Origin of the sequence: Mucilaginibacter gossypii (assembly GCF_900100945.1) — a bacterium.
GTDB lineage: Bacteria > Bacteroidota > Bacteroidia > Sphingobacteriales > Sphingobacteriaceae > Mucilaginibacter > Mucilaginibacter gossypii.
Window position 1 is genome coordinate 1 of the sequence record NZ_FNCG01000010.1, and the last position, 230,686, is coordinate 230,686.

Annotated in this window: 190 protein-coding genes, 1 tRNA gene and 2 pseudogenes (1 of these 193 cut by a window edge); 118 read left to right on the plus strand and 75 right to left on the minus strand. The window is 43.3% G+C overall.

Annotated features, from left to right (window positions below; all coding sequences use genetic code 11):
- From BLS28_RS17720 to BLS28_RS17775, 12 genes are all read left to right on the plus strand, one after another.
- Positions 1 to 1,835 (plus strand): efflux RND transporter permease subunit (locus tag BLS28_RS17720; RefSeq protein WP_143020807.1); only part of this gene is annotated, 1,835 nt, incomplete at its 5' end.
- 424 nt (positions 1,836 to 2,259) lie between these two features.
- Positions 2,260 to 2,580: a helix-turn-helix domain-containing protein gene (locus tag BLS28_RS17725; RefSeq protein WP_256337473.1), complete on the plus strand. Its 321-nt coding sequence runs from the start codon at positions 2,260 to 2,262 to the stop codon at positions 2,578 to 2,580.
- 57 nt (positions 2,581 to 2,637) lie between these two features.
- On the plus strand, positions 2,638 to 2,958 hold the full coding sequence (locus BLS28_RS17730) for a hypothetical protein (RefSeq protein ID WP_091170349.1): 321 nt from the start codon (positions 2,638 to 2,640) through the stop codon (positions 2,956 to 2,958).
- A gap of 57 nt (positions 2,959 to 3,015) precedes the next feature.
- Complete coding sequence (locus tag BLS28_RS17735; RefSeq protein WP_091170353.1) at positions 3,016 to 3,621, plus strand: AAA family ATPase; 606 nt, start codon at positions 3,016 to 3,018, stop codon at positions 3,619 to 3,621.
- Positions 3,622 to 3,786: 165 nt separating this feature from the next.
- Positions 3,787 to 4,065, plus strand: coding sequence for a hypothetical protein (locus BLS28_RS17740; protein WP_091170356.1), 279 nt, complete (start codon positions 3,787 to 3,789; stop codon positions 4,063 to 4,065).
- Positions 4,066 to 4,209: 144 nt separating this feature from the next.
- Positions 4,210 to 4,620, plus strand: coding sequence for a plasmid mobilization protein (locus tag BLS28_RS17745; protein ID WP_091170360.1), 411 nt, complete (start codon positions 4,210 to 4,212; stop codon positions 4,618 to 4,620).
- Positions 4,587 to 5,807: a relaxase/mobilization nuclease domain-containing protein gene (locus tag BLS28_RS17750; protein ID WP_091170363.1), complete on the plus strand. Its 1,221-nt coding sequence runs from the start codon at positions 4,587 to 4,589 to the stop codon at positions 5,805 to 5,807. Before BLS28_RS17745 ends, BLS28_RS17750 begins: the two co-directional genes overlap by 34 nt.
- A gap of 2 nt (positions 5,808 to 5,809) precedes the next feature.
- Positions 5,810 to 7,738: a conjugal transfer protein MobC gene (gene mobC / locus BLS28_RS17755; RefSeq protein WP_091170367.1), complete on the plus strand. Its 1,929-nt coding sequence runs from the start codon at positions 5,810 to 5,812 to the stop codon at positions 7,736 to 7,738.
- A gap of 153 nt (positions 7,739 to 7,891) precedes the next feature.
- Entirely contained in the window at positions 7,892 to 8,758 is an 867-nt protein-coding gene (locus tag BLS28_RS17760; RefSeq protein WP_218134462.1) for a helix-turn-helix domain-containing protein, read from the plus strand.
- A gap of 225 nt (positions 8,759 to 8,983) precedes the next feature.
- On the plus strand, positions 8,984 to 9,871 hold the full coding sequence (locus BLS28_RS17765) for an alpha/beta hydrolase (protein ID WP_218134463.1): 888 nt from the start codon (positions 8,984 to 8,986) through the stop codon (positions 9,869 to 9,871).
- Positions 9,858 to 10,877 (plus strand): alpha/beta hydrolase, encoded by a 1,020-nt coding sequence (locus tag BLS28_RS17770; protein WP_218134464.1) that lies wholly within the window; start codon positions 9,858 to 9,860, stop codon positions 10,875 to 10,877. The genes BLS28_RS17765 and BLS28_RS17770 overlap by 14 nt, the downstream gene beginning before the upstream one ends.
- A gap of 78 nt (positions 10,878 to 10,955) precedes the next feature.
- The gene (locus tag BLS28_RS17775; RefSeq protein ID WP_091170373.1) at positions 10,956 to 11,615 is read left to right on the plus strand and encodes an NAD-dependent epimerase/dehydratase family protein; all 660 of its coding nucleotides are present in this window, start codon (positions 10,956 to 10,958) and stop codon (positions 11,613 to 11,615) included.
- A gap of 254 nt (positions 11,616 to 11,869) precedes the next feature.
- Here the strand turns inward: BLS28_RS17775 and BLS28_RS17780 are convergent, their stop codons facing one another.
- Positions 11,870 to 12,742 (minus strand): SDR family oxidoreductase, encoded by an 873-nt coding sequence (locus tag BLS28_RS17780; RefSeq protein WP_091170376.1) that lies wholly within the window; start codon positions 12,740 to 12,742, stop codon positions 11,870 to 11,872.
- 121 nt (positions 12,743 to 12,863) lie between these two features.
- On the opposite strand from BLS28_RS17780, the gene BLS28_RS17785 reads away from it, so the two are divergent.
- The gene (locus tag BLS28_RS17785) at positions 12,864 to 13,253 is read left to right on the plus strand and encodes a winged helix-turn-helix transcriptional regulator (protein WP_091170378.1); all 390 of its coding nucleotides are present in this window, start codon (positions 12,864 to 12,866) and stop codon (positions 13,251 to 13,253) included.
- Positions 13,254 to 13,396: 143 nt separating this feature from the next.
- Here the strand turns inward: BLS28_RS17785 and BLS28_RS17790 are convergent, their stop codons facing one another.
- A complete protein-coding gene (locus BLS28_RS17790) occupies positions 13,397 to 13,792 on the minus strand; it encodes a winged helix-turn-helix transcriptional regulator (RefSeq protein WP_176844500.1) in 396 nt (131 codons plus the stop codon).
- Positions 13,793 to 13,931: 139 nt separating this feature from the next.
- Between BLS28_RS17790 and BLS28_RS17795 the strand changes: the two genes are divergently transcribed.
- Both BLS28_RS17795 and BLS28_RS17800 read left to right on the plus strand, forming a co-directional pair.
- A complete protein-coding gene (locus BLS28_RS17795; protein WP_091170382.1) occupies positions 13,932 to 14,645 on the plus strand; it encodes a DsbA family oxidoreductase in 714 nt (237 codons plus the stop codon).
- Positions 14,646 to 14,663: 18 nt separating this feature from the next.
- Positions 14,664 to 15,395, plus strand: a complete 732-nt coding sequence (locus BLS28_RS17800) for an SDR family oxidoreductase (protein ID WP_091170385.1) — start codon at positions 14,664 to 14,666, stop codon at positions 15,393 to 15,395.
- A gap of 307 nt (positions 15,396 to 15,702) precedes the next feature.
- Here BLS28_RS17800 and BLS28_RS17805 read toward each other — a convergent pair whose 3' ends face one another.
- On the minus strand, positions 15,703 to 16,071 hold the full coding sequence (locus BLS28_RS17805; protein ID WP_091170390.1) for a winged helix-turn-helix transcriptional regulator: 369 nt from the start codon (positions 16,069 to 16,071) through the stop codon (positions 15,703 to 15,705).
- 119 nt (positions 16,072 to 16,190) lie between these two features.
- Between BLS28_RS17805 and BLS28_RS17810 the strand changes: the two genes are divergently transcribed.
- From BLS28_RS17810 to BLS28_RS17825, 4 genes are all read left to right on the plus strand, one after another.
- A complete protein-coding gene (locus tag BLS28_RS17810) occupies positions 16,191 to 17,060 on the plus strand; it encodes an SDR family oxidoreductase (protein WP_091170394.1) in 870 nt (289 codons plus the stop codon).
- Between the two features lie 147 nt (positions 17,061 to 17,207).
- On the plus strand, positions 17,208 to 18,254 hold the full coding sequence (locus BLS28_RS17815) for an LLM class flavin-dependent oxidoreductase (protein WP_091170396.1): 1,047 nt from the start codon (positions 17,208 to 17,210) through the stop codon (positions 18,252 to 18,254).
- 62 nt (positions 18,255 to 18,316) lie between these two features.
- On the plus strand, positions 18,317 to 18,910 hold the full coding sequence (locus BLS28_RS17820) for a TetR/AcrR family transcriptional regulator (protein WP_091170400.1): 594 nt from the start codon (positions 18,317 to 18,319) through the stop codon (positions 18,908 to 18,910).
- Positions 18,911 to 18,925: 15 nt separating this feature from the next.
- Complete coding sequence (locus BLS28_RS17825) at positions 18,926 to 19,546, plus strand: TetR/AcrR family transcriptional regulator (RefSeq protein WP_091170403.1); 621 nt, start codon at positions 18,926 to 18,928, stop codon at positions 19,544 to 19,546.
- Positions 19,547 to 19,678: 132 nt separating this feature from the next.
- On the opposite strand, the gene BLS28_RS17830 is transcribed toward BLS28_RS17825, so the two are convergent.
- The 6 genes from BLS28_RS17830 to BLS28_RS17855 all read right to left on the minus strand — a co-directional run bounded on the left by BLS28_RS17830 (position 19,679) and on the right by BLS28_RS17855 (position 27,617).
- Positions 19,679 to 20,269 carry an SRPBCC domain-containing protein gene (locus tag BLS28_RS17830; protein WP_091170407.1) on the minus strand — a complete coding sequence of 197 codons (591 nt, stop codon included), beginning with the start codon at positions 20,267 to 20,269 and terminating at the stop codon, positions 19,679 to 19,681.
- 138 nt (positions 20,270 to 20,407) lie between these two features.
- The gene (locus BLS28_RS17835; RefSeq protein ID WP_091170412.1) at positions 20,408 to 21,193 is read right to left on the minus strand and encodes an SDR family NAD(P)-dependent oxidoreductase; all 786 of its coding nucleotides are present in this window, start codon (positions 21,191 to 21,193) and stop codon (positions 20,408 to 20,410) included.
- A 76-nt stretch (positions 21,194 to 21,269) separates the two neighbouring features.
- Positions 21,270 to 21,866: a Crp/Fnr family transcriptional regulator gene (locus BLS28_RS17840; RefSeq protein WP_091170416.1), complete on the minus strand. Its 597-nt coding sequence runs from the start codon at positions 21,864 to 21,866 to the stop codon at positions 21,270 to 21,272.
- A gap of 318 nt (positions 21,867 to 22,184) precedes the next feature.
- Positions 22,185 to 25,385, minus strand: coding sequence for an error-prone DNA polymerase (locus BLS28_RS17845; protein WP_091170419.1), 3,201 nt, complete (start codon positions 25,383 to 25,385; stop codon positions 22,185 to 22,187).
- A gap of 9 nt (positions 25,386 to 25,394) precedes the next feature.
- The gene (locus tag BLS28_RS17850; protein WP_091170422.1) at positions 25,395 to 26,891 is read right to left on the minus strand and encodes a Y-family DNA polymerase; all 1,497 of its coding nucleotides are present in this window, start codon (positions 26,889 to 26,891) and stop codon (positions 25,395 to 25,397) included.
- A 3-nt stretch (positions 26,892 to 26,894) separates the two neighbouring features.
- A complete protein-coding gene (locus BLS28_RS17855; RefSeq protein WP_091170428.1) occupies positions 26,895 to 27,617 on the minus strand; it encodes an ImuA family protein in 723 nt (240 codons plus the stop codon).
- Positions 27,618 to 27,835: 218 nt separating this feature from the next.
- Here BLS28_RS17855 and BLS28_RS17860 point away from each other — a divergent pair, with 218 nt between their 5' ends.
- The gene (locus BLS28_RS17860) at positions 27,836 to 31,867 is read left to right on the plus strand and encodes a sacsin N-terminal ATP-binding-like domain-containing protein (RefSeq protein WP_091170431.1); all 4,032 of its coding nucleotides are present in this window, start codon (positions 27,836 to 27,838) and stop codon (positions 31,865 to 31,867) included.
- Between the two features lie 46 nt (positions 31,868 to 31,913).
- Here the strand turns inward: BLS28_RS17860 and BLS28_RS17865 are convergent, their stop codons facing one another.
- The 15 genes from BLS28_RS17865 to BLS28_RS17935 all read right to left on the minus strand — a co-directional run bounded on the left by BLS28_RS17865 (position 31,914) and on the right by BLS28_RS17935 (position 44,373).
- Positions 31,914 to 33,158 carry a hypothetical protein gene (locus BLS28_RS17865; RefSeq protein ID WP_091170435.1) on the minus strand — a complete coding sequence of 415 codons (1,245 nt, stop codon included), beginning with the start codon at positions 33,156 to 33,158 and terminating at the stop codon, positions 31,914 to 31,916.
- Positions 33,158 to 34,192, minus strand: a complete 1,035-nt coding sequence (gene traM / locus BLS28_RS17870; protein ID WP_091170438.1) for a conjugative transposon protein TraM — start codon at positions 34,190 to 34,192, stop codon at positions 33,158 to 33,160. The genes BLS28_RS17865 and traM (BLS28_RS17870) overlap by 1 nt, the downstream gene beginning before the upstream one ends.
- 1 nt (position 34,193) lies before the next feature.
- Positions 34,194 to 34,421, minus strand: coding sequence for a hypothetical protein (locus tag BLS28_RS17875; protein WP_091170441.1), 228 nt, complete (start codon positions 34,419 to 34,421; stop codon positions 34,194 to 34,196).
- Positions 34,418 to 35,038 carry a conjugative transposon protein TraK gene (gene traK / locus BLS28_RS17880; protein ID WP_091170962.1) on the minus strand — a complete coding sequence of 207 codons (621 nt, stop codon included), beginning with the start codon at positions 35,036 to 35,038 and terminating at the stop codon, positions 34,418 to 34,420. The genes BLS28_RS17875 and traK (BLS28_RS17880) overlap by 4 nt, the downstream gene beginning before the upstream one ends.
- Positions 35,039 to 35,040: 2 nt before the next feature.
- Positions 35,041 to 36,240, minus strand: coding sequence for a conjugative transposon protein TraJ (gene traJ, locus BLS28_RS17885; protein WP_091170443.1), 1,200 nt, complete (start codon positions 36,238 to 36,240; stop codon positions 35,041 to 35,043).
- Positions 36,241 to 36,250: 10 nt separating this feature from the next.
- Entirely contained in the window at positions 36,251 to 36,895 is a 645-nt protein-coding gene (locus BLS28_RS17890) for a hypothetical protein (protein ID WP_091170445.1), read from the minus strand.
- Entirely contained in the window at positions 36,882 to 37,511 is a 630-nt protein-coding gene (locus tag BLS28_RS17895; RefSeq protein ID WP_091170448.1) for a hypothetical protein, read from the minus strand. Before BLS28_RS17895 ends, BLS28_RS17890 begins: the two co-directional genes overlap by 14 nt.
- Positions 37,498 to 38,166, minus strand: a complete 669-nt coding sequence (locus tag BLS28_RS17900) for a conjugal transfer protein TraI (protein WP_091170452.1) — start codon at positions 38,164 to 38,166, stop codon at positions 37,498 to 37,500. Before BLS28_RS17900 ends, BLS28_RS17895 begins: the two co-directional genes overlap by 14 nt.
- Positions 38,163 to 38,477, minus strand: a complete 315-nt coding sequence (locus BLS28_RS17905; RefSeq protein ID WP_091170456.1) for a hypothetical protein — start codon at positions 38,475 to 38,477, stop codon at positions 38,163 to 38,165. Before BLS28_RS17905 ends, BLS28_RS17900 begins: the two co-directional genes overlap by 4 nt.
- Entirely contained in the window at positions 38,474 to 40,933 is a 2,460-nt protein-coding gene (locus BLS28_RS17910) for a TraG family conjugative transposon ATPase (protein WP_091170458.1), read from the minus strand. Before BLS28_RS17910 ends, BLS28_RS17905 begins: the two co-directional genes overlap by 4 nt.
- Entirely contained in the window at positions 40,920 to 41,228 is a 309-nt protein-coding gene (locus BLS28_RS17915) for a DUF4133 domain-containing protein (RefSeq protein WP_091170462.1), read from the minus strand. The genes BLS28_RS17910 and BLS28_RS17915 overlap by 14 nt, the downstream gene beginning before the upstream one ends.
- A 48-nt stretch (positions 41,229 to 41,276) precedes the next feature.
- Positions 41,277 to 41,582 carry a DUF4134 domain-containing protein gene (locus BLS28_RS17920; RefSeq protein WP_091170466.1) on the minus strand — a complete coding sequence of 102 codons (306 nt, stop codon included), beginning with the start codon at positions 41,580 to 41,582 and terminating at the stop codon, positions 41,277 to 41,279.
- Between the two features lie 11 nt (positions 41,583 to 41,593).
- Positions 41,594 to 42,097: a hypothetical protein gene (locus BLS28_RS17925; RefSeq protein WP_091170469.1), complete on the minus strand. Its 504-nt coding sequence runs from the start codon at positions 42,095 to 42,097 to the stop codon at positions 41,594 to 41,596.
- Positions 42,098 to 42,226: 129 nt separating this feature from the next.
- Positions 42,227 to 43,117 (minus strand): RteC domain-containing protein, encoded by an 891-nt coding sequence (locus BLS28_RS17930; RefSeq protein ID WP_091170472.1) that lies wholly within the window; start codon positions 43,115 to 43,117, stop codon positions 42,227 to 42,229.
- Positions 43,114 to 44,373, minus strand: coding sequence for an aminotransferase class I/II-fold pyridoxal phosphate-dependent enzyme (locus BLS28_RS17935; protein ID WP_091170474.1), 1,260 nt, complete (start codon positions 44,371 to 44,373; stop codon positions 43,114 to 43,116). Before BLS28_RS17935 ends, BLS28_RS17930 begins: the two co-directional genes overlap by 4 nt.
- 217 nt (positions 44,374 to 44,590) lie before the next feature.
- Between BLS28_RS17935 and BLS28_RS17940 the strand changes: the two genes are divergently transcribed.
- The 4 genes from BLS28_RS17940 to BLS28_RS17955 all read left to right on the plus strand — a co-directional run bounded on the left by BLS28_RS17940 (position 44,591) and on the right by BLS28_RS17955 (position 47,470).
- On the plus strand, positions 44,591 to 45,163 hold the full coding sequence (locus BLS28_RS17940) for a Crp/Fnr family transcriptional regulator (protein WP_091170477.1): 573 nt from the start codon (positions 44,591 to 44,593) through the stop codon (positions 45,161 to 45,163).
- Between the two features lie 131 nt (positions 45,164 to 45,294).
- Positions 45,295 to 45,723 (plus strand): MauE/DoxX family redox-associated membrane protein, encoded by a 429-nt coding sequence (locus tag BLS28_RS17945; RefSeq protein ID WP_091170480.1) that lies wholly within the window; start codon positions 45,295 to 45,297, stop codon positions 45,721 to 45,723.
- Positions 45,724 to 45,876: 153 nt separating this feature from the next.
- The gene (locus BLS28_RS17950; protein WP_143020808.1) at positions 45,877 to 46,185 is read left to right on the plus strand and encodes a DUF6520 family protein; all 309 of its coding nucleotides are present in this window, start codon (positions 45,877 to 45,879) and stop codon (positions 46,183 to 46,185) included.
- Positions 46,186 to 46,525: 340 nt separating this feature from the next.
- Entirely contained in the window at positions 46,526 to 47,470 is a 945-nt protein-coding gene (locus tag BLS28_RS17955) for a hypothetical protein (RefSeq protein WP_091170488.1), read from the plus strand.
- Here the strand turns inward: BLS28_RS17955 and BLS28_RS30920 are convergent.
- The 7 genes from BLS28_RS30920 to BLS28_RS17990 form a co-directional block, all read right to left on the minus strand.
- On the minus strand, positions 47,467 to 47,874 hold the full coding sequence (locus BLS28_RS30920; protein WP_091170491.1) for a hypothetical protein: 408 nt from the start codon (positions 47,872 to 47,874) through the stop codon (positions 47,467 to 47,469). The genes BLS28_RS17955 and BLS28_RS30920 overlap by 4 nt on opposite strands.
- Positions 47,875 to 48,141, minus strand: a complete 267-nt coding sequence (locus tag BLS28_RS17965) for a hypothetical protein (RefSeq protein WP_143020809.1) — start codon at positions 48,139 to 48,141, stop codon at positions 47,875 to 47,877. It abuts the gene before it with no gap.
- Positions 48,142 to 48,273: 132 nt separating this feature from the next.
- The gene (locus BLS28_RS17970; RefSeq protein WP_091170498.1) at positions 48,274 to 48,828 is read right to left on the minus strand and encodes a TlpA family protein disulfide reductase; all 555 of its coding nucleotides are present in this window, start codon (positions 48,826 to 48,828) and stop codon (positions 48,274 to 48,276) included.
- A gap of 15 nt (positions 48,829 to 48,843) precedes the next feature.
- The gene (locus tag BLS28_RS17975) at positions 48,844 to 50,223 is read right to left on the minus strand and encodes a RagB/SusD family nutrient uptake outer membrane protein (RefSeq protein WP_091170500.1); all 1,380 of its coding nucleotides are present in this window, start codon (positions 50,221 to 50,223) and stop codon (positions 48,844 to 48,846) included.
- A 10-nt stretch (positions 50,224 to 50,233) separates the two neighbouring features.
- Complete coding sequence (locus tag BLS28_RS17980; RefSeq protein ID WP_256337483.1) at positions 50,234 to 52,456, minus strand: SusC/RagA family TonB-linked outer membrane protein; 2,223 nt, start codon at positions 52,454 to 52,456, stop codon at positions 50,234 to 50,236.
- A 20-nt stretch (positions 52,457 to 52,476) separates the two neighbouring features.
- Complete coding sequence (locus BLS28_RS17985; protein WP_176844501.1) at positions 52,477 to 53,256, minus strand: TonB-dependent receptor plug domain-containing protein; 780 nt, start codon at positions 53,254 to 53,256, stop codon at positions 52,477 to 52,479.
- 176 nt (positions 53,257 to 53,432) lie between these two features.
- Positions 53,433 to 53,714, minus strand: a complete 282-nt coding sequence (locus BLS28_RS17990) for a hypothetical protein (protein WP_143020811.1) — start codon at positions 53,712 to 53,714, stop codon at positions 53,433 to 53,435.
- 345 nt (positions 53,715 to 54,059) lie between these two features.
- Between BLS28_RS17990 and BLS28_RS17995 the strand changes: the two genes are divergently transcribed.
- The 3 genes from BLS28_RS17995 (at position 54,060) to BLS28_RS18005 (ending at position 56,541) form a co-directional block, all read left to right on the plus strand.
- Positions 54,060 to 54,326: a helix-turn-helix domain-containing protein gene (locus BLS28_RS17995; RefSeq protein WP_256337474.1), complete on the plus strand. Its 267-nt coding sequence runs from the start codon at positions 54,060 to 54,062 to the stop codon at positions 54,324 to 54,326.
- A gap of 318 nt (positions 54,327 to 54,644) precedes the next feature.
- Positions 54,645 to 56,063, plus strand: coding sequence for a S1 family peptidase (locus tag BLS28_RS30560; RefSeq protein WP_176844502.1), 1,419 nt, complete (start codon positions 54,645 to 54,647; stop codon positions 56,061 to 56,063).
- Between the two features lie 115 nt (positions 56,064 to 56,178).
- Positions 56,179 to 56,541 carry a hypothetical protein gene (locus BLS28_RS18005; RefSeq protein ID WP_091170511.1) on the plus strand — a complete coding sequence of 121 codons (363 nt, stop codon included), beginning with the start codon at positions 56,179 to 56,181 and terminating at the stop codon, positions 56,539 to 56,541.
- Here BLS28_RS18005 and BLS28_RS18010 read toward each other — a convergent pair.
- From BLS28_RS18010 to BLS28_RS18020, 3 genes are all read right to left on the minus strand, one after another.
- Positions 56,526 to 57,578, minus strand: coding sequence for an HNH endonuclease domain-containing protein (locus tag BLS28_RS18010; RefSeq protein WP_091170513.1), 1,053 nt, complete (start codon positions 57,576 to 57,578; stop codon positions 56,526 to 56,528). The two genes, BLS28_RS18005 and BLS28_RS18010, sit on opposite strands and share 16 nt — an antisense overlap.
- Positions 57,575 to 58,843, minus strand: a complete 1,269-nt coding sequence (locus tag BLS28_RS18015; RefSeq protein ID WP_091170516.1) for a phospholipase D family protein — start codon at positions 58,841 to 58,843, stop codon at positions 57,575 to 57,577. Before BLS28_RS18015 ends, BLS28_RS18010 begins: the two co-directional genes overlap by 4 nt.
- Positions 58,844 to 58,966: 123 nt before the next feature.
- Positions 58,967 to 60,496 (minus strand): ApeA N-terminal domain 1-containing protein, encoded by a 1,530-nt coding sequence (locus BLS28_RS18020; protein ID WP_091170519.1) that lies wholly within the window; start codon positions 60,494 to 60,496, stop codon positions 58,967 to 58,969.
- Positions 60,497 to 60,925: 429 nt separating this feature from the next.
- Between BLS28_RS18020 and BLS28_RS18025 the strand changes: the two genes are divergently transcribed.
- From BLS28_RS18025 to BLS28_RS30930, 4 genes are all read left to right on the plus strand, one after another.
- Positions 60,926 to 61,534 carry a hypothetical protein gene (locus tag BLS28_RS18025; RefSeq protein WP_091170967.1) on the plus strand — a complete coding sequence of 203 codons (609 nt, stop codon included), beginning with the start codon at positions 60,926 to 60,928 and terminating at the stop codon, positions 61,532 to 61,534.
- Between the two features lie 199 nt (positions 61,535 to 61,733).
- Positions 61,734 to 61,910 (plus strand): hypothetical protein, encoded by a 177-nt coding sequence (locus BLS28_RS30925; RefSeq protein WP_176844503.1) that lies wholly within the window; start codon positions 61,734 to 61,736, stop codon positions 61,908 to 61,910.
- A gap of 5 nt (positions 61,911 to 61,915) precedes the next feature.
- A complete protein-coding gene (locus BLS28_RS18030) occupies positions 61,916 to 62,971 on the plus strand; it encodes a DUF932 domain-containing protein (RefSeq protein ID WP_091170522.1) in 1,056 nt (351 codons plus the stop codon).
- 132 nt (positions 62,972 to 63,103) lie between these two features.
- Entirely contained in the window at positions 63,104 to 63,343 is a 240-nt protein-coding gene (locus BLS28_RS30930) for a hypothetical protein (RefSeq protein WP_091170525.1), read from the plus strand.
- A gap of 289 nt (positions 63,344 to 63,632) precedes the next feature.
- Here BLS28_RS30930 and BLS28_RS18040 read toward each other — a convergent pair whose 3' ends face one another.
- Positions 63,633 to 64,040, minus strand: coding sequence for a (deoxy)nucleoside triphosphate pyrophosphohydrolase (locus tag BLS28_RS18040; protein WP_256337475.1), 408 nt, complete (start codon positions 64,038 to 64,040; stop codon positions 63,633 to 63,635).
- A 139-nt stretch (positions 64,041 to 64,179) separates the two neighbouring features.
- Between BLS28_RS18040 and BLS28_RS18045 the strand changes: the two genes are divergently transcribed.
- Genes BLS28_RS18045 through BLS28_RS18070 form a run of 6 tightly spaced genes read left to right on the plus strand, consistent with a single transcriptional unit; the run spans position 64,180 to position 71,853 of the window.
- Positions 64,180 to 65,874, plus strand: coding sequence for a hypothetical protein (locus BLS28_RS18045; protein ID WP_091170527.1), 1,695 nt, complete (start codon positions 64,180 to 64,182; stop codon positions 65,872 to 65,874).
- A gap of 31 nt (positions 65,875 to 65,905) precedes the next feature.
- Entirely contained in the window at positions 65,906 to 66,574 is a 669-nt protein-coding gene (locus BLS28_RS18050) for an HhH-GPD family protein (protein ID WP_091170530.1), read from the plus strand.
- A 25-nt stretch (positions 66,575 to 66,599) separates the two neighbouring features.
- On the plus strand, positions 66,600 to 67,853 hold the full coding sequence (locus BLS28_RS18055) for a DNA cytosine methyltransferase (protein WP_091170532.1): 1,254 nt from the start codon (positions 66,600 to 66,602) through the stop codon (positions 67,851 to 67,853).
- Entirely contained in the window at positions 67,822 to 70,524 is a 2,703-nt protein-coding gene (locus tag BLS28_RS18060; protein ID WP_091170535.1) for an ATP-binding protein, read from the plus strand. The genes BLS28_RS18055 and BLS28_RS18060 overlap by 32 nt, the downstream gene beginning before the upstream one ends.
- A complete protein-coding gene (locus BLS28_RS18065) occupies positions 70,514 to 71,200 on the plus strand; it encodes a hypothetical protein (RefSeq protein WP_091170538.1) in 687 nt (228 codons plus the stop codon). The genes BLS28_RS18060 and BLS28_RS18065 overlap by 11 nt, the downstream gene beginning before the upstream one ends.
- 2 nt (positions 71,201 to 71,202) lie before the next feature.
- Entirely contained in the window at positions 71,203 to 71,853 is a 651-nt protein-coding gene (locus BLS28_RS18070; RefSeq protein WP_091170541.1) for a hypothetical protein, read from the plus strand.
- On the opposite strand, the gene BLS28_RS18075 is transcribed toward BLS28_RS18070, so the two are convergent.
- The gene (locus BLS28_RS18075) at positions 71,850 to 72,713 is read right to left on the minus strand and encodes an HNH endonuclease (RefSeq protein WP_091170545.1); all 864 of its coding nucleotides are present in this window, start codon (positions 72,711 to 72,713) and stop codon (positions 71,850 to 71,852) included. The two genes, BLS28_RS18070 and BLS28_RS18075, sit on opposite strands and share 4 nt — an antisense overlap.
- A 283-nt stretch (positions 72,714 to 72,996) precedes the next feature.
- On the opposite strand from BLS28_RS18075, the gene BLS28_RS18080 reads away from it, so the two are divergent.
- The 4 genes from BLS28_RS18080 to BLS28_RS18100 all read left to right on the plus strand — a co-directional run bounded on the left by BLS28_RS18080 (position 72,997) and on the right by BLS28_RS18100 (position 82,799).
- Positions 72,997 to 77,187: a molybdopterin cofactor-binding domain-containing protein gene (locus BLS28_RS18080; RefSeq protein ID WP_091170551.1), complete on the plus strand. Its 4,191-nt coding sequence runs from the start codon at positions 72,997 to 72,999 to the stop codon at positions 77,185 to 77,187.
- On the plus strand, positions 77,184 to 78,269 hold the full coding sequence (locus BLS28_RS18085) for a ComEC/Rec2 family competence protein (protein ID WP_091170554.1): 1,086 nt from the start codon (positions 77,184 to 77,186) through the stop codon (positions 78,267 to 78,269). Before BLS28_RS18080 ends, BLS28_RS18085 begins: the two co-directional genes overlap by 4 nt.
- 1,377 nt (positions 78,270 to 79,646) lie before the next feature.
- Entirely contained in the window at positions 79,647 to 80,375 is a 729-nt protein-coding gene (locus BLS28_RS18095; RefSeq protein WP_091170560.1) for an SDR family oxidoreductase, read from the plus strand.
- Positions 80,376 to 80,552: 177 nt separating this feature from the next.
- Positions 80,553 to 82,799 (plus strand): tetratricopeptide repeat-containing sensor histidine kinase, encoded by a 2,247-nt coding sequence (locus BLS28_RS18100; protein ID WP_091170563.1) that lies wholly within the window; start codon positions 80,553 to 80,555, stop codon positions 82,797 to 82,799.
- 307 nt (positions 82,800 to 83,106) lie between these two features.
- On the opposite strand, the gene BLS28_RS18105 is transcribed toward BLS28_RS18100, so the two are convergent.
- From BLS28_RS18105 to BLS28_RS18135, 7 genes are all read right to left on the minus strand, one after another.
- Entirely contained in the window at positions 83,107 to 84,567 is a 1,461-nt protein-coding gene (locus BLS28_RS18105; protein WP_091170566.1) for a hypothetical protein, read from the minus strand.
- Positions 84,568 to 84,591: 24 nt separating this feature from the next.
- Positions 84,592 to 85,854: an MFS transporter gene (locus BLS28_RS18110; RefSeq protein WP_218134465.1), complete on the minus strand. Its 1,263-nt coding sequence runs from the start codon at positions 85,852 to 85,854 to the stop codon at positions 84,592 to 84,594.
- A 10-nt stretch (positions 85,855 to 85,864) separates the two neighbouring features.
- Positions 85,865 to 87,604, minus strand: a complete 1,740-nt coding sequence (locus BLS28_RS18115) for a thiamine pyrophosphate-dependent enzyme (protein WP_091170568.1) — start codon at positions 87,602 to 87,604, stop codon at positions 85,865 to 85,867.
- 385 nt (positions 87,605 to 87,989) lie between these two features.
- Positions 87,990 to 88,361 (minus strand): DUF1634 domain-containing protein, encoded by a 372-nt coding sequence (locus BLS28_RS18120; RefSeq protein WP_091170571.1) that lies wholly within the window; start codon positions 88,359 to 88,361, stop codon positions 87,990 to 87,992.
- Positions 88,362 to 89,198, minus strand: coding sequence for a sulfite exporter TauE/SafE family protein (locus BLS28_RS18125; protein ID WP_091170574.1), 837 nt, complete (start codon positions 89,196 to 89,198; stop codon positions 88,362 to 88,364).
- A gap of 145 nt (positions 89,199 to 89,343) precedes the next feature.
- Positions 89,344 to 89,544, minus strand: coding sequence for a hypothetical protein (locus tag BLS28_RS18130; protein WP_091170577.1), 201 nt, complete (start codon positions 89,542 to 89,544; stop codon positions 89,344 to 89,346).
- Positions 89,545 to 89,789: 245 nt separating this feature from the next.
- Positions 89,790 to 90,752, minus strand: a complete 963-nt coding sequence (locus BLS28_RS18135; RefSeq protein WP_091170579.1) for an SLAC1 anion channel family protein — start codon at positions 90,750 to 90,752, stop codon at positions 89,790 to 89,792.
- Positions 90,753 to 91,186: 434 nt separating this feature from the next.
- Between BLS28_RS18135 and BLS28_RS18140 the strand changes: the two genes are divergently transcribed.
- Complete coding sequence (locus BLS28_RS18140) at positions 91,187 to 91,975, plus strand: alpha/beta hydrolase (RefSeq protein WP_091170583.1); 789 nt, start codon at positions 91,187 to 91,189, stop codon at positions 91,973 to 91,975.
- A gap of 59 nt (positions 91,976 to 92,034) precedes the next feature.
- Here BLS28_RS18140 and BLS28_RS31395 read toward each other — a convergent pair.
- The 6 genes and pseudogenes from BLS28_RS31395 to BLS28_RS18170 all read right to left on the minus strand — a co-directional run bounded on the left by BLS28_RS31395 (position 92,035) and on the right by BLS28_RS18170 (position 96,122).
- Positions 92,035 to 92,889: pseudogene (locus BLS28_RS31395) on the minus strand (SDR family NAD(P)-dependent oxidoreductase).
- 106 nt (positions 92,890 to 92,995) lie between these two features.
- Positions 92,996 to 93,580 carry a Crp/Fnr family transcriptional regulator gene (locus BLS28_RS18150; protein WP_091170586.1) on the minus strand — a complete coding sequence of 195 codons (585 nt, stop codon included), beginning with the start codon at positions 93,578 to 93,580 and terminating at the stop codon, positions 92,996 to 92,998.
- Between the two features lie 277 nt (positions 93,581 to 93,857).
- Complete coding sequence (locus BLS28_RS18155) at positions 93,858 to 94,193, minus strand: putative quinol monooxygenase (RefSeq protein ID WP_091170590.1); 336 nt, start codon at positions 94,191 to 94,193, stop codon at positions 93,858 to 93,860.
- A 40-nt stretch (positions 94,194 to 94,233) separates the two neighbouring features.
- The gene (locus tag BLS28_RS18160) at positions 94,234 to 94,674 is read right to left on the minus strand and encodes a nuclear transport factor 2 family protein (protein ID WP_091170594.1); all 441 of its coding nucleotides are present in this window, start codon (positions 94,672 to 94,674) and stop codon (positions 94,234 to 94,236) included.
- Between the two features lie 191 nt (positions 94,675 to 94,865).
- On the minus strand, positions 94,866 to 95,654 hold the full coding sequence (locus BLS28_RS18165; RefSeq protein WP_091170598.1) for an SDR family NAD(P)-dependent oxidoreductase: 789 nt from the start codon (positions 95,652 to 95,654) through the stop codon (positions 94,866 to 94,868).
- A 54-nt stretch (positions 95,655 to 95,708) separates the two neighbouring features.
- Complete coding sequence (locus tag BLS28_RS18170; protein ID WP_091170602.1) at positions 95,709 to 96,122, minus strand: nuclear transport factor 2 family protein; 414 nt, start codon at positions 96,120 to 96,122, stop codon at positions 95,709 to 95,711.
- A 520-nt stretch (positions 96,123 to 96,642) separates the two neighbouring features.
- Between BLS28_RS18170 and BLS28_RS18175 the strand changes: the two genes are divergently transcribed.
- The 9 genes from BLS28_RS18175 to BLS28_RS18215 all read left to right on the plus strand — a co-directional run bounded on the left by BLS28_RS18175 (position 96,643) and on the right by BLS28_RS18215 (position 108,659).
- Positions 96,643 to 97,182, plus strand: coding sequence for a carboxymuconolactone decarboxylase family protein (locus tag BLS28_RS18175; protein ID WP_091170607.1), 540 nt, complete (start codon positions 96,643 to 96,645; stop codon positions 97,180 to 97,182).
- A gap of 80 nt (positions 97,183 to 97,262) precedes the next feature.
- On the plus strand, positions 97,263 to 98,222 hold the full coding sequence (locus BLS28_RS18180; RefSeq protein ID WP_091170610.1) for an MBL fold metallo-hydrolase: 960 nt from the start codon (positions 97,263 to 97,265) through the stop codon (positions 98,220 to 98,222).
- Between the two features lie 210 nt (positions 98,223 to 98,432).
- Entirely contained in the window at positions 98,433 to 98,777 is a 345-nt protein-coding gene (locus BLS28_RS18185) for a DUF983 domain-containing protein (RefSeq protein ID WP_369596631.1), read from the plus strand.
- Between the two features lie 4 nt (positions 98,778 to 98,781).
- On the plus strand, positions 98,782 to 99,351 hold the full coding sequence (locus BLS28_RS18190; RefSeq protein WP_091170616.1) for a DUF417 family protein: 570 nt from the start codon (positions 98,782 to 98,784) through the stop codon (positions 99,349 to 99,351).
- On the plus strand, positions 99,348 to 99,839 hold the full coding sequence (locus tag BLS28_RS18195; protein ID WP_091170620.1) for a DUF302 domain-containing protein: 492 nt from the start codon (positions 99,348 to 99,350) through the stop codon (positions 99,837 to 99,839). The genes BLS28_RS18190 and BLS28_RS18195 overlap by 4 nt, the downstream gene beginning before the upstream one ends.
- A 523-nt stretch (positions 99,840 to 100,362) precedes the next feature.
- Positions 100,363 to 100,647 carry an AAA-type ATPase lid domain-containing protein gene (locus tag BLS28_RS18200; RefSeq protein ID WP_091170624.1) on the plus strand — a complete coding sequence of 95 codons (285 nt, stop codon included), beginning with the start codon at positions 100,363 to 100,365 and terminating at the stop codon, positions 100,645 to 100,647.
- Positions 100,648 to 100,891: 244 nt separating this feature from the next.
- Positions 100,892 to 103,342: a tetratricopeptide repeat-containing sensor histidine kinase gene (locus tag BLS28_RS18205; RefSeq protein WP_091170628.1), complete on the plus strand. Its 2,451-nt coding sequence runs from the start codon at positions 100,892 to 100,894 to the stop codon at positions 103,340 to 103,342.
- A 1,060-nt stretch (positions 103,343 to 104,402) separates the two neighbouring features.
- Complete coding sequence (locus BLS28_RS31255) at positions 104,403 to 107,183, plus strand: sigma 54-interacting transcriptional regulator (RefSeq protein WP_218134467.1); 2,781 nt, start codon at positions 104,403 to 104,405, stop codon at positions 107,181 to 107,183.
- A gap of 69 nt (positions 107,184 to 107,252) precedes the next feature.
- Positions 107,253 to 108,659, plus strand: coding sequence for a sigma-54-dependent transcriptional regulator (locus BLS28_RS18215; protein WP_091170631.1), 1,407 nt, complete (start codon positions 107,253 to 107,255; stop codon positions 108,657 to 108,659).
- A 68-nt stretch (positions 108,660 to 108,727) separates the two neighbouring features.
- Here the strand turns inward: BLS28_RS18215 and BLS28_RS18220 are convergent, their stop codons facing one another.
- Entirely contained in the window at positions 108,728 to 109,936 is a 1,209-nt protein-coding gene (locus BLS28_RS18220) for an MFS transporter (RefSeq protein WP_091170634.1), read from the minus strand.
- A gap of 562 nt (positions 109,937 to 110,498) precedes the next feature.
- Here BLS28_RS18220 and BLS28_RS18230 point away from each other — a divergent pair.
- Genes BLS28_RS18230 through BLS28_RS18240 form a run of 3 tightly spaced genes read left to right on the plus strand, consistent with a single transcriptional unit; the run spans position 110,499 to position 113,024 of the window.
- The gene (locus BLS28_RS18230; RefSeq protein ID WP_091170640.1) at positions 110,499 to 111,521 is read left to right on the plus strand and encodes an alpha/beta hydrolase; all 1,023 of its coding nucleotides are present in this window, start codon (positions 110,499 to 110,501) and stop codon (positions 111,519 to 111,521) included.
- A gap of 26 nt (positions 111,522 to 111,547) precedes the next feature.
- Positions 111,548 to 112,606, plus strand: a complete 1,059-nt coding sequence (locus BLS28_RS18235) for an alpha/beta hydrolase (RefSeq protein ID WP_256337477.1) — start codon at positions 111,548 to 111,550, stop codon at positions 112,604 to 112,606.
- 19 nt (positions 112,607 to 112,625) lie between these two features.
- On the plus strand, positions 112,626 to 113,024 hold the full coding sequence (locus BLS28_RS18240) for a hypothetical protein (protein ID WP_091170646.1): 399 nt from the start codon (positions 112,626 to 112,628) through the stop codon (positions 113,022 to 113,024).
- A 188-nt stretch (positions 113,025 to 113,212) separates the two neighbouring features.
- Here BLS28_RS18240 and BLS28_RS18245 read toward each other — a convergent pair whose 3' ends face one another.
- Both BLS28_RS18245 and BLS28_RS18250 read right to left on the minus strand, forming a co-directional pair.
- Positions 113,213 to 115,153: a sensor histidine kinase gene (locus BLS28_RS18245; RefSeq protein WP_176844504.1), complete on the minus strand. Its 1,941-nt coding sequence runs from the start codon at positions 115,151 to 115,153 to the stop codon at positions 113,213 to 113,215.
- 362 nt (positions 115,154 to 115,515) lie between these two features.
- Positions 115,516 to 115,848, minus strand: coding sequence for a hypothetical protein (locus tag BLS28_RS18250; protein WP_143020813.1), 333 nt, complete (start codon positions 115,846 to 115,848; stop codon positions 115,516 to 115,518).
- An 875-nt stretch (positions 115,849 to 116,723) separates the two neighbouring features.
- On the opposite strand from BLS28_RS18250, the gene BLS28_RS18255 reads away from it, so the two are divergent.
- From BLS28_RS18255 to BLS28_RS18275, 5 genes are all read left to right on the plus strand, one after another.
- Positions 116,724 to 117,473 carry a hypothetical protein gene (locus tag BLS28_RS18255; RefSeq protein WP_091170655.1) on the plus strand — a complete coding sequence of 250 codons (750 nt, stop codon included), beginning with the start codon at positions 116,724 to 116,726 and terminating at the stop codon, positions 117,471 to 117,473.
- A 32-nt stretch (positions 117,474 to 117,505) separates the two neighbouring features.
- Positions 117,506 to 117,970, plus strand: a complete 465-nt coding sequence (locus BLS28_RS18260; RefSeq protein ID WP_091170659.1) for an HNH endonuclease — start codon at positions 117,506 to 117,508, stop codon at positions 117,968 to 117,970.
- A gap of 140 nt (positions 117,971 to 118,110) precedes the next feature.
- On the plus strand, positions 118,111 to 118,686 hold the full coding sequence (locus BLS28_RS18265) for a hypothetical protein (RefSeq protein ID WP_091170663.1): 576 nt from the start codon (positions 118,111 to 118,113) through the stop codon (positions 118,684 to 118,686).
- A gap of 23 nt (positions 118,687 to 118,709) precedes the next feature.
- Positions 118,710 to 119,861: a tetratricopeptide repeat protein gene (locus BLS28_RS18270; protein ID WP_091170666.1), complete on the plus strand. Its 1,152-nt coding sequence runs from the start codon at positions 118,710 to 118,712 to the stop codon at positions 119,859 to 119,861.
- An 11-nt stretch (positions 119,862 to 119,872) separates the two neighbouring features.
- Positions 119,873 to 121,543: a hypothetical protein gene (locus BLS28_RS18275; protein WP_091170671.1), complete on the plus strand. Its 1,671-nt coding sequence runs from the start codon at positions 119,873 to 119,875 to the stop codon at positions 121,541 to 121,543.
- Between the two features lie 21 nt (positions 121,544 to 121,564).
- On the opposite strand, the gene BLS28_RS18280 is transcribed toward BLS28_RS18275, so the two are convergent.
- Positions 121,565 to 124,207 (minus strand): KAP family P-loop NTPase fold protein, encoded by a 2,643-nt coding sequence (locus tag BLS28_RS18280; RefSeq protein WP_091170673.1) that lies wholly within the window; start codon positions 124,205 to 124,207, stop codon positions 121,565 to 121,567.
- A gap of 194 nt (positions 124,208 to 124,401) precedes the next feature.
- On the opposite strand from BLS28_RS18280, the gene BLS28_RS18285 reads away from it, so the two are divergent.
- Entirely contained in the window at positions 124,402 to 127,584 is a 3,183-nt protein-coding gene (locus BLS28_RS18285; protein WP_091170676.1) for an SIR2 family protein, read from the plus strand.
- Positions 127,585 to 127,644: 60 nt separating this feature from the next.
- Entirely contained in the window at positions 127,645 to 129,090 is a 1,446-nt protein-coding gene (locus BLS28_RS18290) for a hypothetical protein (protein WP_091170680.1), read from the plus strand.
- Positions 129,091 to 129,105: 15 nt separating this feature from the next.
- Here BLS28_RS18290 and BLS28_RS18295 read toward each other — a convergent pair whose 3' ends face one another.
- The 3 genes from BLS28_RS18295 to BLS28_RS18305 form a co-directional block, all read right to left on the minus strand.
- Positions 129,106 to 129,360 carry a hypothetical protein gene (locus BLS28_RS18295; protein WP_091170683.1) on the minus strand — a complete coding sequence of 85 codons (255 nt, stop codon included), beginning with the start codon at positions 129,358 to 129,360 and terminating at the stop codon, positions 129,106 to 129,108.
- A 106-nt stretch (positions 129,361 to 129,466) separates the two neighbouring features.
- The gene (locus BLS28_RS18300; RefSeq protein ID WP_091170687.1) at positions 129,467 to 131,086 is read right to left on the minus strand and encodes a hypothetical protein; all 1,620 of its coding nucleotides are present in this window, start codon (positions 131,084 to 131,086) and stop codon (positions 129,467 to 129,469) included.
- Positions 131,087 to 131,161: 75 nt separating this feature from the next.
- Entirely contained in the window at positions 131,162 to 132,316 is a 1,155-nt protein-coding gene (locus BLS28_RS18305; RefSeq protein WP_218134468.1) for a hypothetical protein, read from the minus strand.
- Between the two features lie 480 nt (positions 132,317 to 132,796).
- Between BLS28_RS18305 and BLS28_RS18310 the strand changes: the two genes are divergently transcribed.
- Genes BLS28_RS18310 through mobC (BLS28_RS18320) form a run of 3 tightly spaced genes read left to right on the plus strand, consistent with a single transcriptional unit; the run spans position 132,797 to position 136,353 of the window.
- On the plus strand, positions 132,797 to 133,354 hold the full coding sequence (locus BLS28_RS18310; protein WP_091170694.1) for a BfmA/BtgA family mobilization protein: 558 nt from the start codon (positions 132,797 to 132,799) through the stop codon (positions 133,352 to 133,354).
- A gap of 4 nt (positions 133,355 to 133,358) precedes the next feature.
- Positions 133,359 to 134,276: a DUF5712 family protein gene (locus BLS28_RS18315; protein ID WP_091170698.1), complete on the plus strand. Its 918-nt coding sequence runs from the start codon at positions 133,359 to 133,361 to the stop codon at positions 134,274 to 134,276.
- Between the two features lie 19 nt (positions 134,277 to 134,295).
- A complete protein-coding gene (gene mobC / locus BLS28_RS18320; RefSeq protein ID WP_091170701.1) occupies positions 134,296 to 136,353 on the plus strand; it encodes a conjugal transfer protein MobC in 2,058 nt (685 codons plus the stop codon).
- Positions 136,354 to 136,406: 53 nt separating this feature from the next.
- On the opposite strand, the gene BLS28_RS18325 is transcribed toward mobC (BLS28_RS18320), so the two are convergent.
- The 5 genes from BLS28_RS18325 to BLS28_RS18345 all read right to left on the minus strand — a co-directional run bounded on the left by BLS28_RS18325 (position 136,407) and on the right by BLS28_RS18345 (position 143,556).
- The gene (locus BLS28_RS18325) at positions 136,407 to 139,529 is read right to left on the minus strand and encodes an efflux RND transporter permease subunit (protein ID WP_091170704.1); all 3,123 of its coding nucleotides are present in this window, start codon (positions 139,527 to 139,529) and stop codon (positions 136,407 to 136,409) included.
- A 147-nt stretch (positions 139,530 to 139,676) separates the two neighbouring features.
- Positions 139,677 to 140,735: an efflux RND transporter periplasmic adaptor subunit gene (locus BLS28_RS18330; RefSeq protein ID WP_091170707.1), complete on the minus strand. Its 1,059-nt coding sequence runs from the start codon at positions 140,733 to 140,735 to the stop codon at positions 139,677 to 139,679.
- Positions 140,725 to 142,077 carry a TolC family protein gene (locus BLS28_RS18335; RefSeq protein ID WP_091170710.1) on the minus strand — a complete coding sequence of 451 codons (1,353 nt, stop codon included), beginning with the start codon at positions 142,075 to 142,077 and terminating at the stop codon, positions 140,725 to 140,727. The genes BLS28_RS18330 and BLS28_RS18335 overlap by 11 nt, the downstream gene beginning before the upstream one ends.
- A gap of 43 nt (positions 142,078 to 142,120) precedes the next feature.
- Positions 142,121 to 143,110 (minus strand): hypothetical protein, encoded by a 990-nt coding sequence (locus tag BLS28_RS18340; protein WP_091170712.1) that lies wholly within the window; start codon positions 143,108 to 143,110, stop codon positions 142,121 to 142,123.
- Positions 143,111 to 143,112: 2 nt separating this feature from the next.
- A complete protein-coding gene (locus BLS28_RS18345) occupies positions 143,113 to 143,556 on the minus strand; it encodes a hypothetical protein (protein ID WP_143020814.1) in 444 nt (147 codons plus the stop codon).
- 193 nt (positions 143,557 to 143,749) lie between these two features.
- On the opposite strand from BLS28_RS18345, the gene BLS28_RS18355 reads away from it, so the two are divergent.
- The 18 genes from BLS28_RS18355 (at position 143,750) to BLS28_RS18440 (ending at position 159,168) form a co-directional block, all read left to right on the plus strand.
- Positions 143,750 to 144,835, plus strand: coding sequence for a sensor histidine kinase (locus BLS28_RS18355; protein ID WP_091170723.1), 1,086 nt, complete (start codon positions 143,750 to 143,752; stop codon positions 144,833 to 144,835).
- Complete coding sequence (locus tag BLS28_RS18360; RefSeq protein WP_091170726.1) at positions 144,832 to 145,545, plus strand: LytR/AlgR family response regulator transcription factor; 714 nt, start codon at positions 144,832 to 144,834, stop codon at positions 145,543 to 145,545. The genes BLS28_RS18355 and BLS28_RS18360 overlap by 4 nt, the downstream gene beginning before the upstream one ends.
- 87 nt (positions 145,546 to 145,632) lie before the next feature.
- On the plus strand, positions 145,633 to 146,211 hold the full coding sequence (locus BLS28_RS18365) for a GNAT family N-acetyltransferase (protein WP_091170729.1): 579 nt from the start codon (positions 145,633 to 145,635) through the stop codon (positions 146,209 to 146,211).
- Positions 146,212 to 146,282: 71 nt separating this feature from the next.
- On the plus strand, positions 146,283 to 147,143 hold the full coding sequence (locus BLS28_RS18370) for a helix-turn-helix domain-containing protein (RefSeq protein WP_256337478.1): 861 nt from the start codon (positions 146,283 to 146,285) through the stop codon (positions 147,141 to 147,143).
- Between the two features lie 204 nt (positions 147,144 to 147,347).
- Positions 147,348 to 148,232, plus strand: a complete 885-nt coding sequence (locus tag BLS28_RS18375; protein WP_091170736.1) for an RteC domain-containing protein — start codon at positions 147,348 to 147,350, stop codon at positions 148,230 to 148,232.
- 142 nt (positions 148,233 to 148,374) lie between these two features.
- On the plus strand, positions 148,375 to 148,911 hold the full coding sequence (locus tag BLS28_RS18380) for a hypothetical protein (protein WP_091170740.1): 537 nt from the start codon (positions 148,375 to 148,377) through the stop codon (positions 148,909 to 148,911).
- A 123-nt stretch (positions 148,912 to 149,034) separates the two neighbouring features.
- Entirely contained in the window at positions 149,035 to 149,313 is a 279-nt protein-coding gene (locus BLS28_RS18385; protein WP_091170979.1) for a DUF4134 domain-containing protein, read from the plus strand.
- Positions 149,310 to 149,645, plus strand: a complete 336-nt coding sequence (locus BLS28_RS18390) for a DUF4133 domain-containing protein (RefSeq protein WP_091170743.1) — start codon at positions 149,310 to 149,312, stop codon at positions 149,643 to 149,645. Before BLS28_RS18385 ends, BLS28_RS18390 begins: the two co-directional genes overlap by 4 nt.
- Positions 149,629 to 152,094: a TraG family conjugative transposon ATPase gene (locus BLS28_RS18395; RefSeq protein ID WP_091170747.1), complete on the plus strand. Its 2,466-nt coding sequence runs from the start codon at positions 149,629 to 149,631 to the stop codon at positions 152,092 to 152,094. The genes BLS28_RS18390 and BLS28_RS18395 overlap by 17 nt, the downstream gene beginning before the upstream one ends.
- 5 nt (positions 152,095 to 152,099) lie before the next feature.
- Complete coding sequence (locus BLS28_RS18400) at positions 152,100 to 152,477, plus strand: hypothetical protein (RefSeq protein WP_091170749.1); 378 nt, start codon at positions 152,100 to 152,102, stop codon at positions 152,475 to 152,477.
- An 84-nt stretch (positions 152,478 to 152,561) separates the two neighbouring features.
- Positions 152,562 to 153,242 carry a conjugal transfer protein TraI gene (locus BLS28_RS18405; RefSeq protein ID WP_091170755.1) on the plus strand — a complete coding sequence of 227 codons (681 nt, stop codon included), beginning with the start codon at positions 152,562 to 152,564 and terminating at the stop codon, positions 153,240 to 153,242.
- Positions 153,229 to 153,885, plus strand: a complete 657-nt coding sequence (locus tag BLS28_RS18410) for a hypothetical protein (protein ID WP_091170758.1) — start codon at positions 153,229 to 153,231, stop codon at positions 153,883 to 153,885. Before BLS28_RS18405 ends, BLS28_RS18410 begins: the two co-directional genes overlap by 14 nt.
- Positions 153,872 to 154,516, plus strand: a complete 645-nt coding sequence (locus tag BLS28_RS18415) for a hypothetical protein (RefSeq protein WP_091170760.1) — start codon at positions 153,872 to 153,874, stop codon at positions 154,514 to 154,516. The genes BLS28_RS18410 and BLS28_RS18415 overlap by 14 nt, the downstream gene beginning before the upstream one ends.
- Complete coding sequence (gene traJ, locus BLS28_RS18420; RefSeq protein ID WP_091170765.1) at positions 154,513 to 155,703, plus strand: conjugative transposon protein TraJ; 1,191 nt, start codon at positions 154,513 to 154,515, stop codon at positions 155,701 to 155,703. Before BLS28_RS18415 ends, traJ (BLS28_RS18420) begins: the two co-directional genes overlap by 4 nt.
- Positions 155,703 to 156,332 (plus strand): conjugative transposon protein TraK, encoded by a 630-nt coding sequence (gene traK, locus BLS28_RS18425; RefSeq protein WP_091170769.1) that lies wholly within the window; start codon positions 155,703 to 155,705, stop codon positions 156,330 to 156,332. The genes traJ (BLS28_RS18420) and traK (BLS28_RS18425) overlap by 1 nt, the downstream gene beginning before the upstream one ends.
- A 234-nt stretch (positions 156,333 to 156,566) precedes the next feature.
- On the plus strand, positions 156,567 to 157,634 hold the full coding sequence (gene traM, locus BLS28_RS18430; protein ID WP_091170773.1) for a conjugative transposon protein TraM: 1,068 nt from the start codon (positions 156,567 to 156,569) through the stop codon (positions 157,632 to 157,634).
- A gap of 2 nt (positions 157,635 to 157,636) precedes the next feature.
- Positions 157,637 to 158,911, plus strand: a complete 1,275-nt coding sequence (locus BLS28_RS18435; RefSeq protein WP_256337479.1) for a hypothetical protein — start codon at positions 157,637 to 157,639, stop codon at positions 158,909 to 158,911.
- 77 nt (positions 158,912 to 158,988) lie between these two features.
- Positions 158,989 to 159,168, plus strand: coding sequence for a BF3379 family histone-like protein (locus BLS28_RS18440; RefSeq protein ID WP_091170778.1), 180 nt, complete (start codon positions 158,989 to 158,991; stop codon positions 159,166 to 159,168).
- A gap of 64 nt (positions 159,169 to 159,232) precedes the next feature.
- Here the strand turns inward: BLS28_RS18440 and BLS28_RS18445 are convergent, their stop codons facing one another.
- The gene (locus tag BLS28_RS18445) at positions 159,233 to 161,350 is read right to left on the minus strand and encodes a hypothetical protein (RefSeq protein WP_091170781.1); all 2,118 of its coding nucleotides are present in this window, start codon (positions 161,348 to 161,350) and stop codon (positions 159,233 to 159,235) included.
- A 526-nt stretch (positions 161,351 to 161,876) separates the two neighbouring features.
- Here BLS28_RS18445 and BLS28_RS18455 point away from each other — a divergent pair.
- From BLS28_RS18455 to BLS28_RS31605, 6 genes and pseudogenes are all read left to right on the plus strand, one after another.
- Positions 161,877 to 162,458: a hypothetical protein gene (locus BLS28_RS18455; protein WP_091170786.1), complete on the plus strand. Its 582-nt coding sequence runs from the start codon at positions 161,877 to 161,879 to the stop codon at positions 162,456 to 162,458.
- A gap of 193 nt (positions 162,459 to 162,651) precedes the next feature.
- On the plus strand, positions 162,652 to 162,819 hold the full coding sequence (locus BLS28_RS30935) for a hypothetical protein (RefSeq protein ID WP_176844505.1): 168 nt from the start codon (positions 162,652 to 162,654) through the stop codon (positions 162,817 to 162,819).
- A gap of 4 nt (positions 162,820 to 162,823) precedes the next feature.
- Positions 162,824 to 163,885, plus strand: a complete 1,062-nt coding sequence (locus tag BLS28_RS18460; protein ID WP_091170789.1) for a DUF932 domain-containing protein — start codon at positions 162,824 to 162,826, stop codon at positions 163,883 to 163,885.
- A 42-nt stretch (positions 163,886 to 163,927) separates the two neighbouring features.
- Positions 163,928 to 164,473, plus strand: coding sequence for a hypothetical protein (locus tag BLS28_RS18465; protein WP_091170793.1), 546 nt, complete (start codon positions 163,928 to 163,930; stop codon positions 164,471 to 164,473).
- 200 nt (positions 164,474 to 164,673) lie between these two features.
- Entirely contained in the window at positions 164,674 to 164,838 is a 165-nt protein-coding gene (locus BLS28_RS30940; RefSeq protein WP_176844506.1) for a hypothetical protein, read from the plus strand.
- Positions 164,807 to 165,583 (plus strand): annotated as a pseudogene (locus BLS28_RS31605) (recombinase family protein); the annotation flags it as partial. The gene BLS28_RS30940 and the pseudogene BLS28_RS31605, both read left to right, overlap by 32 nt.
- A 734-nt stretch (positions 165,584 to 166,317) precedes the next feature.
- Here BLS28_RS31605 and BLS28_RS18480 read toward each other — a convergent pair.
- Together BLS28_RS18480 and BLS28_RS18485 are read right to left on the minus strand one after the other, a co-directional pair.
- Positions 166,318 to 166,404: transfer RNA gene (locus tag BLS28_RS18480), tRNA-Ser, on the minus strand.
- 172 nt (positions 166,405 to 166,576) lie between these two features.
- Complete coding sequence (locus tag BLS28_RS18485; protein ID WP_091170798.1) at positions 166,577 to 166,912, minus strand: hypothetical protein; 336 nt, start codon at positions 166,910 to 166,912, stop codon at positions 166,577 to 166,579.
- Between the two features lie 703 nt (positions 166,913 to 167,615).
- Between BLS28_RS18485 and BLS28_RS18490 the strand changes: the two genes are divergently transcribed.
- Positions 167,616 to 168,770 (plus strand): hypothetical protein, encoded by a 1,155-nt coding sequence (locus BLS28_RS18490; RefSeq protein WP_369596632.1) that lies wholly within the window; start codon positions 167,616 to 167,618, stop codon positions 168,768 to 168,770.
- Positions 168,771 to 168,784: 14 nt separating this feature from the next.
- On the opposite strand, the gene BLS28_RS18495 is transcribed toward BLS28_RS18490, so the two are convergent.
- Positions 168,785 to 169,114: an ArsR/SmtB family transcription factor gene (locus BLS28_RS18495; RefSeq protein WP_091170804.1), complete on the minus strand. Its 330-nt coding sequence runs from the start codon at positions 169,112 to 169,114 to the stop codon at positions 168,785 to 168,787.
- Between the two features lie 286 nt (positions 169,115 to 169,400).
- Between BLS28_RS18495 and BLS28_RS18500 the strand changes: the two genes are divergently transcribed.
- Together BLS28_RS18500 and BLS28_RS18505 are read left to right on the plus strand one after the other, a co-directional pair.
- Positions 169,401 to 172,835: a beta strand repeat-containing protein gene (locus BLS28_RS18500; RefSeq protein WP_143020815.1), complete on the plus strand. Its 3,435-nt coding sequence runs from the start codon at positions 169,401 to 169,403 to the stop codon at positions 172,833 to 172,835.
- A 4-nt stretch (positions 172,836 to 172,839) separates the two neighbouring features.
- The gene (locus tag BLS28_RS18505) at positions 172,840 to 173,076 is read left to right on the plus strand and encodes a hypothetical protein (protein ID WP_091170812.1); all 237 of its coding nucleotides are present in this window, start codon (positions 172,840 to 172,842) and stop codon (positions 173,074 to 173,076) included.
- A gap of 66 nt (positions 173,077 to 173,142) precedes the next feature.
- Here BLS28_RS18505 and BLS28_RS18510 read toward each other — a convergent pair whose 3' ends face one another.
- The gene (locus BLS28_RS18510; protein ID WP_091170817.1) at positions 173,143 to 173,502 is read right to left on the minus strand and encodes a DUF7009 family protein; all 360 of its coding nucleotides are present in this window, start codon (positions 173,500 to 173,502) and stop codon (positions 173,143 to 173,145) included.
- A 4-nt stretch (positions 173,503 to 173,506) separates the two neighbouring features.
- A complete protein-coding gene (cobA, locus tag BLS28_RS18515; RefSeq protein ID WP_091170819.1) occupies positions 173,507 to 174,235 on the minus strand; it encodes a uroporphyrinogen-III C-methyltransferase in 729 nt (242 codons plus the stop codon).
- Between the two features lie 288 nt (positions 174,236 to 174,523).
- Between cobA and nirB the strand changes: the two genes are divergently transcribed.
- The 6 genes from nirB to BLS28_RS18545 all read left to right on the plus strand — a co-directional run bounded on the left by nirB (position 174,524) and on the right by BLS28_RS18545 (position 186,055).
- Positions 174,524 to 177,019, plus strand: coding sequence for a nitrite reductase large subunit NirB (nirB, locus tag BLS28_RS18520; protein ID WP_091170822.1), 2,496 nt, complete (start codon positions 174,524 to 174,526; stop codon positions 177,017 to 177,019).
- Between the two features lie 66 nt (positions 177,020 to 177,085).
- A complete protein-coding gene (nirD, locus tag BLS28_RS18525) occupies positions 177,086 to 177,436 on the plus strand; it encodes a nitrite reductase small subunit NirD (protein WP_090525796.1) in 351 nt (116 codons plus the stop codon).
- A 596-nt stretch (positions 177,437 to 178,032) separates the two neighbouring features.
- A complete protein-coding gene (locus BLS28_RS18530; protein WP_091170825.1) occupies positions 178,033 to 179,574 on the plus strand; it encodes an alginate export family protein in 1,542 nt (513 codons plus the stop codon).
- Between the two features lie 107 nt (positions 179,575 to 179,681).
- Entirely contained in the window at positions 179,682 to 180,968 is a 1,287-nt protein-coding gene (locus BLS28_RS18535; RefSeq protein WP_091170827.1) for an MFS transporter, read from the plus strand.
- A 124-nt stretch (positions 180,969 to 181,092) separates the two neighbouring features.
- Complete coding sequence (locus BLS28_RS18540; RefSeq protein WP_091170830.1) at positions 181,093 to 184,608, plus strand: nitrate reductase; 3,516 nt, start codon at positions 181,093 to 181,095, stop codon at positions 184,606 to 184,608.
- Positions 184,609 to 184,612: 4 nt separating this feature from the next.
- Entirely contained in the window at positions 184,613 to 186,055 is a 1,443-nt protein-coding gene (locus BLS28_RS18545; protein ID WP_256337480.1) for a rubredoxin, read from the plus strand.
- Positions 186,056 to 186,142: 87 nt separating this feature from the next.
- On the opposite strand, the gene BLS28_RS18550 is transcribed toward BLS28_RS18545, so the two are convergent.
- Positions 186,143 to 187,120: a 3-keto-disaccharide hydrolase gene (locus BLS28_RS18550; protein ID WP_091170833.1), complete on the minus strand. Its 978-nt coding sequence runs from the start codon at positions 187,118 to 187,120 to the stop codon at positions 186,143 to 186,145.
- Between the two features lie 414 nt (positions 187,121 to 187,534).
- Entirely contained in the window at positions 187,535 to 187,951 is a 417-nt protein-coding gene (locus tag BLS28_RS18560; protein WP_091170840.1) for a DUF1003 domain-containing protein, read from the minus strand.
- Between the two features lie 174 nt (positions 187,952 to 188,125).
- Between BLS28_RS18560 and BLS28_RS18565 the strand changes: the two genes are divergently transcribed.
- The 14 genes from BLS28_RS18565 (at position 188,126) to BLS28_RS18630 (ending at position 208,920) form a co-directional block, all read left to right on the plus strand.
- Positions 188,126 to 189,640, plus strand: a complete 1,515-nt coding sequence (locus BLS28_RS18565) for a lipase maturation factor family protein (protein WP_091170843.1) — start codon at positions 188,126 to 188,128, stop codon at positions 189,638 to 189,640.
- Between the two features lie 91 nt (positions 189,641 to 189,731).
- Positions 189,732 to 190,085: a HopJ type III effector protein gene (locus tag BLS28_RS18570; RefSeq protein WP_091170845.1), complete on the plus strand. Its 354-nt coding sequence runs from the start codon at positions 189,732 to 189,734 to the stop codon at positions 190,083 to 190,085.
- Between the two features lie 135 nt (positions 190,086 to 190,220).
- Positions 190,221 to 190,886: an RNA polymerase sigma factor gene (locus tag BLS28_RS18575; RefSeq protein ID WP_189549285.1), complete on the plus strand. Its 666-nt coding sequence runs from the start codon at positions 190,221 to 190,223 to the stop codon at positions 190,884 to 190,886.
- Positions 190,887 to 190,949: 63 nt separating this feature from the next.
- The gene (locus tag BLS28_RS18580) at positions 190,950 to 191,969 is read left to right on the plus strand and encodes a FecR family protein (protein ID WP_091170854.1); all 1,020 of its coding nucleotides are present in this window, start codon (positions 190,950 to 190,952) and stop codon (positions 191,967 to 191,969) included.
- A gap of 243 nt (positions 191,970 to 192,212) precedes the next feature.
- The gene (locus tag BLS28_RS18585) at positions 192,213 to 195,470 is read left to right on the plus strand and encodes a SusC/RagA family TonB-linked outer membrane protein (RefSeq protein ID WP_256337481.1); all 3,258 of its coding nucleotides are present in this window, start codon (positions 192,213 to 192,215) and stop codon (positions 195,468 to 195,470) included.
- 27 nt (positions 195,471 to 195,497) lie between these two features.
- Positions 195,498 to 197,156 carry a RagB/SusD family nutrient uptake outer membrane protein gene (locus BLS28_RS18590; protein ID WP_091170862.1) on the plus strand — a complete coding sequence of 553 codons (1,659 nt, stop codon included), beginning with the start codon at positions 195,498 to 195,500 and terminating at the stop codon, positions 197,154 to 197,156.
- A 103-nt stretch (positions 197,157 to 197,259) separates the two neighbouring features.
- The gene (locus BLS28_RS18595) at positions 197,260 to 198,057 is read left to right on the plus strand and encodes a rhamnogalacturonan acetylesterase (RefSeq protein ID WP_256337482.1); all 798 of its coding nucleotides are present in this window, start codon (positions 197,260 to 197,262) and stop codon (positions 198,055 to 198,057) included.
- Positions 198,047 to 199,702, plus strand: coding sequence for a glycoside hydrolase family 43 protein (locus BLS28_RS18600; RefSeq protein WP_091170993.1), 1,656 nt, complete (start codon positions 198,047 to 198,049; stop codon positions 199,700 to 199,702). The genes BLS28_RS18595 and BLS28_RS18600 overlap by 11 nt, the downstream gene beginning before the upstream one ends.
- A gap of 109 nt (positions 199,703 to 199,811) precedes the next feature.
- Entirely contained in the window at positions 199,812 to 201,020 is a 1,209-nt protein-coding gene (locus BLS28_RS18605; protein WP_218134469.1) for a glycoside hydrolase family 88/105 protein, read from the plus strand.
- A 109-nt stretch (positions 201,021 to 201,129) separates the two neighbouring features.
- A complete protein-coding gene (locus tag BLS28_RS18610; protein WP_091170866.1) occupies positions 201,130 to 201,969 on the plus strand; it encodes a chromate resistance protein ChrB domain-containing protein in 840 nt (279 codons plus the stop codon).
- A 78-nt stretch (positions 201,970 to 202,047) separates the two neighbouring features.
- Entirely contained in the window at positions 202,048 to 203,454 is a 1,407-nt protein-coding gene (locus tag BLS28_RS18615; protein ID WP_091170869.1) for a TolC family protein, read from the plus strand.
- On the plus strand, positions 203,451 to 206,612 hold the full coding sequence (locus BLS28_RS18620; protein ID WP_091170871.1) for an efflux RND transporter permease subunit: 3,162 nt from the start codon (positions 203,451 to 203,453) through the stop codon (positions 206,610 to 206,612). Before BLS28_RS18615 ends, BLS28_RS18620 begins: the two co-directional genes overlap by 4 nt.
- Positions 206,609 to 207,697, plus strand: coding sequence for an efflux RND transporter periplasmic adaptor subunit (locus BLS28_RS18625; protein ID WP_091170874.1), 1,089 nt, complete (start codon positions 206,609 to 206,611; stop codon positions 207,695 to 207,697). The genes BLS28_RS18620 and BLS28_RS18625 overlap by 4 nt, the downstream gene beginning before the upstream one ends.
- 212 nt (positions 207,698 to 207,909) lie before the next feature.
- Positions 207,910 to 208,920, plus strand: coding sequence for an energy transducer TonB (locus BLS28_RS18630; RefSeq protein ID WP_143020816.1), 1,011 nt, complete (start codon positions 207,910 to 207,912; stop codon positions 208,918 to 208,920).
- 7 nt (positions 208,921 to 208,927) lie between these two features.
- Here the strand turns inward: BLS28_RS18630 and BLS28_RS18635 are convergent, their stop codons facing one another.
- Positions 208,928 to 210,427, minus strand: a complete 1,500-nt coding sequence (locus BLS28_RS18635; RefSeq protein WP_091170879.1) for a malate:quinone oxidoreductase — start codon at positions 210,425 to 210,427, stop codon at positions 208,928 to 208,930.
- Between the two features lie 343 nt (positions 210,428 to 210,770).
- On the opposite strand from BLS28_RS18635, the gene BLS28_RS18640 reads away from it, so the two are divergent.
- Positions 210,771 to 211,259, plus strand: a complete 489-nt coding sequence (locus BLS28_RS18640) for a hypothetical protein (protein ID WP_091170883.1) — start codon at positions 210,771 to 210,773, stop codon at positions 211,257 to 211,259.
- 19 nt (positions 211,260 to 211,278) lie between these two features.
- On the opposite strand, the gene BLS28_RS18645 is transcribed toward BLS28_RS18640, so the two are convergent.
- Complete coding sequence (locus tag BLS28_RS18645) at positions 211,279 to 215,583, minus strand: hybrid sensor histidine kinase/response regulator (RefSeq protein WP_091170885.1); 4,305 nt, start codon at positions 215,581 to 215,583, stop codon at positions 211,279 to 211,281.
- A gap of 173 nt (positions 215,584 to 215,756) precedes the next feature.
- On the opposite strand from BLS28_RS18645, the gene BLS28_RS18650 reads away from it, so the two are divergent.
- Positions 215,757 to 215,969, plus strand: coding sequence for a VF530 family protein (locus BLS28_RS18650; RefSeq protein ID WP_091170888.1), 213 nt, complete (start codon positions 215,757 to 215,759; stop codon positions 215,967 to 215,969).
- A 125-nt stretch (positions 215,970 to 216,094) separates the two neighbouring features.
- Here BLS28_RS18650 and BLS28_RS18655 read toward each other — a convergent pair whose 3' ends face one another.
- From BLS28_RS18655 to BLS28_RS18670, 4 genes are all read right to left on the minus strand, one after another.
- Positions 216,095 to 217,393 (minus strand): DEAD/DEAH box helicase, encoded by a 1,299-nt coding sequence (locus BLS28_RS18655; RefSeq protein WP_091170891.1) that lies wholly within the window; start codon positions 217,391 to 217,393, stop codon positions 216,095 to 216,097.
- Positions 217,394 to 217,801: 408 nt separating this feature from the next.
- Complete coding sequence (locus BLS28_RS18660; RefSeq protein WP_091170893.1) at positions 217,802 to 218,614, minus strand: tRNA pseudouridine synthase A; 813 nt, start codon at positions 218,612 to 218,614, stop codon at positions 217,802 to 217,804.
- A 94-nt stretch (positions 218,615 to 218,708) separates the two neighbouring features.
- A complete protein-coding gene (locus tag BLS28_RS18665) occupies positions 218,709 to 218,933 on the minus strand; it encodes a CDGSH iron-sulfur domain-containing protein (protein ID WP_090525766.1) in 225 nt (74 codons plus the stop codon).
- A 103-nt stretch (positions 218,934 to 219,036) separates the two neighbouring features.
- Positions 219,037 to 219,228: a hypothetical protein gene (locus BLS28_RS18670; protein WP_218134470.1), complete on the minus strand. Its 192-nt coding sequence runs from the start codon at positions 219,226 to 219,228 to the stop codon at positions 219,037 to 219,039.
- 377 nt (positions 219,229 to 219,605) lie between these two features.
- Between BLS28_RS18670 and BLS28_RS18675 the strand changes: the two genes are divergently transcribed.
- From BLS28_RS18675 to BLS28_RS18695, 5 genes are all read left to right on the plus strand, one after another.
- Positions 219,606 to 219,908: a restriction endonuclease gene (locus tag BLS28_RS18675; protein WP_176844508.1), complete on the plus strand. Its 303-nt coding sequence runs from the start codon at positions 219,606 to 219,608 to the stop codon at positions 219,906 to 219,908.
- A gap of 962 nt (positions 219,909 to 220,870) precedes the next feature.
- A complete protein-coding gene (locus tag BLS28_RS18680) occupies positions 220,871 to 222,265 on the plus strand; it encodes a toll/interleukin-1 receptor domain-containing protein (RefSeq protein WP_091170903.1) in 1,395 nt (464 codons plus the stop codon).
- Positions 222,265 to 226,332, plus strand: coding sequence for an nSTAND1 domain-containing NTPase (locus BLS28_RS18685; protein ID WP_091170905.1), 4,068 nt, complete (start codon positions 222,265 to 222,267; stop codon positions 226,330 to 226,332). Before BLS28_RS18680 ends, BLS28_RS18685 begins: the two co-directional genes overlap by 1 nt.
- 48 nt (positions 226,333 to 226,380) lie before the next feature.
- A complete protein-coding gene (locus tag BLS28_RS18690; RefSeq protein WP_091170908.1) occupies positions 226,381 to 226,848 on the plus strand; it encodes a DUF4231 domain-containing protein in 468 nt (155 codons plus the stop codon).
- Between the two features lie 801 nt (positions 226,849 to 227,649).
- Positions 227,650 to 230,686, plus strand: partial view of an ABC transporter permease gene (locus BLS28_RS18695; RefSeq protein WP_091170912.1) — the 5' portion only. It continues 596 nt past the right edge of the window; 3,037 of the gene's 3,633 nt are visible here — the first part of the coding sequence; it begins with the start codon at positions 227,650 to 227,652; its stop codon lies beyond the right edge, outside the window.

The window sequence follows — 230,686 nt, forward strand, 5'->3', positions numbered from 1 at the left end:
GCTGGCTCCGCGAGGGGCATTCCCGGATGGATGCTATCCTGAAAGGCACGCAACAGATAGGGATAGCGGTTGTAGGCTGTACGGCTACCTTGGTTATCGCTTTTTTGCCGCTTGCCTTTTTGCCCGATATGGCTGGTGAATTTATTCGGAGCCTGCCTATGGCTGTCATGACCAGCGTTTTGGCATCTATGATAGTGGCCTTAACGCTTGTTCCCTTCCTGGGCAGCAGGATGCTCAAAACCCATACACATGGCGAGGGTAACTTCTTTTTAAAACACCTGCAACGTTTCCTGACCTGGTCTTATGCCCGCGTGATGCCGCTTGCCTTAAAGTGGCCTAAAACAACTATCGGGATCTCATTGGCTTTAAGCGGGCTTGCTTTTTTCCTGTTCACACAAACCGGCTTTAAGCTTTTCCCCACCTCTGAAAAGCCGATGTTCCTGATCAATATCAAACTGCCCCTGCAGGCGGATATTCCCGAAAGCGACCGTGTAACCAGGCTGGTAGAAGGTGAATTGAAGAAGCACAAAGAGATCGTTTATTATACCTCTAACGTGGGCAAAGGCAATCCACAGATCTATTACAACGTACATCAGCAGGATGTAAAGCCTGATTTTGCCCAGGTATTTGTGCAGCTGGATGAAGAAGCAAGTCCAAAATCGAAAACGGATCTGATCAAACAACTCAGAAAGAAATTCAACGATTTTCCTTATGCAAGGATTGAAGTTAAAGATTTTGAACAGGGCACCCCGATTGAAGCCAATATTGTGGTGAGGGTATTTGGGGAAGACCAGGACACCTTACGGAAACTTTCCTTTAAGGTTGAGGAGATCCTGAAAAAAAATCCCGGCACGTTTTACATTAATAACGAGTTGAATACCTATAAATCGGACGTTAAAATAAAAATTGACAAAGAGAAGGCCCGCACCTTGGGCGTGCTTACCAGCGATGTGGACAAAGTGGTCAGGATGGCAGTGGCCGGATTAACCGTTGGCGATTATATTGATGACCGGGGCGATTCGCGCAATGTTGTGATCACCCTGCCCAGAAACAAGTTCTCGAACCTGGATGCCCTGAAGGATTTGTATGTAAATAACATACAGGGCGCGCCGGTACTGGTTAACCAGATCGCCACCATCTCGTTTGAAACTTCGCCTACGGCTATCAACCATTTCAATAAATCGCGCTTTGTAAAGGTTACTTCCCTAACCAAAGAGCATGTTTTAGCTAATGATATCCTGAAAGAGGTAGTTCCCGAACTGAATAAATTGAAAATGCCGCCGGGGTATTATTACAAGCTCTCGGGAGAGGCGGAATCGGAAGGTGATGCACTGGGCGGTAATTTCCTGTCGGTAATCATTCTGAGCACATTTCTTTTCGTAGGCGTGTTACTGTTGCAGTTCAAAACATTTAAAGGTATCATTATCGTGCTGTCGATCATTCCCCTGGGTATCTTGGGCGGCGTGGTACTCCTGCTTTTCACAGGCAACCCGATGTCGCTGGTATCTATCATCGGTTTTATAGGCTTGTCGGGCATACAGGTTAAAAATTCATTGTTACTGGTTGATTTTACCAACCACCTGCGTGCGGAGGGCCATAGCATAGATGAAGCGATCACGATGGCAGGCGAAACCCGTTTCCTGCCAGTGGTGTTGACGTCAATCACTGCAATTTGCGGCTTGCTTCCAATAGCTTTGAACCCCAATCCGCTGATAGCGCCGTTAGCTATCGTACTGATCGGCGGACTGATCAGTTCGACCATACTGTCCCGGATTGTAACACCTGTGATGTATAAATTAATCCCTCCAAATTTAGAAAGTAATGAGGAGCAGTAAAATATATAATGGGCTATAAGATTAATGACGTTCAACGCTATTTGGTAAGGAAAACACCAATCCCCCGATCAGTGAGGAACATCCATAGGTTAACTGAGCTCCGCGACTGGTTAACTTCCATAGACATAGCTATCGCGTGCTTTCTCAAGCCTAATGACGAATGACAACAAAATGGGCCGATATCAGCTGGTATCGGCCCGTTTTGTGGAAGATGATAAAGCTTACCGTCAATTGTGGTTTAAAAGTGCTCAACATAGCAGGACTCTACTCCACACCCCATGCACAGGATCACAGCTTTTCTTTTTTTGATCTACCGTAATTCATTTGGATCCATCCGGACTTAAAAAGCTCACCATATATCCAACAGTTGTCATCTTCTGATTTTGCGTTTTTTCAATTTTGAAGCCCGATAAATCAGAATGTTATGGATAAAACAACACAAGAACGGGCAAAGATGTCCGGCATCGTTCCAAACCGGAACCAAATACTCACCCTGGGTGATCTCGTGGAGTTCAAAGAAGATATGCTGCGGGAGGTTAAGCGTGTCATGAGGGAATGCGCAAGCGGCGCACCGGGTAAAAAGTGGCTCAAATCGGCCGAGGTAAAAAAACTGCTTGGCATTTCACATGGCTTCCTGCAATCGCTGAGGGATAGCGGCGTATTGCCTTTTACCAAAATCGGCGGCTCTATCTATTATGACTACGAGGATATCACCTTTATGATGTCCGCCAACAAAAGCGCGTGAGATAGTGACACCGGCCGGGCCCACCTATATACGGTCCGGCCTTTTTAATTCAACAGTATGCTGTTCAAACGTAAAGCAAAACGGATACCTGCGGAACGCAGGCTCGTTCCAAAACAGGAACCGATCCGGCAAAAGGGCTTTGGCACGGAGATGCCGCCGCAGAAACAACTGGTCGACATCTATTTCGATCAAAAAGGATTTACCGGACAGGCAGAAGCATTCTATAGTTTTTATGAAAAAGTCCAATGGCGCAGTCCGAAAGGCACGCCTTACCGCAACTGGAAACTGCTGGCCGGCGAGTGGATATTTAACTATGAACAGGAACAGAGGTTACGGAGACGCCTGCGGGAAAATATGATAACAGGAACCGGCGGGTAATCTATTTAACTACCATTCTATAATTATAAAAATCAACAATTATATAAATCTAACATCATGGCAAAGATCATCACTATAGCCCATCAAAAAGGCGGCGTGGGCAAAAGCACATTAGCCATCAACCTGGCGTTATGTTTCCGGGATCAGTTATCGGTGGCCCTCGTGGATACCGATCTTCAGGGAAGTTTATATCATATGAGGGCAGATTTCCCCGACCTGGCTATCATCGGTGCCGATAAATTGACAGACATTCAAAAACTGGCCTATGACCTGGTTATCATCGATACACCGCCGTACCTGTCAAGCAGGTTACCCGAACTGTTTCTTCACTCTGACTTTATCCTGGTGCCCACCAAAGCGGGATTTTTTGATGTGATGGCAATACGCTCAACCATTGCCCTGATTGGCGAAGCTATTGCCGCTGCGCCGGGTGTCAGAGCTGGCATTGTGCTTAATATGATCAAATCGCGTTCGGGTATCACGCAGGATGTATGCGGGTTACTGGAAAGCATGGACGTGCAGCTATTGAAAACGGTTATCCATGACCGGGTGAGCATTGCGCGGTCATCCATGACCTCCGGCGTTTTGGAGGGCAGCGACCAGAAAGCGAAAGCCGAGATCACCGCCCTGGCAGAAGAAGTGGTGGAACTGATCAGCGCTTAGTGCCGGGTTTTATTTAACTATCATTCTATAATTACAAAGATCTGCATTTATAGCATGTTAGCTTTCTATCCTTATAGCAATGTAAAAAGGTAGAAAACTATAATTCTACAATTATAGAAATGATGAATGCGGAGATAGAATCCTATAAATATAGAAAATGACACGATGGAAAACTATAAAAACAAACTGGGCAGCCTCGCGGATAAACTCAAACAGGAAAGGCCGAAAACGCCGATCCAGGAAGTGCAGCCTGTAAAGGCGCTGGCGGATGTTAAGGTCGCCGAAGTGCAGTTTAATAACTGGATACCTAAGAGCCTTTTAAAGCGGGTAAAAGCCTATGGTGTGGAATACGACCTGTCATTAAAACATATCAATATCCAGGCGCTTGAACTTTATCTCAGCCACAAGGCGAAGCCGGAGCAAACCATAAAAAATGCCCTATAAACACTGACGGCAGGATAAAACTGCCCGCTTCGCAGCAGTTAGCAAGATGTACAATTGTGTCACAATTGAATCTTGCCCTCCGCATCAGGTTGCTGCGGGTCCAGGCAAAAATCCTCCGGAGTCGGATTTTTAAAGAAAAAAACAATGGCTACACAAGAAGACAAACGGATACAATGGAAGAATCTCCGCTTTAAACCGGAGGAATATCAATTGCTGGAAAAGCGCTTCAAAAAGACCAGTTTCCGCAAGCTTAGCGAATACATGCGCAGCGTGCTTTTAGAAAAGCCGGTGACGGTCAATTATCGCGACAAAGCCATGGATGATGTGCTGGAGGAACTGGTGTTGTTACGCCGCGAGTTGAACGCCGTCGGTAACAACCTGAACCAGGCGATGCGAAACATCAATGCGGCTCATGGTAATGCCGACACCCGTTTATGGATGAATCTAATGAGCGTCATCAACAGTAAACTGGAGCCCTCCATCAGCCAGATCAAAGAACGGATGAACCAATACGCGGATATATGGTCGCAAAAATTAAGAGCGGCAAAAGCCTGACCGGCGCGCTGAACTACAACGAGAACAAAGTGAAACAGGGCAAAGCTGTCCTGATAGCAGCAGCCGGTTATCCGAAAGACCCGGCAGATTTATCATTTAATGATAAGCTATTCCGCCTGACAGACCTGGCCTCGATGAACCAGCGCTCAAAAACCAATACGGTACACGTTTCGCTGAATTTCCCGAATGGTGAATATTTAACGGATGAAACGTTGCGCGGGATTGCCGGGGACTACCTGGAGGGTATCGGTTTTAAAACACAGCCTTATCTCGTCTACCGGCATGAGGACGCAGGGCATCCGCATATCCATATCGTGACCACCAACATCAAGCGTGACGGCGAGCGGATCAGCCTGCACTACCTGGGGCAAAATGAATCCGAAAAAAGCAGGAAAGCTATAGAAATTAAGTATGGCCTCACCAAAGCCGAGCAGCAGCCGAAGATAAAAGCAGACTTCAAAGCCCATATTGACCTGGCGGAATACGGCAAGGCCGAAACCAAACGCACGATCACTAACATCCTGGGCTTTACGTTACGGGCCTATAAATTCACCAGTGTACCGGAACTCAATGCGGTTCTGCAACAGTACAACATCCAGGCTGACCGGGGTACCAAAGATTCCCGGATGTATGCCCGCGATGGCCTGGTCTACTGGATAACCGATAAACAGGGAAATAAGCTTGGCGTCCCGATCAAAGCCAGCACGATCTATGGCAAGCCGACTTTAAAAACCCTGGAAGAAAAATTCAGGCTGAACGAACAACTGCGAAAGCCATTCAAGGCTGCAATCATCAAAATCCTGGATGAAGTACTGGCCAAACCTCAAACCAAAAGGAGCTTTCAACAAGCGCTGTACGACAGAGGTATCCGGTGCTTCCTGCGCCAAAACGACGAGGGATGTATTTATGGCGCGACCTTTATTGATCAAAAAAACAAGGTGGTTTTCAATGGCAGCGACTTGGGCAAAGCCTATAGCGCAAATCTGTTAAGTGCCCGGTTCCTGCCGGAACCACCTTATAAAGCGGCCGGACAACAGCACGATCACGATATGTTGAATGACAACGCAAACAGCCAGGTAACTGTGGGCATTGATGAATTGATGGAAGTTCTATTTGCTCCCGAACAGGAAGACCTGGCCGCACTCAACAAATTCAAAAAGAAGAAAAGAAAAGGACTAAATCTATAACCATGCAGACAGGAGAAAATGAACAGGCCTTGCGTAAGATCATTGATTTTACCCGCCTCTTAAGTATCGCCTTATTGATCATTCATTTCTACTTACGCTGTTACCCCGCATTCCGGGAACTGAAGCTTACCCATAAAATTGTAGATCATATTTTAGGGCCACTTTCTGGAATGGCGATCTTCAGGACCGTTCTCCTTGCGAAACTGAGCGCCCTGCTTTTACTGATCGTTTCCCTTATCGGCAGCAAGGGTAAACGGGATGAGAAGATCCGGCCCCGGACGATTGTGACTTATTGCCTGACCGGGTTGTTGCTCTATTTTATCAGCGGTTTGTTCCTGGCTTTACCGTTATCCGATCAGGTGACCGCTGCTGCTTATATAGCCATGACTGCCTTGGGCTATCTTTTGTTTATGACAGGCGGAGGCATGTTGTTCCGGATGCTCAAACTCAAATTAGCCGGGGATATCTTTAATAAATACAACGAAACATTCCCGCAGGAGGAACGCCTGCTGGAAAATGAATTCTCCATTAATTTGCCGGCCAGATACCAGTTAAAAGGCAAAGAGCGGAATAGCTGGATCAACATCATCAATCCGTTTCGCGGCACCCTGATTGGCGGCAGTCCGGGAGCAGGTAAATCCTACTTCGTCATCCGGCATATCATTACGCAGCATATCCGCAAAGGCTTCAGCATGCTCATCTACGATTTCAAGTATGATGACCTTTCCCGGATCGCCTATAACGCGCTCCGGGAATATGGCGGGCGTTCTTTCTACGTGATCAATTTTGAAAATATCATGCACCGCAGCAATCCGCTCGAACCGGAAACAATGCTGGACATTACCGATGCCATTGAATCGGCCCGGACGATCATGCTCGGGTTGAACCGCGAATGGATACGCAAACAAGGCGACTTTTTCGTAGAGTCGCCCATCAACTTTGTAACCGCCCTGATCTGGTTCCTTAAAAAATATGAGGGCGGTAAATATTGTACCCTGCCGCATGTGATCGAATTATCGCTGGTGGATTACAAAGACCTGTTCGCGGTGCTCAGCACCGAACCCGAAATAGAAGTATTGATCAATCCATTTATTTCCGCCTGGAAGAATGAAGCCTATGAACAACTGGAAGGTCAGATCGCCAGTGCCAAGATCAGCCTGGCCCGCTTGTCTTCACCGCAGTTGTATTACGTTTTAAGCGGCAATGATTTTTCCCTGGACATCAACAATCCAAACGACCCTAAAGTAGTTTGCCTGGCCAATAACCCGCAGAAGTCCCAGGTTTACGGCGCCGTATTATCCTTGTACGTGAACCGGATCAACAAACTGGTTAACCGCAAACATCAGCAAAAGTGCAGTCTCATCTTTGATGAATTCCCGACCATTTATTTTAACGGCATCGATAACCTGATCGCCACCGCTCGTTCCAACAAAGTTGCCGTTACTTTAGCTGTTCAGGATTACAGCCAGCTTAAAAAAGATTACGGCCGCGAACAGGCGGAAGTCATCATGAATATTGTCGGCAATATTATCTGCGGGCAGGTTACCGGCGATACCGCCAAGCAACTGGCAGAACGGTTCGGCAAGATTAACCAGGTAAAAGAAAGTGTATCGATCAATAGCAGTGATACCTCTGTCAGCCGTTCAACCCAATTGGATTATGCGGTTCCTGCCTCTAAAATTGCAGGCCTGTCCTCGGGCGAATTTGTGGGCATGGTCGCCGACGACCCGGCCAATAAAATTGACCTGAAAACTTTTCATTGTCAGATACAAAACGACCACGAAGCGATCAGTTCAGAAGAACGGGCCTATGAGAATATTCCTGCCGCCCGTCAGCTAAATCAAAGTGAGGTATTGCTGAACTACCAACGTATTAAACAAGATGTAAAAATAATAACCGAAGCCATTTGCCATGAAAGTAATAATCCGTAAGATTTAGATTGGCGAATTCGATTTAAGGAATAAACTATTATTAAGATACCGGGACGCACAAAGGAATCCGTAATTTGTATCGTTTTAACCTGAATAAGTTTCCATCCGCTATTGCCTATGTTCGTAACTTTGTAAACTTCACTTCAAAGTTATATGGCAGAAAAACTATACAATCTACCTCAGTTTCTTAAGTACATGACTTTTGAAGGCGTAAAAGATGACGACGTGCATATTGTTGATTTTTCCGTCGATAAGCATGGGTTGCTTAAATCTGCTCCGATCAGCATTGACTTTTATATCCTGGCTTTAAAGCCGCCAATGCACAAAAATTTGGTTTATGAAATGCCGGCAGAAGATGCAGGCAGCTCATATATGTTCGTGAATTCACCGAATGCATCACAGGGCTGGGATGTGGAACAACCCGCAGCCGGATTTGTGATTTGTGCCAGTAAGCGCTATTTGGAAAAGATCGCCAAAAACTATAGTTTTTTTAACTATAACAGCGTTTTGGAAGCGATCTTTCTGACCAAAGACGAGGAAGTTTTATTATGGGACCTATATGATAAAACTTACAGGGAGTTCAAAAAAGCACAAATAAATAAGGACATCATTCTGTCGTACATAGCACTGATCTTAAGCTATACGCAGACCTTTTATGACCGGCAATTTCGTTCGAGGAGTAAAACATACAACAAAGTAGTAACGGACTTCCACCAGCACTTAGCACAGTATTTTAGCGAAAATAACTCAGTAGCCGGCTTACCATCTGTGGCCTATTTTGCTCAAAAATCATTTTTATCGCCCAATTATTTTGGTGATCTGATTAAACACCTGACCGGTAAATCTCCAATAGATCACATTCACGACTATGTTTTGGACCTGGCCAAACAGAAATTGCTGCATAGTAATTTGTCGATCAGTGAAATTTCTTATAGTTTGGGATTTGATTACCCTAACTATTTTGCGCGGTTCTTTCGCAAGAATACCGGTTTCTCACCAAAAGAATACCGAAACCAATAAGAGCTTTAGCATATCTATCATTTTTTCCCTGCCAGCCTGGTTAAAAGCCGTCGCGTACTTTACGCACTATCCTTTGTGAGATCGGTTAAATTCTTTCAGGGCTTAAGAAGACCAAGGTTCAAAATGGTGTTATTGTAAAAACAGTAATCTGTATCCTTCTTAAGGTAATCTGTTTACGTGTCTGAAATTTAGCCGGCCTAATTTTGCTTAATCAAATTTTTAATCATGAAAAGCAAAGTAAATTTTAAAAGGGAAGAATGGACATTAGTGGGCAACCTCTTTACCCCTGAAGATTTTAGTAAAGAAAAGCACTATAAGGCAGTCATTGTACAAGGGTCTTTTACCTCGGTGAAAGAGCAAATGTCAGAAACATATGCTCAGAAATTCGCTGACAAGGGGTTCGTAGCATTAGCCTTTGACTATAGTCACTATGGAGAGAGCGACGGCCAGCCGAGACAGTTTGAATCTACTTCATCCAAACTCAGCGATTTAGAGGCTGCTGTTACTTATTTACACGACTTGCCATACATTGATGCAGTAAGCATGGTAGGTGTTTGTACTTCGGCATCAAATGCAGCCTATCTGGCGGCAAGCGATAAGCGGGTAAAAGCCATTGCTACTGTGGCGGCTAATCTGCCTGACCTCGCTATGATGACCGCAATGTTTGGAGAAGACGAGATTGCCCGCCGACGTAAGGCCGCAGCAGAAGCCAGCCAAAAATATAAGGAAACCGGTTATTCAGAGGTTATCACTGCTTACAGTGAGACAGATCAAACGGCAGCTAACATTGCTCCAGCCGGTACATTTGATTATTATTTGAATAAAGATCGCGGAGCAATTCCCCAATATAAGAACGAAACAGCAGTAATGTCATGGGAAACATTGTTAGATATGGATGCCGTTAGCCTGGCACCTGCGATTACCATCCCAACAATGGTTGTTCACTCCGACTACAGTTTTGCCCCCGACCAGGCTAAAAAATTCTACAATTTATTGGCCGGGGAAAAAGAGCTCGTTTGGGCCGACGGCACACATTTCGATTACTACGATAGTCCGAAACAAATCGACAACGCGGTAGAACAGATATCAAGATTTTTTAATGAAAAGATCTGAACGTGCTGATCAGATAACCATTGATAAAATGATGAAGAAAATACTTGTAGTATTGGTGCTGCTCTATTATGCTGCTGTCAATACGTTTGCCAATGAAAGATCTATCGATCCCAAAAATGTTCGCGAGGTAAACTTTAAACGTGACGGGCTCAAACTGGTTGGCAACCTTTATACACCTGCTAATTTTAACGAAAAAGCAATGTATAAAGCCGTCATTGTGGAAGGCTCGTTTACGTCGGTCAAAGAGCAGATGCCGGCTTTCTACGCCCAAAGGCTTGCGGACAATGGCTTCGTTGTATTAGCCTTTGACTATAGCCACTATGGTGAAAGCGAAGGTAATCCAAGACAGTTGGAGTCACCGGAAGAAAAGCTGAAAGACTTAAAAGCCGCTGTGACCTATCTAACCGGTTTGCCCTACATTAAAGGTGTGGGAATGGTCGGGGTATGTACTTCGGCAGGCAACGCTGTAGACCTGGCTGCGAACGATACCCGAATAAAGGCAATCGCTACGGTAGCCGGATTCCTCCCTGATCCTGCACTTGGTATAACCATGTTCGGGGAAAAAGAAGTAGCCCGGCGAAAGGCATTGGCAGAGGCAGCCAGAGAAGACTTTGCGAAAACAGGAAAAGCACAAACAATTCCGGCATATAGCGAAGTCGATCAATCTGCGGTCAATTTTGCACCGAAAGGAATATTTGACTACTATTTCAATAAAGCCAGAGGTGGCGTTCCGCAATATAAAAATGCAGCAGCTGTAATGTCTTTGGATGCCCTACTTAAATTTGATCCGATCAGTGAAGCCCATTTGATTAAAGTTCCAACGATGGTTATTCATTCGGACGGTTCCGCATTTCCACAACAGGCAAAAAAACTATATGCAAAATTGGAAGGAGAAAAAGAATTGGTATGGGGCGACGGTATTCATTTCGATTATTACGACGGGCCCAAACAGGTGGATTTTGCCGTAAAAAACATCACACGTTATTTTAATCAGTACCTTAACTAAGATTTAGCAAATAGTGTGTCCGTGATAAATAGTGTGTTTGTTGCTGCTTTGGGGTAATCGAAATTTTAGACAGGAAAAATGGGGATAAAGGTAATAATTACCGGCGCGACCGGGATGGTGGGTGAAGGTGTTTTGCTGGAATGCCTGGCACATCCGCATATAGAAAAAGTTTTGATGGTGAACAGAAAATCATTTGATCTCAAACACCCCAAGTTGAATGAACTTTTGGTGGCTGATTTTTTTCATTTAGACCAGGTAACTGATAAGTTCGACGGCTACGATGCATGTTTTTATTGTGCCGGTATAAGCGCTGTGGGGTTGACAGAAAAGGCGTATCACCACATCACTTATGATACTACGCTGCATTTTGCGGAAACACTGGTAAATGTTAATCCTGCCATAGTGTTCGGTCATATATCAGGGCATGGAACCGATAGCTCAGAGAAGGGAAAAATAATGTGGGCCAGGATAAAAGGAAAGACCGAGAATGCATTGATGAGACTTCCTTTCAGACATGTCTATAACTTTCGGCCCGGAATGATGAAACCAACCAAAGGGCAAAGGAATATTAAGCCGGTATTCAAATTCATGGCTTCCATATATCCTTTAACCAGTTTCCTTTTTCCTAACATATCCAGTACGCTTAAGGAAGTAGGGTTAGCTATGATAAACAGTGTATTGAAAGGTTATCCTAAGCAGGTGTTGGAAGTGAAAGACATTAAATTACTTGCCAAATAGATAACGGATAAGCTAATTAAACGGAGGTAGCAGGGCTGGCTTATTACAACCTTCGTCTTACTGACCCTGTTTGTTGTCTCCGGCTATATATAGACCTAAGTTGTACACTTCGGTAAACTGCCGGAAGGCAGGCAACCGGATAAGAAAGGTTGATCCAATTACCCGGATGCAGCGTTTCAAGGGAGAATCAAACACAAATGCGATTGGCATCTGCTCAGGAGATACCAATCGCATTTGCAGATATGGACGCTTCGTTACCGTGTTTTGTAAAAACCGGTAAGAAACTCTTTCGCTGAAGTTGGTTTCCTGCCCAGTAACCTATCCAGGTCGGTTTGATCGGTATAAAATTCACCTTCCCTGATCGCATCAGCTGTACCGGCAATTAAACCGGTGTATTCCTGCGGCACGCCTGCTTTTACCAGGTTATCCAGGAATACTGCCGGTTCCGGGCTCACATAAGCTACTTTTTTACCTGTTAGTTCACTAAGTATCCCGGCAATCTCAGGAAACGAAATATTCTCTGTGTTGCTGAGCAGATAGGTCTTGCTTTCATGTCCCTCTCCGGATAAGATATTGGCCGTGGCCTCTGCCATATCCAGGCGGGACGCAAAGGCTCCTGCCGTATCACCTGCCGCAAAAAACACGCCCTGTTCGGTAAACTGATCGCCTATAAATAAAGGCAGCGCATCCAGATACAGGTTGTTTCGCAGGATTGTATAATCAAGGCCGCTTGCTTTGATAAGGCTCTCCGTATGCAAGTGTGATTCAGCCAAAAATGCCATTGGAGATTCGGCCGTTTCGTTTTTACGCTCAAAACTTGTATACAGTATATGTTTGACCCCGGCTGCTTTAGCAGCATTTACGACGTTCTCTTGTTGCTTTGAACGGTTAGCCACATCTGTGCCTGAAATAAGCAGCACTTTGTCTGCCCCTTCAAAAGCAGCCGCCAGCGATTGAAAGTCATTGTAGTCGCCGACCTTGATTTTGATTCCGTCTTTTTGGAATTCAGCCCCTTTTTGCTCATCCCTGACCAAAGCCGTGATCTGATTTGCGGGATATCCTTTAGCTAATAAAAACTGAATAGTTGCTTTTCCTAAATGACCGGTTGCACCTGTTATTAAAATCATAATTGTTGCTTTAAGTGTTACTTATTATATTTGTTTCCCAAAGAAACTAATAAGAGTTTTAAAAAGTAACTGGTTACATTTAGGTAACGGTAAAAATAGTGGTAACGATTACGTAACTAATATGGAAACAACAGAAGAATTACCCTGCCCGGTGGCTGCGACCCTGGAGATCATCGGTGGAAAGTGGAAGCCTTTAATTTTATACAGCCTCCAGTCCGGTACCAGGCGTTTTGGGGAACTATGTGTTCGCATCCCGGCAATATCAAGAAAAGTGCTGACCGAGCAGCTCAAAGAAATGGAAAGGGATGGCCTGATCGTAAGGCAACAGTACAAAGAACTTCCACCAAGGGTAGAATATTCCAACACAGAAATGGGCCGGGCTTTATCCGCCGTATTCCGCGAAATGGCCATTTTTGGCAATAGGCATCTTGTCACTAACGGCGCAATGCCGCCTGTAGAAACAGTTTCAGGGCAAGACAGGGACAACTCAGCGCAAGGTAAAATGATGTGAGCACGAGTAAAGGGCAAATGCCCTGATGCCACTGCCATTAAAACAGTCTATGACTTTCGCCCCGGCATCATGGAGCCTGCCGGTAGCCAGCAGAATATCAAACCTGTTTTCAAGTTATGGGGTTCACCGGTTCGTCCCGAAAACTAAAATTCTGCCGGTTTTTCTCTTTGTAACGTAAATTCCCTGTGCTTTAATCCCCATTCGATCATCACCTCCAAAACCTTATCGAACGCTTTACCGGACTCCTCCAATTCATATTCGACAGTTACCGGAACAGTATTATATACCGTTCGCCTGACAAGACCGTTAACTTCCAAATCGCGTAATTCTTTGGATAACATTCTTGGGGTAATCTTCGGGATTTCCCTGCCTAACTCCTTGAAGCGTCTTTTTCCAAATCTGAGGGATGCTATGATCGGCAATTTCCATTTCCCGCTTAAGATGTTCATCGTGTCATTAACAGCTACAACATACGATGCCGGGCATTGACTTATGTCGCTCAGTTCTTTTTTAAGGTCCAATGTGCCTTTTATTTCCATAACTATACTTGTTGATACCGATATACATAAGTATATCACTATAGATTGTATATCAAAGGTAGGGTAACTTTGTGAAATAGAAAACATTCAGGAGAACTTAATTAAGTCATCTGATTGCAGAACGCAATTTTAAATAAATATGAAAGATAAAATGGTTATAGAAATCTGGAGCGACCTTATTTGTCCTTTCTGCTACATTGGCAAAAGGAAGCTGGAGGCTGCTTTAAATAAATTTCCCCAACGGGAAAAAATTAAACTGATTTGGAAGAGCTATCAGCTCATACCGGATCTGGATACCAGGCCGGGTCGAAACCTGAACGAGTTTATGGCAGCTCATAAGGGAATGAGCATCGCACAGGCAAGGGCAATGAATACCCACGTCAGCGATATCGCTAAACAGAATGGCTTGAATTACGATCTTGATCATGCAATTATAGCCAACACGTTCAATGCCCACCGTCTATTGCACTTTGCAAAAGCCTACGATAAGCAGGATGAAGCTGAAGAAATATTATTTAAAAGTTACTTCACCGACGGCAAAAATATCGACGACCACCTGACTTTGATACAGTTGGGAGCAGAGATAGGGCTCGACGCCTCGAAATTAAAACCCGCATTGGAAAGCGATGCCTATGCGAATGAAGTGAGGCAGGATATTGAGGAGGCACATCAGATAGGCGTTAGAGGAGTTCCGTACTTTTTAGTAGATAGGAAACAAGCGATCTCCGGCGCTCAGCCTGAAGAGGTTTTTGATCAGGTATTAAGTAAAGCCTTTGAAGATTGGACCACGAGAACGGAAACTATAACAATAGTAAATGAGGGCCCTAGTTGTGGACCCGACAGTGAATGTTAATTTATAAAAACGAAAGTAATGTCAAAAACAATTGTAATTATTGGTGCCGGTCCAGGGGTCGGATTGGCTGTCGCTAGGCGATTCGGAGCAGAAGGATATAAAGTAGCGCTTCTGGCTAGAGACAAGGAAAGATTGGAAGAATTAGTCGCTCAACTGAAGTCTGAGGGTATTGAGGCGGCTTCCTTCCCGGTTAATGTGTTGGATGATAACTTGAAAAATACGCTTGAAGACGTCAAGGCCCATTTCGGCAGGATCGATGTGCTTGAATTTGGTGTTGGCGTAAGAATGGATCTTATGCGTAAGCCGCGCGAAATGGATATTGAAAATATCAGTTATTTTATTGATTTAAATATCCTTAGCGTCGTGACCGCCGTTCAGGCAGTGCTGCCGGAGATGCTGGAAAGAAAGAGTGGCAGTATCCTGTTCACCTTGCCGCCCTCCGCAAAAAAACCGATCATGTTTGCCGGAGGCTTTAGCGTTACCGGAGGTGCGCTCGTGCATTATATCGAGATGCTCCATAAAGACCTGGCGCAGGATCATATTTTTGTGGGGGTTGTTTATATCTCCGGTTCGGTTTATACCACTGACCAGGCTCCGACCAAGGCTCCTGCACATTTACCGGAAGGCATACCGTTCGTTTCTGCAAAAGAAGTGGCGCAGGCGCACTGGGATTTGCATACTAAAAAAGAAGGCTATGAGGCATTCACGGGGGATTGGGATAAGATCTACAGCCTTCCCGGGTTCAATTAAGGTTAATGAAATTCATATATGGCGCGTCCCGAAGTCGCTGTGCTGTTACAAAACGGGATTCTATAAGCAAACAGGAACAAAAAAATAAAGCTTCAAATGACAGGTAAAGCTCAACCTGCTTAAGAGGGAATGATCCTGGATCAGTTTGGTTCCCTTTATAGCCATTTTAACACAAGTCTGTTTCAGAGAGACTTGTGTTAAAATGGTTTTTTATTACAGCTATAGTCCACTTACCGGTGATTGGCAGTCGTTACAGTCATCAGCTGTTACCGGGATAATTACAAAAAAAGATTGTCATTATCTTGTGCTACTTTCCCGCGGCGAGTGTGGTTTCCCGGTGTTCCAATCCCCATTTCAGCATCACATCCAGAACCTTTTCAAACGCCTGTCCCGATGCGGTCAGTTCATATTCTACCGTCACCGGAATCGTATCATATACTGTTCGCTTCACAATGCCGTTCGCTTCCAGGTCCCTCAATTCCTTGGATAACATGCGCGAAGTGATTTTTGGGATATCTCTTTCCAATTCCTTGAACCGTTTCTTGCCAAAAAGCAAAGAGCTGATGATAGGTGCTTTCCATTTCCCGTTAATCACATTGATCGTGTCGTTTACGGCTAAAATATAAGTAGCCAGACATTTCTTACCTTCTATTACTTCATAAATTGAAACACTCATATTACCTTTTTTTGATCGCTAAGTATACTTTATGATACCGGTATACAAAAGTATAGTAGTTACTTTTCTATGGTAAATATACATAGGTTTGCCATATAAAATTAAAAAAATACATTATCATGAGTAAAATATTGATCACCGGCGCAACCGGTCATTTAGGAAAAGCAACCATTGAATTTTTATTGCGGCAAGGTGTACATGCAGATCAGATCGTGGCATTTGCCAGGGACATCAGCAAGGCGACCTACCTGACCGAAAAAGGAATTGAAGTCAGGATAGGCAGTTTTGATGACCGCGATTCTTTAGATAAGGCCACTCAGGGAATTGAAACAGTGCTGTTAGTATCCGGGCTGGATAAAAACCGGTTAGAACAGCACAAGAACGTTGCTGACCTCTCAAAAAAGAACGGTGTGAAACGGATTGTTTATACCGGTGTCGCTATCAAGGATGTCGATACATCGTTGAATAACCCGACCATGGAGGATCATTTTAAAACGGAAGAATACATTAGCAAAAATAACCTTACCTATACGTTTTTACGCAATTCATTTTACGCGGATGCGGTGAAGTTGTTTGCGGGCGAGCACGCTATTGATAGCGGGATCTTCCTGCCTACCGGAGACGGAAAAATTCCATTTGCATTCCGTTTGGATCTTGCTGAGGCAACGGCAAAGGTCTTAACCCAGAACGGGCACGAAAATAAAACCTATGAACTTACCGGGGGGGCCATGTATTCATTTACAGACGTTGCAAATATCCTTTCAGACCTTTCCGGAAAAACGGTTACCTACACCGATGCAGATGAAAAAACATACCCGGATACCCTGAGACTGTATGGTGTGCCTGAACCTGCGATCGCGATCCTTTCCGGTTTTTCAGCGGACGTTAAGCGTGGGCAATTCGCCATAGAATCAAACGACCTGGAAAGAATACTGGAAAGAAAACCGCGTGATCTTAAATCCGTCATCAAGGAAGTATATAGCTTATAACCGACAAATGAAAATCTTGCACCTCCGGCAACCGGAAAGACTATTCACCGAAAGCGATAGGTGCGGATAATGCTGAGAGGAATAAAATATGCCGAACACTTCCGCCGCAGTTAAAGAAGTTGAAACGGCGGTCTGAAAACAAGAGCAATGCAGAAAAAATTTGAACTTGGAATCACCACTTTTGCTGATGTAATGCCGGACCCGCACACCGGCATTACTATTTCACACGCAGAACGCATCAGGCAAGTCGTGGATGAAATTGTGCTCGCTGATGAGTTGGGACTTGATTTTTATGGTGTGGGCGAACACCACCGGGCTGATTTTGCAGCTTCTGCGCCAGCTATTATCCTTGCAGCCGCAGCAGGAAAAACAAAGCATATCACGTTAGGTACCGCTGTTTCCGTTTTATCCACGACAGACCCGATACGTCTTTATCAGGAATTTGCCACAATAGATGCAATTAGCCACGGACGAAGCGAATTATTAGTGGGCAGAGGTGGTTTTACAGAAAGTTTCCCACTTTTCGGCTATGAACTGAGTCAGTACGAGAAATTATTCGATGAGCACCTGGATTTATTGTTACAAGCCAGAGATAACGAATTTGTCACCTGGCAAGGACAAACCCGCAGCGGGATCAGGCACCTCGGCATATACCCGCGTACGGAAAAACCTTTAAGTATATCTATGGCATTAGGCGGTTCGAGAAGCACCATCATCAAAGCAGGAAAAAAAGGGTTGCCGGCAGTCCTGGCAGTCCTTGGTGGCCGGTTGCCGGATTTCGCGCAATACGGTCAGTTGTACCGGGATACCGCTGTTCAAAGCGGTCATGATCCTGGCAAGATGAAATTCAGTGTCCACGCTCACGGGTTTGTTTTGAGCGACGGCAAAGAAGCTGAAGAAACATTTTTCCCATACATAGCCTATTATCGAAGTAGCCTGATGTCCGGACGGGGCTTGCCTCCCTATTCGCGTTATGACTACGACGGCGGACGTTCACCTGAAGGGGCAATTTTTGTAGGAGGTCCGCAGGAAGTGGCAGACAAGATACTCTTACTCCGAAAACACTTAGGGATCGACCGGTTTTTCATCCAGATGCCGGTAGCTACAATGCCTCACGATTTGGTTTTGAAAGCGATTAAAGCCTATGCAACCGAAGTAGCGCCCCGGGTAAGGGCCGGAATACAGAATAAATAAGGCCGGACCACCGGAACAAGGTAAGGTAACGGATAACACTTTGGAATTATTCGGCGAAAATAATGATAGGAAGACAAAGGATTATAACAGGAACTGAAGCGCTTTTCGCTAAAGCGGGTATCAGAAGCGCTACGATGGATGATATCGCGCATCATCTCGGGATTTCAAAGAAAACGATATACACACACTTTAAAAACAAGGAAGAGTTAGTGATGACGATAGTAGAAAACAATATTGCCGGTTACAAGGAAAAGGTCAACATGATCACGAGCGAATCCGAAAACATATTCACGATGATCGGCGAACTAACGCACAGTGTAATAGAACTGTCCTCCGGCATATTTTCTCTCCAAAAACATGATCTTTTAAAATATTATGCCAATGCGTGGTCATTGTTCCAGATCTTCATAGATGATGTTTTACTGACATCATTCGATCGTCTGTTGCATCAGGGGATGAAGGAAGGTTTGATAAGACCTGAAATAAAAGTAACAATATTGGTAAGAATGCGGCTGGCTCAGATTCAGCAAGTATTTGACAGCTTAACTTATCCGTCTGTATGCCTTAATCCATTGGAAGTACACGAAGAGTTGCTAACCCATTTTATTTATGGCATTGCGACACCCAAAGGCCGCGAAGTATGGTTGGAGTCATAAGAGCTAATAATAGTTATGAAAAATAAGGATGAGACCAAGCGCAAACTCATTATGGCGGTATCCCATATTTTCCAAACGGAGGGTTATCGAGGCCTCGGTGTGAATAAGGTCGCTAAACTTGCCGGTGTAAGCAAAAAATTGATATACCGCTATTTTGGGGGCTTCGAACGCCTTGTTGAAGCTTATGTGATGGAAACCGACTACTGGATGCAGTTTTCCGGTGAATTGCGCCAATTGACTGTTCCAAAGGATCTGGAGGGTACGAAGCGCCTGATCAGCCATATACTGAAAAATCAGTTTCTTTATTTTCAATCGGACAAGGCGATGCAGGAACTGATCCTTTGGGAACTATCCAGTAACAGCGACCTGATGCGCAGCATCCACCGGACAAGGGAAATGATGGGACAGCAGGTACTGGAAATGGCAGACCCATATTTAAACAATCCTTCTGTCAATTTCCGGGCGATAGCTGCTTTACTTGTCGGAGGTATATACTATACGATTTTACACACCCGCCACAACGGTGGCTTGTTTACGGATATCGATCTGTCAACGGACAGCGGGCGTGAAGATATACTCAAAGCAATCGACCAGGTAATCGATATGGCTTTTAATCCCGGCCAGACCAGGGTTTAGCTGTGCTCATTCCTATAGCCGGAGTATGTTCCGGGTCTTTATCGGTGTGATTTTAGTTAAAACATGGGAGACATCAGTCCAGATATACTTCTTTTAATAGCTTTTACGCTCAAAAGAGATGGTTCCGGCGCTTCAATTGTCTGATTTTTTTTCTGCTCTTTCTTTCAGCCCCATTAACCAATCCCGAAAATCTTTACGAAGCATATTAGGGGCAAATATTTTCTCTAATTTTGTTCTCGGTCCATTTTGGGACTCGTTGATAACAACCTTGCAGCCTTCTTTGGTGGGGATAATCAGCCATGCATTGTAAATGGTCATTTTTTTGCCCTCCATTTCGCCATACCAGGCTATATTATAGGGAGGATTGAATTCTTTTATTGTTGAAGTGAATTTACCGGCCGGAGACCAAATAAAAACACTGGATGGATTGAGTTTACCGTCAGGTGAATTCAGAAGTACAATGCCCTGCGCTTTTTTGTGCCATTCCGGCCATTTAGCGGCGTGGATGAGAATATCCCAAATCCTTTGCGGTGAAGCTTGAATGTCTATTTCGTTATGTACAAAAAAACCGGCTTCAGACGGTTTGTAGCCTTCCGGCCAGTTGATTTTATCGGAATAAGGTAAACTTGACTCAACTGCTTTTTTGCTTGAATAACAGGATGAAAGCAGTAATGATATACCCGTTAAGCTAAGCAGTACAGATAATAATTTTGTTATTTTCATTTTATGCTCTTTTTAATTTAATATTTACCAGATTTTTCTCTTCGCGTGTCAGCTGTTTAGCCTGAAATATGTTCCTTTTATACTATTGATACTATTATGCCGATTTATGTTAATATAAAAATCTGAATGAAAACCGGGCTACCGGCTTGCTTTCTTCATTACATTTGCTGCGATAGTTAGCCTCAATTGACTTGACGGCAGCATACTTGAAAAGAACGCTTGAATCCTGTTGCCAAACCCTGCAACAACGTGAAGCTTTCCTTTTTTCATAGCATTGTATCCAACCCTGGCGACATCTTCTGCACTCATCACCCCACTCTTATAAAGTTTCGCCTCGCCCATATCGGCTTTTTCGATAAAGCCCGTTTGGGTCGCACCTGGAGAAAGTACAGTGGTGGTTACTCCTGTTTTTTCAAATTCTTTGTGAAGGGCTTCCGTAAAATTGATAACGAAAGCTTTTGATGCGGCATAAACGGCAAAATAAGGCACAGGTTGAAATCCTGCTGTAGATGAAACATTCAGAATTCTTCCATGGCCCCGCTTTATCATTTCTTTTGAACAATAGTGGGTCAGTTCAACCAATGTCGAGATGTTCAGCCCAAGCATTTCCCTGTATTTCTCCATGCTTCTTTCGACAAATGGACCATAATCCCCAAAACCGGCGTTATTGACAAGATGCTCAACCTGCAAAGCGTTTTCATCAATATAGCGTTGGGTGACGTACAATCCGTCTATAACAGAAAGATCTGCAGCTATATAATGTACTTTGATTGGATAATCTTTTTCGAGTTGCTGTTTCAGATTTATCAATTTTGCCTCGCTTCTGGCAATGAGCAGAAGATTGATTTTGTCTTTAGCAAAGAGTTTTGCTATTTCCAGTCCAATACCACCAGAGGCCCCGGTAATTAATGCAATTTGTTCCATTTTGATGTTTTTTAGTTTGGCGGAACAAAATTGGCACAGTTTATCTGCCTAATCATTCACATTTGTGAAGAAATGATTAACGCCTGGAAATTTCTGCACGCAAGCGACTGAGGCTTTGGGGTGCTATGCCAAGATGAGATGCGATAAGATAATGCTGAAACTTATTGAGCAGGTACGGCGTTTCCCGAAGCAGGTTTAAGTAACGCTCTTTGGCAGATAGGGTCAATAATGTAAAGGCTTTTTTATGGCTTACCTGGTAGCATTGTTCTGCCATGATCCTCATAAGCTCCTGCATTTTGGGAAATTGCCTGAGTAATTTCTGCAGTTTTTCATAATGAAGCTCTATTGCTTCTATTTCGGTGATAGCCTGAAAAGTAAGTGGCGTCGGAGTTTGTTGAAGAAAGCTATTGAAATCAAAAATGAAATAGTTGTCAAAAGTGGAATCCTCGTCATTAAAATAAAAGCTCCAGGTATATTCCTGGCCCTCGCCATTGACGAACACAGATCTTGCCGATCCGGAAATGACAAATAATATTGCTTTGCAGATTTTCTTATTTGCTAAAATGAATTCATTGGGGGCATATTTTTTTACGGTCAAAGCATTTGCGATTAAAATCCTCTCATCTTCTTCCAAGTCAATGTACTTTTCAACAAATTTTATTAACTGATTCATCGCATGCTTTGACAATAAATATAGTAATTTATTCTATTGATGAATCGCGTCCCGCTGCGCTTTCAAGTTTTGTGCTGATATTTTGTTGCTTTGATTGCAGCAGGTGGCAGTTTTATTAAAAATTGGGTATCAATAAAGTAGAATGCCTGTATACCGATATAGTTCAGGCTTTTTTAGCGCCTAAAAACAATTTGACTTCCTTGCCATCCTTCGCGGGATAACCTGGTGACGGTTGCTTCTTTTCGACTTCACCGGCATTGTGCATTAACAATTTTATCTGCGGCCCTCCATGCAATCATGGCCCATCGTACCTGGCAATCAATGAAAATTGCGCCCTTTATGGAAAGCCCCTTCCGTTGGCACGGCGGGTGGCGTTGAACGGCCATCATAATTGCCCGGCTTGGTGGTTTCATCGCCGCGGGCTAACGTTTGCGGCATCTCGGTTTCGGTCAGGCTGCGCAACAGCGCGCTGAGGTTAAAGCACCGGCGTACCACCAGGTGGGTGACGCCATTGGCTACCTGTAATTTACCCATCACCATGAGCAATTTGGACTGCACGATCTCTTTGCGGTATTCGTCGAACAATTGCTGCCAGACCACCAGGTTAGCTGACCCGGTCTCATCTTCCATGGTCATAAAGAGTACGCCTTTAGCTGTTCCCGGCCGCTGCCGCACGGTGATCAGTCCTGCCAGTCGCACGAAGTCACCGTCTTTATAACGGGCCAGGTCGCTGATCCGCACATTACGGAGACGGTTTAACTGGCCCCGTAACAAGCCTACAGGATGGTCTTTAAGCGAAAGTCCGGTAGAGATATAATCCTGCACCACATGCTCTCCGCGGGTCATCAGCGGTAAAGGCACGATATCTTCCAGCGTCGTTTCCGAAACCTGTCCGTCAAATAAGCCGATGGGCCGGTCAGCCAGCGCCGATACTTCCCACAAAGCCATTCGCCGGTCGGCCCCCATCGACCGGAAAGCATCGGCATCCGCCAATTTTTCCAGTGCGGCCTCGGGTACGCCTGCGGCCCTTAACTGATCGATATGGCGGTAACCCTTTTCACGCATAGTGACAAGTACGGTCATATCATCCTCGCGCAACCCTTTGACCTGCCGAAAACCTAAACGTACTGAGTGATACTTACCATCCTTATTTTCTAATATGTTATCCCATTCGGAATAATTTACATCCACCGGCAATACCTGGATGCCGTGTTCCCGCGCATCCCGAACGATCTGTGCCGGCTGGTAAAAGCCCATAGGCTGGCTGTTGAGCAGTGCTGCGCAAAAGACATCGGGATAATAATGTTTCAGCCAGCAGGATACATAAACCAGTAAGGCAAATGAAGCTGCGTGACTTTCCGGAAAACCATAGCCTTCGAAACCCTGTAACTGTTTGAATATCCGGCGGGCGAAATCTTCTTCATAGCCACGCGATACCATACCATCGACCAGTTTTTTTTCATAAATGTGCAGTTTGCCGTTGGCCTTGAAAGACGCCATGCTGCGCCGCAACTGGTCTGCTTCGGCGGGTGTAAACCCTGCGGCGACGATGGCGATTTCCATAGCTTGCTCTTGAAAAAGCGGCACCCCCAATGTTCGCCCGAGTATTTCTTCCAGTTCTTTGGATGGATAAACCACCGGTTCCTCACCGTTTCGCCTGCGCAAATAGGGATGCACCATATCACCCTGGATCGGGCCGGGCCGGACGATGGCCACTTCGATCACCAGGTCGTAAAAACAACGGGGTTTCAGCCGCGGCAGCATGGACATTTGTGCGCGGCTTTCGATCTGGAACACGCCGATGGTGTCCGCCTTGCAGATCATGTCGTAAACCAGGGAATCGTCCTGCGGTATATTAGCCAGGGTCAGGCGCGGCCCGTAATGTTTTAAAACCAAATCGAAAGCTTTGCGGATCATCGTAAGCATACCCAAACCCAGTACATCTATCTTTAAAATGCCCAAATCTTCCAGGTCGTCCTTGTTCCACTCTACCTGCGTGCGGTTTTCCATACGGGCGTTCAGCACCGGGCAGAAATCGGATAGCTTGCCCTCTGTAATCACGAAGCCGCCGGTATGCTGGCCTAACTGGCGGGGAAAGCCGATCAGTTCGCTGGTCAGTTCGAGCACTTTGCGGGTAAGCGGATCATGCGGGTTTAGCCCCTGGTCGCGCAGCCGTTTTTCGTCGAAGCCCTCCTCGTAAAAATCCCAGATGGTGGCACCGATGCGTTTGATGGTGTCTTCGGACAGCCCCATGGCCTTACCGACATCCCTGATAGCGCCTTTATGCCGTTCCTGCGTGACGGTAGCGACAATGGCCGCACGCTCGCGGCCGTAGTCGTTATAAATGAATTGAATGATCTCTTCGCGCCGCTCATGCTCATAATCCACATCGATATCCGGCCATTCATCACGGGCCTCCGACATAAAGCGGGAAAACAACAAGCGGGATTTGGCGGGGTTTACTGCGGTAATGCCCAGGCAAAAACAAACCGTGGAGTTGGCCGCGGAGCCGCGTCCCTGGTGCAGGATGCCCAGGTCTTCTGCTTTTTGCGTTTTCTTGTAAACCCTCAGGAAATACCAGGCCAGCCTGCGCTTTTCAATAAAGGCCAGCTCAAATTCGATCTGCTTTTTGTGCTTTTCCGGGATAGGATCACCGAAGACCGCTTTGGCGCGTTCCCAGGTCAGTTGCGACAGCCGCTGCTGGCGGGTCAGGCCGTTCACCAGTTGCTCCGGCGGTTCCAGGTATTTGATCTCATCCAGCGAAAAATTGCAGCTATCCGCGATCATCGTCGCATTGGACAAAGCTTCGGGGTATCGCCTGAACAGCCGGCCGATCTCCTCCAACGGTTTCAGGAAACACTCCGCATTGGGATGCAGCTTGAACCCCGCTGTATGGATGGTGCATTTTTCCCGTATACAGGTTAAGATATCTTGTAATTCGCGGCGCTCAGCGATATGGTAATGTACATCCCCGGTAGCTACCAGCGGCACGCCGGTTTCAGCCAGCCGGAACAAGCGTTTGGCGTCCTGTCCTCGGTAGTTAAAAGAAGCAGCCAGGTAAAGGGAGCGGCCAAATTGTTGACGATACGCGGAAAGGTCTTTTAGAAATTGTTCATCCAGCTCAAAACGGCTGTTCAGTTGCGCCGGGGGCACCACCACAAACAGGCTGCCTTCCCGGTGCGCATATACATCTTCCCGGTACAGTTCACATTGGCCTTTCTCCGTTCGCAGATTGCCTTTGGTCAATAAAGCGGACAAACGCCCGTAAGCGGTTATATCGGTCGGGTAAGCCAGTAAACTGGGTCCATCCATCAAATCCAGGCGGCAGGCAGGTATAAAACGGATACCTGCCTGCTTTGCCGCCATGTGTGCCCGCACAATCCCCGCAAAACTATTACGGTCGGTGATCGCGATGGCGGCATAGCCTAAAGCCGCGGCCTGCTCTGCCAGTTCATGCGGATGCGAGCCGCCACGCAGGAAGCTGAAGTTGGAAGTGGCCTGTAATTCCGCGTAATTCATGTGATCTCTTTAAGCAAAATAACCGTGTAAGTACCATTGCGCATCGCCGCCGTCATAATGACCTGAGCGAAACACCCAGTAGCGCTGGCCTTCACTGTCTTCTATGACGTAATAATCCCGGTGTTCTCCTTTGTCCCGCCACCATTCACGGCCGATCCGTTCCGGGCCGTCCGCTTTGGCGACCTGGTGTCGTTTGCCTATATGAACAAACTGTTTGGGCGGATGATCCGGCACCAATGCCATGACCTCTATAGCTTCCGGCTTTTGCAGTAAACGGATCGGTCGCGGCAATTCAGGCCAGGCGGTCTGCGGTTCCTCGGTCAATGTAGAGGCCAGTTTAACCGAGCGTTCCGGCCAGTGGTTTTCGGAAGGCAGGTAACGCCGGATCGCCTCCGGGCCGACCTTACCGGCGATGCGGTCCAGCAGTTCGGCCAGCGCAGTATCGGCCAGCCCTTTCGCCTCTGCCCATAATTGTTCCTGCACCGTTTCCATATCTTCCACACGCGGCGCTTCCAGTACGAATAATTCAATACCCAGGGCCGGTTCGATCTTGCTGATTTGCAGCTCGAACAAACGCATCAGGTGTGAGATACTATGTGAACCTTTGGCAGTGGTGATGCTGACTTGCACTTTGCGGCCATCGATACGGTGACATTTCAGGATAGCTTTGCGCACGCCCTTACCTTCATTCTGCAAACGCAGGCACAGCATTTCCAATAATTTTTTGATGGCGATCTCTATGGCAGGCGCGGTACGGATAGGTTCCAGGCAAGGCAGGCGTTCCGAATAAGGAACAGGCGGCACCAGTAGTTCGCGGTACTCTTCTGTGCGGCCGAGCGCCTGGTCTATCCGTAATAACAGTTCCTGGCCAAAACGGCGGCGCAAAGCCTGTGGTGCAGTTGCCAGTAAAGGCCCGATGTTTCTAAAACCCAGTTTCTGCAAACGTTCCAATGGTTCCGGTTCCAGGCGTAAAGCCGCAGGCGGCAGACCGGTAATCGCCGCAGCCTGTTCGCCGGAAGCAATGATGGGCCGTTTTTGCGCGAAGCGTGCTACCGCCCAGGCCGTGCCCATCGTATCAGCAATAGCGGCACGGGCATCAAAGCCGGCCGCACGCAGTTTCAGCACGATCTCTTTCAGGTATTCCCGCTCACCGCCCCACAAATGTGTGCAGCCGGAAATATCCAGCAGCAGCCCGTCCGGCAGGTCTATCGATACCATAGGTGTATAACGGATGCAGCCCAGGCCGATCAGCCGCAATAGTTTAGCTGCCTGGCCTGGTACCTCGTCAACGACGACAAGATCGCCGCTAGCAGCCCGCGCATCCGCTGCCGCCATGCCTGTAAACGCGCCTTCGCGCTCGGCTGTGGGGCTGGAAGCGGTAATGATGATCTTGTTTTTGACCGGGGCGGCCAGTACGAAAGGCAGGTCTTTGAGTTCAGGCCGGCGCCGTGCCAGCCCGTCCGTCAGCAGGTGCCGGAACCAAATGGCCATATAACGCTTCTGCATAACTCAACCTACCTGCCTTTCTTCGCTGATCAATATTTCTTCGGCCGGAACAAAATGCCCGTCCTGCCATTCCAGTTGCCAGCTACCTGTGTGCCCGTTACGTACTTTGAGTAAGTCCACCTGCCACCTCAAAAATCCTAACCCGGGCAACCCGTTCATATCGGCACTGGGTAAAGACCTGACCTGCCAACGTGCGGCACAAGCCGTAGAACTCAGTTTATCTTTGGTATTGCGTAAGACAAAACCTGTCACCCGGCTATTTTCGACAGCGAGTTGAAAACGCCTCGATTGCTTAAAATCCATTTCCCGCAGTTCGCAAACCACGGCGGTAAGCCCGGAACATTTCAGCGCCTCTTCCATCACCCAGAGCGTATCCTTGTCTTTATGTAAACTGATAAATATTACCTGGTGCGGGGCAATGCCGAAAGCTGCCAGCGCGGGCGCAAACAACCGTCTTTCCCTGCCGATCCATACACAAACACCGCTTTTTTGCATCAGCATGGACAAAATACCGCTAACCAATCCACCTGAAGCTGCGGCCTGCTCACTATTGGCGCAAACCAGTTCATGTACGCTGTGCTGCGGGAAAACGCCGTTGGGGAAAGCTGTTTCTAAGGGGCCCAGGCCTAAAACGCCGCGCCTGCCTGCTTCGGGCGGTCTATAGCCTTCCAATTGCAAAATATCTTTTTGCAGCCTTTCGATCAGTTCTCTTTTCGCATCGGCCATGACATTAAATTTGGGACAGTAAAGTTATGCTAATATTTTTAGCATTTTACAATTTATTTTTACATTTGTTTTAATGAATGCCTGGTTTAAAAGCTTGCAGAAACGCATGAAAGTGAGATTTCAACGTTTTTGTATCATTTGATTGCTTATCTTACTTACATTTGAAGTGACTGTTAGCTATCGACTGTACGTCATATAGATTTAAACCTCATCTTTTAATGAACGAAGTATTGACTCCCGCTAAACTTCAGCAGATTGTTGCTGATATTTTTAAGTATAATCAGGACAAAAACGAATATGACAGGATATCCGACAGGAATGTTCAGCAGCTTTTTGCAACGTCTTACCAAACAAGATATTTTCTTGAACTTATACAAAACGCACGAGACGCGATCGTTGAAGGTGGTAAAGGCGCAGGTAAAGTCAAGACATGGGTAGCAAATGATACACTTTTTTTTGCCAATAATGGAGTCCCTTTTGATGAAAAGGGTGTGCAAAGTTTATGTTATCCGGCAGTTTCGCGGAAAGACTCAAAGGAATTTATCGGGCATAAAGGCATCGGCTTTAATGCAGTGCTGGAAATAACTGACCGTCCGGAGGTGATCACAGAAGTTGGCACTTTCTATTTCAATGTTGAGGACGCAGCAGATGAACTGGTAAACTGGAAACCTATAGACATCGCCCTTTTCAGATTTCCAATGTTTCGGTCAGCTAGCATAAGTGACCTTTTTCCTGATTTGGCGGCACAGGGCTTTACTACCATTTTTGCTTTACCGCTAAATAATGAGTTTAAAAACAGAATAGATCAAATTGAACAAAATGTTATCTCTGGTGCCGACCTCGTTTTCCTTGAATTTATCAAAGAGATAGACCTTTTTGATTCATTTATCCATCTGAATGATGTAGGCGCTACGTTGCAGGTGATCGAAGATGAAGAACCGACCGAATACCACATTTACCAAGGTCAGGTGGTTATGTCAGATGAAGACATAGCAACGTTTGCAGAAGAAGAGCAAACCATATTCAGAGACACCGACACGGTAGAATGCAAATTCTTACTTCAGGTCAATGATGATGGCCGCTTTGAGCCAAGACCGGATTCTAAATTACATTTGTACTATGCAATGAAATTTACAACTGGCTTTGCTTTCAGTATCCATAGTTTGTTTTCAGTCACATTAGAACGAAAAGGATTGCATGAGACCAGTAAACTCAACAAAAAGCTATTTAAAGGCATCGCTGAATATTATTGTGGAATTTTTTTAACTGCAATCAAACAAGACTTTCCCGATCAGGTATTAGAGGTCATGGCTTACGAACGCCATCCTAATAATAACTTAGGTGCATTTTATGATGAAATAAAAAAAAATCTGCGTCAGCAGGAACTTATCTACCATGGACCCTCAGCGAGGTTTTGCTGTCCCTCGGAAATATTGTTAGTCAGCAATAAAGAATACGAATTGTGCCGAGACGGTTTCCTTGGCGATTACTGTTTAATGGTTGTGCCAAGTAACTGGAAAATCAAAAAATGGTTGATTGATGAATGCGGAGTAAGCGAATTGACCAATGCTATCTTTGCCTCTAAGGTCGAAGAAAAATGCATTCAATATATCAACGAACCTGGATTTTTTCAATCAGTATATGATTATGCCATTACCAAACAAATTGACCTCTCGCGTAAAGCCATATTATTAACCCAGGGCAGCGGTTGCGTAACGGGAAATCAAACAGCTGTCTATTATCAGGATGGCACATCTCTCAAGGCACCGCAGGTATTAGAAGATTCTGTGTCCTTTTTAAGTGATAGCATCAAATTAACAGGCGGCCCCGCTGAGCAAAATAAATTTCTTGGGGTAAAGAATTTCACTGCGCGAAACCTCATCGATATAGCACTTGATGTGCTGAAAAGAGTGCAAAAAGATGAGGTCGGCAGGCGTGTAATGATAGAATTAATCGAATTTTTGGTACAGTTCGACGAACTTCAGGAACGTGATCATACCGTAATTGCCCAATCGGTAGAGCTGCCGGTATATCATCTTCATTCTGGCCAACGGTCCTGGCGTTCCCCGGCATTCCTGCCCATCTATTTTGAAGACTTTGATTTTGCGGAGGATTATGACCGTGATCTTTGGGCGCTCAATTGGGACGCATTTGATTTGGGCGATATGCCGAAAAATAAATGGCGTGAGTTATTTGAAGCGATCGGCATTTGGACTATACCGGGATTGACTTTAGTCGCAGAAACCGTTTTTGAAGATGAGACGGGAGCCATAATGACTGTGCAGCGGGACAGGGTTCTACACGTTCCGCAAAAGCTATCGCCTCGGTTTTCACAAATGCTCCTTGAAAATTGGGAGGTTTATAGAAACGAGATCGTACTCGATCAAATAAATAAAGCGATTGTCGTCAATAACACCAGTTACGGACAGCCTTCCTACCGTTTTAAAAATTCTTCATTTTATCGAACACTTTGGGAACTGGAATGGATATTTGCCAAATTGGGCGATACCCTTACGCCAAAATCGCCTTCAGACGTCATCTTTATGAATTCCAAGGAAAGCGGTAAGTTACAAAGCCGAATTTTTTATGATTACTTCCCGGTCTGTGAATTAAATGAGACGCTCTACAAAGAGGCGATCAGTGATCTGGAATTGATGCATTTAAATTATGAAGACAATGCAAATTATATGCGCATACTGTGTTATTTCGCCGCGTCATACCCCGAGATAGCACAAGATGCAGACGGCACAAAATTTGAAAAGTGCTATAATCGCCTGCTTTATCTTTTGACCGAATATTATCATTCGTTAAAAGGGCGCAGCTACGTTGGCGAGCTTAAGAAAATTCCGTTCTTATCCCGCCATATAACCACGCAGGAATACGCTTGGACACCTGGAGAAGATTGCATTCATATCAATGAAAAAATATTACTAGATGAACTATTGCTTCATGGGCTTACAGACAAACTAGCCCATCAATTTGCCTTTACAAAAAGGGACAAAAGAGATTGGGGGCGCTATGCAAAAGATATCGGTAAGCCATTGACAAAGCTGGTTACTTTTGCAATCAAAGGTGAAGGCGAACCCAAACCCCTGATCGAGCTAACGCCGCATATTGCGTTGCTGACAGCTATTGTTGAAGATGATCTCGACGAAAGTTTCGATGATGGCACCCTGCTAATCATGAAGGAAATGAATGTCTACGTTCATAAGCCACTGGAGATCGTATATACATTCGGCAACGGCGACCATGAAGCAGATATCAGACAAATCGTTTTTACAGAAGGTGAAGAAGAAGATACTGAAGTAGCCCTCAGCATCAATGCGCTGACGACCCACAGGGATTTAGCGATCGTATTACAGGATTTTTTTGAGCATTTTACGAATGAAGAATTAAAACGGATCAATCTGTTATTCGAACGTATTCTGAGGATACTTCACCGCAGGACAGAGGTAGAGCGATTTCTTTCTGAATGTAATATAGATCAGACAAGATTGGATCATATTAGTGAAATATTAGCTCAGCCTTATTTTGTTGAACCTAACACCATTGCAGCCCCAGTCATGGTGAGCACCTCGCCGGTCACCGCCAAACCAAGAATCGTTACCAAAACAACCATAGTGCAGGAACCGGTGGAAATAACGGAGGTTGAACAGCAAGGTACCTTTCATGACTATACCAATCTATTATCTCAGCACATTTCTAACCAAGCGGAGGAATTTCAACCGGCAATACCCAATCCAGCATCTAACTCAGCCCATACGATTTCTGGCGGTAGCTCCGGCGGATTCGGCGTATTCAAGCCGCGTCGGCGCCTTGCTGACGATCTCATGAAAGACGTGGGGATGTTCGCAGAACATCATATCTATCAGCGTTTGCAGCAAGGTGAAGTGAGCCTATTGCAAAAACTTGGTATTTCCGAAGCTGTTGCTGCTGCTGTTCACTGGTTTAATATACTTAAATTGGAAGACGACGATATAGACGATCAGAGTATCGGACATGGACACGATTTTTATCATGCCGGTTTAGATCTCGCTCTGGAGATCAAAGGGATGATGGCTCAAACACCCTTTATAACTCTTACGGGTCCAGAGTTGGAAAGTATGCGTTTGAGGAGAGGTAATTATCATTTAATCATCGTTAAAAACATCTTTGATCCGCCGAACATTAGGCCATTAGTTATCAGTGACCCATGGGGAAAGATTATGGCTGGAGAACTTCGGTTCATGGACGCCAATCTCTATATATAGGCAGTTGTTGAAAAGCCCCGGGCGCTTACAACCGGGGCTCTTTGCATTAAACTTTAACTCCTTTGTTCTTTCGCGGCTTTTTTGCGGGCGCAGCCTCCTGTTTCTGCGCTTGTTGCTGGCCTTGGTTTGTATCGTTCTTTAACTCTGGCTTTTTGTAATGCTCCAGTTGCTGGGCTTCCCCTTTCCAGTTCGTCAGGTTCACCCGGTGTTCGGCCGGATTGGCTTCTAAATACAATTTTACTTCCTTGCCATCCTTCATCGCGGTCACCTGGTGGCGATTGCCTTTTTCCAATGACTTCATCAGCTTTTCACGGGCACCTTCTTCATCAATGCCGACGATAGCTAATTTATCGATGGCGCGTTCAGGTTTATAATTCCAGCCTTCGGTAAATGGCCGTAACTTAAAATTGCCGTTCTCTGTTTTGTTTTCTTTGTCGATGATGATCCAGGCGTTGTATTTTTCCCCTTCGAGGTTCTCCAACTGCTTGTGAACCGCCCGTCCTTCCATCAGGTTATAAGCTTCTTTAGCAGTAATACCGCCGCCTTTATTGATATAAAAGGTTTGCTGCATCTCTTTGTCTCTTAAGGCGGCGTCGTACTTATTGAAAAAATACATGTCATTTTGGTCTCCTGCCTTATAGTGCAGGGTATAATCAACGTTCTGCTTATTGTATTCCTGGTCAGTGGTCAGGGTAAATTCCTTTTTACCCGATTTGATGTTTTTTTCCAGTTCCTGGTTGAGTTTCTCGCCAAACCCCAGGTTCAGCAACTGCTTTTGCAGGTAATTCAGATTTTCTGTGTTCATATGTTCTTGATTTAAAAAGTTTGATAAATTGTTATTTGGTATCAGGAAGGCCTGCGCCTTTTTTTGATCAAAATAATCCGGCATGTCGTCGGCTATGAACGGACCTTCAAAGCCTTTTTGAAGCACCTGTCTCACCAGGTCCCTTGAAATTTCAGGGCTGAAAATGGCATAGAAATATTTATCCGTTCCCGGCTCGTAGATTGCCGCGTCAAGGTGATCAAACAGCAAAGGTCCGTACGTGTCACACCGCTGAATATCCAGTGAGTAGTTCAGCACCAGGGGGCCGATGTGCTCCTGATGCGGCAGCTTGAAATCATCGGTGCCGTTTAAAATGCGGTTGCGTAGACGATCGGCTATTTCCGGTTCAACATACCCCAGGCCGGCCAGTTGCGTTTTCAGTTCAAAAAAATTAATAGCCGCTCGCATATCATATTCGTCGAAGTAGTCGGTCTCCCTCGGGTCCATATTCAGTTCGTCCTCTTCCATTAGTTCTTCCTCCCGTTATCCCGTAACAGCACCGGGTATTCATTACTCAGTTTCACTTTGATCTTCCTGATCTTCTTGCTGAACAGACCCTTCGCGGCATTAACGCCTCCGGCTGCAGCCTGCGCACCCAATGATTGGTCCATGGTCAGAAACTGCATACTTTGTAAGGCTTCGTCAGCACCACCGCTTGCAGCACCGGATAATTCCGCTTCAGGTGCGGGTATGCCGGGCATACCGTCTAAACTGAAAACCGTCAGGTCAACCGGAATGATCTGCTTATCCAGCCTTATATTTTGTATCGTCAACAGCAGGCGCTGGTTGGTAACCTGGCAAACGCCGAACAGTTGCTGGCCTTTTTGCAATAATTGGTTTTTGATGGTTACCGTATCGGTCAACTTCAACCGGACGGCTGCGCCGTCCGCTACTTTCTGTTTGCCATCGACGATAGCCGGTATGGCCCGGAACGGTGTAATGGCCTCTTTTTTGGGTGCCGGTGTTTTGACCGATGCAGGGTTTTGAATAGCCTGTATCTTATCCAGCATGTTGTTTAACTGTCGCATTTCCGGGTCGGGTGCGTTGTTCCCGCCATTCATATTGCGCATCATTTTTTTAAGCTGCTTTACCTGCTGCGGCTCCGGCTCGTCATAACCGGCAGGCTGTTGGCGTACTTCCTGCGGCTGGCTTAGTTGTTTATTTAACTGTGCCAGTTTTACCTGTATCTTTTTTGCCTGGTCATCGGGCGTGGCAATAGAATCGGTTTTTTGTGCTGATGTTTTGTCCAGTCCCATCGACTTTAAAAAAGCGGGGTTTACACCATCCTGCGTGGAATCATGTTGGGCAGCCTGGTAAACAGCCATTTTACCGGTGCTGGCTTTATCGTTGAACTGTGCTTCCGGGAGGTCGGTGTCCAGGCCTTTATTTTTGGTAATGGGTTTGCTGCCGGCTTTTCCGCCGCCCAGAGCCCAAAAGGCCATCGTCAGGAACGGAATGATCAGTAGCGGTAAAACCATCAGGAATTTTCGTTGCTTTTCCATATCAGTGTTTTTTAAGGGTTAATGAATCGTTGAATTGCGGCCCGGAGGGTTTGCCGATATGCTGTGGTATACTGTTCGTATATACCTTGGTGTCAAAACCGATATAATGAATACTCAGCCATAACAGCCCGAGGAACAGGAGGCAAAATGCAAAGTAGTAATACACCTGCCTGGCTTCATCGAGGTTATTATACCAGCAACTGAAACGGTCAATAATGTTTCGTATCATGGCTGGTTATTGATGGTGGTGTCACGGTTAGCCAGGGTTTCCCAATGCTCGATAAGGAACCCGTGCGGATTGTTGTCTGAACGGCTGACATTACGGAGGTAACCTTGCGTAACCAGCAGTTTATTGATCGTCGACGTCGCTCGGATCAGCTTTTCCGTCGCGAAGCATTTGAACGCATACGGATAGCTGTTCATGTTCAACTGGATGCTGTCGACCGCTATGGTCTGGCTGATGTTCCCGGAGATCAGGTTATTGTAATAGCTTTTCTCCTTCAGGTCATCGTACTGGTTGCGTGCGCTTTCATCGGCCAGGTATAACGCTTTGCTGATATTGCTTTCAATGACCTTCTCGTCGGGGTCAAGCGTAAAAAAATAGTGATGAAACATTTTAATATGGTCCCGCGCTTCGACGGGGATGTTATCTTTCCGGTCGGCTGCAATTGCTTCCAGCGCTTTGCCGTTGGCTAACACGTAAATATGCGCGGATGCTCTCTGATAGGCCGCAAAGGCAAAATAAATAGCCGCAACGGAGATAATGGCACTGGTTAAAATGACCAGCGCGACAATGCGCTTATTCTGCTGGAAGGCCGTTTCGATATTTCTGAGGTGTGTGAACATGATCATTGTTTTTTAGGATTACCATTTAGTTTTTCCGCCTGGGCATTATTTGAACCCGCCGAATGGTAGCCTTCGGCGATATACCCGGGCGTGTTGATGATGTTTTTAAAACCCTCGGCCATGCGGCCGCCCGCAGCCGCACCGACGGTTGACGTTACCGAACTGACGCCGCCCATGGTCAGATTGGTGACCTTGTTTAATAAACCGTTGCCACCACCGGGATTGATGATATAACCGGCAACCGCGGGCACCGTAAAATAGCCGACGATGCCGATGAGTAGAAAAATGAGGTAGGCTGTATCGGTGGAACTGAAGAACGTATCGCCCGCGCTTTGTACCTGCTGGATATCCAGCCTCAGCATATTTTCCTGTACTTTCCCGATAATGCTGCCGAAAATATTGGCGACAGGTAACCACAGAAAGACATTCAGGTATTTAGCCAGCCAGGTCGTCAGCGTATGCTGGAAACCATCAAAGACGGAAAGGCCGAATACTAACGGGCCAAGTATGGCTAGTACCACGAGGTAAAAGGTCCGGATGGTATTGATACATAAGGCCGCGGCTTCATAAACTACCTGTAGCACTTCCGACATCCATTGTTTCACGCTGTTGCGGAACTTATAGCTGGCTTTGTCCATGGCGAATTTGACATCGTTACCGAGGCTCGAGAGCATCTTATCATCTTTTCCTTCGGGATCATCGGGATGAGTATATTTATACCATTTATCACGGTCACCTTCACCGCTATCACCGACATATATCTGCCAGGTATTTGTTTTCTCGATAGCTGCCTCTTTCTGGGCCAGCAGTTTGGCAATAGCGGCATCTGAATTTCGGACCATGCCGCCGGTGACGGTAACGACCGGGTTCATCACACCGTTGATCACCGCGATCACGGTGGGGAATAACAGGATCGCCATTCCTAACCCGAATGGCCGCATCAGCGGGTAAAAGTCGACGGCCTCAGCATTGGCCAGGTGCCGCCAGACCCTTGCGGCGATATACCAAAGCGCACCGAAGGCGGCGATGCCGCGGGCCACGCCGATCAGTTGGCTGCACATCGGGAGCATTTCGGAATAAACGTTATCCAGAACACTTTGCAGGCCGTGAATGTCATCTACCAGCCCGTCGGCCCTGGAAAATAAGGGAATGAATATCCCCGTCAGCGCCAGTATGGCGCTTAATAATAGCTTCTTTTTCATAAAGTTCGATTTAGTTTGTCCTGTAAAGCCGCTTCAGCGTTTTCGTATCATTCAGATCCTTACTTCGCCGCAAACTCAGCATAACCGCCTGCCGGTTGAAAAATCGCAGGAACTGCAGCTGGTCGGAACTGCTGTTGTAAATGCGGTCAATGGCCCGTAAGCGGTCGTCATCGGACATGCGCAGCTTTCCCGCGGTCGTTACATTGGCCAGGTCATCCACATTGGCATTGCTTTGTTTAACCAATTGGTTAAAGACGTTATCCATATAGGCCAATTCAGCCGGGCTGAACGATCCGCTCTGCCGGAACAGACCCGCATAATGCCGGTATTCACGGAGGATATCGCTCTGCTGACTGACAATCTGGCTAACCCTCGGGTTATTCAGTACTTCCGGGTTCACCGCCATCAATCCGGTCAGGTAAATATTGTGCAGGTCGAAATTGCCTTTTGACAAATTGGATATGGTACCGTAGCCTTGCTGATAGATCTGGTATCCTTTTTTCATATCCGAAAGAATGGCCTTAAACTGGGTCAGTTTTTCGATGTTCAGCAATAATTGCTGCAGTTCATCACTTTGGGCTTTGGCCCGTGGTGCGAAGCATAGCAGCATCAGCAATATAGCTGCAAGGCGGCTGGGTGTTTTAACGGTTTGCATACCAATGATTTAAGGTGTTTATATCCTGAATCTGTTGTTTTTTATCGCGGACATAGAGTTGCAGCTGGGCCTGGAAGCCGGCCGCGAAACGGTAATTATCCTGCATCGCCTGATGCAACCTTGCGATCTGCCGGATTCGCTCTTCGTCGCTCATTTCGGTTTTTTGATCCGCCAGGATGGTTTGCAGATCGTTTAACCGGGCATCGCAGTCACTGAGCAAGGCGTCGCATACCTTGTCAACATAATGCGTTTCATTGCTTGTTAACCCGCTTTGAGCTTTCAGTTGCCCCGCTTTCTGTAAAATATCCTGCTGCCAGCGGAGGATATCGTTGATCTGGGGGTTATTTTTAACCGGGACGGATACGGTTTTCAGGTGGGCATAATAACTGCCGTGCAAACCGTATTCATTTCCAATATAACCGCCTATAGAACCCAGCCCGCCTTTAGCAATGCTATATCCCTTGTGAAGGTATCCGCTATAGATTTGCAGGGCAGCGATCTGCTGATAGAGGTATTTCTTCTGGGTGCTTTTTTGCCTGAACCATTCCGCGAAAGTTTGTGCCCGGGTGGTAAGGCCGAATAGCAGGAACAAACAGGTTAATTTAATGAAGGCCATAATAATTTTTGATGGTTTGTATTTCGTTCAGATCTTTGCTGCGGTGCAGACTCAGGATCATATTCTGGTTATTATACTGTTTCAGGTCATCGTAGTTCTCATCCAGCCGGTCACCGGCAAGGTTGATCGCTTCGAGCCGTTGCTGGTCGGTCATTTGAGTTTTTCCGGGGTTCACCGCCAGCATGATCTGGTCGAGGTTTTTCGCGCTGGCATCGAGGATGCCCAGGTAAACCCGCTGCATCTCGTCGACCTCTTCCGGCCGGAAGTGCTTATCTGACCGGAATAATTGCCAGGCCCGCCGGTATTCACCAACCATGGCTACCTGTTTCAGGGCAAGGTCCTTAACGCGCTGATAGTACGCAATCGTTGATTTGACCTGCCACAATTCCTGGTAGTATTCGTCATAGAGTGAGCGTTGCTTTTCTGACCAGTTGGAAATCTCGTTCAGTCTGAACCGGGATAACTCGTTTTCTAATGTTTTCTGTGCGTTTTGCAGCCAGATGGTATTGTTCTGCATGCGCTGCACCTTCAGGTCAATGGCTTTGATCACTTTTTTAACGACAAGCTTTACAGCCTCAGCAATTGGTATCTGCGCGTTTGACCGGCTATTATAGCCAATCAATATGATCGCCATGATCAGTACTGCTTTTTTCATTGATCGATTTGCTTATACACGGTTTTACCGATAGTAATCTGATGCTCGCCGAATTCTATGATCGGTGCATCGGGAGCATTCAGAATCCATTTCTTTAAGCTGAATTCTTTTGGTTTAAATTCGCCATTCAAAATTCTTCTGTAACCAACACGGTTGGTTATTATGTTGCCCTTAAGCACGATTGTGTCCTCTGCCACAGAATATTCGCTTTTTACGTTAGCAACATAAGTGCCTTCGTGGTTTTTGGGTCCGCAGCCGGCAAATAGCCCGACTGTAAGTGATACAATACTTCCGATCATTAACTTTTTCATGCGGCATTATTTTTAGTTTGTTTTTCTTCCTGGACGATGACCGCGATGGCTTTACGGATATCGCCGTACTTCTTTTGATAAGCTTTGACCCTGGCTTTTTCTGCGGATTCCGTCGTGTAGGTCCAGTATTCTTCCGGGCTGACTTCCGTACGGTAAACCCTCGATAGCTGGCCGTTCAGGCTGATAAATACTTCCTTGTATTTATAGCGCTCATCGTTGGCCCGGTTCATACTCATAATGAGCGCCGTTTCCTTATCCGTGATGCCTAAGAGTTGCTGTATTTTTGGAAAATCATTCTGGTATTTGCGTTGGTCAAGGAGGATCTTACAGTCACTGTTATTGATGATCGCCTGCTTCACCACGGGTGAACTGATAATATCTTCGATGTCCTGGGTGACGACGAGTGCCTCACCGAAATACTTTCTGACGGTCTTAAAAAGATATTTGATGTATTCTGCCATCCCTTCGCGGGCAATGGCTTTCCAGGCTTCCTCGATCAGGATCATTTTACGTGTCTCCTTAGGTAGTTTGCGCATTTTGGAAACGAATGTTTCCATGATAATGAGCGTTACTACCGGGAACAGGATCGGGTGATCTTTGATATTGTCCAGTTCAAAAACGATAAAACGCCGGTGCAGCAGGTCAAGATTTTCCGTGGCATTGAGCAGGTAATCGTATTCACCGCCTTTGTAATATGGCCGCAGGACGAAAAGCAGGTTATCGATATCAAAGTGCTGGTCTTTCACCTTGCTTTGCTTCATCGCTTCGTAGAAATCGCCTTTCAGAAATTCGTAAAAGGTATCGAAGCAGGCAAAACCTTCCAGTTGTTCATAGTAGTGGTACAGGGCATCGGATATGGCGATATATTCCGAACGCTGTACGCCTTCATCCTCTTTTTTCCAAAGGGCCAGGATCATCGCCTTGATGCTTTCCCGTTTTTCGGTGTCCAGCGTATCGCCTTCAGCTACATAAAATGGATTAAAGCTGATCGGGCTGTCTTCTGAATAGGTGAAATAATACCCATCGACGAATTCGCAAAGCCCTTCATAGCTATGCCCCACATCCACCAGTACGATATGGGCACCCTGTTCATAATAACTTCGCAGCAGGTGATTGGTGAAAAAGGATTTGCCGCTGCCGGATGGCCCTAAAATAAACTTGTTGCGGTTGGTCGTGATTCCGCTTTTCATGGGTTCATCGCTCAGGTCGACATGCAGCGGTCTGCCTGATAATCGGTCGCCCAGGCGGATGCCGCAGGGCGATAAGGAAGAGCGGTAATTGGTTTCCAGGTTGAAAAAACAGGCGGCTTGCTCGGCGAATGTATCAAAGGTATCGTTCATCGGGAAGTTACCGCTGTTACCCGGCAGGCCGGCCCACCAGATTTGCGGGGCGCCATCCGTTTCCTGTTTGGGCTGCGCGTCTAAAGCCGCGAGGGCCGAACTGACTTTGTTTTTGACATCCTTCAGTTGGGCCTTGTCGCTGGTCCAGGCCAGGATGTTGAAATGTGCCTTAACCGGAAGCCGTTGCTGGCTGATCGCTTCGTGCAAAAACTCTTGTGTGGCATCACGGCCGATTGCGTTTTCGCGGGAGTATGCCGATAGTGATTGCAGGCGCAGCTTTTTGGCTTCCAGTTTTTTTAGGGTTTTGGCACTGTCTTCAATGAATAAATACTGGTTATAAATATGGTTGCAGTTCAGCAGGGCGCCAACGGGGCTGGCAAAGCCGGTACTGAATTTGGTTTTATCCGTGCTGTATTGGTCATAGGTAATGCGCGGGCCACAGAGCGCCGGCAAGTGTTCGGCCTCGGCCAGCGTATACAACTGGCAGCGGTTATCGCCGATCCGCAGTTCATCTTTCAAATGAATATCCTTCAGTTCCGGCTTGTCATCTTTATCAAGCAGGAAGCAGTATTGCTCCAGGATACCCGGCCTGACCAGTGTCCCGGCGAGTTCGTTATCCCGTAGCTGCCGCATACTCACCAGGCCGCTGTCCTCCATTACCCGTTTGAACTGGCCCGCGCTGTCTAGGAAATCCCGGAACAACACCTCGTCGGTGGCTTGTGCCGGGGCCAGGTGTTTCCGCATCAGGCTGCTGGCAGCGCTGCTGACCGGTTTAAAGTTGTCGGGCCTTTTGGTCAGGATCAATAAACAATGGTGCGCGAGATAAGGCCGCTCGTTAAAAAAACGCTCACTGGCATGGCTGAGAAAGGTCTGGTCTCCAAATACGGCATCGTACCCGGTCTCAATAAACCAGTCCTGTTTATGAAAGATGCTGTTTTTCGGCAGGAGTTTGATCGCTTTTACCCAGGTCTGGTGAAAGGCCATATACTCATCATTCGACAGCGTGAACAATTCGGGCAGGCGAAGTTCGTAAGCGACACTTAATTCGCCCTGCATCGATAGTAAGGTGTCGTGTTCGACCTTATAGATCGGAAACACTTGTTCAGCATTTTTCATAAAATAACCTCCTTGACGTGAATTTTAAGTAAGTGGGCAGGTATCTCCGCGCATTTCTTTTCATCAGCCCATGCTCTCCGTACTGGTGGCTCAGGTCGAATACCTTGTAGAATAGCGCACTGCCTAAAGCGGCGATAATGATAATACACAGGTAGATCGCCGTGCCGATCAGGTAGAGCACAGCGAAAAAAACGAGCAATGCGACCAGGCCGCCGCCTAAATAGCCGATGTATTGGGCCTTGAGCCCCTTGAACTCGATCGGGCGATTGATGCCCTTGTTGATGATATAACTCATGTTTTTAACTATTTAAGCCCTCCCTTCCGGGGAGGGTTGGGTGGGGCTTCATACGCCGAAAAATGATTTAAGGACAGTGGCGACAACCACCAAAAAGATACAACTGCCAAACCAGCTGGAGGCAACCTTGCCGGTATCGTGTTCACCGTCGTTCCACTTTTTATAAACTTTTATTGCCCCGACCAGCCCGACAATGGCACCGATAGCATACATCAGGTTCGTTCCGGTGGAGAAATAGCTTTTAACCTGGGTGGTGGCTTCATTGATGCCCGCGTTGCCATCCTGTGCATACGCGCTTAAGCCGATGAGTGAGAGGATAAATCCCGCGTATAGGGTTTTGAATGTCTTTTTCATTGTACGTCTATTTAAAAGGTTGATGGCCATTCGGTTTCCTGCAGCCTGAAAGGCAGCCGGGTACCGGCAAATTCGCTCAGCGGGCGGATAACGGCCGGAAGGCTGATCTCATCGCGGAACACTTCATATTTATTAAGTAATAGCTTAAAAAGGGAAAGGAACTCCGTTTTATTGTCGTTCTCACGATAGGCATCGACGAGCACTTTGGCTTCGTCGAGCAGGTCGTCGGCAGGGCCCTTGGGCAATGTCTGGTCGCTGATGTCGTCCGGTTCGGCACCTGAGAACAGCAATTGTTCAGGTTCATAAAGGCCGGTATCCGCTTCGGGTTTAGCTGCACCCATGACGACAGTCAGTTGATTGGCCACTGGCGGAATGGTGCTTTGAACCGCAGGCTTGATCTTCAGCCAGGCGGACAGTTCGGTATGATAGTAGCGCAGGCCGACGTAGGCGTACCAAGCTATACTGAGTAGTAAGACGGCAGTACCGTATTGCTGCCAGGAGATCGTGTTTAACATAGTCTTCTATTTTAACCGGCCGGCTCCATGCCGCCGGGCAAAACAAAAGTGATCAGGTTAAGCTTTTTTATTTGACAACACGCCCACAGGTGGTATTTGAATTCCTGAAGGGTGTATCGTTATGGTTGTTTAAAGACTGTAATACATAAGAGCGGCAATAGCGCCGCCTGCCAGGAAAAGACCCAGTTTGTCGTTTATAAAATTCTGGAAGCTGTTTTTCATGCGGTTGAGGAAGACGAACATTTCCTTTTTTCTCCGGCTGATATCTAAAAGCTTGTGGTACGTTTCGTGCAGTTCGGTCTGGAACACAAACTCAAAAATGCTCACCAGTTCACTGATCTCAATATTGCCATGGTTTACGGCCCCGGACGTTTTGAGCGAATAAAGCAGTTCGACGGCATCGGTTTGGCTGGCCGTCCAGTTCGGATGATGGAACGGGAATACTTTATGCCCGTTATTCTGTAGGAGTTCACCGTTACCGATCCTGGAGAGTTCGAGGTTTAGGTATTCCTGGAACTTTTCATTGGCCATGATCTTGGATAACTTATAGTCATGGCTGGTGGAATATTGTTCATCTTCTTCGAAATCTTCGAGTTCCATTTGTACGTCAAAGCCGCCACGGGTAAAATATATCTCATCCAGTTGGCTGCTGCCGGAACGGTAATACTGATAAAAGGCTTTGTTGCTGTCAAAAAAGCGCTGCAAATCCGTCAGATGGAAATTGATGTAGCTGCGGATGGCGTCTTCTCCACCCGCGGGAAGCTGGATCAGAAAATTATAAATGTTAATGAAGTAGATGTATTTGCTGTAGAACAGGGGTTTGACTTCTTTGAAAAAATATATTTCCTCAGCCGTGCCCGCAAAAGCGTAGCTGGAAACGTACCTTTTCAGTTTGGTCATGGCTTTTTTACAGATCAAAATGGACCTGCGGTATTGCTCTGTGGGCGTCTGCCCGTTAAGCGTTACCTCCGCCAGTTGATTTTCCATGGCGGTTAAAAAACGTTCAGCTGTGCTTTTCATGTGGGTAGGGATATGTGGAGTTGCGCATTGATATCGCTGAATGCGTTCAGTACCCGGTCCAGGTGCGCACGCGTATGTGTGGCCATGATATTCATTCGGATACGCGCGTTCTTTTTGGACACCGCCGGATACATGATCGGGTTGGTATAAATGCCGGCTTTCAGCAGCAGCCGCCCGGCTTCGAGGGTTTTGGGTATATCGCCGATCTTGACCGGGATCACCGCCGACGCGGTGGTACCGATATCCAGGCCCAGGCCGGTTAGCCCGCTTTTCAAATAATTGATGTTTTCCCAAAGCATCGTTCGCCACCGCGGTTCTTCATCCACCAGTTCAATCGCCCGGATAATACCCAGGATCGCCGGTGTTGCCGTTGTCGAAAACAGGTGCTGTTTGGACTGGTATTTCAGGTAGTTGATGATCTCTGGCTTGGCGACGACATAGCCGCCGATGTTGCCCAGTGCCTTGCTGAACGTACCGGTGATGATATCCACCTGGTCAAACGCGTTGTACAACTCGATCACACCCCGGCCGCCTTTGCCAACCACGCCGATGCCGTGGGCGTCATCGACGACCAGGTACGCGCCGTAACGGTGCGTGAGTGCCGCGATCCGATCTAACGGCGCAAGGTCGCCGTCCTGGCTGTAAACCCCGTCGATGATCACCATTTTCGTGCGGTATTTATCCTGCGCGTTCCGCAGCACCTGTTCCAGCATTTCCAGGTTGTTATGCAGGAAGGTTTTTACCGTCGTCGTTAACACCCCTTCATAAACGCTGGCGTGGACGGCCATATCTAAAATGGCCAGGTCTTCCTTATGAAGCAGGCATTGCAGCGTGGCGCTGTTGGCGGTATAACCCGTCGTGTACAGGATCGCCTCTTCCTTGCCGTAAAACCCGGCGATCTTTTGTTCCAGCTGCTCATGATAGGAAAAGTGGCCGCCTATCGCGGGGGAGGCACCGGAGCCGGTACCGAACCGCTGCGTCGCACGGATCACAGCCTCTTTAATTTCCGGGTGCTGGCTGAACCCGAGATAATCATTGGAAACGAGACAGACCGAGCGGGTGGGCTGCGTTTCGCCTGGCAGCATCAGGTCCATTTCCGGGCCCACCGGGCTCAGGGATTGGATGCGGTAGTTCAGGTGTCCCTTGCTTTTTAAGAAATACAGGTAGCGCTGAAATTCCTTGGCGGTCTCGAAAACGTCCTGTCCCGGGATGTTCTCGAAGTCTTTAAAACTGGCGTTATTGAAGTTTAAATGCATAAAATAAGGTTTAATGTTTAAACATAGTCTTCAAAAAACTCCAAAGTGGTGACATGGATTAAATATTAATTAATTGTTAAAATTTTGTTTCCCCCGCCAGCATGTCACCACTTGGGCATTTTTCGGACGCTAATTTTGCATCCTTTTGATTTAAAGCTGGTTTGGCTGACAGATCGAAAGGCTAAAACAGGGATTGTTCATCTTAATCTTGCTGAACATGGATACGAAACCGATAACTGATTTTTTAAACAGGATCGCCGGATTGTCTGCCGGTTTTATCCAGGAGGTCGTCAGGGATGTCAAACAGGAGTTCTATAAACATCACCAGATCATCCAGGCACAAGGCCAGCCCGAATACCGGCTATGGTACCTGAACAGCGGCTTTGCAAGAAGCTATTTCTATGACGACGAAGGCCAGGAACATACGATCCGGTTCTGGAACGAGGGCGAGGTGATATTTTCCTATGCGGGGTTCTGGAGCATGCCCGCTATGGAATATATCGAGATCCTGGAGAGTTCGGAGTTGAACCCGTTTGAGTATGAACAGCTAAAACGCCTGCTGGATAAATATCCGGACACGCGCGTACTGGTACAGTTTGCCATTCAGCAATACCTGCAAAAAGAACAGGAACGGCACCTGTTATGTTCCCTGCCTCCCGAAAAACGCTACCTGAAACTCCGCCAGGAAAACCCTCATATTTTTAAAAAGGCGCCGCTAAGGATGATCGCATCCTATCTCCACATGAGCCGGGTCAGCCTGAGCCGGATCATTAACCGCAGGCGCCGCTAAAGAGCCTGATCCGAACCGCGTCCGGCAACAAACAGCACAGCAACTGGTAACCAAAACACCCCCAACTGGTAACAGCCGTTACACCCGGTAAGGCACCGGACGGTCTACTTTTGGTTATTATCTGCTGCCTTATGAAACGAATATACATACCGTACCTGATCGCCTTGCTATTGCTCTTTCTCTTCGTCTATACGGCAAGCAGCAAACTGATGGATTTTGATCATTTCAGGGTGCAAATGCTCCGCCAGAGCTTCCCGCACGCTGTAGCAAAAATCTTAATTTATACGCTTCCCGGAACCGAACTCGTGGTGGCAGTATTACTGCTGATCCCGAAAACAAGATTATGGGGCTTTTATATGGCCCTTGTCCTGATGATGCTGTTTACCGGCTATACCGGGCTGGTATTAGCTCATTTTTTCGGCCAGGTTCCTTGTTCCTGCGGCGGGGTGCTTAAAAACATGGGCTGGACAACCCATTTTGTTTTCAACCTCTTTTTTCTGCTGTTAACGGTCACTGGTATATATATCACCTACAGGGAAAGGAGGCGGAGCGGCAAGTAAATGACAAGAACAAGGCTTAGACCGGAAGCTTTGCTGCCGGTATATAGCACAGGAGGTGCCGAAAACCTGTCGTCAGAGTAGGCAAGAATTTATCTGATTGAATTACTAAAGTTTTTCTGAATGTTTTTTGATCTAATAAAGCATTCGTTACAAATGAAAAAGTCAATTATTCCTATGCTGGCTGTTATCCTTGCGGTAAGCGCTAGCGCCTTTACTACCGTTAAAAAGCATAACCACAAAAAAGCCGCAGATCTTTACTGGTATGAGGTGACTTATGATGCGGCGCATCCCGCCGGCACCATAGCCAGTTCCAGCGATTTTTATGTGCAATCCGAAAAGAGCCAGGTGAACTCACCCTGTGATGCCGGTACCGTGAAGGATTGTTTGCGCGGTTTTGCTTCACAACTGACCAGTTATCCCAATAATGCACCCGGAACTGATCAGATCAAAAAGCCTAATTAAGTACTTTAAACGTTAATAAAAGGCCGTATCACCAATCAATGATGCGGCCTGCTTATTTTGAAGGTAATAGATGCTATTAGGTGGGTTTGTAAGAACCTGTGTGCTAATATACCACAATCAAAGTTTTGGAATACTTCGAAATAGAGGGCAGTTGCACTGCGGTTTATGATATGGTCGCTTTTTTACTAATGTCAGGCAAAACCGGTGAAGGTGCTAAAAATAGGTCGGATTGTTTTTGTATCGTTATTACCGATGTCGCAGATGAGTTAATTTGCTTGCGGAAATGATTTTGTACTTTTACCGCCTTTTTTTCTTAAATTGAGGTACTTAAACTTTCCTCATGAAAAAAATATTTTTTTGGGTGGCGTTGCTTTTCACCATGTGTAAAGCCAGCGCACAATCAATTGCCGTTGACAGTAAAAATCAAAGTATCTTCTCGTATTTCTCTTCTCAGGAACTGACTGTCCAACTTACAACAACCGCTCCTTTAACGCTTTCCAAAGCCTTTACATTAGATTCGGTTTCCAAATGGTATATCGATCGTAAAACCGGGGAACGTATAGTTACAATGATTAAGAAGCACCAGATCTTCGGTGAAATTTCAATGTTGAATTCCGGCGATGACGGCTACCTGACGCTTAATAAGATGCGACCGGGTATTGGTGCAAAATTTGGTTACCAACTGGCAACCGATACTTTCAAGCGCACAGATATGGTGGGCGGGGCCATAACAGGCGGGTTTAATGCTGTCTTTAAGATGGACAACATCAAACTGTACAACACCGACATCAATGCTGAAGAAGACAGAAAGCCATTAACCTACGGAGTAGAGGGTTATTTCAACTGGTTGCTGCCGACCGGAAGGCATCCGAATTTTGTTGAAGTGCTTGCAATCACGGGTACGCTGCAACATGCATGGAACAAAGACGACTTGCTTAATTACCAAAACATTAGTGAGACAACTGTGCTTCCAACAATCGTGGCGCTTTCAGATTTCCGCGGTAGCTATGGGTCACTGAAAACCAATATCACTAATGCCCGGATTTCTGGTGCATTCGCTATGTATTACTGGAAATTGAACCTAATACCTTTTTTGGTCTATAATTACCTTTCATCTCCGGAATCCAATTACCACGTGGGCGCATTTTTGAATGTCCTGGCGAAACCACTAATCCCCAATAATATCGTAATACCGTCTTCTCTTGGGGTTGGAATCGACTGGATACGCAGCGCCGGAAATTTCTCGCACGCGAATTATATCCTGACAGGCACAATCAAGATCTAACCTTGGTCAATCAGTATAAAATTAGTGAAAGTGAGATTAGTTATCGGATTAATGCCAATGTGGTGCCGCCAGTTGATGATATTAATTCGGCGCCGTTGTCCATAATCATCGAAGATATTGATGCTGGCAAAGACGGCATGATAGCCTGTGCCATATACATAACTAACTTGCGTTGCATGCTGTACATTTCTGAAATTGACGCCGAGTAACGGCGGCAGGTTAATTGCATTGATGCCGTGATGCAAAGTTCTCAGCGCGGATTTATAATCTGTACATGCTGCGAAAACGGAGTTGGAATTGTGCACTGCCCGTTTCCCCAAGATAGCGTACAGGATGATTGCTTTGTTTAGGATAGCTGTATCGCCAAGCGGTACAAAACCGCAGCTATCAGACGCTAACTTCAATTAAGTGGTAGTCAGACTCACCGTATCTTTATTTCTAAGGGTTATGTTTACTCCGCCGTTGGTCCAGATTGCCCGTTCCCATACGTTGTCGAGTCCATAGGTCGCGATTGTACATTTGATCACCGCGATAGAAGCGCAATTGTAGTCGCCCCTCGAACCTTGCTTAAAAGAGTTGATCACCTTATTAGAGAATTCGATAGAGGGTGTGAAAGGCTGGGCCATCAAAGCGATATGAGTAAATACCAGGCTGAGGCAAAGAAATAGCATTTTTTTCATGATGGTTGGAAGGTTTGGGAAGTTTTACAATCAGGTATCTAATATAACTAGATTTATTGCAAATAATATTGTGAGGAGGCCGCGTCATTTGACTTTTGATGCAGCCTCTTCGTTACTGTACTCTTATCTTCCTTTCCGGTTCGTTGCCTTTTCCAGCACGGGTTGCCTGCCTGCCAGGAAATCGGCCATATCATTGGCTTTGATTCCCGTTGTTACGGCCCTGACAACACCCTTCGGGTCAACCACGACGATATACGGGCACGGCCCGATGGACAGTTTGTCAAACATTACCGAATCATAGGCGATGGGCAAGTTGACATGCATCCTTTCCCGGATACCGCTGTAAAACTCCCGGATCGACTTATCGGGCCGGTGCGTATACATCGAACCGGTATAGCCGACCAACAGTACCTGGACTTTGCCTGCGAACCTATGCTGTAGGCTATCGGTTGCCGGCATTTTCTCAATGCAGTTGCCGCAGTGCTTGTTCCAAAAGTCCAGGATCAGCCATTGCCCTTTAAAATCTGCCGGTGATACGTTGTCTTTACGGAAATATTTTACTTCGTTAAACCGGAAATCAGGACAGGGAGAACCTGTTAGCGAATGTTGTTTTTGAGATTGTGCGCCGGCAGTTCCGAAACAGGAAACGCACAGCAATGTGATGATCAATTTATTCATGGTGTTTTGTTAAGATTAATAGCCTGGGTTTTGCGTGAGTGCGGGGTTAAGCAGAATTTGCGGCAGTGGCACCGGGTACAAGGCATCGGCAGTTTGCCAGTTGGAGCCTTTGAACGCGCCTAACACCGGATCTGCCTGGCCCGTCCGTTTCAGGTCGAACCAGCGGTGGCCCCATTCTGCGAACAGTTCTGTTTGCCGTTCGTGCATAACCGCGCTTAACAAACCTGCCTGTGTAGTAATAACGAGTGGCGCTAAACCCGCCCGTTGGCGGATGATATTCAAGTCGGCCAGCGCGCCAGTGATGTCTTGTTGCTGTGCCCGTGCCTCCGCGCGGATCAGGTAAACTTCGGCCAGCCGCAGTACGATATTATTTTCCGTCACGGTGGTACTGTTCCTGACCTTGTATTTATAGGGATAGGTATAGCTGTTGCCGCCGGTCGTATTTGTCTTTAACCAGGCTGCTTTACGCAGATCCCCGGTTTCAAATGCGTTTAGCAGCGCACCGGTGATGATGAATGTTGGCTTCGCCGAACCGCTGGCGGGGATGAATACAGAACCCTCGGAGGTATTCGCTGTGGGTCTTGCCAGTTGAAAGATCGTTTCTGCGGAAGTATTGACAAAAACCTGGCTCAGGTTGCTCTCCAGGTGGTAGGTACCCGCGTTGATCACGGCTGTGGCCTGGGCTTCCGCGTTGGTCCAGTCTTTCTGGTACAGGTAAACCCGCGCCAGCAAAGCCGCTGCGGCCATTCCATTGGGCCTCACGTTGGTAGCGGTGCTATAGGTCGCCGAAAGCAGTTGCCGGGCTTCGGTCAAATCCGCTACGATCTGCTGGTTGACAGTTACCACGGGTGTCCTCGGCAATGCGCCGCTGATCCCGTAATCCGTAGTCAGCACCAATGGTACGTCGCCGTACAGGTTGACGAGGTAAAAGTAGTTCAGCGTACGGGCAAACAGCATTTCGCCTCTCAGTTGGTCTTTAACACCGGCAGTGATGGTTTGTGAAGCGGCCAGTCCTGCGATCACCGCGTTGGCCTGGTAGATATACCGGTAAGCGTTCGTCCAGAATTTGGAATTAATGGTCGCGCTGTTTGCCGGGATGGCATTGTTTTTAAAAGCGTCATAGTCTGAATTCGGGTTGACATTGCTGAGTTCATCAGCGGATAATCCCGTATAGACGGTTACCGCCCCATTCATCAGGGTCAGGTTATTTGCTATCATCTGGTAGTACAGGCCGACGACGGCGGACGTAGCAGTGGCATCGCTGGAAAAGACCTGCGAGGATTCGGCCTGCGTTTGGGGCGGCGGGATGTCCTCGAACTTTTTGCAGGACGGCAGCGCCGCGGCCCCAAACAGGACGACGGCGGAAACGATGCGGAACAGTTTTTTATTTTTCATGATCGTTATATTAAAAATTGAACTGGATACCGCCGACGATGGATCGCAGCGGCGGCAGGATATAAAAATTCTGGGTTTCAGGATCAGACCCTTTATAATTCGTAATGGTCAGCAGGTTCTGCGCCTGGAGATAGATCCGGCAATTCCGGACATGGTAACGCCGCAGCCAGCTTTCGGGTAAATGGTAGGACAACGCCACGTTTTTGAGCCGGATAAAGGAGGCGTCCATATAAATGCCATCCGAATTTCTGAGTTGGGAAATCGCGATATAGGCATTGGTATAGCCTGCTGTGTATTGCTGCACGGGAGCAACATTGCCGGGCTGTTGCCACCGGTTCAGTACCAGGTCGGGCTGGTTATAGATCCAGCCCGGCGGATAAAAGGCCAGTTGGTTCAGGTAGCTAAGCCCGGTTTGCTTCCTGAACTCGAAAAAGAAACTCAGTTCGAACGCACCGTAGCTCAGGTTATTCTGCACGCCGCCGTAAAACTTCGGGTCGAGGTTTCCCTGCACCTGGTAATCATCGGTGGTGAGTTGTCCGTCCTTATTTTTATCCTCATAGGTATACACGCCGGTTTGCGGGTCTACGCCGGTGTGTTTCAGCGCGTTGATCAGGTTCAGCGATTGCCCGATCACATACCGGCTGGCATAGCTGGAGGTACTCAGGCCAGGAAAGGCCAGCAGTTTGTTTTTGGGCAGCGTAATATTGAATGCCGTTGTCCAGGTGAAATTTTTCTGATGGAAATTATGGGTGGTCAGGGTCATTTCCCAGCCCGTATTACTGACCAGTCCGGGGAAGTTCCGCACCACGTTGAAAAAGCCGGTTTGCGTGGGCAGCGAATAGCTGATCAATTGGTTGCTGCTCCGGTTATGGTAATAAGCCGCGCTGAATAAAACGGCGTCGTTAAGGAAACCCAGTTCCAGGGCGCCTTCTAGTTTCTGATTGATCTCCCAGTGGTAATCCGGATTATACAGCGCTTTGGGATACAGGCCCGGCAAGCCGTTGTACGTGTTCGTAGTATTACTCCACAGGTTTAAGAATTTGTAATCACCGATCTGATCGTTACCGGTTTGGCCGTAACTACCCCTTAACTTGCCGAAGCTGAGGAAAGGCAGCAATCTTTTAACCGCAGGCTCGGAAGAAAACAACCAGGCCGCGCCAACAGCACCGAAGTTGGCCCAGCGGTTTTCCGACGCGAAGCGGCTTGAACCGTCCCGCCGCGCGGAAATATTCAGGATATATTTATCATGCAGTTGGTAGTTGATCCGCCCGAAAAAAGCCGTGTACCGGTATTGCACAAAATCATTGGACGCGGTGATCACCGGTGCGGCGGCAATCGAATTTAACAGCAGGTCGGAATTATAATTGCTGCCGTACATCGCGCTGATGCTGCCGGTCTTGTCCTGGTAGGTATTGCCTAATAAAATGCTCAGCCGGTCTTTGCCGGTCACCCTCGTATATTCCAGTTGCGGTTCGATGATCCAGCTTTGGTTATCGGAAGCGGCAAATCCTGCGGAGGGCAGTTCTCCGGAGTTCGGATCAATTGCCGCCGTAGGCCGGGTCGTCGATTCATCCGACCGGAAGGTATTATAGCCCATACTGGCCCGGAAAACCAGGTTGGGTACTATTTTGTAGCTGAGCAGCAGGTTCCCAAGCAGGTTCGCGTTGACGGATTTATATTTTTCCTGCAATAAGGACAGCGGGTTTAAAATATCATTGTTACCTAGCGTGGAATACAGGATACCCGCATCCTCCCAGGCCAGTTTACCTGAACTGTCGTAGAGCCTGATATTCGGCGGCAGGTTGATATACCGGGTCAGGTCATAACGCGGCAGGCGGTTGTTGTCATTGGCATACATGCCAGAAAACAGCAGGCTGAACCGTTTATCAGTTGACGTATGGTTGATATTGAAATGCAGCGAGGCGCGCGCGTCCGCAAAATCCCCGGGATATACCGTCGTTTCCCGGTGGTAACCGCCGCCAATTAAAAATTGGGTATTGGCAGTTCCGCCGGAAACCGTGGCCTGTGCATCGGTCGCATGGGCGGTGTTGCCGGTCAGCAACTTTTTAAGGTCTGTGTACCGGTCGGTGTCCCACAAGGTGATATCCGGCGCAAAGCCCGGATCGCCGGGCGTAGAACTCACCGTCAGGCCGTCATTGGCAAAGGCCTCTTTACGCATCGCCACATATTGCTGGGTGTTCAGCAGGTTGACGGAGCGGCCGGTATGGCTGATTCCGGAGGTGACTGAAAAGTCTACTTTAGTTTCACCGGCTTTGCCTTTTTGGTCGTGATGAGTACCACACCATTGGCCGCCCGGCTGCCGTAGATCGCCGTGGCGTCCGCGTCTTTTAACACTTCGATGCTTTCAATATCGGCCGGGTTAATCGTGTTCAGTGGGCTCAGTCCGCCGGAACTGATCGATGTAGGGTTATTGGCAGCGGAGTTGATCTGGTTGGTAGCTGTATTGCCGCTTTCAAAGGTTACGCCGTCAATAACGAATAAGGGATCGTTCCGGGACAACGTGGCATCCAGTGCGCTTTGACCGCGGATTTGCACATTGAACGAGGAACCGGCAACACCACTGGTCTGTGATACTACCATACCGGGAACACGTCCCTCCAATGCTGCCAGCACATTGGATACCGGCTGCTTTTCGATATCTGCCGCGCTGATCGAAGTGACATTGCCCGTATTATATCGTTTGGTGGTTTTTCCGTAGGCGATTACCTGTACTTCATCCAGGGAATTTGCCGCGGGCTTTAAGCGGATCAGCAAAGGGCCGTCTGAAAGTTTGTAGGGATATTTTAAAGTCGTGTAGCCGATGAAGCTTACGATCACGGTGCCGGAAGTAGCAGCGGCAGGAATGCGAAATACGCCGTTTTTGCCGGTGACGCTCATAGCATTAGTGGACAGCAGTTGTACAGTCGCACCTGGTAACGGTAGGCCTTGTTCGTCGGTAACCTGCCCGGTGACGGGGGCAGCGGAGGAAGTTGGTTTGTCCTGGGCCGTCGCTTTAAAAAAAAGGCAAAGCATGGCCAGAACACTAATAAGTATCGTTTTTTTCATGATTATTTTTTAAATGAATCTGGTAGGAGAATAAAAGAATATAGTAAAGGCAACCCCGGAAGGTTTAACTATTAACTGATTACGGGTTGCCATTACCGTTAGGTCATTCGGGTGGGCAGATGAGCAGTACCCAAAGCGTAGTTTTATTCCTGGTCATGACTTTGGGTGATTTGGTGATCGGAAAGGGTTTGGGATACTTCTGCCCGGTGATAGATCTTGGCGACCAAGGCAAGCAGTTGTTGGAGGTCGGGGCACTGTTGCAGTTCTTCCGCGTTGTTCAGACCCTTTTGTTTGGCCAGGCTTTGCTCAAACCAGCTTTGGAGTTCCTGTTGGAACTGATCATAGGGAACCGTTTGGAAACGTTCCATAATGTCCGTCAGGGTCGTGAAGGATGGTGGTTGGTTGGAATTTGATTGTTCGTCCATGAGCATTGATCTTTAAAAAGCCAAAACAAAGGAGTCGGTGCAGGTGGAAATGCATAAGGCGTGACACCCAACTTATCGCTTGTGAGGCCCTGAGAAGCCTTGGAACGAATAAGCGGGCGCCACGCCTAAGGCATGGACGCATACCACTTATCGCCTTGTTCCATTGAAATTTCTCAGGTTTCACAAGCAAGACTCAAAGTGCGAACTACATTCAATAAAGTCCGCAAATGTATGTTTTAAACTAGAATGAATACATTGATATTGTTTAATTAATTATAAATATAGAGAATATATCTACAAATATAAAAACAAAACACTCATATAAAATTTTTTTACATCCGGCAAGTGCTGTTAGATATTTTTAGAAAAAAAACAGCTTTGCAGAAAGAAACTTTAACGAGATTGGGATTGTTTTTAGCGAAAAAATCGGTAAATAAAGCAGATGTAGCGCGTAAAACAGGTATTTCCACTTATAGGCTAAGTCAATTATCAATTAATTTAAAATCACAGCTGCGGGTTGATGAATTGTATTTAATTGCTTTGGCATTGGAAATTGACCCATCGGAGGTTTTGGAGTTTGTTTGCAAGGATTTATCGTTGCCTAAAAAGTAAATCAACAATGTGTTGGCAATGCCTTTGGCCCAAGCGCTTCGCTTTATCTAATTCGCATGATGCCGTTATCGTCCCAGTCCCGAATTACAATGTAACTTTAAATCAAATACGATCCAAGATATTGCTGGCTTATTTTAAACCAAAGTTAGGAACAGCGAACAATTATATTGCGAACTAATATTATTGAACGGGCTCGTAAGTCCCAGGTCTAAATTCTATTATTTTCATTTCCTCGACTTCAAAAAGTCCAATTCCATTATATTGCGGCTCAAATAGAGTGCATCGCATACCACGAAAATTTCTGAGCCGAATATGAAATTGAAAAAGACCATTCAAGTCAAAATTGAATATCCCGAAACTAACAGTTTAGATCGGAAATGTAAGTGGATTTGCCCGGAATTAACTGCAATAGACGGTATTGGAGAATTGGCACTTTGGGAATTGAAAGGCCTGGTTGTCACTATAGGATTTATCAATGATGAACAGGAAAAGATAATTGGTAGCGGAGTAATGATAGCGCCAGGTGTCTGTCTAACTGCAACTCATGTTATGGAAGAAACGCGCCAAAAAAATGCCTTAGTTTATTCATTTCCGTGTGAAAATAGTATGAGAATTTGGTCTCCGCGGGATTTTAGCGCATCAGAGAAAGTGTCAGTCGAGATCATGCCTTTCCAAAAAAAAGTCCCACGATATATGGATGTGGGAATACTATCGCTTTCACCATTTTCGAAATTTGAAGATCATGAAAATTATATGTTTGCGCCCTTAGAAGTTTCTATACCAAAAATTGGCGAAAGACTTTGGGCTGCCGGATATCGGGAAATAGACAATGACGGCGTTCCAACGTTAGCTTTTTTCTGTACATCAGGAATTGTTACTGAACAATATCTGCAAGGAAGAGGAACGTTCATTAATGGTCCTTGCATCGAAGTTGCGATGGAGACCCGGGGCGGAATGAGTGGAGGCCCTGTGTACAATGCAGAAGGAAAAGTTATCGGCGTAATTTCATCGAGTTTAGAAGGAGCCCAAGGCCCATCCTATATATCATTGATCTGGCCTGCTTTATTATCGACAGTTTACGCGCCTTGGCCGGAAAAGCTTTGGCCCAAGCAAACTGCCGGAATTCAAATTAGTGCCGATAAAGGCGTCAAAATATTAGGTTCAGCGAGGATTGATGATGAAGGATCATATAAAATTAAATTTCCTAAACAAAGCTCAGAATCGATGTTGGCGGTTTTAGAAACCGCAGGAATCAAGTTGCCAGAAGAAGATTATGATTTTCAAGATTTTTCCCACGAAAATTTTGAAAAGTTCTTGGAAGAAGAAGGCATTAAGTACCTATTTGTAGCAGATAAAGAAATTTTTGATCAAGGACTGATTGACAAGGAGTACACGGAGATTATAAAACTTTTCCAATGTTTCGATGCTTCCATGTTGGAGGGGCTTGAAGATTTAAATATACAATCAGTCAAGTTATTAGACAATGGGAATATCGGAATTGATGCGTTATATAATATCCGTATCGCCTTTCTACGATTGAGAATCACACGTGAGGAATATGAATGTCATAAGGATTTAATCTCTTCTTTAAATAGTCTTCAAGATCAAGAGATTGATGAGGACTACATATGTTACGATCATTACGCGAGACCCTTTTATAGAGTTAATTTTACCTACAATATACAGTCTGGTGAATGTCAGGATATAAGATTTCAGTCATTGTCGTTGAAAATTTAGGAACGTATTTTGATTTGATGGTAAATGATTTCGCGAAACTATTAAGTGCCGCCGAACAGAATACAACCGGGCGACGGGCGATCTCTGCCGGATCTGGACTTATAATTTTTGATATATGAATTTGTCTCAACATAATAATGAAGGAAATAACTATCTGCTTTTACTGGAAGCACTGATTTTGCAAAAGCTGTCAGACGAAGAATTAGTGATCGGCACTGCTTATCGCGATGGGAATGATTATGCGGTTTTGTCGCTGGATGAATACGGGCAGCACAATGTCAACTTGCATTTGTATTGCGCTAGGCCAGACCAATTCTTGCTGGAGATCGAGGATTTTGACCAGGATGAGGAGCACGGACTGTTTAAGCTCAGTGCAGAAGATTTAAATATAATACCTGAAGGCTTGCGTCAACTGATGTCGAATGTTGCGCGATCGGGTAAGCCTACCGCTTACAGAAAAGATCAGCTTAGTCCCTGAACAGGCTGCATATATTCAAAGCCATTATTGCTGGCAATAGTGATGAGCGGCTTGATCTGCTCCAGGAATTTTTCTTTTGTAAAATAAACTGGCGTTAACTCAGGAAAAAGGGTCAGATATTCCTGCAAGAACTTTTGCTGCGGATGTTTTGCCTGTATGATTTCTATAGCGTGTTGCTGAAGCTTGAAAAATGGATCGAAATGCAGGTCCAGCAAAGGCAACTTGTCACTTTTTGAGCTATTGAATGATCTGTCGGCTGGAATCAGGTTCCACATCAGGTCATGCGAGACAAAGGCGTATGGCACGAAATGTTCAACAGCGTAGTCGCCGGTTTTAAGTCTGGTATTGGTATATATACAATCAACGCTGCCGAGTTCATTAATGACCATATCCCAGAATTTACGCTGCTCGGTCAGGTTTTTCCTCACCGGTTGTTTGATAAGTTTATTGGGTATGTCAGGTACATTGGGATTTTTGCTTTGCAGGTAAACCGCCAGGTGCCAATAACAAAAAGCTTTGAGAATACCGGCATTACGGGTCAGGTAATCCCCCCAAGCCGGGTTCATCTGGATGTGATCCTTATATACGGAATAAAGGCAATTATTGGTAAAGGCCTGCGAATATTGATACGCCAGCGCCATATCATCGGCTCTGAACCAGGGGCTTAAGAACCGGTGCGGTACTTCGGCGTTAAAATAGCGGAGTTCTTTTTGAGTCGCTTTATTGTTGCTTCCTGAAAGTCTGGCGAATATCGTCTTTCTGTCCGCATCTACGGTCAGATTCTCCATCATCTTAATTTGCTCTATCGCTTGCTGTAGCTTGTCCTGTTTGCCGAATGATACGTGGAAGTAATTTACGGTAAACCAGGAGTGTGCTACCATTTCGGCAAACAGATCTTGCTTACTGATCGCTTCCTCACCCTGTTCCGCTCTGCCCAGAATCGAAAGAAACCAATAAAATTTATAGGTGGCCGACGTTTTATTGAAACAGGCCGTCAGCAGATGGACAGGTAAATGTTTGTGCGTCGGGAGGTTCATAGTCTCATTCGGTGTAAAATCATTTGATAGCCAGGATATAAAGCGCCAAAGTTATCCATGATAGTTGAAACAATATTTGCTTTCGATAGCTGTGGGTCACCCGGGCCAAAGTTTTTGCCGACAAAGAAATAATAGCGGCGATCATCCGGTACAATGTAATCCATAAGCGCTTCGGTGTCGGTGAACTCGTTTACATACTTCGGCGGCCGGTTATTGATAATGATAAAGTAACCTTCCGGAAGACCATGGATGTGTTGGAAGAACTTTTGACGGAACTCCGTTTTTTCCAGTAGTTCCTGTAAATGGTCCCGGTCGATTTTACTGCCGTTCTTATCACGCCCGATACGGTTCCAGATGCCTACTGAATCGCGATGAATGATCACTTGCATCCTCATGAAATTGATCGGTGTTTCATCTTTACCGTATGCCTTTATTTCCTGCCTGCCTCTGCCGTAATGTAACCAGATACCGTCAAGGTCTTCGCTGGTATAGTTATTATGTACTGCGGAAGATACGGTATGTTCAAATTCGTAGTGGTCGTGCAGGTCCCAATTTTTCTCTTTTATCTTGGGGTAGACTAAGTGGTGAAGCTGAAACAATTTGTTTCTTACCGCTTCACGCTCTTTATCAATTTCCGGTTCATAACTGTACGGTTTAGCTCCTGTGAATGCGTTGTAATGTGTTTTTTCAAAAAACTGGCCGTTAAAGTTGATGTCGTCGAGATTGACCGTACCCGGTGACAGCAGCTGTGCCATTTCTTTTTGATCCTGCTTCATACGCTCTTTCCGACGGGTGAAAACGGGCTCGTAGGCTTTGATAAGTTCCTCTGTAATCGCCTTGCCCTGTTTCATTTGAATATTGAACCATTTTAACAATTCATCACAAGTTATCGGATCATCAGTCTTCAGGCTCACTTCGACATTTTTTTCAAACCCACCTAATGTACAGTTACCGGAACCTGTGTAAACCGTTAAACCCTTGTGGTTACGCAGGATATATACTTTGGGATGGTAAAATCTATTTTCTTTTTGATAAATGTGGGCCTTGAAATTTTCGCCGGAAAGCTCCATTAGGCTGCGCAATACTTTCGGTGGGGTTGGAAGGTCTATACCAACCAGGTAGTGTTGTTTCGCCTCATTGCTCAGATGGGTCTGAATAAAGTCCAGGCCGTCTGTTGAAACCAACGCCGCAGCAACCCAAAGTTCGTCACAATCAGCAAGTGAGTTCTTAAAATCATTGGCCAGATTATAACGGTGCGTGATCATATTGCGCCGTTACAGTAGTTTTGAATAGTGATAAAAAACATAGAAAATGGATAAAAATGTAGGTTGACCAAATATAATAAATAACTGCCGATGATTGCTTGTTTAAAGCTTATTCGTTTAGCGTCAAGCCATATACTGCACATGGTTAGGGAGAATCAGGTATATTCTCTCTTCGATGGTGTCTTTCGGTATTTTTAGATAAAGCAATAAATAATACTCCAGGATAATCTTTAGTTTCATGTTAGCTTTTCTGAGCATCAATATATTGCTGATCAGCTCATTATTTGACATATCAGCTTCATGTACGAGGTAATGTCTCGCACTCAGCACCTTTTCGGTAAAGGCTCCGGAATCCTTGACAAGTTTAGTAAGCGTCTCGCTGTCATCTATTAGTTTAGTGAGCTTGTCCCTTATCCGGAATGCTTTTAGTTTGGTTCCCTTTCTGAATTCCAGCAGAAAGTCCCTTTGGTGGGATTTGATGCCGGGCAAAGCCAGCACTTCAGTGGCCACTTTAGATAGTTCCCCGATTTGCGAATTTACTGCCTGATGGGTTTTGTTAAACATGATTTCCAACGCCGCGACTAATGATAAAAGGTCCTGCTCCGGATCGTCTTTATCATTTTCTATAAAATTGAGGTAATGCCGTAGCGGTAACTCAATGTCCGGGTAAAGATCAAGAAAAATGTTAAAATAGTCGCCCGTTATAAGGTCGGTCAAATAAAGCATCCGGTTCTTAGGAGGAAACCCGCCTGGATAATAAGTGTTCCGCTTATTGAAACTGCCATTAAATGTATGCCAATGTGGTTGACCAGCGTCAATCCGGATTTCTTCTAATGCCAAATAGGTGCCGGTCATTAGCGTAAAAAAAGCGCGGTTCTTTTTTAAAAAAGCATGCAAGTCACTAAAAGTTAATGGTGTGCTAAACTTAAACCTGAAACAATAATTCTTTTCGATATGGAGGATATTCCTGGGCATCAGCGGCAGGCTGCCGAACGAACCAGTATAATGTAATTGACCGCCAGCATAAGGGATCTCGATACCATCCCTGCCATGAAGCTTATAAGACAAACTATCACCCCGTTTCTCCAGAAAATCATCGTCGGTAAAACGTACGTTCTCATAGTTAGAGGAAAAGTTACCATCCTCATCGAGTTCTTCGGAAAACTGCGGTAAAAATTTTAATTGAGGACAACGGAACTCTTCATTTCCAAGAAAAAAATGATTGGACGATAATATATAGCTTTCAAAACGCATTGTGATCACTGTGCTTTTCCTGCTGAGCGCATGAGGGTCTGTTTCATGGCTGAGGTTTTCATAATGTTCTACTCTTAAGTTAAACAGCGATAGGCATTCTTTAGAGGTAGTGAAGCCATGTAGAACGGCTATAGCCTCATGATAATTGATATGCCACATAGCGCCTTCCAGGCATTTAACCATCCCATACAATTTTAGGTCAAATCGATCTCCTGATTCGTTGACCGTCATTTCCCCGAATACTTTAACATCCTTTTCAATAGGGTCCCAGAAATAGCCTGTCGTTAATTCCATTAATACTAAATATTGCTTAGATGTAAATGTAGGAATTGCCGTACGATAAGCAATGAAGTGCGGATGGCTGTTGTAAAGTATGCCGTTGCCTGCGGCCCGGGTCATCCGCTATATCTCCTTTGGAGGATGCCGCTGCCGCCCCTAACGGTGCGCTTAATTTTCACTGGCGTTCAAAACAAGCGCTTTGGTAGCGCAAAAAGCGTCACCATCCGGGCCATTTGTCCCGGATGCCTCCGCACTTGCAAAACACCGGCAGGTTTGAGCTTTTTAACCGCCGTTCCCAAAAGAAGGAGAAAAAGGAAAACAAGTTGGGCACTGTTGAAGGATGATTGCCGGTAGTATCAAAAAGACTACGGCATAAACGGCTGCCTCCCCAGAGGGTCCCCTCCAATTATTCCGTTTCCTTTTTGTGCCGTTTCGTGCCCGCTGATTTGCTTTCTTTTTCTCCTTTTTCTTTTGGAAAAAGCTTTTACGGGAAAGGGGCGAAAGAGAGAAATAAACAACAAATTTTTTAACTCTTTAATGCTTAATGAAATGAAAACAGCAGAAAAAAATGCAAAACAGGTACAAGGTACTAACGCACAAAACAACGCGCCAAGAACAGAGAACCGCCCAAGCTTAACAGGAAAGGAAGCCAAACAGGATGAAACCGCTAAAGATGAAAAACCCGCCGAGGCTCAAAAAGCTGAGGCGACCCCAACCGCAGAAGTTAAGGCCGGTAGTGCCCCTGCAATGGATAACCAACCGGCAAACCCTGCACCCTATACCACGGGACAGGGATTAGATGATGCGCCTAAAACAGAAGAAGCGCCGAAAGCAGAGATCAAATACGTTAGACCTGCTTTGAACTTAGAGCAGACCGTTAAAGTCGTTGAAAGCCTAAACCGTAAGAACATACAGCGTTTGGCGCTTATAGCCCGGATCAAGACTTTGGAAGATTTCCAGATCAAACTGGCTGAAAACGGCGACCAGTTGGAAAGCAATGTTTACCAGGGCTGCAAACTGATCATCGAGGATGATAAGAGAAATCAATTTGTGACCAATACCCCGAACCTCATTGCTTTGGTTGCCCAATTCGTTTATGATGCCTGCGTGAACAAGCTATCTGAAATCGAAGCCGAAATCGTATTTCCGCACGCTTAATAAATATCCATGCTCCCGGTTAAGCCGGGAGCATTTTTTTAAGGTTTCACAAAAACACGAATTAAGATGTACGAGCAATTTATAGAGTTCACCGACCAAATATTTTGGGAGGGGTACGCCGAACAGTTAGCTAAAGAAAATCCCGCAAGGTTTCAGCAGGAATTAACCGAATTTTTAAATAGCAATCAAAATTAGAATCATGGAAGACCGGATTTTTTTATTGGTGAAATGCACCGTAAAAACCACTCATAAGCACATACATGAGGCTATACAGGAATTTCAGGACGGTACTGCTTTGCAATTAACCAGTACCAAAAATGTGAAATTGCTTCATACCGAGATCATGAAAATGAACACTAAATCATCTAAAAATTAAACATCATGGCACATCAGATAAATTTCAATGAAAAAACAGGCAAACACAGCTTTATGAGCGTCAAAGAAAAAGCCTGGCATAATTTAGGGCAGGTTATTGACCGTTACCCGACCAGTAGCGAAGCGATACAATTTGCCGGACTGGACTACATTGTAGAAAAACGCCCTTTGTTTACATACGACACCAATAGCCACCTTTGGAATAACGAAGAAGCGATACCCGATATTGACGTACCCAATTATTTCGCCACCGTCCGGGCAGACACAGAGCAGGTATTGGGTGTTGTCGGCAATGATTACGAGATCGTTCAAAACCGGGAAGCGTTTAGTTTTTTCGACGCCATTGTAGGCGGTGGGGACGGCATATTATATGAAACCTGCGGGGCTTTGGGCAACGGGGAACGTATTTTTATCACCGCAAAATTGCCGGGCTATATCAAAGTAGGCAATGACGACCTGATAGAAAAATATCTTTTCTTAACAACCTCACATGATGGCTTTGGCAGTATAACGGCAGCCTTTACGCCTACCCGTATCGTTTGCAATAATACCTTACATGCTGCTTTAGGTAATATGACCAATAGTGTGAAGATACGCCACACCCAAAGCGCACAGGAACGGCTGAAACAGGCACACGAGGTGATGGGCATATCCAACACGATAAGCGATCAGTTGGACGGCATATTTAATCGATGGGCGCGGATACGTATTACTGACAAACAAGTGCTCAAACTTGTACAACAGGCAATGGCACCGAGTAAGGAAGTTTTACAGAACGTATTAGACGAGAATATCGATGAATATTCCAGCCGGTTTTTAAACACCGTTGAAAAGGTTTGCGAATTTGCTTTTAGTCACCCCACACAACAGACCGACACTACACGGGGAACATTGTTTGGAGCATATAACGCCATCAGCGGATATATGCAGAACGTAAAGCAGTATAAAACCGAGGAAGTGAAACTCAAGTCTATTCTTTTCGGCAGCGGTTTTAACAAAACACAAACGGCTTTTAACCTATGCCGGACATTCGAAAAAGAAGGAACAACTGTTTTAAATTAAGTCAACCGGGGGAGTAATCCCCCTTAACCAAATTCCTAGGAGCTTATAAATAAACACATGGTGGATCTCCAATATTAGTCGATGTCACCGATTTTAAAAATAAACGACAATATTTTTGACGAAAGATGAATTATGGAACACTCAAATTATCATAATTACACAGTAAGCATACTCTCTATCATTTTATTGGTAATCGGTGTATCAATCCGTTATATCATAGGAAGGAGGAGGTTTAACCGCCGTGGTGTGGCCGGTTTACCGCATTTCAAATCTTACGAAGCCGCCTTATTAACGACATACATTGAGCGGTTCTTAAATATTATAGGTACGTTGATGATCATTGCAGCGATTATTTTATACCTGATTAGATAGAGTTTTACGAACTGCTCGGCGGCTCCGCTACGCGGAGCCCTTGCGCCCCCTGTTTACCTAGTTGATGATTTTCAGCGGTGTAAACAGGAGGCGTTTTGTGAAGAATTCAATAAGTTTTACTAAATTGTATTTGTTATGTCTTTAAGTAAAAATATTCTACTCTAAGCTTTCATTGATCGGTTTAATATAACAGCATCGCCAATTTTAAGGCTGTCAGTGGAAAGTCAAATAGTCTGTAAAAGTAAATTATACGTTTAGAAATAGAAATCCTGTTGAACGCTATTCACTTTTAATTTAAAAAATTATAATAATCATTTAAAAAGAAATTTAAAACTGGAATATCTGCTTCTGTTAAATCTAAATCACGTAATTCGTTTGGATTCGCCCAAACATATTCTGCATGTTCTTTAAGATAAATTTCACCTGTGATGATTATCGCGACGAAGGGTATAAGTTCCACTATAAAACTGCTGTAATGATATATGCTGCTTGGTAAGCGACTTTTAAGTTCAATATCAACAGTTAATTCTTCCTTGATTTCTCGTATGATGCAAGTCTGAGGATTTTCGCCAGGTTCAATTTTGCCGCCAGGAAACTCCCATTTCAATGGATGTTTCATAATTGGGCTGCGTTGAGTAACCAGTACTCGTTTCTCATGATCTATAATGATTGCACAAGCAACTTGTAAAATTGTCATTGATATAAAGATACTACTAACCCTTTTAAAATTAGAAATCCAATTTATTATACATATATGATAGGAAGTGTAGTAAATATTTTAAATTAGAATACGTAAAAAAAATTATTCACGGTTATCAATAAACCACTTATTCCTTGTGCCAACAGATCCATTAAAACTCCTTAACGATATTTTAGAAAAAAAAAGTCAAGACGTAAAACGAAGTTTTAAAGGCACTTCTTTCCATGCATTGATAGAATTAAACCGTTGTATCGATTATTTCTTTATAAACGCTTCGTATAAAGTTCCACGGGAAGGCATTCGCAAACAGGATTGGCTAAACCGCTTCAAACTTTTTTCAATCGGGGGCTACGAGGCCTTTGACTTGTTTATGGATGAGGAGGCTCCCGGAGACGCTCTGATACGTCTACCCACTAATAAAAAATTGCGAGCTTGGGCGATAAAGTCACTTAATACCCTTGGGAATATCGGAGTTATAAAGAGACATATATCACTCACTGAAGCAAAAGTATTTCAATGTGAGTTCGATGGGAAAGATAGCTTTACTTTTAAAACATTTGTCACGGACGCCGGTATTGAGTACTTGGAAGCACAAAGTCAACGCTGGCTTTTGATGTATCACTTAAGTATTGCGGATTATAGTCATCAATACAATTGGGGGCCACAGGTAGAACGAGATTTACGGGATAACTTGGAGTTCAAAGCTCCTGCTTTTATCCAGTATAAACCAACAAACTTACTAGAAAGGTATGGTTACTTAGAAGGTCAGAGAGTTATACAATCTAAGATTGGATATGATTACTACCCCCATGATGTAAAATTTGGTGGCATCCCTTTCGGCAATTACCTGGAGGTTGTTATTCATCTCGTTGGTGACAGCCATATGCATCAAGATTTTTGCCTCGAAACAAGGAAAGTTGCCGAGTTAGCGCACTTGGATTTGTGGAATCTTTATCCATATTATGTACGATATGAAAATTTGATAGATAGTCTCGCCCGTAGAACGGGTTTCTTAAAGGCTGATATTCAAAAAATACTCGAGAAAATTACACTTGATAAGAAAAAGCTTAGGGATATTTATTTCCCACCGGGGTATGCGCCACCCGTATTACTAAAACTTTCTGAGAATTACCTATTGATTACCCAGACCGGATTACAATCGAACCCCTTAACATACCTAAACAGGTGTCTTAGGGCAGCCTATCCCGACGACTATTTCAAGGCTGTCAACCTACGCGAAAAACTATTTCAAACTGAGCTCTATAGCCTGTTTGCGAAGCAGATTGTAACAATTCCACATTCCGTGGGGTTAAAACATCTGACTAAAATTTATACGGATATAGACGCGGTTTTGTACGACAAAAAGGACAAGATTTTAATACTTGTCCAGCAAAAGTTCAGGGAAGATTGGGCAACAGATATGAAGCAGCGAAGTAACATGCTGGAAAACTTTGAAAAGGAACTCAAAACATGGATGGAAGCGCTTGATAATTTTATAGCCGACCATGGCGAAGATATGCTTGTAAAGAAATTGTCCCGGAAGGCAATTAAACCAGGGGCGAAAATTTACCGGCTGGTCGTTGGTAAACATTTTTCAAAATTTAGTAATGGGAGAACTTATCCGGGCCTTCTTACTGCCAATTGGGCGACACTCGTCAAAACGATGGTGGGAAGCCCGCAAGCGTCGGCTTCACTAACATTATTCCTTGAAGAACTCGAAAAGAATTCTGTGAAGGCGGAATTGCCAGAACTCCACTCAGGAACAATGGAGACAGGTTTTAAAATTGGCAAGTATAAATTTAAGATAGAATACAAATCAACTAAACTTTAAACTAACGAGATGCATCAAGCGTTGAATAAATGTGGCAGCAAACATCGGCGTTCAACACATAAAATATTTCCAAGACAAAATAATGGAATGGTGGAAGCAATATGGCCGTAATTTTCCTTGGCGTGAAGAATTTTTAAGCGAGTATGAGTTAATTATTGCAGAAATTTTACTGCAAAGAACTAAAGCTGAAACAATCGCTAATTACTATATGTTTTTTTTGAATTCTTACCCTGGTTGGGAAAGCTTAGCTGCGGCAAATGAAAATGACTTAGCCACGTTATTGAGGCCTATTGGCTTATATAATCAAAGAGCCAAGAGAATTTTCGCTTTAGCGAAGTCCATGGAGCAACGAGATTTTATTATCCCCCAGGACCGGGAGTCAATAGATAAAATACCATTTATGGGCCAATACATAGCCAACGCTGTTGAGTTGCTCATACTTAATCGAGCTAAGCCTTTGCTAGATGTAAATATGGCTCGTGTACTTGAGAGATATTTTGGGCCAAGACAGAAAGCTGATATCCGCTATGACCCTTACCTGCAATCTTTAGCCCACGATATTTTAAAGGGTGTGAACGCCAAAGAAATTAATTGGGCAATCCTTGATTTCGCTGCTTTGATATGTCAATCGAAAAAGCCAAAATGCTCAATATGCTCATTGTCAGAGAGTTGCAGGTATTATAAAAATAATAAAATTTAACTAATTTTAACTACTAAGCGCTGTTATGTCTTCTACATCTCAAAATACAAATTACTACATAGATTTATTCGCTGGCTGCGGTGGATTGTCTCTTGGACTGCACAACGCCGGTTGGAAAGGATTATTTGCAATTGAAAAAAATAAGGATGCATTTAACACGTTAAAACACAACCTAATAGAGACTAAAAATCATTTTGATTGGCCTACTTGGTTACCGGAACAAAACCATGAGATTGATGCTGTATTAAATACACACAAAAATCAATTAATCGATCTTCGTGGCAAAGTCGATTTAGTAGCCGGGGGACCACCTTGCCAAGGATTTTCGTCCGCGGGCAGGAGAAATGAGGACGATGTTCGAAATGGATTAATACGTTCCTATCTTAAGTTCATCATGTACGTAAGGCCCAAGGTCATCTTTTTTGAAAACGTTAAAGGCTTCACTTTAAAATTTGATAAGAACAAATCAAAAGGTAAGGTATATTCAGAATTTGTTTTAGGTGTATTACGTAGGCTTGGTTATGAAGTAGACGGCAAGATGCTCGACTTTTCAAAATATGGTATCCCACAGAAAAGAACTCGTTTTATTCTTGTTGGTATAAGGAAAGATATAGTCGAGCAGCAAAATGTTAGTGCTACTAAGTTCTATAGATTATTAAAATCAAACAAGATTGCTTTTTGTCAGGGTAAAAACCTTCCACAAAACCCTAAACTTGGCGATGCAATATCGGATTTATTAAAATCTAATGGCTTAGTTTCTACGCCAGACCGAAAAGGTTTTAAAAGTGGTATGTATAAAAAACCGGCTAATCGGTATCAAATTTTCCTTCGTGGTGAAATTCAAGACCTTACACCTAATAGTCATAGCTTTGCAAAACATAGCCCTGCAATTGAACAACGTTTGAGGTATTTCTTAGAAAATCACCCAGCCAATAGGAAGATAAGTGATGTCGTAAAGGCACAATTAAATATAAGCAAGCACTCAATTTTTCCACTGGCAAAAAATGCCGCTACTCCTACGTTGACGACATTGCCTGATGACTATATACATTACCAAGAACCACGGATATTAACCGTCCGAGAGTATGCCCGTATCCAATCATTCCCTGATTGGTACCAATTTACTGGTAAGTATACCACTGGGGGAAAGTTGCGAAAATTTGAAGTTCCTCGTTACACGCAAATAGGAAATGCTATTCCACCACTATTTGGCGAACAAAGCGGTTTAATATTAAAACAGTTAGTTAATGGGCAGCAAACCGCGAAAAGTACACTTTAAAACGAATGTCCTCCTAAAAAGCATAATAGGCAAGGATCTTATTAACGACGATAATATTGCAATTCTTGAACTTGTTAAGAATTCGTATGACGCCGGTTCGCCTTATGTCAGCGTGGAGTTTAAAAATATAAAAGCCAATGACGACAAGCAAATAGAGGAAGGTTATACTACTGTATCCTCGAAGATCATTATCCAGGATTATGGGAAAGGAATGACCCAAGAAGACATAGAAAATAAGTGGATTAATATCGCCTATTCGGAAAAGAAATCTGCCAAAGAATCAAATAACCGCTTGTTAGCTGGAAATAAAGGCGTCGGTCGTTTCTCCTGTGATCGACTCGGTGAGTACCTTGACTTATACTCCAAGTCGCCGTTAAGTAATTCTTATGTGCATCTTCAAATCAGTTGGGGAGATTTTGAAACTGAAAACCGCGATGATTTAACCGAAGAACAAAAGAAGGACCTTGAAATTCAGCAAATCACTTTTGACTTATATGACATAGATAAAGGCGATTTCCAGGACGTTACAGGCCATAAACCATTTGATCAAGGTACAATCCTTGAGATTTCTCGACTGCGAAGCAATTGGACTACTTTCGAGAAAAATAACAAGTCGGAATGGTGGACTACGGACAAACTGATAAAGCTCAGGAAATATCTTGAAAAATTAATAAATCCTAACCAAGCATTCCAAGAAAACCCATTTACGATTGAGGTTATTGCTGATGAATTTACATTGGAAGACTCAAGCGCTGATGAAAATGCACAAGTTGGGGGTGTTATTAAAAATAAAATATTCGATAAACTGGATTTTACCGCGACCAATATTGAATCCTCTATCAATAAAACTGGTAGCGAGATAACCACCTCTTTGCAAGATAAAGGGCGATTAATATTTAAACTAGTCGAGAAAAATACCCAGTTTGACTTGCTTAGAGATGTCCATGTTATTTTATATTTCTTAAATACCTATTCAAAAATCTACTTCACAAAACAGACAGGGATAAGATCTGTCGATTTTGGTTCAGTTTTCTTATTTATCAATGGCTTCATGATTCCACCATACGGGGAGGAAGGCAATGATTGGTTAGGTTTAGAAATTCGTAAGGGACAAGGACAACGGAGATTTCTATCTACGAGGGATTTAATTGGTCGTATAGAAGTTCGAGACACCAATAGCGAGTTTAAAATTATATCTAGCCGCGAAGGCGTTGTGAATGATGAAAATTTTCAGCAGCTCACAGAATCTTTTGACGCGAAGAAAAATAAGAAAGATGGTTATTTTTATTATACGTTCAAGAGGCTAGAAAAATATGTTGTTGATGGTTTAAAGTGGGACAGGGTAACTGGCGAAGAGGACCTTGGTGAGGACGAATCATTGTCAAAAAAACGCGCCAAGATTATAAAAGATTTTGAAAATAAGACATTAACGTTAACGCCCTCAGAAGCTCAAAAAGAAGAACTCTACTACGAATCGGAAACAAGTAAGAATAAAAGAATCATTTCAATTATTCAAAACATCATCGATGTTAAAAAAGAAAACATCATCGAACTGTACATAAATGATGAGTTAATCAGCGATTTAATCAAAGAGGAAGAAGAGGAGACCAGGAAAAGTATCGAAAAGTTGCTTAACGAGATTGATAGCTTACCATCGACAGAAGTTGAATCTGCATTATCCAGGATAGAAAAAAGCAGGGAATCGCTGGAAAGCATGTTTTCTAAAATATCATTGATGGGGCGTAATGCTACTGACGACGAGACTAAAAGTGCTTTAGATGAGACGAAAAGCTTTTACCAAGAATTTTCCAATAGCTACACGGTTTTTAAAAATGCCATCGTCAAGTTAACAGCGGAAAAGAAAATTGCAGAAAACAAGGCTGAAGAAGATGAAAAGGAGCGTGATCGCTTAGAAAGCGAATTAGCCTCTGAAAAGCAAAAAAACACGTATTTGTTAGCAACGAGGCGAACACTCAGTGATGACGCAGATGGCTTAATTCACACCCTTAAGATAAATAGCATAAATATTAGGGATGCAATAGATAATTTATTATTGGGAATAAGCTCGAGTTCCTATTCACAAACAGATATAATCAACAAACTCGGTAATATTAAGATAAATGCAGAACGATCATTACAATTGGCCGAAATAGCAACTCGATCGAATTTCACAGAGGATATCGAAAGCAGAACCGTGGACATAGTCGGTTATTTTGATCAATATTTATCGATTTATGACGAAACTTACTCAATTGGCGAAGATGAAAAAATTGAGTTTCTCATACAAGAAAATGGTGCTCACCTGATTAAAAGCCTGAGTGTTCTAAACTTGTCAATAATCATTGATAACCTAATATCTAATTCAAAGAAATGGGACGCGAAGAAAATGGAATTTGCGTTCTCAAACCCAAACCAAAATACTTTATCACTTAAGGTTTCAGACGATGGCAAGGGCCTGGTTGAGAAATTTCTTGACGACCCAGAAAGAATTTTTGAACTAGGAATTAGCGCAACGCCCCCCAGTACTATGGGCGGGTCTGGCATCGGGTTGTACTTTACTCGTAAGCTATTGGCCGATATGGATGCACAGATTCATTTCGTGGGCAACGCTAAGGTATTTGAAGGGGCGACATTCGAGATCGTTTTCAAAAATACTATATATGATAATTAAAAAAGCTCTTTTCATAGCGGACGAGGATGTGGACGAAACTGTTGAAAAAATAGCATCTTCACTGAAGGCTCGGGGAATCACGCTCCAGCATCAACATATTGATTTACGCGAGGACAGCTATAAGAGGTCTGATCCAACAAACGGTAACAAGATTATTCTTGATTTCAGCAAGATAAAGGACAAATTAACTGCAGAATATTTTAAGGTTGACTTTGACTTGGTGGCCTGCGATTTTAATTATGGCAATGATCCACAGTTAGACGGCTTTGAGGTTGTTAAATGGCTTAAAAATGAGGCCAACAGCAAAAGAGAACGGATCAGGAAAGCCAAGTTCATACTTTATTCCTCTCAACAAGAAAAACTTATTCCCAAAACGAACACTATCGACCAATTGACAAAGTTGATAAATGTTAAAATCGACGACTTTATAGATAGAAGAAGGTTAGCAGAGGTTGCAACAAAAATTTTAGGAAATACCGATAAAGACATAACCGCTAAGTTTTTAGTTGAACTTGACCGCTATAAGACTCACCAATTTAAATCAGTATATCCAAAATTCGCAGGGAAAACGCTCGAAGAAATAGCGCATGAAATTGATAAGGCGACCGAACACGGGGTTGGTTTCCAGGATCATTTGATCGAATTGCTGATTGCACACCTTATTGAGTTGAATTGAGTATGTATATAATATTCCCGATCGATGACTCTACGAATTTTCTCCAGGTTATTGCTGATACATTAATCGATAAATTTGGCGCAGCTGATATTCATGTGATCAGGGTAGATCATTCCGATGAGGGATATAGCGAATCGTTGAAGGAAATCGAGAATATTGCCTCCGATGAAACCATATTGTTTATGGGGCACGGACAAGAAAATTGTCTCTATGGAGGGGAAAGTAAGACATTCGACAAAAAACCTTTAATAAAAAATAGGGAGATTGAAATTTTTGCAGGCAAGAATGTTTTTCTCCTTGCTTGTGATTCAAATGCATATCTCAGGTCAACATTCAAATTCTCAAAAGTAACCGCATCAATTGGATTCGGTGGTTTACCTACTGATATTGGCGAGGTTAAAAAAAGACTACTTGAGCAGGGCGTTAATGACGCGGTTATAGAGCGTTTCAAGTTAGCCATAACCCAATTAGTTGTCGATGGTTTTAGTTATATTTTGGAAAACAACTTGCCATTCCACAAGCTATCCGACTACTTTATGTTATATCTCAATAAAATGATTAGTAACGTAGTTTTAGCCGGTAAAGAAGATTTCGAGAACCGAGCTTTGGCCGACTTGCTATTCAAAATGAAAAGTGAAATGGTATTTATCTAGCCCCAAAATACCTTCTCCTTCTCTTCGATGATCTTCATTAATTTAATCTTTATTTCTTCATGGTTTATTCCAAAGTGTGCCTCCCTGTGACAATTAGGGCAAACTGCAGCAACGTTAATTGGCAGGTCTGGCCCATCATCGGAAAGTCTAAGTATATGGTGTACTTCTAAAAATGGCATCTTTAAAGATGTGATAAAAGGGGCTGGTTTGGTACATAGTTCACAAATTCCGTTAGCCCTGTAAAGAGCGTAGTCTTTGACCAAAGCGCTTCTATATAGATATTCCGTAACAGATTGTTTTTGTTTAACTTTATTTGTCAGGTTATTACCTAAGTCCTTTAACTTTTCCTTGAAGTATCCTTTCTGGTTGTGTGATGGCTGAGACTTACTAATGTATAGTTCCAGCTTATCGAAAACATTCTGGGTTTCAATTAGCAAAAAATGTATTAGATGATCATCTTTCCGATCACCAGCAGTAGCTTTTTTCAGTTCCCATGATACCACCTGAAAAATTCCTTGGAATCGATATTTTTTTCCACCATGCCCATTTTCTTTTATTTCCTTAGCCGTTGGTTCTCTTGTTGTAAAAAGTAAAACATCGCGCTCCCCATCTACTAATAAGGAATTGGAAAATTTCGCTGGGTTTTGATTTCCTTTAGACCCTTGTCCAATATATGTCCAAGTCCCGTCTGGGTTTTGTAAGTCATTGTAACCTGCATTTTTTCCATGGCGTCCGCCTGTGGTTATAATAACACAGCGGGGTTGCTTGGCCCCCCATATAATCCCCGTTTGTTGTTGGGCGCTACCAACAAAGTCCAATAGAGAAGGGCGCTCATATTCTTGCCCGGTAATAAAATTCATAATTAGTAAATAGGAAAGCAATATAGCATGTTAGTAATGAAAAGGTGTGCTTAATTTAGAATCATTTATTAACTCAAAATCTTTCGACATTTATTTAGAATATAGCCAAAATCTACTCCGATCAACTTCGCCGATATAATGTATGTATAACTAACTGATAAACAGTAATATTTTTTAATATTATTATTGGTCAATTTCATCCTATATTTCAATAGTACGTTTGCATATTCTCAATAATTCACTAAATTACCATCGCCTTTCCTATACCCTTTATCATTAAAAAATGAAAACCTTTCCTTTCAAGAAAATCAACTTTTTACTAAACGGGAAAAAAGTCGAACTCGACCAGGTAAACCCCAAAGATTTACTTATTGACTACCTGCGATCCGCTAATGTGGATCTTACCGGTACCAAGCTAAGTTGTGGTGAGGGTGGTTGTGGTGCCTGTACGGTGCTTTGGTCTAAGTATGACCCGAACCTTGGAAAAACGATTGCTATACCCATTAATTCCTGCTTACGGCCTTTATGCTCATTGGACGGGACGGCGATAACGACCATAGAGGGAGCATCGGCAAGCGCCTGCGGACAAATGATCGAAAGTAATATGCTCGATCAATGCGCTTCCCAATGTGGCTATTGTTCACCTGGGTTCGTGATGACGATGTATAGTTTGCTCAACGAAAACAACGCACCAACGGAACAGCAAGTGGAGGATCAATTCGCTGGTAATATTTGCCGTTGTACCGGCTACATTTCGATCTTGAATGCGATGCGGGCCAGTGCAGCACAAGCAGCAACTTTAACCGCAGCCCCCCCTGCGCCGTTGCCGGCTTATCAGCCCGCTGATTTTGAGATACGCGACAAAGGAGATGTTTGGTATCATCCTACGGAATTGGACCAAGTTTTACGGTTGATGCAGGAATACCAACCGGTAGGTACCCGCGCTAAGATCGTGCAAGGTAATACATCCATCGGTATCTATAAAGCCGATGTTGAAAACCCATCGGTGTTCATTGATGTCAGCGGTTTAACGGACTGGAAAAAGATCGAGTTGACCGCCGATGGGATCGCTTTGGCGGGCGGCGTAACGATCGCGGAACTGTTGAATTTTCTAAATGAGAACCTCGATAGCATACCAACTGAGTGGGCCGGAGGATTCCATACCCTCCGTGACCACATGAGGTGGATCGCGGGGGTACAAGTGCGGCATGCCGCCTCCGTGTCGGGTAGTTTAATGATGGTCAAAAATCATGAGGATACCGATAATCCCTTTCCGGGTGATCTTTTTACCTTATTTATGGCGCTGAATGCCCGCGTCGGGTATATCAGTACGGACGGTAGCACGCGTACCAGTTTATTAGAAGAGTTACCGTCTCCGGCGGTTTTCAGAGCGGGTATCCTGGTGACCCGGATCAATCTGCCATATACAGGCAAAGACCAACTCACTTTTTCCTACCGTGTGGCCAGGCGTACGCAAAACTCCCACCCGATTGTCAATTGCGCGTTCTCTTGTCAATTTGATGCGGAGCAAGATCTTAAGCAACTGACCTTGGTCTATGGAGGGATAGGCCATACGGCTTTTAAGCTGAAAGACACGAGTGCACTTACCGGAAAGTGGGATGAAACATTATTAAACACTGCGTTGCCATTGATACGCGCAGAACTACTTCGGGCAACGCCTTTTAAAACAGCGGGTATCACCAACGAATATAAGATTGATCTGGCGGTGAATTTATTTATTAAATTTTTCGCCTACGTAGCTGCGCAGACCGGCGTGAAAGTGAATGCTTCGTTCGCCTCGGCACTTGATGCTCTACGTCCTTTGGCGGTGGGCGATCATCAATATTTTGAATCCCCGTTCTATGACGGCATCCCACTGGTACCCCTACCTCAACAAAAAAACGTGCTGCAGGTCATGGCCCAGCCGATGAGTGTTTCGCCATCTGCCTTCACCTTAACGGAAGAAGCCCCAAAAGCCTTGGCTGTGGTCGGCAAAGAGGTCAAGATCGGCGAGAACGTGCCTCGGAAGATCGATGCCAAAGGCCAGGTTAAAGGTGCTGCTAAATATACCCATGACTTAAAAATAACGACCGATACACTTGACGGTTATTTCGTTTACGCGCAGCAACGTAACGCGCAGTTCTCTTATAAATTACCCATTCCGCAAATACGCGCTGAACTTCTTGACTTATTTGGTGAATGTTATTATATCGTCAATGCGGATATTCCTAAGCCGGCTGTTGATACCGATATTTTTAATGCGGCCAACCCATCCGCCTATGACCCGATCTTTTCGGATGGGAACATCACTTGTTACGGGCAGCCTTTAGGGTTGATTGTGGCGAAGGACCGAAAGATCGCCAAAGAAGCCGCGGCCTATATTCAGGACCGGATCAATTATACACAAGGCGCACTCCCGGAAATTCCATCATTGCAGGTCGCTATCGAGAAAGAGTCCAAGATCTGGCCGCCACAGGGCATGCTGCAAATTTTCCGGCCACTCGAAGTAGAAGATCCTGATCATGATGACAAAATGAAATGGATGGAGGCCCCCTTTGAACAGCAGGGCAAAACGTTTGTTAAAGGCACGCAGATCACCGGGGCTCAATACCATTTTTACATGGAGCCGCAAGGTGCGCTCGCCATTCCGGTAGAAGAAGATCAGATCGAGATTTACAGCGCCACCCAGAACCAAGCCAGTGTACAAAAGCGGATCGCATTCGCACTTAAGATCCCTTTTAATAAAGTCAGGGTAGGTACAACGCGCTTAGGCGGCGGATTTGGCGGAAAGGAATTACGACAGGTGTATGTAGCCGCTGCTGCTGCGGTCGCTGCCAATAAACTTCAGCGACCCGTCAGGTTGCTTTTGGACCGCCACGTCGATATGCAAATGGTCGGCACCCGTCACCCCTTTACCGGGGACTTTTTTATCTCAGCTACCAAAGACGGCCAGATCGAACGGATGCGCGTTGACTACGCTTCCGATGCCGGGCACTCCTATGACTGTTCTTACCCGGTAATGGACCTGGCTTTATTATGTGCCGAGAATGCTTATTATGCGCCGGTATTCAAAACCAATGGTGGTGTTTACCGAACCAATACGCAGTCACGTACCGCATTTCGTTCGTTCGGATTGATACAGGCCACCCTGATCACGGAAGCCGCCATAGAAAGACTCGCCTTTGAGCTCAACATGTTGCCGGAAGACCTGCGTAAGAAGAACTTTTATCCAGATGACCTTACCGGCCGTACGCCGATGCGTACACCATATGGTTCGCCTTTTAAATATGGGCGCATCAACCAGATCTGGGACAAGTTACGGAAGACGATTGATTTTGATACCCGCCTTGACAATGTGCGAACTTTCAATATCAGCAGTAAGTGGAAAAAAAGAGGTATCTCGATGATCCCGCTTAAATATGGGATCTCTTATACGTTCCGCCCCATGAACCAGGGTTCCGCCTATGTTTTCGCTTATAAGGAAGACGGCTCCGTACTGCTCCACCATGGCGGCGTTGAAATGGGCCAGGGGCTGCATACCAAAATGGCACAGGTAGCAGCTATTCAGTTAGGTATCAACATTGAGCGGATCAAGATCGGCGCGACCAATACCGCCATTATCCCCAATGTCAGTTCGACGGGCGCATCGACCGGCTCCGATCTGAATGGAGGCGCTGTCAAGCAAGCCTGTACCTTGCTAAAAAATAAACTAGTCACGTTCATTATGGATGCCGTAAAAGACCCGGCGTCCTTCCCAGATCTAACGGTCGTTCAAATCGGTGACCTTAAAGCAATTGATCTGAATGACCCGGCAGCTTGGGATCGCAGTTGGCCGACCGTTATAAAATACGCTTGTATCGCTAGGATCGATGTTTCGGCCCAATTTTCTTTCGGTAGCCCTCAACTCGGCCAGTTGGTAACCGGTGCCGATGGTAATAACCAGATAGTACCAGAAGACGATCAAATATTTTATTATTATAACAATTGCGTAGCAGCCTCTGAGGTTGAGGTCGATATATTGACCGGCCATTATGAGATTCTGCGTTCAGACATCGTGTATGATGCCGGGGACAGCCTGAACGACAATATTGATATCGGCCAGATCGAAGGCGGCTTCGTCCAGGGTATCGGTTGCCTTACAACCGAAGAAATGCTGTATGCGCCAAATGGCCGGGTCATTTCCGACGGTACCTGGGAATACAAACCACCCTGTACAAAAACGATCCCGCAGCAATTCAATGTTTGGCTGCTCAAATATGTACGAAGCGATGACCCGACCGCGCCCTTAAAGGACAACTATGGCATCAATTCTTCAAAATCTACGGGAGAACCGCCATTGGTATTGGCCAACACCGTTTTTTTTGCGATCAAACATGCGATCGATGCTGCACGGAAGGACCAGGGAAATAACGACTGGTTCGATCTTGAAGCGCCCGCAACAATAGAAAGGATTCAACAAGCCTGTATTGTATGAAAAAGATAACCCTATTCCTGTTGATGGCCTGCGTGGCCAACCAATTTCCGGCGAAAGCACAAACCACCGGAGAAAAAATGTACGCCCATGTCATAGATGTGGGCCAGGGGCTTTCCGTGCTGCTGGAGTTTCCGAAGGGTGCTGTATTGATCGATGCCGGTGCCGCGCCCGACCGCGAGGTCGCACTGATCACTTACCTGAAGAATTTCTTCCAACGAAGGCCGGATCTGAACAATACGTTGAATAGTGTGTTCATCACGCACCAGCACATTGACCATGATATCGCCCTGGATGATCTGACACGTAATTTTAAGATATTGAATTACCTGGATAATGGCCGCCGCCGGGTGACTATCACCGAGGTCAATCACATCTGGATGCAAGATCATTATTCCCAGTTCGGCTGTAAATACGAAGCGATCACTTTTGACAAGATCGCGGCCATACCGCAACATACGGATCTGACGGATGACCTTATTGATGCGGTCGGCGGAACGGTCGATCCAAAGATCACGGTATACAGTGGGGCGTTCGTTGCGCGTCCAACCGGTTGGAGCGATGACACTTATAACGATCCCAATAATAATAGCATGGTGATTAAAGTGACATTTGGCAGCGCATCCTTTTTATTTTCAGGGGACCTGGAAGAAACTGGTATAGCGCAAGTACTTAACCTTTATGCGGGCACCAATGCGCTTAAAGCAGATGTTATGCAGGTTGGCCATCATGGATCCCGAAATGCGATCACGACGCAGTGGATCTCAACGATCAAACCTAAATACGCGTTCATTTCCTGTGGGCACTGGGATGATGGCCGATTGCCGAATGGAAAACCTAAGATATACACCACTTATGCCTACGCACATCCGCATATCGAATCCGTCCAGATATTGGAAGATAGCCTGACGGCTACGCGGCCTGTCGCATTCACGGCTACCGTCGGTACCAAAGGCTCTTACATGGGAAGCATCCCGCAGTTCACTACCAAAACCATACATAAAACCTACGCAACCCCGTGGGATGGAACCATAGTCGTAACCGCTACTTCGACCGGCCAATATACCTTTGCCACACATCAATAAATTAAAGTGCACTAACCTCTCGGTACGTGCTCCAGTAGATAGAAAGAATTTAGCCTCGCTTTTAAGCGGGGCTTTTTATTAAGGTGGATTTCTAAAGTGTTCATGGGCGTGGCCGGGCTCGAACCTGGAACCCAGTTAAAAACTTTTAGTTGGAATTAATATTTTTTAGTATTTTTGGGTAAGCGAAAGGGTAAACGAGTAAAATGCCTCTCCGGGCATTGTGGTTTATGCTGTAAGCGACTGATAATCATTTGATTACAAAGATATCTCCATAGCCCAGGTGGGCGCACTTCCTAACCTTTAAAAAGGTCTAAAAACCCCTTAAATAGCTTATTTAAGGGTTTTTTTTATTAATTACCCCTCAATAACCCTCAAGAAACGTCAACTTCTAAGCACCTAATTTAAGTTTTTAACTTAGGTGCTCAGTTTTGATGTTATGTGTGGAGCCTTGACTAAGGCTAAGCACATTTTTACAGTCGCTTACCGTCTTTTTAATTTCGAAATCGCTTTTTGAAGAGGCTGGCGTGGTACGCTCTTAGAGTTGCAATGTCCCAACTGTATCTTGTTTGAAATTAGAAATGGTGCCCTGGCAATTACCCGGTAAGGATGTCAATCATAATTTATCCAAAATAAATTTTAAAATAGACTGTGCGCTAGTATCAACACAAACCATTGATCTATTAGGCACGAAGATGACAACACTTAGTGCATGCTCTCCCAGATACGGTTTATTGATATTTGGTTAATTATTTTAGAATAAGCGAAATGAAGCAAGCCGAGCTGTTTTTTTAAAGTGGTAATGTATTGATAGTCAGTTTGTTTTTCTGATGGCATAGGGATTGAATGTTTTGAATGATGCAGCACGGGCAGCTTTGACAATGCATTCACTCACATTTTCACCATTATGAATAATTACAGTAACAAGGAAGAGGCAATAATAGATCTGCAAAAGAAAGGCTATGAATTTGACTACGTCCTTAAAAGTGAAAACTTGCTTTGTGTCCAGAATAGGGAACTGCTAAATCCAGACGACTTCGAGATTGTAGAAACGCATCTTTTTGAAAGGGAAGCTGTAAATGATCGGGGCTGCGTTATTTATGCGATAGCTTCGATGCACAATGGGCTGAAAGGCATTCTCATGATCGCATTCAATACTTTTACGAATGGCCTTTCGATTCACCTCTGGTCAAAGCTTTCCGCGGCATTGATTTGCCAACCGACCTGATTCATCAGAAGCGTGTTGCGAAAACGAAGGCGCCTTACCGTTGGCATTGAGATCGAATGTTTGTTGGTCATGATGCCTGTTTAAATGCCAGAGTATCGTGAATAGCCTTAAGCAGACCTTTCCCTGTGTAATGTCTGGCCAACTGAAATGAAATGAAAGATCATAGTTATCATCGGTCCTTAAAACGTAAAAATGTCGTTGTCATAGGAGCTGAATCTCTTATCGGACAGGCTACTGCGATACTTGCAGCAGCAGAAGGGGCGCTTGTAACAGCGGTTTGCAGGAAGTTAAGCCCGGTATTAAAAAACAAATTCGTTCTGCCATTTGGCCGTAATATGAAGGAGAGCGAACTGGGGTGTGATGATTGTTATAAGGAATTATTCATTAACCGGGCTTCTTTAGATCACATGGTCATAGTTCTCCCCGAGCATATGATTCCCATTGGATCGGATGTATTGCCGGAAGTGGCAGAGCGGCATTTTATTACAACCTGTTTTATCAGTATATCTGCTGCTATTAAGTATGCTTTACCGCTCATGGGACCCGGTTGTTCGATTACCATTTGCTCAGTTAATCAATCGCCGGATCCCTGTATTAAAGATATATTACCCGATTATACGAAGGCAATGGCAGTTCCATTAGCGCCTGTTCGCTTGAACTGCGTTACAGTAGGTTTGCCTCGCCAGGAGTCTTACTACCGTACAATTACGGAACGCCCAACCAGAATTACAGCGGTCAATGATGTTCGATTCTTCGGCAGCTTCCGGGAACCGGGGGATGTGGCGCTCGCGCTGATTTATCTCATAAAGCACCCGTTTGCCACCGGGGAAAGCCTGGTAATCGACGAAGGCAGGTTAACAAAGCGGCTCCATGATAAATGATTGATTGAGGGCATCAGCAGTTTGATCTGAAAACGATGAATTGCGCTAAGCCCGGAGATTGTTGTAGATCCAAACATATCGTATTGATGAATATGAACTTAAAGTCATCATCTCATCCCGAGAAAGCATGAAAATTGAACTTTTAAACATTTTAGCTAATCAATTTATAATCAGATTATGAGAAAACCTATACTGCTATTTATCCTGGTTGGAACGATCTTTTTGTGCAGGGGCCAGGAGATCAAAAGGCAACAAGCAGACCAACTGCTAAAAATAGTCCAGCAAAAGGTTACAGATACCGCGCATATCCATGCTTTATTAACCCTTGCAGAATTCAATATATTCAAAAAAGGTCAATTGAAGACAGACCTGGACAGCGCGCGGTTGTTTATTGACCAGGCGAAACGCATGAATACAAAAATTAAATCCATTACGGCCTACGGATACACTTCTTTGGTAGAGTCGTATCTGGCAAGGAAAATCAAACAAGAGGAAATAGCAAAGGTTTTAAACGATAAAGCCATCCAGTTGTTGAGTGATGCTAAAAACTATTACCACCTGGGGCAGGCTTATTACCAACGTGCCACTTATTATAATCCTTACGATGATTCGGGCAGCAGTAAGGTCCTGGATCTATACACGAAAGGGATTGAGGCATTTAAAATGACGAATAATGTCGAAAGGCAGGCGTACGGATATAAGCGTCTGGGTGAGTATGACAACGCTGTGCAAACCACTTTAGAAAAACTTCTGAAATCACTGGCACTTTACAAATCTATCCATTATCAGGCGGTACAGGAAGTATATGATCTGATTGCTGTTGCTTATTTGTATGATACCAATCTGCAAAAGGCGCTGTCCTATGCATTACTTGCGCTGAAAACGGCAGAGCTGGACAAAGACACCACTATGCAATTGTGCGCCATTAATAATCACCTGGGTTTGATATTTTACAGGAAACATGATTATAAAAATTCAACATTCTATTTTGTCAAGGCGCTTAAAACTGCGGAAACATACAACGATGTTAATACCATCTATTTTCTATGTGTTAACATCGCAAACAGCTACCTCAATACCGAACAGCCGATCGCCGCAAAGCGGATTTTGCAACAAGTTTTGGGAAAATACCCGGCGCCGAAAAACGATATGGATCTTTCGAGGATAACCAATGAATTATTTGTGAAAATATATACGAAATTAAATCAAATCGGTAATGGCAGACCTTATGCCGAAGCGTTAAGGACTATTGACCTGAAATATAAAAACAAGCTGAATGTTGCTAAGCTGATTGAAGATAATTTCATCATGTCCAAGTTCTACCTGGCGGCGCAATCATTTGGTCAGGCAACCGATTATATGAAAAAAAGTGAAGAATTGCTGGCCAAAAACGGCACTGCTTACGACCGGTCGGCGTTATATTCCCTAAAATTCAGGATTGACACGGCCAAAGGTAATTACCGGTCGGCGGTGCAGCATTTGATACATTTCAATAAGATACAGGATTCGATTTTCAACGAGCGCAAGGCGGTCGAGTTCCAAAAACAGCAAGTGCAATACGAAACGGAAAAAAAGGATCAGCAGATAAAGCTGCTGCAACAAAATGAGCTGCTGCAGCAAACAAAACTTAAACATGCGGGTCTGGTTCAAAACCTTACCATGGGGGGTATCATCGTGATGCTGATCATCAGTGCGCTGATCTACCGTATTTACAAGCAGAAGAAAGCGGCAAATGCCATCATCACACACAAAAATGAATTATTACAGCAATTGCTTACCAGCAAAGAATGGCTGCTGAAAGAAGTTCACCATCGCGTTAAAAATAACCTGCACACGGTTATCTGCCTCCTGGAATCACAGGCACAGTATTTAGAAAATGATGCCTTGAAAGCGATTGAAAGCAGCCAGCATCGTATTTATGCCATGTCGTTAATTCATCAGAAACTTTACCAGTCAGATGAAATTAAAACTATTGACATGGCCTTTTACATTCCGGAGTTGGTGCAATCTCTTCAGGACAGTTTTGATACCTTCGGGAAAATCCATTTTATCATTGATGTGGAAAAGATCGAACTGGGTATCTCACACGCTATTCCTTTGGGGCTGATCCTGAATGAAGCCGTTACAAATTGCATTAAGTATGCGTTTCCCGGTGATAGAAATGGCGACGTTTTCATTCTGATGTCGGAAAATGATGGCTTGATTAAACTCGAAATTATTGATAACGGGATCGGTATGCCGCAAAATCAATGTCAAAATGGAACTGAATCCCTGGGGCTTAAGCTGATTAGTGGCTTAAGTGCTGATATCCACGCCGATTACAGCTGCGAAGCTGAATATGGAACTAAAATTACCATATCTTTCAGGAATCAAAATCTAACAGATTCAGATCGTTACATGGAAACAGGTGCAGCTATTGTTTGATTAGACAGGCGCCCGGTAATGTCCTTGCTTAATGACCGCTGAATAGTCAAATGCGGGTGCCTTGATCTTTAGGATTGTATCTTTAGGCGGTTGTAGCAGTCATTATCCGTCAGATCAAATAGTAAGACGACCTATTGCCTCATAAGCCCGAATGTAAATATTGTTGCCCCTACCAGAGCACATGATGGATTGAATGCAACGGATAAAAAACGAAACGGATATTTGTTTTTGGTAAACAAATATCCGTTTGATAGATTTGCCCCCAATTCCTTTTTTGGGTTGATGTTAGCAGCCTGCTTTCTTAACTCTATAAAAATACCTGCGTTGCAATAACATAACTGCCCTTTGAAAAAGCTTGCTGATTATTAACAACGATAGGTCTGGTTTGATATTTAAAGGAGATTTTGGCATGATGGCCGTCAAGGTAAACGTTACCGCCGGCACTCCACCAGGTGAATTTTGAACTGCCGTACCTTTCAAATTGCTGCAAGCTGTATTCGGCAAATGGCTGTAAACGCACAACGTCTGTTTTTAAAAGCGTTTTGGGCAATAAAAGGCCAACCTGGGTAAACCATGATGAACCTGTACCAATAATCGGAGCAACGTTACCATAGCCGGCCTGTGATACAACTCCGGTATAGTTTTGGGCCGGTCCGACATTTTCATTCATGATCGATCCGTTTCTCAGGTAATTTGGCCCGAAGTCATCATGGTAATAAACACTATAGCCGGTAAATGCCCAGTTTTGCCGCTTGCCGCCAAAGGGTAGATCGGCAAATACGTCAGCCGCCCAAATGCTAATATTATGGTTAATTAGCGGAGATGTAGCTGTATTGTTTACTTGCGTGGTGGTACCCTTGCCGGTGTAATAGTAGCCGACACCGATATTCAGCACCTTTTTTGTACCAACATAGGTTCCAGTGGTATAAGGAACCAAGGTGTTTTCTTTATCAAAAAATTGCCAGGCTGCATATCCCGTAGTAGACAGGTTACCGTTTGCGTTGTTATCTACCGCATAATTTAATTCAGGGGCATTGGGCTTAGCATAGGCGACGGCGGGAGTAATAACAGTAAACGGCTTGTTAACCGCCCATCGGTAGGTAACAGGCCCTATAACACCCTTAAGATAAATACCCACCTGGCGTCCCAGCTGATCAGAATTATCGATCAGGGGCCAGTTGTAAATTGGCGCATCGATGGCCAGGAAGTTGAATGAGCTTAAGGATGACATGCGGCTGATACCAACCCAGTAATGCAAGCCCGTACCAATGTATAATGAGGCAAAGTTACGCTTATGCGTTGCAAAATCATTGTCTGGAACAATGGTATATTCATTCCATAACTCATGCACGTACAGGGAAGGCTTTTTGCCCAAAGTTCCGTTGAATGTTGCGCCGCCGTTTCCCGTATTGCCGCCTCCTGCCGAACCACCGCTGGAGAAGCTTTGATTATCTATTCCAATAGTTCCAAGTACCAGGTAGCGCTGGCTTAACTGGCTGTATAATGCAAATCGGAATTGGCGAACGCTGAAGTCCAGTATATTATCTTTAGCGATGCCGTTTACTGCAGTACCGGGATTCAACTCTGAATATCGGGCCCTGAAGTCTGTCCAGACCAGGAACCTGACATATTTTTGACCCGTGCTGTCCAGCTTAATGGTTAGCCCGTCAGTATAGGATGGCGAACCGCCTTGCCCGTAAGCTATGCCAATTGTCAAAGCCAGAATTACTGAAAATGAAATTTTTCTGATGTATTGTTTTGTTTTCATCGTCGTAACGTTTAGATATTTATATCATTTCTTTGCGGCAGAACCGGTTTCTTTGATGATCAGACTGATCAGAAATGCCATTCCGGTAGTTGCCAGCAGGAAAGTAACAGCCCCATTAAAATGAACTGCCGGGTCCGCCGCGGTCGTTAAGGTTTTTCCAAAAAAGTGTGCGAACACCGGTCCCAGTATAGCGGTAACACCAAATGTCAGGAAGTTAATCCCGCCGGTCGCACTGCCTTTAACACTATCTGGGTTGGCTTCCTTGATGATGGAATATGGGATCATAGCCGTTCCAGAGGCTATGCCGAATATGAGCATTGTGACAAAAGCAGAGATCAGGCCTGGAAAGTAGGTAAATTGTATTAGGCAGATAACCATCAATATGATGCACAAAGATAATACAGGCTTTCTCCTACCAAGGAGATCAGAAAACCAACCGAGTAGGGGGGCGCCAATCACCCAGCCGAGCGGCACCATGGAGCAGGTAATTACTGCCAAACTATAGGAAAAACCTCGGTCATGTTGCAGGAAAGTAACTCCCCAGGTCATGGCAAAAATCGTGGTAGGAGCAAACAACAACCCTGAAATAAGTCCGCTCAAATAGGATTGAGGATTGGAAAAAACAACTCGGTAAGGAACGAGTATGCCCGAAAGAGTGTTTTGTTGCTGGTTACGCTTATTTTCTGCAGGCGTACTCAGGAAAAGCATTAGTGTGACTATACCGCAGGCAATGCCTATCCCAACCCAGAATACGGTAACAGGCAAACCTGACCTCAATAAGGGACCGGTCACGAACTGACCTGCCGATCCGCCAAGCATACCAATACATTGGGTTACCCCAATTGCTGTGGCCAGATAACAGGGGGCGAATCCATGGGCAGCGAGATAAACACATCCGGTAAAGGCAAATGCAGAACCTGCTCCCTGAAGTAAACGGCCAAAATCGCCCATGGCTGCAGACGGTGCAGCAAAAGCCAGGCAGCCTAAGAACAATATACCGGTGCCAATAGCGATAGGGTAGCGTGCGCCGAAACGGTCTAAAGACATTCCTGCTATTAAGCTGGTAACAGAATAGGTATAATAATAAGTACCTAAGATGCCACTTACACCCAAAGCGTTTACCTTAAAAAGTGTGCTTAACTGGCTGATCATTACAGCCGGTGCCGACCGAATGACATACTCCAGAAAATAGAAAATCAATCCGAAAACCCAGGCTATAATAAATGCGCGGTCCCGGAACATACGGCTCATAGTGGGATTAGCTGCCGGCGATGTTATGTTTTTCATGTCCTTCGTGTTAATTGTTCAGGTCTTCCAGATGCTTGTAATTGGCCCTCAGCGTGTCGATCACTTCTTCAAATTTTCCCCCAAGCATCATTTTGCCCATATACAGGGACATGCCTTTTACCATTTTGAAGTTTAGTTTTGGCGGCATGGCTAATGCATTGGGATCCGTAAAAACGTTCACCAATACCGGGCCCTGATGTGCCATAGCCTGGGTCATCGAACTTTCCAGCTGTCCCGGATCATGAATAGTAATTCCTTTAATGCCGGTGGCCTCAGCAACCATAGCGAAGTCGGGATTTTCCATGTCGGTTTGATAATCCATAATTCCGGCAACTTCCATCTCAAGTTTCACCATGCCAAGTGACCGGTTGTTGAAGACGATGATTTTTATATTGAGATTGTACTGTTTAATGGTTGCCAGATCGCCAAGTAACATGGAAATACCACCATCACCGCACATGGCGACTATCTGCCGGCCTGGAAATGCCAGCGCAGCGCCGATAGCCTGTGGCATTGCGTTTGCCATCGAACCATGTGTAAACGATCCAATCAATTTTCGCTTTCCGTTGGCGGTAATGTAGCGCGCGCCCCATACGCAGCACATACCTGTATCGACAGTGAACACCGCATCATCCGTTGCGAGTTTGTCCATAATGAAGGCCACTGCTTCCGGATGTATAGCGTCCGTTTTGCCCTTGTCATTTACATAAATCAGTAGGTGGTCTTTTACCTTTTCATGTACTTGCAACTGGGCTTTCAGGAAACTATTATCTGTTTTTCTTTCGAGGAGGGGCATCAAAGCTGTTATGGTAGCCTTCACATCCCCCCAAAGCCCTATGTCTAATTTCGCCCGTCGTCCCAAGCGCTCCGGCTGAAGGTCAACTTGCACCAGCGTCTTATCCTGGGGAATAAACGGAACGTAAGGAAAATCAGTTCCCAGTAGCAGGATCAGATCACTTTCGTGCATGCTGTGGTATGCGGCTGGTAAACCCAGAAGCCCGGACATACCAACCTCATTAGGATTGTTGTGAGCGATACTCATCTTTCCACGGAAGGAATAACCAACCGGCGCTTGTAAGAATGACGATAGCTCAACAACTTCTTTATGGGCTCCGGCGGCACCAATGCCGCAGAAAATACAAATCTTTTGATGGGAATTGATCAGTTCGGCTAACTCCTGAATTTCTTCTGCTGACGGTTGAATAGTCGCCGTCGTAAAGTAATTCCTGTCAGCGGATATGTTATCCACGGCCGGTAATCCCGCCACGTCTCCTGGAAGCCCTAAAACGGCAACTCCTTTTTTTTGTATGGCATGCTGAATAGCTGCCTGTGCCATTCGGGGAAGCTGATGGGCAGTATTAGCGATCTGGTTATAATGACTGCAATCGTCAAATAGCCTGGTCGTGTTGGTTTCCTGAAAATAGCCTGAGCCGAACTCCCCGGTGGCGCAGGTTGATACAATAGCAAGTACCGGCACGCCCGAACGGTGCGCGTCATACAACCCATTTACTAAATGGACATGCCCGGGGCCGCTGCTTCCCGCACAGCAGGCCAGGCCTGTAAGTTCTGCATCCGCAGCGGCCGCGAAAGCACCCGCCTCCTCGTGCCGCACGTGGATCCATTGAATGTTCCCATCTTTCCGGACTGCGTTATTAAACTCGTTTAAGCTATCCCCGGTAACAGAATAGATACGCTTAATGCCCGCTTTAACCAAAAGCTCAACAAGTTGTTGTGATACGTTCTTTGTCATTTGTTGCTTTGTTTAATTGTTAGGTGAATCCTGGCCGGATGTCTTCCGTCCATCATCAACAAGGAGATAGGGAATGTAGTGCCAGTTAATAATTAATTGATATTCAATTATTTAATTCAAATTCGAGAAAATGAAGGTAGCGATATATCGAAGTTTAGGCAGTTGTGATTGAAATGCCGATAATAGGCGGCGATTAAAGGAATCTGCTGTAGATCTCGTTCAGATAATAGCTGGCGAACGCTTAAAAAACGGTTAATGACCAAGTATCGCTGACAAAATAATGAACAGGACTAAAGAAAAGTTCTTGCCGGAGCATCAGGTGGATTGTACCGTGGGATAAGGTCTTGCCATTTGCTATGTATGTTAAACTTGCGGGAATTAGTCTTCAGGAGCTATGCCCGCTAATGATACTGAATAATATGATGAGCAACACCAGGATGGTGATCACGGTGTAGAGGGAATCTTTAGCTAATACAAAGCTCAGTAAGGCGAGCACCACCCTCATCACGGGGGTAGCGATAAGCAACATGATGCCAAAGTTAATGATGGCGGTGCTTTGGAAGGACAAAAGCCCCTGGAAGACCGCTGGAAATGATAGCCTGCTTACACGGAAGGCGCTGAATGCGGCAGGTTCTTCACTGCGGCTGGATAAATATCCTATGCCGCCTGCAACCATAAAAATCAATGACAGGAAGACACCCAACCGAAGGGCGCCGCCAATCAGCTGGTTGATGTTGTTTTTATTGAACTTATCCATTTAATGATGCGCTTTAAGGCCGTTATAGATCATTTGAACCGCAAGCAGGGAAACGACAATTGCAAACAGCAGGCGCAGGATCTGCGGTGAATTAATTTTTGTCAGCAGCTTGGCACCTGTCAGTGCCCCGAAGACTACCCCCGTTGCGACAGGCACTGCGATTACAGGATCAATGTAGCCGTGCTGGAAGTAGATCACTGCGCCGGCGGCAGCAGTTACGCCAATCATAAAGCTGCTGGTGCTTGTGGAAACTTTAAATGGAATATTCATTACGGTGTCCATGGCGAAAACTTTTAATGCTCCCGACCCGATGCCCAGCAAACCGGAAATAACGCCGGCAAAGAACATGGCGATGAAGCCGCCTGTAATATGCCTGACCTTATAAGGAATGACCTGTGAACCATTGTTATAAGTACCGTTCAGCTTCAGGCGCTCACCTAATTTAGATACCTGTTTTGATGGGTTATCGTTTTTCTTGCGTAGTGACATGACTGAGGAAAAAATCAGGATAGCTCCGATCATGACGGGTATTAAATGTGCCGGGACGAGGGCTGCGTATAAAGCACCCACGATCGCCCCAAGCGTTGTTGAAACTTCTAAAAACATAGGAAGGCGAAAGTTAGAAAGGCTGTCTTTAACGTGAGCAGCGCCTGCACCGGAAGAAGTAGCAATGACAGAGATCAGAGATGCCCCAACTGCGTAATGAATGTTGACATGCAGCAGTAAAGTCAATAACGGAATAACAATAAAGCCACCACCCAACCCTGTCATCGAACCTATTAAGCCTGCCAGGTAAGCTCCGGCTAATATGAAAAAAGTAAATGCAATTAGCGTCATCGGTTAAATAGGTGATTGCCGTTTGTAAATAGAGAAGCCTTGCACGGTGTGCAATCCATGTGCGCCTTCTGGCTTGGGGAACAGGCAAGGCCCCGGGAAGCCGCCCTAACAACAGCTTCCGGGTTGTACTTCACCTGTCCTGTAATTAAAAAATTCCTGGTTCATGATCGATCATACGGTGCGAAGATCTCCCGTGGTCCCTGGTTACGAAATCCCCTACTATACGGCCGACTCCCGGAAATTCATGGTCGGGATTGGGCATTTCCTCTTCCAGGTAGGTTTCATGATGATCATGCCCCTCTGGTGCCTCGGCGACTGTTTTCTTTTCCTTCTTTTTTGTTTTCATGATTGAAATCTTTAAGTCTGTTTATGTAAATCACTGTTGTTAATTACTGAAGAGGTATCAATGAAAGTGCCATGTTTTAAATAGTTGTAAGTCAGTTGTTTGTTGTTTTTTATGAGCGTGTACAAGTGCTTTATATCGCTAATCCGGTCTCCATTGTTGATATATTGTTTTTTACCAGCATTTTATCGGTTTTATAGTACGGCCGTGCTTGTTGCCAGGCTTACGGCCGACCCAGATTTTTGGACTTAAAATGTCTTAGTGGCCACCCGGAACATCGTCATGACAGACAAGTAGGAGATAACGATAGTGGCTAACAGAAGCATTCCGGCGGCAAAGAGCTGATGGGCCCAGTCGGGTTTATTTTCCACATAGGTAAGTGCTGTGATAGAAAGTGCCGATAACGGAAAGCTCACCGACCACCATGAGATTTTAAAGGGACATGCTCGGGGAATTAGAAAAATCTTACTGCCCAGCAGCAGGGCCAAAAACAGATTAAAATAGAATAAAGTTCCGGCTGTAATATCCAGCTTCATCGTCAACTGGTGGTAAACCGTGAAAGCAAGTGCTAATGGCGCAGTTAAAATAAAAAGGGATGGTTGCAGGCCCTCCGGTAAAGGTGCCTGGAAAATCAGCCTGGAGATAAGGATCACGAGAAGGACCAGCGCGAATACTGAACCGATCCCGAAGGCCATCATTGTTATTTCATGGATGCCGGGCAAAGGCAATTGATTACCGATTATAGGTATGTCCAAAGTACCTACGATGGGAAGGACCCATGCAGGCATGGCTGAGTCAGGTTCCTGCCGCTCATCCAGCCATCTTCTCAGCATATACCATGCAAAAAAAAGCATTAATATGGCTCCGGTACACCAGATGACGATGGCCACCCTAGGAAAAAAATCGATGACGACCCCGGGTAGGAGCAGCAAGCAGATGATATAGGTTGCGAAAAAGCAAATCGTTTTCGGCGACCGGAACTCCTCTATAATTAATTTTCGGAACTTGTACCATTTGACCAGATAACAGGCTGATAAGGCTATAAAGGCCGCAATCGCGAACAATCTGAAAATCAAGTACGGCAATTCCCAAATGTTCCAGATCACTGCAGCCCGCCGCCAGGCAAAAGATAAACCGCATAAGCCCATTACGCTGCCGAATATGCTCACCGGCATAAATTCAATAAAGCTTTCTCTTGTGGAGGTTATCATATGGCTAATAAATTAGTTGATACAGTTATGCGGGACCGGGTATGCTAATCCTTTATGATGACACCGAATAAAAGGCGTGCCAATTATTAATTAATTGTTAATCAGTTATTTGTTGTTTGTTGCGCATTCGCCGTATCGCGGTATTACGCTAATTGGTTTTCGTCATTGATATGCCGCTAATTATGAGGTGCTACGGATCCCCACACTCTTTTGACTTATGTAACAATGGATGGATCAATAATAACCTTCTCGACAAGGTCAATTCCGGGTGCCGCTTTGTCTCTATTTAATCAATGGCCCGGACAAAAGTGATATATCGTTATCAATTGAAATAATTGTTCTATTTAAGTTGTTGATAGTTAGTTTATTGTGAGGTGGTATGGGATTGGTTAGATGCTTCGTAAACTAAATCGTTAAATTTTAAACCAATCAAAATGAAAAGTAAAAGATTGACCAAATGGTGTAGGCTGCTGGTATTACTGATGGCAATTGCCTCAGGTTTTACCCTGATCGGTAAAACATACGCGCAGGCCCTAAAAGTTAAAAATGTCGTGATTGTACACGGAGCCTTCGCCGACGCTTCGGGCTGGCAGGGGGTATACAGGGAACTGACCCAAAAAGGATATAATGTGACGCTTGTTCAGAACCCTTGCACCTCGCTTAAAGAAGACGTAGACGCGACAAATTTCGCTATCGACAAAATGGACGGCCCTGTGATACTTGTAGGTCATTCGTGGGGAGGGACCGTTATTACACAGGCCGGTGTTCATCCGAAAGTGGCAGCGCTTGTTTATGTTAATGCCTTTCAGCCAGAGATTGGCGAAAATACAGTAAAGCTGGCTTCAAGTGCACCGCCAAAACCGGAAAACGGTTTATTGCCACCGGATGAAAAAGGAAATGTATATTATTCAAAAGAAAAGTTCCATGCCGGTTTTTGCGCTGATGTTAGTGATGAGACCGCTGAATTTATGTTCGCTTCATCCGGTTTTATTCCCGCCGAAGCATTTGGAACTCCTGTAACGGAGGCCGCCTGGAAAAACAAACCCACCTACGGCATCTCATCTGAAGACGACAAAAGCATCAACCCGGTCATTACGATGAATGGCTATGAAAGGTCAAACAGTATCGTCACCCGCCTGAAAGGAAGCCACGTTGTTTTTATGACGCACCCACAGGAAGTTGCGGCAGTAATCATGACTGCGGCCCAACAGATCAGCAAATAGCCCCAAGAAAAGAAAAATCCCTGGATTGATGTTGTCCAGGGATTTTTCTTTTCTTGGGGCTAAAAATCGATACCGTATTTGGCTGCCCATTTGCGCTTGATCTTTCTTTTCGCCGTAATAAATTCTTGGTCCGTTCCTTGTGCTATGGCGTCAATAGGATATCGCAGCGGCCGGGAGCCTTTTTCCATATCGATCAGGGCTTTGATACCATCAGCAATTGCTTGCGGGTTCATGTTAGATTCCTGCATTTTGCTGAACATTGCCATGCCCAGTGCGGCGATGCGCGGTTCAAAATCAGGATATGCCGTAGCTATTTCGGTACGGTCGGCATTATGCCTGCCTTTATCGCCCATACTTGTGGGATAAACTCCGCAAGGAATGGACACGTTTTCAATTCCAAAGTCACGCAGCTCTGAATCAATACCCTCAATAAATGTTTCCAGGGCGAATTTGGAAGCCATATAAGGAACCACATAGGGAACTGAAAAACCACTCGCCACGGTCGACAGGTTGATGACCAGTCCTTGCTTTGATTTTCTCATCACCGGCAGAACGGCCTGGTATGTTCGGATAGCTCCATGAAAATTTATTTCAAAGATTCATTTATACGCACCGATTGAATAGCCCTCAGCCACACCAAAGCCCGTTACAGCTCCGTTATTGATCAATACATCAACATTGCCATATTTGTTGATGATGTAATTAAATGCATTGATGACCGATTGATCATCGGCCACATCCATATCGATAACTTCAATATTATCAGTTGCAGCAAGTTCATCTGCAGCATTCTTGTTCTTTTCTATCGTGTTCCGCATAGTAGCCATCACGGAATGACCACCGGCCGCTAGTGTCAGCGCCGTAAGTTTTCCAAAGCCTGTACTTGTTCCTGTTATTACTATTACTTTTGACATGGCATACTTTTTTACAATGATCGCGCTTCTGTGATAAACAACACTTGATTTTTAATAAGAACGGAATTGATGAAAATCAATACCGGGGGGATATCGGGTAAGCTGTTTAGATTTTTTTTGTGTTAAGCTGTTTTCGGATCCGGCTTAATGTTTCCGGCGTCATGCCAAGATAAGAAGCCTGCATGTGCAATGGGACCCGGTTTGCCAAAAGAGGAGAGCTTTTTAAAAAAAATAAATATTTTTCTTCTGCTGTCGACATGATAGCAGCCAGTATGCGTGCATGGGCCGCATTCAAGCTCTTTTGCAGAATCGAATTTACAAGGTCCCTGAAATGTGGTATTTTTTCGAAGATCCGTTGAAAATTGTCTTCGTGAATTAGTAATACGACAGAATCGTCCAGGGCTTCGATATTGTATTTTGAAGACGTGTCGTTCATCAGGCTTTCGCGATCACCGGTCCACCAGTTTTCAACAGCGAAATATACCGTGTGTTCCTGTCCTTTTTCATCAATACTGAATTTCCTGAGCAGTCCTTCGCAAACGAAGGCATTTAATTTCCATTTGTCTCCCGAATTAAGGAGAAACTGATGCTTCTTCAGGCGCCTGATGACACTGACCGATTCAATAAATGCCAGGTCGGCTTGGGAAACGTTAATTTTGTCTGCCAGGTATTTGCGGAAAACTTCAAACATGATGCCAAAATCCCAAAGTGAGAAAATACAGCAAATTGCCCCTGCGTTGTGCCTGTTGATGGTGTTGTAATGCGCTGAAATTCAGGATATTAAAACAGTGTCAATACTAAAGAGTTACAAGCGTCCTTCAGCATTGAATATCGGCGCTGGAACGGTCTGCTGGCTAAATCAGCGCAGCGGTAACGCCGCCATCGATAACCGGTGCTCAAGGATTTCAGAAATTCCCGGTCCCACCTCAACAACAGAGGGGGGATAATTATCCCCCCTCTGTTGTTGGTCAGTTAGTAGTTTCAGGAATGATATCTGTTTCGCCGGAAACAGTGTAAAGTGTGCCATGTCTTTCAAGGATGCGCACATGTTCTATCACAGCTTTTAAAGCCGCCTGGAACATTTCGCTTTTCAGATGATCGTCAAGGGCTTTTTGATTTACCCAACCTTCGGCCAGTACACAGGTATTAGGATCTACCATATCCCATGAAAAGTGGTAATACACGTTGCCTTCTGTTTTCCTGGTAGCAGATATGTGCGACAAAACCGCGTTGGTGAAAATTTGCTTATCTTCCGGATGAATGGTGTAAGTGGTGTGTACAACCAATACTGCTTTCTTACTCATGATGATCTAATTTATTTGATATGTAGGATGGATTAATAATTTATTTCTGGCTTTCCGAAAAAGCCGCATTGAGTTTAACCGGGTCATAGTATTCATACATTTCTATGATCTTCCCGGCTTGTTCCGTGAACATGGTAATGTAGTTTTGTTCATATTCCCTGCCCGTTGCTGCTACCGTGACACAAGCTTCATAGGTTGCAAAGGCCTTGTGCGGGTCCAGAGTCGGATAAACGACCGGGTTGTTAAAGCGGATACCAGGTACCATTTGCAGGAAGGATGCTGTTGCTTTTTTTATTACATCCTTTCCGGCAACCACTACAGGCAGGCCCGCCGACTCTGCATACGGAAATACCAATACAGCATCATCGTGTAAAAGATTTAACCATTCTGCTGGGTCCCGGGTAGCTGTGTCCAGAAATTTTAAAACAAGGGAGCTGATGTCTGCTGTGCGGGTACCGTTATCTTCTATCTCCGTTTCCATATGATTTTTATTTTACTCGTCACCATCCAGATTTATTATTGAAAACTACCTTTCGAAAAATCCGTGGTTTGATCCGGTTGCAAATGTAAATCGTCTCTTACCCTCCGGCGGTTGACATTTGATAGGAAATGATTTGACAAATGTCAAGCGACGGCGTGCCGAAACATAACTCATGACAACCGCCGCGTTTACTATACCTGCGCCTGTCCGCCATCAACAAATATTTCGCTTCCCGTCATGTAAGTACTCTCATCCGATGCCAGAAAGACCGCGACAGCTGCTATTTCATCAGGGTGTCCTACACGGCCAAGCGGCGACTCATCGCTGAAAGCCTGCATGGCCTGGTCCTGTATACTGCTGTCGAACAAGCCTAAAAGACCGGGAGTGGCCGTGGCGCCAGGAGAAAGCACATTGACTCTGATACCTTTGCCACGCAGGTCCAGTGCCCAGCTACGTGCAAAATTTCTGATGGCCGCTTTGGTTGCACTGTAAACGCTGAAGGCTGCGGTGCCTCTGGAACCGGTAGAGGATCCGGTCAGGATAATGGATGCTCCCGAAGATAAAAATGGCAGCGCCTTTTGTATCGTAAATAACGTCCCCCTTACATTCACATTGAACGCCAGGTCGAAGCCGGCCTCGGTGATACTGCCTAGTGGCTCAAGAGTACCCAGCCCGGCATTGGCAAATACGATATCCAACCGGTTGTGACCGGCGCGGATAACTTCGTAGATTTTATCGAGGTCGGCAAGGTTACTGATATCACCCTGGATCGCCGTGGCGTTTTGTCCGATTGAACTAATGGCTTTATCAAGTTCTTCCCGGCGTCGGCCCGTGATGTATACATAAGCTCCCTCGGCAACAAATCGTTTAGCACTTGCCAATCCGATACCGCTGTTGCCGCCGGTAATCAATGCGACTTTCCCTTCAAGCCTTCCTTCAGCTATTGGTGTATCCGACCATTCGTTAAGTTCATTTTCCATATTAAATTTTTTAAGTGTGATTTATTGAAATAATGTTATTGTAGCCGGATATGATCAAAGCAACCGCCTTTCTGCTTCAAGGATCGCTACGTCATTGATGCTTGCATAACGCTTCCGCATGAGCCCGTTTTCGTCAAACTCCCAATTCTCATTACCGTAAGCGCGGAACCATTCACCTTTTTGGTTATGGTATTCATATTCAAAGCGCACGGCTATACGATTATCCGTATATGCCCACAGCTCTTTTTTTAACCGGTAATCCAACTCTTTTTCCCACTTCCCCTGTAGGAAATGAATGACCGCTTCCCGGCCGTTTATAAGTTGATCCCGGTTTCGCCATTCTGTATCTACAGTATAAGCCATAGCAATTTTCTCAGGGTTCCGCGTATTCCACGCATCTTCTCCGGCTTGTACTTTGATGAGCGCAGTTTCCAGGGTAAATGGTGGGAGGGGGAGTTTTTGTGTCATAACCTCGGTAGTTAATTTATTAGCGTTTGATATAAGACTTCAGCAAGGGCAGATCAATTGTTCATGATGCTGAAGATAAAATCAAGTGCCATAATTTAAAATATTGAAAATCAGATATTTAATTTGTTTTGTTTTTAAGCTTCCATGCGATATATCAGGTAAATACAAGCGGTTCTTGAAATAGCGCTAATAGAAATCTTGTTTATGGCAATGATCACGAGTATCTATGGAAAGTTGTTCGCGCTTTTTAGTGCCGGTTCGTTCTGAATTACTGTAAAGCGCCCGAATAATCTGTCTCTGCACTCGGCTTTGAGATTGCCTAGTATCACAAGACTATCGGGATTTCATTTTTCTAGTTCCAATTAGCGAAATAACGTGAGGTTAGGGTTGGAGATTTACTTGTAATATTTTGATATACAGTATTTTATATTATTGGCATCAATATTATTTCACGCTTCTTGTCTATTTCCGATGCCTATCGTCATCCGGAAGGGGACATATCTTAAAACACAAAATAATTATGGAAACAATCAAAGTTCCTACCCGGGAAGAAGTAAGCCCGGAGTCACGGGCAATGTTCGATCATATCACTCAGAAAATTGGCAAACTGCCAAATTTGTACGCAGTAATTGGCTATTCTCCTGCCACTTTAAAAGGTTTTCTGCAATTTGATTCAGCGTTAAGCAGCGGTGTATTCAGTTCAAGGGAACGTGAGGCAATTTACCTCGTTGTATCAGAAGTGAATGAATGTCGATACTGTCTGGCAGCACACACCGTCACCGCAAAAAACAATGGTTTTAACCATGACGAAACAATCAATATCCGTAAAGGTATCAGTTATGAAACCAGGCTGACCACTGTCATCCGCTTGGCCAAATACATCGCTGAGAACCAGGGCCAGGTAGACCCTGTACTGCTTTGTGACTTTTTCGAAGCCGGTTACAACGAAGACGCACTGATCGAACTGATTGGTTTGGTTGCGCTGCGGACTTTCACCAATTACGTTTATGCGGTAACTGGAGTACCGCTCGATTTCCCCGAAGCCATCAGCTTAAAATAATAAATAAGAATGGCTTGCCGGTTCAGGACAAGTCGCATATATCCATAAACCAAATTGCTAACAAAACTAAATAGATTATCATGAATGCAAATGACACACACATCAACCGTCGCAGCTTTTTAGCGAGTGCCGGCCTTTTAACCGCAGGCGCTATCCTGTCGCCAAGGTTATTATTCGGGCAAAAAGTAATCGATGGTCCCGTGCAGCAGATCAACAGGGCTGCTGCCACTGCCAAAATCAATGTAACCAAACTGAGAGGCAATATTTTTATGGTGGAAGGTTCTGGCGGTAACATTGCCGTTTTGAACGGCCCCCAGGGAAAACTGCTGGTTGACGCCGGTATTGACGTATCAAAGGCCCACGTGGCAGCGGCGCTGAAAACCATCAGCAATAAGCCGATCAAAGTTCTGATCAACAGTCACTGGCATTTTGATCATACCAGCGGAAATGACTGGTTGCATGATGCCGGTGCAACAATTATCTCGCAGGATATTACCCGTGATCACCTGACCAAACGCATTTTCCAGCCCGAATGGAATTACACCTTTGAGCCCCTGCCCAAAGGTGGTATCCCAACTATTACCTACAAAAATGAATATAAGAAGCATTTTAACGGAGAAAATATCCTTGTAAAAACCTATCAACCGGCTCATACCGACGCAGATTCCTCAATTTATTTCCCCAATGCCGACATCCTTCACGTAGCGGACACCTTCTGGAATGGCTATTATCCTTTTATAGATTATGCCACCGGCGGCAGCATTGACGGCATGATTACTGCCGCGGCCCGGAATGTTGCAAACACCAACAAACATACTATCGTTATTCCCGGCCACGGGCCGATAGGTAATCACGCGCAGCTTGTTCAGTTTCATGATATGCTGGCCACGATACGTGAAAGGGTAGCGAGCCTAAAGAAACAGGGTAGAGATTTAAAAGGAGTGATCGCAGCGAAGCCTACTGCTTCATTTGATCCCGTGTTTGGCAATTTCGTTATCAAAGGTGATTTTTTCGCCAAGCTGGTATTTACTGGCGTTTAACCGGGGGAGCTGTTGGGAGAACAGCAGGACTTTGTGCTGTTCAACCCGACAGATGAATATGTTTCTGAATCAATCCCAGAGTAGTAATTATAGTTTATGAACAACGCTAACAAATGGCCGCTATGGCCAGCCGTGATACATGCAAAATGCCCCCGCTGTCGCCGGGGAAAAATGTTTGCGAATGCGATGTACGGATTCCACGGACAACAGATGCTGAAGCAATGTGATCATTGCAAGCTTACCTATGAAATCGAACCTGGTTATTTTTATGTGGCGATGTTCGTCAGCTACGCCATGAATGTTGCGGTATTGGTTACGCTTTCCGTCGCCTTGTCGGTTCTTACTGGAAGTACTAACCCGTGGCTGTATGTAATAGTATTGCTAACCGCTTCATTAATCTTGTCCCCATTTAATTTCAGGTATTCCAGGGTAATCCTGCTTTACTGGCTCACCCCTGGTCTCAGTTATCAGCCGGAGTACAGCGCTGATAAGCCCGAATCAGTTTTGCCGGCATCTGACCCCGGCGACAGCATAGTGCCGTTAAATTTAAATTAGTAATATGCAAAGTTCACTCCTTTCTTTTATCGCAGGCATGGAGCAGGCTGGACGAAATGTTATCCGCGCTGGTATCGTCATTGTATTTCTGTGGATTGGCTGCCTTAAATTTTTCACCTATGAAGCTGAGGGTATCGTTCCGTTTGTAGCGAACAGCCCGATCATGTCTTTTTTTTATAATGATCCTGCAGCCTACAAAAAACATGTCAATAAGGAAGGTGAACTGTTGCAGAAAAATCATGTCTGGCACACTGGTAACGGTACTTATCAATTTTCGAGGGTGCTGGGCGTATACCTGGTTGGTGTAGCCGTGTTTGTGGCGCTATACCGCGTATGGCCAACACCAAGTATGATTGCCAGCATCCTGATTTTCCTGATGACCGCGGTAACGCTTTCCTTTCTGGTCACCACCCCCGAAGCCTGGGTGCCAAATCTTGGTGATGCTGATTGGGGATTTCCATTTTTATCGGGCCGTGGCAGGCTGGTACTCAAAGATACCGTCATCATGGGCGGCCCGATTATAACCATGAGTGAGTCTGCGGCTATTTACCTGGATCGTCATCAAAAAAAATGATACAGGCACAATTCAATAAGAAACCTGGCCGCAGGCAATTTTTGCAAATGGTTTCACTCGCCGGAATTGCTATATTTTCACCTTCAAATATTTGCGTTATGTTCGAACCTAAAGGTGTATTTATTGAAAAAAGTCGTTTTACTGCTGAGGCAACTGTGGTGCGTCTCTGCTCCGTACTGAAAAGTCGCGGTGCAAAGGTCTATGCAGTAATTGACCAGCAGAAAGAATTAAGTACTGTTGACATTGCTATCCCACCGATGCATCTAATATTATTCGGGAATCCTAAAGTGGGCGGCAAGGTACTTTCAGAAGTTGCCGTTTCCGGTATTGACCTACCGTTAAAAATCCTGGTGTGGGAAGATACGGCACATAACATATCAATTGCCTATAATACTGCAGCATATCTGCAGGAACGATTTAACCTGAAACCGGAAGTCGCTAAACTGTTTGACCTAAGCAGTGTTATTCAATCTGCGTTAAATGATTAGGATAGCAATTTATCCAACATTAAGGTTGCGCTAAAGTAATTTCATTATTATAATTATATGGCCAATTATCAATGATTGGATTCCCGGTGTTAACCGAAATTTTAATTGTTGCTATAGATTATTAAAAATGGCTTGTAATTTTAATGATTAGAACTTTAAAAGGTGCGGATCTAAAAGAAGAATGGAACAATTTTGTCTTCTCAGAAGATGAGAATTCTTTTTGACGCCCTTTATACATACTATTTTAAATACTTATACTACATTGGCCTTAAGAAAGAATTCCGTACCGATAGGACCAAGGACGAAATCAATGACCTTTTCCTTTAATTTGGGGAATACCGGGAAACCTTAGCCGGCGTACTCCACTCTCATAATTGTATCATCAGATGTTTTCTTTGTCGACTGTACCGTAAAGACAAGCTTAAGTTTGATGATAGCGTATTGCTTGCAAAGTGCCTTGACCTTTTTGTTCAGCCATCAGCTGAAAGCCTTCTGCGAGTGCGGCAATCGATGGGGACCTTAAATGAACCTGCACGATAAATATGGTGTTGATGGCAGAAAGGGAGATGTCCGCGTCATTGCGGCCAACAACAAGAATCTCGAAGAAGAAATCAGTGTCAGCCGTTTCCTACTGAACTTATACTACAGGCTGAACATTTTTCTGATTTTGTTACCGAAACTACGTGAAAGGCAAGGCGACATATTGTTGCTGATCGATTGTTTTCTGAAAAAATACGCAGGTAAACAAGAAAAATCAATTACCGGCTTTTCCGACAAGGTTATCGCGCAAATCCGGAATTATATTTAAATCAAAATCGCCCCAATGTTGGCACATTTGCTATTTTCAAAAAAAGCGTTTAATTTTATTAGGTGGACCTTTCAGTCCCCGAAGAGTTAAAATGTTCTTTGTGTCTGTTTTCGCTTTTTTTTGCAATTGTCAGCCATGTCTAAGAAAAATTAATTTGATGCACCTGTATTCGAAGGAGTCAATGTAAGGCTATTGATGGCATTTTGCTGTGTTTTTTCCGAACCGTCGATAATATTGAAGTGCCATGGCCAATAAATTTATGTTGTTGAACTTGCTGGTATACTTTATTATCTATCCAGTAACGATTTATGCCCAGACTTCCCGACTAAGCTCCGAAAAACAACAACTTTGGTTACAGTTAAGTTTAAATTTTTATACGGTTGTAAAGGAGGGACAGGTAGACCAGGATAGCAGTCTTGTTCTGGTAAGCCGAAAAGGCAGATTAAGCAGGTGGACGGTGATTACAGATGGCTTTAGCGATGATATCGCTAAAGAGGATAATAAATGGATAGATACCCGGCAAACCCGGCAAGTCGTAAAAATATTGGGCACTTTGCATGGGATAGACCATGTTAAGTTGCTGGTACTATTAGGCTCTTATTATGCTTTCCAACCAGGTTACAGCCAAAATGACCGGGACAGTGCTCAATATTTTCTATCAAAAGCCAAACAGGAGAGCGAGGCGCTTCATTCAGCATTCTGGTCAAACCAAAGTCTTTGTTTATTGGGCAAAAACTATTTCAAAGGTAACCAGGTAGAAAAAGGGACAAAGTGCTTTACGGACCTGATTAATATTTGCCAGAGAGCGAATGACAAGGTAACGGAGGCAAAAGCCTGGGATTACCAGGGCACCTATTGCCCACCGTTACCTGCTACTATTATGTTGAAAATAAATAGCTTAGCGAAAGCCAATATTTTGTATCAGCAGTTGAATAAGCCTGCGAAGCAAGTTAATACATTAACGAATTTGGCGTACCTGGCCTTTGTTTTAAAGGATATCAAAGGAGCCGAAGTAAATGCGTTGAAAGCGCTTCAACTGGAAAATGCCATGGCTTTTCCCTACACTCATTACAATTACGATCTGCTTTCGTTAATCTGCAAGGTTAATGGTAACGATGATAGAGGCACTAACTATGGGCTAAAGGCTGTTAGAGCATCGCAGGAAACTAAAGATAGTATTGGATTGGGATATTTTTACGCAAGAGTTGCCGATTTGCATTATGGGAATAAAACAATATCCGCATTTGCATCCTATTGGTTCAAAAAAGCGGTGGAGGAATTAAGTAAGAATGGCGATCCTGCCATATATCGAGCCCTTTTTAATTATACCTCTTATCTAAATGAGAGCGGCAAGTCAAGAGAAGCGATACTTCTGTTATCAAATACACTTAAAACTATTCCTCCTGCAAGTCTTGTCGATAAACAAATGGCGTATTTATCGATAGCCGCAAACTATAAAGATATAAACAACTATAGGCAGGCTGAAAAATATTTTTTAATGGCTGATCATCTTTCGGATCAAGACAAATTAATTACAAAAGATTTCCGTTCGGCTCAAATTAAACTAAAAATAGGAACATTTTATTTTGAAATAAAACAGTACGATAAGGCAAAAAGTTACCTTCAGAATTCTTTAGCAATCCCCGTTATTAAAATGAACGAACCAATAACTTTTTCTGCAGCCAATTGGATGCTCTTTAAGATTGATTCGCTCCAGGGAAATTACGAATCTGCGGCAAAACATCTCCTACAATATGTAACGTACTATAAGAAACTAGTTGAATTAAATGATGCCAAAAATATAGCAGGTATGAAGATTCAGTTGGAGATGACCCAAAAGGAAAAAGATCTCCAGATTCTTCGAGCTAAAAACGCGCTTCAAAACCAACAAGCCGATAACGTTAGGAAACTAATATATATCGGTGTGGCTCTGACTTTTTTAATCATAGGAATGATTTATTATCGATATTATATTAATAGGAAAAACAATGAAAAGCTACAAGCTCAAAAGGATGAAATAGATCATAAGAACCATCTGTTAGAGAGCTTGCTACACGACAAAGATGTTCTCCTGCTGTCAAAAGAATGGTTGCTGAAAGAGGTGCACCACAGGGTTAAGAACAATCTGCACACCGTAATATGCCTTTTAGAGTCGCAAGCAGCTTATTTGGAGAATGATGCGTTGAAAGCCATTGAAAACAGCCAGAATCGCATTTATGCCATGTCGTTGATTCATCAAAAACTTTACCAGTCGGAAGATATAAAAACGATCGATATGTCTGTTTACATCCCCGAATTTGTAAGTTATCTTAATGATAGTTTTGGAACCACCAGTCAGATCCGTTTTGAACTCGATATTCAACCGCTGAGGTTGGCTGTATCCTATGCAGTACCTTTGTCACTGATCATTAACGAGGCCGTAACCAACTCCATAAAATATGCTTTCCCTGGTAAAAAATGGGGGGCTATAAGTATTACTATGTATCAAATTAATGAACAGGTTGAATTAATAATTGCGGACAACGGTATCGGAATAAACGCGCATAAATCTGGAAGCCATTCAGGGGCTTTAGGCTTGAAGCTGTTGCGTGGTCTTTCCGAAGATATAAAGGCGGAAATCAGTATTGAGAACGTTAATGGAACAACAATTACGCTTAAATTTAAAATAGACGAGATGATATACGCAATGGCTTGAAATTAAAGGAACAATCTGCCTCTTTTTAATTTCGCTCAATAGCGTTCTCAAACTGCGTAACACATTGAGCCGCTACTCACTTCAAATCACTCAAAAACTGATTCGATAAATGCCCAGGTGGGCGCACTTTAATAAAAAGCCATTTATTTGTATAGGAAACGGCTTTTTCTTTCCATGAGCCTATTTTAAGCTATCTGTGCCTCATACATTTGGTGACTCAAACGTCAGGGTTTACAAACTTTCTTTCTTCACGTAGCGGATACCTTCTGGAATGGCTATTATCCTTTTATAGATTATGCCATCGGCGGCATGATTACTGCCGCGGCGCAAACACCAATAAACATACTATCGTCATTACCGGCCGCGGCCCGATAGGCAATTATGTTTAGCTTGCTCAGTATCATGAAATGCTGGCTATGGCTAGTTGTGATACACGCAAAATGCCCCTGCCACCGGGTGGAATATTTGTAAACGCAATGTATGGACTCCAAGGACAGCAGAATGCTAAAATAAAGTGATCATTGTAAACTCACCTATGAAATTGAAACAGGTAATTTTTATATGGCGATGTTCGTCAGCTACGCCATGAATGTTGCGCTATTGATTAAGATTTCCGTCGCCCCGTCGGTTCTTAGGGTAAGTACTGGTCCATGGCCGGATGTAATGACCCGCCTGACCGCTTCATTAATTTTGTCCCCTTTTAATTTCGGGTATTCCAGGGTGATCTTCGTTTATTGTTAATGTTTACGAGAGCGGGTCCGAAGTCAGAACAGCTCTGGTGGGGGAGGAGCAGCAACCGAAATCGGCATCGTTATCGCTGCCTGGAAGGTCCCCATTTGGAAAACGGACGACATCATTAAACTATACATAAACAAGCGATTAGTGAAATATCACCAATGCCGTTCAGGGTTGATGATATTTCGTCAACGTTCAAATAGAAAATTAAATTAATGCACTTAAAATCAACAGTTTATTTTATGGTACCGGAATTGTAAATTGCTTTTCGGCTAATCTCATTTCCAGGTTAAAACAGTTTTAAACCCTATTAAAATATTTAGTTATGTTGAACTCCATCAAACATGCCGGAACTGAAGAAGTCAGATACAGAGCACTTTCGGATATGCTGAATGAACACCTGATCAGCATGGAAAGTCTGTCTGAAAAATTTAAGGATGCGATTTTAACACATCTGCTTTCAGCAACATTACATGCAAACGACGACGAAAAAGCAATTCTGCTCAACCTGAGTAGCGAAGTCGCCGCATCCAGAAACAGCGAAGACCTCCTGGAGGCAGTACATGCCAAACTGGCTTCATTTTTTGATATTGAAGGGCTTACCATTATCCTGCACAGCGCGGAAAATGATAGCTATCAATTTCATGAATATGAGAAAGAACGAACCCCTGCGGGTGATATACAATTAAAGGTAAACAGGCGGCATGAACATAATTTACAGCTGAGACCTGTGATCAACGAAATGGCGGATGCCTTAACGGACCTGTCTTTTGATACCGCTGAGTTTGTGGAGCGATATCCGGAAGTTGATCTGTTTAAATCCTGGGAGGCAAAAGGCTGGCAAAACTTTGCAGCGGTGACATTGAAAGTCAGCGGGGAAACGTTGGGCCATCTGATCCTGCACATGTTCCCGCATGCGGTTGCTTCGCTGCGTATCAATTTATTAAGGGGAATCAGCGCTCAGCTTTCGGTCGCCCTCTCTAATATCAAAATGGTAGAGGAAACGATGCGCCGAAGAAATGAAATGGAATTGTTGCTGGCCATTAATATTGATATTGCTTCTGTCCGCGGTACGGATGAACTGGCCAGGTTTATTAAGGATAAATTTAAGCAGCTATTGGGCTGCAGTCACACCATGATCGCTGTCCGGAATAACGACGGGCTCACCTATAGTGCTTTCCTGTTGGATGAGGATGCCCGTGCAAAAACACACTTGTCTAACCTCAGTGCCCGTGACAGTAATAAAATCAACGGCCCGGTACTGAACCAGGCAAGGCAGACCAGTATCCCACTGTTGTTCGATCTCGATGAATTGGCTTTACAGGAATATCAGCCGTTATATGTCAAGATTAACCGCCAGCTTCAGCAAAAGACCTTGCTGGTGATCCGTCTTGCTAAAGGCGAAGAAGTATTCGGTTTTTGGCTGATTTACTTCAAGGACCGCGACATTATTACCACCGGTAAACTACAACTGATCCAAAGTTTATCTTTGCAGCTTTGCATTTCCGTGGCGAATATCCTGGCGAACCAGGAAATCAAATCACGGGAGGAGGAGAAAGGGCGTTTATTAAAGTTCAGTAGCGCTATAGCACCGGTCAGGGACCATAAATTGCTGGCTAAAATCCTTAAAGTGCAGTTTCAGGAATTGTTCGGAATTGAAGATTATGTCATCCATTTATTTGACCGGGAAAGTCAAAAGTGCATGCCGTTTCTCTATGATGCGTCACAAGCTGGGGCTGAACCGGATGAACTGGCAGATAATTTGAACACGCTGATGACCTTCCCGGAAAGTATTCTTGACCTAATTACAGAGATTGACAGCCCGGTATTGTACGAAGTAAACGATAGCTGCCTGACCTTGCTTCCTGGTCCAATGACAGCAGACGCCCAGTCAGACAATACGCGCATCGGCATGTTCATACAAATCGGGTCGGAGGGGATTGCCGTTTTAAGTTTTCTTCACCCCGATTTTCGCCAGGTCAAACAACAGGAGGTTTTACTAAAAAGCATTTGTTCACAGTTGTCAATCGCCATATCTAATATATTGGCCAATGAAAAGGTGAACCAACAACTCATAGAAATTGACCGTTACAAACATCAACTGGAGGAAGAAACAATTTATCTGAAGGAAGAAATAGAGGTAAATCAAAATTACGCAGAGATTATCGGTGAAAGTCAGGTGATGCAAAAAACGTTTCGCATGGTTACACAGGTTGCTTCTTCAGACAGTACGGTGTTGATACTGGGCGAAACAGGGACGGGAAAAGAACTGATAGCCAGGGCTATTCACAACAATTCTCCGCGCAAGAACAAGCTAATGGTGAAGGTCAATTGCGCAGCGCTTCCGGCAAACCTTATCGAAAGCGAGCTTTTTGGTCATGAAAAAGGCAGTTTTACAGGTGCAACGGAACGCCGCCTGGGCAAATTCGAGCTGGCAAACAATGGCACCCTGTTTCTGGATGAGATAGGAGAGATGCCCCTTGAGCTCCAGGTAAAGCTGCTGCGCGCCCTACAGGAGAAAGAGATTGAACGTGTGGGAGGGCGTGGCACGATCAAAGTAGATGTTAGGATTATCGCGGCGACGAACCGCGACCTGGAAAAGGAGGTTGATGAAGGCCGCTTCCGCAGTGATTTATATTACCGTTTGAATATTTTTCCTATCGAATTGTCGGCACTGCGCGACCGTAAGGAGGATATTCCGATCCTGGCGACGCATTTTATCCACCGTTATGCTAAAAAAACAGGGCGTCAGATAACTACGCTCGGCAGCAAAGCGCTGCAGGAAATGGTCCACTACAGCTGGCCGGGAAATATCCGGGAACTTGAACACTTAATTGAACGCAGTATATTACTGAGCACCGGGCCAATGCTGAAAAATATCCATTTACCAACTAATAAACCCAAAGGAACGGCCGCCACCTCAGCAGGAGAAATAGCGCTGAAGACCATTGATGAAAATGAATGCGACCATATTTTAAAAATCCTCAAATACTGCCAGGGGCGTATATCCGGACCAGGTGGTGCTGCCGACATACTGGGCGTGCCGCCAAGTACGCTTAACTCGAAAATTAAGCGGCTTGGTATCAAAAAGGAACATTTAATATGATGCTAATAACATAATTGATGATTATAGAGCGATTAAACCACACAAAGTTGACCATCAAATAATATAAACGTGAGAACAAAAATATTGATTGTTGAAGACCAGTTTATTGAGGCCAACAACATGCAGGGGATCCTGGAAAGGGCAGGCTACAAGGTGACAGGAATTGCCCGTTCGGTGCCCATTGCTTTAAAAATGGTTGAAAAAGAAAAACCAGATATGGTTATGCTGGACATCCTTTTACAAGGAAATCTGACGGGTATCGACCTTGCGGGAAAACTGCGCGAAATGAATATTGCTTTTGTTTACTTATCTGCCAATTCCAATAAGGAAATACTGGATGCAGCCAAAGCTACCAAACCTTATGGCTTTCTTGTAAAACCGTTCCGGGCAAAAGATGTACTGATTATGCTGGATGTTGCCTGGTATCTGCATCAGCAGGTAGAAGAGGAGGCAAAAAACCGCGAAGCTTATCTTAAAAGGGCTGGTTCTGCGGTATCAGGAGGCCTTCCCGAAATCATCGGCAATAGCCCGGCCATTGCGCGCATTATGAACAGCGTAAAGATTGTCAGCCAATCAAACACGGCCGTGCTGATTTTAGGAGAAAGCGGCACTGGCAAGGAATTGATAGCCCAGGCGATACACAAGTTGTCTGACCGTAAAAATAAACCGCTGATCGTTGTTAATTGCGGGGCGCTGCCCGCAAATCTGATTGAATCCGAACTTTTCGGGCACGAAAAAGGTTCCTTTACCGGCGCGTTCAACAGGCGTGTAGGTAAATTTGAACAGGCCGACGGTGGCACGATCTTCCTGGATGAGATTGGTGAGCTCCCGCTTGACCTGCAGACAAAGTTCCTGCGGGTTTTACAGGAAAAGGAAATCGAACGGATCGGCGGCAATTCGAAGAAAGTGGATGTGCGCGTCATTGCGGCCACCAACAAGAATCTTGAAGAAGAAATCAGCGCCGGCCGTTTCCGTCTGGACTTGTACTACAGGCTGAACATTTTTCCGATCTTGTTACCGCCCTTAAGGGAAAGACAAGGTGATATATTGTTACTGGCCGACTATTTCCTAAAAAAATACGCGGTTAAACAGGGAAAGTCGATCACCGGCTTTTCTGACGACGTGATCACGCAAATCCGGAATTATAGTTGGCCCGGCAATGTCCGTGAACTGGAAAATATGATGGAGCGAAGTGTGCTGCTTTCGATGGGAACGCTGATCACCAGTTTGGTGCTTCCTAAGGATAAACGGAAAGCCTCGATTGAAATTGAAGCAGACAGGCAAAAAACTATGGAGGAGAATGAGCGCGACCACATCCTTGCCACTTTATTTAAATGTGACTGGAAGGTTTTTGGTGAAGGAGGGGCGGCCGAACTGCTGGATATTAACGTATCCACATTAAACTCGAGAATGAAAAAACTGGGGATAAACAAGAAGCACTATTTTAAAAATAGCGGTGAAAACAAAAATGACTGATCTGAACTTACAACTGTGTTTCGCAGCCGGCATTAATGTCAATTTTTGTGATGCCCAGATTGTAATATTCAGATCTTGTTCGTTTCACGCTTGAAAACCTTAAAGCCAAATAGTGCTATGGTTAGTTGAAAAGTTGTGAAAGTGATCAAGGCCACGGCCCAGCCGTAAGGGACCATAGCCCCGAACAAGAGACTTCCTAAACCAAATCCCATGAATAAGGTAAAAACATTAAGCCCCATTGCCTGCCCCGGCTGATTTTTCCCCAAATCAGTCACTATCCCGGCCAGAAGAGGCTGGCTGAGGTCATATCCCAATGACAGGATGGTTATAAGTAAACAAGCCATCCACAACGGCAGGTGCAATGCAAGCAGTCCGACGCTCAGCGCACTTAAAAGGATTCCCGAAGGTAATAAGCGTTTTCGGCCGTTTTTATCGGCCGCCCTGCCAATAAAGGGGCCAAAAATAAATCCGGGTAAGCCATAGCCCATCAATGCCAGCCCTATCTGCCACTCATTAAGACCATAGTTGTCTTTTAAATACAATCCCAACCAGGTAAAAACGCCTGAATGAAAAATACCGTTGCAAAAAACGTAAAAGTAAGTCCTGAGGCCGCGCCTTTGTGCAAGAAGGTTATAGTAGCCGTTTATGATGGCAGTTAAGGTGATCCCGGTAGTAATGGGTTTGGGTAGCCGAAGCTTTTTGATACTAAAAATGAGCAACAATAGGGCTATACTTGCAAGGATAGCCAACCCTATGAATAAAAATCTCCAGCCGACAACAGGTGCGACGGCTACACCCAGGGTAGATCCTGCGGCGGCTCCACCAGCCATGGCGCCAAAAAGCAGGCCCAGCGGCCTGCCCCTCTCCTCAAAACTGAACAGTCTGCCTGTTAGTGATACGGAGATCGGAATGACACCGCTGGATCCTACACCGGTTAAAAACCGCCATAAAATAAATTGATCCATGTTTGCTGCCGTAGACGTAAAAAATGATAAGGCCACAAAAGCAGTCAGCGAGGCGGTAATGATCGAGGTAGGCCTGAACCGATCTGCCAACAGTCCGAAAAAAAGGGTAGAAACTGCATAAGGAATGAGGTAAGCCGGAATCAGTATTCCTGTCAGTTGCTGGGACACACCGAAAGTCGTTGCCAGGCTGGGTATCAATGGCGCAATCATATAGGCCTGAAAGAAAATGATAAAGGTTGCGGAGGCAAGCAGCCAAAGCAATTTTTCGCGGTTTTTGTCAGATATAGCGGGTGTGGTTAATAAGTTGTTCATGAGCGGCGATCTGAATATTAATGAAGTAAATGCCAGTTGAAAGTTTCTTAACAGAAAGGTTGGCTCCGGTCATATTCACGGATTTCAATTCTGATGCCTGTTTTTTAGTTTTCTGTTAATGAGTGTTTTATGATTTAATATTTGTTTTAATTCATGCGATATACCGCTAATTAGCCTGCTATTAGCGATTTCCATAACGCAAACAGCTTTAGTTAAATATTGATCTAGGTCTGCCCTACCAAAGGATTGACAAAGGGGGGCGGTGAATACCTGTGTGTTTGTTTTTAGCCGAATATAGCCCCGCCTGATAATCATTCGCTATGCCGATTTCCTGCAATGGTGCAGTCATTCTTGATATCTAAATAAAAAGCCTTCATAAAGTGATATTTCGTGACTTATAAATTGAGGGTTATAAAATAAGTATCTGATTGTTAGTTATTTAAATAGTGGCACCAGTTTCGCCTATCCAGATAGCAATAATGGCTGCAATTCGTGAACTAACGCAAGTTCACTATCAACAGCCATGACCCAACGGGCACAATCATTTATTAAAATCAAAACAATGAAAACAATTAGCAATGATGGTAATGTGGTCATACCACCATATGATCAGGATCCGAGACTTTCAAAAGAGGTGAGGGAATTTCTTAAAGCTTTAAACGCCCCAGGTAACGTAGCGATTGAATCAATGCCCCCGCTGGAAGCACGAAAAGTGCTGGAAAATGCCCAGCTATCTGTACCCATAGATATGTCAGGCATCGAGGAATCGGAACGCACAATCAATGCTGACGGCTATGAAATTGTGCTGAATATTGTACGCCCCGAAGGCATGAGAGGGGTTTTACCGGTATTTATTTTTATTCATGGTGGTGGCTGGTTGTTAGGCGACTACCCAACACATAAAAGAATGGTGCGCGACCTCGTCGTGTTATCCGGAGTGGCCGGCGTATTTGTGAATTATACACGTACGCCCGATGCTGCTTATCCACAGGCGATCAATGAGATCTACGCGGCTACCAAATGGGTAGCGGAAAACGGTCAAGAGATCAATGTGGACGGCAAGCGTCTGGCAATTGCGGGAAACAGTGTTGGAGGCAATATGACCGCAGTGACCACCTTGAAAGCGAAGGAGAACAACGGTCCGGAAATAAAATTGCAGATCATGATGTGGCCGATCGTTGACGCCAATTTTGATACTTATTCGTATCAGCGATTTGGTCAAGAGCGATTTCTGACTACACCACTGATGAAGTGGTTTTACGATATGTATATCCCAGATCCTAAGCGCCGCAACGTAATATACGCATCTCCATTGCAGGCCACTAAAGAACAGTTGGCAGGCTTACCGCACGCATTGATCCAGGTAGCAGAGAACGATGTGCTGCGTGACGAGGCCGAAGCCTATGGAAGGAAACTAGACGAAGCCGGCGTAAGGACGACGGTAGTGCGTTATAACGGCATGATCCATGACTTTGGATTGCTTAATCCGCTGGCGTATATCCATCCCACTCGTTCACTGTTTGAACATGCTGCCGCTGAATTGCGCAACCACCTGATCAAGACAGATAATAACCTCGGAAATTAATAATAAGCTTAACTAAAATTATAAAAATGAAAAATCTATTCATGACCTCAACGAAACCGACAGGATACCTGGCAGGTATTCTGTTATTAATTATCAGCAGCGCTTTTAATGCGCACAGCCAGGTAAAAGATTATGCAACTGATGACCATCTCAGCCCTGGGGTTAAGACTTTTCTGAAGACGCTCAATACCGGCGGACCCGGGTTGGAAACACTCACACCTGAAAAAGCCCGCGAGGTTTTGGTCAATGTACAAAAAGCTTATCCGGTTGATATGTCCGGCGTTACCATCTCAGAAAAAACGATCAAAGTTGATGGCAAGGACCTCCAATTAAATATTGTGCGTCCTGAAGGTTTAAAGGGAAATCTTCCGGTGTTTATTTATATACATGGCGGCGGCTGGGTATTAGGCGACTTTCCGACTCACAAGCATATGGTAAGGAACCTCGCCGTACTTTCGGGTTGTGTAGGGGTTTTTGTCAATTATACCCGCACGCCTGATGCTGCTTACCCTACGCAAATCAATCAGATTTATGCCGCAACCCAGTGGGTTGCCGAGCACGGCAATGAGATCAACGTGAATGGTAAAAAGCTGGCGGTTGTGGGCAATAGTGTTGGTGGCAATATGACTGCGATAACCGCTATTAAGGCCAAAGAGAACAACGGCCCGGAGATCAGCCTGCAGATCATGATGTGGCCAATACTTGATCATAATTTTGAAACGGATTCTTACAAGGCTTATGGTCAGGACCGGTTCCTGTCAACACAAGTAATGAAGTGGATGTATAATATGTATATACCTGAAGATAGCAACAGAGATGACATACATGCTTCACCCGTAAAAGCCAGCCCCGACCAGTTAAAGGGTCTGCCTCCTGCACTGATTCTGGTGGCAGAGGAAGATATCTTACGCGATGACGGCGAAACCTACGGCCGTATGCTGGAGCAGGCCGGTGTGCCTGTAACAACTGTTCGTTACAATGGCGTTATTCATGACTGGGGCCTGCTGACCGGGTTAGCAGATCTTCCGCAGACTAAATCTCTTTTTATTCAGGCGGCCGCAGAAATGCGTAAATATTTAAAATAAGCAACAGATACCTGGCAAAATGAAAACAACAGTATTGATTACCCGCTTGTTATTGGGACTGATCTATTTTGTGTTCGGCCTGAATTTCTTTCTCAAATTTACGCCGGTTCCGCAAATGGGAAAGCAAGGAGATGACTTTCTTAAAGCACTGATTTCTTCAGACTACTTTTTTCAATTTTTGAAAATAGTGGAAATTGTAGGTGGTTTCTTTTTATTGATCAACCGGTATACAGCGTTGTTTTTATTAGTGCTGTTGCCGGTAAGCGTAAATATTTTCTTGTTTCATATCATACTGGCACCGGCTGGGGTACCTATGGCGGTTGGTGTTCTTTTATTAAATGTTTTTTTATGCCTTGCCTATCTGAAATATTATCTCAGCGTTCTTACGGTCAAGCCTGATTCCGGCTGGTTATCCTGACCCTGTGTTACTTATACATTAGGTCTGTGAGTTTATCAGCATTAACCTCATCAAACGCAGTTTACTCCTAAGGAGCTAAACTGCGTTCCTGTAAACTGTCCGGCTGGAGGCTGATCCTTAAAGTGATCTGACTCAGATGCCCTTGAACAAGCAATTAAATGATTTTGACAGACACAGTTACAAAATATTTAACCGTTCCGTGCGATTTCCGTCTCGGTCAATGCGTCATTATTGTAGGTTACCGGTTCGATTTGAAACTCGATCATGATGGAAGTCCCATTTCGATTTTGGATTTCGAGGCTGCCATTGATATCATCGGCCAATCCCCTGATAAGTTTGAGGCCAAGTGAATTGGACGGGCCTTGAAGATGGTCATGTTGTATGCCGATTCCGTTATCGGAGATAATCAATTTAACCTTAGGCCCGGAAGTATACATCTTAATGGATATTATGCCATTTGTTCGCCCTTGAAACGCATATTTGATCGCATTGGTCACGGCCTCATTGATGATCAGCGAGAGCGGTATGGCGAGTGATACTTCAACTTTTATCAGGTCCACTTCAAGCTCAAAATATATCTTGTTGCCGGTGCCGGTACTGTCTTTAAGATAACCGATGAACTCAGGTAAAAAAATTGCCATGTTAACCGTTTCAATATCTTCCGACTGGTAAAGTTTCTGATGGATAAGTGACATGGCGTAAATTCGGTGCTGGCAATTTTCAATCGCATGTAAAGCGTCATCCTGTAAATTGATCGCCTGCGATTCCAGCAGGCAAACGACCTTATGCAGGTTGTTTTTCACGCGATGGTGCACCTCTTTTAATAACCATTCCTTCTCCTTTAAGAGATGCTCCAGTAATTCGTTTTTCTTTAAAATGATCAGGTTGTTTTTTTTACGGATAGTACTTTGCCGGTAGAATAAGGCGGCAATGACCACTACGAGGAAAATACCGACGATAGTCACGTTTTTGATTAGATTTAGACGTTGTAGTCTTCCCTTTTCTAAAGCGGAATTTTGGTTAAGTATTTTGATCTGGTCTTCCTTTTTTTTTGTCTCATATTTAATACTCAATTCCTGAATGTCTTTGTTCTTTTTTTCGGTTAAATAAAAATTATCAAGTTGTTTGTTACGGCTCAGGTGTGCTATCGCAGATTTGTAATTACCAGTTGCTGAATCAACCTTAAAATACATGTACTCGATCTCGCTACGCGTAGATATTTTAAGTTTTTGTTTTACCTCGTTAGAAATCCGGTCAAGATAGGGCCGAGCTTTGGCATAGGACTGCGTCTCGACATAGAACTGTGCCATCTCCTGATGATCGGCCCGAAAGGCCTCGTGTACGCTGTTCAAATAATTATAAGCATTGAGTAAATGCCTTTCAGCCTTTCTAACGTTTATCTTTTGGTAACAGCGGCCTAACTCACTTTCATAGCGCGCATTTTCTGATCCTGTTGCTGGAAACTCTCGCATTCCTCTTTGCAGGTAGTCAATCGCTTCGCCGTAACGCTTCATGGCTCGTAACGCGGCCGACACCTGGGTAACTAATTTAGGAGCATCATCATTGAACATGCTGGGATGGACCTTTTGTGCATCAATCGCTAGCTTCAGATATTCAATAAACTTTTCCGGTTGTTTGTTACTGTTATAAAAATTTGCAAAAGCGCCGTAACAGTCAGCTAATGCAAGCGGATCATTTAATCTTTTCTCAAGTTCCAGGGATCTTTGGGCTAGTTCAAAACCTTTTTTATAATCACCAGTAGCCATGTAATAAACGTACATTGGCAGGTACACGTACTCGAGATAGGGATGATGTGCCGTTTCACTATCTTTAAGCAGGGCTGTAAAGTCTGCTTCTATCCCGGTATAATTACCATAATAGCGGAAATAGGTCAACAGGACCCTGGCGATGATTTCTTTTTCTTTATCATTTGCCTTAAGGGACAAATCCCTGGCCTGCCGTGCATATTTCAGCGCATCACCGTAATAGCCATCCGTAATTTCATTAGCTTCATAAAAATTTTTGTAGCTTAAAGTCAGCAGCATGTTAATCCGTTCGCCACCTGTAACGGATGGCAATAAAGCATCTGCTTCGGCAACACGGTGACGATCACTTAATATTTCAGCCATCCGGATCTGGGCGAGGGAAAAACCCTGCGTATATTTAAGTTGTCCGCTTAGCTTTCCTGCCCGTTCCGCATAACCTTGGGCAGTGTTTAGATCAGACTGTTTTCGCAAGGGTTTATTATAATATAGGTTAGCCAGATCTAAAAGCACCTTTACCTGGTTTAAGTCGGGCTTGCTATGTTTTAGCTGTAACTGTAAATAGCTTTCCATGGCCGCAGGTATAGGCTTTGGATAGCCATAGTATTGCCCCCGGACCTTTGCAGGCAGAAAAATCGCAAGCCAAACGCATGTGATCGCAAAATAAAGATAAAATGGTCTGCTTGACTTTGCTCTGGGATTTCGGATCATTAGCGCTTAAAATATTTTTAGGGCATAATTGAAGGTTTCTGGTCTAAGATAAAATTTTTCCTTTGATTCGGTTGTGCTGATAAGCCGTTAAAAGCTATTTTTTTTCTTTCAAAAAGCGTATACCTGATGCTGTCTGTCCGGTTGTCTGAACTAAGCATTTCAACCGACAATAATTCACCCGGGATGTTATTTCCGTACCAATAAGGATTCTCCTGCTGTTTCCAGGTTACCAAAGCCATGGCTAATCCCCGTGCACCTCTCAGCCTGCCTGACCGGGCTGCACGCATGGCGATATCATTTGCATAAAGGGTGGACATGGTGCCAGCTTTTTTATCAATCAGCGTACTCATAACTTTATAATTTGATGGATCAAACCCGGCGTTCTTGGGTATTGTTGCCCTGGTATTCGATTGTTGATCCACAAAGGGTGCCCCGGCACAGCCGGCTATAGACAGAGCCACAGCAACTCCACACAAATCTATGCCATGGTGCTGCTAAAGAAAATCAGTGATGATATGGGGCAGCTCAAAAAGATCGTTGAAAATAACCAGACAAGCAACGAAGATGAATAACGTTTGCGTTCCATTTGTCGGGATAGACATGGCCTTTAGAGGAGATTTCGATGCGTACGCCATCAACAGTGATACGCAGTTAAACAGGAGCGAGGCCTTCGGAATTTGTTTTTGATCTCTTTACGTAAAAGAGCAGGTTAAAAGATTTGTTCATCGCTGAAGCTTTTAAGTGAACAAAATTAGTTGCATATCCTCCTGTTATCAAGATGTTTAAATACTAAACAAGTTCAATAACAATGACTTATAAGCATCCCGGTGACCTGCGAAAGTACCATAAAAAAGATCACCGGCAGGTCACCGGAACAAAGCGATTGATTGGTTTAATTTGGTGAGGTCTAAAAACACAAAGCGCCATAAATAATTCATTTACAGCGCTTTTTATCTTAATCGAATAATACTTGATGCGGGGATAAAGGGAGCCGTTTAGAACATCTTTCTGCCATTTTATCAATTGTAAAACAAATTTTAGAAAAAAGAGGAACAAATAATCCCTGATATTTAACAATTTGTGATTAGTAATTAACTCGATCTCCGACGTCTACTAACGAATAAAGTTCACTTAAGAATGTAAACGCAATATCAATGGAATGTTCATTTGAGGGGCTTTTTCTTTTCACAACTGATTGGTACATTTGAATTTAGCAAACCTTAACATGATTGAAGACTATGCTCTAATCTCAAAAGAACTTTTTCAGGTTTTACAGAAGAAAAACGTTACATATCTCTACCACGCGAATACCGTCGCCACGTCATTGACATTCATTCGCGCCAAAGCATTACTTTCCAGGTTCCAAGTTGAGGCCGATGGCCTAGCCCAAACTTCACAGACATCCGATCAAAAAGATAAAGATCATGATGTATGGGATCATTTATATCTCGATGGACAGGATCATCATAAAGAGTATAGCAGAGCAAATCACTACGGGCCTGTGGTATTTATCTTTAAAATAGAGCTATTAAATGAAGATGAATTCAAACAAGTGTATGTAATGAGAAGCAATCCAGCCACTTGGGATGAAAACACAACGGAAGTGGAAAAATTTTACAATGATATTGACGAAGTTGAGCGTGATTATAAAACAAATACGAAGCTTGATTCCCAAATTATGTTCACTTTCCGCCATCAGGCTTATAACCTAAATCTGGAAAAATACCTTTTTGCTATTGGCATAGACGAACCGATTATAGCTGTTAAAGTTGAGAGTGGCGTACAAATTGGAAAGCGTGTAAATATCAGAGCAATTATGAAACAGGCAATGGAAAAAAATGGACTTGTAGATTTGCCGCTGTTACGAAGACACAACAAGGTATTGCATGGTTGCCAATGTTTCTTTCAATACAACTATATGTACAATTTCAATAAGAGTAAATTTCTGAAGTTGTTTGATCCAAAGTATGTTTAGAGATTATAGGTAAATAAATCTTATTGTTCGTAATGCTAAATATTTCGAAAAAATGTATCTACTGCGGAAATACTTACACTGGTAAAGATGGCGAACATGTATTTCCATTTGGTTTAGGTGGACAAAATCTATATATGGACTGCGTTTGTGAGAAATGCAATAATGCCTTCTCTGCGCTAGAACTTGAACTTTACCAAAAATCTTTTGTTGGCCTTGTTAGAAGTGTTGAAGGTGTCGAAGGATACAATCCCAATAAGCGTAATCCAGCTCCGTTTAAAGCGCCAGTGTTATTGATATTCGATGAAAAAAATAATGTTGTTTTTGAGGTCGGGCAACAAGTGAGAATGCAAGTTTTCATTCGACCGCAGTTATTTAAATTGAATAAAAAATTTTACGTAGAGGCGGACAATGTAGAAAGTCAACGATTATTTGCCGATACTTTTGTAAAATGGAAAAAAGATAGCGGCATTTTTATCACCCGGAAAAAAAACAGCTAACCTATATTAAATTTAACCTTATAAACAGTAAGTATAGTCGATCCCGCCTTTTCGAAAAGAAAGGGAGCAAATCTGCTATACAGTTTTGTACTCTTCCACAAGATCATACTCTATATCAGAATTTGTCACCAAGGCTGTTTATGGATGATGAAGGGAAACTAAAAGTCCGGGCCAGGACTATAGTGGAGGCGGAAGTATTTCTCGAAGATTTATTGAATGATACTCTGATCAATAATTCATATGGGAGTTTTAAAGACTATGATCTAAGTTCTCCGATTGTGCACGTTGGCTTTAGCTTTGATGGAGTAAAAATGGAAAGAGCATTAATTAAGATCGGGATTAACGCTCTTATACATTATTTTCCACAAGTAAAGGGGCATAGAGCTCTTACCCCATATATCAACTATGTATTACTTGGCACAGATGGTTTCCGGGGTGGTATAGAAAAAAAGGATCAAATTATTAACACTGTACCGGATACCCACACTGTCTTTTTTTCCTCTTGGCAAGGAAATTTAAGAATTAGGATCAGTTTGTTTGGCGGTAGCTTTGTTTTTGCTTTTTGGGTAGAGCAATTACCATTGGTTGGCTATAGCGAATATTACCGATTAATCATTGACTATCGGCTTCGTCAGCATGTTTTTCAGGATACAGCAGCTTTTTTGAATTCATTTCCAATAAAGTCTGATAAAGAGAAAACCGTCTCCAATAGTTAAATTTGGGTTCTTAAACTATTGATATGAGCCTTATCGTCGTCAGAAAAGAACAATCAAAAATTTACATTGTCAGCGATACAAAACTTACTGCTCCGACGGGTCATGTGTTTAATAAAGGTCAGCAAGTAAGTGCTGGAGAAACAGTAATTAAAACAACTATCATAAACGCGCTTTCCTGTGTTAGTTTTGCGGGAAACATAGAGTTTGCTGAGATCGCCCTTAAATCTCTTTCACCGGGTAATTCAGTGAAAGCAGTTACGGATAATTTATTGGCAAATCATTTACTGTCCGATCAAGCGACCGAGTATATTTACGCTGTTGTTGAAGATGGTCGCCCTTACATTTTCGAAATCAAAAATGGACTCTGTAAAGAGGTAGAAAGCTCCTGGATAGGTTCACAACCAGCATTCTCCCGATTTCAGGGTTATATGCTTGGTGAGAAAAAAAAATATCCCAAACAGAATTTTCTTAGTGTGACAAATGCCGATGCGGGAGACTTATTGCTTCGTCTGACGGAAGCAATGGATGGAGTAATAGAAGACGAGGATCTGCCGGAAGTTGCGGGTTTTAAGATAAAGGTTTACTTCGATGGGAAGCAATTTGTTTACGAGGGGTATTTGGACACTTACTTTCCTGCCCAGCAAATGCAATTTCATTTAACCCCAGGCGCTATGGTACCTATTACTCATGCAAATGCAGCACAAGGCGGTTATACAATTAATTTTTTCAATAGCCGCGACAACTATAATTATGTAGGTCTACATGTCAAGCAAGGGAATTTTGGAATTGTATTCGAGCGAAAAAATCATGGTTTACTATACCCGCATCTTTTAGAAAATACGGATGAATTGGATTTTTTAGATGCAGTGAAAGAAAAGTATAAAATTTGGCCATCCGGTACTACCCAAAGCGCTACGGAAAAATTCGGCAATTTGGGGAAGCAATATTTTGATCAAAAAAACTATTCTGCTGCTATAGATACTTATAGTCAGGGTTTAAAACATCTATTTAGTGGGGAGAAAGCAACATTTTATTTTAATATTGCCATCTGTCAAATCCATTTAAATAACATTCCTAGTGCAATCGAGAATTTTAGCGAAGCTGTCAAACTCGACCCAAATCGCCAGCGAGAGGCCACAAAAATAATGCAGAGTGTTTTCAGTAGTCGAAAATAAAATCAAAACAAATGAAAGCAGGCAGGGATGATTTCAGCGTGGATACGAAACGGATATTAGGCAGCAGGGTTGCTTATAAGTGCTGTTATCCTGGATGCAATATAACCACGATTGGGCCTGATACCAACAATAATAATAAAGTCGTCAATGTTGGCAAAGCGGCGCACATACATGCTGCAGCCCAGGGAGGTCCCCGCTACATTCCAGATATGAGCATCGAAGATCGGCGTTCTGTTAATAATGGCATTTGGATGTGTGGAAACCATGCCTGGCTGATAGACGCAAATTATGGTAACTATTCAGCAGAAACATTGCTGCAATGGAAGCATACGGCTGAAGCCGAGGCATATCGAAGATTAAAGAACATGGAAAAGGAGCAATTTCCTGACCCAACTACTATTGTGTGTCTTAGTCCTGATTTGATGTTTGAGGGAATATGGAAAGCGGCCAATCAGGACACATGGAAATTTTCTGTTAGTGAATTTGTTTGTGGGAATATAGAAAGCTTACGAGATTATAGTGTTGAATTGACCGATAGGCCCTCAAGTTATATCATTATTGAATCGCAAGGCGATGGCAGATTAATTAATGGTGCGTTCCAATGGGAACAGAGCAAAACCGACCTGGAAATTTGTGTAAAAGTAGCTCCACCGGTCATCAGGCGAAACCCCAACAATATTGGCAGTGATATTTCAACCGGTATGGACGGTGATCTCACTTTTGAAAATGGTGATTTTAAAATTGTATCAGGAAAAGATTTAGCTAAAGAGATTATCGAGCGAAATTTGAGCATGCCATTAGGTGCAGTAATATCCAATCCACGGGCAGGCTCATTTTTTAATAAATACTATCAACAGTATCGCAATAATTCAGCTTTATTGAATAGGATAGTAAAAATAGAACTTACTCGACTAATCACCATTCCGTTTAAGCCGGAAGATCCCGCTGACCAGCCGGAATTAAATTTTATTAACCGTATTCACGAGGTAAGAGTATTGGAAGAATTAAACGGAATCGTACCGCTGTTCGTCGCGTTAGAGTGGGGTGATGGTTCGTTTTGGAGCGATACTATTCATGTTCGGCTATTTCCGCCATCATTTAATCGGGGACAAGTGGCAGACGTATTGCCTGATAGTTTAACAAATGTTCTTAACGAAGAACCCATTAATCAATTAAAAAGGTTAGCTGCTCAGTTTACGAACCAGGAGGAATTGAAGGAAAAAGTAAATGCGGCGGCAATAATGCGCCTGTTCAAAGAACTACTTCCGGAAATCATGACCAATGCGGATACAGCATTGGAAAGCGAGATTTATCCGCTTTTTAATAGTCATAACCTCTACCGCACCTTCGATAACAACAGCTTCGAATACAATACTTCTTACGACTTGGAACTTTATCTGTACCAACGAGGAACTGCTCAACAGTTGGGAGTAACCATCAGTTTGAAGGGCTTCAAAAAGGCTGGTGTTGAAGCTTTTGATGTAATCGATGATCTGTTTATATTTTTCAATGATTACAACTATATGATTGGTAACAATAAAACTCATCCCTGGTTGGTGAAAATGTACCACCAAATGCCATCGTCAGATGAAATCATACGAGTTGCCAATCAGTTGATCGACAGTTTAATTACAAAGATCAATCGTAAAATACTTGCGGTCGATACACAGTTATTGAAATAGCGCAAGCGAAGCAGTTGATGATTACATACTTCTCCATCTGACAGGGATTAGCTGTTTAAAATCAAACTTGATGGAATTAAAATTGTTGACTTTGATCTTATTAACAAAATCAACAAACTCTAGATACGCGGGATGTTGGCGGTCAAGCTGTTCGGCTTTGGTTAGCCAGTTTTCCAGTTCCTGAAAATCATTAAAAAAGAAGTTCAAATTATCAGGGCTGAAATAATAGTAGTCTGAGTCTGGGTTAGTTTGGTTGATCAACTGTCCCAATTTCTCCGTAGAGAGATGGGCCAAATAATAATCGATACATAACGTTTTTGCCTCTGCATTTTTTTCTTTTGATAAGCCGTCACTCGCTTTCATTTTGCAGTTATGAAACAAGTTCCAGAACGTATTCGAAATATCTCCCTGTTTGTTCAGATAACTTTGAAAATATTGCATATTAATAGTTGCCAGTTTGGAGAAATCCAATGGAAATTCATATTGGTAAGAAATAATCTGGTTAATAAGGTTGCTTTCAAATTCCGCCGGAAATTTTGCTTGTTCAAATAGGTCCAGCAAAAAGTCTTGATAGCTAACGAGATCTGGGTACAATCTGATATCAGTAGTTTTCAGACTAGTCGCAGGATATTTTAAAATTTCCATGAGATGTTTATAATCAAACCCGAGTTGCCTGTCATTTGATACATAATCTTTACCAACTTTAAATAAGGCTAAGACGTGATTTTCAAATTCTTGTTGATTAACAAATACCCTGATTTTATATAACTTATCTAAAAAGGCCCCGTATTTATTGTCACTTACCCATTCATTTATAATCTTCTCGTAGTCCTGAAATGACAATTTCCTTGCCTTTTCAAAATCCTTAGCAGAGATTTCCCCTTCTAATAACTGAAAGGCAAAATATTTAAAAAAATTATTAGGATGAACAAAGGCTTTGTATGATTCATTTTCTAAGTTTTGCAGCACCCGATCGGCATTGATCAACTCTTTGATTAGCAAATTGATATTACTGATGTCTTTATCGTTATAACCTATCTTTTGCTTTAATTCGTTTAGGTAGTTTGCAAATATCTCGGTATTTTGATTTTTATCATTGTTATACTCTGCATTCTTTTTCACCGGATCAAAATAGCCCGAGATGCCCCCTGTTTCTTTATTACGTTCACTTTCATTTCTAAACCGGAAATAATTTTCATTTTTCTCGTGATAAATGATAAAAAATGTGTCCCAGGATTGGATGATATCATTATACACAATTGGGTATTTTATCTTTAACAATTGCAAAAGATAAAAATCATAGAATAATATATCGTCCTCAATGTCCTTTATTTCAAACAACAAAGAATTAGATAATCTTATAGCTTCTCTATGGGTTTGTATTAGTTCATCGTTTATTTTTTGCGCCTTGTAACCACGCGAGTCCAGAACGATCAACAATTGTTGCTTGAAGCCCTCCGAAAGTTTCGGTTCCAGTAACTCCCTGATAAATTTGCGTATAAGAACAGACTCATACAATGGTAGGGAAAACTCAAATTGGAATATTTTCTCAAGAAAGGACGCATGGTTGTGGGGATTGAATGATTTTACCGCTTCGAGGGCATATCCTTTATCATAGGCTACCAAATAAATCACATTGTTGAAATTTGCTGTGTTACGGATAATGCGCAACACTTCTAAAATCTCGGACTTATCAAGACGGTCCAAGTCGTCGATGAAAATTACGATCTGTTTATAAATAGTAGCAATTGAACGATTTACTGCATCGTACAGTTCGTTCTTATTACGTTCTTCAAAGTAATCCGATACGCCTTTCAGTCCTTTGGTAAATTTATTTTCATCTATTTGAGTGAGAGTTTTTGCATATCGATAAACATTACGTGAAAGATTTGGATCATATTTGCTGAGAATACCGATTAATAATTCAAAAAAATCTTCAATGATCTTAGAGGAACTGGAGCTACGCCACGGATTAAAATGAACTATAATTCGTTCTTTGTCTAAATTTTCAAGAACCATATAAGCGAAAGATGTTTTACCAGATCCCCAAGGTCCAGTAATTCCTATTGCCAATGCACCTGCATTTTCTTTAACGATCTTCGATTGAATTTTTTCGGCAATTCTCTTTGCGAATTGTTTTCTGTTTAGCAGGTCGTCCGATGACCGGCGGATGGGTAGATCAGCAATAAACGGGTCTTCATAATAATTTACAGGGTATTTTGGTGACAACCACTCTAAGCCCTTTAACGCGATCATTCCAGAGCAAAACAAAATGACAATATCTGCATATTTTATCTGTCGAAACAATACGAATGGTGTATAATCATAATGTACACCTTGGACTCTGAAATACAAATAAGCCGTCAACAAAGTTAAAGCGGCTAAAAAAAGAAAAATATGAATGCGGGTATTTTCGCCTAAGAGCTTAACGATAAGGATAATATAAATTAAAGTCAGTAATATCAGCGTGACGTCTGAAAAAGCCGAACTTGTAATGTGACTTAAAAACGGTTTTGTTAATAAGTGGTCAAATACACTTATAATAGAAGTCCTTCCGATGATGCTCAGGGCAATAGCAGTGACAATAAATACTGTTTTTATATCAGTTAAAGAATTATAAAATTGACGGAGCTTCGTATGAAAAAGGTTTAAATTGGAAAACATAGTAAAAATCAATTGGTTAAAGTTACGGAATAACCAGTAAAAGAATTCTAATGCTTGATAGAACCGAATGGAAGAAGATAATAAACACTTTTGCTCTTATAAAATCTAATTATTTTACAATGTTAATATGTGTAAAATCGGATTACCCAGTCTGTAATTAAGTGGCTATATTTATTGTTTTCTAAATAATAAATATGAGTGACCTAACCTTAGAAGTTGATCAATTTTTACGTTCTGTTGAAATCAGTAAAACAGATTTTTTTACAACAATCGTTGGTGCAGGTGCCTCTATCAGTTCCGGTATTAAATCAGCAAGCGATTGTATATGGGAATGGAAAAGAGATATCTACGCCACCAAAGCAATTTCAAACTCTCAGTTAAAACTCGATGATCGTTCCGAACAAGTTCGTGAAACTATCCAAAACTGGCTGAATAATGAGAATAGCTACCCTTTATTAAATAGTGCGGAAGAATACTCCTTCTACGTAGAGAAATGTTATCCTATCGAGGCAGATCGGCAAAAATATTTCAAACGGTTATGTGAAAAGAAAGAACCTTCGGTAGGCTATAAATTACTTTGCCTGTTGCATGAATCGGGACTTATAAAATCTGTTTGGACAACGAATTTCGATGATCTTTGCCGCGACGCCGCCATTAAAACCAGCAATACTGTAATTGACGTCACACTGGATTCAGTAGACCGGGTAATAAGACCACTGAACAGCTCGGAAATGTTATTGATTAAATTGCATGGCGATTATAAATATGGGCCGTTGAAAAATACGGACAGTGAATTAAAAACCCAGGACGAAACCTTCCGAACCAGACTGATCGACTATTTGAATGATAAACATCTGATTGTATCAGGTTACAGTGGACGGGACGAATCGATCATGGCCGCGTTAAAGGAAAGCTATGCGAAAAGAGGTTCAGGAAGATTATACTGGTGTGGCTATGGGCATGATATTCCACCTTCGGTTAGAGAATTGCTACAGGTTGCCAGAGCCAATGGTAGGGATGCCTATTACATACCTACCGATGGCTTTGATAAACTCATGATAAGTCTATCAAAAATCGTTTGCAGGGATGATCAGTCATTATTGAACAAGTACGCAGAATATTTAAAGGGTGAGCAAGAAACTATTATTAAGTCGCCCTTCAAAATCGACGTGGGTAATCTGCATTCTATTATCAAAGGCAATTTATTTCCGATCAAATTACCTCAAGAAGCTTTTCAGTTCGAATCGGATTTAGCGACAGGCCTACAGCCATGGAAATCGATCAAAGAATTGGTAAAGCCATATAACATTGTCGCTGTCCCGTTTAAAGGTTATGTTTGGGCGCTGGGTACCTTAACCGATATTAATCAATGCTTTGCCGGACAATTCAAGAGCAGTATTGTTCGTGTACCTATTAAAGGGCTCAACCTTTGGAAAGATACGGCGATTTATAACCTATTGCTAACAGCTTTGACTAAAGCGCTCGCATCACCTAACGGCCTTCGTTCTAACGGCAAAGACCTCATTTGGAAATCGGCGACAACTTCAAATCGTATTATTCAGAACGTATTGTACTCTACGCATGAGGCTGTTCGCTTGTCGCTCAGTCACGATGGAAAAAGGCATTATTTATCTTTGGAGCCCGATTTTCGTATCGAGACCGCCGATTCTGACCAGCGGATCAGCAAAGAAATCAGGCAAGATGTGGGACGTACGTATTTCGACAAGCTTAGGAATAATTTTTTTGACGAATATATCAAGGGATGGAGAAAGCTGCTATTTACCGGTAAGGAAGATAAGTTTGTTGTGGAATATCCCCTTGCCTCAGCATCTGGTTTTAGCTTTGAAATTTATAGGCTACCGTTATTTGCGAAGATATTCAAACCATCATCGAATGCACCCTTACAACTCAGTGCAGATTTCCCTAAACAAGTACTTCACTTTAAGGGGCTGCAATTTGCAGAACCTGAGCTGGAGTTTTCCAGTAAATATCCAGGGATGAATGTTACACCTGTAGATTTTCATCCGATGCGTGGCCTTACCCGAAATAGCCCTTATGATAGCGGTTTGACCGGGGTCTTGTTTGATAATAAGATCAATCTGGCTGCTATTTGTCCCTCGGCAGAAGCACAGGAATTTTCAAACTTCTTAAAACTGGAGGTGGTTAAGATTGGCTCGAACAAGGTTAATGAAGATTATCTGATCGACTACCCCGGTTTTTTCGATGCCTATGGCGTTAGTCTCAATGTACCGGATGTAAATAGCGAAAACTGGTTTACGTGTCCAGAACCGTTGACTAAACAAACGCTCCAAGAAACAGCCTTTGATCTTCGGGATAAAGTGATCAACCGTATAGATCAGAGTCTCAAAAATGAGATAAAAAAAGTCTTGGTGATTTATATTCCTGACCGTTGGCTGACTTATACCTCCTTCCATATTGAAAACGAACATTTCGATCTACATGATTATGTAAAAGCTTATTGTGCAGAACACGGTGTGGCCACGCAGTTTATCAATGAGGATACTATAAAAAGCCAATTGAAATGCCAGATTAATTGGTGGCTTTCATTATCATATTACGTAAAGACCTTGCGTACGCCATGGATATTGCAGCATCTTGATAAAAATACCGCTTTTGCGGGCATAGGATATAGCGTAAGAAGCAGTAAGGAAGAAAACGGTAGCATTGTTTTGGGATGTAGTCACATATACAATTCCCAGGGTCAGGGCCTGAAGTATAAGCTATCAAAAGTCGAAGATCAATTGTATTGGGACAAGCAGGAACGCCCACATTTAAGTTATAATGACGCATTTCGTTTCGGTTTGTCTATCAAAGAATTGTTCTTTACGGCGATGAATGAATTACCCAAACGTGTGGTGGTACATAAAAGAACTTACTATACTGATGACGAAATAAATGGATTAAAAGACAGCTTGCTTCACAATGGTGTGCAGGAACTTGATCTTATAGAAATTAACTTCGTGGACGATATTCGGTTTGTAGCCACTAAGATGAAAGACGGCATGCCCGTCGCAGATAATTTTGCGGTACCTCGCGGCACCTGTATGCAGTTTGATGATTATTCTGCTTATTTATGGACACACGGCATTGTAGCGTCTGTGCGGAATCCTAACTATAAGTTTTATTTGGGTGGAAAATATATACCTGGCCCGTTAAAAATCACCAAACATCATGGCAAAAGCAACATCGGAGTTATCGCCAATGAAATACTTGGACTTACGAAGATGAATTGGAATTCATTTGATCTTTATAGCCAACTCCCGGCAACCGTAAACTCGTCTAATGAGATTGCTAGAATTGGTCGGCTATTGTCCAAGCGAGAAGGCATAACTTATGATTATCGATATTTTATATAGTTAATAATTTATCTATTCTCATTTGAACGTTTATTATATTTGCTATAAACCAATCTTGTCATGAATAATAATACGGAGATTATACTTATTCCAAAAGATGCAACTCCCGAGAGGATTGAAACTTCTATAGCAGCTTTTAATCAACCTTTAGCAGATCTGTTGACTCACGTTGGACTACCGACCGAAAATCTATTATCCCCCATTGACGAAAGAAGAAAAGTAATTTTTTCTTTAGAGGCGGCCATCTCGATTTTGCCTGTTGAAGCTCGTGAAAAGGCAGCCTATTTATCCAAATTTACAGTGGCGGTGGCGGTAGGTTTATTTGACGGCGCGATCAATTTCTTATGGGATGAAACAATAAAGGCCTTGCGTTTACTTGTATCTGAATTTGATCTACCTTATTTTCTATTTGTCGCACAATCGGTTAACAGCAAGTATAAATCTTTTACAACAGCTGATGATTTGGAGGGAATCAGTGATCATGACCTGTTAGATATTTGCCGACGGATAGGTTTTATAAATGATATTAATTATAAAAGGCTTGAATACGTTAATTATTTAAGGAATCATGCTAGTGCAGCCCATCCAAATGACAACGCTGTTACTGGGTTTGAGATGGTTAATCTACTGGAAACTTGTTTGAAATATGCTATAACAGCGAAGCCGGATCATTCAGTTATTCAAATCAAACAGCTTTTCAATAACATCCGAACGAAGGAAATTCCAAAGGAAGATTTCGAAGCTATCGGTGATGATCTAATAAAACAACCTCAAGAGCGGCTTGATGATTTTCTCTATTCGATATTCGGCCTTTATATAGATACAAGAACCGAACAACCTGTTAGAAAAAACATTGACCGCCTTACGCCGCATATTTGGGATGCAGTATCTGAAGATATTAAATATAAAATCGGAGCAAAATTCGGGGTTTATCGACTAAATGGTGATGTAGAAAGGAAAGATTTTGTTCAAAAGTTTTTAGAGACAGTTGGAGGACTAAAATATAAAGACGAAGATAGTTTAGCAGGTGAGTTGTTGGAGAAATTACAGAATTTAAAGACTGTGCACTTTGAATGGAATAATTTTTATAATGAATATTCTCATGCAAAGTCAATTGCAAGTTCATTACCAGCAACCGGGCTGCCAGATTCAATCAGAAAGCTATTTGTTAAAGTAATTGTAATTTGCTATGTGGGCAATGGAAAAGGATATAAACAAGGGATAGACGAAAGAGCTGCACCATATTACAATGAATTCATAGAGCGATTTACAATTGCTGAAATAAAAGAATTTCTGGGTTTATTCAAAGATGCCGAATTCGTGACGGATTTTGATTATACAATACCGGATCGACGCCTTCGGAACCTAGTAAAATTCTTTAAAACGAAGACAAGTGACATTTACATTAATCGAATTTTAGACTTGATGCTCTCTTATCCAGCTAAAAAACTGCAAGCGCTTGCAGATGATAAACGTTATCATGAGGCAATGAAATTCATAAAATAAAGGTCATTCTTGCAGTTAAATAAGCATTGTCCTTTTTTTTGCCAATGCTAAATTCAAGCCTGCATTTTGAATCATTGCTTCAAAAGCCTCGTTTTCTGTAAGATTACTTAATGTGCAACTTCCTTCCTCATCGAGGGGACCAGAAATAACATCTTCCAGATTGATTTCGTTGGTGTCCAGCAATTCAAATACTGAATAACTACCATCCGATAATTCGACGGCATACATTCCGCGATTATGGTTAAGAATGCAGACGGTTCCTTTGGGCATTGTTAAAAATTATTTGTAATATATTTTATTCGTAAATGTAGTCAAAAATACTTCGAGTTGTGCTAATGGCAGTGAGGTCATCGATATCTAATGTTATTCGAATATCTCAGCCTTCGAATTCCTCCGTTTCGTCCAAGAATAATTTGGAAAAAGTGTTTAGCGTAAATAGCGATTTAATGAAAATATCCTGCGCTACCTGTCGATAATTATGCTCGGTAAGGCCGAAATAAGTCAACGCCTTCTGACAGTTTTTATTGGACTTACTAAAACGGTGCGCCATCATGCCCGAGCGCAGGTCCTGCAGATTCCGGAGGAAAGTGATCATGTCCGGGATCTGTATTGAGCGAATGTCGAGGAAACGCTCCAGTTTAGCGATACCTTTTTCATTCTCGATCTTTGACAAGCCTTTGACCAACATTTCTTCGTTTAGACTGTCTACCGTTGCTTTGACCAGGATGAGAATCTGCTCGCAGAAGGCCCGCACATTATTCTCTGAAGGTAAATGCAGGGCACTAAAGTGCTGTGGATCGCTGCCAGTCAGTTCTTTATAAAAATGCCAGCCGAATTTCCCGAACCATTTTTTGTTGAAGCGGTGATATTTAGCTTTGAAACGCACGTCTACTGAATCCGAATCTCGCGCCCAGTTACCGAGAACCATCGTATCATAATAAGCCCCACTCATTCCCATACCAGTTTGGGGCGCGATATTATGGTGCTTCCAGTGCAACTGCTCCTTTTGTGGCAGCATGGTTAGGTCGTTAAGAAACACCATCACATAGTCCGTATTATTGTTATCCATCTTGAGACTGATGAAGCTGGACTTAATGTGAAAGCCGTCGACCTCGTATTTCTGTGGATTATCATAATACTTGTTTAGCACTTCCTTTTTGAAATAAACCGGCGTAAAGAATTTATAATCCTCCGAATCGCAACGCACTAGTTTTTCTGTTCCGTCATCATCATAGCCGATAATAAAACTCTCATGCGCGTCCTCGTCAAGGTCGAACCAAAACTTACCACTTTTGGCCGCGTCGAACTTGAGCATCGTCTTCCCAATGATCCAGCTTTGCAGCGGCTTGTCGCCGATTCCGGGCACAACACGAATCAAGTGGTTGTAGTGAAAACTGTTGCTGATAAAATCTTCATCCTTCGGAATAAACGCAGAACCGGCGCCAGCCTCGTCGGTCACGATCATAAAGTCAAAGCATAGGGAAAGATGCATTTTCCTAACAGCCAGGTATTCGTTTAGGAACTTTAACTTGATACGCACCTGTCGCTCGGTCACATGGATTACCTCTTCAGTATCGCCAGAGTCATCAATAAAGTAATAACTGCGCTTCTGTTTGGATGACGCCTGTTCATACAGTTTGAAATAATTTACGAACTCTTGCGAAACATCAACATAACGCTCTTTCACGTGTGTGAACCATTTGGGATAAATGAAAGGCTCCAAGCCCTCTTCTGCAAAACGGAAATACTCAGTCACTTTCCCGCCATCTCTGAAATGTGTGATAACACTGGGATGCCCCTCGCTACCCCAGTGGATGCCCCAGTCTCGGTCCTCCAGGTATTTATTTAAATTATCTGGACTGACTAAACAGCAGTAAATACCAGCCTCTATCTCGCTATCATTGCCACTACGGTAGACCTCGATCCAGCCATTGTTGATAAACCGCTTAGTGATTTCGACATGCTGGGCCCTTAATCTAAATAGCTCTTCATTCATGTTGATAATAGGTATAATCCCCTGTAAGTTTGCAAACCATGTGCGCACCCTAATTGCGTAGCAATAAATTATTTGTCAAAACAGTAATCGCGTGAGGTTGAGCGAGCCGCCCAGTTCATCATCAAATACATTATCGGGAGCCTCAATGGTCTGTTGGGGCAATATGCTAGAAAAGTTTGCAGGTAAACTATTAATATCCACCACGCCTTTCAATTCACGAATAAACGAGTAGAGCAACTTAAAGAGAGTATTCATACGATTTAAGCCCTGCGCTCCTTCACCGAAGACCAGGCGTTCATTCTGACGCCGACTATCTTCGATTCGCCGGAACTCGAACGAAGGCGGGTTAAAATATTCAAAGGGTTCACCAACCAGTTCAAAAGGATCAATGCGTAGTTCCTCGCAAAGCGCTACCACGAGGTAATCTCTTAAACGATCTTCTCGGATATCGTCGACCACTTCATTCCAGACTCTAGCCAGTCGCACTTGCATATATTCTCGCAATATGTTTACTGATTCGATCTCCCCCGAGAGCGCGAATGGCTCCGATGATATCTCGCGTCGGCGTTCGTCAATATAGCAAGACCGGAAAGAATGCTTATCTCCATCGTAAAGGTTCGCATGATTGTTCCCTGCCTCCTGGTCCATTTCCTTTAGGCTCATGAAAGTGGTATAGTAGATCAATGGTTGGGTCAACATCGACATCGCTTGCCGGTCCTTAATACGCGGGAACGCGTAAAGCACTGAGCGATCCGTACAACCATTTTCGATCAAGTAGTTGTTTAATACGCCCAACGCATTGTGCTGATTGCCGGGCTTGCTCGCCGCGGGCTTGCCGTTGTCATTGAAGGAAAATTCAATATGGGGGTTAGGATTATGAACACCTAAGCTGAACATGCTGCCATTGATATGGTTACCTTCGCTATGGGTTCCGCATTTGAATTGAATATAAATGGCCCGTTCATCCGCCGTACTGTCCTGCGGAATAGTAATCTTGGTATCCCAACCGCCGCCGGTACCTTCTTCGCGTGGTGCCAATTTCTCGCTCCATGCTCGGCGTCGCCAGAAACGGGTAATCCCGAAAGGCTGGATGTCAAAGATACGCCGTAGTCGCACCGGGTATAGAAGGCCGAAAGGACTGTCGAACATATTACAAAGTTCCCTGGTGATATTCATTTCCAGCGTCCATTCGTTAAGACTTTTCGGGGCTAATTTAGGAGTTAAGGACATGTGATAAAATTGGTTAAAACGCAATTTACCAATTTGTCGCATTTAATTCGAAGATTCTTTATCCCAGAAAGATAGTAAACCGGACGGTGGACGGTATACAACCACCTCAACAACGAAATGATATTTATTGGTCCTCCAAATATGTTTACTTTCTAAAAGATTAGCGACACCCCGTAGTTTCCCTATTCGGTAGATGTAACTTTCTCTCATTTGCATAGGGCAACTGCGTTTAATTAAAAAATAGCAGATTTAAATATAGGCAAGGATCAATACTATAAGGCAAACCCCGATATGGTTGAGAGCAGCCAATTTTTTAGTTAAAAAAATTGGAGCGAGCGGAAGTTGGGCAGAGCCCAACTTTGCTCGCCGTTTGCGCTGCAAACGGGGTATCGCGCATCCTCCGGGGATGCTTGGACAAGTTAGCGGCTGGTTTAAACAAGTTTTCAGCATTCCACGCGGAATGCCTTTAAAGAGGGACGTATGGCAGATGAAACCATTTATAAAAAGACGATCAAGTATTCCGACGCAACGGATGCTAAGCTGCAAAAGCTGGCCAATGCGGCCGGCTGTACCAAGCGTGAGTTCTTCATCCGGATGGTGGAGTATTTTTATAAAACGAAGAAAGACCCTACGGACATCAGCGACGAGTTGCTGAAAACCACACTGGTTAAAAATCACGATACCTATATCCGCTTTATCCGTGCACAGGAAGAAAAGATTTTGATCCCGGTTAAGCTGGAAGTTGACCGCATGATACAATCCCAAATCAAAATATTGGACTGCTTCAACACACAGATACTCAAGGCCAATACCGACCTGCAAAATAATCAGCAGGCGCAGATCAGCAAGTTTTCAGAAACAGACAAACTATTACAGATCATCGTGGGAAAGCTGGATGCCAAAGAAAGCCTGAAAACTAAATTCCTGCATATTCTGAACTACTATATCAAGATCAGGGATACCTTCAGCTTTACCACCCCTACAAAAGAGAAAGAGGAATTGGCGCAGGCAGCCCGGCAGCAGGTCACTAAAATATAGCGCGATGTTTATCAATATCACCGACAGCGATACAGCGGACAACAAAGGCAGTAGCGGCGCGCTCATTCATTACCTGGATAAAGAAAACAGGCTGGATAGGAATACTGCGCCCGAACTATGGTTCAATGGTGGACAGCAGGCGATTTTTTCTCATGAAGCACAATTGGCGCTCGATCACAATGTGGCTAAATTAAGCCGGGCGGATGCGAAATTTTTCCTGATCAATATCAGCCCCAGCCAAAAAGAGATTGCTTGGCTCAAAGAACAATTTGGCGATAAAGGCGTGGAAGGACAGTTGAAAGCCTATGCGATTAAAGTGATGGATGAGTACGCCGGCAACTTCAAAAGGCCGAGCATTGAAAGCAATCAAGATCTATTGTGGTTCGGTAAGTTGGAGCATTACCGTTATTACAGTCATAAGGATACCGAAGTGAAAAACGGGCTGCAAAAACGCGGTGACCGCAAACCTGGTGAACAAATGCACGTCCAGGTCATCGTCAGCCGCAAGGATATCACCAATTCGATCAAACTCAGCCCTATGAATAACTCGCGGGGCAAAAATACGGAGCATTCCAAAAAGGTTGGTCAGTTCGACCGTTCGGTGTTCAAGCAAATGGGCGAAACCTTGTTTGATAAACAATTTGATTTCGACCGGAGCTTGACGGAGACTTTTAAATACGCCAACTCGCAAAAGAAAGGTACGCTGGAAGAACGGCTGAAAATACGCACAGCTGCTGCAAATGCCCATAAACAGAACCGGCAGACGACCAAAAAACAACAACCTCCATCACAAAGGTTGCAGCCCGCATTCAAACTGATCCTGCCTTCAGGCAAATATCAGCCGGGCGTGGCGCCAAGTATTACCAATAAGAAGAAACGCAGGAAAAAAGGCCAGGAAGCCGATAACGGACTGACCTTATAAAATATCAAAAGACATCATTATGCAAACTGGGGAAGACACACAGGGATTAAGAAAGATCGTCGATTTTACACGACTGATCAGTATTTTTATATTGGCCATTCACTTTTATATCAGCTGTTATAAAGCATTTGAGCAATGGCACTGGACAGCGAATATTACCGATAGGCTGATCGCAAACATTGCCAGGACCGGTTTATTCAATAATTGGTGGAAGCCCAAGTTGGCCGGACTGCTTTGCCTGGCGATCTCCTTAGTGGGTATAAAAGGCAAAAAAGATGAAAAGGTCAATTACAAAAGCATTGTTGCCTATATCAGCAGCGGTTTGCTGGTCTACTGGATCAGTATATTATGTTTTTATCTGCCTGCCAATATCAACTTAATAGCTACCGCCTATATCGTGCTTACCGCTGTAGGTTATTTACTCATGATTACCGGCGGCACCTGGTTATCACGTTTACTAAGGGATAAACTGCACAAAGATATATTCAATACCGAAAATGAAACTTTCCCACAAGAGGAAAGACTACTGGAAAACGAATATTCGGTCAACCTTCCGGCTAAATACCGGCTGAAAGGCAAAACCCGTGATAGTTGGATCAATTTTATCAATCCGTTCCGGGGAATGTTGGTGGCGGGTACACCCGGCGCGGGTAAATCTTATTTTGTGATCAGGCACATTATTGACCAGCACCTCAAAAAGGGATTTTCGATGTTTCTTTATGATTTCAAATTTGATGATTTGACAAAGATCGCGTACAATAAACTGTTACAATACCGGCAGGATTACGCGGTAAAGCCGCAATTTTATATGATCAACTTTGATGATCTGAACCGTTCACACCGCTGTAATCCCCTTGATCCAGTGGGAATGCTCGATATTACAGACGCTGCCGAGGCTAGCGTGACGATTATGTTGGGCCTGAATCGCGAATGGCTCAAAAAACAAGGTGACTTTTTCGTAGAAAGTCCGATAAATTTCTTGACGGCTATTATCTGGTATTTGCGCAAATACCAGAACGGCAAATATTGTACGCTGCCGCACGTAATCGAATTGATGCAGGTAGATTATGACCAGTTGTTTCCGGTTCTAAACACACAGCCAGAGGTACGGGCACTGGTCAATCCATTTATATCTGCCTATAATCGCAACGCGACGCCGCAATTGGAGGGCCAAGTGGCCAGCGCCAAGATCGGTTTGGCTCGTCTGGCTTCGCCTCAGCTGTATTATGTTCTGTCGGGTAATGATTTCACCCTGGATATCAATAATCCGAAAGAACCAAAAATTGTTTGTGTGGGCAACAACCCGCAGAAATTGCAGATTTACGGCGCTGTATTATCACTTTATATTTCCCGAATGATCAAGTTGGTGAACCGGAAGAACCAGTTAAAAAGCAGCTTAATCTTTGATGAATTCCCGACGATTTTCTTCAACAATATGGATGGACTAATTGCCACAGCGCGAAGCAATAAGGTGGCTACCACTTTAGCCGTGCAGGATTTTAGCCAGTTGACTAAAGATTATGGCGCGGAACAAGCGGACGTAATTACTGGTATTGTGGGTAACATTATTAGCGGCCAGGTAACAGGCGATACTGCCAAAAAGCTATCAGAGAACTTTGGAAAGATCGTTCAGAATAAAAACAGCATGACCATTAATAGCAGTGACACTTCGATTTCTAAGGCCACACAGTTAGACTATGCAATCCCGGCTTCTAAGATAGCTTCACTTTCATCGGGTGAGTTTGTGGGCATTGTAGCTGATAACCCTGATCAGAAGATTCAGCTTAAAATGTTTCATAATGCGATACAAAATGATCATGAAGGAATTGCCAAAGAGGAAGCAGCCTACAAACCCATTCCAGTAATCAGTCGGGTTACTGATGAAGATATTATGGAGAACTACCAAAATATCAGGTCAGATATTGAGGATTTGATCAATTGTGAGATAGTCTTATTGGAAGCAAAAGACATATTGACTAAGGCTGAGAAAACAACTGACGAAACACCCCTACAAGAGTCTTTAAATAAGACTAGCCAAATCATTCAAAAAGTATCAAACGATCAAATAGTAATGTGATCGTTTGATACTTTTTGAAGATTACAAGGGAAGTTTAATCGGGCAATAACAATTTAAACATTAACCGTCTCCAATTTGATGGCCTTGTTATTAGTCAAACGATATTTTACATTTTCGATAATGAGATACATCGCCGGAACGACAAATAAAGTTAACACCATTGAACTGGTCAAACCACCGATGACCACCCAAGCCATGCCACTTTTTATCTCAGCACCCGCTCCACTTGCTATAGCAATAGGCAACATACCTAAGATCATCGCTAATGTGGTCATTAGAATTGGCCTTAAACGCTCTTTCCCTGCTTCCAATAAGGCTTTTTCCACGGGATATCCATCTTTATCTTTGAGTTGATTGGTAAAATCGACAATAAGAATTGCGTTTTTAGACACCAGCCCCAGCAGCATAATCATACCGATGATGGAAAATATGTTTAGTGTCTCCATGGTAAGGGCAAGCGCCAGCAAAGCGCCGATAAGAGCAACAGGGATGGAAAACAATACAACAAACGGATAAATCAGGCTTTCATATAGAGCAACCATGATCAGATACACCAAAAGAATAGCGATGATCAGTGCCAACCCCAGGCTGGCAAAGGCATCGCCCTGATTTTTAATATCACCAAGATATTCTACGGTGATCCCAGGCGGCAAGACAATTGCTCCCGCCTTGGCTTTGATTTCATCCGCTACAGTGCCAGTCGGTCTGCCCGATACATTAGCATTCACAGTGATGGCCCCTAAACGGTCATTTCGTTGAAGGACACTTTCTCCCAATCCTTCCTTTACCTCCGCAAATTGGCTAAGTAAAAAGGATTGGCCGTTATTGCTCGCAAAAGAAAGGTTGCGGACACTATTAATGTTAGAACGATCAGCACGATCCAAGCCGACCATGATCTTATAATCATTACCGGCTTCTTTGTACAGGGTTTTATTATTGCCACTAAAGGCATTTAATAAGGCAGCACCAACCTGGCTTGCATTGATACCTAAAAGGGCCATTTTGTCTCGATTGAGTTTAATCTCAATTTGCGGCTTTTCGTCCTTCACTGACAGTTCGACAAAATTTGTACCTGGTATACTGGCTACTATTTTCTGATACTTTTCGGCTACATCTCGTACCGCTTTTCTGTCCACGCCCTTGATCGCAATCTGTATAGGCGCTGAACTGGCGTTTCCGGTGATTGATGTGGCAGAAGCGGTTACTTTGACGCCTGCTATCGCGCTACTGATCTCCTGTTGTAACAGGAGGCCAAATTCGTCAGCCGTTAAGTTACGTTGGTTTCGGTCAATCAAACTTACCGTTAATTCGGCGCGGTTAGCGTTATTGCCAGTTGCGACAACACCACCGCTTACAAAACCGATACTCGAAAACACTTTACTCACCTCTGGCCGGGCCATGATGATCTTTTCCACCTGCTGCGTGACCATATTTGTTTGATAAAGGGAAGTGGAGGGCTCAAGTTCAAGGTTGACGAGCATTTCGCCCTGGTCAGTTGCAGGAATAAAGGAGCCTCCAATAAAACCTTTTGCCACAAGCATCAGTGAACCTATAATAAGCAGGATCACCGCTGATAACAACCAACGCTTTTTATGTAGCACGACGGCCAGCATTCTGGCATAATTATCTTTCAGCACATCAATCAAGTGTTCAAAGCCGAGGTTAAGACGCCCCCATATTGTATCCTTTTTTAAATGCTCCACGCGGCCAAACCGGCTGGCCAACATTGGCGTAACAGTAAAGGAGACGAAAAGACTCATGAGGGTGGAGAATACCACCACCAGTGAAAACTCCCGAAGGATAGAACCGATTAGGCCACCAGCCAAAGCGAGTGGCAGGAATACTACAACATCCACAAGCGTAATTGCCATCGCTGTAAAACCAATCTCATTTCGGCCATCCAGAGCAGCTTTTCGTCTGTCTGTTCCCATTTCCAAATGCCGGTAAATATTTTCGAGAACTACAATCGAATCATCAACTAAAATACCGACCACCAGCGACATCGCCATTAAAGTCATCAGGTTAAGGGAGAAACCAAGCAGGTACATGGCGATGAATGTGGGGATAATTGACGAAGGTAAAGCCACCATTACAAACATGGAGCTTCTGAAACTATGAAGAAAGGCAAGCATAACCAGGCCAACAATCAGTACCGCAAGCATGAGGTCATCCATTACGGCAGTAGCGGATTTAAGTGTATAAACGGACTGATCGCTCGACACTTGAAATTTTACCCGTAGCGAAGCATACTGATTTTCGAGCCTTGCAAATGCGGCTTTAACTCCTCTACTTACATTGACCGCATTCGCATCTGATTGTTTTATAACCTGTATGCCGATGGATGGCACACCATCAATATGGTTGATAGCGGTTGCTTTGGCCGTAGCATCTACAATTTCAGCAATATCCCGTAAATAAATTGCGCCCCCACCTGGCCGCTGTTCTACTATAAGGTTCCGTAACTGATCAAGTGAGATGACATTAGCGTCTAATTGAATGGAAATCTGTTGCTTCTGCGTCTCAATTTTACCAGCAGGGAATGAACGATTCGCACTGTTAATGGCTTCGCTGACCTGGGTCACATTCAATCCGTAAGTTCGCAACTTTCCCTGGTCGATATTTACCTGAATTTCTCGTTCCTCACCACCGATAATATTAACTTGACCGACACCACTGACGTTTTGCAATACCGGGCGAATGTTCTTATCAACGAGTTCATATAGCACCTTTGGAGCAAGTGTAGCAGTCACACCAGCACGAATAACAGGTGTCTCCTCTAAATTGACCTTGTTGACCACTGGTTTATCGGCATCATCCGGCAGGTCATTTTGTGCTTGGTCAGCTTTACGCTGAATATCACGTTCCGCCTTATCGACATCCGTTCCACTTTTCAGATCCACGGCAATTTGCGACAAACCCTCTTGGGAAGTAGAACTGATCTTTTCAAGCCCCTCTACAGAAGCGAAGGCATCTTCCAACTTTTTGGTGACAGAGGTTTCTACTTCTGCCGCCGAAGCGCCGGCATAAACCGTGTTGACGGAAACAGTCGCTACTTGAATGTTAGGTAACAGTTTATAGTTCAGTTTAGAATAACTGAGCGCGCCGAACAAGAGCAGGACGGTGAAAATTACGATGATAAGTAAGGGCCGTTTAACGGCAACTTCCGCTATGGACATGGTTCTGCGTTTTGGTTTGTAGAATTGTTTTTGTGATCTTCACTTTTAGGTATGTCTGTATAACGATCATTGCCGTAACCAACAGTGCGATGAGTGCGTTCACTACTATTTTCGAATGTTGGCTGGAATAACACATTTATTGAGAGCTTATTTAGAAACACTGACGGCAGTGCCATCTTTCAGATTGATTTGGCCGGACGTCACCACTTCGTCACCCTCGTTTAGTCCGCTGGTGACGACGACCTCACTACCCATTTCGGCACCAGTAGTGATTTTTTTAAGGCGGGCTACTCCATCTCTAACAACATACACTCCCACCATACTCTCGCTTTCCATTAATGCTTCCCGCGGAATGATAAGTAATTGTTGAGATGTCTTCCGCGAAAAATCAACACGGACAAAGGTTCCAGACCGCAAAAGGTTTTTCTGGGACTGATTGATCTGTATTTCCGTCATATAGTTATGTGCTTGGTCTCCCTGCGGACTGATAAATGTAACTCGCCCGTTGAAAACCTTACCCGGATAGACATCTGTAATTATTTTTACCTGCTGACCTTGAACGACCTGATAAACTTCTGCTTCGGTAAGATTAACTCTTACTTTCGCACTCGACAGGTCGACAATCGTCGTGATTTCCGCCCCTGCACTTACATAGACACCTTTTTCGACTGGTTTTGTAGCAATGATGCCGCTGATTGGAGCCCTAATCGATGCATCCGCCAACGCTTTCCTTGCCTGATTAGTTTGATTGACCGCATTTAGATAATCTTGATGAATGTTGTTAACTTGTTCTTGTGTTGCGGCTTTTCCCTGAAATAATTCGGTATAGGTGTCAAGGTCATTACGCAATTTTTTCATGCTGGTTTCCGCTTTTTCGAGTTCCAGTTGCTGTGTAAGGATATCGGTGATTGCAAGAACCTGTCCTTGACTAACCTGTTCTCCCAGGTTAAACCGTACCTGCGATAACGTACCTGACGTAACCGCGAGAGCTTTAGCTTCCTTAAACGAGGTCAGATTACCGGTCTTAACTATATTGATCTGCATCGTCTGCTTCTCAATATGTGCGACCCTTACCGGAATGCGGATAGCGACGACCTTAGCCGGTCGTTCCTTTTCGTCAATTTGTTTTTTATTGGAATGTAACCGTATAGCGATCAAAGCAACAATGCTGATCACAACAAGCAAAAGGATATATTTATTTTTCATGTGCTGCAGGTAAGCCTGTGTAAAATGATTTTAAAGTGCCGCCGGCATTCTCCAACTCAATGCGGGATTGGAAAAGTGTATAAAGCCCATTGAGATAATTATTCTGCGCTTCTTTCAGAGAATTCTGGGCATTAAGCCAGTCTGTGAGGTCTGTCGTACCTTTTTGATATTGAAGATTGGTCGTATTGAACACGGATTTTGCAAGCTCGATATTACGCTGGCTGTTTTCTACATTACTTTGTTCTTTCAATAGTTTTGTACGCGCATTTGCAAACCCCAGCCGGTATTTATCCTCATCAATCTTCAGGTTTTCCTTGGCATTAAGGCTTTTATAAGCGGCCTGTTTGTATTGTGCGCTGCGTTTAAAAAAATCAAATAAGGGAATGGTCAATTTTAGCCCGATTGCTGAATATGGTGAGAGGGTGTTATAGGCAGGGCCGAGTTGGTCGCCAAACCCTACAGCGCCATACTGCGCATAAGCCGTAAGTTTTGGTAATGCCCCAGCTTTTATCCGCTGTTGGTCAATTTCCAGTAATTGGAGATTGATTTGCGATAATCGATAATCTGTACGGTTAACTGCCGAGAAGCTGCTGTTTTCTGTCAGCAATGGAGCAATATTCTGAAATACATTGGCACCAGTGCTATCGACAGCGAAGTTGCTGTCCATTGGATAGCCCATTTCGTATTTTAACTGGTTATTAGCCAGATCGAGATTGCTTTCTGCCACAGCTATTTGCGACCGTGTGTTATTATAGTCTACAGTTACTTTATCCAGGTCCTTTTGTAGTCTCACGCCTTTTTTAACCTGAAATCCGGTTAACTCCATTTGCCGGTTATAGGTATTCAGATTATCATGCAGCATACCCAGTTGCTCTCTGTAAATAAATACCTGCGCATAGGCATTGCTGATATTGTAAATGATCGTTTCATCATTTTTTTGCTGGTTCAGATTTGCCTGCTGCCTGTTGTATTTATTTGCTTTCAGTCCAGTCAGCAATGATTGATCATAAAGGGTTTGATCAAGTCTTGCCACCTGGTTCGCATTAAATTTCTTAGTAAAGGCTACTCGAATATCCTTAGGGCCGAAGATACCCGCAGGAATAACCGTTTCCTGCACCATTAGATTGTTGTCGAGTGTACTGGTGATACCTATGCTGGGCAGATAAGCTGCCAATGCTTCTTTTGCCTTTGCATCGGCGATTAGCTTTTCGTTGGCATAAACAGCGTTACTACGGTTGTTCTTTAACCCATATTCAATACAGGTCTTCAGATCCCAGTTTGACTGGGCCGCAGTCTTAAGCGGCCAAGCCAAAACCAGGAGCCATAAAATTTTATAATTCATTGTGCAGTAAGAATTGAAAAAGCGAAGTGACCGAGCCCTTCAACTATTGTTTTTTTCGTGCAAAAGGATTGAATGAAATACCAATGTTAAAATAGGCTGATGGTTTGACGCTGGCTTCCCAGACAGGGTCGCGGTAAGATCCGTTTCTGTCGAAAGTCCGTGGCGATAAACTGGTCTTTAACCCTCCTTTGAGCGTCAGGATAAAATAGTTATAAAGCAGGTGCTCATAGACAATACCATTATTAAGGTCCACTTGGTTGAACTCAAATGTTTTTCCGCTCTTATCCAAGTTGTACAGGTAAAAGCTGGTCCGGTCAAATTCCGAGCCGATAGAGACCCTCCCTCTCTGAAATACTTGTTTACGAAGAAAGATACTTTTTGGCAATGTGACATCAATAACTAGGTTGTTATCGAAATGATGTTCATAGGTGAAGATTGGTAATGCGGGTAATTGAGAACTTGGGTCGATGTTGACTACAAAGCCAACCGACATTTTGGTTTGTGCATCTGCTTTAAGCATCAGTGTGCCACCGAACAATCCCCGAAAGCGTTCAAACTTTCGATCACTGGCATCCATGCTTGCACTGCCTATTAGCACGGCAGTCTTTCCGAATAACCGGGTTATACGGGTAACATTCAGCGCACCCTGAAAATACTGAAAATTACCATTTAACATGCTGGGCGTTGCGGCCAGTGGCTCATTTAAAGCGCCATCAATCGAGGTCATCCGATAATTCAGTTGGGTTCCGATGATCCAACTGTTCGTTTTTATAAAATTAATGTTGGCGTCCGCCTTGAATTGTGTCCATTTGGTAGTTCGTCCATCCGGCAGTTTAGTACCATCTTGTAGCTTGGAAGTGAAATTATAGGGGCCGGAACCTACAAACTCAAAATTCAAAGTCCGTGCTTCCGCGAATTTATTGGCTGCTGCTGCGATTATTTTTCTGGCAACACTATCTTGGGTTTGGCCAAAAGCTTTGTTGGTGAGTACTAAGGTAGAAATGGCTATTAAAAATTTGCTCGTGATATTCATAATTATTGGATAATCTGTATGCTTGATTCTGAAAAGTCAAAAAGGAGAATGCGGTCAAAAATGGCAAGTACGTCCTGGCGTGTAACCAGTTCTATTAATTGAGGATTGAAGCCCCATGAGTGTTTCCCTACAACAACGAGCCATAATTCGGTTATATCGTCGCAGTCTGGATTTGGGTACACCATAACATTATCTTCGCATTGCGTAGAACTCCAATGGAAAGGCGGCTGGAGATCACAGAAAGCTATACCAATTTTAACTCCTGCATCCTCCATCACATATACTGGGTGCTGGTTCCAATCCGCGATACGCATAGAAGGGCAATAACACTGAACAAAGTGAGCTAAATAAGCCAATTCAGTAAAGTTTCCGCGCAGGCAAACATCCGACACCATCAATGTAGATGACAGTTCTGTTTCCAGTCTTCGGTAGTTTCTTTGATCCATTCCCGTTATCATTTTGATCAAAGAACGTCACTAAAGCAAAAGTGAAATCCGTTTTTATACGAACCCCGTGGCATTTTATACAAAAAGCCAATTTCGCTTCCGATTTTGTATAAGAAAGAAGTGCTTTTGTATAATAATATCCTCTTAGCCTACGTATTATCCTACTTTTGTTGTTGTATAATAACATCTGACATTGAACCAGCCAACTGAAACATTTAAACAAGATAAAGGTATCGACCTGTTGATCGGTGAGCGGTTTCGTCCGTTGCGACATGCAGTATTCCTGCTTGCCTTATTCCTGCTTTTTTTTGCGACCAAGCTTCAGGATATTCCGAGTACTATTAAATATGGTCACCTTATTGTCTTTTATTTCGGCTTTGTAGCTATGTTTTACTTTAACATGTATGTACTGGTTCCCAGATTTCTATTCAAAACGCAGTATTTCAAATATTTTCTTCTATTAGTACTCATTGTCGTTTCAACATTGGAATCTCTTTCATTTATAGTGGAGCACTATTTATCAATCTTAGGCCCTGATGGCAAACATGAAATCGAGCAAAACCAAGATGATCGCATAGGGCCCTACGTAGGCAACTTCTTAGCTATCACGCTTATATTATTGAGCACGACTTTCAAGCTTTTCGTCAGGTGGATGAAGGACAAGGAAAGAATAAATGAGCTTAACAACTTAACGCTTCGCATGGAGCTTAATGAGTTGCGTAACCAGATTAATCCGCACTTTTTATTTAACATGCTGAATAACGTAAAGGCGCTGATTCGTATTGACGCAGAAAAAGCTACCGTGGTCATTATGAAGCTGTCAGAGTTTTTGCGGTACCAGTTATACGAGAATAATGAAGGCAAAACCAGCCTGCATTCTGAGTTGCAATTTTTATCTAACCTGGCGGAGCTTGAAAAAATCCGTCGGGACAACCTCACATTCACCATGAATGCAGAAATTCCTAAGGATAGATTAAGCCATATTTTATTGCCCCCCAATCTTTTTACTACTTTTTTGGAAAATGCGATTAAGTATAGTGTAGATATCAACGGAAAGCCCGAAACTATAGAAATTTATCTATCTGTTAAAGATCAGACCCTATGTTTCAAGTGTTGTAATTCCAAAGGTGTAGACATCTGGCCAACAGATGCAAAAAGTAATGGATTGGGCTTGGCCAACATTCAGAGGAGGCTCGAATTGCTTTACGCAGATCTTTTTAAGCTTGATATATCTTCAACGCCAACAGCTTTTTCTGTAAATCTAATAATACCTATATGAATTGTATCATAATAGACGATGAGCCACTTGCAAGGGCAGAAATGGAATCGCTGATTAAAGAGGTGTCGTCCCTTGAAATACTCAAGCAGTTTTCTAACGCTTTTTCAGCCCTGGAGTATCTCAAAGAAAATGATGTCGATTTGCTGTTTGTAGATATTCAAATGCCAGGCCTCAACGGTATAGACTTCGCCGCGAGTGTTCCCAAAAAATCACTGACTATATTTACGACAGCATATCCACAATACGCACTAAAAAGCTATGAACTGGATGCAATAGATTATGTATTAAAGCCTATTGAAAAGTCACGACTAAAGAAGGCAATCAATAAGGCTGAGCTTTTTAAAAAATTACTTTCCAACGAAACGGTGAAAAGTACTATAGAAGAGGGTACTGGTGATTTTCTTTTTATTAAATCCGAACGTAGGGTTCATAAAGTATATTTTGATGAGCTATTATATGTTGAGGGATTGAAGGATTACGTCGTGATCTTTACAGAGTCTCAAAAGCTCATAACTGCAATGAATTTAAAGAATATGCATCAGCGGCTTCCAATAGGACGTTATATCCGTGTTAGTAAGTCTTTCGTCGTGAATATAAGTCGTGTAACTTCATTTGATAATCATGCAGTTTATATAGGTGATAAAGAAGTTCCCTTGGGAGAAACTTTCAGGGAAGAGTTTATAAAAGTTTATACCGGTAATTCAATGTGATCGTATTGATTATTTAAAAAGTATTGAATATAAGTTATCAATCAGATCATGTAAAATAATTCATGTTTTGTACCTAAATCTTCAACTATGAAAAAAGCCGAAGCAGCTGACAAAGCTCTGATTATAGAAATTTTAAGCCGATCATTTGAAAACAACCAAAGCGTTAATTATATAGTAAAGCAAGATTCAAGTCGGATAAATGCAATAAGAGCACTCATGGATTATTCATTTGAGATGTGTTCACTTTTCGGTGATGTATGGTTATCTGATAACCATCAAGCTTGCGCGCTCGTCCTTTATCCCCAAAACAAGCGCGCTACATTTAAAGCTATCCTACTTGATGTGAAGTTGATCATAAAGGCCATAGGCTTATTAGGTATTAAGAAAACACTTAACCGTGAAAGTAAAATCAAAGCCAAACAACCAAAAGAACCCATGGCCTACCTTTGGTTCATCGGCGTTGAACCCAACCAACAGCATAAGGGACTTGGGAGCAAATTATTGCAGGAAATAACGAACGATGCCACAGCAAAACAGTTACCCGTATATCTTGAAACATCGACTATAAAGAACTTGCCCTGGTATGAACGTTTTGGATTCATAGTTTATAGTCGTCTGGAACTAAGCTATAATCTTTTTTTTCTTAAACGCGAGGCCGACATTTAATTTTTATCATGTTAGTATTCGGCACGCAGGTACACATCGTTACCTTTATTTTTATTTTACTGGAAGCGAGTATGTTGGTTTTTCAGGCCGCCCTTTATTTTTTGCGGCCCCAAGAACTCAACCGGTTATTATATCTGCTACTGCTTTTTTTGATGCTATTTTACAATATCACTGGTGGCCTGTTCCCGGACCCGTCAATTAAAATGATTCCGGTTAACATACAGGAAATGATCGCCTATGGTAGTGGTTTTTTAATGGCTTCTTATTTTCCCTATTACTTTTACCAGGCGTTTAATTTAAAACAATTGCGCTGGCATGCATTATACGGAGTCCCCCTGTTTCTCTTCCTACCTTACCTCATTTTCTTTGTGATCGTTTATTCGATTAATGGTAATCTCAATGTGGATATCCGTTATGGCATGATCGTTCCATTTGCCTATGCACTTGTTTTGTTATGGGTTATGTTCAAGGCAATTCATTATCAAAACCGTGAGTTAAAAAATAAGAAGCAATATCTCGATGAACTATTCATGTACCTAGCTGTCAGCCCCTGGGCTGCACTGGCTTTCTTTGGATTAGTCGAGGAAAGCCAGTTATTCGAGGTATTGTGTACAAACACGGGTATTGTTGCTATTACCTTTATTTATTTCCGTAAAATGATTAGCCATGAACATGATGAACATAGGGCTTTTCAAGAAGCCGTTTTAAAACTACGTAACCGGCAGGATGATTTTGAACAACAAGCCAAATCATACGGTTATTCACGGCGCGAAACTGAAATTGTGTTATTACTCTGTCAAGGCTTGACCTATAAAGCCATTGGCGATCGGCTATTTATTTCTGAAAATACGGTTGATAACACCGTACAAAAAATTTATTCAAAGACCGGTGTCAAAAGCAAGTTGGAGCTGATAAGGAAGCTCGGGTTTTGACCTTACCATTGCATAGTGACATCACCCTATCCTTAAAAAAGGGGTTTCTGCACTATTCCTGAATTTATTACCTCGTTTCATATTTGCATTAATCATTGGTTAAAAAATCAAACGATACAGATAATCCCCCTACATGATATTCTGCCGGAGTAATAGTTGTCGCCAGTAAACAGGCTAAGGCAGAGCTTTCTTAATAATTTACTTATGATACAGGAAATTAGCACTCGGCTACTCCGCCAGTTAGAAGATGATCTGGAAAAAGCCTATTTCCAGACAAAAGACCCATTTCAGCGTTGGACGACCTCATTAAAGCTCATCCGCGACGCACTGAAAAAACTCAAAGTCCATTTTGACGATCATCCCTTTAAAGACAAAACAGAGGAAATCCCTTTCTTTAAACACATCAAGCCTGCTTTTTATCATTGGAATATTTACTACACAGAACTCTATGAGATCGAAAGTCATCTGCCCAAAGGCGATGTATCTAAACAGATCGATTTTCTGGAACTAGAACTGCTATATATTGCCAGATTTTTTCGGCAATACGCGTTCATTTACCAATATTATAAACTCAATGCCGACGAACTGGATAACATCTATTTTATCCGAGGGGCCGAATCTCAAAATATTTTGCTGCCGAACGTCCCTGATCTCGACCCGGAGTTTTCCACGAGTTGTGATTACCTCTTCTCTAAATTCAAGGCTTATGAAAGCCTGCGGGACTGGCTAATTGAAAAGATCATGATGCTCAGGAAGAATCCGGCTATCCCTTTTGAACCGGGTTCTGAAGCCGGTGAGTTGCACTGGACAGGAGATACGATCAACTTAGCCGAGATCGGCATCGGTATTCACCAAACGGTGCAGGTGAACAATGGCTCCGCCAGCATTGCCGACATCTTTCGGGCGTTGGAAGAAATTTTTCACGTCAATCTTGGCATTCCATCAAAACGGGTTTCTGAATTGCGACGCCGGAAGCGGCTCGACCGTACCCAATATATCGGAGAAATGCGTGATAGCATTGAGCGCAAGTTCGACAAGGAGAACGAATATGATCCTAACAAGGGAAATAAAGGGAAAATTCGTGATTAGATAAATTTATAAATAATTAATAATCAGAGATGTGCTAATATTTCAGCGGTATACCTGAATGACCCACTTAAGTTTTTGGTAGCGATGAAATTTTGCTTTTGAAAATCCGGCGCAATGTCGCGCCGGACAAAAGCGAAATATTATGGTATTCAAATCATTCACATGGCAGGAGTTTTTGATCACTGCCTTAGTGCTTGCAAGCATTTGGTATTTCATCGTCTTACCGCTGCTTTACCGGTACCAGTTAAAAAATTGGTTAGGTAGTCGGAAAGGTAAGCCTGATTTAAGGCCAGTTATGCGTGAGTGGCACGAAGAGCTCGATGATGAGCCGGGACTGGAAGAGGATGAGGGGGTGATCGGCAAATCTAAGTTGCCTGAAGGCATGTCCAGGCTGGATATGAATATGTTCGGCTTTGTACAAGATGTGCATGAAGAAGTTGACGGCCGTGAATTGCAACAAAGCTTGGTGCCCGATGTGATTGAGGAATTGAAAAGAATCTTTCATATTCTCGAAAGAGAGCAAGGTGGTAAAGATGATTTCATCTCCTTGTTCGAGCTGGTTAAAGCAAAGTATACCGCCATCCGTGATACACCTAGTGAGCGGGCATTGAATGAGTACATCCGTGACAACGCCCTGTTTCCCATATCGGACGAAGAGTTAACTAACCTCTGGAAATAACCCTCTGATTATTTAAACATGAAATCATTATTTAAAATAGCATTTCAAAATGTCTGCGCCTGGATCGCAACATATCGCTCATTACCTGTTGAAAAGAAACGCATTGCACTGACCAAGACACTAATGTTTTTGGTCGGTTGGTTGACGATCAACTATTGTTTTGCGCAGGACGGCAACTCCGGTATTAATTCAGCAACCACCCAAGTCAAAGGCTATTTCGATAGTGGCTGTAATTTGATGTACGCTATCGGTGCCGTGGTCGGTATTATTGGGGCAATCAAGGTGTTCAACAAATGGAATGCTGGTGAGCCCGATACGAACAAGGTAGCTGCCGCCTGGTTCGGGTCCTGCGTATTCTTGGTGGTGGTAGCAACTGTACTTAAATCATTCTTTGGGCTATGAGTATCTACCGGATCAACAAAGGCGTATCAAAACCAATTGTATTTCGCGGGTTGAAAGCACAGTACATCGCTTATCTGGCTATTGGTTTAGTCGGGTTGCTGATCAGCTTTGCCGTTCTATATATATGTGGCGTAAGCCTTTGGATTATCCTGCTGCTAATATTGGGTTTAGGCAGCGGCTTATTTGTTTCGGTGTTTCGCCTCAGCCACAGGTTTGGTGAACATGGACTAACCAAATATTTTGCAAAAAAACAGCTACCGGAGTTCATCCAATACCGTTCCAGGAAACTATTTATCAATCTTAATTCAAATAAACATGGAAATCACCCTTGAAAAAATACTGCCATTGAGCAAGGTGGAAAATGGCGCGATCTTGTCGGCACATGGTGATATCTCTATTGGTTACGAGATTGACTTGCCGGAAATATTTACGCTGTCGGATCGAGACTATGAAGTATATCACCAGGCTTGGGTAAAGGCAATCCGTTTATTGCCGGTCGGTTCTATTTTTCATAAACAAGATTGGTGGCTGGAAAGTAGTTTTAATGCAGATTTTGAAAAGGCTGGCAATAGCTTTCTTTCACGAGCCAGCGAACGTTTCTTTAATGAGCGGGAATGCCTCGAACACCGCTGCTACATCTTTTTAACACAAAAACCAAAGGATCGCAAACTGGCCTCATCGGCCTACAGCAACGTGTTGCGCAAAAGCATTGTACCACAACAAACAGTTAACCCGATTTTATTTAAAGATTTTTTAGATAGTGCCGGACAATTCGAGCGGGTACTTTCGGATAGCGGTTATGTAAAATTGATTCGTCTGTCTGATGATGAATTAGCAGGAAGCCAAGGGCAGGCTGGTGTCATAGAACGCTACCTGATGTTGCAAGGTAAGGAGGAACCACCTTTAGTGCAGGATATTTATATCAAGGATGAACTTAAGATTGGTAACAATCATTGCGAACTGTATACGCTTTCCGATGTGGAAGATTTGCCGCCTTTATGCGGCAGCCGCATAAACTATGATAAATACTCAACTGACCGTACGAAATTCAGTATCGGTTTTGCTTCGCCGCTGGGAAGCCTATTGGCTTGTAACCACATTTTGAATCAATACCTTTTTATTGAAGACGGACAAAAGACAATTAAACGTTTAGAAGCCAAGAAGCTACGTCTGCAATCCCTTTCAGGCTATAGCCGAGAAAATGCTATTAGCCGAGATGCTGTCAATGATTTTCTTAACGAGGCTATCGCGGAGCAGCGTTTACCAATCAAGGCACATTTTAACGTATTGGCCTGGTCAAATGATATGGCAAAAGTACGCGAGCTGAAAAATTTGGTGGGTTCGGCAATGGCACAAATGGATGCCACGGCAAAACAGGAAACCGCTGGCGCAGCGCAGATTTGGTTTGCCGGAATGCCGGGAAATGAGGCCGATTTTCCAATGAATGATACGTTCGACACGTTCATCGAGCAGGCGGCTTGCTTTTTTAATATGGAAAGCAATTACCGCGACAGTATCAGCCCCTTTGGTATCCGTTTAGGTGACCGCTTAACAGGTAAGCCGGTGCATGTAGATATTTCAGACGAGCCGATGAGGCTGGGTTTTACTACCAATCGTAACAAATTCATCTTAGGCCCTTCTGGTTCAGGGAAATCATTTTTTACTAATCACCTGGTTCGCTCTTACTATGAACAGGGCGCGCACGTAGTGTTGGTCGATGTTGGCCATAGCTACAAGGGCTTATGCGAACTCGTAGACGGTTACTACTTCACTTATTCGGACGCATCACCGATCAGTTTTAACCCGTTCTACCTGACCGATGACGATGTGCTGGATACCGAAAAGAAAGAGAGTATCAAGACATTGCTTTTAGCTCTCTGGAAAAAGGATGATGAGCATTTTAAACGTTCGGAATATGTGGCGCTATCGAATGCGTTGACCGGCTATTTCGATCATCTTTCTTTGCACCCCGACATCTTTCCCTGCTTTAATACTTTCTACGAATACTTGATGGAAGTGTACCTACAAGTACTGGAAGACGGTAAGGTAAAGGAAAAAGATTTCGATGTGGCCAATTTCCTGTACGTGCTCAATCCTTACTACCGGGGCGGTGAATTTGATTATCTATTGAACGCTACCGAAAACCTTGACCTGCTGCACGAACGATTTATTGTCTTTGAAATTGATGCTATCAAGGACCACCCGATCTTGTTTCCGGTAGTGACGCTCATCTTAATGGAAATGTTTATCAGCAAGATGCGTAAGCTCAAGGGTATTCGTAAACTGTTGCTGATCGAGGAATGCTGGAAAGCGATTGCCAAAGACGGGATGGCCGAATACATTAAATATTTGTTCAAAACGGTTCGTAAATTCTTTGGCGAGGCTATCGTGGTTACGCAGGAAGTGGAGGACATCATCTCATCGCCCATCGTTAAGCAGGCCATTATCAATAACTCCGATTGCAAGATATTGCTCGATCAGAGTAAGTACCAGAACAAATTCGATGCGATACAGGAGTTGTTGGGTCTGACCGAAAAGGAAAAAGCGCAAATACTCTCGATGAACCGGGCCAATGACCCGAAACGGAAATATAAAGAGGTTTTTATCAGTTTGGGCGGCCAGTACTCCAAAGTTTACCGAACCGAGGTGAGCCTGATGGAATACCTGGCCTATACCACCGAAGAGACCGAAAAGGTAAAAGTTCAGCAATACGCGAAAAAGTATGGCAGCATTCAAAAAGGTATCGCGATGCTGGCTATTGAGTTAACCACTAAAAATTAACTAAAATGAAGCAGTATTTCAAATTTTTCATGTTATGCGGCATAGCTTTTATAGCGGCCTGTCATAGTAAGAGTGCAAAAGTTCAATTATTCATCGATGGGATTTATGTCAACCATGCACAGAGTGAATATAGTATTGCAGATGATACACTGGTGTTCACCCATACGGATAATCAGCATTACCTCATCAAACGCAATACTGGCTACCAAGCCATTCGGAACGGTAAGCTGTTATCTAAAAAGCATAAACTTGAAAAGGTCGAGGGCGATTATGATAGTGCTACGGAACTACTCAACGAGACGAATACAGGACGAGTGTTCCGCTTTGACCCGGATAAGGGTATTTTAATGCTGAAACAGGCCGTTTATCGCAAGATCAACTAACAGAATTATTCATCACACAAAAATATTGAGGTGCCGCATCAAGTGGCGCTAAAGGAGGTTATTGTGTCCAAGCTTTTAAAATTTATGAAAACCTATATGGTGATTCTGCCGCTCTCTTCAGCTACCATACTGGTCTCTCTGCCTCAAGGTGCCGATGCGCAATTTGTTGTCGGCTCGGTCATTTCTTCGACCGTGGGCAGGGTGATCAGGGCCATAGACCTGGAAGTGCAGCGATTGCAAAATCAAACGATCTGGCTCCAAAATGCACAAAAGGCGTTGGAAAACCAGTTATCCAAACTGAAGCTAGCGGAAATATCCGACCAGACCCAAAAACAAAAAGATCTTTTTGATAACTATTACAAGGAGCTGCAAACGGTCAAATCGGTGATTGCCTACTACGAGCGCGTCAAGGATATGACGGAAAAGCAGGCTGCATTGGTGAGCCAGTACAACCACGCCTGGAATCTGCTTAAAACAGATTCCCATTTTTCAGCGGATGAGCTTTCCTATATGCAAAAGGTGTACTCCGGCATACTGGAGGAGAGCGTTAAAAACCTGGATGAGATATTGGTGGTTATCAACTCTTTTAAAACGCAGATGACCGATGCCAAGCGGCTGCAACTGATCGACAAGGCTGCAGACCGGGTGGATACGAATTGCATCGACCTCAAAACGTTCAACAATCAGAACTACACGCTTAGTATACAGCGAGCTAATAGCGAGAACGAGGTATTTACTTTAAAGAAGTATTATGGCATCGATTAACCGAAAAATATTAAGTGGTTGGCTGATCTGCTTTAGTTTTTGTGCTTTTAGCTTTCACGATGCTAACGCGCAAACTTTTGCCGAATGGTTTCAGCAAAAGAAAACGCAGATCAAATACCTGACCGAACAGATCGCGGCGCTTGAGCAATATAGTAGTTATGTGAAGCAAGGCTACCGAATCGCGCAGAGCGGTTGGGGCGGCGTCAGCAATTGGCTGAAAGGTGAATTTAATTTGCATTCAACCTATTATAATTCGCTAAGAACGGTTAACCTGGTCATTAAAAATGATCCGAAGGCAGACAGCATCATTACTTATGCTCAACGTATTCCGCTGCAATTTGACCTCATGGATAGCTTATCCGCAATAGATGATGATACCCGGAACTATATCGGCAAAGTAAAAGCGGCGGTATTGCTTGAAACTGACAAAGACTTATCCGAATTGCAATTGGTGATGACCGACGGCAAACTGGAGATGAGCGATGATGAGCGTATCGAACGGTTAGATGGTATTTATCAGCGTGTCCGGGATAAGTTGGGATTTAGCATGGCCTTTTGCAATGGCGCGCGTATGCTCATTATCCAGCGCAATAACTCATTGAATGATTTAAACACTTTAAGGCGCCTATATGAAATTAATTAAAAAACTCATTGGGCTGGTTTGCTTCCTACTTTGCGCTTTCAGCTTTAGGCATGCCGCCGCCCAGGTGTCTACAGGGCAGGATATGCAACAATTGCTATATGACATTGAGAAGCTGACACAGTTCAAGGCCATTCTATCCGATATGCAGCAGGGCTATAGTATACTGACCCAAGGCTATCAGCAGGTAAAAAGTTTAGCCCAAGGTAATTTCAACCTGCATTCGGTATTTCTCAATGGCTTATTAGCAGTCAATCCCGAAGTAGCTAAATATGCGCGTGTGGCAGATATTATTACTGATGAGGCCAGCATTATTACCGAGTACAAAAAGGCTTATTGGCAATTTCAGAACAGCGGCGGATTTAATGCCGATGAACTGGCTTATCTGTCGCGGGTCTATGCGCAGCTCACGAATGCAGCACTAAATGATGTGAACGAACTGGCCAACATCATCACCGCCTCGAAATTACGCATGAGTGATGATGAAAGACTGTCGGCCATCGACCGTATCTACGCGGCAAGCAGTGATAAATTGAGCTTCCTAAGAGATTTTAATCGGCGCACAAATGTGCTGTTGCTGCAAAGGCAAGCCGAACAAAATGAGGTCAATAACTTAAAATCCCTCTACCCATGAAAAAGTACATCTATATCAGTGGGGCGGCTATGGTATTACTATTGCTACCCGCTTTAAGCCAAGCACAGGATATCACCACCAGTTTGAATGGGATGCAGCCGGTATTGAATAAGGTTTATGACCAGATGATACCGCTGTGCAGTAACCTGATCGATGCGGGCCGTGGTATCGCTGGTTTTGCTGCATTATGGTGTATAGCTTCCCGAGTTTGGAAACAAATCGCGCGTGCCGAAGCAATTGACTTTTATCCACTATTGCGCCCGTTCGCTCTGGGTATGGCTATTCTAATGTTTCCGGCAGTTATAGCACTCATGAACGGCATTATGCAGCCCATTGTTTCTGCGACTGGCGCAATGGTGACCAATTCGGACAACAGCATCGCATTGCTGCTCAAACAAAAGGAAGATGCCATCAAGCATAGTTCCAGTTATCAAATGTATATCGGCGATGACGGGAACGGCGACCGGCAGACCTGGTACAAATACACGCATCCCGATGATCCAAATGATCAGAACGAGGGTACTTTCTCCGGTTTAGGCAATGATGTGAAATTCTGGATGGATAAACAGGCCTATAACTTTAAGAACAATATCAAGCAATGGATGTCAGAAGTCTTACAGGTATTGTATGCGGCGGCGATTCTTTGTATCAATGTGATTCGGACGTTTTACCTGATTGTGTTGGCAATACTCGGCCCACTGGTATTTGGCTTTGCCGTTTTCGACGGCTTGCAGCACACGCTGACACAATGGATCGCCAGGTACATCAATATCTTTTTATGGCTGCCGATTGCGAACATCTTCGGCTCGATCATCGGGCAGGTGCAGCAAGAAATGATCAAGCTGGACATTTCGCAAATTCAAAGTTCAGGCGATACTTTCTTTAGTCAGGCCGATTTAGCTTATCTCATATTTCTCTGCATTGGTATTGTCGGGTACTTCTCCGTGCCGAGTGTCGCCAATTACGTGATCCATGCACATGGCGGAAATGGATTACTCAATAATGTCACCCGGCTAACACAAAGCGTCACCACTACCACAGTTAATGCCGGTGTCACTGGCGCGGGTATAGCGGGTGAGCGTTTTGAGCAGGCCCGCAGCAATATCCTGAATGCACCCGCTGATTTTATGGAGGGTTACCGGGGGAGCGGAAGCAATCATCAAAAAAATAAACTGGAGGGTAAGTGATGGCGTTTACACATTTCAAAAATATAGACACGGCTTTTAAACATGTGAGGCTGTTCAGCTTTTTGCTGATCGCAGCGAATGTGCTGATCTGCGGGTTCTGCATTTATAAAAGTTATGATATAGTTGACCGTGCGCAGAACCGGGTACACATCCTGTATAACGGCAAGGTACTGGCAGCTTTTGCCTCGGGTCGGAAAACCAATTTGCCAGTGGAGCTACGCGATCATATCAAAACCTTTCACGAGGACTTCTTTACGCTGGTACCGGATGATAAGCAGATCGCGGTGAACATCGATCAGGCACTTTACCTGGCAGATAACAGCGCAAAGACAGCTTATGATAACTTGAAGGAGGCCGGTTATTTCAATAACCTGGTTTCGGCCAATATCAATCAGCAGATCAAAGTAGACAGCATTCAGCTCGATCTCAATCATTATCCCTACGGATTTACCTGTTACGCTACAGAGAAACTGGTCAGGAGTACTTCGACGACGACCCGCAGGCTGATTACACAGGGTAAGGTCAGCGATCTGAAAACGGAGACGGATAATAATCCGCACGGCTTCCTGATCCAGCAGTGGCAAATCCTGCAAAACAATGATGAACAGGTTAAAGCAAATCAGCCATGAGGTTATTTAAAAGAAGAATTAACCACGACAGTCAGCCTGCGGAATGGTTGGTAGACCTACGGAGTGGTTTGGATAAACGGCAGCGAAAAATGGCGAAATTCTTAGGGCGCCGAACACAATACTGGAACCGGAGTTCCTGGCTGACTGCGCTGGCGCTGTTTATCCTACTCTTCGGCGGTTGCTGTCTGCTCTTGTGTATTAAAGCATTCATTCATTTCTAACAAACGACATTTTATGACAACACCAGAAAAAAGAAAACTCATCATGCTGTTGGTGATGCCGGTGTTCGTGTTCTTGTTTTCTGCTTTGGGCTTTTACGCCCTGGGCGGCGGACGAGGCTCGACTACAGCACAATCGGCAGCAACGCAGCCCGGCATCAATACGGCCTTACCGGGTGCACAACTGCAAAAGGGAGACCCAACGGATAAATTGAGTGCCTATGACCGGGCGCAGCGCGATAGTGCAGCGGACAGATCGCATTCGGCAGCCGGAGCCTTTGCGGCATTGGGCTGGGATACAGCGAAATTTAATAAACCGGCCGGTTCGGCTGAAGCAAACGAGGTCAAAATCAACGAACGCTTGGCGGCTATAAACCGGCAAATCAGCCAACCGCCGCAGCAGGTTAAGCAGCTAACGAACACTGGTAGTTCGGATAACAGCCAAGCCGAACAATTGAAGCAATTGGAAAAATTGCTGAAGGAAAAACAAAATGAGGCTAATGCGCCCGATCCGCAGATGGCGCAACTAAGTGGTATGCTGGATAAGATCAAAGAAATTCAAAATCCGGGTTTGGTTTCGGACAAACTGAAAAGGGAAGCTGCAAATAAAAAATCGGACAGCGCTTTTAAGGCGATACCAGCAATTATCGATGGCAATCAGAAAATATTGACTGGAGGCGTCGTGCGGTTATTGCTGGCGGATACCGTGCGCATTGATGGTATGCTATTGCAAAAAGGTCAATCATTGTCAGGTTCATGCTCGATCACCAATCAGAGGCTGCTACTGGAAATCAAAAACATTCGTTTAGGCACTTCGATCATCCCCGTAAATCTCACCGTGTTTTCGCTGGACGGCATGGCGGGCATAGCGGCGCCTGAAGCGGAACTCAGCGAGGCCGCCGGGCAGGGGACAAACGGTGCGCTGGAAAGCATGCAATTCCTGTCAGCGGACTACTCGCTCGGTACACAAGCGGCGACGGCGGGTATCTCGGCGGCAAAAGGATTACTCGGCAAGAAAGCGCGACGCATACGGGTGAAACTGCATGGCGGCCAGCAGGTGCTGTTGAGGGTCAATAAATCTTAGTCATGCAACTGGAAACGAAATACGCCGGGGAGATCATTGCCATGCTGGAGGAGGCGCAGGATGTAGGCATCAATCATGTGGTGTTTCCACTGGTGCCAACGGCAGCGGAACTGAAGCCGCAGCATTTCGTGTTTTTCGACACGTTGGGTTATGCGATGGAATACCTGGAATCGAAAGCGCCGTACTATGAGCCGCGTGGGCCAGGGCAAATGCATGAGATACATTACCGGCGTGTCGATGCTTTGCTCGACGAACTGAAACAAGCCAATTCATTAAAAAACGTAAAAGATATGAATTACAACAATCTGGAGAATCTAAAGGAAGAATTGACCAAACTGGGATTTGGTAAGAAAGTCGCGGAAGACATGCAAAAGCAAATGGAACGCGGTGTAAGTGATTTTACGATACATGATCGTGTGCTGGGTAACAAAGGGCAGATCGATATGACGCTGAGCTTTAAGCAATCGGGCCAATCCGAAAATTATTACCTGAATAAGTACGATGTGCGCCTGCTAAATGGTAAGCCATTGGCCGAGGGTGAAAAATACATGGTTATTCGCCCGAACGAAAAGGAACCCGGCAAAAACGATGTAAAGTCTTTTGATAAGGTTGAGGACGCTTTAACTTTCTTTAAGGCGCAGTTTGGCGACGCGGTATTGGCTATCGGTAAAGACCCTGCCCATAAAACCGAACTGGCGAAAATGCAAGAAGGCAACGTGAATTATATCGAAAAGGACTTTAATCGCACTTACCGCAACCCGGGTATCAGCCAAACTATTTACGTGGAACGCGGTAAGGGATTTACCGCCGAACAGTCGGCCAATATGATCCAGGGGCGGGCGGTATTTCGTGATGATTTGTTAAAGTTGGGTGGCGAACCCTACCAGGCTTGGGTTAAATTAGATCTGGATAGTCAGAAAGATCGCCACCATAATTTCCAGACATTACAATATCATGTGCCAACCTATGGCTTTATCCTGGAAAACACGCTGAACAAGTTCAATATTAAAGAGCTGAATGATGAAAAGCAACATGAACAATTGATCAAATCTGTCGAAAACGGTAACCGCCCGCTGGTAACCGTGAGCAAGGATGGCCAGGAAAGTAAGCTGTACATGGAAGTTTCACCGCGTTATAGCCAACTGAATTTCTTCCGTGAGGACGGTAAACCGGAAAAACGCGAACAGTTCCTGAAGGAGCCGGCCAAAGATCATAAGCTGGAAGTGAGCAAGGATAAGAGTCAAGCCAAAACCCAAGAACAGGGCATGGCAGTTTAAGTGGCTTGTTTATCTTTGCTGCCTTATTTATTGAAAAACATTTATTTACATCATTATTAATTTAAATTTAAAAGACTATGGAAAAATTAGCAGAACTGAAAGCGTTGGTAGAAACCGCCGAAAAAGAAGGTGCAGCCTTTTACGAGAAAAATAACAAAGCGGCCGGTACTCGTCTGCGCAATGCTTTACAGCAGATCAAAGTTGTGGCCACAGACCTGCGTAAAGACGTAACGGAAAAGAAAAACGCAGCGAAATAAATAACAAATCACGCTTAACAAATTTGGGAAAGCCCTGCTGTGAACCGGCAGGGCTTTGTTATTTTTAATGTGTTGTCGCTGGTATAATTTCTTGAGAAGATGGACTTTTCGACTGATTCTCCGCCCAATGTAAAAATACGGGCCGCCAGTGGGTGATATCTACAACCCGTAGATCATCGTCAAGCCAACGCGACCTTGAAGATGTGAAATAGTCTTCCTTCGTATCATGACAGATACTTTCCATTACCTCGATAGCGGGTACCATTGTTGCTACGCCGGCTTCATATATTTTTCGTTCCAGACCTTCTATATCAATTGCCCATTTTAAGCCCTTTTCTGGATCAATATCAAATTGATAAGAAGATTTAACCACCGTCCTCTTTGGATACAACACACCATCAAACTGAATAAGTTCCGAGATGATAGGCAGCTTCCCCTGGGCTGGGAAATGCTCCAAGTAGCGTTTTTGCGTTACCAACCACTCAGTAAACGCATGTTCATTCTCTGGAAATGGCATATTTAACTTCAGCCAGTCTAACAGCATATTAATTTGGCCGTAGGAGGAAATTTGTATAATTCTGTCCGACAATGTGATGCCGATAGTAAGAGATATATTAAAATCAATATTTTTCCTAATCATGGCCTCAAATAAGTTGATTAGTGCTTGCACTGAATTATTTAGAAGTTGTTGTGCTTCAGGGCCCGCATGCATAATTAACGGAATGTTCCAATAATTATCTGGACTTTTAATCAATAGTACTTCTTCTGGGATATTTATGTTGTCGCCAATCTTCATCAACGACTTTTTAAACTCCAGGAAATAGTAATCGATGCAGCGATAGGATTTTACATCGTCAGAAATGATATCGAAGGAATCGACGTATCTGCCTTGGCGGTCCGTGTTCCGTGGGTTAAATAACGATACCATTAAACGCAATCCATCGGCAGCTTCGATCTTATAAGGGAAAAGATGCTGCTCTAATGTTAATGGCTCCTCTTCGGCAGGTTTTAACGCTTCGTATTCTTTTTTAAGTCCGAAATACTCATAGATGATCGGATTTCCTCTTAGGAATAATGTAACTAACAATTTCCATTTACTAAGTGCCAACGGGCCATTAATCTTAAAGAGCTTGGTATAGACCGATTGTTTACCGTAGCCCTTTATATCTTTATCCAGCCGGTCAAGCATTTCATAAACGTCGTAAGACCTTATCGCCGCATCAAAATGCTCGAAGCCTCCTTTGGTTTTGTCATAGACTGTATGTATATATCGGCAATGATAATGGTCATTATCCAGTGGCGAACTATCATCTTGAAGTTCTTCCATTTGAAAAGAAAACTTTTGACCAGGTTTATCCCATTCCCATAAAAATTCGCTGCGGCTGAATTCATAATAAGCTCTTTCATTAGGATCACAAATATGTACCGACACGCCTTCTTTAATCGAAGTTATATCGTCATTGTAGGTCGGGCCCCATTGATATTCGAGTTCCATATAAGGACGGAATGAGGGAGCATAACCCAACTGATCCTCGTCGATTCTAAGATAAAGATCAAGCTCTGTATTGTTTCTCAGCGATATCAATTCATCTAAAAATGCAGCATTCAAAGTATTATGAATTGACTCAGATCGTCTGAAAAAATGATGAGCGAAAACAACCAGTTCGGAATATTTATTCTTAAAAATTCCTTGTCCTAAATATTCAAAATGATCGAATAAAACTTTAAAGGGAACAAGATTGTCACGATAAGTTTTTTCGAACAGAAACGGGTATAGCAATTTGGCTATACCTGATTTATTTGCCGTTAAACAATTGATATGTGTGACTTTGCAACCAGTAATATTATTAAGTTCAAGCAGTTTGCTGAATGGTTCAAGAAATTCTTTGGAACTCTCAAAATACTTGTTAGTTCTAAAGATAGCATGGTTTTCTAGCACTAAAGCTTTTTCCTCATCTGTTACGGGTATGTGCTGCAGTGCGAGCAGTCTGGTCAAATGTGGCTCCAGATACAAAGCAAAGGGTTTTGCCCAACCCATGGGTTTATGCTGATTATGCGCAAAAAGCATTGGCATGCCTTCCTTAAATCGATCTTTCAAAGCCATTTCAAGAGCGGTTATCCATATCCGATAACCATAACGATCAACGGAATCAGTACTAAGAACGGCGAGATTGGTTTCCATAATAAGGCTTAATAGTGGTTGACAAGATACTGATTTTACAGTTTGCAAATCTCAAATAACGTCAGCGGTTCCAGCCGCTCCGTAAACTTCGCCGCTTCGCCGCATTTTGGGCAACATGGCCACGTTCCTCGGCCATATTGCCTGTTGTTGTTTTCATGCTTTACTAAGCGCTTTTTAGGTTATCCAAATTTCCCCCTCTGGCTTTTTCGCAAGCAAATTTCTGAACGTCGTGCTGCCTGCCAAGACCTGGCCCTGCGGGTTTGCTGGAAAAAAATCTCCATCCCCTGCGCTGCGCTCCGGGGTAGTATTTTTTTCCGCAAAGTCTTGTCCTGCAGCCCGCCGTGTTCAGGTGAGGGTGCTTACAAAAAGCCAGCGAGGCGTATGCCGAGCGGCTTGATTGAAAAGCATAACGGATATGGACACACGGAATAGCAGAGCGCCCCCGGCCTGACGGAACAGCAAGACCGCCGACCATCACAGGGATTAAGAATTGAATTAAGTAAAAACCATTTAAAAATTAGAAGTCATGGAAACCAAAGAAGTAAAAGCAACAACCTCAACCGCAAACAACAACGATAAAAAACAAACTCCTGCCGCCGCTAATATGCGCCCCAACGTCGCAGGTAAAGATAAAAACGATGAAACTACAGCTAAAAATACCGCACAAGCCGCAACCGCTACGGCGTCCCAAACTGCCGCGCCTGCGGCCGGCCTTGCCGCTTCGCCTGCAAAAGCCGAAGCAACTGAACCCATGAAAGCTGCCGAGCCGACCAAAAAAGAATTAAAGGCGGAGTTACAAGAAACCCAAACACGGGGTTTGGAAGATACTGTAAAATTAGTGGAGCAATTGGGTAAGAAGATTGCACAAAAGAACAAGCTGTTTAACACCGTTTCCAATCTGGACACCTTTGTCGTTACGCAAAATGACGACAAAGACGATGCCACGGCAGACAGCAAATTCCTGCGCTGTGAACTGGTGATTTCGGACGATGATAATAACGAGTTCGTAACAAAAAATCCTTACATCATTTCCCGCGTGGTGGATATGGTGAAACAGCTTTGCATTGAAAAATTGGCCGAGGTTGAAGCCACTATCGTTATTCCTTAAACAGCAATAGCCCTGTGCCTTTATGGCATGGGGATTTTTTATTTACTAAAATTTACAGGTATGCTACAGCTATTTATAGAACTGACCAACCAAATTTTTTGGGAGGGTTATGCGGAACAACTGGCGAAAGAGAACCCCGCAGTTTTCCAACGGGAACTGGCGGATTTTGTGGACTGCTATAATTCGTAAGGCTATGGAAGATACCATTTTTTTATTGGTCAAAGCGACCATACAGACCAGCCACCTACAGGTACATGATGCCATCACGGAAATACAGCGTAAGGCAACCTGCACAATCAGCGACACCCGCAAGGTGAAAATTAAAAAACTTGAATTCATGGATTATAAACTCAAATCTTAAAGTCATGGCACATAATCTCAATTATAACGAACAGGCTGGAAAACATAGTTTTTTCAGCGTAAAGGAAAAAGCATGGCACGGCCTGGGGCAGATCATTAGCCAATACCCAACGAGCGCAGAAGCGATACAACACGCCTGTTTAGATTACACGGTAGAAAAAAGGCCTTTGTTTACTTATGATACTGCAAACTACATAGGCAATACAGAAGATGGTATCATTATACCCGAAATTGAAGTGCCTGACTTCTTCGCTACAGTTCGCACCGATACCGAGCAGCCGTTGGGCGTGGTCGGTAAAGATTACGAGGTGATACAAAACGTGGATACATTCAGCTTTTTTGATAGCATTGTAGGCGGCAAAGGCGGCATTATGTACGAAACTGCCGGGGCTTTAGGTAAAGGCGAACGTATTTTTGTTACCGCCAAGCTACCCGATTATATCAAAGTCGGGCGCAACGATTGTATTGAAAAATACTTATTTCTGAATGCTTCGCATGACGGAACAGGGAGTATTTATATTGCTTTTACGCCTGTTCGCATTGTTTGCCAAAATACACTCAATGCCGCCATGCGTAACCATGTCAACCATGTAAAAATCAGGCATACCGCCAGCGCTTCCGATAAACTGAAAGAAGCGCACAAGATGCTTGGCATTACCAATCAGCTATCAACGGAACTGGAGGCGATTTTTAACCGCTGGTCACGGGTACGCATTACCGACCCTGAATTAAAGAAGCTGATACAATTAGCCATGTGCCCGAATAAGGAAACCCACGAAAAGTTAACCACCGGCAAACATGCGGAATTATCGAGCCAATTTAACAACATGGTCAGCAGTGTGTTTGATTATGCAATGACTGCACCGTCTCAGCAAGAGAGCACCGCTAAGGGTACACTATTCGGTGCCTATAATGCCGTAACGGGCTACTTTCAAAACGTCCGTAATTTCAGGGACGAGGAAAGCAAATTCAAATCCATCATGGGCGGTACAGGGTTGCAACGCAACCAAACTGCATTTGACCTGTGTGCCGATTTTGCCAAGCACGGCGCAAGCAGCTTAAACTAATAGATGGGGCAGTAATGCCCCTTTATTTAAATTAAAAAAATCATGAAAACGATAGATCAATTAACCAATGTCGAAAAAGCTAAAATCATTTTCGACCTGTTCAGGTCTGAAATGCCTGACTTTTTGGAATATGTTAACACTATAGCGGAAAAAATTGCCAGTAGCGAACAAGAAATGATTGCTAACTGGAATAATCCGTTTTTGAGTTATCAGCAATGGCTGAACCTGTCTTATCAGGTTACAGGAGTTATTAAACGTTATGCTAATGGGTTGACTAAAAGTGCTAACGTGTTTTCAGAACAGTTATTTGGTGGTTACTTAGCTATATTCAGCAACCATTGTTTAGAACAGTATGGTTTAAACAAGGCTAAATCACCACGCTTTGCGCTGGCCATACAATTGTTTTATCTGCCAGCTAAAGAGATTGAACAGCAAAGCTATAAATACTTGGTACTGGAAATGCACGGCGGGCCTGAATATGCTGCAATCTGCACGGATGAGGATGGCAACACGCTGGTTTTTGATAGTCGCGAGGATGCTGAAAAAGAAGCGGCAGATTGTCAGGACGGCTTAGTCGTCGAAATATAGCCTGAAAGGCCGGGTCGCCCGCTGCTGCTCCGCAGCAGACGGGCGTTGCTGTCGCAAGTAAAGTCCTTCGATGCTTTCTACTTCTCCCGCTATTATTTTGACACTTACGATAAGTATCAATTTCATCTTAGGGATACCGCTCGTTTTCTCTGAAATATCACTTACAACCTTGCAATCTTGATGGTTGATAAACTTCATTTATGGAACAAAAATCAGCTATAACTTGCACTGAAACTATAGATAAAAAGAATTCTGAAAATGAGGATTTTAGCAATAATTTCCGTAAATTATTAGCTGAAATTGTCTTGGAAATTATTATAAAAAGGAGAAAAAATGGACGCCATTGGGTATATAAGAATAAGTAAAAAGGATCAGTCCGTTCACTCTATCGAGTATCAGGAAAAGAACATCAGGGATTATTGTGAGTATAATCATATTGCGCTCAACTCCATTTTTGTTGATGATGGTGCATCCAGCTTTACATTTGACAGGCCGGATTACAAAGCGTTAGAAAAATTCATCAAAGAACACCGTGGTAAAGTAAAATATCTTATTGTACTTGACCATGACCGCTTCAGTCGCAACTTGCCCGAAGCATTACAGAAAATAGAGCAGTTAGAAAAGACTCACGGTATTAAGGTAGTGGCAACCAGCGAGCCATTAGACATAGACACGTCCGACCCTTCCGTATTCCTTCTCAGGGCATTTAAATACCTTATCGCCAACCAGGAATTGCTAACCATACGTAGAAGGGCAAAGATGAGTGCGAGGCATGCACAGGAATCAGGGCGTTATCTGAACAAAGCGCCTTATGGCTATCTGAATGGCAGGGGGAAAGATGGCAAAATGGTTTTGATGATTGACGAAACGAAAGCCTACATCATTCAAAAAATATTCAGGGATTATCTCGCGGGCGTTCCTCGTTATCTGATACATCAGGAGTTAAAAAATATAGGTTTTCCACAAAGCGGAAACGGAGCTATCTTTCGGATTTTGACAAATCCCCTATATGCTGGCTTAGTTAGAGTTGTAGCCCATGGGAAAAATCCAGAAAAGATTGTAAAGGGTATCCATGATCCCATCATTTCCGAAACGCAATATTGGCGGGTTCAAGACATGTTGGGTATCACCAAACGGGCGATGAAAAGCCATCCCAAAGCAGAATTCCCACTTAAGGGGATTTTACAAAGTCCTTGTTGCGGTTATAGTATGACAGCGGGCTGGTGTAAAGGCAAAAAGAAATACTACCTGTATTATCGTTGTATAAAGCATACCAGTACCAATATTTCAGGTACACTTTTACATGAGCAATTCAACAAACTTTTGATCAATATGAGTTTTTCGCAGGAACTGATTGATGAAATTGTCGATGATGTTAAAAGCGGCTTAAATGGAATGCAATCCGTTAGGGATAAGGAACTGGCCGATGTCGATAAGCAGTTGGGCTTGCTGTCAGAAAAAATGGAAAATGCCGAACAAAAAGTAATGGATGATACAATCAATGCCGATACCTATAAAAAATGGAATAAAAGGTTCACAGCGGAAAAAGCTCAATTAATGGCTCGTAAAGAAGAATTGGAAGATAGTTTAGAAGATTTTATCAATCAGGAACTATTAGTTTTGCCTTATCTGCTAAACCTGCCTCACATTTTTGAGGAAGCGACAATCAACCAGCAGCATGCTATTTTAAGGGAGGTGTTCAAACAAGGTCTCACGTTTAAAGAAGGTATATTTAGAACACCTCAGCTACATCCAGACTTCACACACAATAGGCTGAAATTAAAACAATTAGGGCTGCTCATTGATGAACAGCCCTATGATGATTTAGATAAAATCTCGTATTGCGGAGAGTTAGGGATTCGAACCCCAGGAACCTTTCACAGTTCAACAGTTTTCAAGACTGCCGCAATCGACCACTCTGCCAACTCTCCGGGCGCAAAAGTACAAATCTGAACCGAATTGCCAAATCTGAATTGGTACTTTAAGCACAGGTTAAGCAAATGTTATAACGAAGTGTCTGTTTATCAGGTTATTATAATTGATTTTTTTTGCAATTAATCATTTTACGTTCAGAAATTCACCTCGATGTTCGTATAATCAAGTTTAATAATCCTGCAGATCATGTTCAAATCTTCTTATACTTTCAAATAGCATGGCAAATCCATCGGCCATTTGACGAAACAAGCGCTCGTCAATGCTGTATTTAATTGAGCCGCGTAAACCATGAGTCTTTAAAATACCCATCCGTTTTAATTCGGCAATGTGCTTGGTTATTGTTTCTTGGTTAAATGGGATGCTATATAAACTTTCTTTGGGCACTAAATTGCCGTTAGCTATAATAATACGAACAATGGCAATCCTGACCGGCAACGCAAGGGCTTTGGCAAAATTAGCCAGTTCGTTATCGGTATTTGAAAATTTTAAGTTGAAATAAGGCATAACTTGTATACACGATTTTTAAATAAATTAATAATACAGCGTTAATCGCTGTAAATGCAGGTATTAAGAAAACATTGTAAAAGGTACTGGCAGGTGAGAAGCTGATAACTCAGATTTTCCAGGTACAGGTAATGGAAAAAATGTTAGCAGCGTAAAAAACCTTGTGAGACCGAAATCTACTTTGAGTGTCATATTGTGATATGAGCCGGAACGGGCATAACTCACAGGTACGAATTAACCTGAATTGATTATTTAATGCAGTTAAGGTTTTGCCGAAAATGACCCGGGGGCGGGATAAAAAGAGAACAGGTGCCGATTTGCTGTTATTTGCACTCGAAATAACCGGATCGTTTTGTTTTACCGTTCCGTTGTTAAGCGTTAAATACTTTCCTGTTTTAGCATGACCTGCAATTTTGGGACATCGTGTAACATGCAAACACGAAAAAAAGAAATATCCTATTGCTATAAATAAGCATAGTATTCTTTTACCTAATGTTTCTGTCCCCATGCATCATAATTTTCCAATTCAAATCTATGCGCCTAGTATTAATAGTATGTTGTTAAACGATTAAAATAATATTAAGTCAATTGATGTTTTAATTTGCAATTTTGTATATTTAGACATAAACCAAAATGCTTTAACCCTTATAAGTAAAATGATGTGTTTGCTATGGGCAGATATGTTAAAATATTATTCCCTTGTTTGATACTTTTAAGTACAGTTAATTTGTTTGCTCAAAATAACAGTAGGATTTGTTTTGCTTTTTATGATGGTACATTTAATGCCGATGCTTTAACTATTAGGGATACCACAGGCGGACTATCGGTAAATAACATACAAAGCTTTTATATCAATGTTGATGCCGGTAATTATAAACCTCTACTTGATGCATTGTTGAGTTATAAACAAGATCACCAGCTTAATGACTGGCTGTATTACCAGCTCGTGCGTAAAACTGCCCAGCAGATAAGTCCTAAAGAAAAAAATTACAGTAGGTATACCTTGTATAAATGGTTCCTGATGGTTAAATCGGGCTATGATGCACGATTGGCGCTGGCCGGAAAAAAAATCATTTTTTATGTCTACAACAATGAGGATGTATCAGATATTCCTTCTTATACGGTTAATGATAAAAAGTACATGTGTCTTAACATTCATGACTACCCGGGTACCGATCTTACAATACAACCTGCTATTCCTGTTGATATCAATGTGCCCGGTGCAATAAACTCATTTTCATATAAGGTTACGAGCATGCCTGATTTTACGCCTGCGGACTATGTTGAAAAGGACCTGCAGTTTACATATCGGCATAAGGCATACTATTTCAAGATTAAGCTTAACCCGCTGATTGATTCCATTTTCAGGAATTATCCGGTTGTCGATTTTGAATATTACTTCAATATTCCCCTAAGTAAAGAAACTTATGGATCGCTGATTCCTTTGCTAAAGAAAAATGTGGACGGCATGAGTATCAAAAAAGGCGTTGATTACCTGATGCATTTTACGCGATATGCCTTTTTATATGAAAATGATGATATGAATTTTGGCCGGGAGAAACGGTTGAGCCCCGAAGAAACGCTGTTTGCCCAATACAGCGACTGCGACGATCGTGCCGCGTTATTTTTTTACCTTGTTAAAGAAATATACAATTTGCCGATGATAGCGGTGTTATATCCAACTCATATAACTATGGCAGTGCAGTTTGATAAACCGATGGGGAAACCCGTGCTTTATAAAGGAAAAGCTTATTCCTTTTGTGAGCCTACGCCACAACCGCGTGATCTGAAGATAGGACAGGTATCTGCCTCGCTTAAACAGGTACCTTATAAGGTTGTGTATGAATATAACCCATAAATTAACAAGGCAGATCAGGTCTGCTGGTCCGCCTTGTTAATAGCACTGAGCATATTTTCAAACTCGGCTGTATATCTGTTCCAGGTTGGCCAGTTTACATCATACAACGATTTTTTACCATCAATTGCAACAGTGATCAGCTTGGCATCCATCAATTCTTTTAAATGATGGGATACCGTTGGCTGCGCTAAAGGGAGTATTTCAACTATTTCGCCGCAGGTAAAATGCTTGTGCTGTGCCAAAATGCGCATAATAGCGATTCTTGCAGGGTGCGAAAGCGCCTTTGCTACCATTGATATGTCCTGATCTGTTGCGGCAAACTCAGTCTTTTTATGATTAGCCATGTTTAAATATGAGTTACAAATATATAATTCATATTTAAACATGAACAACTCTCGGCCCAAGCCTTCATCCAATCTTCATAAGGTTGCATACGCTGATATTGCTCAACTGTAAATACGCTTTAAAATGAGCAAGATAGAGCAAGAGGTGTTAATTATAGGTTAATTCACATTTTAATTAAAAACCTTTGCGATAGGTTTTTCGTAAAACGTAACTATTAATAAATATGGGATAACTATGCACTTGCGGGATGTCTTTAAAACACCACGGAAATTTTTTTTACTGCTTTTGATAAATCTTTTCTTTTGTGCTAGCAACGCCCTCGCTTCTTATACCTTTGCCTGGGATGGCAGTTCATCAACGGATTGGAATACTACGGCGAATTGGACTATTTCCGGCTCGGGAAGTGGAACAGCCACTTATCCGGGAAGTGGGGGCAGAACCGATGACATTGTTCAGTTTGGGGTAACCGGATCAATATATACCAATCAGCCGGTATTGGCTACAAGTGTAACAGTTGGCTCCATTACATTTGGAAGTATTCAATACATTTCCACTTACGTACTAAGCGGCACAACATTAACGGGAACCGTTTTAACTGTTAACGGCGCCACACTCACCGTAGCGGGAGATATTACCCAAAACTATAATTCAAGCACTTCAGGCACAAGCATTTTTAATGATATCAGGGGAACGGGAACTGTAACCTGCACCAACTTACAGTTTGGCAGCACTGCTTCTGTAACAACCTCATCCTTTTCGTTTTTAATCCTTGAAGCATCTGCTTTTACAGTAAGCAATAACGTTAATATTAATTTAAACGTTAGACAAATAAATGGCAGCGGTATCAGGCTTGAAGGAGGCACGATGACCATAAACGGGCAGATCAATTTTACCAACCGGGGCGTGACGGCCAGAAATTCAGGTTACTTTACGGTCAATGCCCGTACATCGTATAAAGTAACAAACACGAATACGAATCCCACATTAGTATTGGCTAATACGAGTGCTATTGGTACATTAGTTACCCCGTATTCTTCAGCAAACTTTTATGGCGACCATAACCCGGGTGGTAAGGCAACGGTCAGGTATACCGGCTCAAATCCTTTAATTTATACTACAGCCACACTTGGGTTTGGTCCTGGTGGTGGCGTAGTTAACACTAACGCTTCAACTGATCCTATTTATGATAACCTGGTGATCCAGGGGACGGGGACAGCGGTTATAGGTGGATCTGCAAGTACGGGGCAGACGAGTTATCTTAACGTCGATTCTACGCTTACGACAAACTCAAACGTCTCCTTTTCAAACCCCACAAATACTACCACTACTATAGGTGCAGCCGGATCAACAGCGGCCACGTGGACGAATAATTCGGCAGCAACCATTACCGGTGGTACGGGATCAATTGATATAAACGGAACACTTAGCAATGCAGGTACCATGAATATGGGTACGGGTGCTTTAAATATCTCGCGTAATTACACAAATACAGGTACGTTCACGCCTAATCCATCCGCGCTGATATCATTTGACGGTACAACCCAAACCCTTACAGACGCAACTGCCACGGGAACAAATTTTTACAATGTTACCTTCACCACAGGCGGAACAAAAACAATGGCCTCAGGAAGTACATTTACCGTCGCGCCAACTTATACATTAAATGTTAACTCATCGTCAACGCTTGCGGTAGGCAATGTCACATCGACCACAACGGCGCTTACCATACTATCCACCGCTGCAGGCGATGCAAGTATCGGCAGTCTTTCAGCAGGCGCCATTACGGGCAGTATCAATGTTCAACGTTATGTGAAAGGTACATTGCGTCGCTATATGCTAATGTCATCGCCGGTACTTAATACAACATCAACATTTTTAACAACCGGTTCGCTTAGCACCTATAATCTTTTACCGCTTATCGCTACAACGTACATTACCGGTCCAGGGGGTACAACAAATGGATTTGATGATGCTACAGCTACCGGCAACAGCCCTTCGGTATTTGTTTATGATGAAAACGCACCGGTTACTTCGGATGTAAATCAGGTATTGAATAATGAATACAAGCCTTTTAGCTCAACAAGCCAGGGTTTGCCACCTGCAAACGGTTTTTTATACTATTTCAGAGGGAGCAGGAGTGTAGCAAACCCCTTTGTAAGGCCTTTTCCGGCAACAGATAATGCTACGCTAAACTTTTTTGGAACTGTTATTAAAGGTACGGGGGCCAGCAATGCAACATTAACGGCCAATATTGTGAATTTTCCATCTACACCGCCAACTTATTATACCGCTACCGCGGTGAGTGCCCCGGCTACCTTGTCTTATCACACGTCAACACCGACTGTTAAACAAGGTTTAAACCTTATTGGTAATCCATATGCCTCGGTAATAGATCTGCATACCCTTTACACTGTAAACACTACTAATAAATTTTATTATATGCTGGTAAAAGATGCCAGTACCGGAACCAATAGCTCGTCAACCAAATTCGCGTTGTATGATGCCAGTACCGGATCTATTGGCACAGGAGCAAGCCGCTACGCTTTATCAGGGCAGGGATTTTTTACCGTTGCAACCTCTGCTTCAGCTATTAAGTTTGATGAAACAATGAAGGTAGCATACTCAAATTATAGCGGAGCGCTTCCATCAACCCCTGTATTTAATGTTGTTGGCAGCCCTTCAAAAAACATTACGGCTTCATTTGCAGCAAGCCCGGCTACCAATAATGTTGAAAGCAGTATTCCTCGTCTAACTATGAACCTGGTACAAGACGCTATTGTTCATAACTCTACCGACATCAATTTTGATGAAAACGCTACCGACAAGTTTGTGCCCGGTGAAGATGCGCCCTACTATCGGCCATCGGGGCAGGTTGATTTGTTTTACTCGTTAAGCAGCGATTCGGTAGGGTGTTTTGCTAATTACACAGGTAACCTCGAAAAATTAAAACGTGTGAATCTCATCGTTACTTTCTCTAATTATGGTACTTATAAACTCACCTCACCTGTAAAAAAGAACATTGACGAAAGATATTCCATCTATCTGAAAGATAAATATACCAATGATTCACTCGATGTTGTAAATAACGCCGAGTACGCATTTAAGGTTGATGCAAATCCGGCAAGCTATGCTCATGACAGGTTTTATCTTAAAATTGGTATCGTACCGGGACACGATTATCGCTTGCTGAGCTTTAACGGTAAAAAAGTAGCCGAAGGAATATCCCTTAATTGGGAAACTGATAACGAAAGTAATTTTACCAAATTCGCTGTTCAAAAAAGTGCTGACGGGGGCAAAACGTTTTTGACTATAGATAGCCTGCAGTCAACAGCTACCGGTAAGTATAGCTACACTGACCAAACTCCAGGCAGTGGCCAGATCGTTTATAGGCTTAGCCAAAACCTGGTAACCGGCGAAACTAAATTATCTGATAATCTAAATTTTGAAATACGGCCGGGCCCCGGTGTAAGTAAATTCCTGGTATATCCAACTGTGGTTTCGGCCAGTACAGTAAATATAAAGTTAGAACAAACATCTTCAAAACCTGTTAGGATAAGTATAGTTAGCCCTTCGGGCGCTATTGTCAGAAAGCTATCGGCTACTGGTACTAATACCTTTCAGGAAAATGTTAATAGTTTAGGCCGGGGACTTTACATAGTAGTTGCAGTTAATGAAAGCACAGGAGACAGGATTGGGAGCGGAATGTTTTTTAAACAATAACAGTATGTACGTATTATCTATAATTACATCAAAATGGAAAACAGTATTAGCTGTTATTATAATCAATTTGCTTACAGTATCCTTGAGTTATGCAGATCCGGGAGATGGCCTTTGCGATGGTAATGATGGCGGACCTGATGGTTGCCCGCTTGATACCTGGGTATGGATATTAATTTTAGTTGCGTTATTTTTTACCGTGCGGCATTTAAGGTTGAATAACCAATCCAAAGCTTCATCATAACTTCGGTTTAAATGATTTTTATTTACTGATAAAGTATATTTATCAGTAAATAAATTCACTCCAGGGTTAATGTTGAAGTTTTAAGCTCAATGGGTTAGGATAATTGTCGCTTTGGTCTTCAGCCACATTGTCAAGACATTTAAAATCTTTTTCAATAAGCAGGTACATTTGGTTGTTGTTGCTTTCGTAACCAACACGATCGGTGCTCGCCCATTCAACGGCCATCGCGGCTGGCATATACATAATTATGGTGTTATCGCTGAACCCGGCAGTTAAAAATTCAGTTGCAGAGCGTTGCAATGCATATTTAAATACTTGTGAACCAAAATTGGTGCTTTCTTCCAGATAGCCGTCCCTGTTAAAGTTTTGCACGTCTGTTTTGGTGAGGCGATAACGCAGTGAGTTTCCTTTTATCCTGATCTTCATTTCCTTAATTTTTTACGTTAACAACATCACCTATAATAATAATAGCGGGGTAAGTAAGCTGATTATCTGCCGCGATAGCTTCAAGGTCGCTTACTTTTCCTTTTGCAGATTTTTGTTGGGGCAATGAAGCATGCTGTATAATAGCTGCCGGTATATCCCCTTTGCCAGCTTTTATATAGGCTGATGCTATTTCTGCCAGCTTTTTCATCCCCATATATATAACAACTGTTGCGTTACTGTGCATGGCGCAGGTTAAATCGGCAGATAGGCTGCCGTCTTTTTTGGTGCCGGTAACCATCCAAACGCTTTCGCTCACTTGTCGGTGGGTTAGGGGAATGTCTTCCAGCCCGGAGGCCTGCATGCTGGTTACACCCGGTATGTAATGTGTGGTGATACCATGTGCACGTGCATAAATGATTTCTTCAAACCCGCGGCCAAATATAAACGGATCGCCTCCCTTTAACCTTACCACGTTACCTTTAGTAAATGCGTAGTGTTTTATCAGTTCATGAATTGTTTCCTGCGGTGTATAATCACCATAAGGTTGCTTGCCAACGTATACCTTTTCACAATCATCCCGGCTTATCGCCAGTAACTCTTTGTTAGCCAGGTTGTCATATAATATCACATTTGCCTGCTGTAATACCTTAAATCCCTTGATAGTCATCAAATCTGGGTCTCCTGGACCTGCTCCAAGTACAAAAAGTTCAGGATTTTGTATTTGTTTTTGCATTTTATTAAATTAGTGATTAAAAAATAGACTTTTAAGCCTTTATATTTTGGTGATTTTGTTAAAATAGCAAAATCAGTTTAAAAAATCTGTTTAAATAATGATGTAAATTATATTAATAGCACTAATTTATGAATTTAAACGTCAATAATCATGATTTATTTAACAAAAAATTGAAATTAAATTTTTATTTGATGCTTTTTTGAGTTATAATTGTAATATAAATGAAATCAAGGTCGCAGTTGATTCATTTTTAGTTTGAAAATTGCTTTAACATTTAAAAATTTCGATATGTCAAAACCAACCATCATTGTTGTTGGTAACGGTATGGTAGGTTATAAGTTTTGCGAAAAACTTTTAGCCAGATCAACACAGTTCCAAATAATTGTTTTTGGCGAAGAGCCGCGTCACGCTTATGACAGGGTGCATCTTAGTGAATATTTTAACGGCAAGACTGCTGATGATCTTTCGTTATCCACTTTATCGTGGTATTCAGATAATGGCATCGCGCTGCATTTGGATGACCCCATCCAGGAAATCAATCGCACCGAAAAAACAATCCACTCTTTAAAAGGCATTACACTTAAATATGATTACCTGGTTTTAGCAACCGGCTCATCGGCTTTTGTACCTGATATTCCGGGTATTGAAAAGGAAGGTGTGTTCGTGTATCGCACCATTGAAGACCTGGAGTTGATCAAGGCCTGCGCTGTTAATGCAAAATCAGGGGCTGTAATGGGTGGCGGCTTGCTGGGGCTGGAAGCTGCTAAGGCTTTAATAGATCTTGGCATTTCTGAAACGCATGTCATCGAATTTGCACCGCGCCTGATGCCGCGTCAGATAGACTCTGCAGGGAGTAATATGTTGCAAATGAAATTGAGCCAGCTGGGGTTGCATATCCACCTTAATAAAAGCACTGCTGCTATTACCGGCGATAAAAAAATCCACTCATTAAAATTTAATGATGATAGCCAGCTTGCTGTAGATATGCTGGTTATTTCGGCCGGTATTCGCCCGCGCGATGAGCTGGCTAAATTGGCGGGTTTGCATGTAGGTACACGTGGCGGTATTGTGGTGAACGAAAAAATGCAAACCAGTGATGAATGTATTTATGCTATTGGTGAATGTGCTTTATACGAAGGTATGATATATGGCCTCGTTGCACCCGGCTATGAGATGGCTGATATTGTAGCAGCTCATTTAACTGAGGCTGATAAGAGTTTTTATGGCTATGATATGAGCACCAAACTAAAGTTGATTGGTGTTGATGTGGCCAGTTTTGGTGATGCCTTTATTACTGAACCTGATTGCCGTACCATTTTGTTTGAGGACACGCATAAGGGGATTTATAAGCGCATTAACATTACAAACGATGGCAAGAACCTTTTAGGTGGTATTTTAATCGGCGATGCAGATGCTTATAATATGCTGCTGCAAACCGTTAATAATAAAATAGTACTGCCGCCGGATCCTGAAGATCTGATATTAGGATCAAGGGGAGGTGAAGCTAATGCAGGGGCAGGTGTAATGAGTTTGCCTGATGATGCGCTGATCTGCTCATGCGAGGCGGTTACCAAAGGTGCAATCTGTTCGGCTGTAAATGAGGGTGGTGTGACTGGTATTGATGGCATGAAAAAATGCACCAAGGCGGGTACAGGCTGCGGCGGTTGCGTACCATTGGTAAAAGATTTGATTGCCGGCACCATGAAGGCAAATGGTCAGTATATTAAAAATGTTATTTGTGAGCATTTTGATTACTCGCGCCAGGAATTGTTTGACCTTGTTAAAATAAACGGGCTGAAAAACTACGATCTGGTACTTGATCATTATGGCAAGGGCGATGGCTGTGAGGTTTGCAAGCCGGTTGTTGCCAGTATTTTATCCAGCTTATGGAATGATGTTATTGTAAAGCAGGAAGCAATACAGGATAGCAATGATCGTTTTTTAGCCAATATTCAAAAGGGGGGTACTTATTCTGTTGTGCCGCGTATTCCGGGTGGTGAAATTACGCCTGATAAATTGATCGTGATTGGCCAGGTTGCTAAAAGATACGGGTTGTATACTAAAATAACCGGAGGGCAACGCATTGATATGTTTGGTGCGCACCTGAGCGATCTTCCTTTAATTTGGGAAGAGCTTATTGATGCCGGTTTTGAAAGTGGGCATGCTTACGGCAAGGCACTCCGTACTGTAAAAAGCTGTGTAGGCAGTACCTGGTGCAGGTTTGGCCTGCATGATAGTGTGACTTTCGCCATCGAGGTGGAGGATAGATATAAGGGGATCCGCGCGCCGCATAAAATTAAAGGTGGTGTAAGCGGTTGTGTTAGGGAGTGTGCCGAAGCGCAATCAAAAGATTTTGGAATTATAGCCACGGAGAAAGGTTGGAATTTATATGTGTGTGGCAATGGTGGCTCAAAGCCTCAGCACGCCCAGTTGTTGGCTACAGATATTGATAAGGAGACTGTAGTTAAATATCTCGACAGGTTCCTGATGTTTTATATAAAAACAGCCGATCAGTTAACCCGGACAGCAACCTGGCTTAATAAACTCGACGGTGGCATGAGCTATCTTAAAAATGTAATAGTAAATGACAGTCTTGGATTGGGCGAGCAGTTGGAAGAGGAAATGCAGGCATTGGTAAATACTTACCATTGCGAGTGGAAAGAAGCTATAAATAACCCTTCAATGCGCAAGCGCTTCGCTCATTTTATAAATGCGCCTGATGAAAAAGATCCTCATGCTCAATTTGAGCCAATGCGTGAACAGGTTCGCGCTAAGGAATGGTAGGTTTTATTAGGAAATCCCGAGTTTTTAGTTCAAAGTTAGATTGATCATTATTAAAAAGAAAACACAATGGAAGCAACAATAGCAACCCAATGGATCATGGCCTGTTATGTTGATGATGTGCCCGAAAATGGCGGATCATGTATTAAGCACGGTGATGAACAGATAGCAATATTTAATTTTACACGTCGCAATGAATGGTATGCTACGCAAAATCTTTGTCCGCATAAGCAGCAAATGGCAATATCGCGTGGCATGATCGGCAGTGCCGGCGAAAGCTGCGAGCCAAAAGTAGCTTGTCCTTTTCATAAAAAAACATTTTCGCTGCTTACAGGTGAGTGTCTGGGTGAAGAGGAATTGGTGATAAAAACTTATCCGGTAAAAATAGCCGATGGAAAAGTTTTTGTCGGAGTTGATTAAATGTTAGTGTATTTAGGCGGAAAATAGAACGAAATTTACATTAAGCGCCGTTGCCGAAAGGGGTAATGGCGCTTTTTTTGTGTTTTTGTTTAAAATTTTGGTGTATTTAATACACCAAGGCATTGGTTAATAAAGTCATGTTCGTTTTTGCTGTCTTATTTTGAATTTATTTTTCGAATTTTTAGAGTTTAAAGCAAATTTAAATGGCGTTATATCGATGTATGTGATTTTTTATAGTGATTTTATTTTGTTTAAATGGTTTTAATTTTGTTTTTGCGATGGTTTATTGATTTTTTATCTATTAATAAATTGTTAAAAATGCATTTCATCTGTTTTTGATCGTTTGTAATTTGAGTTTTTATCAAAAAATATAGTTTTTAATGATTTTAATCATAAAAATTCATTTTAAAAATCAATTATTTGTACGCAATCATTAAATAAGTTATATTTATCATAATTAAACAGATAAATAAATCAAAAAAGATTGAGCCTATGGTAAAAATCAAAAATTCATAAAAAAGCCCTGCCGGGAGGTCGCATTCCCAGACAGGGTTAAATAGTTTTTAATCGCTTTAACAAATAAAAAACCAATTCAAATGTACAAAAATGTATCTAATCAATACACTATTGGAAAAATTCTATTAATTATATCATGTTTCGTTTCTTATAATGCTTCTGCGCAGCTGTCTTTGACAGGGCAGATCAAAACAAGGGGCGAATTACGTGATGGTTATGGAACTTTAGAACCGGTAGGTAACAAAAACGCGGCCTTTGTGTCACAACGAACGCGGCTCACCTTTAATTACAAAAGCAGCAAGCTTATTTTTCAAACATCCGTACAGGATGTAAGGCTTTGGGGCCAGGATGCCTCAACTATTACTATCAACGATGGCAGCCGGCTAAGCCTTCACGAAGCCTGGGCCGAGCTGATCCTCTCCAACAAAAAAGACACTTCCTTTAAAAAATCACCTGTCGATTATTTCGCCATAAAAGCTGGTCGCCAGGAAATTAGCTATGACGATGAACGCTTGCTTGGTGCTACCGACTGGATTCAGCAGGCCCGCAGGCACGACGCCATCGTATTAAAACTTCTTCAATCAGGCTGGCAGGTTGATCTCGGCGCAGCATTCAATCAGAGTTCTGATGCTATTAATTATAACGGTACCTATTATACACCGGCCAATGTGCCCGCTACGGTAAAGGATAGCAAAGGTAATTTGGCTAATACCCCTGCCGGGCTTATCCCGCTGGTTAATGCATCGGGCGTTAGTGCCAAAAATGGCAATCTTTCATTTTTAAATCCTCCCGGTACTAATGGGCAAAACCAAAACTATAAAGCACTTGAATACCTCTACTTTGCTAAAAAATTTAATAAAACAAAGGTAACCGGCCTTTTCCTTGCCGATCAATTTGCCAAATACAAGCTCGATTCGGTAAAAAACGTATCAGGCGAAGATGTTGGTTATATATATGGCCGCCGGTTTAATCAACCAGGAGTTAATACCCGTTATACAACCGGGCTGCTTGTTAATCCCGTTTTCGGTAGCAAAGATGAATGGGCTGCTACAGCTGGATTTTATTACCAGGGAGGTCATGATCGCGACGGTGCTGAATTAAGTGCTTACACTTATACCGGGTCTTTATCATACAAAAGCAGTAACATGGCTTACACAGCCGGATGGGATTACCTGTCAGGAAATGATGCGCTGTCCTCTTCAAAAACCAATCACAGGTTTGACCCATTGTATGGTACCCCGCATAAGTTCTGGGGCTATATGGACTATTTTTATGCAGGCACCGGATCCCCAACCGGCGGCTTGAGCAACCCTTACGTTAAAATCAAATATCTTTCAGATAATAAGCGTTTTAGCGTTGATTTGGCTAATCATTACTTTCTGTTGGCTAAAGATCAGAAAGGAACAAACGGGCAACCTATCGACAAATATTTGGGTACTGAATTTGACCTCACCAACAGCTATAAACTTAACAAATTCACCGCTGTTGATCTGGGCTTATCCTACATGGCAGCAACTCACAGCATGGAGTATGCTAAAGGTTTAACGCCGGATAGCAGCAAACTGCACCCGTTTTGGGCGTACCTGCAGCTTAATATCAAACCTGAGTTTTTAAATAAGTAATGTAGGCTAAAAGCTTAAGGCTAAAAGCCGAAAGCGAGAAATGTTAAAAAATCAAAGTACAAACAAACAGCTTTTAGCCTTAGGCTTTGAGCTTTAAGCTTAAAAAAATGGAAAAACAACTTACCAAACTCAACATATTTTCATTGAAGGGTGTACAAATGCGCACCTTTCACATTACCTGGCTCATGTTTTTTGTTTGCTTTTTTGGCTGGTTCGGACTGGCGCCATTAATGCCAACCATCCGTGCCGAATTACATTTGAGTAAAGGACAAGTGGGTAACACCATCATTGCATCTGTAGCTGCAACAATTATTGCCCGCCTTATTATAGGTAAACTTTGTGATACCTGGGGGCCGCGCAAAACAGCCGTTAGGTTATTAATAATAGGGTCCTTACCTGTATTTCTTGTGGGTCTGGCGCATGATTACACATCTTTCTTATTGTTTCGGTTGGCAATCGGTGTAATAGGTTCATCGTTTGTAATTACCCAGTTCCACACTTCTATGATGTTTGCGCCTAATATAAAAGGTACAGCCAACGCGGTAACCGGTGGTTGGGGTAACCTTGGCGGTGGTGTAACCAATATGGTGATGCCTTTAATATTTGCTGCTATAGTAGGGGCTGGTTTTACCAAGGCCGAAGCCTGGCGGTATGCCATGATAGTTCCGGGTGTAATGATGCTGATAATAGCATTCGTATACTGGAAATTTACCAAAGACACGCCTAACGGTAACTATGATGAAGTAGGTTATGCCAAAACCAACCCATCAAAAACCGATTGGTCGATATTGGCCGACTGGCGTGTTTGGGCACTTACACTGGCTTATGCTATGTGTTTTGGTATGGAGATCACTTTTGATAATGTAGCTTCTCTGCATTTTGTAGATACTTTTCATTTGTCGCAAAGTTCGGCCGGTTTTTGGGCAGGTATTTTTGGCTTCATGAACATTTTTGCCCGTGCATTAGGCGGCATTGTATCTGACAAAGTTGGTGGCAAATTCGGAATGCGGGGCAAGGGCTTATTGCTTGCCGGCGTACTGCTGCTGGAAGGCATTGGTCTTGTTCTGTTTGCAAATTCGGGCAACCTTACAATGGCTATTATTTCCATGCTCTCGTTTGCACTGTTCCTCAAAATGTCAAATGGTGCTACTTATGGTATAGTTCCGTTTATCAATAGTAAAAATGTTGGGATGGTAAGCGGTATAGTAGGTGCAGGCGGTAACCTTGGGGGGATGTTGTTTGGGTTTCTTTTCAAGTCCGAACATATCACTTATATACAGGCATTTACTTACATCGGTATAACTGTTATGGTGATTTCCGTGATTGTGCTGATCACCCGTTTTCAAAAACAGGCTGAAGCTCAAACAGCAGATGAACCTGCTTTGGCTTTATAAGCTTAAAGCAAAAGGCCGAAAGCGAAAAGCAGAAGGCTGAATAAATAGAAAAGAAATCATATGAAAGCTTTAGGCTTTAAGCCTTAAGCTTTCGGCTTAAAGAAAAGCTTTTAGCTTAAAAGAAATGTTGAACAAACGCCCTCAAAATACATTTAAAAGTACTTGCTGCTACTGCGGAGTAGGATGCGGCGTGGTAATTAATAAAGAAAAAAATGGCAGTATAACGCTTGAGGGTGATAAGGACTATCCTGTAAATAAAGGCATGTTGTGCAGTAAAGGGCTTAACCTGCATTACACAGCTAATGATAAAACCGACAGGCTGCTGTACCCTCAAATGCGTTATAACAAAAGCATGCCCCTGCAAAGGGTAAGCTGGGACGACGCATTGGAGCGCACAGCAGCCATTTTTAAAACGTTCATTGATAAATACGGGCCGGATTCGGTTGCATTTTATGCCTCAGGCCAGTGCCTTACTGAAGAATATTATGTTGTCAATAAGTTAATTAAAGGTTTTATTGGCAGTAATAATATAGATACTAATTCGCGTTTGTGTATGAGCAGCGCGGTTGCCGCGTATAAAATTGCTTTAGGCGAGGATACTGTACCTGTTTGTTATGACGATATTGAACTGGCCGATTGCTTTTATGTTACCGGAGCTAACCCAGCCTGGTGCCATCCTATTTTATGGCGAAGGGTTGAAGCGCATAAAGCCGCAAATCCCGATGTGAAAATCATTGTTGTTGACCCCCGGGTTACGGATACCTGCAGCAATGCCGATCTGCACCTGCAGTTAAACCCGGGTACCGATATCACCCTTAACCACGCTATTGGCAGGGTATTGATAGAGAATGGGGATATCGATATTGATTTTGTAAACAATCATGCTGATGGTTTTGAGCAGTACAGCAAATTGGTATTTGAACGTACCCTTGCTGAATCATCTGCAATTTGCGGTGTAACTGAAAACGACATCCGGCTTGCTGCCAGTTATATAGGCGATGCAAAAGGTTTTATAACGATGTGGACAATGGGGCTAAATCAAAGCGCTGTTGGGGTAAATAAAAATTTAAGCCTCCTGAATCTTAATTTGATAACGGGCCATATTGGTAAGCCGGGATCTGGCCCATTATCGCTAACGGGGCAACCAAATGCTATGGGCGGGCGCGAAGTGGGAGGGCTTGCTAATCTTTTACCGGCGCATCGTATTTTAACTAACCCGGCAGACAGGGCGGAGGTGCAGAAGTTTTGGGGAGGTATAGAGATAGCCGCAAAACCTGGTCTTACCGCAACGGAGATGTTTGAGGCATTAAATGATGGCCGCCTTAAAGCCATCTGGATCATGTGTACCAACCCCTTAACCAGCTTGCCAAACGTACGCCTTGCCGAAGAGGCTTTGAAAAAAGCAAAGTTTGTAGTGGTTCAGGAGATTAGTAATAAGCCCGAAACATTGGCTTATGCCGATGTGATCCTCCCCGCAGCAGCCTGGGCCGAAAAGGAGGGTACTATGACCAATTCTGAAAGGCGGATCAGTTATTTGAGTAAAGTACTTGACCCCCCAGGCGAGGCTATGCCGGATAGCGAGATCATTTGCCGTTTTGCTCAAAAAATGGGGTATAAAGGCTTCGACTTCAAAAATGCCGCAGAAATTTATACCGAGCATGCTAAACTAACAGGGAAAACCAATATTGATATCAGCGGGCTCACGCACGAAACCATCATACAACAACGATCAATACAATGGCCTTATAAAAAACGTAATGCGATACCAGGGACACCTCGCTTGTTTACCGACAAGCAATTTTATACCGAAACACGTAACGCTAAGATAAGCGCGGTACCGGATGCGCATACCAGCGAGGTTCCTGACGGCGACTATCCTTTTATTCTCACTACCGGCCGTATCCGCGATCAATGGCATACCATGAGCAAAACCGGTAAGGTGAATAAGCTTAATCAGCATATTAAAGAGTCATTTATCGAAATCAATCCTGTTGATGCTGAAGCTTTGGAGATCAGGGAAGGCGATGTTACTATTATCACATCCCGGAGGGGTGAAGTGCGGGTAAAAGCCCGGATTACCGAACAGATAAAACAGGGTGTTGTTTTTGTGCCGATGCATTGGGGCAAGATACTAAACAATGATCTCCACCGCATTAACAATGTTACTAATGACGCACTTGATCCGATATCAAAAGAGCCGGATTTTAAGTATTGCGCAGTAAAGATTCAAAAGTATAAAAAGCCTTTTCAAAGAATTGTGGTTGTTGGCGCCGGTGCCGGTGCGCACGGCTTCGTGCGGTCATACCGGGAGTTGAACAAAGATGATGAGATCATCATTTTTAGCAAAGAAGATCATCCTTTTTACAACCGCGTTATGCTGCCAGATTATATCAGCGGCGAGCAACGCTGGGAGCAACTGGTAAAAATGACGGATGAGGAAGAACCCGAACTTAAAATAAGGTTATTACGTGGCGTAAGTGTCGAGAAAATAGACCGTGTTAACAAATATGTGCTGGATAGCCGGGGTGTAAAAACTTATTACGATGTATTGCTGCTGGCTACCGGCAGCCGGGCGGCAATTCCTAAAAACGTTCCATCGTTGACAGGGATCTTCAGTATGCGTAGCCGCAATGATGCTGATAACTTTAAAAAGCATGTTCCCAAAAATGGTCACGTAGTAATAGTCGGAGGTGGTTTATTGGGATTGGAGATGGCGGCTTCCTTGCGTGAAATAGGGATTACTATCACCATTATTCAACGTACATCAAGATTTTTAAACCGCCAGTTGGATGAGTTGGGCAGCAGGCTCTTGCACGAAGAAATGGTTGATCAAGGTTGCGACATTTTCTATGATGATGAAGTGCAGTTGTTTTATGGGCGTAGTAAGCTTACCGGCATCGGCTTAAAAAGCGGACGGAAAATAGATTGCGATGCCATGATTCTTGCCATTGGTACTACGCCAAATCTTGAAATAGCAAAAGATTGCGGCCTTGAAATTAAGCGCGGCGTAATTGTAAACGAACGTTTGCTTACCAGCGATCCGAGCATATACGCCATTGGCGAAATAGCAGAGTTTAACGGCACATTATATGGTATAACCGCTGCTGCGGAACAACAAGCTGCTGTAGTTGCAGGCTATATGAACGGCGACATAGCCAGTTATTACAAGGGCAGCCTGTTTATGAATATCATCAAAATTCATGGCTTTGATTTGTGCAGTATCGGTTTATCTGATTGCCCGAATGAAAAAGACTATGAAGAAATAGTGTTTATAGATAAGGCAAAGCGTTATTATAAAAAATGCATTATTCACCAGGACAGGTTGGTGGGCACCATTTTAATTGGAGATAAAGGCGAGTTTCAGGAATTCAGAGAGCTGATAGCAAACAAAACCGAGCTTAGCGATAAGCGCCTTAAACTGCTTCGCAGCGGTAAAACAGCCGAGCCTGTTTTAGGCAAACTGGTTTGTAGTTGTAATAATGTGGGTGCCGATAATATACGTAATAAAGTAGCCGGCGGCTGCACGCAACTGGCCGATGTTTGCAGCCAAACCGGAGCCGGAACTGGCTGCGGATCATGTAGGCCCGAAGTAAAACGCCTCTTGGAAGAAGTACTTGAGCAACAATTATTAAAAGCTTAAACCAATGGATAATAAGCAACTAATTAAGATAAATTTGCCCGGCGGTGTAGCCTCTGCCGGTGATTTTTACGAGATGCTCATCATCGCGCAAAATGCTGGTGCTAAAAAGGTCCGTTTTGGCAACCGGCAGCAATTGTATTTTGAAATTGAAGAAGCACAGTTGGAGGATCTGGAATTTGATATGCTTAGTGCCGGTATTGACCATGAAGTTAACCAGGATACTTATCCCAACATCACCAGTTCGTACATAGCTGATGGTATTTTTAACCAGGAGAACTGGCTCAAAGAAGGTGTTTATAAAGACATTTTCGACCTGTTTGATTATCAGCCCGAACTGAAAATAAACCTGGTTGACAGCAATCAAACTTTTGCTTCGTTTTTTACAGGTAACCTTAATTTTATTTCTTCGCCGGTAAGTAATTACTGGTACTTGTATATCAGGTTTCCTAAAACTAACATCTTGTATTGCTGGCCTGTTTTGGTTTATTCGGATGATATTCCCGCCATTGGCAAAGCAATACAACAGGTTATATTTGCCAACAAAAAGCTGTTTTACGATCAGGTTGAAATCAATCCCGATAAGCTTTATCAATTAGTTACTGCCGGTTACCAATTTGTAATCCAGGAAATTGATCAACCGCTTATTATTCCCGAATTTCAACTACCCTATTATGAAGGTTTTAACAAACAGGGTAATAAATACTGGCTGGGTATTTACAGGCGCCACGAGCTTTTTGATATTGAGTTTTTGAAAGAAATCTGCAACCTGTGTATGCAAACCAGGGTTGGACAATTGTATTTTAGCCCGTGGAAATCCTTACTCATTAAAAATATCGAGGCAAAGCACAGGCCGTTATGGGGTAACCTGTTTAATAAATACCGGGTAAACATCAGGCATGCTTCAAATGAGCTTAACTGGCAGGTTGAAGACCTTTGCAATCCCTGCCTCGAGCTTAAGCAGCAATTGGTAAGCGAATTTGAAGAGGCAGATTTGCGAACATATGGACTTAGCTTTGCCATAAAGCGGTCGCCTAAATCGGGGATTTATGGCTCAATTATGATCCGCGAGCGGATGCCCGATGAATTTGAAATTGTGCATACCCGCGATTTTAACCACAATACCCGCGAATTTGTGATTTACAAACAAGGTGTTGCCAAAGCAGATTTAAGCAGGCACCTGACAGCGCTTTGCGATATGTTTTATGAACAACAAATCAATAACCTATCACCATTGCCGGTAAGCAAAACCAATACTGAAATTAAATCACCCAATCAAAAAACGGTTCATCAATGTAAAAGCTGTTTCACTATTTATGACGAGTTGTATGGAGATATCTTTAATAATATAGAACCCGGAATGCCTTTTGAAAATTTAAGCGACTATGAATGCCCAACCTGCGGCGCCGAAAAGGAGAACTTTGCAGAACTGATGTATCAAGCCGATTAATCGTTTTTAAATAAATTAATTAAAAAAAATCAGCCTGTTTGCTTATTGTAAACAGGCTGATTTTTTTAATAATATACCTTCGGTAATTTATTTTGCCGGAGTAATGATAATGTTTCTGTAATCGATAGGTCCGTGATCCCCCTGAATCAGCAGCGGCCCTGGTTCGCCTTCTTTACTGTCGATAGCCCCGCCGGTAATGCCCGGAATCTCCTGCTGGCATATCACCATGGTGCCATTGGCTACGATGGTAACTAAACGCCCTACCAGTGTAATATCATATGATTGCCATTCCCCGGCATTTTTTGCCATCATTTTATTAGGCGGCAGGAAACCGTAAATAGCGCTAAACTGGTTATTGATAGGTTCAGGCTCACCGGTTTTAGTGTCGATAACCTGTACCTCATAGCGCCCTCTCAGGTAAACGCCGCTGTTGCTGCCTTTTTGATAGCGAAATTCGATGTGTAATTTAAAATCGCTGAATTTTTGATCGGTAATAAGGTTTGCGCCGGAGTGCTTGCTTCTCAATATGCCCGATTCTACTACCCATTGGTTTTTGCCGTCAGTATGCCAGCCTTTGGTGTCTTTACCGTTGAACAGTTTAACAGGTTTGCCCCAAACAGGTGCCTTTGCCCTTGTCATTGATGGAGCTCTGACACCTGTAAAATGATAAGTAACCCCATCTGAATATACCATTGTTCCGGTTAATTCTTCGCCCTTAACCTCAAATTCAAAATCCATGTTCCGGTTTCCCTCTTCCCATTGCAGCGGGATAGAAAAGCTGTATTTGCCGTCATGTGGTTTTACTTCTGATATTGGTCGCGCACTTCCGAAAGCATAGGTAAAACGGCCAACCAGGGTATGTGTGCCTGATTTTTGAACTTCCAGCCAGGACGGAAGGCTTTTGCCACCTTTATCAATAGTTATATCCCATCGGCCGATAACGGCAGGATCCTTTGCCTGTTGAGCTTTGGCTCCCGAAATTATTAAAAGCAGCAATCCCGCGATAAGCTGTATGCGGATGAATCTGCTATTTGAGTTCTTTTTAATAGTAGTTTGGTTTCTCATAATTTTTAAATCTACAAACTATCATTCAATATTTTATTACACGGTTATTTTTTTGCAACAACCATGCAGCGATCATTTTCTTAAAGTTTAGTTAACATTAGTAATGTAGGTTTGTGATATCAAATGATAGAAATTGCCGATACTATTTTTGCTTTCACGAATCAGAGAGGACGATCATTCGGCTTTTGATCTGCTGTTTGAGCGTCACCTTTAACAGCATTAAACATAGTAAGGTTTGGGGCTGGATTACCCGCAACAACTACTGCCGACCAGGCATCATTGCGCGCTAAGCGAGTGGTACCTTGCCAAAACAGCGCTTTATGGACACCTTTTACACTCAACAAACGATTGGCAAAGATTAAGAAACCAACTATCCTGAAAAGGTGGTTGGTTTCATGTTTGTGAGATTATGGATTATTCTTTATCCATTTTTTCAAGCAATGCCAGGATCCTGTCAAGCTTGTCTACTTCAATGGCGTTTAAGCGCAGTTGTAATTCTTCAATTTCTTTTTTTGCTTCCACATTGGTTCGGAAATCCTCATTGGCCTGGGCGCGGTCACGTTCATTTTGGCGGTTCTGTGCCATCATGATAATCGGGGCTGCGTATGCCGCCTGGGTTGAAAACAACAAGTTTAATAAAATGTATGGGTAGGGGTCCCAATGACCAATAAAGGCCACTACGTTTAGCGCCATCCACAACGCAACAATTAAGGTTTGAATGATGATGAACCGCCATGAACCCATGCCGGCCGCTACAGAGTCGGCCAATCGCTGCCCAAAGTTCATAGAATCGATATGCCTTTGATACCAGTTTTTTTTATTGTTTGCCATTTTTTAGGAATTAAGCTTTGGGTAATAAATATATAAATTTAATTGCTGTGGCTGCTTATTGGGCTGAAGTCCTTAGGGTATGAGCAAGAAATTCATTTTGATTCGAATACTGCGTTAATCAAATATTTCTACCCATAGCCTTCAAATCTCTGTAACTTTAAGATACATGTCACTATGTTATATAGCTTTGAACATACCTCAACACCCCAATACTGGCTCAGCCGCTTTGTGATTCTTCGCCTGCTGGGTGCGGTTTACGCGGTGGCGTTCCTTGTGGCTATAACCCAGGTGCTGCCATTAATCGGCTCAAATGGCTTATTACCGGTTGATCATTATTTGCATCAGGTAAGTATAGCACTGGGTTCAAAAGGAGCAGGGTTTATGCGGCTGCCTTCAGTGTTTTGGTTTTGGCATTCAGATCAGGCATTACTGCTTGTTTCATGGACAGGTTTAATTTTATCCCTGATTGTTGTGGCCGGTTATGCCAACGCGTTTTTAATGGGGGTATTGTGGGTATTGTATCTATCATTGGTACATGTTGGGCAGGACTGGTATGGTTATGGCTGGGAAATCCAACTTACAGAAACGGGCTTTCTTGCTATATTTTTATGCCCTTTGCTGGATATGCGGCCTTTTCCCAAACGTCCGCCGCCTTTGCTGGTTATCATCCTGTTTCGCTGGCTCATCTTCCGGATCATGTTTGGTGCTGGAATGATCAAATATCGTGGCGATGCTGTGTGGCGCAATGGAACTGCATTGTATTATTATTTTGAAACCCAGCCAATACCGGGACCGTTTAGCCGCTGGTTTCACTTTCTGCCACATTCGTTATTGCGGCTTGGTGTTTGGTTCAATTGGCTGGCCGAACTATTGGCACCCTGGTTTGTTTTTGGCCCGCGGATATTCAGACACATCGCTGGTAGTGTTATTATTTTGTTTCAATTTGCAATCATCCTGAGCGGGAACCTTTCTTTTTTGAATTGGCTTACCATTGTGCCTGCGCTGGCTTGCCTTGATGATGGTTTTTGGGCTAAGCTTTTGCCGGGTGTACTTGTACGCAAAGCTGCGAAGGCCGAAGAGCAAGCTGAAGTTTCGCAGCCTATGCAGTACACCGCACTGATAGTAACTTGTATAGTAGGATTGCTAAGCTTCCAACCCGCGTTTAACCTCCTGTCGCCCAAACAAATTATGAATACCTCATTTGATCCACTGGAGCTTGTAAATACCTATGGTGCATTCGGCAGCGTGGGACAGGAACGTTTTAATGTAGTTTTTGAAGGAACAAGAGACCTCAATCCCGATAGTGCAAACTGGAAAGTTTATCCTTATAAAGGCTTGCCGGTAGCACCTGACCAGTCTCCCCGGCAGGTGGCGCCGTACCAATTAAGACTGGACTGGCAGATGTGGTTTGCCGCAATGTCCACAGCCGATCAGTACCCCTGGACATATCATCTGGCCTGGAAACTATTGCATAATGACCCGGGGGTAGTTGGTTTATTTGCCAGAAATCCCTTCCCGGGAAAACCACCGCGTTATATTCGTGCTGTTATTTACCGTTACCGTTTTTCCCGTCCCACGCCTGGTAGCGGCCCTTACTGGGAACGGGAAAAGTTAGGATTATGGTTACCCGTGCTTTCCGTGCAAAACCCGCAATTTGTTGCTTATCTGAAAGGTCAGGGCTGGCTATAAACTACGGTTAATCAGGCTCAATTTCAATTGAAATCAACCACCTGCGTCAATAACTGTTTTTAAATTTTATTTTCGCGAAAATATTTTCTTAATGAAAGAGCAATTGTCTGGTTTACTTACCGCCCTAAAAGAGGGTACGGTTACATTTAATGACGTCATTGAATTTATTAATAATTATTACGAGCATCAGCCAACTGCATTTAAAAATGGCAATATTTATAACGAAGCAGCACAGAACCAGGGCAGCGCCAGGGTTTTTGCTTTTGCTCAACTCAATAATCTAAGTGAGCCTGATACGCTTTATTTATTTGCGGAGCACTATAGGACCGTCCTTGCAAATCCAGATGGTACAGATCATCAGAATATCCGTCAGTTTAAGGCCTATGGCTGGCCGGGAATCAGGTTTGAAGGAGATGCACTTGTATTGAAGTCAGGACAGGTCTGAAGCGGACCTTAAGATTCCGTTATCGACATATTTAGCAATAATTTACGATATATCATTTAAGTATTGGTTGACCGGTACAGAGCGTATTATTAATTGTATTCTAAACAATCATTTATTCACTTACTTATTGATTATTTGAATAATAGATTGTTACTTTATGATTCCAATTATAATATTGCCTTGTTCAACAATTTGGGCTCATCCGATACAGGTGACGAAATATCAAATTCGCTGCACCAGCGTCTGTCATCGGGCGATGAGCTTGCTTTTAAGTTATTCTTCCAAAAAAACCAACCCCGGCTTTTCGCCTATATTTATAAAGTTGTCAAGTCTCGCGAAATTGCAGAAGAATTGGTGCTTGATATTTTTGTAAAGATCTGGTCGGCTAAAGAGATCTTAAGTGAAGTAGAAAATGTTGATGCTTTTCTTCACCGGATGGCTGTAAATAAATCACTCGACTTTTTACGTACGGCCGCCCGTGAAAAAAAAATACAGCAGCTCCTTAACCAACACATGCAGTATGAGCAGGCAACGGCAGCCTCAAATCACGATTTTAAAGAATATAACCAGCATGTGATTCATTGTTTGCAAATGCTTACTCAGCAGCAACAATTGATACTCAATTTAAGCCGGGAAGAAGGGCTTACGCATGAGCAAATTGCTGATAAGCTAAACCTGTCAAAAAACACCGTAAAAAATCACATTGTTACAGCTTTAAAAAAAATGCGCGAGTTTATAAAGCACGGTCAACTATCCATCTTGCTTACAATCTCGCTTTTTTTTATTTTTTTTCAGATCTGATTAGTCCTCTCTTCTCATTTTATCGTCATGTATATGAATTGGTTTTAACCAGCCAAGTGCAGCATGTCAACAGCCTCGGTTTTTCGCATAAAATACTTATTTCAAAAATACCTGGACAACTCGTGTACTACAGAAGAGTTTAACGAACTTTTTGAACTGATGGCCAAAGAGGAGAATCTGTCAGAAATTGAAGGTTTATTGGAGAAACTATGGGCCGACACTGAAATGAAACCTGATGCTGACGCAGAAGTCGTTCATCAGGAAGTTTTATACAATAAGTTGCTTGAGATTGTAAAAAAGGAAAAAAACGTTTACTCATTTCAAAAAAGAAGCTCCAAAACAATTATCCGTTCGGTTGCCGCTACCGTTGCATTGTTAATATGCGCAGGCCTGTACTTTTTACACACAAGGCCTAAACCAATGCCCATGCAGGCCCGGATAACACCATCAAACCCCGTCCGCCATGTGCACGAGATCAGGCTGGCCGACGGAAGCGTAGTGACATTAAATAAGAACAGTCATTTAGATTACCCGGCAAAATTCAACGGGAAAACCCGCGAAGTATATTTAACCGGCGAAGCCTATTTCGATGTAAGGCATGATCCGCTTCACCCTTTCCTTGTGCATACAGGGCAAATTACAACCCGCGTGTTAGGTACGGCATTTAATATTAAATCGGAAGGCAGTTTGATCCAGGTAACGGTAACCCGTGGAAAAGTTAAAGTATCCACCCCTAAAAAAACTTTAGGCATTGTATTGCCCAATCATCAGATAAGTTATAACGAAATCAATAATCAATCTTCCATAGATATATTGAATGCCAAAACAACGGTACTTTGGAAAGAGACCGATTTGGTGATGGATCATATGACATTGAAAGAAGCCGTGGCCATTTTAACAGAAAGATATGGTGTAAAAGTTATTCTTGATAATGAAAAGATAGGGAGCTGCCGTTTTAGCGCCACCTTCTTAAATACTACGGGGTTGGAACAGGTTGTCAAAGTATTATCGCACCTGAATAATTTGAGCTATAAATGGAGTAAGGAGGGTGATGTTACACTATCTGGTTCCGGCTGTGAATAATAACCAATTTTTTACCTCTTAAATAAAAAACCTATGAAACATTGATACTTTAAACCTTCCAGATAAAAAAAGCCCCGTTGCTTACGACTTCTCACATCATTCGGCGACAGGGCAAGTACTTAACCAATTATTATTAACCGATTAAAACCAATGCAAGTTATGAAAAAAACTCTTGCGTTTAAGCAATGGTGCACATTATCCGGTGCCTCTGCACGCCAATTTTTAAACACATTCCGAAAAGTTATGCGATTCAGTTTTATGATCCTGCTGGTATTACTGGTCTCCGGTCAATTGCTCTTAGCTTCCTCAAGCAAGGGGCAATCGCTTGATAAGATCAATGTCAGGCTGGAAGTGGGTAACGAAACGATAAAATCGGTGATCAAAAAAATTGAAAAGCAAACCAATTTGCGGTTTGCTTACAAAGACAATGTCCTGTCACCAAACACCCGCGTTACCGTTTCTTCCCTCGACAAATCGGTAAAGGATATCCTGGACGAGCTCTTTGCCAACCGGGGAATTGGGTATAGCCAGATAGACAACAATATTATTTTGTTTAATACCGCAACCGGAGGGCCTGCTTCGAGCAACAACAACGGGCAAATCGAAACAATACCTATAAATGGCAAAGTAACCGACGAAAAAGGTGAACCCCTGCCTGGTGTATCGGTAAGGATAAAAGACACTGATATCGGTGTAGCAACTAATGTTTCAGGCGATTTTACCATTACTGTTCCCAATGCCAATACCGTATTGGTATTTACTTTTTTAGGATTCAGACCGTTAGAACAGAGTGTTAATGGCAAAACCTTTTTAAAGGTGGCTTTAGTTCCTTTGAGCAAATCGCTCGAAGAGGTGATTATTGTGGGTTATGGTGCGGTAAAAAAGAGGGATCTTACCGGTTCGGTTGTTTCTGTTAAGGGTGATGAGATCACCAAAGTTGCGGCATCAAATCCTATGGAAGCGCTTCAGGGAAAGGTTTCGGGTGTAGATATCGTGCGTACAAGCGGTGCCGCAGGTGCAAATGTAAGCGTAACTGTTCGTGGTAACCGGTCTCTATCTGCAGGTAACGGCCCGCTTTATATAGTCGACGGGATTCAGTACAGCAATTATGAAGATATCAATCAAAACGACATTGCATCAATGGAGTTTTTAAAGGATGCTTCATCAACCGCTATTTATGGTTCGCGCGGAGCAAACGGTGTAATTATAATTACAACAAAAAGAGGCAACAGCGGGCAACCGAAAGTAGCTGCGGGTTCATATTATGGAATTTCGGATGTTGCAGGCTATCCAGTACCCATGACAGGGCCGCAATATGCAAACCTGAAACGTGAAAGCTTCAGAACTATAGGAACATGGAATTCTCCTGCCGACGATCCGAAAGTCTTTACCAGTGCAGGCGATCTGGCTGCGGTTCAAAGCGGCCTGTCATATTACTGGCCGGGGTTTTTACTGCATAAAGGCTCCCAACAGGATTACAACGCCAGCGTTTCCGGTGGTAGTGAAAAAACAAAAGCTTACTTTTCTTTTGATTATTTTAAGGAAAAAGGGTTATATGCTAATGATTACTCAAACAGGTATACCCTGCGGTTAAATATAGATCACCAGTTATTTAAGGCTTTTAAGGTGGGGCTGCAAAGTCAGCTTGCTTATTATGATCAAAACCTTCGAAACGATGGGGTATTATCCGTAGCCAATAAAATTATTCCCTATTTTAATCCGTATAATGCAGATGGTAGTATAGCTAAATTTCCAGGTAACGGTAACCAGGCCAATCCTCTTTTTGATGACGACGCATCCCAGTTTGTAAATAAGAACAAGATTACCCATTTGCTCTCAACCGCCTATGCAGAATGGAAGCCAATAAATGGCTTAACCATACGGTCAAATTTAGGTGTTACGCTGGCTGATTCACGAAACGGCCATTTTGAAAGTGCCAATACTATAAACCGGGCCTTATCTTCAGGGTCATTATCATCAGTAACCAATTCAAATGAGACTAATTTGCTTTGGGAAAATATTATTACCTGGCAAAAAACAATAGCAAGGCATAGCGTAGTTGTAACGGGTGTTACCAGTTATCAATCAAATGTTATGGACCAATCCGCGGCACAAGGCACCGGACAACTAATACCCGATCAATCCTTCTACGCGCTGCAAAACAATCCGTCTAACTTAAAAATATCGAGTAATTACGTTGGGCAACATTTAACTTCAGGAGCATTACGTTTAAATTATGCATTTAAAGACAGGTATTTACTAACCCTGACTGGGCGTGCTGATGGTTCATCTGTATTGTCGTCGGGAAATAAGTGGGCATTCTTCCCTTCGGCGGCCGCGGCCTGGCGTCTGGTTGATGAGGGATTTATGAAAACCCAAAACGTGTTTTCTGAGTTGAAATTACGTTTAAGCTATGGGGTTGCCGGCAATGCTGCTGTAAGCGCATACCAAACCCAAAGCAAGGCAGTGCTTATTCCATTTTCATGGAACGATATCACCGCATTAGCATATGGTCTTGACCCCAATATCGGAAACCCTCAATTAAAGTGGGAGTTAACAGGAACCTTAAACGCTGGTATAGATTTCGGAATTTATAAAGACAGGGTTTCGGGCACTATAGATTATTATGATTCGCACACAAGGGATTTGTTATTGCCACAGCAATTACCTGCCTCAACAGGAGCGCTAAGAACATTGGCCAATGTTGGCGAAAGTCGTAATACAGGTATTGAGATTGCACTGAAAACCATTAATATCCAGTCAGAAAGCTTTACTTGGACATCCAATATCACCTATACACGCAACAAGGAACGCATCACGTATTTACCAAATGGTGTAAACGACCTTGCCAATGGCTGGTTTATAGGCTACCCGGTTGTATCTTTTTACGATTATCAAAAAACAGGGATCTGGCAAACATCTGAAGCCGCCCAGGCTGCAACTTATGGGTACAAGCCAGGTGATATTAAGGTTGCTGATTTAGATAATGACGGAAAGTTTACCACAACATTTGACCGTAAAATACTTGGCTCAGCTGTCCCAAGGTATAGCTTTGGCTTTAGCAACGATTTTAAATATAAGGGCTTCGATTTAAATGTGCAGGTATTTGGACGTATCGGGCAGATGTTCGTATCTCAATACGCGTTGAAGTATGAGCCTAATGGAATTGAAAATGGCGCCAATGTAGACTATTGGACGCCGGAAAACCCCACAAACGCCTACCCAAGGCCAAGTGCCAATATCACAAAGGCATCCGAGCCATTTGCTTCAACCTTGGGCTACAAAGATGGTTCGTATGTTAAAATAAAGAACGCAACGCTTGGGTTTACCTTTCCTGCAAGTGTAACTAAACCCATTCACTTATCTAATTTGAGGATCTATGTGAGCGCCAAAAACTTTGCGACCTTCTCAAAGATAAAAGATTATGATCCTGAAGGCGGCGGTTCATTTGACAGGCCACTTACTAAATTGTTCCTGGCCGGTTTAAATCTTTCCTTTTAACCAATACTAATATCTAAAAAACATATTATGAAAAATTTACTAAAAAGTTGGGCGCTGCTGCTTATAGCCATTGCCACTTTATTTAGTGCCTGCAGCAAAAAGCTCGAAGAATATAACCCCAGCAATTTAACCGCTACAACAGTTTATACCAAAGCGGTAGGTTTTGAAACATTGGTTAATGCGGCCTATACCTATACCCGGTTTTGGTATGGAAAGGAAGAAGGGTACCTGGCCTCTGAAATGGGAACGGATATCTGGACGAGCGGTACCGGCGACCCATACCCAATGTTTACTCAATATATTAATTTACAAGGCACTGCAGACCCGCTGCCTTTATTGTGGAACAACTTGTATGCCGGTGTAAATTTATGTAATACGGGTATAGCCCAGATTGCTGCCGTTACAGATTATACGGCAGCCCAAAAATTGAACCGCGAAGCCGAGCTGCGTTTTTTAAGAGCATTTTATTACTGGCATATTGTTGAAACCTGGGGTGGTGTAAACTTTACCACCAAACCAACTGCAGGCGCCAATACAGAAGCTAATAAAACACCGGTAGAGACTTTTTACAAGCAGATATTTGAAGATCTTACATTTGCAGTAGCTAACCTGACTCCAACCACCACCGATTACGGACGGGCAACAGTGCCGGTAGCTAAAGCCTTTTTAGCACGGATGTACTTAACCCGGGGTATGAATGCCGACGCATTTAACATGGCCGATGATGTGATTAAAAACTATAGCTATGTATTGCAGCCTAAATATGCTGATCTGTGGAATATGGGGAACCTGAAAAATAAGGAAGTGATTTGGGCCATTGATTATTCAACCAACCTGGCCAATAACGATCTTACCTCGGCAACATATCCAAACGGGCACTATCGCGGTTCAAACAACGGGCACTTACTATACCTGATGGTTTATGACCAGGTAAATTCAAGCCTGCTCGTCCGTGATATTCCAAACGGAAGGCCGTTTAACAGATATATGCCCACTTTGGCTTATCTAAACATGTTTGATCAACAAAATGATTCACGCTATGCCGGCTCTTTTCAGAGTGTTTGGTATGCTAACAAAGCAGGTACTTATAATGGTAATGCTGTTAAAGTTGGCGATACGGTTTGTTATACCCCTAATGCAACTATACCTGCAGCATCGCAGAGCAGTAAATACGTTACTTATGACCTGTCCAAGGTATATAAATCAAATGGGGTACCTATTCAGCGTAAGTTTTATGTTTCTTTATCGAAATTTAAAGATTCAACACGTGCAAGTGTAGCTGAGGCCCAAAGTGCCCGTGATGTCTTTGTGATCAGGCTGGCCGAGATGTACCTGATTGCTGCCGAAGCAAAATTAAACCTCGGTGACCCGGGAACCGCGGCAACTTATATTAACGTACTCAGGACAAGGGCAGCAAAACCTGGTCATATAGCAGAAATGCAGATCACTCCTGCACAGGTTACGCTCGATTTTATTTTGGACGAAAGAGCACGTGAGTTGGGCGGCGAACAGTTACGCTGGTTTGATTTGAAGCGGACGGGTAAATTGGCAAGCCGGATCCAGGCTATGAACCCGGACGCCGCAGCCAATTTCAAGCCATATGAATTGGTACGACCCATACCTCAGGGACAAATTGATGCCGTAACCAATAAAGATGTATTTAAACAAAACCCGGGCTATAATTAATTTGAAACGGTATAAAAGGGATCTGATAAATGATCCCTTTTTATAATTTTTGAGTTTGCTATAAGTATGCAACCGGAGAAAAAAAATTTTCTAAAAACAATATATGATGTACAGGAGCGGTAATATTAAAATTAAAGGCTTATCATTTATCTGCCTTTTAATGAGCGCGGTGTTGTTGATGTCTTTTCTGATTACTCCCGGCCATACCACCGTATACCTAGCGGGTGATTCAACAATGGCCAATAAGCAGCCAAAGGCATTTCCCGAGACAGGCTGGGGAATGCCTTTCAGCGCTTTTTTTGATAGTACGGTAGTTGTTGACAACCGTGCGCAGAATGGCCGAAGCACTAAAACGTTTATTAGTGAAGGCTTATGGAGTTCTATTATCGGCAGTTTAAAGGAAGGCGATTATGTATTTATACAATTTGGCCATAATGATGAGGTACCCACTAAAAAGAGCTATATCAATGAGCAGGGGTTCCGGGATAACTTAGCAAGGTTCGTCCGCGAAACCAGGGAAAAAAAAGCAAACCCGGTATTGCTGACACCAGCAGCGCGAAGAAAGTTTGATACAACAGGAACCCTAGTTGGCACACATGAAGTGTATTCGGCCATAGTGCGTAAACTGGCAGCAGAACAAAAGGTCCCGCTGATTGACCTGGACAGGGAAAGCCAGGCTTTATTGCAAAAACTCGGGCCCGAGGGATCAAAAAAGTTGTTTAATTACCTTACTCCGGGAGAAAGTATTAATTATCCGGAAGGCCGGGCTGATGATACGCACTTTAATGAGTTGGGAGCCCTGAAAATGGCCGAAATAGTTTTAGCAGGCATCCGGTCGTTAAAGCTTGGACTTACCCCGCATATCGCGCATTCAAATGTTAAACCTTTATATGAAAAATAAATTACTGTTCGTTACGCTATTAATTATAAACGGACAGGTTCTTGCGCAACAAAAAAAAGGACTATCCGTAACTGGTGCCAGTTATATCTCTAAAGTATGGGTGGCAGATCAGGGTAATGGCACCTATAAAAATCCGGTGATAAATGCCGATTATTCCGATCCTGACGCTATTCGCGTTGGCGATGATTTCTATCTTGTATCTTCAAGCTTTGAAGCAATTCCAGGTTTGCCTGTTTTGCATTCAAAAGATCTGGTTAACTGGAGCATCTTAGGTTACGCGTTATTGAAGCAGCCACCCTTTGATCATTTTGACGTACCGCGGCACGGCGATGGGGTTTGGGCCCCCGCCATCCGCTATAACCATAACGAATTTTATATTTATTATCCTGACCCTGATTTTGGCATTTACGTGGTAAAAGCTAAAAACCCTGCCGGTCCCTGGAGCAAACCCGTTATGGTAATGGAAGGCAAAGGTATAATAGATCCCTGCCCGCTGCTAGATAGCGACGGCAGCATGTACCTTGTGCACGGCTTTGCAGGCAGCCGGGCAGGTATAAAAAGCGTAATCGCTGTAAACAAATTAAATAATGACGGAACCAGGGTAGTTGACGATGGCGTGATTGTTTATGACGGGCATGAAATGGACCCTACCATAGAAGGCCCGAAGTTTTATAAGCGTAACGGGTTTTACTACATTTTTGCTCCGGCTGGGGGCGTTCCTACAGGCTGGCAACTGGCGCTGCGTTCAAAAAATATCTATGGGCCATATGAGCGGCGGGTAGTAATGGATCAGGGGAAAAGTAGCATCAATGGCCCGCATCAGGGTGCATGGGTGGATACACCAACCGGAGAAGACTGGTTTCTGCATTTTCAGGATAAGGGCGTTTATGGGCGCGTAGTGCATTTACAACCAATGATCTGGAGGGATAACTGGCCTGTTATTGGTGTGGATAAGGATGGTGATGGCAAAGGCGAACCGGTATTAACGTATAAAAAGCCCAATGTTGGTAAAATCTTTCCGGTGAGCACTCCGCAGGAAAGTGACGAATTTAATACCATATCTCCGGGCTTACAATGGCAATGGATGGCTAACGCGAAGTCCGTATGGATGTTTATGAACACCAATAAAGGCGCTTTGAGGCTTTATAGTTATCAACCCCCAAATGATGCCGCTAACCTGTGGTTTACGCCAAATGTGCTATTACAAAAGTTTCCGGCTGATGAATTTATGGCTACCGCCAAGATCACCTTTACGCCTAACTTAAAGCTGGAGGGTGAAAAAACGGGACTTACCATTATGGGTTTCAGCTACGCTAATATAGCCATGCAAAGTAGAAAGGATGGCATATACCTGGTATTTACTACTTGTACAGAAGCAGATAAGGGCAAAAAGGAGCTGGAGGAAGTGATTACGAAGCTATCGTCACCAACTGTTTACCTGCGTGTTAAAGTAACGAAGAACGCTGTATGTAACTTCAGCTACAGCACCGATGGAATAGATTATAAAAATACCGGCAGGCAATTTACGGCCGAGGCAGGCCGTTGGATTGGGGCCAAGATTGGCTTGTTTTGTACGCGTACAAGCCAGATCAATGATTCGGGTTATGCTGATGTAGACTGGTTTAGGGTAACGCCTAATAATTAACACGTTGTGTGGGTTATATTGGAACCGGTATCCATGATTTGTTAATCAGCAATAAATAAAAATAAACGAAGATGATCCGGTTAGTTTATCATCACCAAAATGAATTCGTATGAGAAGTAATCAGCTTATAAAAAGGTGTCTGCTTATTATTGCCATCCTTGCACAGTGTTCATTGATGTTACAGGCTCAAAACAAGCAGCCTTATTCGCAGCGCATGACACAAACGGTTATGACTATCTGGAAAGACAGCCTGACAACCGGCGACAAGTGGACTTATGACCAGGGCGTGATTTTGAAAGGCATAGAGGGCGTGTGGCAACAAACAGGCGACAAAAGATACTTCACCTATATACAGCGATGTATGGACAGATATGTTACGCCCGACGGCAATATCCGCACCTATCGGCAAGCTGATTATAATATAGATAACGTATTGTGCGGCCGTAATTTGTTGACGTTATATAAAGTGCTGGGTGCCCAAAAATACTATAAAGCGGCAACGTTGCTGCGTGAGCAACTGCGGAAACAACCGCGTGTACCTGAAGGAGGCTTTTGGCATAAAAACCGTTATCCAAACCAGATGTGGCTGGACGGTTTATATATGGGCGAGCCTTTTTATGCTGAATATGCTGCCGCTTTTCATGAAGATACGGCATTTAATGATATAGCCAGGCAATTTATCCTGATGGAAGAAAAGGCCCGCGACACAAAAACCGGGCTGTTGTATCATGGCTGGGACCAAAGTAAAAAAGAACGTTGGACTAACCCGAAAACCGGCCAGTCGCCTAATTTTTGGGGCCGGGCAATGGGTTGGTATGGGATGGCATTGGTTGATGTGCTTGATTATTTTCCGGCGCAGCATCCCAAACGCGTGGAGTTACTGGCAATACTTAACCGGTTTGCCGCGGCAATTGTTAAATATCAGGATGAAAATTCTGGCTTGTGGTACCAGGTACTTGACAAAGGTTACGCCAAAGGGAATTATCCGGAAGCATCAGCATCATGCATGTTTGTATACACCATGGCAAAAGCGGTGAGGCAGGGATACTTACAACCAACCTATTTACCCGCCATTCAAAAAGGCTATAACGGAATTATCAAAAAGTTTATTGAAACAGATGCAAATGGACAGTTAAATCTTAACGGCACCGTGAGTGTATCGGGGCTTGGAGGGAAACCATACCGGGATGGGAGTTACGAGTATTATTTAAGCGAAATGGTAATAACTAACGATGCTAAAGGTGTCGGCGCATTTATATTAGCCAGCGTTGAGGTAGAGCGCCTGCCCGATGTGTATAGCGGAATGATAAAACAATAATTCTGGTAGTCTAAAAAATCTTATGTATCATAATTATCACTAATTCCATTGCCGATTATAGGAATGGGGTCGCCACTAATATGCTTTAGATTTTTAACTTTGATCCGCTATGAAATGGATCACGCGTGCCCGTCCTAAAATTGACCGTATTGCCTGCCCGTGGCTCATCAAACGCTTCATTGATCCTGAAGGTGAAATTATCTACGTTCCGTACGAGGAAGTGCTGGTGAGGGCATCAGAGCTGGATGCTATCCCTTTTGATATTCCCAATGTAGAGTATACCCACTACGAAGATCAATGCACCTTTGATTATTTCCTTAAAAAACACCAGTTAAAAGATGCAGCTTTAAACCGGCTTGCCTCGATAATCAGGGGCGCGGATACCGACCGTCACGATTTTGCACCGCAATCAGCCGGGTTGGAAGCGGTATTTTCGGGGTTAAGACATGATATTGCCGATGATCAGCAACTCCTGGCATTAGGCATGGTGATCTACGATGGACTATACAACTGGGCCAAATACCTCCATAAACAAAAGCATACAGATGGACCTGTTGAACAGAGGCTTATAGAGGTTTACCACCAGTACCTCAAGACTAAAGGAGATAAAAAACCGCCGTCCTGGACAAAGGAACTTAAAGAGATGATCCAGGATCAAATCGATACCAATATGAGCCTGAGCCTGCAACAGGCGTCTGAAGAGCTGGAAATCAACCCTGCTTATTTATCCAGGGAGTTTTCCAAATATTTTGAGAATATGAGTTTTGGCGATTATATCCGGAAAATGCGGATTGAAAAAGCCATTAACCTTATGGGGACCACCACCCACAGCTTCACGGAGATTGCTTACCTGACCGGCTTTTCTGATCAGGGCCATTTTTCGAGGATTTTTAAACAGCATACGGGGCAAAGCCCTTCGGAGTATAAAAAAAGCCTGGCCAAAAAGTAAAATCTGTCCAAATGGTAAATTTTATTCAAGCTTTTCCAGTAGATTGTTTATAGCGTTGCAACCATAAATTTATATATAGTGTATTCAAAAACCTATTCGAAATTTTATCAGGCTAAAACCTCAAAAATTATACTGTTGATGCTGGCCATCGGGTTATTTTGTCTGCAGCTTCATGCACAGCAATCCGGCAGCATTTACCTTGATTCCCTGCTCAGCACGGCGGCCCGTAATTATCCGCTGATTAAAGCCAAACGTTTGCAGACCCAGGGATTGCAATATGCCGTTAAATTACAGCAAAACGGCATCATTCCTTCTATAAATGCATCTTACCAGGTAGATTACGCTACTTACAACAATATTACGGGTATGATTTACCCGCAATACATTACACCTATCAGCGGCCCGCCAAGCAAATCAAATGATTATAAAGGCACGCCAGGAAGTGCCGCAGCTCTGAACCTGCAATGGGAGCCTTTTACCTTTGGGCAGCGTGGAGCAACCGTTGAATTGGCCAGGGGGAAACTCAAAAACGGGCAAGCCGACGAAACGCTTACCATTTTTCAGCATAAGATATTTGTGATTAATGCCTGGCTCAATTACCTGCTTACGGCCGACCTGGTTAAAGTTTATCAAAGTAATATCAGCAGGGATGCTTATCACCTGAAACAATCGCAGGCTGTTGTATCAAGCGGGTTAAGGCCCGGAACGGATTCATCTACTTTTCACGCCGAACTGGCTAAAGCACAGATCCAACTCATAGCTTTTGAACGCCGAAGGGATTCATGCCTGATCGTTTTAAAAGAACTTACCGGTGGTAACTTACCCGGTACCCCGGTGGCAGATTCTGCGATGTTTAAGAGCCTGCCTGTTGTTCCACTCAATGCTGATGATACTGAACATCCCGAGCTTAGCTTGCAAAAAACCAATGTACTGACCAATGAGTTAACCCTTAAAACCTACAAAAGAAGCCTTTTGCCTAAACTAACTATCTGGAGCGTGGGTTATGGCCGCGGATCAGGCGTAGCCGCCGATGGGGCGGTTAATAATGGTGATGGATGGCGTTTTGAGCGGTATAATTATGGTATCGGCGCACAGCTTTCTTTTCCTATCATGGAAGTATTTCGACAGAAACCCTTATTCAAACAGCAGCAACTGAATATTGAGACCAGCCGGGAGCAGCTTAAACAAACCGAACTTCATTTGAATACTGAGCGGGAAATCGCAGATTCCGCTTTAACTAAGGCCATACAATCTGCCCGCCTGGCCCCGGAAGCATTGAAAGCGGCGCAGTACGCCTACCAGGCAATACACTCCCGCTATCAGTCGGGGCTCATCAGTTATTATGATGTGATCCAATCCCTGCAATTGCTCTACCAATCGGAAGCCTCGGTTAAGATCGCTTATTGGGGAGCCTGGAAATCTTTATTAACTAAGGCTGCTTACCAGGGCAATATAGATATCTTTTTAAATCAATACGGAAAATGAATATCATCCAGCTTTTATATGGTTCATTAAGAAAACCGGTAACGATCATTGTCGCGGTTATCGCCATCATTTTCTTTTCCGTAATTTCTATTCGCAATATGCCCGTAGATATTTTTCCAAAACTGGGCACCCCAACCATCTATGTAGCACAAACCTATGGCGGCTTGTCTGCCGAGCAATTGGAAGGTTATATCACTTCTTATTATGAATACCACTTTCTGTATGTTACCGGCATCAAATCGGTTGAAAGCAAGACAATACAAGGCGTAACCCTGCTAAAGCTGAACTTTCATGAGGGTACTGATATGGGCCAGGCCACCGGTGAAGTTGTGGCGATGGTGAACCGGGCCAGGGCATTTATGCCACCGGGTACTATATCTCCCTTTGTTACCCGTTTTGACGGCGGCAGTGTACCGGTAGGGCAACTGGTATTCAGCTCAACGCGCTCCCTGTCTGAAGTGCAGGACCTGGCCTTGTTTAAGGTAAGGCCCATGTTCTCAACCCTGCCGGGTGTTTCCGCTCCGCCGCCGTTTGGGGGTAACCAGAGAACCGTACTCATTAAAGCGGATCCTGATAAATTACGCAGTTATAACGTTACACCCCAGGATCTGGTAACCGCCATTGCCAAGGGGAATGTCATCACCCCCTCGGGTAATATTCGTGTAGGCGACCAAACGTTGATCACGCCGCAAAATACGGTTGTGGAAAATATCCAGGACCTGGCTAATATTCCCATTAAAACTGGCAGCGGCCCGACTGTTTTTGTACATGATGTGGCCGCGGTAGATAATGGGGCGGATATTACATCAGGTTATGCGCTCATTAACGACAAACGCTCAGTATATATTCCTGTAACCAAAAGGGCCGATGCTTCTACCTGGGATGTGGTTCAACGGGTTAAAGCGGCATTGCCGGATATGCAGGCTGCCATACCGCCGGATATCAAAGTGAGCTACGAGTTTGACCAGTCGGGCTATGTCATCAATTCGATAAAGAGTTTAACTACAGAAGGGATATTAGGTGCCGTACTCACTGGCCTCATGGTACTGTTATTTCTGCGCGATTGGAGGGGATCGCTCATTGTGGTACTTACTATTCCGCTGGCTTTGTTATCAGCAATTATTTGTTTGAAATTATTCGGGCAATCCATCAATGTCATGACTTTAGGCGGCCTGGCGCTGGCCGTTGGTATTTTGGTAGATGAAGCTACCGTTACTATAGAAAACATCCATCATCACCAGGAAAAAGGCGAACCCAAAGGCCGGGCGATACTAGAAGCTTCTAAAGAGATAGCATTACCCAAGCTGTTAATATTGCTATGTATCCTTGCGATATTTTTTCCGGCATTTTTTATGTCCGGTATTCCCAAAGCGATGTTTTTGCCTTTATCCTTAGCGGTAGGTCTGGCCATGATCGCGTCATTCCTGCTTTCACAATCCTTTGTCCCGGTCATGGCCAACTGGCTTTTTAAGGATCATTTGAGCGAAAAGGCGAAAGAGGGTGAAAAGACGAGTAAATTTAAAGACCGGCATGGCAAATGGCTGAAAAAAGCCGCCACCGCATCTACATTGATTGTTACGGTATACCTGTTGGTATCTGTGGTTGCCGCGGTTTTATTGTTCAATGTTTTAGGAAAAGAATTATTTCCTAAAGTTGATGCAGGCCAATTCCAGGTCAGGATTCGTTTAGCCGATGGCACCCGTCTCGAGCGAACTGAAACTAAAACCAAAGCATTGCTGGCCCTGATAGATAGTTTATCGGGCGGGCAAAAAATAGCCATTACTTCTGCCTTTATCGGCAACCAGGGTTCGTCATACCCTGTTAATGCCATCCACTTATGGACAAGCGGCCCTCAGGAAGCAGTTCTTAAAGTCAATTTCGTGGAGAATGCAGGCATAAATCTCGAAGATTTTAAGGAAACTTTGAGAAAAGAAGTGGCCCTGAAAATACCCGGCATGCAAATTTCCTTTGAGCCGTCGGACCTGGTAGACCAGGTGATGAGCCAGGGCACCAATACCCCTGTACAGATTAGGATATTGGGTAAAAATTTATTACAGGACAGGGATTTTGCGCAGCGGATCCTGGATCAACTACACAAATTGCCATACCTGCGGGATATTACCTATGGCGCACCTCAAAGTTACCCCGCCATGAAACTGGAGTTTGACCGGGTTAGGTTAGGACAATTAGGCTTAACGGTAGATGACGCAAGTAAATCACTGATCGCGGCCACGTCTTCCAGCAGGTTTACCCAGCCCAATTACTGGCTGGATAAAGCTAATGCCACTGCTTACCAGGTGCAGGTTCAGGTGCCGGAGTTTGTCATGAACGACCCTGGTAAAGTAGATAATATCCTGTTGGGTTCAAATGGCGGCAAACAGGTGTTTATGCGGGATGTGGCCAGTTGGAAGATGGGTAGGATAGAAGGGGAGTACGACCGTTTAAACCAAAAGCGTTTTATCACGCTTACAGCTAACCTGCATGGCAAATCGTTAGGCGCTGCCATCAGCGACATTGATAAGATTATTGCGGGCTTAGGCAAGTTGCCCGATGGTATGAAGATCCAGCAGCAGGGCCAGGCAGAAGTGTTTCAGCAAACATTTGATGAACTGCAAACAGGTGTCCTGCTGGCCATTGTCGTGATATTCCTGTTGCTGGCTGTTAATTTCCAATCATTCAGGATTTCGCTGATCGTGATCGGTATTATACCAGGCGTATTGACCGGGTGTTTTTTATTGCTGTGGCTAACGGGCAAAACCTTAAACATTCAATCTTACATGGGTTGTATTATGGCCATTGGCGTGGCGGTGGCCAATGCTATCCTGTTTATCATACAGGCAGAAAGCTATCGTAAACTAAGAACGGAAAATTCATTTCTGATCGGGATCAGGGATAGGACGCGGCCAATCCTGATGACCGGCCTTGCAATGATCGCAGGTATGGTCCCGATGGCATCGGGAATAGGTGAGGGCGGGGATCAGACCGCGCCTTTAGGCATAGCGGTAATAGGCGGGTTATTATTCGGGTTGCTCTTGAGCCTGTTAATTTTACCACTGATCTATCATGCCTTAGCCGGCGATCGCCCGGTTAAGTTAATCTCACTTGATCCCGACGATAAGGAAAGCAAATACTTTACCATTACAGAACCAAACGCATGAAAGCATTACATACATATTTAGGATTAGGCCTGTCGCTGGTACTTGGAGCTTGCGGCAGCAATGAAAATAAGACACCGGTAGCTACGGTGGCGCCGGCAAAACAACCTGTAGAGCTGATTGAACTTAAAGCCGGTAAAGTGAGCAATAAACTCAGCCTCACCGGGGAAATTATACCAAACGACCGCGCCAATATCTATGCCCGTACAGCCGGTTATGTAAAAGATGTAAAAGTGGACATTGGCAGCAAGGTGAGTAAAGGCCAGGTGCTTTGTATCCTGGACGCGCCGGAACTAAAAGCCGGCGAGGCGCAGAGCCGCAGTAACAGCCAGGGAGCTTATTCTAAGTTCCTGTCCAGTAAAAGCGTTTATTCGCGGTTGTTAAAAGCATCCAAAACACCCGGCGCCATATCAGATAACGAGCTGGATATTGCCCGCAACCAAATGAAAACGGATAGCTCCGCTTACGAAGCTTCTAAAGCTGCTACCCGGGCTAACCATGCATTAGAAGATTACCTGGTTATCCGGTCACCATTTAACGGAGTAGTTACCGCGCGTAATATTTTTAAAGGCGATTATGTGGATAATACCGGTAAAATCCTGCTTTTTACTGTAGAGGATAACTCGTTGTTAAGGATCCAGGTGTCGGTACCGGAGGCTTATAATGCTACTAAAATAGAAGATAACCAGGCCTCGTTTACCGTTTCTGCTTTGCCGGGTGTTGTATTTAAAGCCAATCTTGCCCGAAAATCGGAAGCGATCAGCTCAGATACCCGGAGCGAAACATGGGAGTTTAGTTTCCCCAATCAAAAAAAACAGCTTAAGCCCGGGATGTTTGCCCAGATCACCTTAAACGTTGATCGACCTGATCCTGGCTTTACGGTACCTTACAAGGCTGTTGTAACTACGCAGGAACGCAAGTTTGTCGTGAAACTCGTGGATGGCAGAGCGAAATGGGTAGATGTAAAAACAGGGTTTACAGGCAAAGAAAAAGTAGAAATTACTGGTGACCTGAAAGATGGCGATAAACTGGTTAAACAAGCCAATGAGGAGATGAAAGAGGGTGCAACTCTTCCTGTTAAGCAATAGTTGATCAATGTATCACACAGAGGTTATAAATTAATTCCGGGGTTCCAATCGAAACATTGACAGATACACAGGCAACAGTGCTATCAGGGCACAGGTGAGCTTTTCCATAGATCATTTGCCGCAATATGCAATGGCGATCCGTAAGCCTTGCCTTAGTCATATCAAAAAACGGTTTTAAAATTTCAATTTCATTGCTATCTTAACCTGATTTTTTGATAAGATTTGTACCTGAACCCATGCGTAAAGTAGTTCCCTTATTGCTAATAGCAATTATCCTTTGTACTGAACGTGTAAGCGCACAACGCGACACTATAATGGCTTACATGAAGAATTTTACTGTTGCCCCCTGGCTGGCACCGTCAGCGAAAATAACCAATAGTAAAGATAGTGCTGATTTTATCCGAATGGTAACCACACCAGATTCCAGTACCGATAACCAACTTTTCCCCGTCAATGATTATTATTTAAATGGGAAACCCAAACTTCAAGGTGTTTCGAATACAGGTTTAATAGAGGCACAATTACAAGGTGCCTGTATTGAATATTTTCCTAATGGTAAAAGGAAGCGTATTTGCAATTATGAAAAAGGCAGGCTTTCCGGCGATATAACCGAATACTATCCCAACGGCAAAATTTATTTGTCCGGAATTTACAAAAAGGATACATTAATCGTTGCCCAGTGCGCTGACTCAACAGGACGCGTATTAGCCGAAAACGGCAACGGTACTATAATTCTTTATTCTGATGATTTTAAAAACACAATCGGTACTGGTCCTATAAAAGACGGTTTAAAAGACAATGCCTGGAATGGAACCTTAAACGATACTTTACGCTATGAGGCGACTTATAAAAGCGGCAACCTGATTGCAGGGAACAGCTATGCGAAAAGCGGTAATAAATATTCTTTTAATAAGGAATATACTGCCCCTGAATTTATGGGAGGGCTAAACAAATTCGGAAGCTTCCTTGCGAAAAGTATAGTATACCCGCTTGAAGCACGTAATAATAATATACAGGGGCGGGCAATCTTAACCTTTAACGTTGATCGGCAGGGCATCTTACACGATATTCGCTCCATACAAGGGAACCTAATCCTGGCTCAAGAAGCTTTACGGGTGATGCGTTTATCCCCGCCCTGGAAACCCGCCACCAGTTATGGCATTACTGTTGATGTAATTTATTCTGTACCAATAAGTTTTTCATTGGCTTATGAACAACGCTAAGTTAATTTTAAACCAATCCCAACACTTTGCTCGTCCTTGCCCTGGTTTCATCGCTCAAAGCCTCGTTACTGGCCAATGACACGCCATATGAAGGGATCATTTGCCTGAATTTTTGCTGCCAGGCCTCTGTTTTGACGTGGTTTTTAAAACAACGTTCGATAAGCTGGATCATAATAGGTACCGAAGTAGATGCGCCCGGTGAGGCGCCTAACAAGGCTGAGATACTGCCATCAGCAGAGGTAACCACCTCTGTGCCAAATTCCAGCACACCAGTATGTTTGGCGTCCTTTTTAATAACCTGTACACGCTGGCCGGCTATATCCAGATCCCAGTCTTCGGCTTTGGCCGTTGGCATGTAATCCTTAAGTGCGTTAAGCCTGTCGGCAGGCGATTGCATAACCTGAGATATGAGGTATTTGGTTAAAGGCCAGTTATCGCGTCCCACAGCAAGCAGGGGAAGTATATTGTTTAACTTAATAGAACCAAAAAGATCAAGCAGAGATCCTTTCTTCAGGAAGCGGGTTGAAAAACCTGCATATGGACCGAAAAGTAAAGATCGTTTACCATCGATCATCCGGGTATCCAGGTGAGGAACCGACATTGGCGGCGAACCAACCGATGCCTTACCATAAACTTTGGCTTCATGTTGTTTTACCACATCGGGGTTGTTACATACCAGCCACTGGCCGCTTACCGGGAAGCCGCCAAAGCCCTTACTTTCCGGAATTCCTGATTTTTGCAACAAGGGCAAGGCACCACCACCGGCACCAACAAAAACAAATTTAGCATTCAGTTTTCTTTTATTGCCAGTGTTTTTATCTTTTACCGTAATTTTCCAGGTACCGTCGGCATTGCGTTTAATATCTCTTACATCATGATTAAGGCTTATGTTTACGCCTCCTTTTTGTTTAAGCTCATCTATAAGCGCACTGGTAAGGCTGCCAAAGTTTACGTCGGTGCCGATATCCATAAACGTTGCCGATACTTTTTCATCAGGGTCGCGGCCTTCCATCACCAGCGGGATCCATTTCTTTATCTGAGCTTTATCCTCCGAGTATTCCATCCCTTTAAAAAAATGATGCTTGGTAAGGGCCTGCTGACGTTTTTTTAGATATTCAACATTTTCTTCACCCCAAACAAAGCTCATATGCGGCACTTTACGGATAAAACTTTGCGGGTTATTTAAAAGGCCCTGTTCAATAAGATAAGCCCAAAACTCTTTACTGGTTTCAAACTGCTCGGCAATTTTAATAGCTTTTTTTATTTCAACGGTACCATCGGGAAGCTGAGGGGTGTAGTTTAATTCACAAAATGCTGAGTGACCGGTACCTGCATTGTTCATCGGGGCCGAACTTTCGGCAGCGATAACATCCAGGCGTTCAAAAATTTCAATCGTCAGATCGGGCTGCAGCTCTTTAAGCATTACACCAAGGGTGGCGCTCATAATACCTGCGCCAATTAAAACCACATCAACTGTTAAATTTGAACCTGTACCGCTATTAGTCATTTTATTATGATATCCTGCATATGCCGCAGTGTTATTTATAACAAGGTAAACCTCGTTTTTTTAAAATTGTTATGATGGTTTAAGTCCTGCCGCTAATTAACCGGCCCGGCAAAATAAATCAGGCAATTTTAAGAAATTTTTATAGAAAAACTGTCCTTTACCTGTCCATTAAATGCAATAAAATCTATGTTTAAATTGTTTAAACTCCATTTATAGATTAATACCGCATTTGGTATATCAAAACACGATAACACAAAACGGCTAAAATGATGTATATAAGTTAAGAGCTAATCTATAAACCATGATTCTGTTTAAACCATGTATTTGTTTTTGCGCCTTGGCGATGACCATATTTGCTTGCAAACAAAACAAACCGAAGCCTTTATCAAATGATATTTCAAAAACAATAGTTACCGTTGCAGGTAAAAAAAATAGCGTGATCAATAATCCGCGCAAAAAATATGGAGAGGCAACGGTGGGCGATCCATGCGTAAAATGTTTGCTTACAGTTATTCAGGATAGTAAAAGCTACAAAGAAAACACCAACGGTGTTTCGCCGCAAAACATAAATTATACCATTAACTGGGTAAAAGCGTCGGCCCCGGCATTAACACCAGACACGAGTAACAAAACCAACGGTATAAGAGTTGACGTAAAGAAAGATGAAGATGGTGAAGACGCGCGCTTATGCACATATATTTATAACAATACCAGCGGTACCATGTACCTGCTCAATAGCCAGAATAAATATCAGCATGAAGTGTCAAGCATAACACCCGCAATTCTTAAAAAAATCCGCCATAATTGTTACTGGGGTGTGGCATCAGAATAATTAGCTTTGCCTTCAACAGTTAAACATACTTGCCCTTTACATTCTTCATCATTTTGTAAGCGCCCTTTAAAACATTGATCAATGCTTCGGTTTTCATGGGCTTGGCAATATAATCGTCCATGCCTTCACTTATACACATATCCCGGTCGTCGGGGCCGGCATTAGCGGTCATAGCGATGATAAAAGGCTGCTTAAAAGCATATTGACGAATATGCCGGGTTGCCTCAAAGCCATCCATCTCAGGCATTTGTACATCCATGAAAATTACATCAAAGGTTGGATTAGCCTTTAATTTATCGAGCGTTTGGTGCCCGTTATGGGCCAGTTCAAAACTATAGCCCAGCTTCTCCAACATGCGGCTAATCAGCTTTTGATTAACCGTGTTATCTTCAGCCACAAGTATGCTGAGGGGGTGATCTTTCGCAAAATTTACATCAAGCAGTTTGTCCGGCTTTGCTTCAGGAGCCGGCGCCTGTGTTTTTCCCTGGAACTCGGCCTGGAGGCTTTTACCTAATTGCGATTGTTTTACAGGTTTGGTTAAAATAGTTGAAAATAAGCCCGGATATTTTTTCTTTGAACCATCGCCTATAGAACTGAGCATAATTATCGGCAATTCTCCATAATTGCTTTTGATTTCCCGCGCCAATCCTACGCCATCCATCTCAGGCATTTCCATATCGGTTATAACCAAGTTAAATCCGTTATTGGCAGTAAGGATGTCAAGCGCCTGCCTGCCCGAGGCCGCCGCCACCGTTTGGATTCCCCATTGTTCGAGCTGCGTTTGCAGGATAAACCGGTTTGTTTTATTATCATCAATAATAAGCACCTTTTTGCCCTCAAGCTCTTCGGCATTAAAAACAATAGGTACATGTTTCGACTGTTTGTTGCTGATAGTGGCTTTTATGGTAAATACAAAAACAGAGCCTTCTCCATAAATACTTTCAGCCCATATTTCGCCCCCCATTAAGTTTACCAGACGCTGGCTGATCACGAGACCAAGGCCGGTGCCTCCATACTTTCGCGTTGTTGATGAATCAACCTGCGAAAACGCATTAAACAAAGTTGTCAATTTATCCTCCGGGATCCCTATACCGGTATCCATTACACTAAAACCGATTTCAATTTCCTTATCGCCAATACTTTTGGATAAAAACACTTTAATAAATACTTCGCCGCGTTCGGTAAACTTAAGTGCATTGCCAGTTAAATTAGTGAGCACCTGTTTTAATCTCAAACTATCACCAATTACCTGCTGGGGCAGGGCGGGGTCAATCTGGTAAACCAGCTCCAGTTCGCGTTTGGCTGCATTTTGCGAAAAGATATCCATTACCTCTTCAATACACTGGCGCAGGTCAAAATCTTCCTGCTCCATTTCCATCTTTCCTGATTCGATTTTGGAGAAATCAAGGATATCATTGATCACATTTACCAAACTATCACCGCAGGAAATAATGGTATCCGTATAATCGCGCTGCTCGGCATTCAGTTCAGTTTCGCCCAGGAGTGAGGCCATGCCAATAACACCGTTCATGGGCGTTCTGATCTCATGGCTCATGGTAGCTAAAAATATGCTTTTGGCCTGGTTAGCTTTATCAGCTTCTTCCCGGGCCTCACGTTCCTGTTCTTTTTGCAGTTGCAGCTCTTCCGATTGGGAAAGCAGTTCTTCGTTCAAAGCCTGTAACTCTTCGGACTGATTTTGGAGTTCAGCATTTAAGGTCTGCAGATTTTCGGATTGTGTTTTCAACTCTTCCGATTGTTGCATTACCTCGGCGGTACGTTCGCTAACCTGCTTTTCAAGCAGGTTTTTTTGTTTCACTATAGCATTTACTTTATAGCGATAAAATGCATAAATGGCCGTAACAATCAGCACGATCAGCAAACTGATAAACCACCAGGTAAGCCAGAAAGGCGGAAGCACAGTAACATTCAGGCTTACCTGCCGGATAGACCATTTGCCATCGGCGCTGCGGCTTTTTACCCTGAATACATAATTTCCGGCCGGCAGATTGGTATACGTGGCCGTGTTTTTATTGCCTACATAATTCCAGGTTTTATCAAAGCCTTCGAGTAAATAAGCATACGTTCCCTTATTGCTTAGGGCAAAGTCCATAGATACATATTCAAACGATATAACCGATTGATCATGCGTTAAGGTTATTGATTTTGTTTCGGAAATATCTTCTTTCAGGGGCGAAGGATCATCGCTGTTTTGAGCTACGCGGATAGATTTGTTATAAATCTGAAAATCGGTAAGTACCAGTGGAGGGTTATATATATTTTCATGGATATTTTCAGGATTAAACATATTAAACCCGTTAACCCCGCCAAAGTACATGGTGCCATCATGACTTTTTACAGCCGAGTGAGGTTTAAACTCGTCGGCCTGTAAACCATCCTCAATGGTAAAATTCCTGAATTGGTTAGTTTTAGGATTGTATTTGGAAATGCCTTTATTGGTACTGATCCATAAATTACCGCTGTTATCTTCTTCAACCGCGTACGCGTAATCATTGGGAAGGCCATCCTTTGCTTTAAAATTTGTAACCTTACCGGTAGCAGGATTTAAGCGATAGATACCGCCGTAAGTGCAGATCCAGATATTACCCAGGTGATCTTCAAAAAGGTCGAGCGCGGTGTTGTTGCCTACCGCACTGTTCAGTTTTTCGTATTGTACCGGTTTAAATGAATCAGTTGCAGCATCATACAGGTTTACGCCTCCATCATTAGTGCCCACCCAAAGGTTACCTTTCGAATCGCCAAGCAGCGAATTGATATTATCACTGCTTATGCTTTTGGGGTTGCCGGGATCGTGACGGTAATGAATAAACCTGTTGGCTTTAGGGTCAAATAAATCAAGCCCTGTCCCAAGCGTGCCAAACCATAGTTTTCCATCAAGTGTTTTAGTGATGGCATAAATGTTATTCCCGCCTATACTTGTACTATCGTCCGGATTATGTTTAAATGTCCTGAACCTGCGGGTTTGCGGGTTCATCATACTTACCCCATCGCCCCAGGTGCCAATCCATAGGTTATTTTTCGCATCTTCCTGTATAGCCAAAACATAGTTTCCGCAAACACTGGCATTGTCGTTTTTGTTGTTTTTATAAACCTTAAACTCACCCTTCTCCGGGTTGAAAAGATTGAGGCCGCCGCCATCTGTGCCTTGCCATATGTTGTTATTTTTGTCTTCGTAAATACTTAATACAAAGTTATTTGACAGACTATTTGGCTGGGCGCCGTGCTTGTAATGTATGAAGTTTTCGCTTGTTTTTTTATAAAAGTTAAGGCCTGATGCAAATGCAGCGATCCATATATTCCCGCTCTTATCTTTCAGGATTACATCTACCGAGTTATTAGCAATGCTGCTGTTATCTACATCATCCTCAAAATGGTTGTTAAATTTTCCTTCGGCATAATTAAAAATACTTAACCCGCCGTTTTCCGTACCTATCCACAAGTTATGATTACTGTCTTCTACCATGCATTGTACCGTGTTGTACGAAAGGGAATTATTATCGTGCGGATCATTCTTATAATGGGTAAAAGTTTGGGTTGCCGGATTAAACAAATTAAGGCCCCCATCACTTAGCCCAACCCATAAACGATGATCGCTATCTTCCAAGATAGCATTGACCTTGTTGGCTGATATAGAAGAAGAGATGCTTTCATCATGAACAAAGCGGGTAAAATCACCGCTTTGAGGCTTATAAAGATTTAGTCCGCCGTAGGTTGTACCCACCCATACCTTATTTTGACTGTCTACATAAACTGTACGGACATTGTTATCACTTAAACCGGTTGCATCGGCTGCATTATACCGGTAATGGGTAAACTTTTTTTTCGCGATATTAAACTGATCAAGACCTTCTTTTTGATTCGAGACCCACAGGTTGCCGCTTTTATCGAGCGCTATCTTAACTAAAAGATCGCTCGCAATTGAATTGGTATTGTTTCGGTTATGGCGATAATGGATAAAACGATCAAGTTTTCGGTCGTACATGTTTAACCCCCCACCGCTGGTCGAGATCCACAGGTTTCCGTTTTTGTCCTCAATTACATCCTGAACAAAGCTGTTGCTGATACTGTTAGTATCGTTAACGATGTTTTTAAAAACTTTGAATTTGTTACCGTCATAACGGTTAAGACCGTCGCGCGTGCCCACCCATATAAAGCCGCGGCTGTCCTGCATAATGCAATTGATGTTTAACTCAGAAAGCCCCTCGCGACTGCCGATATGCTGAAAATGAATAGGACGGTTTTGCGAGAACACGCATAACGAAATAGCTTGCAACAATAAAACAAGATAACACTTATAGCTATTCATTAAAATATTTCTGGGCAAATTGAAGAAGTGGTTTAACCGTGCATGATTGGCTGCATTAAATTTAATAAAATTTACCGTTTATTAAATATCAGCTAATATCATTTACTATTTAAACGAGATGGTAACAAATTTTGTTATACCATTTTAACAAAACAAACATTTACTTTTGCCATATGCAGCAACAGCCCAATAACCCGTTACATGGCAAAACACTTGAGATGATCCTTAATGAATTGGTAGCTCACTTTGGCTGGAAAGAACTGGGCACACGGATCCGGATCAATTGTTTTAACGATGATCCAAGTATAAAATCAAGTCTCAAGTTTTTGAGAAAAACCGATTGGGCAAGGAAAAAGGTAGAAGAGTTGTATTTGGAGATAGTGTGATACTTATAAAAAGAAAGTCATGTTAACTTGTTTTAACACCTCACTCGCTAAGCAACCATGCTGAGCAAATTGGCTATCTGGCTTATGGGGTGCCGAAACAAGTTTTGAATGACATTGGGATATAACTACCCGTGTTTTTTCTTTTTATTCATTTTAGCCTTGGTACCGGCACTTAAATTATAAGTTTTAGCATTTGATGCTTTTTTTTCGTGGAAAGCTTCACCAACACCTGCGGGTTTAACATCTTCCTTAGCATCCGCTTTTTTAGGCTTCGACTCGGTTACTGTCACCAGGTCATCCGGCAGCTCGGCTACTGGGATTTTATTCCCTATCATCTGCTCAATCTTTTTTACCTGGCTCAACTCGATATCAGTAGCAAAGGTCATGGCCAGCGTTTCTTCCTTATCGTCCGGATTAGGATTTGCCACACGGCTAATAAACAGTTCATTATCTGTAGGCAAATCAAAATGGATCAGGAAGGGGATACCGCTCAGGTTAAGGTTTTCGTCATTTTCGTTAGTCACGATCAGGATTCTTGCACCCGCTTCGGCTTTAAACTCTTGAATGGTTTTGAACCCCTTTGAGTCGAAAAACTTAGGGTTTAAATATGCTACACCGGTACGTAAACGGCTTTTAAGGCTTTGAAAAAGCTTCTCAGCAGTTGTTTGGGTGTTTACGAATACAATGGTTTTAGTAAACAGTTCTTCATCGTACATGAATAAATTGAGCAGGTTTAGCTTGGTGCCAAAGTTTGGTACGTTATATAAAAGCTGCTCATGGGTTTCAATAGCCGTTTCGCCCAGTTCATCAACCTCAATTGTAGCCGGTTGCCTCATGAACGGATCAAGCATTTTTTCGAGTTTGGCGTGCATCACCTCGGTAAACACCAGGTGTTGGCCCTTGTCAATACTGTTAGCCAGTTCAACAACCGGCAATTGCAAATCTTTTTTTACAATCTGGTCGGCATCATCTATCACCAGCAAATCAACCTTATTTAAATTTAAGGCCAGTTTAAGATAGATGGCCCTCGCCCTGTCGGGAGTGGCTACAACAATGTCGGCACCGTCGGCAAGCTCATCCATCTGGCTTTCAAAGCCAGGAGTGACGTACAGGCCAACTATGCGGATAGATTTATTTTTGTTAAGCCTGTCAAACTGTTCTATAACAGCAAACACCTGTTCTTTTTCGGGTACAAGCACCAATACACGCGGAACACCTTCGGGAGCATAGTTAAAGCGGTTTAATACACCTAATACATAAGTGGTGGTCTTCCCGCTGCCTTCGGGGCCTATGGCGATAATATCCTGCCCGCCAATTATGCGGTTGATTGTTTTAAGCTGAAGCTCTTTAGGGTTTGCAAAACCGGCTTCATTTACCGAACGCAATAATTGTTTGTTAAGCTTCAATTTATCAGACCACGCCATCAGGATACTTATTAAAAGTTAAAATGAGGGTGCAAAAGTACCAAATTAACGCGTCATATTTTTAAAAATCAGCAGATAAGGCAGGGGAACTGCATCTAAATATTTAGCGGCGACGACTTGTTATAAGATTGCTAACAAAATAAGGTTATGATGTTGGTGAGCAATCAGCATCAAATGATACTTGTTTTATGGCCTGATCGCGGTTAATGTTACTGGTTTCATCTGTACCCGCTTTTGCCGATAACCAGCACAAACATTCGGACATGTTTAAGAGCTCAAGAATATCAGTTTAGTGTAACCCTTGATTTTATTTAAGTATCTGAATATAAGTTATTTGAAAATGTAACTTTTAAAAAGTGTTAACCCTGTTAACCCCCATTTACATACGTTTGTCATGGCAAATAAATGTTATAGGGGGTACCAGTCTGTACTGTTGAGCAGTGAAAATGCCGACCGCGGTTCAAGATCAAGGTAACGATAAGTTACTTTTGAAAGATACAAGCCCTGGGGGTGTGCCGGAATAATGATTTTGGGTGTTTGTTTGTTGGCAATATAAAACTCAAATTCATCTGTGCTCATCTGTCCTTTGCCAATTTCAAGCAGGCGACCAACAGTGATCCTGATCATCTTATATAAAAAACGATTGGCGGTAATGTTAAATCTGAGCTTGCTTCCATTGCCGTCGATATAAAGCCCTGTAGATTTTACGTGGCAAATAGTGTGCTCAATCCTGTTGGGCGTTTTGCACAAGGCGCGGAAGTCGGTGTAATGAGGCAGGATGGAAACAGCCTTTTTCATTGCATCCAAATCAAGATCCTGATCCGGATAAAGTGAACTGAAATTACTAAGAAATGGGTCTTTATAATTATGGATGAAATAATCATAGGTACGGATCACGCCATCAAAACGGGCATGCGGATCGCCCTGCATCGGGATAATATCAAATACAGCAATATCATCCGGCAGCAGTTTGTTAAGGCGAAATAACAGGTCGAAATCTAAACTGTCAGGAATATCTGCGTGAAAAAAATACTGACTTGCATGTACCTTAGCATCTGTACGGCCGCAACCGTTAATGGCAACAGGTTGTTTTAGTATTTTAGAGAGGGCCGTTTCAATTACCTCCTGCACTGTAATTGCTTTAGAAAGTTTTTGCCAGCCCGAATATCTTGCGCCATGATAACCGATATGAAAAAAGTGCCGCTTTGTTGATTTAAGCATAGTTTTCAAAAATGCAGATTATTTTAAAAATCGTGTACAAAACAAAAGCCCAATGTAATTAAACACCGGGCTTTATGTATATTAAAACAATTGTTTACACTTTTTTGGGCGGAAGATCAAAGGCGATAGCGTTATGTTCAAAATGACCTTTGTGCGAACCATCGCAAAATGGTTTGTTTGCCGATAAGCCGCAACGGCAAATAGAAACTACAGTACGGCCCTGTAAACCGTAAGCGTTGCCCTGCATATCAACAATTTCAAAATCGCCTTCTATTTTAACCGAACCGTTATTATTAATGGTAAGTTTAGTTTTCTCCATGTGTTAAATTTTGGCCAAAGTTAAAACTTGACAAGCCGCCAAAATTGTTTATTTGTTATTTAGAAGTGTTCCTGATTGGATGAAACAACGGAGTGCGGATTAATTAGTTGAATGACTGGTTAAACGCTACGAGTACCTGCAAAAACACATCCCTGTCTAAGGCAAAGGAAGCAGGCTGCTCGGGTTTCAGAGGTTTTCCGTCTTTTATTTTAAGCGGGAATAAGGCAATAAAATCGCGAATGCTAATATCATATCTTAGCATAGGATCGCGGCGATGGATTTCTTCCAGCCTCATCTCAAAAATGGAAACGCTTAGCGGGTCTGCAATCATTACCCAAAACTAATATTTGTTTACCGCTCTGCAATGAAACATCAGCCATAAATGACAAAATGAAAGTATCGGCGATGTTTATTTTTCTGAATTAGGGCAGCTAACAGAAATTAACAATTTTCAACCCTTTAACAGCATTGAATTAAATGCGGGGTACCGACAATTTGTAGAGAATGTTCACACGGAAGCAGACCGCATAATGGCTTTTCATATACCTGAAAAATTAAAAGGCTTACTTTAAAAATATCCTATTTAGACGAAGATCGGCAATCACATAGTACCATTGTAAGGGTAGTAAATAATCAGGTAATTAATACAAAAGAGTAATTGCAACAGACTTTTTGAAAAAACGTATTGATTGGAACCAATTTGAGTTGTTTGTTGCTGAATTATATAAAGATAACGATGAAGTAATAGTAGATCATAACGTAGAAGAAATAGGTAAATCGAACGCGTTCCGGCAAATAGATGTACGAGTAATTCATAAGACGAAACTGCGTACCTATAAAACAATCATTGAATATAAAAGCTGGAAGCATAGGGTAGGCCGTGCCCGCATAGATGTGTTGGCTCCATCAATGGAGGATCTGAATGCCTCAAAGGGCGTATTTTTACAACTAAGGGCTTTCAGTAAGGTGCGGTAGAATAAGCGAATTATAAAAATATTGATATTTTAACTGTCCGTGATTTGACTGATAATGAATGGGGACAACTAGGAAGACACTACAGTTGATCAGGATACTTTTAAAAGGGTCAGGCGGACGAATTAGCCTTTGCACTAATCGTTGAAATTATATCACCAAGCCGAGAAATGTTGTACCCCAATCAAAAAAATTTACAACATTTAATATTTCAGAACAACTTAAAGATAATAGCGGTACCGCAAGAACCGATATTTTAGAAAATGGAGCAGTTGTCAAAATTATTTTGGAGCCTTACGTTTCCAATAGCCTTAAACCTGACACCACAATTAAACAAACTGAAAATTTGAAATTAAAGTTGAAATAATAATCACCTGCTTAATTACCTTCTCGACACCAGTTGCTTTTTTTTAAGTTGGGTCATCGGACTACGATTTTCGAAAGAAAAGATTAAGACTATGGTCAATGTCATCACCGTATCATCAAAAGAAAAAGGCTGCTCCAAAGAAACAGCCTTATAAAAAAAATAAACTCCTTCAGTAATTTAAGGTACTACTGAACTTTTTCTTTTCGCGGAGAGTTAGGGAACAATAACGTATTTAACTTCCGCTGTAAATCAATGCCTTGTGTTTTTTACAATTAGAGGTCACCTAATAGATCACCTTTAAATAATCAAATCGCTTGTGTGCACACATTATTCCATTTTTAATTGACGATTAAGGGATTTAGAACACCCTAAATTTGCCAGTGGTAGCCGAATAACACCTTTTTGCAGTAAAAACGTATTAATACGCGCTAAACTCAGTATAAATACGCTTGCGATTCGGATTATGCAGTGCCATATTTGAATAGGTTGCGATAAAATTATTTATGGATTTAACTATAGTTATATATGCTATGTTTATAAATTATTTAGACAAACCATCTGTTACTATTTATCAGCCAGTGCTTTAACATTACCCGCTATGATTAATCTCTTTATTTCATATTCGCACGAGGATGAAAGGCATCTCAAACAGCTAAGGACTTTTCTTTCAGACAGGAATTGCCCCAACATCAGAATATGGGACGATGGAAAAATAGAGCCTGGAGCAGAATGGGATGCCGAGATAAAAAACAGGCTTGATGAAGCACATATCGTGCTGCTTTTAATCACTCAAACTTTCTTAAACTCCAGGTATATTAATAACGTTGAGCTAAATACCGCATTGGAAAACCTGGATAAGAAAAAAACAAGGGTGGTGCCGATTTTTGTAAAAGATTGTTTTCTTGAGCCCTATCCTCAGATAACCAGGCTCCAGGGACTGCCAGACAATAAACGTTTTCTATCTACATTGGGCGATGCTGCAGACAGGGAATACGTTCAGATCGTAAAAAAAATAAATGAAATTGCGGGCGAAATGCTTACAGATCTGCAGATTCGTAAGTCAATCGATCAGCAGGATGAACAAAGCCGGGCGGCAAAAGATATTGCGATGCTGAGCGATAACCGTAAGGTGTTTCTGTCCATTCCCGATTCTTTTAGCGGACGGGAAAAGCGGAAAGAGTTTCTTTATGTAGTTATGGGGCGCAAACAATATGAAAACTGGCCTTATGAAATTGTTCCCGGTATTAAAGATTGGGAAGCGATTGAAAAGTTACCAGAAACCGAAAGAAGCGACCGCATGCTTAAGCTGATAAAGGAATGTGCCTTTGCTATTCATATCATGATGACCGCCGATGAATTGGATGAAGGGTTTGATTTATTGCAATATAACCTTGCTATAACACACGAAAAGCAGGCCGCTTTTTTTAGCAATATCCTTTGGTTGCCCAACCCGCTTGTTAGCCAGGAACTGGATGAAAAGCTGTTGATGCACCCCACCGTACTTGGAAATAATTTTGAAACGATTTTTCGGATGATTGAAGATAAGAATGCCGAGAAGGAGGCCAGGATAAAAGCGATGCGACATGATTTTGCTCCGCACAAAAAGGTATACATGTTTTATGATTTTGAAAAAGACCATAACAGCATGCTGCGTATTAAACTTAAAAACATGATGGAAACCGACAAACGGATCCTCATTAATTTCAGCATACCAGGCATTCCATTTGAAAAAGATCGCGCGGAAGCACAAGAAAGCGAGGGGATTTGTTTGTATTACGGGCAGTCGAACCCGGAGTGGTTTGTTATAAGGCAGTCAATGCTTATAGACGCCAAAGGCAATCAACAGAAAATGCTGTGCATAGATGATCCTGATATTGATTTAAAATATGACCGGGATGTAAGCAAGAATGCTTTTAATCATATTATAAAAGGCAAAGACAGAATAGATTTTGAACTTGAAGGTTTTATCAACGGACTTTTTGCACCGAAGTAATGAACAACCCAAATCAATCACCAAAGGTATCAGCAGTAGATAACGGCGCGGGATTGTCTGGCATGTGTTATCAATTGGATGAATTTTACCTGGACTTGCAGGAAGATGGTAATCATATCCGATTACTGACCCCTGCCGAAATAAAGAAAAATCCTTTTCCCGGCCTGCGGCCTTACCGCACATCTGAATTTCAGCTTTTCAAAGGCAGGGGCGGGCAGGCCGAGGAACTGATCAGGCGGCTTCAAAACAATAAATTCCTTGCGGTTATTGGTAGTTCGGGTACGGGTAAATCATCTTTGGTGCGGGCCGGCCTCATTCCGCAACTCTTCGGTGGTTATCTGCATGGTACAAGCAACAGATGGGACGTAGCTATTTGCCGGCCCGGAGCTGATCCTATAGAAAACCTTGCTATCGCGTTGGCCAGTATACGAAGCAGTTCAAGGAGCAAAGAAGTGATCGAGCACGATTTCAGGGAGATCTACCCACAATTACTTAGATCCATTTATGGATTGTTGGATGTTGCCAGATTGCTTAATGAGGGCAAAAAAGAAGGAAAAAAACGAAACCTGCTTGTAATTATTGATCAATTTGAAGAATTATTTCGTTTTACAGCAAAAAGCGGGCTGATGGACGGGCATCAGACCCAGTTTGTAAACCTGTTGCTGAAAGCTGCCACAACTAAAGATGATCCTGTTTACGTAATTACCACCATGCGGTCGGAATTTCTTGGCGATTGTGTCCGTTTTCAGGGCTTACCTGAGGCTATTAACCGGAGCCAGTATCTTGTGCCGCAACTTGACCGGCCACAATTGAAGGAAGTAATAGAAGGTCCGCTTTTGCTGGCGGAAAAGAGCATAGCATCCGGGCTTATTGAATTACTGATCAACAAGATTGAAGAAAATAAGCTAAAAGATAACCTTGATCAACTGCCAATTTTGCAGCATGCGCTAATGCGAACGTATCGGCAATCATCTGATAGATCAATTAACGGAGAGATTGTATATGACGATTACAAGGCCGTTGGCGGAATGGAGGAATCTTTATCGCGCCATGCAAGCGATAAATTCCGGGAGTTAGGTGATAAAGACAACCAAGCAAAGCTTTCAAAAAAGCAGCAGATTGCTAAACTGATTTTCCAGGCCATTACTGACCAAAGTAAGGGCGGACAAAAAGGGGGCCGTCGGCCGCTTCCACTCGGTAAAATATATGACCTATGCAAACCGCTCCCTGCAAATGAGGAAGAAATAAATGCCGTAATTGCGTATTTCAGGGCAACAGATACTTCTTTTCTGATGCCGCCCCCCTCTACGCCATTAAATCCGGAGCTTGTTATCGACATCTCACATGAAAGCCTGATGCGAAACTGGGTTGAACTCCGTACCTGGATCAACGAAGAAACCGCGAACGGAAAACTTTATACCAGGCTTAATGAAAGAAGAGAGCTTTATGAACACGATCCTTCGGATGTTATAAAGGGTGTATTACTACGTGAACTGAAAGAGCTGGTGGAGAAGATAAAAATTACGGCAGCATGGGCTTCACGTTACCATCAAACCCCGCAAGAAGGGGGTGCTGAACCTGATCATGAGTTTCTTAAAGAAAAGAATCTTGCCTTCCTGGATTATAGCATAAGAAAGGAGGATCAGGAAACAGAGGAGCAAAAATTAGAGATTGAGGCAGAAGTCAGGAGGCAGGAACGGGAAAGGAACAGGAAGATTTTAATGTTTATACTTTCTTTCGGTTTAGTACTGACATTGATAGTCGCAGCATGGGCTATTCAGCAAAAGGCAGAGGCAAACCGGCAAAAGGCAGAGGCGAACAAAAACCTTGTAGAAGCGCAAAAAAGTGCCCGAATAGCTCAAAACGCAAAGATCAGGGCAGACAAATATTTGGAACAGACCACACTTGTTAACAACGAGCTCATAAAAAGCCAGGCTGGCCTTCAATTGCAACTAAAACATAATGATTCACTTACTAATTCGCTTCGCAAAGTTTCAAAAGAAGTGGCGAGTCAAAAAAAAGCGATTGAACTACAACTAACCATCAACGCGCTTCAAAAGGAACATTTTTATAAGGTAAGTGGACTAAGTGACAAGCTCAAGGGCGATATGTTGGGTAATGTGTTAAAAGGAAAGCTGGAACGTTCTGGAACGGTAGATGTAGAAAAATATATTGACAATAATAAACTTCAACTTCTGAACAGGGCTGCGATAGCATTTGATACGATACCAGCCAATGCTATTTTGGGACTGAGAATGGCAGACACTTTGTGGAACATGCATTCAGAAAACATTTACCTGAGTCAAATCATCAGGACTATTTTCGAAACCAATCTTTTTCCCGATAATATCCTGAACGTGGGAGATGACGAAAATCTTAAAATTTCGCCCGCCGGAACCGATGGTTTTTATGCTATCGGCAGCGACTCCCTGTTCTCCCTTCGTTATGATCCGGTTGGCAAAATGATTGAGCTACGTCAGGCTTACCGGATCAAAGGGGGATCCCTTGGATGGAAAGCATACATTTCGATAAACAACAACGGGTTGCTTGCACTTGACCGGGGCAATTTGATTTATTGGGATAAAGGTCGTGAATCTTTATTAGATACTATTCCATCACCTGCATATGCAGTTTTTACTCCAGACGGAAAACAGCTTATTACTTCCCTGCGGGATTCGGTTACGCTCTGGAATCTGGATCAATTAAAAACGGGCCCCGGATTTGGCAGGATGAAGGGAAAATTCCTTACAGCTAAACAGAATATCAAAGGTTTAACAGTATCGCCCGATGGCTTAAAGTTGTTGATTCAAACCTCAGAGTATGACGAGGCATGGGATATTAATAATATGGTAAAGCTTACTTTAAGAAATAATTATTACCTCAAGGGGACAAACTATGTAAGTTTTACTCCGAACAGCGATAATTTATTAGTAGTATGGGGAAATAGCATATACCTGACAAAGTTTGATGGGAGAGTTTTAAATGTCGTTACCTGGCCTTTGCCCGGCAATGGTTTAGACCAGGGCTATAACAGCTCAAAAATTGATAAGATTATGCTTTCTGCCGATTGGAAAAAGGCTATAGTATTATCAAGAAGAGGCACTTTTTTGATTGAGTCGGCTGACGATTCCTTATTACATAATATGTCTGCAAACCAGATGACGCGTAGTTATGCAAGGAAAAAAATCTATCCGGATATAAAAATGAAGAGGTTCAGCAATGGGAATACACCAATTAAAGACGCGAAATTTATTGATGATATAACTGCAGTGATGACCGACAACGACGGGCTTGTGAGTCTTTGGAATACACGTAACAATTCGAGGGCTGATATAAACGAAAGTTTTGGCCGATTAAAGGGCTTTCTTAAACAATCAGAGGAAGAAAAGCTTGAAAGTGGCCTGCTTTCTTATGATTACATCATGCATTCTAACAATGTTAGATTGATCAGAAAGTCGGTTATTTATTTTTTTCCGCATACACCGGATTCGTACAATGAGATGCCGATGGATACCCTTATCAAGGTCAAAGCTTTGTTAACGCATGCGTTACAAATAAACCACACCAGCCAACGGCGATATGAGCTATGGCAACTCGCCATGGTTAATAATCAAATGATTGCCGAGATGCCAGAAGTTGACCTTTCTGTTTACAGCGAAAAAGCTAAACTTTCAGCGGAGAATATAAAACTTTATAACGAATACCTGGCTCTCACTCCCAATGATGCAGAAGCGCAACGATTATTGTCTGTTTCATATGGTTCGCTTTCTTTCTACAAAATTTTTGAACGGGATTACACTGCTGCAATTGCTGCAGCAAAAAAGGGACTGGAGCTCGGTCCCGGTGAAACTTGGATCTACACTAACCTTGCGCTTGGCAATCTGCTACAGGGAAATTATACAGAGGCAGAACTATTATACCGGAATTATAAGGATGTTTTGTACCGGAGTCAGACAATTAAGGTGAGTTTCCTGGATGATTTTGAGAAAATGCAACAAACGAAAGTTATTACCGGAAAAGAACCCGCCGTATTGAAGATTAAAGAAATTTTAAACGCCAACCCATAGGCATAGTGCTTTTAAAAAAGCAAAAGCTTATGCCATTTATCTGCCATTATGGAACAGAATGATTTTCAAAAGTATGTTGAAGACAGGTATCGTCATCAAATGGAGTATTACAAGACAACCTCGGCTAAAAACCATCGTCTCTACAGGAATTTTCAGTGGACTCTGATAATTCTGTCGTTATTGACTCCGGTATTTACGGCGTTAAAATTAGGAGGTAACGCCGCCCCTGGCAGTGGACTGGGCGTTGATTGGACTATCCTGACATTGATTATATCGAGTGCGGTTGCCATTCTCACTACCGCATTAAAAACCTTCAATTATCAGGAACTTTGGGTAACAGCACGTACCACTTACGAACAGCTCAAACCGGAGATCCATTATTACAATTTTAACCTGGGGCCTTACGCCAAGCCCGATCAAAATAAGGAAGGTTTATTTGTTACGCGGGTTGAAGCAATACTAAGTTCAGAGCACGATTTATGGCCACCGGCGAAAATGCAAACCGAAAAAAAATAGAATAGCTGCTTCATTGCTTCGCCGCTTACACTCTACTTCCTGGAAAATTCGCTCGAAAAATATGCTTACCGCGTGAGTATTGGCCCAGGGGTATTTATCGCATCCTGGATAGCGGCAATCGTGATCACCCTGTTCACTATCATTTTTCAGGCTATAAAAGCTGCGTTGACCAACCCAGAGAAAAGTTTGCGGAGTGAATGATTTATAGGATCCGCTGAAAACGCTTAAATCCGCAAACTGGGATCTGAGGCTTAATTGAACATTAGTAGGTGCGTTCCGTGGTGAGATACGTAACGCATTCTTAAACGTGTAAATCATGTTACAAAAGTGTTACAGTAACATTTCAGCGAAGGATCCTATTTCGCGTTTAGCGACAAAAAAAGGCCGTTTTTTGATATCAAAACGGCTTTTTTTCAGAAATGCACCCTAATGGACTCGAACCTGTAAAAAAATAATAAACAACTATTATTAACTTTTTAGGTGTTCCTAAAATCGCTTATCAAATTGAATAACGTTATTTAATGAATGTGCGGTGGATTAAATCATCTTTTATTTCCTTGTAAAGGAATCCTAGACATTGTAGGCAAGTCTTCTTTGAGTTGGTTCGAACCAACTAAGTCAAGGAGTACAATTTTAGGCAAGTTGCCAATAAAGTTGACAACTTTTTTTATTAAGCGTCTGTTGGATATATAAATCAATATCAATTAAAAAATCTATCATTACAACGGTGCTTTTAGATTAAGGAATAGAGTCGTATCAACAGATAAATGTAAATTTGGATGTAATTAAGCAAAGATTCGCTTGAACCCATATACCTTTAATATCAGCCTTTATGACCTCGCCTCAACCGGAACCATATTTATCGGGTTGAATTTTTCGCTGCTTTTATGGTTTGGCAAGGGGATCAACAGAGTGGCTAACCGTTTGCTCGCCGTGGCCATGATAACCATTGTTTTGTGGATGGTTTGGGCGTTGTGTGCCGATATCGGGTTGGCAACCTATTTTCCCCGCTGGAATTGGTTACCACTGCAGTTTTCATTGGCTTTTGGCCCCTTGATTTATTTTTATGTTTTAAAGATAGTACGGCCGGATCGGGTATTTGGGTGGAAGGATCTGCTGCATTCCGGCCCCGTACTGGCAGAACAATTTATATTGCTGTTAGAAATAAAGGAGAGCTTAAGGACCAGTGAGCCCATTGATGATACTTTAACGTTTCAGCAAATGAGCCCGGTACTACACCTGGCAGCATTTATTTCGGTGATAGTGTACCTGGTCCTCTCTTTCAGATTAATTGAAAACTATTACCGGGGCTTAAAATTCAACAGATGGGGCGACAGGTATAGGTTGAGCTTGCGCTGGTTACACCGGTGGTTGAATATTTTTGGTGTGCTGTGGTTATTGTGGATACCTTTTACAGCAATCAATTACTTTTATTACCACAATGCACGGGGTATATACGCCTGCTACCCTTTATACCTGCTGCTTACAGTTGCAATGATACGGATAACAGCTGTTGCTTTCTTAAAACCGGAAAAAGAGGTGCCGGCCCATGTGCCGGTATTGCCAAAGTCAGGTCCATCTGCTGCGCTCAGGAAAAAAGGAGTGTGGCTAAGGAAAGCCATGCTTGATGACCGGTTATATCATGATCCGGAACTAAGCCTGACCACACTGGCAGAAAAACTAAAGATACATCCCCATGAGCTGTCCCGGATTATAAACGGAACGTTCGGCAAAAACTTTAATGACTTTGTTAACGAATACCGTATCCAGGAAGTGACCCTGAAAATGCAGGACACCAATTACGACAGGTTAACGATGCTGGGCATTGCTTTCGATTCGGGTTTTAATTCAAAATCAACCTTTAATCGTACTTTTCGTGAAATCACGGGTAAAAGCCCGGCAGCATACAAAAATGACCTGAAAAAAGGTGGCCCAACTTATCATTTGAGCCCTTATTCCCGTTCGGCGGCAATAATTTCGTACCAGGAAGCCAAACCAAACTGGCCAACTGATAAAGTAAACCGGAATTATATGTTTAAGAATTATTTAAAAATAGGGTGGAGAAACCTGGTACGGCAAAGGCTTTACAGCTTCATTAATATTTCTGGCCTTGCTGTCGGGCTGGCCGTATGTATGCTCATCTCGCTTTATGTTGCCCATGAACATAGCTATGATCGGTTTCACAAAAATGCAGATCGCATATTCAGGCCTTTTGCCGAAACAAAAATAAACGGCAATACCATTAATATGGATCATATGAGTTATGCATCAGGCCCGATCATTAAACAAACGCAGCCTGTTGTGGAAGACTATATGCGTACGCTGCATTATTTTATGCCGTCGGTAGTTATTAACCCTTCAAAACCGGAGCTCAAATTCACTGAAAATAAACTGTTGTTTGCAGATCCTGGTTTTTTCAGTTTCTTTTCCTTTAAGCTATTGTCAGGGCAGGCATCGCAGGTTTTATCCTCACCTTTTTCGGTTGTGATATCACAGGCCATGGCTGCAAAATATTTCGGCAATGAAAACCCTGTAGGCAAACGCCTAACCATTAAAACGGATAGCGCCTATACTTACCAGGTAACCGGAGTGGCCGAAAATTGTCCGTCCAATTCTTCTATTGAGTATAATTTTGTTGCTTCCAACAGCGGTTTAATGAAAACCAGAATTTCTGACATGTTCATCGGTGCACCAGGAATAGGCGGGGGAGCTTTCGATGTTTATCTTCTTCTGAAACACCGTACGGATACAGCAGTGTTGAGGCGTGGCCTCCTGGCATTTGATGCGGGTAAAGAAAGGGATCCAAACATTAAATTCTCACTGTTCCCGTTCTTGGATCAACATTTGAAAAGGTCGCATGACAACTCTAATTTTAAATACCTTACCATATTCCCCCTGGTTGCTATATTGATCCTTTTGCTGGCCTTGTTCAATTATATGAGCCTGTCAACAGCGAGGGCTACGTTGCGGGCAAAAGAGATCGGTGTGCGTAAGGTTTCAGGTGCAAGCCGCAAAGGCATCGCCATGCAGTTTTATGTTGAATCAGCTGTTTTTTCTACTATATCATTTGGCATCGGCTGTTTGTTGTGTTTGTTGTGTTTGTTGTTCAAGCCGGTATTTTTTAATATTCTTCAACTGCAAATCGATTATACATTTCTGCTCAATCCGCTAACTTTATCTATTTTGTTTGGGTTGTTGGTGTTAACGATATTAATAGCCGGCAGTTATCCGTCATTAGTGTTGTCGGGCTTTAAGCCGGCCATTACTCTCAAGGGAAAAATGAGCAAACAATCGGGTGGTATCATCATCCGGAAGATATTTACCACCCTTCAGTTTTCGATATCTGTAGCACTGATTATTTGTGGTATTGTAATAGACCGGCAGCTTTATTTTTTCAGGCACACAGAAACTGGTGTCGACCGTGATAATGTTATCATGATACCGACTGGCAGCGGGCTTAAAAGTTATGCAGCATTTAAGCGGGATGTTATGTCATTGCCGGGCATAAGTAATGTAGCAACTTCCCGTTATGGAATGTTCGGGAGTTATGACATAATCGGTATAGGCGGTAATTCCAAAGAAGAAAGCATGATGCTGCGTGGTTTAAGAGTAGATAAAAACTTCATCTCTATTTTGGGATTGCAATGGAAATATCCCCCGATACAGGATAACCGCTTAGAAGCAGGATCGAAAGTGGTCATTAACGAATTGGCTATAGAGAAATTGCACTTACCCCTTAACCCTATAGGAACTATTATTGATTCGGGGCCCGAGAAACTTGAAGTAGCCGGAGTGGTGAAAAATTTCAATTTTGGCTCGTTAGAAGATGCAGTACAGC

What these genes read in the sequence shown, in the direction of transcription:
- BLS28_RS17935 (WP_091170474.1), bottom strand. Translation starts at nt 44,373, where the DNA reads ATGCATTTAAACTTCAATAACGCCAGTTTTAAAGACTTCGAGAACATC.
- BLS28_RS17875 (WP_091170441.1), bottom strand. Translation starts at nt 34,421, where the DNA reads ATGATACGAAACATTATTGACCGTTTCAGTTGCTGGTATAATAACCTC.
- BLS28_RS17830 (WP_091170407.1), bottom strand. Translation starts at nt 20,269, where the DNA reads ATGAAAATAACAAAATTATTATCTGTACTGCTTAGCTTAACGGGTATA.
- BLS28_RS17900 (WP_091170452.1), bottom strand. Translation starts at nt 38,166, where the DNA reads ATGAAAAAAGCAGTACTGATCATGGCGATCATATTGATTGGCTATAAT.
- BLS28_RS31255 (WP_218134467.1), top strand. Translation starts at nt 104,403, where the DNA reads ATGTTGAACTCCATCAAACATGCCGGAACTGAAGAAGTCAGATACAGA.
- BLS28_RS18165 (WP_091170598.1), bottom strand. Translation starts at nt 95,654, where the DNA reads ATGGAAAATGAACTTAACGAATGGTCGGATACACCAATAGCTGAAGGA.
- BLS28_RS17735 (WP_091170353.1), top strand. Translation starts at nt 3,016, where the DNA reads ATGGCAAAGATCATCACTATAGCCCATCAAAAAGGCGGCGTGGGCAAA.
- BLS28_RS18560 (WP_091170840.1), bottom strand. Translation starts at nt 187,951, where the DNA reads ATGGCAAACAATAAAAAAAACTGGTATCAAAGGCATATCGATTCTATG.
- BLS28_RS17800 (WP_091170385.1), top strand. Translation starts at nt 14,664, where the DNA reads ATGTCAAAAACAATTGTAATTATTGGTGCCGGTCCAGGGGTCGGATTG.
- BLS28_RS18185 (WP_369596631.1), top strand. Translation starts at nt 98,433, where the DNA reads ATGCTGAAGCAATGTGATCATTGCAAGCTTACCTATGAAATCGAACCT.
- BLS28_RS18290 (WP_091170680.1), top strand. Translation starts at nt 127,645, where the DNA reads ATGAATAATAATACGGAGATTATACTTATTCCAAAAGATGCAACTCCC.
- BLS28_RS18055 (WP_091170532.1), top strand. Translation starts at nt 66,600, where the DNA reads ATGTCTTCTACATCTCAAAATACAAATTACTACATAGATTTATTCGCT.
- BLS28_RS18380 (WP_091170740.1), top strand. Translation starts at nt 148,375, where the DNA reads ATGGTATTCAAATCATTCACATGGCAGGAGTTTTTGATCACTGCCTTA.
- BLS28_RS18310 (WP_091170694.1), top strand. Translation starts at nt 132,797, where the DNA reads ATGGCAGATGAAACCATTTATAAAAAGACGATCAAGTATTCCGACGCA.
- BLS28_RS18325 (WP_091170704.1), bottom strand. Translation starts at nt 139,529, where the DNA reads ATGTCCATAGCGGAAGTTGCCGTTAAACGGCCCTTACTTATCATCGTA.
- BLS28_RS17955 (WP_091170488.1), top strand. Translation starts at nt 46,526, where the DNA reads ATGAAAAAAATATTTTTTTGGGTGGCGTTGCTTTTCACCATGTGTAAA.
- BLS28_RS18595 (WP_256337482.1), top strand. Translation starts at nt 197,260, where the DNA reads ATGATGTACAGGAGCGGTAATATTAAAATTAAAGGCTTATCATTTATC.
- BLS28_RS18015 (WP_091170516.1), bottom strand. Translation starts at nt 58,843, where the DNA reads ATGATCACGCACCGTTATAATCTGGCCAATGATTTTAAGAACTCACTT.
- BLS28_RS17780 (WP_091170376.1), bottom strand. Translation starts at nt 12,742, where the DNA reads ATGATTTTAATAACAGGTGCAACCGGTCATTTAGGAAAAGCAACTATT.
- BLS28_RS18240 (WP_091170646.1), top strand. Translation starts at nt 112,626, where the DNA reads ATGAAAACAACAGTATTGATTACCCGCTTGTTATTGGGACTGATCTAT.
- BLS28_RS18590 (WP_091170862.1), top strand. Translation starts at nt 195,498, where the DNA reads ATGAAAAATTTACTAAAAAGTTGGGCGCTGCTGCTTATAGCCATTGCC.
- BLS28_RS18505 (WP_091170812.1), top strand. Translation starts at nt 172,840, where the DNA reads ATGTACGTATTATCTATAATTACATCAAAATGGAAAACAGTATTAGCT.
- BLS28_RS17815 (WP_091170396.1), top strand. Translation starts at nt 17,208, where the DNA reads ATGCAGAAAAAATTTGAACTTGGAATCACCACTTTTGCTGATGTAATG.
- BLS28_RS17725 (WP_256337473.1), top strand. Translation starts at nt 2,260, where the DNA reads ATGGATAAAACAACACAAGAACGGGCAAAGATGTCCGGCATCGTTCCA.
- BLS28_RS18235 (WP_256337477.1), top strand. Translation starts at nt 111,548, where the DNA reads ATGAAAAATCTATTCATGACCTCAACGAAACCGACAGGATACCTGGCA.
- BLS28_RS18395 (WP_091170747.1), top strand. Translation starts at nt 149,629, where the DNA reads ATGGAAATCACCCTTGAAAAAATACTGCCATTGAGCAAGGTGGAAAAT.
- BLS28_RS17825 (WP_091170403.1), top strand. Translation starts at nt 18,926, where the DNA reads ATGAAAAATAAGGATGAGACCAAGCGCAAACTCATTATGGCGGTATCC.
- BLS28_RS17910 (WP_091170458.1), bottom strand. Translation starts at nt 40,933, where the DNA reads ATGAAAAATGCTGAACAAGTGTTTCCGATCTATAAGGTCGAACACGAC.
- BLS28_RS18610 (WP_091170866.1), top strand. Translation starts at nt 201,130, where the DNA reads ATGAAATGGATCACGCGTGCCCGTCCTAAAATTGACCGTATTGCCTGC.
- BLS28_RS18635 (WP_091170879.1), bottom strand. Translation starts at nt 210,427, where the DNA reads ATGACTAATAGCGGTACAGGTTCAAATTTAACAGTTGATGTGGTTTTA.
- BLS28_RS18300 (WP_091170687.1), bottom strand. Translation starts at nt 131,086, where the DNA reads ATGAATGAAGAGCTATTTAGATTAAGGGCCCAGCATGTCGAAATCACT.
- BLS28_RS18085 (WP_091170554.1), top strand. Translation starts at nt 77,184, where the DNA reads ATGAAAAAGATAACCCTATTCCTGTTGATGGCCTGCGTGGCCAACCAA.
- BLS28_RS18065 (WP_091170538.1), top strand. Translation starts at nt 70,514, where the DNA reads ATGATAATTAAAAAAGCTCTTTTCATAGCGGACGAGGATGTGGACGAA.
- BLS28_RS17740 (WP_091170356.1), top strand. Translation starts at nt 3,787, where the DNA reads ATGGAAAACTATAAAAACAAACTGGGCAGCCTCGCGGATAAACTCAAA.
- mobC (WP_091170701.1), top strand. Translation starts at nt 134,296, where the DNA reads ATGCAAACTGGGGAAGACACACAGGGATTAAGAAAGATCGTCGATTTT.
- BLS28_RS30940 (WP_176844506.1), top strand. Translation starts at nt 164,674, where the DNA reads ATGGAACAAAAATCAGCTATAACTTGCACTGAAACTATAGATAAAAAG.
- BLS28_RS18585 (WP_256337481.1), top strand. Translation starts at nt 192,213, where the DNA reads ATGCGATTCAGTTTTATGATCCTGCTGGTATTACTGGTCTCCGGTCAA.
- traM (WP_091170773.1), top strand. Translation starts at nt 156,567, where the DNA reads ATGACAACACCAGAAAAAAGAAAACTCATCATGCTGTTGGTGATGCCG.
- BLS28_RS17920 (WP_091170466.1), bottom strand. Translation starts at nt 41,582, where the DNA reads ATGAAAAAGACATTCAAAACCCTATACGCGGGATTTATCCTCTCACTC.
- BLS28_RS18495 (WP_091170804.1), bottom strand. Translation starts at nt 169,114, where the DNA reads ATGGCTAATCATAAAAAGACTGAGTTTGCCGCAACAGATCAGGACATA.
- BLS28_RS18125 (WP_091170574.1), bottom strand. Translation starts at nt 89,198, where the DNA reads ATGACGCTAATTGCATTTACTTTTTTCATATTAGCCGGAGCTTACCTG.
- BLS28_RS18625 (WP_091170874.1), top strand. Translation starts at nt 206,609, where the DNA reads ATGAAAGCATTACATACATATTTAGGATTAGGCCTGTCGCTGGTACTT.
- BLS28_RS17810 (WP_091170394.1), top strand. Translation starts at nt 16,191, where the DNA reads ATGAGTAAAATATTGATCACCGGCGCAACCGGTCATTTAGGAAAAGCA.
- BLS28_RS17985 (WP_176844501.1), bottom strand. Translation starts at nt 53,256, where the DNA reads ATGCTTTGCCTTTTTTTTAAAGCGACGGCCCAGGACAAACCAACTTCC.
- BLS28_RS17805 (WP_091170390.1), bottom strand. Translation starts at nt 16,071, where the DNA reads ATGAGTGTTTCAATTTATGAAGTAATAGAAGGTAAGAAATGTCTGGCT.
- BLS28_RS17865 (WP_091170435.1), bottom strand. Translation starts at nt 33,158, where the DNA reads ATGGAAGAGGACGAACTGAATATGGACCCGAGGGAGACCGACTACTTC.
- BLS28_RS18140 (WP_091170583.1), top strand. Translation starts at nt 91,187, where the DNA reads ATGAAAAGTAAAAGATTGACCAAATGGTGTAGGCTGCTGGTATTACTG.
- BLS28_RS18365 (WP_091170729.1), top strand. Translation starts at nt 145,633, where the DNA reads ATGAAAAAAGCCGAAGCAGCTGACAAAGCTCTGATTATAGAAATTTTA.
- BLS28_RS18220 (WP_091170634.1), bottom strand. Translation starts at nt 109,936, where the DNA reads ATGAACAACTTATTAACCACACCCGCTATATCTGACAAAAACCGCGAA.
- BLS28_RS18405 (WP_091170755.1), top strand. Translation starts at nt 152,562, where the DNA reads ATGAAAACCTATATGGTGATTCTGCCGCTCTCTTCAGCTACCATACTG.
- cobA (WP_091170819.1), bottom strand. Translation starts at nt 174,235, where the DNA reads ATGCAAAAACAAATACAAAATCCTGAACTTTTTGTACTTGGAGCAGGT.
- BLS28_RS18155 (WP_091170590.1), bottom strand. Translation starts at nt 94,193, where the DNA reads ATGAGTAAGAAAGCAGTATTGGTTGTACACACCACTTACACCATTCAT.
- BLS28_RS17845 (WP_091170419.1), bottom strand. Translation starts at nt 25,385, where the DNA reads ATGAATTACGCGGAATTACAGGCCACTTCCAACTTCAGCTTCCTGCGT.
- BLS28_RS18020 (WP_091170519.1), bottom strand. Translation starts at nt 60,496, where the DNA reads ATGACCCGGGCCGCAGGCAACGGCATACTTTACAACAGCCATCCGCAC.
- traJ (WP_091170443.1), bottom strand. Translation starts at nt 36,240, where the DNA reads ATGAAAAAGAAGCTATTATTAAGCGCCATACTGGCGCTGACGGGGATA.
- BLS28_RS17770 (WP_218134464.1), top strand. Translation starts at nt 9,858, where the DNA reads ATGAAAAGATCTGAACGTGCTGATCAGATAACCATTGATAAAATGATG.
- BLS28_RS17895 (WP_091170448.1), bottom strand. Translation starts at nt 37,511, where the DNA reads ATGGCCTTCATTAAATTAACCTGTTTGTTCCTGCTATTCGGCCTTACC.
- BLS28_RS18400 (WP_091170749.1), top strand. Translation starts at nt 152,100, where the DNA reads ATGAAGCAGTATTTCAAATTTTTCATGTTATGCGGCATAGCTTTTATA.
- BLS28_RS17990 (WP_143020811.1), bottom strand. Translation starts at nt 53,714, where the DNA reads ATGGACGAACAATCAAATTCCAACCAACCACCATCCTTCACGACCCTG.
- nirD (WP_090525796.1), top strand. Translation starts at nt 177,086, where the DNA reads ATGGAAGCAACAATAGCAACCCAATGGATCATGGCCTGTTATGTTGAT.
- BLS28_RS30930 (WP_091170525.1), top strand. Translation starts at nt 63,104, where the DNA reads ATGGAACACTCAAATTATCATAATTACACAGTAAGCATACTCTCTATC.
- BLS28_RS18070 (WP_091170541.1), top strand. Translation starts at nt 71,203, where the DNA reads ATGTATATAATATTCCCGATCGATGACTCTACGAATTTTCTCCAGGTT.
- BLS28_RS18620 (WP_091170871.1), top strand. Translation starts at nt 203,451, where the DNA reads ATGAATATCATCCAGCTTTTATATGGTTCATTAAGAAAACCGGTAACG.
- BLS28_RS18130 (WP_091170577.1), bottom strand. Translation starts at nt 89,544, where the DNA reads ATGAAAACAAAAAAGAAGGAAAAGAAAACAGTCGCCGAGGCACCAGAG.
- BLS28_RS18375 (WP_091170736.1), top strand. Translation starts at nt 147,348, where the DNA reads ATGATACAGGAAATTAGCACTCGGCTACTCCGCCAGTTAGAAGATGAT.
- BLS28_RS18565 (WP_091170843.1), top strand. Translation starts at nt 188,126, where the DNA reads ATGTTATATAGCTTTGAACATACCTCAACACCCCAATACTGGCTCAGC.
- BLS28_RS18075 (WP_091170545.1), bottom strand. Translation starts at nt 72,713, where the DNA reads ATGAATTTTATTACCGGGCAAGAATATGAGCGCCCTTCTCTATTGGAC.
- BLS28_RS17940 (WP_091170477.1), top strand. Translation starts at nt 44,591, where the DNA reads ATGGATACGAAACCGATAACTGATTTTTTAAACAGGATCGCCGGATTG.
- BLS28_RS18270 (WP_091170666.1), top strand. Translation starts at nt 118,710, where the DNA reads ATGAGCCTTATCGTCGTCAGAAAAGAACAATCAAAAATTTACATTGTC.
- traJ (WP_091170765.1), top strand. Translation starts at nt 154,513, where the DNA reads ATGAAAAAGTACATCTATATCAGTGGGGCGGCTATGGTATTACTATTG.
- BLS28_RS17835 (WP_091170412.1), bottom strand. Translation starts at nt 21,193, where the DNA reads ATGGAACAAATTGCATTAATTACCGGGGCCTCTGGTGGTATTGGACTG.
- BLS28_RS18550 (WP_091170833.1), bottom strand. Translation starts at nt 187,120, where the DNA reads ATGAGAAACCAAACTACTATTAAAAAGAACTCAAATAGCAGATTCATC.
- BLS28_RS18255 (WP_091170655.1), top strand. Translation starts at nt 116,724, where the DNA reads ATGATTGAAGACTATGCTCTAATCTCAAAAGAACTTTTTCAGGTTTTA.
- BLS28_RS18570 (WP_091170845.1), top strand. Translation starts at nt 189,732, where the DNA reads ATGAAAGAGCAATTGTCTGGTTTACTTACCGCCCTAAAAGAGGGTACG.
- BLS28_RS18335 (WP_091170710.1), bottom strand. Translation starts at nt 142,077, where the DNA reads ATGAATTATAAAATTTTATGGCTCCTGGTTTTGGCTTGGCCGCTTAAG.
- BLS28_RS17950 (WP_143020808.1), top strand. Translation starts at nt 45,877, where the DNA reads ATGAAAAAGTCAATTATTCCTATGCTGGCTGTTATCCTTGCGGTAAGC.
- BLS28_RS18580 (WP_091170854.1), top strand. Translation starts at nt 190,950, where the DNA reads ATGTCAACAGCCTCGGTTTTTCGCATAAAATACTTATTTCAAAAATAC.
- BLS28_RS18685 (WP_091170905.1), top strand. Translation starts at nt 222,265, where the DNA reads ATGAACAACCCAAATCAATCACCAAAGGTATCAGCAGTAGATAACGGC.
- BLS28_RS17905 (WP_091170456.1), bottom strand. Translation starts at nt 38,477, where the DNA reads ATGAAAAAGTTAATGATCGGAAGTATTGTATCACTTACAGTCGGGCTA.
- BLS28_RS17970 (WP_091170498.1), bottom strand. Translation starts at nt 48,828, where the DNA reads ATGAATAAATTGATCATCACATTGCTGTGCGTTTCCTGTTTCGGAACT.
- BLS28_RS18345 (WP_143020814.1), bottom strand. Translation starts at nt 143,556, where the DNA reads ATGGATCAAAGAAACTACCGAAGACTGGAAACAGAACTGTCATCTACA.
- BLS28_RS18285 (WP_091170676.1), top strand. Translation starts at nt 124,402, where the DNA reads ATGAGTGACCTAACCTTAGAAGTTGATCAATTTTTACGTTCTGTTGAA.
- BLS28_RS18250 (WP_143020813.1), bottom strand. Translation starts at nt 115,848, where the DNA reads ATGAGTACGCTGATTGATAAAAAAGCTGGCACCATGTCCACCCTTTAT.
- BLS28_RS17965 (WP_143020809.1), bottom strand. Translation starts at nt 48,141, where the DNA reads ATGCTATTTCTTTGCCTCAGCCTGGTATTTACTCATATCGCTTTGATG.
- BLS28_RS18005 (WP_091170511.1), top strand. Translation starts at nt 56,179, where the DNA reads ATGAATTTGTCTCAACATAATAATGAAGGAAATAACTATCTGCTTTTA.
- BLS28_RS18415 (WP_091170760.1), top strand. Translation starts at nt 153,872, where the DNA reads ATGAAATTAATTAAAAAACTCATTGGGCTGGTTTGCTTCCTACTTTGC.
- BLS28_RS18175 (WP_091170607.1), top strand. Translation starts at nt 96,643, where the DNA reads ATGGAAACAATCAAAGTTCCTACCCGGGAAGAAGTAAGCCCGGAGTCA.
- BLS28_RS18510 (WP_091170817.1), bottom strand. Translation starts at nt 173,502, where the DNA reads ATGAAGATCAGGATAAAAGGAAACTCACTGCGTTATCGCCTCACCAAA.
- BLS28_RS18135 (WP_091170579.1), bottom strand. Translation starts at nt 90,752, where the DNA reads ATGATAACCTCCACAAGAGAAAGCTTTATTGAATTTATGCCGGTGAGC.
- BLS28_RS18315 (WP_091170698.1), top strand. Translation starts at nt 133,359, where the DNA reads ATGTTTATCAATATCACCGACAGCGATACAGCGGACAACAAAGGCAGT.
- BLS28_RS18410 (WP_091170758.1), top strand. Translation starts at nt 153,229, where the DNA reads ATGGCATCGATTAACCGAAAAATATTAAGTGGTTGGCTGATCTGCTTT.
- BLS28_RS18110 (WP_218134465.1), bottom strand. Translation starts at nt 85,854, where the DNA reads ATGAAAAACATAACATCGCCGGCAGCTAATCCCACTATGAGCCGTATG.
- BLS28_RS17915 (WP_091170462.1), bottom strand. Translation starts at nt 41,228, where the DNA reads ATGAGTTATATCATCAACAAGGGCATCAATCGCCCGATCGAGTTCAAG.
- BLS28_RS18545 (WP_256337480.1), top strand. Translation starts at nt 184,613, where the DNA reads ATGGATAATAAGCAACTAATTAAGATAAATTTGCCCGGCGGTGTAGCC.
- BLS28_RS18670 (WP_218134470.1), bottom strand. Translation starts at nt 219,228, where the DNA reads ATGAGGCTGGAAGAAATCCATCGCCGCGATCCTATGCTAAGATATGAT.
- BLS28_RS18205 (WP_091170628.1), top strand. Translation starts at nt 100,892, where the DNA reads ATGGCCAATAAATTTATGTTGTTGAACTTGCTGGTATACTTTATTATC.
- BLS28_RS18690 (WP_091170908.1), top strand. Translation starts at nt 226,381, where the DNA reads ATGGAACAGAATGATTTTCAAAAGTATGTTGAAGACAGGTATCGTCAT.
- BLS28_RS18465 (WP_091170793.1), top strand. Translation starts at nt 163,928, where the DNA reads ATGAAAACGATAGATCAATTAACCAATGTCGAAAAAGCTAAAATCATT.
- BLS28_RS18295 (WP_091170683.1), bottom strand. Translation starts at nt 129,360, where the DNA reads ATGCCCAAAGGAACCGTCTGCATTCTTAACCATAATCGCGGAATGTAT.
- BLS28_RS17790 (WP_176844500.1), bottom strand. Translation starts at nt 13,792, where the DNA reads ATGGAAATAAAAGGCACATTGGACCTTAAAAAAGAACTGAGCGACATA.
- BLS28_RS17795 (WP_091170382.1), top strand. Translation starts at nt 13,932, where the DNA reads ATGAAAGATAAAATGGTTATAGAAATCTGGAGCGACCTTATTTGTCCT.
- BLS28_RS18370 (WP_256337478.1), top strand. Translation starts at nt 146,283, where the DNA reads ATGTTGGTTTTTCAGGCCGCCCTTTATTTTTTGCGGCCCCAAGAACTC.
- BLS28_RS17840 (WP_091170416.1), bottom strand. Translation starts at nt 21,866, where the DNA reads ATGAATCAGTTAATAAAATTTGTTGAAAAGTACATTGACTTGGAAGAA.
- BLS28_RS18120 (WP_091170571.1), bottom strand. Translation starts at nt 88,361, where the DNA reads ATGGATAAGTTCAATAAAAACAACATCAACCAGCTGATTGGCGGCGCC.
- BLS28_RS18305 (WP_218134468.1), bottom strand. Translation starts at nt 132,316, where the DNA reads ATGTCCTTAACTCCTAAATTAGCCCCGAAAAGTCTTAACGAATGGACG.
- traK (WP_091170962.1), bottom strand. Translation starts at nt 35,038, where the DNA reads ATGTTCACACACCTCAGAAATATCGAAACGGCCTTCCAGCAGAATAAG.
- BLS28_RS18340 (WP_091170712.1), bottom strand. Translation starts at nt 143,110, where the DNA reads ATGAATATCACGAGCAAATTTTTAATAGCCATTTCTACCTTAGTACTC.
- BLS28_RS17745 (WP_091170360.1), top strand. Translation starts at nt 4,210, where the DNA reads ATGGCTACACAAGAAGACAAACGGATACAATGGAAGAATCTCCGCTTT.
- BLS28_RS17890 (WP_091170445.1), bottom strand. Translation starts at nt 36,895, where the DNA reads ATGCAAACCGTTAAAACACCCAGCCGCCTTGCAGCTATATTGCTGATG.
- BLS28_RS18645 (WP_091170885.1), bottom strand. Translation starts at nt 215,583, where the DNA reads ATGAATAGCTATAAGTGTTATCTTGTTTTATTGTTGCAAGCTATTTCG.
- BLS28_RS18605 (WP_218134469.1), top strand. Translation starts at nt 199,812, where the DNA reads ATGAGAAGTAATCAGCTTATAAAAAGGTGTCTGCTTATTATTGCCATC.
- BLS28_RS18195 (WP_091170620.1), top strand. Translation starts at nt 99,348, where the DNA reads ATGATACAGGCACAATTCAATAAGAAACCTGGCCGCAGGCAATTTTTG.
- BLS28_RS18040 (WP_256337475.1), bottom strand. Translation starts at nt 64,040, where the DNA reads ATGACAATTTTACAAGTTGCTTGTGCAATCATTATAGATCATGAGAAA.
- BLS28_RS17925 (WP_091170469.1), bottom strand. Translation starts at nt 42,097, where the DNA reads ATGTTAAACACGATCTCCTGGCAGCAATACGGTACTGCCGTCTTACTA.
- BLS28_RS18115 (WP_091170568.1), bottom strand. Translation starts at nt 87,604, where the DNA reads ATGACAAAGAACGTATCACAACAACTTGTTGAGCTTTTGGTTAAAGCG.
- BLS28_RS18655 (WP_091170891.1), bottom strand. Translation starts at nt 217,393, where the DNA reads ATGGCGTGGTCTGATAAATTGAAGCTTAACAAACAATTATTGCGTTCG.
- BLS28_RS18445 (WP_091170781.1), bottom strand. Translation starts at nt 161,350, where the DNA reads ATGGAAACCAATCTCGCCGTTCTTAGTACTGATTCCGTTGATCGTTAT.
- BLS28_RS18330 (WP_091170707.1), bottom strand. Translation starts at nt 140,735, where the DNA reads ATGAAAAATAAATATATCCTTTTGCTTGTTGTGATCAGCATTGTTGCT.
- BLS28_RS17775 (WP_091170373.1), top strand. Translation starts at nt 10,956, where the DNA reads ATGGGGATAAAGGTAATAATTACCGGCGCGACCGGGATGGTGGGTGAA.
- BLS28_RS17945 (WP_091170480.1), top strand. Translation starts at nt 45,295, where the DNA reads ATGAAACGAATATACATACCGTACCTGATCGCCTTGCTATTGCTCTTT.
- BLS28_RS17860 (WP_091170431.1), top strand. Translation starts at nt 27,836, where the DNA reads ATGAACGAAGTATTGACTCCCGCTAAACTTCAGCAGATTGTTGCTGAT.
- BLS28_RS18485 (WP_091170798.1), bottom strand. Translation starts at nt 166,912, where the DNA reads ATGCCTTATTTCAACTTAAAATTTTCAAATACCGATAACGAACTGGCT.
- BLS28_RS18010 (WP_091170513.1), bottom strand. Translation starts at nt 57,578, where the DNA reads ATGAACCTCCCGACGCACAAACATTTACCTGTCCATCTGCTGACGGCC.
- BLS28_RS18170 (WP_091170602.1), bottom strand. Translation starts at nt 96,122, where the DNA reads ATGACACAAAAACTCCCCCTCCCACCATTTACCCTGGAAACTGCGCTC.
- BLS28_RS18665 (WP_090525766.1), bottom strand. Translation starts at nt 218,933, where the DNA reads ATGGAGAAAACTAAACTTACCATTAATAATAACGGTTCGGTTAAAATA.
- BLS28_RS17975 (WP_091170500.1), bottom strand. Translation starts at nt 50,223, where the DNA reads ATGAAAAATAAAAAACTGTTCCGCATCGTTTCCGCCGTCGTCCTGTTT.
- traM (WP_091170438.1), bottom strand. Translation starts at nt 34,192, where the DNA reads ATGGAAAAGCAACGAAAATTCCTGATGGTTTTACCGCTACTGATCATT.
- BLS28_RS30925 (WP_176844503.1), top strand. Translation starts at nt 61,734, where the DNA reads ATGGAAGACCGGATTTTTTTATTGGTGAAATGCACCGTAAAAACCACT.
- BLS28_RS18660 (WP_091170893.1), bottom strand. Translation starts at nt 218,614, where the DNA reads ATGCTTAAATCAACAAAGCGGCACTTTTTTCATATCGGTTATCATGGC.
- BLS28_RS18260 (WP_091170659.1), top strand. Translation starts at nt 117,506, where the DNA reads ATGCTAAATATTTCGAAAAAATGTATCTACTGCGGAAATACTTACACT.
- BLS28_RS17850 (WP_091170422.1), bottom strand. Translation starts at nt 26,891, where the DNA reads ATGCAGAAGCGTTATATGGCCATTTGGTTCCGGCACCTGCTGACGGAC.
- BLS28_RS18180 (WP_091170610.1), top strand. Translation starts at nt 97,263, where the DNA reads ATGAATGCAAATGACACACACATCAACCGTCGCAGCTTTTTAGCGAGT.
- traK (WP_091170769.1), top strand. Translation starts at nt 155,703, where the DNA reads ATGGCGTTTACACATTTCAAAAATATAGACACGGCTTTTAAACATGTG.
- BLS28_RS30935 (WP_176844505.1), top strand. Translation starts at nt 162,652, where the DNA reads ATGGAAGATACCATTTTTTTATTGGTCAAAGCGACCATACAGACCAGC.
- BLS28_RS17820 (WP_091170400.1), top strand. Translation starts at nt 18,317, where the DNA reads ATGATAGGAAGACAAAGGATTATAACAGGAACTGAAGCGCTTTTCGCT.
- BLS28_RS17930 (WP_091170472.1), bottom strand. Translation starts at nt 43,117, where the DNA reads ATGAAAAGCACAGCTGAACGTTTTTTAACCGCCATGGAAAATCAACTG.
- nirB (WP_091170822.1), top strand. Translation starts at nt 174,524, where the DNA reads ATGTCAAAACCAACCATCATTGTTGTTGGTAACGGTATGGTAGGTTAT.
- BLS28_RS17730 (WP_091170349.1), top strand. Translation starts at nt 2,638, where the DNA reads ATGCTGTTCAAACGTAAAGCAAAACGGATACCTGCGGAACGCAGGCTC.
- BLS28_RS18650 (WP_091170888.1), top strand. Translation starts at nt 215,757, where the DNA reads ATGCAGCAACAGCCCAATAACCCGTTACATGGCAAAACACTTGAGATG.
- BLS28_RS18455 (WP_091170786.1), top strand. Translation starts at nt 161,877, where the DNA reads ATGGAAACCAAAGAAGTAAAAGCAACAACCTCAACCGCAAACAACAAC.
- BLS28_RS17750 (WP_091170363.1), top strand. Translation starts at nt 4,587, where the DNA reads ATGGTCGCAAAAATTAAGAGCGGCAAAAGCCTGACCGGCGCGCTGAAC.
- BLS28_RS17760 (WP_218134462.1), top strand. Translation starts at nt 7,892, where the DNA reads ATGGCAGAAAAACTATACAATCTACCTCAGTTTCTTAAGTACATGACT.
- BLS28_RS18265 (WP_091170663.1), top strand. Translation starts at nt 118,111, where the DNA reads ATGGATGATGAAGGGAAACTAAAAGTCCGGGCCAGGACTATAGTGGAG.
- BLS28_RS18390 (WP_091170743.1), top strand. Translation starts at nt 149,310, where the DNA reads ATGAGTATCTACCGGATCAACAAAGGCGTATCAAAACCAATTGTATTT.
- BLS28_RS18440 (WP_091170778.1), top strand. Translation starts at nt 158,989, where the DNA reads ATGGAAAAATTAGCAGAACTGAAAGCGTTGGTAGAAACCGCCGAAAAA.
- BLS28_RS18385 (WP_091170979.1), top strand. Translation starts at nt 149,035, where the DNA reads ATGTTTTTGGTCGGTTGGTTGACGATCAACTATTGTTTTGCGCAGGAC.
- BLS28_RS18360 (WP_091170726.1), top strand. Translation starts at nt 144,832, where the DNA reads ATGAATTGTATCATAATAGACGATGAGCCACTTGCAAGGGCAGAAATG.
- BLS28_RS18200 (WP_091170624.1), top strand. Translation starts at nt 100,363, where the DNA reads ATGAACCTGCACGATAAATATGGTGTTGATGGCAGAAAGGGAGATGTC.
- BLS28_RS18025 (WP_091170967.1), top strand. Translation starts at nt 60,926, where the DNA reads ATGAAAACAGCAGAAAAAAATGCAAAACAGGTACAAGGTACTAACGCA.
- BLS28_RS18160 (WP_091170594.1), bottom strand. Translation starts at nt 94,674, where the DNA reads ATGGAAACGGAGATAGAAGATAACGGTACCCGCACAGCAGACATCAGC.
- BLS28_RS17855 (WP_091170428.1), bottom strand. Translation starts at nt 27,617, where the DNA reads ATGGCCGATGCGAAAAGAGAACTGATCGAAAGGCTGCAAAAAGATATT.
- BLS28_RS18105 (WP_091170566.1), bottom strand. Translation starts at nt 84,567, where the DNA reads ATGAAAACAAAACAATACATCAGAAAAATTTCATTTTCAGTAATTCTG.
- BLS28_RS18095 (WP_091170560.1), top strand. Translation starts at nt 79,647, where the DNA reads ATGAAAGATCATAGTTATCATCGGTCCTTAAAACGTAAAAATGTCGTT.
- BLS28_RS18100 (WP_091170563.1), top strand. Translation starts at nt 80,553, where the DNA reads ATGAGAAAACCTATACTGCTATTTATCCTGGTTGGAACGATCTTTTTG.
- BLS28_RS17765 (WP_218134463.1), top strand. Translation starts at nt 8,984, where the DNA reads ATGAAAAGCAAAGTAAATTTTAAAAGGGAAGAATGGACATTAGTGGGC.
- BLS28_RS18230 (WP_091170640.1), top strand. Translation starts at nt 110,499, where the DNA reads ATGAAAACAATTAGCAATGATGGTAATGTGGTCATACCACCATATGAT.
- BLS28_RS18030 (WP_091170522.1), top strand. Translation starts at nt 61,916, where the DNA reads ATGGCACATCAGATAAATTTCAATGAAAAAACAGGCAAACACAGCTTT.
- BLS28_RS18680 (WP_091170903.1), top strand. Translation starts at nt 220,871, where the DNA reads ATGATTAATCTCTTTATTTCATATTCGCACGAGGATGAAAGGCATCTC.
- BLS28_RS18080 (WP_091170551.1), top strand. Translation starts at nt 72,997, where the DNA reads ATGAAAACCTTTCCTTTCAAGAAAATCAACTTTTTACTAAACGGGAAA.
- BLS28_RS18600 (WP_091170993.1), top strand. Translation starts at nt 198,047, where the DNA reads ATGAAAAATAAATTACTGTTCGTTACGCTATTAATTATAAACGGACAG.
- BLS28_RS18460 (WP_091170789.1), top strand. Translation starts at nt 162,824, where the DNA reads ATGGCACATAATCTCAATTATAACGAACAGGCTGGAAAACATAGTTTT.
- BLS28_RS18150 (WP_091170586.1), bottom strand. Translation starts at nt 93,580, where the DNA reads ATGTTTGAAGTTTTCCGCAAATACCTGGCAGACAAAATTAACGTTTCC.
- BLS28_RS18530 (WP_091170825.1), top strand. Translation starts at nt 178,033, where the DNA reads ATGTACAAAAATGTATCTAATCAATACACTATTGGAAAAATTCTATTA.
- mobC (WP_091170367.1), top strand. Translation starts at nt 5,810, where the DNA reads ATGCAGACAGGAGAAAATGAACAGGCCTTGCGTAAGATCATTGATTTT.
- BLS28_RS18640 (WP_091170883.1), top strand. Translation starts at nt 210,771, where the DNA reads ATGACCATATTTGCTTGCAAACAAAACAAACCGAAGCCTTTATCAAAT.
- BLS28_RS17785 (WP_091170378.1), top strand. Translation starts at nt 12,864, where the DNA reads ATGGAAACAACAGAAGAATTACCCTGCCCGGTGGCTGCGACCCTGGAG.
- BLS28_RS18060 (WP_091170535.1), top strand. Translation starts at nt 67,822, where the DNA reads ATGGGCAGCAAACCGCGAAAAGTACACTTTAAAACGAATGTCCTCCTA.
- BLS28_RS18275 (WP_091170671.1), top strand. Translation starts at nt 119,873, where the DNA reads ATGAAAGCAGGCAGGGATGATTTCAGCGTGGATACGAAACGGATATTA.
- BLS28_RS18435 (WP_256337479.1), top strand. Translation starts at nt 157,637, where the DNA reads ATGCAACTGGAAACGAAATACGCCGGGGAGATCATTGCCATGCTGGAG.
- BLS28_RS18540 (WP_091170830.1), top strand. Translation starts at nt 181,093, where the DNA reads ATGTTGAACAAACGCCCTCAAAATACATTTAAAAGTACTTGCTGCTAC.
- BLS28_RS18245 (WP_176844504.1), bottom strand. Translation starts at nt 115,153, where the DNA reads ATGGCTGAAATATTAAGTGATCGTCACCGTGTTGCCGAAGCAGATGCT.
- BLS28_RS18280 (WP_091170673.1), bottom strand. Translation starts at nt 124,207, where the DNA reads ATGTTTTCCAATTTAAACCTTTTTCATACGAAGCTCCGTCAATTTTAT.
- BLS28_RS18535 (WP_091170827.1), top strand. Translation starts at nt 179,682, where the DNA reads ATGGAAAAACAACTTACCAAACTCAACATATTTTCATTGAAGGGTGTA.
- BLS28_RS18190 (WP_091170616.1), top strand. Translation starts at nt 98,782, where the DNA reads ATGCAAAGTTCACTCCTTTCTTTTATCGCAGGCATGGAGCAGGCTGGA.